Genomic DNA, 224,642 nt, shown 5'->3' with positions numbered 1-224,642 from the left:
GAACGTGCCGCTTGCAGCGCTCGTGACCTTCGTGACGAATCCGTTCACTTTTCCGTTCTGGCTTTACGTCGCCAATCTGGTGGGCCGCTTCACGCTGAAGATCGATGCTGCGACCGGAGGGCTCGCAAACGCGCAACTGTCCGGGGAGCGCGGTCAGTGGTTCGCGCAGTTGTTCGAAACTGCAGGAGTGACCGCGTTCGGTTTTCTCGTCCTGGCCATTGTCTCGGCAGCGGTCGGCTACGTGCTTTCGAGCTTCATCTGGCGCGGCCTGGTCGCCCGGCGCCGCGCGCGCCGGTTGAAGCGGATGGAAGCATCGCTTGACCAAAGGCTGCGGAAAGACGTGCCATGATTGGAGATCTCGATCGCCGCTCCACCCTGCCGCCGGTTCCTCTGCTCCTCGGGCTGCTGCTGGCGCTTGCCCTCAGCGTGGGAATGGTCTGGATTCTTGGTGAGGCGTCGATCGTGGCAGCGGCTTACGGAGGCAGCCTGCTGGTTCTTCTGATTGCCGGTTTTCTCGTGGCGCGCATCAGGCCCGAACCCGAAGCGGCGCAGGTCGTGACCCCCGACTGGTCGGTCACGTTGAGCGCGATAGAAGATCCGTTCGTGGCGGTGGCGATTACCGACCGCGCCAACCGGATGGTTTGCGCGAACGAAACCTACGTTAGCTGGTTCACGGCCAGTCACGCCCCTCCCAGCATGCCGGTGGACCACCAGTCTCGCGAAGGTCTGGTAGAGGCGGCTCGCAAGGCATGGCGGGAAGGTAGCTGCGAGATCGGCCTCATTGTCTCGCCGGACGGACGACGCCGCTGGAGCGCGCTGCTTGAGCGCTCAGGCCGGGGCGACGACTACATCGTATGGCGTTTCCGCGAACTTATCGATGCGAAGCTCGATGACGGTGTCAGCGAAATGCTGACTGGCGCGCTCGGAACCGTGCTTTCCCGTGCCGGGATCGAGGCGACGCTGGTCAGTCCTGACGGCAAGGTGCAGGCGACGACACCGGGGCTGGCAGAACGTGCGACCGGCGATCCGGACATGAACATCACCGGCCATGATTTCGTGCAGCTACTGCGCAGCGACGAGCGCGACCGCATCTTCTACGCAAAGGAAGGGCAGCAAGGGACGCCGCAGACGCTGGTCAATGTGCCGCTCGATCCTCCGGGGGCCGAGCGGCTGAGCGGAGCGGACGAAGCGTCGTCGCTTATCCTTCTCGTCGATAGCGGTGTCAGCCTCGGTGGTCCGCTCGATGGCGGGGGCAGGGCGGCCGTTCCGCAGCTCGAGGCGCTGCTGTCGGCATTGCCGCTGGGATTGGCGCTTACCGATCGCGACGGCCGGTTTCTGTTTGCGAACAAGGCATTTCTGCGGGCCGTCGGCCGCAAGACGAAAGGTCTGCCGCAGTATCCCTCTGATCTTGTCATTAATGAAGACAAGGGCGCACTTGCAGATTCAGTCCGGCGTTTCGGCAAGGGACCGGTCGCGAACGGCGATATGTCGGTGCGCTTGTCGAGCGAACCCGAAGAATCGGTTCTGATCGGTCTGGCCGGTGTGCGGGGTATCGGCGATGTCGCGGTGCTCCTTTCGCTATCCGATTCCACGGAAGAAAAACGACTGCGCGATCAAGTTGCTCAGGCGACGAAAATGCAGGCTGTCGGCCAGCTCGCGGGCGGCGTCGCGCATGACTTCAACAATGTGCTCACCGCAATCATCGGTTACTGCGATCTGATGCTGCTGCGCCATACGCCTGGCGACAGCGATTATGACGACATTCAGCAAATCCGCGCAAATTCGAACCGCGCTGCGAGCCTGACGAGGCAGCTACTGGCCTTTTCGCGCCAGCAGACCCTGCGTCCCGTGGTGTTGCAGCTGCCCGACGTGGTAAGCGAAGTCAGCCAGCTTCTCAAGCGGCTGATGGGCGAGCGGATCGAGTTCACGGTCCGCCACGACCGCGAGCTTGGTCCGGTGCGCGCCGATCCGCAGCAACTCGAACAGGTGATCGTAAATCTCGCCGTGAATGCGCGCGACGCGATGCTGTCGAGCGATGCGGCGAAAGGCAAGCTTACGCTCGCTACCCGCCGCGTATCGAAGCGCGACGTCGAGCGTATGGGCATCGATGTCATGCCGCCGGACGACTATACCGCGCTCATAATCCAGGACACGGGCGGCGGCATTCCTCCGCAGGTGCTTACTAAGATTTTTGAGCCTTTCTTCACGACGAAGGAGCAGGGCAAGGGTACCGGCCTCGGACTGTCGACGGTTTACGGCATCGTCAAACAGTCGAACGGTTTCATCTTCGCGGACAATATTCCGGGCGCGGACGGTAACCCAAAAGGCGCGCGCTTTACCGTCTACCTGCCCGTGTATCACGGCACGCAGATGCCGGCGCAGACCGGACCGAGCCTCTCCGAGGAACCCGATCGCGGCGCGAGCGAGTGGGGCGGCGGGGGTAAGCTTCTCCTGGTCGAGGACGAAGACATGGTCCGCGCGGTGGCGGAACGCGCGCTCGTGCGCGCCGGCTATTCGGTTACAACTGCCTCCGACGGCGAGGAAGGTCTCGCCTGTGTCGCGAACGGCGGCGAATTCGACATGGTGGTCTCGGATGTCGTCATGCCGATCATGGACGGACCGGCGATGGCGCGGGGGATCCGCCGAGTGAAGCCGGAAATCCCGATCCTGTTCATGTCCGGCTATGCTGAAGAACAGCTTCGCCGGGACATCGATATCGAGAATATGCATTTCATGCCCAAGCCGTTTTCGGTCCAGCAAATCAATGCAAAGGTCGCCGACATACTTTCCGCTAAGAAGTAGTTAACCATCGGAACGCGCTCTGGCGGGTCGATAGGCGGAAGTGACAGAAGAGGCGGGCGAAAATAATTCTGTTCCCCCCTTGTTCTCGCGGAACAAACTGCATACAAACTGCATCAGTTGAAGAATAAACCTGCTCTCTATGCAACTGATGGAGGCCGTGTCATGGCTGCTACGAAACTCAAACTGGTTGATGATAAGGAAAGTAACGTGGACCGTCAGAAGGCATTGGACGCAGCGCTCGCGCAGATCGATCGCGCTTTCGGCAAAGGTTCGGCAATGAAGCTCGGATCGCGCGAGGCCATGAATGTCGAGGCTATATCGACCGGTTCGCTTGGCCTTGATATCGCGCTTGGTATCGGCGGGCTGCCCAAGGGGCGTGTGATCGAGGTTTATGGCCCGGAAAGCTCTGGCAAGACGACGCTCGCGCTGCATGTCATAGCCGAGGCGCAGAAGAATGGAGGCACCGCGGCCTTCGTCGACGCGGAACACGCGCTCGATCCCGTTTATGCCCGCAAGCTGGGTGTGGATATCGACGAATTGGTCGTGTCGCAGCCCGACACGGGAGAGCAGGCACTCGAGATTACCGACACGCTGGTACGCTCCAACGCGGTCGATGTTTTGGTGGTCGATTCGGTTGCGGCGCTTGTTCCTCGGGCTGAAATCGAAGGCGAGATGGGCGACAGCCACGTCGGCCTTCAGGCGCGGCTGATGAGCCAGTCGCTGCGCAAGCTTACCGGCTCGATCAACCGTTCGAAGTGCATGGTGATCTTCATCAACCAGCTGCGCATGAAAATCGGCGTGATGTACGGTAATCCCGAAACGACCACCGGGGGTAACGCGCTTAAGTTTTATGCGTCGGTCCGGCTCGACATCCGACGCACGGGCCAGATCAAGGACCGTGACGAGGTAGTCGGCAACTCGACTCGCGTAAAAGTCGTGAAGAACAAGGTCGCTCCGCCGTTCAAGCAGGTAGAATTCGACATCATGTACGGCGAAGGCATTTCCAAGATCGGCGAGATTCTCGATCTCGGCGTCAAGGCCGGCATCGTCGAGAAATCGGGTTCGTGGTTCAGCTACGACAGCATCCGTATCGGGCAGGGCCGCGAGAATGCGAAGAACTACCTCAAGGAAAACCCCGAAGTCAGCGACAAGTTGGAAGCTGCGATCCGCGGCCGGACCGACGAGGTCGCCGAGGAGATGATGACCGGTCCTGACGCGGAGGACTGAGCGCTTTTCTCTAGCGGGCGCGGCTTTCACGCTCGGCAACATGGATGGACGGCGTGTTCTGTTCCGGATCGCGCCGGCCTTTCCGTGACGTCGTTAACGATGACGCCCGCTTGTCGCTGGACAATGGTGGTTCCCGCTTGCACCAGCTGGTTCACTCCCGTCGCTTTGGAGCGCCGATAATTGCAGGAACCGTATGACCATCACCGTGCATCACCTCAACAACAGCCGTTCCCAGCGCATTCTTTGGCTGCTCGAAGAACTGGGGGCGGAGTACGAGATCGTGCCCTATCAACGCGATGCGTCTACCAATCTGGCTCCGCCCGAGCTCAAGCAAGCGCATCCGCTCGGAAAGTCGCCCGTTATCGAGGATGAGGGCCGCACGGTCACGGAAAGCGGCGCGATCGTGCAGTACCTGTGCGAACGCCATGGCGGCGACTCATGGCTGCCTGCGAAAGAAAGCGATACGCACATTTCCTGTCTCGAGTGGATGCAATTCGCGGAAAGCTCGTTCTTCGTCCCGGTGATGATGAAAATCATGGCGGGCAGGCTCGGCGAGGATGCTGCGTCCATGATGCCCCGGATCGATGAACAACTGGCTGCGCACGTCGCCTACGCGGAGGAGCGTATTGGCGAAAACTTGCGCTTTGCGGGTGACGATTGGTCCGCCGCCGATGTAATGATGAGTTTTCCCGCTCAAATTGCGCTCATGCAAAACTTTGGCGAGAAGGCTCCGAAACTGGCACGCTTTGTGGGTGAAGTTCATGATCGCCCAGCATGGAAACGCGCGCGCGAACGCGGCGGCCCGTACTTCGGTTGGTAGCGGGCTCGCCCTCCCGGTGTAATACCCGCGGGTAGCAGCACGGGGTCTCTTGCCCGAAGGCACGCGACTGCTTAATTCGCAGGTCATGACATCGACCAATGACATCCGCCGCTCCTTCCTCGATTTTTTCGCAGGCAGGGAACACGCGGAAGTGCCATCCGCACCGCTCGTCCCGTTCAGCGATCCGACGCTCATGTTCGTCAACGCGGGGATGGTCCCATTCAAGAACGCTTTTACCGGGCTTGAAACCCCGCCGGCTCCACGTGCGACGAGCAGCCAGAAATGCGTGCGTGCCGGGGGCAAGCACAACGACCTCGACAATGTGGGGTACACCGCTCGGCACCACACCTTCTTCGAAATGCTCGGCAACTTCTCGTTCGGCGATTACTTCAAGGAACAGGCTATCGCCAACGCTTGGAATTTGCTTACGCGCGAATGGGGTTTGCCGAAAGACCGGCTAACCGCAACGGTTTTTCACGACGACGATGAGGCGTTTGATCTTTGGCGCAAGATTTCCGGTCTGCCGGAGGAGCGTATCATCCGCATCGCGACCGCGGACAATTTCTGGTCGATGGGCGATACCGGACCGTGCGGCCCGTGCAGTGAGATATTCTACGATCACGGCGAGCATATTCCCGGCGGCCCGCCCGGAAGCCCGGACGAGGACGGTGACCGGTTCGTCGAGATCTGGAATCTTGTCTTCATGCAGTTCGACCAGCGCGCCGATGGAGAGCGAACGTCGCTACCCAAGCCCTCGATCGATACCGGCATGGGCCTCGAGCGGATCGCCGCTGTCATGCAGGGCGTTCATAACAACTACGAGATCGATACGTTCAAGGCGTTGATCTCCGCTTCCGAGCATTTGATCGGCGAAGCGCGAAACGACGAACAACTCGCGAGCCAGCGTGTGATTGCCGACCATCTGCGGTCCACGAGCTTCCTGCTCGCCGACGGGGTACTGCCTTCGAACGAAGGGCGCGGTTACGTCCTGCGGCGTATAATGCGCCGCGCAATGCGCCACGCGCACCTGCTCGGTGCCGAGCAACCGCTGATGCATCGGCTCGTACCCGCACTCGTTTCCGAGATGGGACAGGCCTTCCCCGAACTACAGCGCGGACAGGCGCTGATTAAAGAGGTGCTCGAGCGGGAAGAGGCGCAGTTCCGCAAGACCTTGGACAAAGGACTGCGGCTGCTGGACGAAGAAACGGCCGATATGCAGTCCGGCGAGCAACTGCCGGGCGAGACCGCGTTCAAGCTCTACGACACATTCGGCTTCCCCTATGATCTGACCGAAGACGCCTTGCGTTCACGCGGCCTCACCGTCGACCGCGAAGGGTTCGATACGGCTATGGCGGAACAGAAGGCAGCGGCGCGTGCTGCATGGAAGGGCTCGGGCGAGGCGGCTTCGGACGAGGTATGGTTCGATCTCGCTGACCGCGAGGGCGCTACGGAATTCACCGGCTATTCCGCGCTAGGCGGGGAAGGGCGCGTGGTCGCACTGGTGAAGGACGGCGCGGAAGTAGAATCTGCGAAGACCGGGGACGACGTGCTTCTGGTTGCGAACCAGACGCCATTCTACGGTGAAAGCGGCGGCCAGTCTGGCGATAGCGGCCGCATCTGGACGCCCCAGGGGCTGGAAGCTGCCGTTGGAGATACCGCCAAACCACTCGGCCGCATTCACGCGCACCAGGTGTCGGTAAAAAAAGGCGAAATTTCCGTCGGCGACGTCGTTCATCTCGAAGTGGACGGAGATCGGCGGGAGCGTATCAAGGCGAACCACTCTGCAACGCACTTGCTTCACGCGGCACTGCGCAAGCGGCTTGGCGAGCATGTCACCCAGAAGGGATCGCTGGTAGCTGAAGACCGGCTGCGGTTCGACTTCTCGCATCCGAAGGCTCTGACACCAGACGATATTGCGGCGATCGAAGCGGAAGTGAATGCGGAAATCCGTAGCAATCATAATGTCACGACAGGCTTGATGAGTCCTGACGATGCGGTTGCGGAGGGCGCCTTGGCCTTGTTTGGCGAAAAATATGGCGACGAAGTGCGCGTGCTTTCGATGGGGCGCCCCGGCGACGACGGTCGGCATTATTCGGTCGAATTGTGCGGCGGTACCCATGTCGAGGCAACCGGCGACATCGCACTGCTTCGGATCATCTCGGAAAGCGCGGTGTCCTCAGGCGTGCGCCGTATTGAGGCTCTGACTGGCGAGGCTGCGCGCCAATGGCTGGTTGCGCGGGACGAAGCGCTGAAGGCGATTGCAGCAGTAGCGAAAACGTCACCTGATGAAGCGCCGGCGCGGGTGATGACGCTCATCGAAGAGCGCAAGCGCCTCGAAAAAGAACTAGCTGAGGCAAAACGCGAACTTGCCTTGGCGGGTGGCCGCTCTGACGGGCCAGCAGCGACGGTGCAGGAAGAGGTTGGCGGCGTAGCCTTCTCCGCTCAGGCGATCGAAGGACTAAATCCGAAAGAACTGCGCGGATTGCTCGATCAGGCGAAAACCCGTCTCGGAAGCGGAGTGGCAGCGATCGTTGCAGTTAACGACGGACGGGCGGCAATGGCGGTGGCGGTGACGGACGACCTAACCGAAACCTATGACGCCGTGGCTTTACTTCGCGAGGGGGTCGCGGTGCTTGGCGGTAAAGGCGGTGGCGGCCGAGCAGATATGGCGCAAGGCGGCGGCCCCGACGGATCGAAAGCGCAAGATGCACTCGAAGCCGTCAGGGCCGCGCTGGCTGCTTGAAGATGCGCTTCAGGCGCCGGGCGTCTTCTTGGTCTGGCCGCTCGAGCCGCGCTCAATATCATTGCCTTGCGTATCGCCGGGTTGGGTGCGCCCGCGACCGCCCATCCCGTCCTTCACCGGCTCCTGCACGTTCTGCGGTTTGAACTTCTCGTCGTTCGACGCTGGCTTCGTGGGGTCTTTTTTGTCTGTCATATCATGCTCCTTGCCACCTCAACGAATGGCGAGCGCATGAGGTCCGACTAACCCGGATTATCGACCGTCGAAGTGCGCAGTTTGGGAGTGTAGGCCATCTGGCCATCTTCCTCGATCTGCGCACGGTACTCGTCGCGCTTCTCATGGATAGACGCGATAACCGGTCCCATTGGAACGCCGAGGTCGACCAGCACCGCCTCCGATAGCTGAAGCGAGCTTTCCAGCGTTTCGGGCACGGCATGGCTGGCGCCGCTGCGATAAAGTTCGGCGGCATGACGGGTATCACGGGCACGCGCGATGATAGGCAGGTCCGGGTACTCCTTGCGAAGTTTCTGCGTGAGGCGCTGCGCCAGCACCGGCTCGTCCATCGTAAGGATCAAGGCGAGCGCGTTTTCCACACCGAGCCGTTCGAGAGCATCACCGCGTCCAGCGTCGCCGAACACCGCACGGTAACCGCGCCGCTTCGCCACTTCGACCGTGTCCGTATCGGAATCGATGGCGATATAAGATTTTCCGTGCACCTTGAGCATATCGGCGATCAGCCTGCCGACGCGGCCGACCCCGATGATGACGACCCGCCGTTTGCCCGGTTCCTCAGGGGGAAGTTCGGGCGCAGGCTCGACCCGGCGCGCCACCACTCGACCTAGCCGTGCGAGTAGCGGCGTTATGGTAAGGCCGATCGCGGTAACTATCTGCCAAAATTGCGCGGTCCCGGGTTGGATCAGAAGAGCCGCGCTCGCTGCGGAAAGGACGATAAGCGTCGTCTCCGACGGGCTGGCCATCAGGATGCCGGTTTCCGTCGCGGTGCTGCGCCGCGCACCCATCACACGGAGCAACAACCCGGTCACCAGTGCCTTCAGTGTGAGGACCATCAGCACAGCCAGCATGATGAGGCCGAAGTTATCCCAGATTGTCATGAGGTCGATGCTCATGCCGACCGTGATGAGGAAAACGCCGAGCGCTAGCCCTTTGAACGGCTCCATGATCGATTCGATCTCGGTGTGATATTCGGTTTCCGCGATCAGAAGACCGGCGATCAGCGCTCCGACGATGGGCGAAAGACCTGTGAGACCGGTCGCGAGACTGGCACCTATGACCACCAGCAGACTGGCAGCGAGGAACAGTTCGGGGCTTTTCGTGCGGGCCGCCTGCGCGAACAGGCGGGGCAGGGCGATCCGGCCCAGCACCAGTAATGCGAGTATTACGAGCCCGCCCTGCCACAGCGTTTCAACCATACCCTCCCACCCTGCACCTTGGGCATAGGGTGCGAGCGCGCCGAGCATGAAGATGATCGGCACGATGGCGATATCCTCGAACAGCAGCATGGACAGTGCCGCCCGTCCGACGGGGCTGGCCGTTCCGGAAATGGGGAGCACGATAGCGGTAGAAGACAGAGCGAGCGCGAGCCCGAGGCCGACCGCACCGCTCCAGTACTGCCCCATCATCGCGAGAAAAACTGCGATCAAACTACCGCTGATGAGAAGTTCGAGCGCGCCGAGGCCGAACACGAGGCGGCGCATCTGCCATAACCGGTTGAACGAGAGTTCCAGACCGATGCCGAACAGCAGCAGAATGATGCCGAACTCGGCAAAAGGCTCCAACGCCTCGGGGTCGGTGATAGTTATGTGACTGAGCCACGGTTCGTCATAGACCAGCTTGCCGAGCCCGTAGGGTCCGACGAGGACGCCGATCAGAATGAAGCCGATGACCGGCGTGATCCTGAAGCGGGTGAACACCGGAATGACGATGCCCGCCGCGCCGAGAATGACCAGCGCGTCGGACAAGGTATTGGAGATCGAGATTTCACCGGCCATGCGGCGGGTCTAGCCAGCTTGGCGGCGCTGTCAAAGCCGGAAAGGCATGAACGCCGCGGCGCGTCGTCTCGCGTTCCCGTTATCCTCCGCCGGGTGAGTGAGGCCCGATGGGTTCGCGCCGCAGACGCTGCTTGCCGGTATGCTTGTCGGCATCGTCCCATTCGATCCGGTAGAGGTCGAACCGCCGGTCGGCGAGGTTGCGGACAGTGCCTTCCGCGCGCGCCCAGCTTAGGTCGGCGAGATTGATGTCACTTATCGTAAGCGTTTCGACGTTCTCGCTCGCTTCCGCGGCGATGCCGTCACGCGCGAAGGGAAAGTCGCAGGGCGTCAGAATGCAGCTTTGCGCATACTGGATGTCCATGTTCGCGACGTTGGGCAGATTGCCGACGTTGCCGGAGAGGACGACGAAGCACTGGTTCTCGATTGCGCGCGCCTGTCCGCAGTAGCGCACGCGCAGATAGCCTTGCCGGCTGTCGGTGCAGAACGGCACGAAGATGATCCGCGCGCCTTCGTCCGCGAGGCGGCGGGCGAGTTCGGGAAATTCGCTGTCGTAACAGATCAGCACGCCGATCGGACCGCAGTCGGTCGGAATTACGTCGATCCGGTCGCCGCCTTTGATGTTCCACCAGTACCGCTCGTTCGGGGTCGGGTGGATCTTCTCCTGCTCGTGGATCGAACCGTCGCGCAGGCAGACGTAAGCGACGTTGTGAATATCGCCGTCTTCCATGCGAGTCGGATGCGATCCACCAATGATGTTGATGTTGTAGCGCATCGCCATCTCGGAGAGCGCGCTGCGGATACGTGGCGTGTAGTTCGACAGCTTCTCGATCGCTTCGACCGGAGACAGTTCCTTCTTCTCGAAGGAGAGCAGCATGAGCGTGAACAGCTCCGGAAAGGTAATGAAGTCGGCTTCGTAATCGGCTGCAACGTCGACGAAATACTCGATGGCGCGCATGAACTCGTCGAAGTCCGCAACTGCGCGCGCCTGAAGCTGGCACGTGGCGACGCGAACCGCTTCGACCCCGCGCGGCAGACGGTGCTTCACCGGCTCGTCGTGGTCGACGTAAGGATTACGCCAAGCCATCAGAACCGCGTTCCCGCCCGAACGCTTGTCTTCGGGGAGGTAGTTTTCGATGACGCGTTCCGCCTCGAACCCGTTGGCGAGTTGGAAGCGCAGCACCTGGTCGTGGATTTTCCCGGCAACGACCTGTTCGAGGTAATCGTCCGGACTGTCGACCGCGATGCTCTTGCTGCGCTTGGCCCGCGTATAGCCGGGCATCCGGCCGCCGAAAACGATACCGGTCAAATCGTGCTCTTCGGCAAGGGCGCGGCGTTCTTCGTACAGGCGACGCCCGATCCGCACACCGCGGACTTTCGGGTCCACGCACATCTCGTAACCGTAGAGCCAGTCGCCGGTCGGATCGTGACGGCTGCCGAAGCCGTTGCCGCTTATCTCGTCCCAGTCGTGCGGGGCGAAGGCGATCGCACCTGCGATGCGCATCGTCGCACAGTATCCGACGATCGTATCGTCGAGCAGCGCGACAAAGCAGCCTTCGGGGAAATTATTGATCTGCCCGCGGATCTCGCCCTGCGTATAGGCCGGCAGATCATCGTAGGCGCGTTTGACGAGCGCGGAGATACCGCGCACGTCCTTTGCCCGCGCCTGCCGGATTTCGAGGCGCTTCTGCCCCATCCGTTCCGCGGCCTTGCGCTGCGAAGGGCGCTTCGCCGGCGAAGCCTTGCGGGGCTTCGCCGGTTTAGCTGCGTTCTTGTCTGCCATGAGGCTAGATCCGAAAGTGTTGGCCGGAGCGGCGGCGTCAGGCCGAAGCCGACATTTTCTTTTCGAGGTTGTTGACGATCGCCTCAAAGAACTGCTCGGTGGTGAGCCAGTTCTGGCCCGGACCGATCAGCAGTGCGAGGTCCTTCGTCATCTGGCCGTTTTCAACCGTCTCGATGCAGACTCGCTCAAGCGTTTCGGCGAACTCGACCACTTCGGGCGTGCCGTCGAACTTGCCGCGATACATGAGGCCGCGGGTCCAGGCGAAGATGCTGGCGATGGGGTTCGTGCTCGTCGCCTTGCCTTCCTGGTGCTGGCGGTAGTGGCGCGTGACGGTTCCGTGAGCAGCTTCTGCCTCGACCGTCTTGCCGTCCGGCGTCATCAGTACAGAAGTCATCAGGCCGAGCGAGCCGAAGCCCTGCGCGACCGTGTCCGACTGCACGTCGCCGTCGTAGTTCTTACAGGCCCAGACGAACTTGCCGTTCCACTTGAGAGCCGATGCGACCATATCGTCGATCAGGCGGTGCTCATAGGAGATGCCGGCCTTGTCGAACTTGTCCTTGAATTCGTTCTGGAACACTTCTTCGAACAGATCCTTGAAGCGCCCGTCGTATTTCTTGAGGATGGTGTTCTTGGTGCTGAGATAGACCGGCCAGCCGCGATCCAGCCCGTAGTTCATCGACGCACGCGCGAAGTCGCGGATGGAATCGTCGAGATTGTACATCGCCATGGCGACGCCGCTCGACTGGAACTCGTAGACGTCAAGATCGATGTTCTCGCCGTTCTCGCCTTCGAAGACGAGGCGAAGCTTGCCCGCACCCGGAATGAGCGTGTCCTTCGCGCGGTACTGGTCGCCGAACGCATGACGGCCGACCACGATCGGATCGGTCCAGCCTGGTACCAGGCGCGGGACGTTGTCGATCACGATAGGTTCGCGGAAGACGACGCCGCCGAGAATGTTGCGTATCGTGCCGTTGGGGCTGACCCACATCTTCTTGAGGCTGAACTCCTCGACGCGTGCTTCGTCCGGAGTGATGGTCGCGCATTTGACGCCGACGCCGTGTTCCTTGATCGCGTTGGCGGCATCCACGGTGATCTGGTCGTCCGTCGCGTCACGGCTTTCGATCGACAGGTCGTAATATTTCAGGTCGACGTCGAGATAAGGCAGGATCAGCCGTTCGCGAATCCACTGCCAGATGATCTTCGTCATTTCGTCGCCATCGAGTTCGACGATCGGATTTTTTACCTGAATCTTTCCCATGTCATTCCTGTAGCTGCCGCGCGGCAGACGCGCGTGTGATTGGATCGACCGCGCTGTAGCAGGTGAGACCTGTTTGTTAAGCCCTCGATCGGGCAAAATCGGCTCTACATGTGAAGAGGTTGGAGCCGAATGGTGGGCGTAGGAAGAGTTGAACTTCCGACCCCTGCGATGTCAACACAGTGCTCTACCACTGAGCTATACGCCCACACTCGGCTTCGTCGTTCGTCCGCGGACGTATCCGAAGGCGAAGAAACGCGCATCTAGCGGCGAGGTTCGATGCGCGCAAGACCATTCGGTCTGCGTCTGCGAACTTACGCGATTTTATCCGTCGACAGCGTTTTCATGGCTCAAGCCTTCGGGGTCAGAGACTCGCCTTGACCTCGCCCTGAAGCACGCGCTCGACCTCAAGCACCAGATCGCGCAGGTGGAATGGCTTCGACAGGACTTTCGCGTCCGGCTGTTCACGGCTGGCTTTGAGCGTAACCGCCGCGAAACCGGTGATGAACATGACCTTCGTATGCGGGCTTACCTCGTTGCATCGCTGGGCAAGTTCGATCCCGTCCATTTCCGGCATTACGATGTCGGACAGCAGCAAATCGAAGTTGCCGGTCTCTAGCAAAGGGACCGCCGCGGTGCCGCGATCGACCGATTCGATGTAGTAGCCGGCTTTCTCAAGTGCGCGCTGTAGGTAGGTGCGCATCGCAGTATCGTCTTCTGCGAGCAGGATGCGGTGCGTGTCGGGGGCATTGTCCATAACCATCGCCCCTAGCGCAAATGGATTAAAAAATCTTTCGCTTTGTGCATGACAGAGAGGGAGAATTGGTAATTGTTAGGAGTATTAACCATTGACGCAGCGATGCCCGCAAGACCATGACGTTGCCTGAGAAATGCGGCTAAAACCGGTGACTGTAAGTCTTCGGCGGCAGGGCTAACGACACCGCAGGAGGAGTAAACAGGAATGGTTGAAGAGGCGGCATCTTTCGTGCTCGAGCGCGAGGATGCTCCGTCCGTTCCGATCCTGATCGCTGCCCCGCATGGGGGACGAGATTATCCGCAGCATGTGCTCGACCGAATGCGCGATCCGGACTTCTCCTGCATTCGCCTGGAAGACCGGTATATCGACGAGGTGGCTACCGAAGTGGCTCGCCGCACCGGCGCGGCGCTGCTCGTTGCCAATACGCCGCGCGCGGTCATCGACCTCAACCGCGCTCCGGACGATATCGACTGGTCGATGATCGAGGGTGAGGTTCGCAGCAAGCCGCTGCAAAGCGGAAGTCGCCGCCGGTCGCAGACGGGGCTCGGGCTCTTTCCGCGCCGCCTTCCGCGTCACGGTGACATCTGGCGGGAACGCTTGCCGGGCGCCGAAATGGAGCGGCGCATCGCTGCCATCCACCAGCCCTACCACGACCGGCTCGCCCGCACGCTCGAATCCATTCGCGCGACGTGGGGAGCGGCGCTGCTTCTCGACTTGCATTCGATGCCGCCGCTCAAACCGCGGCATGCGTCGCACGCTCCCGCGGAATTCGTTCTTGGCGACCGGTTCGGCGCTTCGTGCGAGCATGCGCTTGCGGCGCATATCCTTCAGTTCTTCGACCAGCATCAGCGTCCGGTGGCGCATAACCGGCCCTATTCGGGCGGCTATGTTCTCGATCATCATGCGAGGCCGGGTGCCGGGCTGCACGGCGTGCAACTGGAAATCAGCCGGGCGGCCTATCTCGATGCCCGGCTCGACAAGCCCGGCGCGCGCAAAGGCGCGATCGTGCGGTTGCTTAGCGACCTGGTGCGCTCACTTGCCGGCGAGGTCGCAGTGATGGGCGACCGGTCGCAGTTACGGCACGCGGCGGAATAGCAAAAAAAGAAAACGCCCGGCCTGACTGGCAGACCGGGCGCGATTCTGTCTATCAGATGCTGGTTCAGCTCGGTTCGGGCATCTCGCGCACGGGTACCTTGCCCTGCTGCGACTGCCGCGCGAAGATATTGCGCATCATATCGAGCGAGAACAGATGCGCGAAGATCAGGGGCAGCAGGCCGTTCTGGTTCCACGTCCGCAGCTGGTCGCCACGCATGTCCCGCAGCTTCTCCTGATTCACCATCTTGAACCCGCGGTAGATGAAGGGCTTGTCCGGATTTTCGTTCTGGGAGATCGACATTTCGCCGTCCATCAGAAGGTCATGCTTCTTGATCTCGTCCATGAACGCGCGCGTACGCTGTCCGGCCTGTTCGAACTGTTCGCAGAAGCCGAGAATGCTTTTCGTGGCAGCCGATGCCTCGTTGTCGCTGAACAGCGCGTCGCCTTCGGAAAATTCGCCTACAGCATCGGAGGTCGGATCGAAACAGAGCGACAACTCGTCCGCATCGGCCTTCAGCTTCGCGAGCATGAAGGGATAGCGGCGGATGTAGGCGGGAATGTAGACCGGATCGTTGATCTTGCCGTTGTCGTCGACGAAGACGTTCACGCCTTCGTTCAGACCCATGAGAGCTAGCGGAAGGGGATTGTCGCCCGAGGAGAACACGATCGGAAAGTCGCGTTGCGCCTGCGGAAATTCGTCGACCGTTAGCGGGATCGCGTGATGGCCGACCAGCCACTTCGCCGAATCGGTGGGCTTCGCGTGAAACTTGCTGTGGTCGCGCGAATTGAGCGGCATCAGGTCGTTGTAGAACAGGGGCAGGCTGGGCTGCGGCGCACTCGCCATTATAAATCTCCGGTCAGGGTAACTGAAATGTCTGGCGCGGAACCGGCAGGACGCCGCGACCGCTTCGAGCCCCGCGCTTTACGTATTTGCTTCCCCGCGCGCAAGCGGGACCAATTTGCCCGGATTGAGGAGGCCGGCGGGATCAACCGCCTCCTTGATCGTCCGCATCAATTCGAGGGCTGCCGGGTCGTGCGTCTCCTCCAGCGTGGCCAGCTTGTCCTGCCCGATCCCGTGCTCTGCCGAGATCGAACCGCCCCGGTCGCTGACGATGCGGTAGACGCGGGCGCTGACTTCCTTCGCCTTGCCGAAGTCCCAATCGTCCGCGGCGTTGGCCGGTGCAAGGACGTGCAGGTGGATATTTCCGTCGCCGAGGTGTCCGAAGGCACGCACCTCGTGATCGGGGAATTCCTGCGCCAGCGCGTCCTCGATTACGGAGAGCGTTTCGGGCATGTCGGCAGGGGGAACGGAAATATCGTGCTGCACCGCGCGGGCATGCGCACGTTCAGCGGGCGCGATCATCTCGCGTAGTTGCCAGAAGGCTTCTGCCTGGGTCTCGTTTGCCGCGATCGCGGCGTCGTCGAACAACCCCTCTTCCATTGCCGCGGCAAGACATCGCTCGACCCGGTCGCCAAGAGTCGCCGCCTGTTCCTGATCGGCAGCGAATTCGAGCAAAGCGTGCCACACGTGATGGCTTTCGAGCGGCGGCTTCGCCCCCGGAAGGTAATCGATGACCGTGCGGTAGCAGCTTTCCGGCAGGACTTCGAACCCTTCGAGTGCGCCGCCTAACTCCCGCTCGCAGTGGAGCAGCAGACGGCGGGCGGCGTGTAGATCTCCGAGTCCGGTCCACACGACCCGCCGCTCGGCGATGGCGGGCGACAATTTGACGACGGCGGCGGTCACGATGCCCAGAGTGCCTTCGGAGCCGATGAAGATCTGCTTTAGGTCGAAACCGCGATTGTCCTTCTTGAGCGGGCTTGTCAGATCGAGGATAGCGCCGTCCGGCATTACGACTTCGAGCCCCAGCACCAGCGAACGCATGACACCGTGGCGCAGCACTTGAGTCCCGCCGGCATTGGTCGATACCAGACCACCAATAGTGGCCGACCCTTTGCCGCCGAGCGACAGCGGAAACCGAAGGTTCTTCGCCTCGGCAGCGTCGTGCAGATGCTCTAGGATCGCGCCCGCTCCGCACTTTGCTTCGCGCGCTTCGGGATCGACCGAAATAACGTCCATACGGCGCGTTGACAGGAGAAGGGCTCTGCCGCTCTTGTCGGGCGTGGCGCCGCCCACCATGCCGCTGTTACCGCCTTGCGGAACTATCGGAACGCCGTGCTTGACGCACAGCTTTACGAGCGCGCTGAGCTCCTGCGCATCAGCAGGCGAGGCCATGCCGAGCGCCTTGCCCGTGTACCGTCCGCGCCAGTCGGTTAGCCACGGCTCGATCGTGTCGCTATCGCGCGTAAAACCCTTGTCGCCGAGAAGGGCAGCCGCCTCGTTCGCGAAAGCCTCGGTCATGTTTTCGTCGCGGGCAAGAATGCCGGTCTCGTCAGTCATGCTGTCTAACCTGCCACATAACGCCGCGTGAATTAAGCACCCATTCAAGCAGCCGGCATATACCGCTTGACCCGAGAGGCTCGATAATTTCCATTGCCGCTTCGAAGGGGGCTTTCATTCTGCGTCATGACCAGCGTTGTCGCCTTGCTTTCACCGCTTACGCTCTTGCTCGGTCTGGAAACGGGTATCGGCCCGTTTCTGGCGCCGGACGGTGAAGCCGTCGCTTTGAGCGACGAAGACCAACGCGAACTGTCGCGGGCGGGCAAGCAGCCTGGCAAGGTAAGCTTCGCTGAGCCGCCAGAGCGTGTCTTCTTCGTGCCGCTTCCGGATGATGAACGGGCCCACCAGGTACGGATCGAGCGCCGCGTCATCATCCGCATTTCGCCGCGCAGGGTCGGTCCGCAAAGCCTCGTTAGCGATCAGCGCGAAACCAGAACGCCTCTACGTTTCGTGCGGCGGGATATGGAGCGTTGCATTCCGGCCAGCGAGATCATCGGCGCCCGTCCCAGCGGCGAGCGCAGCCTGCGCCTCTATCTGCGCGATCGGCGGCTAGTTTCGCTGACGCTCGACAAGAGCTGCCGAGCCCAGGCATTTTATTCCGGGTTCTACATCGAGAAGGACAGCGACGGGCAGCTATGCGCTCGCCGCGACGAGCTTCATTCGCGAACTGGGTCCAAATGCGAGGTGGAAGATATGCATCAATTGGTCGCTCTGGAACGCTGACGCGCACGCATCTTAAGCCTAAAACTTGACTTTCCCGCCGTATTGCAGGACTGCGCGGCTGTGCCCCTGCGCGCATTCGCGCTATGAGGGCGTATTTCTCCAAGCATTTTGAAAACTGGAACCGCATGAACTTCGCCGATCTCGGCCTTTCCCCCGAACTGCTCACTGCCATCGAAGAGGCAGGGTATACAGAGCCGACCCCGATCCAGGCGCAGGCCATTCCGGCCGTCCTGATGATGAAGGATGTGCTCGGCATCGCGCAGACCGGGACGGGCAAGACGGCGAGCTTCGTGCTGCCGATGATCGATATCCTCGCGTCGGGAAGGCGCCGCGCGCTGATGCCGCGCTCGCTCATTCTCGAGCCCACGCGCGAACTTGCAGCGCAAGTCGCCGAGAATTTCGAGAAATACGGGGCCAATCATGATCTGAAGATGGCACTGCTCATCGGTGGGGTTCAGATGGGCGACCAGATCGCGGCGCTCAACGACGGGGTCGACGTGCTGATCGCGACGCCGGGCCGCCTGATGGATCTCTTCGAACGCGGGAAGATCCTGCTGACCGGCTGCGAGCTCCTGGTGATCGACGAGGCGGACCGAATGCTCGACATGGGGTTCATCCCCGATATCGAGTTCATCTGTTCCAAGCTGCCGCCGCAGCTGCAGACGATGCTGTTCTCCGCCACCATGCCGCCGCCCATCGAGAAGCTGTCGCGGACCTTCATGAACGATCCGAAGCGGATCGAGGTCAGCCGCGCCGCGTCTACGAACGAGAACATTACGGCGTTCAAGATCGAAGTTCCGGAAAAGAAAAAGCGCGAGACGCTGCGCTGGCTGCTTGAAAACGATCATGTCGAGACGGCCATCGTTTTCTCGAACCGCAAGACGACGGTGCGCGAGCTCAACGAAAGCCTGAAGCGCCACGGTTTTTCAAGCGGCGAGATCCACGGCGATATCGACCAGGCGAGCCGGGTTAAGGAACTGAACCGTTTCAAGAGCGGCGAAATCAATATCCTCGTCGCATCCGACGTCGCTGCGCGCGGGCTCGACATCAAGGGTGTGAGCCATGTTTTCAATTACGACACGCCGTGGCATCCGGATGATTACGTTCACCGCATCGGGCGGACAGGCCGGGCCGGGGCGAAGGGCCGGGCGTTCACCTTCGTCACGAAGGCCGACGCCGAAGCGATCGACAATATCGAAAAGCTGACGAAAACCAAGATCTCCGATTTCGGCAAAAGCGATGTGCGCGTCGAACTGACGGAAACGCCCGGAGAACCGAAGTCTCCGCCGCGAAAGCAAAGGGACGACAATCGCGACGAGGAAAGCGCCGCACCGAAACGGAGTGCGGAACGCAAGCCGGCGGGCAAACCCCGCAAGTCTGCGAAGAAAAGCGATGACCGCGATACGCCGGACGCGCCGGGCGACTGGAACGGCCCGGTGCCAAGCTTCCTCGGCGTCTCCACGACCGACTAAGCCGTAGCGCTCATTGTGACGCCGTGGACGAAGCTCGTTGCCGGTAATCCAGCGCGCAGGACGCGGCTGCACGATGAGGGCGGGGCGCGCATTCCAGTCGGACTGCTGGCTCGCAATTTACCTTTTTGTCTGGCGTCGCTAGCCGCTCGGAAGTTCACCGGCGAAAGTGCGCAGGTTCCATGGATTTCCTATAGCGGTCGGGAACGCATCGCCCGATTTCTTGCCGCCGGCGGGAAGCGGATGCTCGAATTCGGCTCCGGCAATTCGACGTTCTGGTACGCACGCCGCGCTGGATCACTGGTATCGGTCGAGCACGATGAAGCGTGGTACCGCACAGTAGCTCCGCGGTTGGCAAAGCTGCCGAACGCCGAATATCGTGTGGCGGAAAAGCGCAGCGCCTATCTCGATGTTAGCGAGGATGGCCCGTTCGACCTCATCATGATCGATGGGGCGTGGCGGGACGACTGCGCCCGTTTCGCGGTCGCCCATCTTGTGAAGGGCGGGGCGATCTATCTCGACAACAGTGACAAGAGCGCGGGCGAGCACACCGGCAACGTTCCGGCTGCGCGGCGCCTGCTCATCGATTTTGCTGAGAGAAGCGGCTTGCCGTGGGAAGAAATCACCGACCTCGCGCCTGGATGCTTGTTCGCACAGCGAGCGCTGCTTGTTGGATCTATCGCCGAGGCTTGAAGCAGTTCAGTCCGCGAGGCGGACGAAACTGTCGATGACGCGTTTCAGCCCGACATCCTCGAACTCGATTTCGAGCTTGTTGCCTTCCTGATCCATCACCACGCCGCTACCGAACTTGTCGTGTACCACCTGCGCGCCGATCGCGATGTCTCCGCGTGGCTTCGCGGCGAAGCTCGCGGCACTTCGGCGGCTTTCCTGAATGCGCGGCTGCTTGGTCTCGTACCCGCTTTCGAGCGCACGCTGCCAGCCCGGGCCGCGCGCCGAGGAGCGGTCGGGCCGCGATGTGCTGACATGCGCGAAGGGATCGTCATTCTCTGACCAGTTCGCACGCCAGAGCGAGGCGCCCCCCGTCATCGTGGTTTCGCTTTCGACATGTTCGTCCGGCAACTCCTCGACGAAGCGCGAGGGTATTGAGCTAGTCCACTGGCCGTAGATGCGGCGGTTGGCAGCATGCAGGATCGTGCAGCGCCGCTTTGCGCGCGTGATCGCGACGTATGCGAGCCTGCGCTCTTCCTCGAGACTGGCGAGACCGCCTTCGTCGAGCGAACGCTGGCTCGGGAACACGCCTTCTTCCCAGCCGGGAAGAAAGACGTGATCGAACTCCAGTCCTTTCGCCCCGTGCATGGTCATGATCGTGACCTTCTCGTCGTCGTTCGCCGCGTCGCTGTCCATAACGAGGCTGACGTGTTCGAGGAAGTCGCCGAGCGTCTCGTACTCTTCCATCGCGCGGGCGAGTTCGGATAGGTTTTCGAGGCGTCCCGCGCTCTCGGCGGAGCGATCCTTTTGCAGCATGTCCTCGTAGCCGCTTTCGGTAACGACTTGCCGCAGGAGGTCTGCCGGTGTCAGCTTCTCCGCGTCCTCGCGCCATTTTGCGAAGTCGCGCAAGAGCGCAACGAGTGTGTTCTCCGCGCGCTTCGGCAACTCGTCGGTGTTCGCAAGGTCGAGCGACGCCGCGGTCAGCGGCAGATTCGCCCGCCGCGCATGCCGGCGCATCGCTTCCAGCGTCTTCGCCCCCAGTCCGCGTTTGGGCTGGTTGTAGATGCGCTCGAAAGCAAGGTCGTCCGCAGGCTGCGCGATCACCCTCAGATAAGCCAGAGCATCGCGGATTTCCGCGCGTTCGTAGAAACGGAAGCCGCCGATAATGCGGTAATCGATGCCAATCTGGATAAACCGGTCTTCAATTTCGCGGGTCTGGTACTGCGCGCGGACCAACACCGCGACCTCTTCCATGGAGGCGCCTTCGCGTTCGAGCCGCTCTATTTCCTCGCCGATCCGCCGCGCCTCTTCCGGTCCGTCCCACACGCCGATGACGCGCACCTTCTCGCCCTTCGGCAATTCGGTCCACAGCTTCTTGCCGAGGCGCTGACTGTTGGTGTCGATCAATCCGGATGCGGCCGCTAGAATTTGCGGTGTCGAGCGGTAGTTCTGCTCGAGCTTGATGACTTTTGCGCCTGGAAAATCCTTTTCGAAGCGTAGGATGTTCGCGACTTCGGCACCGCGCCAGCTGTAGATGGACTGGTCGTCGTCGCCCACCACGCAGATGTTCTTTCGGTGCTGGGCGAGCAGGCGAAGCCACAGATACTGGACCTGGTTGGTATCCTGATACTCGTCGACCAGAATATATTTGAAGCGCTGATGATACTGCTCCAGCACCTGCGGTTCGGTGCGGAAGATGTTCAGCATGTGCAGCATGAGATCGCCGAAGTCGCAGGCGTTCAGCGCGATCAGGCGCTCCTGATAAAGCTTGTAGAACTTCGCGCCGAGGCCGTTGGCGTAGGCCTCGTTCTCCGCCGCATCGAGATCGCCAGGATTCAGACCACGGTTCTTCCACCGGTCGATCAGACCGGCCAGTTGCCGCGCGGGCCAGCGCTTCTCGTCGAGATCGTTCGCGGTGATGAGCTGCTTCAGAAGGCGCAACTGGTCGTCCGTATCGATGATGGTGAAGTTGCTTTTGAGGCCCGCCAGTTCGGCATGGCGGCGCAGCATCTTCGCGCAGACGGAATGGAACGTGCCGAGCCACGGCATCCCTTCGACCGCGGGGCCGACATGACGTCCGACCCTTTCCCGCATTTCCCGCGCTGCCTTGTTGGTGAAGGTCACGCACAGGATCTCGCTCGGCCAAGCGCGGCGCATCGCGATCAGGTGAGCGAGGCGCGCGGTCAGTGCAGCGGTCTTTCCCGTTCCCGCTCCGGCGAGCATCAGAACAGGTCCTTCGCTGGTCAGCACAGCCTCGCGCTGCGGCGCGTTCAGCATCTGCGCGTAGGGCGGCACTTGCCCGTCGGGGGCGCGGGCTTCGGATTGGACGATATCGTTCATGGGGCAAGTGAACAGGTAGAGAACGCAAAACCGCAGTGCAAGGGCAGTTCGATGCGCTCTCGGAACCTACCTGCGCGACGAGGGTAGATTAACCATATGCTCGAAGGAGATTTATTATGAGAACACTACTTTTCGCCGGTTCCGCCGCCCTCGCAGTCATGTGTGCACCGAGTGCCGCGCTTGCCGATCATCATACGGAAACGCAGGACAATACCTCGATGCAGTCGGGGCAGATGAACAACATGGACAATATGTCCATGGAAATGAATGCGCAGCAACAGGCGATGTACGATAGTTGGCCCGCAGACCGTCAGACGACCTACGACGCATGGCCGGGCGAAATTCAGACGTACTATTTCACGCTCGACGATACACAGCGTGAAGCCTTCTGGATGCTCACGAATGACCAGCGTCAACGCGTCTATGCGCTTACGCCGACCCAGCGTACCGCCGCCTGGAACAGCATCATGACGCAGATGAACGCGATGAACAACGATACGGCCATGCCGGGTAATTCGGCTTCGTCGAACATGTCGAGCACGGCCCGCACGACTACCGCGAACAATTCGTCGGCCATGGGTTCGGGGAACATCCGCTTCGTGAGCAACCAGCGCGTGCAGAATACGCCGAACGATCAGGGTCCTCCTACTGGCGACGTACCGATCTGCTCTGAAGGTGAAGAAGATAACTGCATCAACGCTTGGGAAGCGGGCAGGCGTGGTCCGAATGTGACGCAGCCGCTCGGTTATTGGCCCGGAGAGACCGACAGCGATATGTAACCCTTTATTGAACTAGAGCGTAACGGCTCCGTCGCTTGGACGGGGCCGTTTTTTTGTGCATCGTCAGTTCGGTAGCCGGAGCAGGGTGAGCTTGGCTTTGCCGACATTGCGCTCGGCGACCGTTTCCAGCCCCGAAACCTCGACCTTTTCGTCGCGCGCGCATTCGAGGGCGATCCATGTTGAAGTGCCGATCCATCCGAGGCGCAGCAACCTGTCGAGCGCGACGCTACCAGCCCCCGTGCCATAAGGAGGGTCGAGCAGGATCAGGTCATGCGCCATCTTGCCCGGTGCGAGGTGCAGGACCGAGGCTTGCTCGACGCGGCATCGCGACCGAGCATCGAGGGACGCAATATTGTTGCGGATCGCCGCGACAGCGTCCGGGTCGCGTTCGACGAAAAGGCACTGCCTCGCACCGCGCGACAATGCTTCGAAACCGAGCGCGCCGGAACCGGCGAACAGATCCGCGACCGAAAGACCCTCGAAGTCGCCAAGCCTGCTCGCCAGCATGTTGAACAGCGTCTCTCGGGTTCGGTCTGCGGTCGGCCGTGTGTTATCGCCTTTCGGAACGGCGAGTTTTCTTCCCCGCCATTCGCCTGCGATGATCCGCAAACCGCTATGTTGAGCACGCGTCATGAGTGCCGCACTTCGCCCGAAAGCTGCTTGCGCAATCGCTCGACTTCGACCTGCTTCACTTCCGCCGCAGCACCGCGCGGTATATCACCGAGTTCGAACGCGCCATAGCGTACGCGCAGAAGCCGCGAAACTTCCAGTCCGAGATGTTCGAGCACGCGGCGCACCTCTCGATTCTTGCCCTCTGTAAGGGTCATCTCGATCCACTGATTGCGGCCTGTCCGCCTTTCCAGATTGGCGTCGATTTTTCCGTAGCGGACGCCGTCGATCGTAATACCCTCGATCAGCTGCTCCAGATCTGCCTGGCTGACTTCGCCGAAGGCGCGGGCGCGGTAGGTCCGCTCGATTTTGCTCGACGGCAGTTCGAGGGCGCGCTTCAGCTCGCCATCGTTCGTCAGGAGCAGTAGCCCCTCGGTATTGAAGTCGAGGCGCCCGACCGGCATCATCCGCGGCGTACCCTTCGGAAGCGCATTGCGCAGCGCGTCGTAGATGGTCGGCCGGCCGGAAAAGTCCCGTTCGGCCGTCAGCATTCCCGATGGCTTGTTGAAGATGAACAGGCGCGCGGCTTCGGCCTTGCCGACCGGATTGCCGTCGACGGTCACTCCGTTCAGATTCGGAATGATCGTAGCTGGCGTTGCGAGCACCTCGCCATCGATCGCAACGCGTCCCGCCTCGATCATCCGTTCGACTTCGCGCCGACTGGCGACGCCCGCACGGGCGAGAAGCTTGGCAATGCGGTGGCTTTTTGGGCGGGGATCTGAGCTCATGACGCCGCGTCTAGCCTTCGGATGGGCGAACGCCAAGCGGCCGGTTCATTGAGCGACGAGGAAGGTGTTGATCGTCAGCCGGCCACGCTCATGTGCGGAACTCGGGTCCGGCTCCTCAGGAATGATACCTGAATGCAGAGTGCGCCCGCGGTAGATTATCGCCCGGTCGACCTTCGCCTCGACCTCGCCAATCATTTCGAAGCGATCGCTGTCGCCGTAATGATAGGCTTGCGCGAGCGGACCGAACTCAGCTTCGTCCTGCGCGAGAGCGTGGTTGTACGGTGCGAGCCGTTCGGGCCGCATGGTCTCGAAACCGGTCCGGCGGTGGCGGTAAAATGCCGTTCCGCCGTCTTCTTCGCTGCCCAGATAGTGCAGCAAGGCAAGCACGCCGCCGCCTGGATCGTCGTAATGCGGCATGCGCTGCGCCGGTTGCAGTTCATCCGGGGCACGCGAGACGATCGAATAGGAACAGCTTTCCACCGCGAGGCTTCCGCGCATGGCGAAGGCTCGCCGGATGATTTCGGCAAGCAGGGGCAGGACGGGTTTAATGTAGCTCGCTGGCACCGGGCTGCGAATACCGGGATATCCCTTAACCGCCGCATATCCGGCCGCGCGGCCTGCAGCCCTCAGCTCGGCGGCCCGCCCGGTGAAGTCGTCTATCACGACAAGTGGCTGGCCCTCGCTGCCGAGCCGGCGCAGCGAAACACGCGGCCGGGTGATGGCATTCGTTTCAGCCATCGTGTTCGGAAATGATCGCCGTTAGCGTTTCGTGGAACCGCGCAATACCGCTTTCCAAGGTGCCGAGCGTCAGCTCGGACAAGGCTCCGCTCTCGAGCCCCTCCTGCCCCAACTCGGCAGCGCGAAAATCTTCGGAAGCGAAAACGCCGCCGTCGAGCAATTGCCAGCTGCGCTCCCAATGATCGCGCGCCTTGTCGTCCTTCGGCGCTTCGGGAATCAGCATGAAGTCCTCGATCAGCGTACGCCGGTGCGACCGCGGCCACAGCGTCATGACGTTGACGTAATCGGGGCTGGGGATGACGAGCGTCGCGGGAACGAGCTGATAGGCAAAGGTTATGCGGCGGCGCAGCGCACCCATGTTGTCGATCTCGCTCGCCACGCCTTCTCCAAGTCGGCCGACCGCAGAGCGCTGATGCGGACCGATCATGTCGCCTGCCGTCACGCCGTCCTTGAAGAACTTGCCGATCGTGTTCGCGTGGAGTCGGGTCACATGGTAGCTCTCGAGGAACGCGTCCATGACCAGCTTCCAGTTCGCCGAAACCTCGTGCGTTTTGCGGCGATAGAGGTAATGGCGGTCGAGACCGAAGGCGGCGAAATCCTCTGACAGTATCGCCGCGTCGGAAAAGTCCGCTTCGGGAGCCGGAGCGAACCATATCATTCCGCCCGCTTCAAAACTTTCAAGTTCCGCGAGCGGGTAGTGCGATTTGTCCATCTCCGGAAAGGTCTCGGGCCGGGGCAGGGCGAGCAGTCTGCCGTCGAGCGCGTAGGTCCATGCGTGATACGGACAGACCAGCCGTTTCGAACAGACCTTCTCATACCCTTCGACCAGCCGCGTCCCGCGGTGGCGGCAGACATTATGGAATACATGCGCTTTGCCCTCGGCATCGCGCGTGAGTAGGAGCGGTTTGCCGGAAAGGTCGTGCGGGATCGCCATGCCGCTTTCCGGTAATAGCGCGGACGGCGCGACGATTTGCGGCATCCGTGCGAACAGGGCTGCCTGCTCGCGGCGGAAATGCTCCGGATCGGTATAGAGCGAAGCGGGAAGCGACGAGCGTTGCGTCACCTCAGAAGCTTCGCCTCGCGCCACCGCTTCGGCCAGCGCAAGCTGCCCTTCGCTAGGGGTTCGTCCACAGCTCGCGGTGTCCGTCTCGTTCATCCTGCTTTCCCATTCTATTCTATACGGCTAGCTTAACCCGAAACGGGATCGATCTAAAGGACGAGCATTATATGGCAGATACTCCGGCGACCGGGGCTGAGCGGGAACGCAGCCTGGGGCAGTCGATCAAGCCTTATCTGGAAAAGGAATCGCTTGCGTCCTTCTTCCTCGGCGTTTCGTCCGGCTTTCCCTTCGCCCTCCTCGCGGCAACGCTCACTACGCGGCTATCGCAGGACGGGATCGACAAGTCGACGATTACCGCCTTCACGCTCGCTTTCCTCGTCTACAATCTGAAATTCCTGTGGGCGTGGGTGGTCGACGGAGTCAAAATTCCCGTTCTCACCCGGCTTCTTGGCCAGCGGGTGTCTTGGATGCTCGTCATCGGCGTCTTGGTCATGGCCGCGGTCGTAAACCTCGCTCTTGCCGATCCGACTGCGGATATCGTCTGGACCGCGACCTCGGCAGTGATCCTCGGCGTGGCCGGCGCTACGTTCGACATCATCATTGATGCCTACCGGATCGAGACGCTTAAGCCGTATCAGCTCGGCACCGGTTCGGGGATGAGCCAGTACGGCTGGCGCATCGGCGCAGCGGCAGCCGGTGCGCTGGCTCTCGTGGTGGCTGCTCGTTACGGATGGGAAGCGGGCTACATGGCGTGCGCCGTGTTCGCGCTTCCGGCCATGCTGACTGCGCTTATCATGGGCGAGCCGGCCCGGCGGCAGGTTGTTGCGGAGAAGCGCAGCATGGGCGAGATGTGGCAGTCGATCACCGGACCCTTTGCAGAGTTCTTCCGCCGCCACGGCGCGTGGCTGGTCCTGCTCTTCATCCTGGTTCACAAGATCGGGGACACGCTCGCCAACCTGACCTTCCGCCTGCTGTTCGACGATCTCGGCTACACCAACGACGAGATCGCTATCTACGACATCGGCGTCGGTTTCTGGGCGCTGATCATCGGTGTCTTCATCGGCGGCATCATCTATGCGAAGCTCGGTCTGAAGCGTTCCGTCCTGATCGCGCTGATCCTGATGGCGATCTCCAACCTCAGCTTCGCGGCCCTGGCCGCCGTAGGCAAGAGCAATATCGGCATGGCCGCGGCCATCGGGTTCGAGAATTTTGCGAGCGGCTATGGAGGCGTCGTCGTCGTCGCTTATTTCTCGGCCCTGTGCGATCTGCGCTTCACGGCTGCGCAATATGCCCTCATCAGCGCGGGCGCGAGCATCGTCGGCCGCGTACTGACGGGTACGACGGCGGGCTCGCTCATCGAGAGCTTCGGTTATGTCAGCTTCTACCTGCTGACGACCGTCCTCGCGCTGCCCGGTATCGTGCTGTTCTGGTGGATGATGCGCACCGGCCTTGTCGATGCGGCGATGGGAACTGCAGGCGAAGTCGGCGAGGGCGATGCGCGGACCGATCCGCCGGTCTAGTCGGGCAATTCCTCGTTAAGCCGAAGGACGTCGCCGGCGAGGTAAAGGGAACCGGCGATGAGGACGGGTAGTCCGTCATCGGGCAACGAACCGAGCGCTGCAGCCACATCGATCGCTGCGCGCGCGTCGGCGCCGAACGCGTCCGCTGTGTGGCAATCGTAGCCGGGTACCGGGACGACGGTGATGCTCAACAGCGAACTTTTCATCGGTTCGATCAGGGCCGCCGGATCCTTGGCTTCGATCATCCCGGTTACGAGGTGAACACTCTGTCCCTCGAAGTAGCGGGCGAGTGCTTCGCCGGCGCTCCGGTTATGCCCGCCGTCGAGCCAGATTGCGCGGTCCCCGGTTAGCGGGCCGGGCGCGAGGCGCTGCAGCCGCGCGGGCCACCTGGCGCTTCGGATACCGGCTCCGTAAGCGCTCTCGGAAACGCTGACGTAATCCTGATGGCGCAGCATCGCTAAGGCGAGCGCGGCGTTCTCCGCCTGATGCGCGCCGGGCAGGGCGGGCAGGGGCAGGACGAGTTCGCCATGCCGGTCGGCGTAGTGGAGCGCGGTATCACTCGTGCTTGCCGACCAGTGACTGCCGCGCATTGCAAGGGGGGAGCCGTGCCTAGCTGCAGCCCGCTCGACTTCGAGTTCTGCGCCTTCCGGATAAGACAGCGTCACGAGCGACACGCCCCGCTTGGCGATACCGGCCTTCTCGAACGCGATCCGCGCCAGCTGCTCGTCCGGCACGCCTTCTTCCGGAGCAAGCAGGAAGCGCTCGTGATCCATGCCGAGCGCCGCGATCCCGGAGGCTGCCGGATGCTCTAGCACGTTGGTCGCATCGAACCGCCCGCCCAGACCGACCTCGATCACGCAGGCATCGGCGGGCTCGCGCGAAAACGCGAGGAAGCTAGCGGCGATCGTCACCTCGAAGAAGCTGGGCGCAAGTCCGTCTGCATGGTCGAGAACTTCCGCAAGCAGTTCGGCGAGCCGTTCGTCGGCGATCAGGCGACCGGCAATGCGGATGCGCTCGTTGTAGCGAACGAGATGCGGGCTGGTCGCGCAGTGAACCCGCTTTCCGTCCGCTTCCAGCATGGCGCGCAGGAATGCGCAGACCGAACCTTTGCCGTTCGTTCCGGCGACATGGAACACCGGCGGCAGCGACCGGTGGGGACCGCCGAGCCGCTTCAGTAACTCGCGAATAGTGTCGAGCCCGATCCGCCCCTGCGGCAACGATAGAGCCGCGAGCCGGTCTAACTGTTTTTGTACGTCCGGATTGTCGGACCGGCCGAAGTCGCGCATTGCGCGTCAGGCGGCTGCCTGCGGCTGCAGATATTCGAGCAGGTCGGACAGCGTTCCGCGCATGTCCTTCCGCTCGACGACCAGATCGACCATGCCGTGGCGGTAGAGATACTCGGCGCGCTGGAACCCGTCGGGTAGCTGCTCGCGGATCGTGTCCTGGATCACCCGCTGCCCGGCGAAGCCGATAAGCGCCCCCGGTTCGGCCATGTGTATATCGCCAAGCATCGCGTAGCTCGCCGTAACCCCGCCGGTCGTGGGGTCGGACAGAACGACAATGTAGGGTAGCCCGGCTTCCTTCAGCCGGCGCGTCATGACGGTCGCCTTGGGCATCTGCATGAGACTCAGGATACCCTCCTGCATCCGCGCGCCGCCTGCGGCCGTGACGACGATATACGCCGCGCGGCGGTCCAGCGCCTTCTGCGCGCCGTTGCAGAATGCCGCGCCGACAGCCATGCCCATCGATCCGCCCATGAAGCCGAAGTCCTGAACGCCGACCACCGCGGGCTTCCCCTCGATCGTGCCGCTGCCGACGGTGAAAGCATCGCGGTGCGGGTTCTTCGCGCGCGCCTGTTTCAACCGGTCGACGTAGCGCTTCGTGTCCTTGAACTTCAGCGGGTCCTCGGTGACCTGCGGTTGCGGCAGCACATCATATCCCTCGTCGAGCAGGATTTCTAGCCTGCGGTCCGCGCCGATCCGCCCGTGATGGCCGCAGTTCGGGCAGACCGAGAGGTTTTCCTCGTATTCCTTGACGAAGACCATGTCTTGGCAGTTCGGACATTTGATCCAGAGATTGTCGGGCGTGTCGCGCTTGCCGATGAAGGGCAGCGTGTTGCGGACGCGGGTGAACCAGTTCATGCGTTTTCTTCTTTCCGCGGCGCCCTTGCCGCCGAATGCACCGCCTTGGCAAGGCTTGCTGTGAGCGCTTTCAGATGTTCGGGCGCTTCCCGGCCGTGCTCGGCGACCAGTTCGACCAGTGCAGAGCCTACAACGACGCCGTCCGCGACCGCTGCGATCGCGCCAGCCTGTTCGGGCGTGCGCACGCCGAAGCCGACTGCGACCGGCAGATCGGTTGCTTTTTTTAGCCGTGCGACCGCATCCTCAATGCTCGCCTGCGCGGCCTGCTGCTTACCGGTGATCCCGGCAACCGAGACGTAGTAGAGGAAGCCCTCGCTGCCTTCGACGACCTGCGGCAAGCGGTTCGTATCGGTGGTCGGCGTGGCGAGGCGGATGGGGGCCACCCCGAAGGAGCGCAGCTCCGGTCCTAATGCCTCATCCTCCTCAGGGGGGATATCCACGCAGATTACACCATCAATTCCGGCCGCCGCGCATTGGCTTCCGAACCATTCCGGGCCGCGCCGGATCATAGGGTTGGCATATCCCATCAGCACCAACGGCACTTCCCTGTGACGCTCACGGAACTCGAATGCGATGGCGAAAACATCTTTGGTAGTAGTACCCGCGCCAAGCGAGCGGATGTTCGCGTTCTGGATCGCGGGCCCGTCCGCCATGGGATCGGTGAAGGGCATTCCAAGCTCGATCACATCGGCGCCGCCTGCGACCAGCGCATCGAGATTGGCCGCGGTGTCGCCATCGCCCGCAGTTAGGAAGCAGACGAGGGCCGGGTGGGGCTTTGCGAAGGCGTCGGAGAGGCGGGAGGATACGCTCATTGCGAGAAGCTAAGTCCTACAGGATGGAACACATGGAACACGGTATGGAGCGAAAACGAGGCGGGCTCAAATCGCCGGTAATACAGGGCTGTGGGAGATAGTCAGTCTCATGTTGGTCACCTGGCAGACATTCGTCGCTGTAGGACAGCTATCACCGCTGCATTTTTGCCAATGCATAGCCAACCAGACCGACACCTAGTATCTGGCAAACCAGCGCGGCGATACCGACCATCTCGATCGTCTGCGAAACTAGCCAATTTTGATGAAAATAGTTCATTGGCGCACCGCTACCGTAAGTGTTCGCGCCTTGTCGGTAGGCCTCGTTCATCCATTCGAGGACGGCGTTGGAGTAGAAGTACTCTCGTAGCAGCACGCCGAGGACAAGGAACGTTAGTCCGGTCCACCCGAACAGTCTCACATCTGCACTCCGAGCCGCTCCGCGACAGTGAAAATGTCCTTGTCGCCGCGTCCGCATAGGTTGGCGAGGATGACGCTGTCCTTCGGCATTTCCTTCGCGCGCTTCGCCACCGCCGCGATCGCATGGCTTGGCTCCAGCGCGGGAATGATGCCTTCGGTCCGGCAGAGGAGCTGAAACGCCTCCAACGCTTCTTCATCGGTGATCGCGGTGTATTCGACGCGGCCCGTGTCCTTCAGCCAGGCGTGTTCGGGGCCGATGCCGGGATAATCGAGGCCAGCGCTGATCGAGTGGCCCTCGGTGATCTGGCCGTCCTCGTCCTGCAAGAGATAGGTCTTGTTGCCGTGGAGCACCCCGGGAAAGCCGCCGAGTAGGCTTGCCGCGTGCTCGTCACCGTCGAGGCCGTGACCTGCCGCCTCGACGCCGAGCATCTTAACGTCGGGATCGTCGAGGAACGGGTGGAAAAGGCCGAGCGCATTCGAGCCACCGCCGATCGCCGCCACCAGCAGGTCGGGCAGGCGCCCGATGCGGTCCTGCATCTGCGCGCGAGCTTCATTGCCAATCACGCTCTGGAAATTGCGGACGAGCTCGGGATAGGGATGCGGACCGGCAGCCGTGCCGATGATGTAGAAGGTGTCGTGGACGTTCGCGACCCAGTCGCGCAGCCCCTCGTTCATCGCGTCTTTCAGCGTCCCGCGACCGCTCGTGACCGGCACGACTTCCGCGCCCAATAGCTTCATTCGGAACACGTTGGGCGACTGGCGGCGCACGTCTTCGGCGCCCATGTAGACCACGCAGGGCAGGCCGAAGCGCGCGCAGACAGTCGCAGTGGCGACGCCGTGCTGGCCCGCACCGGTTTCCGCGATGATGCGCGTCTTGCCCATGCGGATGGCGAGCAGGATCTGCCCGATGCAATTGTTGATCTTGTGCGCGCCGGTATGGTTGAGCTCGTCGCGCTTGAACCAGACCTGCGCGCCGCCGAGCGCCTCGGTCAGCCGCTCTGCGAAATAGAGCGGGGATGGGCGGCCGACGTAATGTTCGAGCAAATCGTCGAACTCGCGCTGGAACTCCGGATCGGCCTGCGCTTTCCGATATTCGCGTTCTAGGTCAAGTACCAGCGGCATTAGCGTTTCGGCGACGTAGCGCCCGCCGTAATCGCCGAAATGCCCGCGTTCGTCGGGCTGATTGCGAAAGCTGTTCGCTTTCGCGGGTGGCATCTGGCGGAAGGAATTGGGTTGTTCGGTCATGCCAGCGCCGCCTGACAGAAGGCGCGGATCAAGTCCATATCCTTGACGCCCGGCGCGCTCTCTACGCCCGACGAGGTATCGACGAGCGGCGCGCCGGTCTCTCGGATGGCCTTGGCGACATTGTCCGGCGTCAGCCCGCCCGCGAGCGCCCAGGGGATGCTGTGTTCGTGCTCGGCGAGCAGGTTCCAGTCGAACGCCTCGCCGTTGCCGCCGGGAAGGGCCTTGGCGGGTGCATCGAACAGCAGCCGGTCGACCTTACCGTCCCATTTGCGCGCGCGTTCGAGGGTCGCCTTCTCGCGCAGTCCGACGGCTTTCCAGACTTCGAGCTTCGCCTGATGCCGGACGAGGCTAACCCATTCGGGCGTTTCCTTGCCGTGGAACTGGACGATGTCCGGCTTGATCCGGTCGATCGCGGCACCGATCATGGCCGGCTCCGCATTCGCCGTCAGCAACACGACCTTTACCGAAGCGGGAACGCGCGCGCGCAGTTTTGCAGCTTCGTCCAGTTCGAGGTGCCGCGGGCTCGGCGGAAAATGGACAAGTCCGATGTGCGTCGCGCCGGCATCGACAGCGGCATCGACCGTTTCGGCTGTTGAGAGGCCGCAGATTTTTACGAGTGTCGTCATGACCGGCGCCGATAGGTCAAGCTGAGACCGGGCGAAAGAGCCAAGCCGATATGCGCCGCCCTGAATTTGACGGAGTGCCTTGAGCCTGCTAGTTATAAGTTATGGAAAATACTGATAAAACCACCAAAACGACTGATCCGTTTGCCAGTTTTCTCGAAAAGCGAACTTCGGGTGAGGTTGCGCTTCTGGCCTTTTTCGCAGGCATTATGCTGTTCGTATCCGGCATCGCTATCGGAACGGCGATCGCCGATCTCGGCTTTTGATACACCGGGCTAGAGCGTAGCTTCGATGTCCCGCGCCGCTTGTGCCGGATTGTCCGCGCGGCTGATCGGGCGGCCGATGACGAGCACGCTCGCGCCGTCGTCACGCGCCTTGCGGGGCGTAACCACGCGCTTCTGATCGCCCGCCGCACCTTCGGCTGGACGCAGACCGGGCACGACGAAGAAGCCCTTGCGCCACTGCTTGTGGACCGCCGCGACTTCGTGCCCCGAGCACACGATCCCGTCGAGGCCTGCCTGTTCGGCCAGTTCGGCCAGCCGCAGCACATGGTCGTGCGGCGAGCCTTTCACGCCGGTCCGTTCCAAATCGCGCTCGTCGAGGCTGGTGAGCATGGTGACGCCCACAACCTTGGTGTTCTCTCCCGCCGCTGCCTTCGCGTCTTCCATCATTGCGCGCCCGCCGCTTGCGTGGACGGTGACGATGGCAGGTTCGAGCGAGTTGATCGCCTGCATCGCGCCTGCAACCGTATTCGGAATATCGTGTAGCTTGAGGTCGAGGAAGATCGGCAAGCCGCAATGCGCGATCTCGCGCACGCCGTGCGCTCCGTGCGCGTAGAAGAACTCCATCCCTAGCTTGACCCCGCCGATGTGCGCCTTGACCTGCTGGAGCAGCGCCTTGCTCGCATCGAGTTGCGGCATATCGAGGGCGAGATAGACGGGATTGCTCATAGGGAATTATCGAACGGGCGGGGCCGGTCGTGATCGGCGCGAACTTCGGTCGCCGTGTCCGATTCGGCCGCGGTATGCGTGCGGCTATGCGGAGCCGCTTCGTCATGGGCGGCAGGAGCGAGGGCTGACGTACGCGCCGCTTCTTCAAGCGCGCGAATGCGGCGCGAGAGCCGCCATTTGACGCCCCGGTGATAGAGCCACATCGGAACCAGTCCGGCGAGGAAAGAAAGGATCACGATTGCGGGGAGGCGCGTGTCGACCACGATGCCTTCCCAGATCCGCACGGTCACGCCGGGCTCCCAGTTGGCCCAGCTGAAGAGCAGCAGCGCCGCGAGCAGCAGCAGCCAGAGGATCGTGCGGACTATCTGCATTGGCATTTTCTCCCTCTTTCCGCCGCTTTCGGGCCTCTAAGTCTTAATAGCTATCGCGAAGCAGGCTCCGCGTCCAGCGACACCGATTGGCTAGCGCGCTCAGCCGAACACACGCTCGAAGATCGTATCGACATGCTTGAAGTGATACTCGAGGTCGAACTTCTCTTCCAACTGCTGTTCGGAAAGCGCCGCAGTCACATCCGGATCCTGCTTCAGCAGATCGAGCAGCGTAAGCCTGCCGTCCGATTCCCACACCTTCATCGCATTGCGCTGGACGATGGCGTAGGCATCCTCGCGGCTGACGCCGGCCTGCGTCAACGCCAGCAGCACCCGCTGCGAATGGATGAGGCCGCCCATGCGGTCCATATTGGCCTGCATCCGCTCGGGATAGACGAGCAGTTTCTCCACCACGCCGGTGAGCCGAGCGAGCGCGAAATCTAGCGTTATCGTGGCGTCCGGCCCGATGAACCGCTCGACCGATGAGTGGGAGATGTCGCGCTCGTGCCACAGCGCCACGTTCTCTAGTGCGGGCAGAGCGTAAGCGCGGATCATGCGTGCCTGGCCCGTCAGGTTTTCGGTCAGGACCGGGTTGCGCTTATGCGGCATGGCGCTCGACCCCTTCTGGCCGGGCGAGAAATATTCCTCGGCTTCGAGAACTTCGGTGCGCTGCAAGTGGCGGATTTCGACCGCCAGCCGCTCGATCGAACCCGCGATGACGGCGAGGGTGGCGAAGAACATCGCGTGCCGGTCGCGCGGGATGACCTGCGTCGAAACCGGTTCAACGGTCAGACCCATCTTTTCGGCGACGTATTCCTCGACGCTCGGATCGATATTGGCGAAAGTTCCGACCGCGCCTGAGATAGCGCAGGTGGCGATTTCGGCGCGGGCTGCTTCGAGCCGGGCCTTGCAGCGATCGAACTCGGCGTAGGCCTGCGCGAGCTTAAGCCCGAAGGTCACAGGCTCGGCGTGGATGCCGTGGCTGCGCCCGATAGTGGGCGTAAATTTGTGCTCCTTCGCGCGCGCTTCGAGCGCGGTCAGCAGATTGTCGAGATCGTTCAGGAGAATATCGCTCGCGCGGGACAACTGGACGGCCAGCGTAGTGTCCAGCACGTCGCTCGACGTCATGCCCTGATGCATGAAGCGGGCCTGCTCGCCGACATTCTCCGCTACCCAGGTCAGGAACGCGATCACATCGTGCTTGGTCACCGCTTCGATTCTATCGATCGCCTCGACATCGATCTTCGGGTCGGTGGCCCACCAGTCCCACAGCGCCTTGCCTGCGCTCTCCGGGACGACGCCCAGTTCGCCCAGCTTGGTCGTCGCATGTGCCTCGATCTCGAACCAGATGCGGTAGCGCGCCTCCGGCTCCCAGATGGCGGACATTGCGGGGCGGGCGTAGCGGGGGACCATGAAGGAAGCTCCGGGATAAAGAATCGGCGAGGGCGGCAGTTGTTGCGGCGGGGGCTACTGTCCCGCTCTGGACCGCGCAAGAGCGCTGGCATGGCAAATTCAGTGGCTTGCCGGGGGGAGATCCTATGATAGGTTGCGGGCATACAACGGGGATAATTGTCATGATTTTAAGGGGTAAGCGCGCCGCGCTGATGGTTTGCAGCGGGATCGCCGCGATGAGCGCGGCAAGCGCGGTAGCGGGCGATGAAGTTATTTTTGCACCGGCACCGGACTGGGTCGAGCCTGTCGAGCTGACCCCGGACCTGCTCGAAAAGGGGCCGCCTCTGGTGCTGCTCGACAAGCAGGTGCGCTTCGACGAAGGGCTGGTCCATACCTTCAACGACGTCGCGATCGCGCTCGATACGCCCGATATGCTGACCAATGTCGGTACGCTGCAGGCGGGCTGGCTGCCCGACAAGGGCGACCTGACGGTGCACCGGGTTGAGCTTATCCGCGACGGCAAGGTCATCGACGTGCTCGAAGGGGGCGCGCGGTTCGATGTTCTTCGCCGCGAAGCCGCACTGGAGCGGCGCGAACTCAATGGCTTTCTGACCGCAACCATGACCCTGCCCGGCGCGCAGCTGGGCGATGTCGTTCGCATGGCGACGAGTGTCACGATCAGTGACCAGGCTCTCGGCGAGGAGGTGCAGTTTGCCGATCTCCTGCCCTCGGGCAAGGATATGGTGCGCCAGGCGCGCATGAAGGCGATGTGGCCGCAGGACTTGCCGCTGACGCTGGCGACGTTCCGGACCGACATCAGCGCAGAGGCGCAGACGGTTGATGGAATGAAGGTCTGGGAAGCAAAGCTTCCGATCGAAGAGCCCGACGACATGCCGGGCGATGCGCCACTGCGTTACCTGATGCCGCCGCAGGTGCAGATGACCACCTTCGCCGACTGGAAAGAGGTGTCGTCGGTGATGGCGCAGCACTACCGGACCGAAGGTACGATCGCAGCGAATGACGGTCTCAAGAGTGTCGTCGAGCGCATCGCGCGTGAGAACAAGGGCGAGAAGGCACGCGCTGCGGCGGCGCTTCGGATTGTGCAGGACGATATCAGCTATCTCGCGAACGGCATGAACGGCGGCAATTACCTGCCGCAGTCGCCCGCCGAAACCTGGGAACAGCGGTTCGGCGATTGCAAGGCGAAGTCGGTCCTGCTGACGGCGATGCTGCGCGAACTCGGCATCGAGAGCGACGTGGTGCTCGTGGCCAGCCAGGGCGGCGACGTGCTGCCGGAAGTTGCCCCGCGGCCCGGCGGCTTCGACCATATGATCGTGCGGGCGGTCATGGACGGCACGAACTACTGGCTCGACGGCACGAACAGCGGAACGCGCCTCGGCAATCTCTCGGACGTGCCGCAGTTCTTCTACGCTCTGCCGCTGACCGAGGGCGGCAGCGAGCTTGTTGCGCTCGACACGAGACCGCTCGAAAAGCCCAATCGCACGGCCGAGGTGACGATCGACAGCACTGCGGGACTGCAAGTGCCGGCGCTTTACGAAATCGATTTGAGCTTCAACGGGCCGACCGCTTCGCAGTGGCGCGGGATCATCCAGCAGGCGACGCCCGATCAGCTCGAATCGATGATCCAGAACACCGTGAACGGCATTCTCGGCGAGACTTATGTGGTCGATCAAAGCGCCAGCTACGACGAAGAAGCGGGAACCGTCGTCCTCAAGGCAAACGGCATCATGACGACGCCGTGGTCTAAGGACCGGGGGCGGTTCGAACTGACACCGCCGGCACAGGTCGCGAACGACCTCGCGTTCGATGCCGACCGTGCGCGCGCGAAATGGCGCGACGTTCCCCTGCGTCTGAACGGGCCGCTTTACTGGACGAGCGATGTCGAGATCCTGCTTCCGAAGGGCGGCTCGGGCTACGAGCTCCTCGGCGAGGAGGAAATGGATGCTGAAATCGGCGAGGTAGCAGTTTCTTCCGACGCTACGCTCAAAGGGAACAGCTTCTTGCTGCAGCAGTCCATGCGCACGCTTGGATCGGAGCTTCCGGCAGCCGACATACCCGAAGCGAAACGCAGCCTGACCGCGCACTTACGCAAGCTGCCCGAACTGCGCGCTCCCGAAGATGTCCGCGAAGCGTGGCAGTACAAAGGCAAGGACCGCGCGTTGCTCGCAAAACACGATGCCGCCTACGCTCAGATGATTGCCGACGCCGAGAATGACGAAGCCCTGCCGTGGAGCAACCGCGCCAACTACCGCGCCGGGATCGGCGACTTCGAAGGTGCCGCGGCAGACTACAGCAAGGCGATCGAGATCGAACCGAACGCTTGGCTTTACAGCCAGCGCGCCGCAGCGCGTCTTCAGGCGGGGGATATAGCGGCCTCGCTCGAAGACCAACGGGCAGTCGAGAATATCGAGAACAACGGGAATACCTATTTCCAGCAGGTCGAACTGCTCGGTCAGCTTGGGAAAACCGACGAAGCCGAGATTGCGGTAGAAAACTACCGCGACCTGGCTGAGAAGCCCTATCTCGCGCAGCAGCTCGAAGCGGAATATCTGGGCTGGTCGAAGCAGGCGGACGCGGGGCTCGACCTCATGCAGAGCCTCGTGACGTCGCGGCCGGGTGATCCGGCGCTGCTGAACGGGGTGTGCTGGTTCGCGGGCAAATGGAACCGGATGGACGAAACGGTGCTGGAAACCTGTACCGAAGCAATCCTGAAGTCGGATTACGCCCCCGGCGTTCTCGATAGCCGCGGGCTCGCCTATTACCGGCTCGGCCAGTACGACAAGGCGCTGAGCGATTTCGATGCCGCCCTGGCGAACGATCAGGACCTGCCGGAATCGCGTTACATGCGCGGCATTACCTTGCTTGCGAAGGGTGACGATGCGGGGCGCGGGGACATCGAACGTGCGCTCGCGCAGCGCCCGGCCTTGCGAGCGCAATACGCCGCCTGGGGGATAACGGCACCGAAGTGAGATGAGGGGGCAGGAACCGGCGGCAGGCTTGTTGACTTGGCAGTGCCCCCCTTCTAAGGGGGCCGCGCCCCTTGCGGGCTGAACTTTGCCCATGCCGCCGATTTTTCCGCATTAGGCTTTTGCTGGCAGCAGCGTAGCCCGGAGGAGGAGCTTGGTATGAGCGAAGAGAAGCCTGCACAGGACCCTGTTGCCGAAGACGCGCGAATTGACGCGCTCGAACAGCGGCTTAAAGTCGCGCGCGAGCGAGAAGACGAGCGTAACAGGCCGCGGATTGCGGGTGCCGACGCGAATTACCGCAGCGGCAACCGTGCTCTGGCGGACTTGCTCGGCGGGATCCTTGGCGGTGTCGTGATCGGTTGGGTAGTCGACTACTTCGCCGGAACGATGCCATGGGGTCTGCTGGTGGGACTGTTCCTCGGAATAGTCGTCGCCTTCAGGAATATCATCAGGGCGGCAAACAAGCCGCCGGAATGAACCGCGCGCTCGCTCGGTTCAGCAATCGAACACAGGGCGAGGCGGGCACGAAGCCTGCAGCGCGCGAAAGCAGGGAAAGCCAGTCGTGGCAGCCGAACCGGCCAAAGTCGATCCGATGTACCAGTTCACGATCCAGCCGTTGTTCGGCTCGGAGGGCTGGGAGCTTGCGGGCTACAACATCGCGTTCACGAACTCGGCGCTGTGGATGGCAATCACGACGGTCGTGCTGTGGCTGTTCGTCCTTGGCGGGATGAAGCGCGAAGTCGTGCCCGGCCGCTGGCAGATGGCGGTCGAAAGCTTCACCGGCTTCATCGACGACATGCTGGAAGCCAATATCGGCAAGGCCGGGCGCAAATACGTGCCTTACATCTTCTCGCTGTTCATGTTCATCCTGTTTGCGAACGTGCTGGGCTTGGTTCCCTTTGGTGTCGTCGGCGTGCACCCGTTCACCTTCACCAGTCACTTTACGATTACCGGAGTGCTGGCGCTGCTTTCCTTCGGTATCGTGCTAGTCGTAGGCTTCCTCAAGCACGGACTGCACTTCCTGTCGCTTTTCGTACCGCAAGGCACACCCTGGTACATGGTGCCTCTGATTGCGCCGATCGAGTTCATCAGCTTCATGGTCCGCCCGTTCAGTCTGGCCCTGCGTCTGTTCGTCGCGATGATGGCAGGACACTTGCTGCTCGAAGTTCTCTCGACGTTCGTCATCAGCGGCGGGAATGCCGGCGCGGGCTATGGTCTGCTCGTAGGCGTTCCCACCTTCGTGCTGATGATCGGGATCTGCGCGCTGGAGATACTGGTGGCAGGAATCCAAGCTTACGTATTCGCACTTCTCAGCGCACTTTATATCAATGACGCCGAGAACCTTCACTAGGTCTTCATTCAACTCTCAAGAATTACTCAAACGAAAGGATTTTCTCATGGATATGGAAGCAGCCCGACTGCTTGGTGCCGGTCTCGCCGCAATTGGCGCAGGTCTTGCTTCGCTGGGCGTAGGCAACGTATTCGCAAAGTTCCTCGAAGGCGCGCTGCGCAATCCGGGTGCCGCCGACAGTCAGCAGGGACGTCTGTTCATCGGCTTCGCCGCCGCCGAACTTTTGGGTCTGCTCGCCTTCGTGATCGCGATCATCCTGATCTTCGTCGCCTGATCTTGGGTTCGCCTGTAGCGGTCAGCGGCTGCCTTACTTCGCACGTAAGATTCCTTCGCGCGAAGTCATTCAGCAAAGCTCCCTCACTACAGGCGTTTCCCTTTGTGTATGTCAATTAACGAGCGATCCGGTCCATGCCTCAGATAGCGCAACTCGCGGAAACCTTCTCGAGCCAGGTATTCTGGCTGTTGGTGTTCTTCGGCCTCGTCTTTTTTGTGGTCGGCCGCGGCATGGTTCCCAAAGTGACCGGAGCGGTAGAACTGCGCGACAGGCAGATCTCGGACGATCTTGCCGCCGCACAGACCGCGCGCGACAGGGCCGACGAGGAAGAGGAAGCCTGGCGCAAGCGTGAAAACGACAACCGCGCTGCAGCCCAGGCCTTGGTTGCCGATGCGAAGGCCAAAGCTGCTGCGGAGAACGAGCGCAAGCTCGCTGCCGAGCAGGAACGCCTCGATGCGAGGCTGGCGTCAGCGGAAGCGGATATTGCCGAAGCGCATAAATCGGCGCTTGCTGAAATCGAAGACGTGGCTGCGGAAGCGACGCAGGATATCGTGCAGCGTCTCGCGGGCGTTTCGGTCACGGCGGAAGCTGCACGGACCAAGGTAAAAGAGGCGTTGCATCATGGCTAATCCGCCGGAAGTTTTCACGACCGAAGCCGAAGAAGCGATGACCGAAGTCGGTCACGGTGCGGGCAAGCACGTCGAGCCTGAATTGTGGGGTCTTGCACCCTTCCAGATCGTATCGATCGCCATGCTTGTTCTGGTGCTTATCGCGGTCTGGAAGAAGGTGCCTTCTTTAATCACCGGCGGCCTCGACAAGCGGATTGCGGACATCCGCACGCAGCTCGACGAAGCCAAGAGCCTGCGCGCCGAAGCCGAGGCGCTGCGGGACGAATACTCGGCGAAGATCGCCAATGCCGAGAAAGATGCCGAAGCGATGCTCGTCAATGCGCGCTCCGAAGCCGACGCCATCACGGCGAAGGCGGAAAGCGACAGCGCGGCGATGATCGAACGGCGCAAGCGCATGGCGGAGGATACGATCTCTGCTGCGGAACGCGACGCGGTTGCCGATGTGCGTGCGAAGGCCGCTGCGGCCGCGGCCGCGGCGTCGCGTCAGCTGATTGCCGAGCGGCACGACGCCGAAGCCGATCGCCGGCTCGCTGATCAGGTGATCGCCGGGCTGTAAGCTGACCGACGCCGTTCGGGCACTGTCGAACTGATCGGGAACCGGATAGGCGCTCAAAGCGTGGACTCCTTGAATGAACAAGGAGTTTGCCTGTGCCCGTATCCGCCATTGCCATTAACTGCTCATTGAAGAAGTCGAGCGGCGAAGCCAGTTCGACCGACGCCATGATCGCCGTGCTGGAAGAGAAATTCGCCAAGCACGATGTGAAGATCTCCGGGACGCTTCGGATCGCCGACTACAATGTCCCGCCGGGCGTAACGTCGGACGAGGGCGAAGGCGACGACTGGCCCAAGCTTCGCGAAAAGATTCTCGCTCACGATATCCTCATTTTCGGAGGTCCTATCTGGATGGGCCAGATCGGATCGATCGCCAAACGGGTACTGGAGCGGATGGACGCGTTTCTTTCGGAGACCGACGACGCTGGGCGCATGCCGAGCTACGGCAAGGTGGCGGTGGCGGCGATCGTCGGGAACGAGGACGGCGCGCACTGGAGCAGTGCGCAGCTCTTCCAGTCACTCAACGATACGGGTTGGACGATCCCGGCGGTCGCAGCCTGCTATTGGGTGGGCGAGGCAATGCATGCGACCGATTTCAAGGATCTGGACGAGCGGCCGGACAAGGTCGATCAGACGGCCGGAATGGTCGCCGACAATGCGGCGCACCTCGCCAAACTGCTCAAGGACAGTAGCTATCCCGGACATAAGTAGGCTTTAGAATGCGTCTTTCGCCGCCCTGAGCGCGGCAAAGGTTTCGTGGGGTGCATTGCCGCCCCACTTCTCTTGGATCACGGGCTCGTCGGCACGCAGGAACGGATTGCATTCGAGTTCCCGCTTCAACTTGGTCGGGACCGTCGCTTCATCGCGTGCACGCTTAGCATCCACGTCGCTCGCATAAGCGCGGAGGGCCTCGTTATCCGGGTCTGCATGTAGCGCGAATGCCGCGTTGGCTTTTGTGTACTCGTGTGCGCAATACAGCACAGTCTCGGGCGGCAGGGCCTTGATGCGCTCGAGGCTTGCCCAGAACTGCTCAGCGGTGCCTTCGAACATGCGCCCGCAGCCCAAGGCGAACACGCTGTCGCCGACGAAGGCTATTTCGTCCTGCGGCAGATGATAGGCGATGTGGCCGGTGGTGTGGCCGCCGACGTCGATGACCTTCGCGTCATGCGCGCCAATGGAGACGCGGTCGCCGTCCGCAACGGTCCGGTCGATGCCGGCTATCCGGTCCGCCTCTGTCTGCGGAGCGACGATCGTGCAGCCAGTCGCATCCTTGATTGCCTCGTTCCCGCCCGCATGATCGGGATGCCAGTGCGTGTTCCATATCTGCGTGATCCGCCAACCCTTCGCTTCGGCCTCTCGCAGGATGACGTCAGCTTCCGGCGTGTCGATGCAGATCGTCTCGTCGCTATCGGGATCGTGGGCCAGAAAGCCGTAATTGTCCGAGAGGCAGGGGAACTGATGTATCTGAAGCATGTGAGCTAGCTTAGGTCATCGCGCCTCAACAGAAAAGGCCCGCCTGCCGGATCGACAAGCGGGCCTCTTTCTTAGCCGCTAAATGCGGTGCGTTACTTAGTCTTCGCTCTTCTTCAGCGCTTCGCCGAGGATGTCGCCCAGCGACGCACCCGAATCGGACGAACCGTACTGTTCGACGGCCTGCTTCTCTTCGGAGATCTGCAACGCCTTGATCGAGAAGTTCGGCTTCTTCGAACGATCGAACCCGGTAACCAGCGCGTCGACCTTCTGGCCGGTCTGGAAGCGGTCGGGACGCTGCTCGTCGCGGTCGCGGCCGAGGTCGCTGCGCTTGATGAAGCCGGTCGCACCGTCTTCGCCGACCTGAACTTCGAGGCCGCCATCGCGTACTTCGAGGACAGTGACAGTGACCGTCTGGCCGCGGCGCATGCTGCTGGCGTCTGCACCTTCAGCGGAAGGTGCACCCTTTTCGAGCTGCTTCATGCCGAGGCTGATGCGTTCCTTCTCCACGTCGACGTCGAGCACGACGGCTTCGACCTGCTCGCCCTTGCGGTGCAGTGCGAGCGCGTCTTCGCCGGAGATGCCCCAAGCGATGTCAGACATGTGGACCATGCCGTCGACGTCGCCTTCGAGCCCGATGAACAGACCGAATTCGGTCGCATTCTTGACTTCGCCCGAGACCTTCGATCCGACCGGGAACTTGTCCGCGAAATCATCCCACGGATTGCCTTGTGCCTGCTTGAGGCCGAGGCTGATGCGGCGCTTGTCCGAATCGACTTCGAGGATGACGACTTCGACTTCCTGGCTGGTCGAGACAATCTTGCCCGGATGGACGTTCTTCTTCGTCCAGCTCATTTCGGATACGTGGACCAGGCCTTCGATACCCGGTTCGAGCTCCACGAACGCACCGTATTCGGTGATGTTCGTGACCGTACCGGTGAACTTCGCGCCGACCGGATATTTCGCGGATACGCCGTCCCACGGATCGCTTTCGAGCTGCTTCATGCCGAGGCTGATGCGCTGCGTATCGCTGTTGATGCGGATGATCTGCACGGTCAGCGTCTGGCCAATCTCGATCATTTCGCTCGGGTGATTGACGCGCTTGTAGCTCATGTCGGTGACATGGAGCAGGCCGTCGATACCGCCGAGATCGACGAATGCGCCGTAATCGGTGATGTTCTTGACGACGCCGTCGATGACCTGGTTTTCAGCCAGCTGGTCGATGAGTTCGCTGCGCTGTTCGGCGCGCGTTTCCTCGAGCACGGCACGGCGCGAGACGACGATATTGCCGCGGCGGCGATCCATCTTGAGGATCTGGAAGGGCTGCGGCATGTCCATTAGCGGCGTGACATCGCGCACGGGGCGAATATCGACCTGGCTGCCGGGCAGGAAGGCTACCGCGCCGTCGAGATCGACGGTAAAGCCGCCTTTGACACGGCCGAAAATACGGCCTTCGACGCGCTTGCCTTCGCCGAATTCGCTTTCGAGCTTGTCCCACGCGGCCTCGCGGCGGGCACGGTCACGCGACAGCATCGCTTCGCCGTCGGCATTTTCGACCCGGTCCACGAAGACTTCGACTTCGTCGCCGACCGAAAGGCCGTGGTCGTCTTCGCCGCGGGCGAATTCCTTCAGGGGGATGCGGCCTTCGCTCTTGAGGCCGACATCGACGAGCGCCGCACCGCCTTCGATCGCGGTCACGGTGCCCTTTACGACGCGGCCTTCGAAACCGCCGTCGTCGGCATTGCCGAGTTGTTCGTTGAGAAGCGCTTCGAAATCGTCGCGCGTGGGATTGGCTGCAGTTGCCATAGGTTTAAAAAGTCCTGTTCGTTGATTTTCCGGCCACCGGTTTTACCGGGGTCTTTTCTCCATCGCGGGCGGAATTGCTGCGATGGGCCAAGCGGGCCGTATTCCCCGCAGCGCCGTATGCATCTGCGAAGGTTCCTTCAATCAAGGAGATTGCGAGAACGGCGGGCTGATACGCTCGCACCCGCCTGAAAGCAAGGGTTTTGCGCTCTACAGCGCTCGCTGCGAGGCCCACATGCGAAAGGCCGAACCCATGAGGGTCCGGCCTATCAATTCGTAGCAGTTAAACTGACGCGATTACATGGTTTCGGCTTCGGTCATTCCGGCTTCCATGTTCTCGTCTTGCATGGAGTTCTCGTCCTTCCAGATGCGCATTGCATCCACGCTAACGTCGGCCATTAGACCTTCGGCGTTGAAGACATAGAGCATGGCGTTCTCGCCGGTCGCTTCGGCTGCGGCATTGGCGTCGGCGTTAGCGATAACGAGCGCGCTTTCGGCACCGATGCTCCATTCGCCGTCGTCCTGTACTTCCTGAACTGCTGCAGCGTCAGGGAGCTTGAAGACGTAGGATGCTGCAGAAACGCCAGCTTGAAGGCCGATGCTCGCTTCGCCCATGTTGAAATAGTCGACGACCTGGCCGTTCTGGATAAGCGCGCCTTCGCCGCCTTCACCGCCGATACCCAGTGCAACCGACGTCACGTCAGGGAATACGAGATAGCCTGCGGGCGAACCTTCGGCACAGGTCGGCTCGACCTGCTGGCACTGCTGCAGCGCCGCCAGCGCCTTGGTATCGAGAGTTGCGTCATCGCTCATCGCGCCGGTTTCTGCGGGCGTCGTTTCGGCGTTTTCGGTTTCGGCAGGTTCCTGCGAACAAGCAGCAAGTGCGCCGGCAAGGACTATGATCGGAATGTACTTCATATGGAATAACTCCCCTGATTGTTGCGATGCGATTGCACCATCAACAAGCCCAACTTTTGCCACAATTACTTGTTCCGAGAAAGATCAGTCTCTCAATTCTTTCCGCGCGTTTTCAACGGCTGCAATAGCTGCAGCAATCGCCTCGTCCTTACCGAGTTCCGACGTGTCGAGAACGTAGGCGTCGGTTGCCGCGACCAGGGGTGCTTCGCTGCGGTTGCGATCGCGCTCATCGCGCCGTTCGAGGTCGGCGTGAACTGCGGTAAGGGGTACATCGACGCCGCGGTCCTGCATCTCGCGGTGGCGTCTTGCCGCCCGCGCATCCACGCTGGCAGTAACGAACAGTTTCACCTGCGCGTCCGGTGCGATGACCGTCCCGATGTCGCGGCCGTCGAGTACGGCGCCACCCTCCTGCACAGCGAAGGCCCGCTGCCGGTCGAACAGGGCAGAGCGCACTTCGCGGTGAACCGAAACCCTGCTGGCGAGACCGCCGGTGGCCTCGTCGCGAAGCGAACTGTCGCGCAGCATCCTGTCTTCGAATCCGCACGCAGCGAGCGCGTCGAACGCATTGTCGGGATCGCCTCCGTTGAGGAACACCTGCCGCCCGACCGCTCGGTACAGAAGACCGGTATCGAGGTGAGGCAGCCCAAAATGTTCGGCAAGCGCCTTGGCGATCGTGCCTTTGCCGCTGGCCGTTGGTCCGTCGACCGCGATGATCATGCTTCGCGCTCCTGTAGTTTGCGTCCGCTCCGGAAAGCCTTTGCGAGCCCGAAGATGGCGATCGCTGCCCAGAACCCTTCGAGCACCAGGCTCGGCCAATTGGTATGGACGATAAGCGATACGGTAAGGAGGGCTGCCCCCATCAGGTTCGTACCGTGCAGAATGAAGGGGTTCGGCTTCTCGCTTAAGGTAAGGTAGGCGTATGCGGCGATGATGCAGGCCGTCCCGACAAAGCCGACCATGCTGGCCCAATCGAGTTCGTTCACGATGCCGCCTCCTTTAATAGGTCGAGGAAGCCCGGAAAACTCGTCGCGATCGGCTCGGCGCTGTCCACCTCGACCCCGTTCTCGCTGACGCATCCCGCTACGGCCATGCTCATCGCTATCCGGTGGTCCAGCTGCGTCGCCACCGGTCCGCCGCCGGGCAGGGTAGCGCCGCCGGTGCCGTGAATGGTGAGCCCGTCCTCGGCTTCCTCGACGTTTGCGCCTATCAGGCGCAGCGCATCGGCCATCGCGGTGAGGCGGTCGCTTTCCTTCACGCGCAGTTCCTCGAGCCCGCTGGTACGAGTCGTCCCGTTTGCCAGCGCCGCCGCCACGAAGAGAACGGGAAACTCGTCGATCATGCTTGGTGCAACCGCCGGATCGACGTCGATACCGGTAAGCGAAGCGTGCCGCACACGGACATCGGCGACCGGTTCACCGCCGACCTCGCGCGTTTCGAGCCGCTCGATATTAGCGCCCATCTGTTCGAGTACTCGGTAGATACCGTCGCGGGTTGGGTTGAGGCCGACATTCTCGATAACGAGGTCGCTTCCCGGCACGATACTGGCCGCAACCGCGAAGAATGCGGCAGAAGACGGATCTCCCGGAACGGTAAGCGTCTGCGGTTTGAGGTCCGCTTCGCCGCGCAGCCGGATATGGCGTTCGCCGCCGACTTCCTCGACTTCGATGTCTGCGCCGAAACCTTTCAGCATCCGCTCCGAATGGTCGCGCGTCGGGACAGGTTCAATCACCGTCGTAATGCCCGGCGTGTTGAGCCCCGCGAGAAGGATGGCGCTCTTGACCTGTGCGCTCGCCACCGGGAGCCGGTAAGTGATGGGGACCGGCGTCTCCGCGCCCTCCATCATCAGCGGCAGCGTGCCGCCGGGCGAGGGGGTAAAGGTGGCTCCGATCTCGGACAACGGATCGATCACGCGTCCCATGGGACGTCTGGATAAGCTCGCATCGCCGGTGAAGACGGCGGTGATCGCATGGCTGGCGAGGAGGCCCATGAGCAGCCGCGTGGACGTGCCGCTGTTGCCCATGTCGAGCGCACCGGCGGGTTGCAGCAGCCCCCCAACGCCGACGCCTCGGACCAGCCACGTCCCGTCATCGCTGCGGTCCACCGCCGCGCCCATTGCGCGCATGGCGGCGGCGGTTGCGAGCACGTCTTCGCCTTCCAGCAGCCCGCTGATACGGGTTTCGCCTACAGCGAGCGCGCCGAGCATGATCGCGCGGTGGCTGATCGACTTGTCGCCGGGTACGCGAATGCGCCCCGTAAGCGGGCCGGAAGGCAGGAAGCGGTGAGCGGTCACGAAGTCTCGCAGGCTGTGAAAAGGAGGGAGGGCGGGAAAGCCCAAGCGCTTTGACAGCGCGAATACAGTCTGGCAAGGCGCGCCCGCAGTTGATTCCCGGCCTTCGGGATCCCATTATATCGCTAGAAGTTTCTTCGCCCCCTGCTGCAAGGCCGGGGCGCGGCAAATCAAGGATTACTCATGGTCAAACCGGAATGGGGCACGAAGCGTGAATGCCCGAAATGCGGCACGCGCTTCTACGATCTGAACAAGGACGATCCCGTCACCTGCATCGAATGCGGCGAGGAATGGAGCCCGGAGCCGGTGCTGAAGTCCAAGCAGCCTATACCGTTCGAGGACGAAGACAAAAAGAAGAAGGACGCGGAGGCCGATAGCGATCTTGCCGACGACGATCTAGAAGATATCGACGAGGACGACGATTCTCCGGATAACGAAGTCGATCTTGGCGGCGACGACGACCTTGGCGTGAGCAAGGGCAAGGGCGACGACGAGAAGGACGACGAGTAGGGGATCGGGGTGCGCCGCTCGATGCCGTGAGGGCAGAGCGGTGCACCCATAAAACTCTTGCAAATGCGCTGCCCTCTTCATAAAGGCGCGCATTCCGGTGATCGGACGGATTGCCGGGAAAATGGTTACGGGGCCTTAGCTCAGCTGGGAGAGCGCAACACTGGCAGTGTTGAGGTCAGCGGTTCGATCCCGCTAGGCTCCACCATTTACCGCTTCGCAGCGGCAAGATAGGTTACAGACGCGCTAGATATAGCGTAAAGACAGAAGCCGAAGCATTCGCTTCGCACGCTGGCTGACGAGGTTTCGTCCGCCGGCGTTTTTGGCATTTGGCTGCGTCAGGGCGCGGCCCGGTAGGAGACGCAGGCCATGTTCGACAATTTGTCCGACCGTCTTGGCGGCGTTTTCGACCGGCTGCGCGGCCGCGGTGCACTCAGTGAAGCCGATGTCCGCGAGGCGATGCGCGAAGTCCGCGTGGCCCTTCTCGAAGCGGACGTGGCCCTGCCTGTGGTCCGGCGCTTTATCGATGCAGTCACGGAAAAGGCGATCGGCCAGGATGTCCTGCGTTCGGTCACGCCGGGGCAGCAGGTCGTCAAGATCGTTGACGACGAGCTCGTGGAGATGCTTGGCGGTGAAGGGCACGAAGGGCTGAAGCTCGACGTCAAACCGCCGGCGGTGGTGATGATGGTCGGCCTGCAGGGCTCGGGTAAGACGACCACCACTGCCAAGATCGCGAAGTACCTGAAGGAAAAGCACGGCAAGAAGGCCATGATGGCCTCGCTCGACGTGCAGCGTCCGGCCGCGCAGGAACAGCTCAAGGTGCTCGGCGAACAAGCCGATGTCGCCACCTTGCCGATCGTCGTGGGGCAGCAACCGGTCGATATTGCGCGGCGCGCGCTGGAAGCGAGCCGTCTACAGAGCTTCGACGTGCTGATGCTCGATACCGCGGGCCGTCTCCATGTCGACGAAGCGTTGATGGCGGAGATGAACGCGGTGGCGCAGGTCGCTTCGCCCGCCGAAGTCCTGCTCGTGGTCGATTCGCTCACCGGCCAGGACGCGGTTAACGTTGCGCAGAGCTTCTCCGGGGAGGTGCCGCTCACGGGTGTTGTCCTCACCCGGATGGACGGCGATGCGCGCGGCGGCGCGGCGCTATCGATGCGCCACGTTACCGGGAAACCGATCAAGTTCGCAGGCACGGGCGAGAAACTCGATGCGCTCGAAGCCTTCGATCCCAAGCGCGTTGCCGGCCGCATCCTCGGCATGGGCGACGTGGTCAGCCTGGTCGAGAAGGCCGCGGCGACGATCAAGGAAGAAGACGCCGAAGCGCTCGCCAAACGCATGGCGAAGGGTCAGTTCGACCTCAACGACCTGCGGATGCAGCTCCAGCAGATGAACCAGATGGGCGGACTGGGCATGCTCGCCGGAATGCTGCCGGGCATGAAGAAGGCCAAGGCTGCGCTCCAGCAGAGCGGTATGGACGACCGGGTGCTGCTGCACATGGATGCGATCATCGGCTCGATGACCGCCAAGGAGCGGTCCAATCCGGCACTGCTCAATGCCAAGCGCAAGCGGCGCGTTGCGGCCGGGTCGGGGACGGAGGTTCAGGACGTGAACCGCCTCCTGAAGATGCACCAGGAAATGGGCCGCGCGATGAAGCAGATCAAGAAGATGGGCGGCCTGAAGGGGCTAGGGGCCTTGTTCGGCAAGGGCGGCATGGACGCCGCGATGCCGGGGCTCGGCGGGATGGGCGGCCAAGGCGGATTGCCGCCGGGCCTGCCTGGGCTCGGCGGTCCGAAGAAGAAATAAGATCAGTAAATCAGCTTAGTTATTTGTTTTGGAAAGGTAATCTATCATGGCAATTGCACTTCGTCTCTCGCGCGGCGGCGCGAAGAAGCGTCCTTACTACCGCATCGTGGCTGCCGACAGCCGCAAGCCGCGCGACGGCAAATATCTCGAGCAGATCGGCACCTATAACCCGCTGCTCGCCAAGGACGACGAAAACCGCGTGAAGCTCAACGAAGACCGCGCACGCTACTGGATCGGCGTCGGCGCGCAGCCTTCGGACCGCGTCGCCCGTTTCCTCGATGCAGCCGGCATCCGTGAGCGCGAAGCGCGCAACAACCCGAACAAGGCGAAGCCGGGCGAAAAGGCAACCGAGCGCGCTGAAGAGAAAGCCGCGAAGGCTGCCGAAGCCGAGGAAGCTGCAAAGGCTGCCGAGGAAGAAGCGAAGAACGCTCCGGCTGACGATGCTGCCGAGACCACTTCGGAATCGACCGAGGAAAGCAGCGACGCTCCTGCCGAAGGCAGCGAGGAAGTTGTGGACGAGGCACTCGAAGAGAAAATCGGCGAAGACAAGACCGAAGGCTAAGGGCCAATGGCATCGGACAAGCCCGTCACTCTGGCCGCCGTCACCGGCGCGCACGGGGTGGCGGGTGAAGTTCGTCTGAAGCTGCTGGGCGAGAGCGTCGACGCGCTATCGCAGCATCGCAGCTTCAATGACGGCGTGCTGACGCTGGTCAAAGTCCGCTCCGACAAGAAGGGCGGGGCGATTGCGCGCTTTGCCGAGATCGCGGACCGCGGCGCGGCGGAAAAGCTGCGCGGCGAAGTGCTGACCGTCCCTCGCGGCGAGCTACCTGCGCTCAAAGAAGGCGAATTCTACCACGCCGACCTGATCGGTCTTCCGGTCGTCACCGATCAAGGAGAAGCAGTCGGCACGGTCATCGCGGTCGAGAACTTCGGCGCAACCGACATCATCGAGATCGAGCGCCAACCCCCACCGGAAAAGGGCACGAAAACCTTCATGGTCCCGCTAACCGAAGAGGCGGTGCCGGGATGGGACGATGAGCGACTGATAATCGCTACCGATTTCATCAGTTAGACAATGAAAGAAGGTTGCTATCGGCTAGGGGACTATAACGCTTGCAGTATGCCACCGCCCGCGCCGGTGGAACATACCGGCATTAAATTCGATGCGCTCTTGTTCCTGTTCACATCCGGTCTTTTTGCTGTGCCGTTGATGCTGCTGACATTGGGAATGGCGGTGGTCGCGTCGCGCAAAGTGCAAACACTTACGTTTGCGAAGCTGTTAGAAGCATGGCTGGTGCCGCCAAGCCTCCTAACAGGGGTCATCCTGATTTCCGAAATTGCTGATCGCGGATTTGAGAGTGTATTGGCTTATCTCGCTAGTGCCAAAGGCATGGTCGAAATACTTCCGCTCATTCCTGCCTTTTACCTAGCGTCATTTTTGGCCACGTTTTCGTATTATCGCTTCCGAGGCCGTCACTCTGTAAAAGATCGACCGCAAGAATGACTATTCCCACCGCGTGCGCGGATTGATCAACGCTTCAGCGACCGCCGTTCGGCTAGTTCATTGCGGATGGTCGTGGCGGCGACGCCTGCCTGGCCCATCGCGTGGCTGATCTGATCAAGGCCGAGCACGACGTCACCTGCCGCGAACAGGCCGGGGACGCTGGTGCGCATGTGATCGTCGACTTCGAGGCAGCCTTCTTCGGTCGCCTTCGCTCCGGCGCCGACGGCCAGATCGCTGCGAATGATCGAACCGAGCGCCGGGTAGATGCTGTCGAAGCGTAGCGTTCCATCCGCGACGGTAACCGCGATGCTCTCCCCTTCGAGAGCGTAGTCGCCGCATGGGCCATCAACCCGTTTCACGCCGTGCCCATCCAGTTTGTCGAGGCACTCCTGGTCGAGATCGTGCTCCGCGTCGGGCGAGATCAGCATGATATCGTTCGTGAAACCGCGCAGGAAGATGGCTTCCTTCATACCGTGGTCACTCGTGCCGATAACGCCGACGCGCTTATCGGTCACTTCGTACCCGTCGCAGATTGGGCAATAGCGCAGCAGCCCTCGTTTCAGCGCTTCGTCATGCAGTGCATCATCCATGCCCGGCGGATGGCGGTTGAAAACGCCGGTTGCGAGCAGCACGGTTCGCGCTTCGAAACACGCGTTCCCGGTAACGACAGTAAAGCTACCGTCCTGCGGTTCGATCCGCTCGGCTCGAACTTCTTCGCGTAGTGCCCCATATTTCTCGGCTTGCTCTCGCATCCGAGCGAGCAAGTCCGTGCCCTTGATACCTTCCGGAAAGCCGGCGTGGTTGTGTGTCGTCGGGATGAGCGCAGCGCGGCTCGTACCGCAGTCGAGAATACGCACGGAAAGGTGGAAGCGGGCGAGATAGATCGCCGCTGTCAGCCCGGCCGGTCCGCCGCCGATGATGATGCAGTCGTCGATGGTCTTGCGCCTTTCGTCCTACCCGACCATTGGCAGGTCATGAGTTTCGCCGCTACCGTCCTTACGCTTTATCCGGAAATGTTTCCCGGTCCGCTCGGCTATTCGCTGGCCGGAAAAGCACTGGAACGGGGTGACTGGTCGCTCGAAGCCGTACAGATCCGCGACTTTGCTACGGATAAACATCGCAATGTCGACGATACGCCGGCCGGCGGCGGGGCAGGAATGGTTTTGAAAGCGGACGTGCTCGGTGCTGCCATTGCGAGCGTGGCCGACCAGCGGCCGATACTTGCCATGACGCCGCGCGGCACACCGATAGCGCAGGCTCGCGTCCGGGACGTTGCTGCCGGGCCCGGTGCAGTCATTCTGTGCGGGCGGTTCGAAGGCTATGACGAGCGCATCTTCGAGGCTTTCCCGCAGGTCGAACAGGTCAGTCTCAGCGATGTCGTCCTGTCCGGCGGAGAGCCCGCCGCGATCGCCATACTCGACGCTTGCATTCGCCTGCTTCCCGGCGTAATGGGCGCGGCTTCAAGCGGTATCGAGGAATCCTTCGAACAAGGCCTTCTCGAATATCCGCAATACACCCGACCTCAGACATGGGAAGGGCGCACGATCCCCGAAGTGCTGCGATCGGGGGATCATGCGAAGATCGCTGCTTGGCGCAAGGCAAGGAGCGAGGACGACACTCGGTTACGCAGGCCGGACCTTTGGGAGCGTTACAGTGACGCTCGGGACCGACCTGCCTCTGGCGCGCGGCAAACAAACGAAGGACCAGGGTCATGAACCTGATTCAACAGCTCGAAGCAGAAGCCATCGAAGCGCTCGGCACGGGCAAGGACATTCCGGAATTCCGCGCTGGCGACACCATCCGTGTCGGCGTGCGCGTGGTCGAAGGCGACCGCACCCGCACACAAAACTTCGAAGGCGTGTGCATCGCGCGTTCGAACCGCGGCATCAACAGCAATTTCACCGTTCGCAAGATGAGCTTCGGCGAAGGCGTGGAGCGTGTATTCCCGCTCTACTCGCCCAATGTCGAAAGCATCGACGTGGTTCGCCGCGGCATCGTGCGCCGGGCGAAGCTCTACTATCTGCGTGGCCGCACCGGTAAGCGTGCGCGTATCGCCGAACGCCGGGACAACGCTCCCAAAAAGTAAGCTGCGTTATAGACGCATTGACGAAAGGGCGCTCCGGTCTATGTCGGGGCGCCCTTTTCTTTTGGAGAACGATCTTCTTGCCATGCGCCATATGCTCGCTTTCGCCGCTTCGCTGGCCTTCACCGTCCCTGTCATCGCACAGGAACCCGCGATGACGGATGCTCCCGAACTAACCTTCGAGCGTGTGTTCGGCTCGCCTTCGCTGGACGGTGCAACGCCGCGGCAGGCGAAGCTTTCGCCCGATGGACGCTATCTCACCGTATTGCGGAACCGCGCCAATGACCGCGAGCGCTACGACCTGTGGGGATATGACCGCGACAGCGGCGAATGGTCGATGCTGGTCGATTCGGAACGGCTCGGCTCGGGCCGCGAGCTGAGCGAAGACGAGAAGATGCAGCGCGAACGCGCTCGTGTCGGCAACCTAAAGGGCGTCATCACCTATCAATGGGCGAGCGACGGCTCTGGCGTTCTCGTACCGCTCGACGGCGACCTCTACTTCGCACCGATCGGCGGAGAGGTGCAGCGGCTGACGGATACCGAGGAAAGCGAACTCAATCCGAAACTGTCGCCGGAAGGATCGTATGTCTCCTTCGTCCGCGACCGGCAGTTGTGGACCGGGGCGGTTGGTGGAGAGGCCAAGCCGATCACTCCCAAGGAAGGCGACACCATCCGCTGGGGCGAGGCGGAATTCGTCGCACAGGAGGAGATGAGCCGGCTCGACGGATACTGGTGGTCGCCGGCCGAAGACCGGATTGTGGTGCAGCGGACCGACGAAAGCCCGGTCGGCATCGTCACGCGCGCCGCGATCGGGGCGGCAGGGACCAAGGTGTTCGACCAGCGCTATCCGGTGGCGGGGTCGGACAATGCGCTCGTCGAACTATATGTAATGGATCCGAACGGCGGCAACCGGGTGAAGGTCGATCTCGGTGAGGAAACCGACATCTACGTTGCGCGCGTTAACTGGGCTCCTGACGGCAGTGCGATCTACGTCCAGCGGCAGAACCGCGAGCAGACGGTGCTCGACGTGCTCCGCGTCGATACTGCGACTGGCGAAAGCGAAATCTGGTTCACGGAAAACGCCGCGCGCGAGGACTACTGGATCAACCTTTCGGACAACTACCGCTTCCTGAAGGACGGGTCGCTACTGTGGTGGTCGGAGCGGGACGGCTACGGGCACTTCTACCGCTTCGACGGCGAAAACTGGACCCAGCTTACGAGCGGCAACGAACCCGTTACGTCGCTAGTCGGCGTGAACGAGGAGACGGGGGAGTTCTTCTACCAGAAGACGACCGACGTTCTGACCCAGCAGATCTACAAGGCGCGGCTCAACGGGACGGGCGAACCCGGCCTCATCACCGACCTCGATTTCACCAATTCGGCCGGCATGGATGGGGAGGGCCGTACGCTCTACGTGACGCGCTCGAATCCGGTGCAGCCGCCGCAAAGCTATCTCGCCGATACGAGTGGCAAGCGGCTGACCTGGATCGAACAGAACGAACTCGATGCCGATCACCCCTACGCGCCCTATCTTGCCGGCCACCGGCCGCCGCAATTCGGTACGATCAAGGCTGCCGACGGCGTTACCGACCTGCATTGGAAGATGATCACGCCCGAGATGGAAACCGGCAAACGCTATCCGGTATTCTTCCAGCATTACGGCGGTCCCGGCCCTCAAACCGTCACTAAAGGATGGTCCGGCGCCTTGCAACAGGCGGTCGTCGACAAGGGCTACATCTGGTTCGAACTCGACAATCGCGGCAGCGCCAATCGCGGCGTGGATTTCGAGCAGCCGATTTACCGCGCGATGGGCGGTGTCGAGGTGGCCGATCAGAAAGCGGGTGCCGAGTATATCAAGACCTTGGACTTCGTCGATCCCGACAAGATCGCGCTCTATGGCTGGTCCTACGGCGGGTACATGACCCTGAAGCAGCTTCAGGCTGACCCCGGCCTCTACGCTGCGGGCGTATCGGGCGCGCCGGTAACCAAGTGGGAGTTGTACGACACGCATTATACCGAACGCTTCATGGGCGATCCGAACGAGGTGCCCGAAGCCTATGCGAAGGCGAGCGCGATCCCCGATGCGGCCAAGATCTCCGATCCGCTGCTCCTGATTCACGGCATGGCGGATGACAACGTCGTGTTCGAGAATTCGTCTGAGCTGATCGCTGCCTTGCAGGAAGCGAACCGTCCGTTCGAAATGATGCTTTACCCCGGCTACACGCACCGCGTGTCGGGCGAGAACATTTCCCCGCATCTGTGGAACACGATCTTCTCTTTCCTTCAGCGTCACGGCGTCACTCCGCCGGAGCGCTAAGGTAGGCGATGCCGCGCGCGGCGAGCCTGCTTTAAGCTGGCGGACGGTTGCACAGCGGCCAAGGGTCGCTATGTCCCGTGCTCGTTTCTTCGGGAGAATGTGATTTGGGTTACCGTGTAGCAATCGTCGGCGCGACCGGAAACGTCGGGCGCGAAATGATGCAGATCCTGGCCGAGCGCGAGTTTCCCTGCGACGAGATCGCGGCGGTCGCTTCGTCGCGCAGCCACGGTAGCGAAGTCGAATTCGGCGACACGGGCAAGATGCTCAAGTGCAAGAATATCGAGCATTTCGATTGGGCGGGTTGGGACATCGCGCTATTCGCGGCAGGCTCCGGTCCGGCGAAGGAATACGCGCCGAAGGCAGCAAAAGCGGGCTGCGTCGTGATCGACAATTCCTCGCTCTACCGGATGGACCCGGACGTTCCGCTGATCGTACCCGAAGTGAACCCGGACGCGATCGACGACTACAAGAAGCGGAACATCATCGCCAATCCCAACTGTTCGACCGCGCAGCTGGTCGTCGCGCTCAAGCCGCTTCACGATGCGGCGACCATCAAGCGCGTCGTCGTCTCGACGTACCAGTCGGTTTCAGGCGCCGGCAAGGCCGGCATGGACGAGCTCTTCCAGCAGAGCCGCGCCATCTTCGTCGGCGATCCGGTCGAACCGGAGAAGTTCACCAAGCAGATCGCCTTCAACGTCATTCCGCATATCGATGTCTTCATGGACGACGGCTCGACCAAGGAAGAGTGGAAGATGGTGGTCGAAACAAAGAAAATTCTCGATCCCAAGATCAAGCTCAACGCGACCTGCGTGCGCGTGCCGGTGTTTGTCGGACACAGCGAGGCCGTGAACATCGAGTTCGAGAACGAGCTTTCGGCCGAAGCCGCGCAGGACATCCTTCGCGAGGCTCCCGGCATCATGCTGATCGACAAGCGTGAGGACGGGGGATACGTCACACCGGTCGAAAGCGCGGGCGACAGCGCGACCTACATCAGCCGCGTTCGCGACGACCCCACGGTCGATAACGGCATCACGCTTTGGTGCGTGTCGGACAATTTGCGAAAAGGGGCAGCGCTGAACGCGGTACAGATCGCGGAATTGCTCGGTCGGCGGCACCTGAAGAAGGGCTGAGCGGCAGGATGGCCGAAGTCGAAACGTCCCGTATCGCCTCGTTCGACGGGACCGAACTGGCGGTCCATCGCATGGGCGAGGGTAGACCCGTCGTTCTGCTTCACGGTCTGTTCTCCAGCGCGCAGATGAACTGGATTAAGTTCGGCCATGCAGCGAAGCTTGCCGGTGCCGGGTTCGAAGTCATCATGCCCGATCTGCGAGCGCACGGTGAAAGCGATGCTCCGCACGAACCCGATGCCTACCCGGACGATGTCCTCGCCAAAGACGTCGCCGCGCTTGCGGAAAAATTCGATCTTACCGATTTCGATCTCGTCGGGTTCTCGCTCGGCGCACGCACGGCGGCGCGGGCTGTCATCAACGGGCTGAAGCCGCGCAGACTGGCGGTCATCGGGATGGGCCTCGACGGTCTTTCCGGCTGGGATCAGCGCGCCGCATTCTTCATCGACGCCATCGACCGGTTCGAAGAGATCAAGCGCGGTGATCCTGCGTTCATGGCAGCGAGCTTCATAAAGACGATGAAAGTGGACCGGATCGCGGCGCGGCTGCTCCTGCAATCCGTGTCCGACGCGGACCCAAGCGATCTTGCCGCTGCACTGACGATGCCCACGCTCGTTCTGTGCGGGACCGAGGACCGCGACAATGGCTCTCCCGAAGCGCTGGCCGATCTGCTGCCCGATGGCCGTCTTGCGGAAATTCCCGGCACCCATATGGGCAGCGTGACCGAGGGCGCGCTTGGCGACGAGCTCGTCCGTTTTCTGGCCGCTTGATTAAGCCGGCTCTCAGGTTCAAACCGGTATCAGCAGAAATCATTTCGGTTTCACAGAGGATTTGCCCATGAAATTCGCATCTACCGCGCTATCTGCGCTTGCCATCGCGCTCGCTACTCCAGCGTACGCGGACGATCACACTCCAAGCGCGGAGATGGCGGAGAGCAGCTTCCCGATGACGCCTGAAGGAGCGAAAAACTGGGTGTCGATGGTCGAGAAGGACTTGTTCGACTACTCGGTCAAGGCGTCCAAGATCTATTGGGTGAACGCCACCTACATCACACCGGACACCGATGCACTGGCTGCCGAAGTCGGCGCCGAGGGCACGGAAAAGTCGGTCAAATATGCGCTGGAAGCAGCGAAATACGCGCAGGTCCAGGGCCTCGATGCGGACGTAGCGCGCAAGCTCGATATCCTGCGCAATGGCATCGTGCTTCCTGCGCCGACGGCAGATGGTGCCGCTACCGAACTGAACGAGATCGCGACCAGTCTCAACAGCCAGTACGGCAAGGGGAAGGGTACCCTTAACGGCGAACCGATCAACGGTAGCGATATCGAGGCGGAAATGGGCAATCTTGATCACACGCCTGCCGAATACGCGGAAATGTGGGAGAGCTGGCACACGAACGTCGGCGCTCCGATGAAGGACGACTACGCCCGCATGGTGTCCATCGCCAACGAGGGTGCGGCAGAACTCGGCTTCTCCGACGTCGGCTCGATGTGGCGTTCCGGCTACGACATGAGCCCCGAGGAGTTTGCCGCGACGACCGAGCGCCTCTGGTCCGAAGTGAAGCCGCTCTACGACAGCCTGCACACCTATGTGCGCGCGAAACTGAACGAGAAATACGGCGATCAGGTGCAGCCTGCGACCGGGCCGATCCGTGCCGATTTGCTCGGTAACATGTGGGCGCAGGAATGGGGCAACATCTACCCGCTTGTCGCGCCGGAGGGCTCCGGCGACATCGGCTATGATCTGACGGATCTGATCGAGAAAAAGGGCTACAGCGAAACCGATATGGTCCGCGTCGGGGAGCAGTTCTTCTCCTCGCTCGGGTTTGAACCGCTGCCCGAGACCTTCTACGAACGCAGCCAGTTCACCAAACCTGCCGACCGCGAAGTCGTGTGCCATGCGAGCGCATGGGATGTCGATAACGAGGACGATATCCGCATCAAGATGTGCATCAAGAAGAATGCGGACGACTTCATCACCATCCATCATGAACTCGGCCACAACTATTACCAACGCGCCTATAACGAGCAGCCGTATCTGTACCTCAACGGTGCGAACGACGGGTTCCACGAAGCGATCGGGGACATGGTCGCATTGTCGATCACGCCCGAATACCTCGTTCAGATCGACATGCTCGACCGCGCCGATGTGCCGGGTCCGGACAAGGACATCGGCCTTCTGCTGCGGCAAGCGATGGACAAGGTTGCTTTCCTCCCCTTCGGCCTCCTGGTCGACAAATGGCGCTGGGGCGTGTTCGACGGCTCCATCACACCTGCCGAGTACAACACGGCGTGGCATGAATTGAAGCGCGAATACCAGGGCATCACACCGCCGGTCGAGCGCCCTGCCGACGCCTTCGATCCCGGTGCGAAGTATCACATCCCGGGGAACACGCCTTACTCGCGCTATTTCCTTGCGCGCATCCTGCAATTCCAGTTCTACAAGGCCGCCTGCGATCAGGCGGGCTGGGACGGACCGCTCCACCGCTGTTCGTTCTACGGTAACGAGGAAGTGGGCAAGAACCTCAATGCGATGCTCGAGATGGGCGCGTCGAAGCCCTGGCCCGATGCGCTCGAAGCCTTTACCGGTACCCGTGAGATGAGCGGGGAGGCGATGATCGAATATTTCGCGCCGCTGAAGGCTTGGCTCGACAAGCAGAACGAAGGCAAGCCGACAGGCTGGTAAACGAAGCAAACACGAAGGGCCGGGCGCATTGCTCGGCCTTTTCATTTCTGGGGCAGGACATATGAAGCAAACCGTTTCCCTCATCACCGCGCTCGGGTTTCTCGCAGCCGCGCCTCTTGCGGCACAGCAATCAGAATTGCCCGCACCGACCGCCCGGCAACCGAGCATCATGGTGCAGGCAAGCGGCGAAGCGTCGGCAGAGCCCGATACCATGACGATCAGCACAGGGGTCGAATCAACCGGCACTACGGCCGCCGCAGCGCTCGATGCGAACAACCACGCGATGCAAAACCTCGTCGATGCGATCCGGGCTGCCGGCATCACGCCCGAGAATATCAAGACGAGCCGGCTATCGGTAACTCCCGAGTACCGCGACCGGCAACGGCGCGAGGGCGATGTTGAAATTATCGGTTACCGGGCGAGCAACCGGCTCACCGTCATGCTGACCGATCTCGAGCGGGCCGAGCGGGTCGTCAGCGCCTTCTTCGAAGCGGGGGCGAATACGATAGACGGACCAAGCTTCACGATCGAAGACGACGCGGCTCGGCGCCGCCTTGCTGCCGCGGCCGAGCGGGAGGCAATCGCAAACGCACGGGCGAAAGCGGAGAATATGGCAAGCGCGCTGGGAATGCGGGTCGGGATGCCGCTTCGGGTTGCCGACCGTAGCCTCGACGCGGGTCCGTATCGCAGCGCCGAGGTCATTACCGTAACGGGAAGCCGCATTGCGAACACGCCGCTCGAACCCGGTGAGATCACGGTAAGCGCGAACGTCTACATCGAGTTCGCAATGGAGCCGCGCTGACGCTCGTAGGAAAACGCTTAACCCTTTTTGTCATCCATTTAGTCTAAGCCCAAGGACGAATCGAACGGGGATTTGGAAATGTACAGAAACTGGCTACTTGTGGCTCCGGCCATCGGTCTGTCGCCTACCGCCGCGAGCGCGCAAACGCCTCCGGCGAACGTGAGCGCGGCGGCGCCCGACGGGATCGTTGCCGCCATGACTTACGCCGGATATTTGGCCGAACTGTCGAAGGACGGGGTGGGCGATCCGATGATTGAGACCGAACTCGCTGGCTGGCCGGGTTACATCTATTTCTACGGGTGCCAGGATGAAACCAACGACAATTGCCAATCGGTTCGCCTGTCCGTCGGCTTCGACCGCAAGACGCCGATGGACCCGAAAGCGCTTAATACGCTTGCAAGCGACAAGCTCTTTGCCTCGTTCTCGCTCGACGAGGAAGGCGATCCTTATGTGGCCTGGGATATCGTGACGGGTGACGGCATTCCCGCCGCCGTGTTCTTCAAGTCGCTCGACAATTTCAGCTGGATGATCGACGACGTCTCTCAGACGGTTTTCGAGAACGACGAGTAGGTTTTTCTAGCTCGCGGCGAAACGGCCCGCGTGGGACGCAACTTCGTCGCCGTAGCGCTCCGACACCGGTACGAACTTGCCGGCGTTTTCGTCATATGCGGAGACGCCGCCCGTTTCAATGTCATAGACCCAGCCGTGAATCGACAGGTCGCCCTGCGCCAGCCGCACCGCCACCGTGGGGTGCGTGCGCAGGTGTTGCATCTGCAGCAACACGTTCTGTTCGAGCAGCATTGCCATGCGCTCGTCCTCATCGAGCTCATTGCCGAGCGCATCGACAATATCTTTCGCAGCCTTCGCGAAGCCGAGCCATTTGCCGACATGCGGCAGGCTCTCGACGCTTTCCAGATTCATCGCGCCGGCCATCGCGCCGCATTTCGTATGTCCGCAGATGACGACATGCGGCACCTTCAGCACCGCCATCGCGAATTCGATCGAGGCGGTCATGCCGCCGGTCTGACTCGTGTGGGGCGGTACAATGTTGCCCGCGTTGCGGCAGATGAACAGCTCGCCCGGCTCGGTCTGCGTGATCATCGCCGTTTCGACACGGCTGTCGGAGCAGGCGATGAACAGCGCCTCGGGTTCCTGCCCTTTGGCGAGCCGTTCGAACAGGTCGCGCTTTTCCGGGTATACATGTTCCTGGAAATGGACGACGCCGGCTGCGAACTTGGGCATGGGAAAGTACTCCGTCTAAGAACTCGTGATGGGCCTGTTAGCGGCGGCCATGGGTGAAAGCCATGCCGCGAATTAACGGAAGGGCGGTTCGTTGAACGCGCGCAGCTTGCGGCTGTGGAGCCGCGGGCCTTCCTCGCGCAGGAAGCGGCAGGCGGTCGTACCGATCTCGAGGTGCGCGGCGATCGCCTGTTCGTAAAACTTGTTCGCCTGACCGGGCATCTTGATCTCGCCGTGTAGCGGCTTGTCGCTAACGCATAAGAGCGTGCCGTAGGGGACGCGGAAGCGGTATCCCTGCGCCGCAATGGTCGCGCTTTCCATGTCGATGCCCACAGCGCGGCTGAGCGAGAAGCGCCGCGCCGAACTGGTGAAGCGCAACTCCCAGTTGCGGTCGTCGGTCGTGACAACCGTGCCCGTGCGCATCCGCCGCTTGAGGTCTGCACCGTGCTCGCCCGAAACGTCTTCGGCAGCGGCGGCGAGCGCCTGCTGGACTTCGGCAATCGCGGGTATCGGTATCTCGGGCGGAAGGACCGCGTCGAGCACGTGGTCATCGCGCAGGTAAGCATGGGCGAGAACGTAGTCGCCGATCTTTTGTGTCGGACGAAGGCCGCCGCAGTGGCCGATCATCAGCCACGCCTCGGGGCGCAGCACGGCTAGGTGATCGCAGATCGTCTTCGCATTTGACGGGCCGACGCCGATATTGACCAGCGTGATCCCGTCGCGTCCTTCTCTGCGAAGGTGATAGGCCGGCATCTGGTGCCGTCGCCACGCAGTATCGGACAGGTGCACACGGGCGTTGTCCGTTGCCTCTTCCAGGTACATTCCGCCAGCTCCCGCGAGCGCTGTGTACCCGTCGCTACCGAGCTTCGTCCCGGCCCAGTCGACGAACTCGTCCACATAGCGGTGATAGTTGGTGAACAGAACGAAGCGCTGGAAGTGCTCGGTTTCGGTGCCAGTGTAATGCGCGAGACGGGCAAGCGAGAAATCGGTCCGAAGTCCGTCGAACAGCGAAAGCGGGATTGTCTCTCCCGGATTAGCGACCTCGACCGAATCGGCAAGTTCGTCGCCGATGTCGGCCAGTTCGGTAGAGGGGAAGTAGCGCGCGATTTCCTGCGGGCTGATCCCGGCGAGTTCAGCGCCCGCGGCCCCATCGAGAACGTAAGGGAAGGGGATTTCCTGCCGCGAGAGGCGGGCTTCCAGTTCGATCTCGTAATCGCTGCCGATCAGTTCGAGCTGTTCGCGCAGGTAATCGGCGAACATGGCCGGACGCGTGACGGTGGTGGCGTAGGTGCCGGGCACGCTGAGGCGGCCGAAGGCGCGGCTGCGGTCTTCGGGCTGGCTGCCCCCCATGAAGCGCATGACGAGTTCGGGGTAGGCGTAGCTGCCGTCCGTACGCCGCGCCGGTTCGGGGATGGTGTGGTCGCGGCCGAAAGCGATGACGTCGCTGCGCAGCCGCTGGATGGAGGTATCGTAGAGCCGTTCCAGCTCAGCCAAAATCGTATCGACGGTTTTCATCGCTCAGCCATTAGCCCCGCTGCCGCAACATTTCCAAGACCCGCCTGCGCATTTTGCTGTTCATGGCTGGGCGGACATGAAAAGGGCGCGAAAGCCGCCAAGACCTTCGCGCCCGATTTTTGCAAGCAGAGTGAAACGTAAAAGCCTCAGTTTGCGGCTTCGTCGTCGGCCTCGCTGTCGTTCGCTTCGAGCATGTCTGCGGGAATTTCGCCCGGCTGCAGCGTCGGATCGACGGTTTCGGTGAAGCCTTCGGTTTCCGATGCCTTCTGCTCTTCCTCGAACATTGCGGCCATGACGTCGACGCCCTGGCTCTGCAGTTCGGCTTCGTCGTCGCTGCGTGCGACGTTGGCCTTGATCGTCACCGAGACTTCGGGATGAAGGTCGACGCGCACGTCGTGCATGCCGATCGTCTTGATTGGGTTGCCCATGATGACCTGCTTCTTGTCGATCTCGTGGCCCTTGCTTTCCAGACCGGCCACGATATCGCGCACGTTGACCGAACCATAAAGCTGGCCGGTGTTCGACGAAGCGCGGATCAGCACGATTTCGGTACCGTCGACCTTTTCACCAGACTTTTCGGCTTCGGTACGGCGCTCGGCGTTTTCTTTCTCGAGCCGCTCGCGATTGGCTTCGAACACCTTCTTGTTCGACTCGTTGGCGCGCAGTGCCTTCTTCTGCGGCAGCAAATAGTTACGCGCATAGCCGTCCTTGACGGTTACGACGTCGCCGATCGTGCCGAGCTTCTCGATCCGTTGGAGAAGAATGATATCCATGATTCAGTCTCCCTTACTGGACGAGATACGGAAGCAGGCCGATGTGGCGCGCACGCTTGATCGCCTTGGCGAGTTCGCGCTGCTTCTTGGCCGAAACGGCAGTGATACGGGACGGCACGATCTTGCCGCGCTCGGACATGAAGCCCTGCAGCAGGCGCACGTCCTTATAATCGATAGTCGGCGCATTCTTGCCCGAGAAGGGGCAGGTCTTGCGGCGGCGGAAAAACGGACGTGCCATCAGTCGCGGTCCTCTCTGTCGGACCGGCGCTTGCGGTCGCGGTCGTTCTTGCGCATCATCACGCTGGGTCCGTCCTCGTGCTCTTCCACGCGGATGGTCATGTAGCGGATGACGTCTTCGTTGATACGGGTCTGGCGTTCGAGTTCCTCGACAACGGAGCCCGGTCCGTCGATGTTGAGCATCACGAAATGCGCCTTGCGGTTGCGGTCGATCTTGTAGGCCAGATTCTTGAGGCCCCAAGTCTCGGTCTTCACGACCTTGCCGTCGCCGGCTTCCACGATTTCGGTGGCTGTCGCTGCCAATTGGTCGACCTGAGCCTGGCTCAGATCCTGGCGCGCGAGAAAGACATGCTCGTATAGAGCCATTGCCCTCGTTCCTTCACACTGTAATGCCGATCGCTGGCTGATCCGCGGGATTGCGGGGCCCCTCCGGCTTTCTTGGGTTTTCCTTCGCCGCGTCAATTCCGCAGCAGAGGAAGGCGCGCACATAGCCTGCGCAGCGATAAATGCAAGAGTTGCTTGTCAGCGGGTCTCCTCTAGGACAGCGCCTGCGTCTGGTATTTGAGGAAGTGCGTTTATGCCCGGTGGATTGGTTGCCCTGCTGGACGATGTATCGATCATCGCGCGAAGCGCATCGGCCTCGGTCGACGATATTGCGGCTGCTGCAGGACGGGCGGGATCGAAGACTGCCGGGGTCGTCATTGACGACACTGCCGTAACGCCGTCCTACGTAACAGGGCTAAGTCCAGCGCGCGAACTGCCGATCATCTGGAAGATTACGCTGGGCAGCCTCAAGAACAAGATGCTGATCCTGCTTCCCGGCGCATTGATCCTGAGCGAATTTCTGCCCGCGGCGATCGTTTTCATCCTCATGCTCGGAGGTGCCTACCTGTCCTACGAAGGGGCGGAAAAGGTCATGGAAAAGCTTGGCGGGGCGAAGCACGGCAAGACCGTCGACGACGAAATCGAAGACCCGGCCGCGTTCGAGAAGCAGCGCATCTCTGGCGCCGTGCGTACTGACCTGATCCTGTCTGCCGAGATCATGGCGATCACCTTGAACGAGGTGGCGGCGGAAACGCTAATTACGCGCGCGGGCGTGCTTGCAATCGTCGGTTTGGCGGTAACGGTCGGCGTCTACGGGGTTGTCGGCATGATCGTTAAGATGGACGATGTGGGCCTTCATCTCGCCCAGAAGAGTAACGCATTCGTCAGAAAGTTCGGCCGGGGCCTGGTCGCCTTCATGCCTTGGCTTCTGACGGCACTGAGCCTTGTCGGTACGGTCGCCATGTTATGGGTCGGCGGCGGCATCCTGCTACACGGAACGCACGAGCTTGGCTGGCACGCGCTATACGATGCGACGCATGGTCTCGAGGAAGCGGTCGCCTCGACGTCTGGTTCGCTGGGCGGAATATTGGGCTGGCTCACCTATGCCGCTGCCTCTGCCTTGATCGCCTTGGTTGTCGGAGCGATCCTGGTGTTCCTACTGCACAACGTATTCAAGATCGGCCACGAGGAAGACCACGCGGCGCATGAGGCCGCTCACTAGGGTGTAGTCGCCGGAGGTTCGGTGCGGTCGAGTTCGAGTCCGCAATTGCTGCATTTCGCGTTGGGCCATGGCAGGGGAATGCCGCCGCGCATGAACAGGTTGCTGCCGCAGCGCGGGCAATTGTACTTCCACATCCCGGTCGCCATCGCGAAAAGGACCACGGTGCAGATCGCGAAAGGTATCGAGCTGTGTCCGAAAAAGCGCTCGAAAACCACGACGAAAACGAAGCTGGCTGCCGTACCGAACAGCATGCGGTAGAGATGCTGACGCGCGGCGCGGAATACGTTCACGCGAGGCGCCTCAACAGATCGGAAGCAAAGCTGGAAAGCGTATCGTCGCGTGCGCCCATAACGACGATACGGTCGCCCGGTTTGGCGATGTCGGTGATGTAGTCGCCGCAGGCGCCGCGTTCGGGGATATGGTGCGCGTTCCCGCCCGCTTCGTCGATCAGGCGGACGATCCTCTCACTGCCTTCGCTCTTGTCCGTCGTACCCCCGAAATAGACGGGATCGCACATGACGACCTGGTCCTCCGGTCCGAGTTCGGATGCAAAGGTTTCGGCCAGTTCCGCACCCATCTGCTTGAGAGGACCGTAGCCGTGAGGCTGGAAGAAGGCGATGACGCGCCCCACATGCGCCTTCATCGTCCGCAGCGTCGCAGCGCATTTTTCCGGGTTGTGCCCGAAATCGTCGATCACGGTGATACCGCTCTCGCTCGCACCGATGATGTCGAACCGCCGCGCGAGGCCTTCGAAGCTAGCGAGCGCCGCGACCGCATTTGCAGTGGGCACGCCCGAGGCGACCGCCCCGGCAATCGCTGCGAGCGCGTTGGAGAGGTTGTGCCGGCCGGGCAGGGCGAGCCGAAGCGCGTGTTCGCTTCCGTCGTGCCGGTCGACGACCAACGCCGCCTGCTGCGTCGGGCCTTCCGCAATACTGCTTTCGACGATCCCGATCTGCGCCTTTTCCTGCGCAATACCGAAGGTGATTACCTCATTCGCGCGCAGAAGCAGGGCAATGGCCTCCGCGTCGTCGGCGTTTATAACCGCGATCCGGCTGCGTTCGAAATAATCGCCGAACAGCGCGCGCAGCTCGTCCATGCTCTTGTGATCGAGGCTGACGTTGAGGAGGATACCGACCGCCGGGCGGTATAGCGCGATCGAGCCGTCGCTCTCGTCCACTTCGCTGACGTAAAGACTGTTTCCGCCGACGACCGAGCTGGCGAACGGTCGCTCGTGGGATACGAAGTTCTTCATCACCGCGCCGTTCATGATGGTGGGTTCACGCCCTACCGCGTGCAGGATCCACCCGAGCATTCCGGTGACGGTCGACTTGCCGCTCGTACCGGCGACGGCCAATCCTGCGCCGCTGGTGTTGAACAGGATGGAGTTAAGCTCTGCCCGAGTCATTCGCAGGCAGCCCAGCTCCTTCGCCTTCGCGACCTCTGGCACGCTGTCTTCGATCGCCGCGGAAGCGACCAGGATTTGGTCCTCGCTCGTGAGGCCGCTGCCGTTCTGAGGGAACAGCGTAAAGCCCTGCGCTTCCAGTGCGGCGAATTTTTCGGGCGTGCGGCCCTGATCGAAGCTTCGGTCGGAGCCGGCGACTTCGCAGCCGCGGCCTTGCAGGATCTGTGCGAGCGGAAGCATTCCCGAGCCTCCGATCCCGCAGAAGAAGAAGGGCCGCGCAAAGAGAGTTTCGGGCGCGGGAACGGACACTTGTGGATCGGTCATCGCTCTCACAGCTATTGCGTTGTGCTGGCGAGGGCAAGCTGGCTAGAAGCGCGACCATGACTTCGATAGCCATTTGCGCGCCGGGAAAGCGGATCGAACAGGAGTTTGCCGACAGCGTCCTTGCGTACGCTGCGGCGCATTTCCCTAATGTGACGCTCGATTTCCATGACCAGTGCTTTGCGGAGGAAGGCCATTTCGCCGGTAGCGATGGCAAACGACTCGATGCGCTGCTCGAATGCGCCAACGATTCCAGCATGGATGCTGTCTGGTTTGCGCATGGCGGATATGGCTCGAACCGCATCGCCGCAGATGCCGTCGCGAAAATGGATGTCGCGGCAAAGGACAAGCCGTTCCTCGGCTATTCCGATACCGGTTATCTGCTTGCCGCGCTCTACAAGGCCGGTATCGGCAAGCCCGCGCACGGTCCGATGGTTGCCGATATTCGTCACGAGGGCGGCGAGGAGGCCATCGCCCGCGCGCTGGGCTATCTTTCCGGCAATACGAACGGTCTGGAATCCACGCTGGACGATACGCCGACGGTCGCCTTCAACCTGATGACTCTGGCGATGACGTGCGGGACCGAGCTCATGCCGGAGCTGTCGGGTCACGTGGTGATGGTCGAGGAGGTTTCGGAGCACTTCTACGCCGTGGACAGGCTGTTCTTTCATGTGACGCAGCACCTGTCCGGCATTGCGGGACTGCGGCTCGGGCGGCTCGGCGACGTGCCCAAGAACGACCGCGATTTCGGCATGACGGACCAGCAGATCGCGCGTTACTGGTGCGAGCGCACCGGCATCCCTTACCTTGGTCGCGCGGATATCGGCCACGATCCTGCCAACAGGATTGTCCCTTTCGGGGTTGCCGCGCCCCATGCTCCGCAATAGTCCGCGCCCCGTAAGGAGACGAACAGGCAATGCGAGCATTCATTTTTCCGGGACAGGGCAGTCAGAAGGTCGGCATGGGCTCCGAACTGGCCGAAGCGAGCGGCGCGGCGCGCGAAACCTTCGAGGAAATTGACGAGGCGCTGGGGCAGAAACTTTCGGCCGTCATGCGAGACGGTCCCGACGATCAGCTTATTCTGACGGAAAATGCGCAGCCTGCGATCATGGCGAACGCGATTGCGACGCTGCGCGTGCTCGAACGGGAGTTCGGCGTCGAGATAACGAAAGCTGCCGGCTGTGTCGCCGGTCACTCGCTGGGCGAATATACGGCGCTTTGCGCGGCGGGGGCGTTCTCGCTCGCCGACACGGCGCGGCTGCTCAAGCTCCGCGGTCAGGCTATGCAGGAGGCTGTGCCGGTCGGTGTGGGCGCGATGGCAGCGCTGCTCGGCGCGGATCTGGAGAAGGCGAAGGCGCTTGTGGCGGCGGCTGCGGACGGGGACGTCTGCGAGATCGCGAACGATAACGATCCATCGCAGGTCGTCATCTCCGGCCATGCCGGCGCGATCGACCGGGCTATCGAACTTGCAATGGAGCACGGAATCAAGCGCGGCATCAAGCTGCCCGTATCGGCACCGTTCCATTGCTCGTTGATGCAGCCCGCAGCGGAGCGCATGGCGGAAGCGTTATCGGATACTACGCCCGCTGCCCTCGCCGTGCCGCTCTACGCGAATGTCACGGCGGCAAAAGTGACGGACGCGGACGAGGAACGCGCGCTACTGGTCGACCAGGTTACCGGACGGGTGCGCTGGCGCGAAAGCGTACTCGCGATGACCGACGCCGGTGCCGACCACTTCGTAGAACTCGGCGGCAAGGTGCTGAGCCCCATGGTCGCACGGACCACACCCGACGCGCGCACGACCAGCGCGATAACGATGAGCGACCTCGAAGCGCTCGCAAAGGAGATTGGCTGATGTTCTCCCTCGAAGGAAAGACGGCGCTTGTCACCGGCGCTAGCGGCGGCATCGGCAGCGCCATTGCGGTGGCGCTTGCGAAACAGGGTGCGCGCATCGCGCTTTCCGGTTCGAACGGAGAGAAGCTGCGGGTCTTCCGCCAGCAGCTGATCGAAGAGGCTGGCGGCGATCATGTCGAGATTACCTGCAACCTGTCCGATACCAAGCAAGTCGAGGAACTGATCCCCGCGGCGCTCGATACGCTCGGCAAGCTCGATATCCTCGTGAACAATGCCGGCATCACGCGCGACAACCTCGCAATGCGGATGAAGGACGAGGAATACGACGATGTAATGAAAGTGAACCTCGAAGCTGCCTTCCGCCTGATGCGCGCGGCGGCGCGGCCGATGATGAAGGCACGGCATGGGCGCATCGTCAATATCACGAGCGTGGTCGGAAGCACTGGCAATCCCGGGCAGATGAACTACGCCGCGGCGAAAGCGGGCCTCGTAGGCATGAGCAAAAGCCTGGCGCAGGAACTCGCTAGCCGCGGTATCACCGTCAACTGCGTCGCGCCGGGCTTCATCGCTACCGCCATGACCGAAGCCTTGCCCGAGGCGCAGAAGGACGCGCTCAACGCGCGCATCCCGATGGGCCGGATGGGCGAGGGCGACGACATCGGGGCGGCGGTCGCCTATCTCGCCAGTGACGAGGCCGGTTACATGACCGGTCAAACGCTGCACGTGAACGGCGGGATGGCGATGCTCGGCTGACCGGGTTTGCGCTTCACGGTGCAAGTCCAAGTGCCAGATCGGTAAATTATCCCCAGCCAATCCCCGTTGCTCGCGGCGCGTGCTTGCCCGGTGCGGCTTGGCCGTTAAGGGTAACGAGGCTTATTTCCAGCGCCTTGGCCCGAGCGATTCACACGTTCGCGCGAAGCGGTCCGGCAGCGGCGCGACAGAGGGACGAGAGAGTTAGACGATGAAGGCTACGATCGAACGCGCTACTTTGCTGCGGTGTCTGTCTCACGTGCAGTCGGTGGTCGAGCGGCGCAATACCATTCCGATCTTGTCCAACGTATTGATCGATGCCGCCGAAACCGGTTCGCTGAAAGTGATGGCAACCGACCTCGATCTTCAGGTTGTCGAGAACATGAGCGCGGCCAGCGTCGATACACCAGGCGCGATCACGGTGTCCGCGCACCTCCTGTTCGACATCGCCCGCAAGCTGCCTGATGGTAGCCAGGTCTCGCTCGACGCAGCCGACGGACGCATGACAGTGAAGGCCGGACGAAGCCGCTTCTCATTGCCAACGCTGCCGCGCGACGATTTTCCGATGATCGTCGAGGGTGATTTGCCGACGAAGTTCGAACTGCCGGCCAAGACGCTCGCCGAATTGATCGACCGAACGCGTTTTGCGATCTCGACCGAGGAAACGCGCTACTATCTGAACGGCATCTTCCTTCACGTCTCGGACGAGGACCGTCCGCTTCTGAAGGCGGCAGCGACCGATGGCCATCGCCTTGCCCGCTTTACGCTCGACCGGCCCGATGGTGCGGACGGAATGCCCGACGTAATCGTTCCGCGCAAAGCGGTGGCGGAACTGCGCAAGCTGCTCGAAGAATCGCTCGACGGCCATGTCCAGATCGACCTGTCGGCCAGCAAGATCCGCTTCACCTTGGGCGGCGAAGGCGGCGTGGTGCTGACCTCGAAACTGATCGACGGCACTTTCCCAGATTACAGCCGCGTCATTCCGACCGGAAACGACAAGCTGCTGCGGCTCGATCCGCGCAGCTTCTACGAGGCGGTGGACCGCGTTGCGACCATCGCCACCGAGAAGACTCGTGCAGTCAAGATGGGCCTCGACAAGGACAAGGTCACGCTGTCCGTGACTTCGCCCGACAACGGGACGGCGGCAGAGGAACTGGCCGCGGAATATGGCGCCGACAATCTGGAGATCGGCTTCAACGCCAATTACTTGAAGGACATCCTCAGCCAGATCGACAGCGACAATGTCGAACTGCATCTGGCCGATGCGGGCGCACCGACGTTGATCCGGAAGGACGACAAGGCCTCGGCCCTCTACGTCCTCATGCCGATGCGTGTCTGAAATACCGAGTCAGGTGCAGCGTAACGCCTGCATCATCGCTGCTACGTCGACGAACTTTTCGCGCGGCGAACCGTCGCGTGCAGCGGCGGCTTCGGCCTCTTCGATGCGTTTCCAATCCTGGAAGGTGACCACGTCCAGGCCGCGCGAAGCGGCGATCTCGTCGAAGCCGGCACGGCCCGGCTTGCGGCCCGAGAGGAGGCCTCCGTTCTCGAAGTCGGCGGCAATCCTCTCGATCAATGCATAACCGTCGGGGCGGTTGGTTCCGATGGTGCCTGTGGGCCCGCGCCGCGCCCATCCAACGCAGTAGAGACCGGGCAGGATGACCCCGCCGTCATTGGCAAAGCGCCCCGCGCGCTCGTCGAACGGCACTCCGGGAATCGGAGAGCTCCGATAACCGATGCAGGTGACGACGATGTCGGCAGGCACGCGGTAGGTTTCCCCGGTCAGGACCGCACGCCCCTTGTCGACTTCGGTCCGTTCGACCTCGACGCCGGAGACCGTGCCGTCACCCAGAAACCGCAACGGACTGGCGAACATGTCGAACTCGATAGCGACCGGCTTTTCCGCCCTGATCGCTTCCGGAATGGCCGCAAATGCGCGCAGGTGATTGACCGATTTGCGCAGGCCGGGTTCAAGAATTGCGTCTTCCTCGGGTTCGGGAAGGTCACGCGGATCGACATGCGGACTGGCCCGCTCCAGTTCGCCCAATTCGCCCAGTTCCTTCGGCGTCATCATGATCTGGTGCGGCCCACGCCGACCGATGATCGTGATCGTCTCGATGTTGGAAGAGCGCAGCGCATTAAGCGCATGAAGCACGATGTCGCTGCCCGCGAATTCATCTTCGCTCTTGGACAATATGCGCGCCACATCGAGCGCGACATTGCCCATGCCGATGACGGCGGCGTGGCGCCCGGAGAGGTCCAGGTTCAACCCGGCAAATTGCGGATGGCCGTTGTACCACCCCACGAAGGCCGCGCTGCCAAAGATGTTAGCCTGTTCCTCCCCTGGCAAGCCGAGCGTCCGGTCATTCGGTGCGCCCGTCGCCAGTACGACGGCATGGTAGAGGTCCTGCAATTCCGCAATCGAGACATCCCGGCCGATAGTGACATTGCCGACGAAACGGACATTGTCCGAAAACGCCGTTTTCTCGTAGCGCCTCGATACGCCCTTGATAGATTGATGATCGGGAGCGACGCCGGTGCGGATCAGACCGTAGGGAACCGGTAGCGCATCGAAGACATCGACGCGCACGTGTTCGCCCCATTCCTTCGCCGCCGCCTCTGCTGTGTAATAGCCTGCCGGTCCCGAACCGATGATGGCAATATGATGCATGTGCTCCGTCTCCCGGTAGCTTTCGTCAGCAAGACCGAAGACTGCCCGCGGCACCGCCAACTGGCAATAGCCGAAGCCAGTTAGCCGTTTGAGCGCGGAGCAGATTAGCGAAAAACTAACCATTGCGATCTAGCGTCACGCAGGTCCGAAGAGCCCAAGTTGAGAGGCGATTACTGCATGGGCGACATGCCCTTTTCCGGATTGTTCAAATCGCGGCGCGGCGTAGCTGCCGGTCCGGTCGGCGCGCGTCCGTCGATCGCGATTTCCGCGCAGGACAAGCTCGGGATCGTGGAAGATCTGGAAGCATCGGGCCTTGCCTCGTTCTGGGCGACCGATGCGCAGGGGAACCTGACTTATCTCAGCCCGGCAATACTTGAAGGGCTGGGCCGCGAGGCAGCGGCAGTCGAAGGCCGTCCGCTTCCCAGCGTTTTCGCTCCGATAAGCAGCGACAACGATGCTCGCTCGCTCGGGTTGAAGCTCGGCACGCGCAAGGCCTTCGCCAATTTCACCGTGTCCGCCGCCGACAAGCGCAGCGCTCTGGTGCTCCGCCTCTCCGGTCGGCCGTCGTTCGATAAAGGCGGTGAGTTCCTCGGATTTCGGGGCAGCGGTATCGACATCACCGAGGAATTCCGCAGCGAGGAGGAAGCCACGCGCCTGTCGCGCTACGACGCGCTTACAGGCCTCGCGAACCGGCACCGGATGGCGCAGTGCATCGATTCGACACTCAATTCCTTCCGGCAGGCGAAGCGTTCCTGCGCCATTTTGATGATGGACCTCGACCGGTTCAAGGCGGTCAACGACACTCTAGGTCATGCGGCGGGCGATCAGCTTCTGGTGCAGGTGGCTGAGCGGCTCGAAAGCGTGCTCGGCGAAGCGGGCGAGATCGGCCGGTTGGGTGGCGACGAATTTCAGGTCATGATCCCCGACGTCGACGACCGGGGCAAGCTCGGCGAAATGGCGAAGAAGATCATCACCATTCTCTCGCAGCCTTACTCGGTCGAAGAAGGTCGCTGCGCCATCGGCGCTTCGGTCGGCATCGCGATTGCGCCTTACGACGGGGTGGAACGCGACGAACTGACGCGAGCTGCCGACCTCGCGCTTTACGCGGCGAAGAACGGCGGACGCGGGCAGTTCCGGTTCTATTCCGCCGATCTCGAGCATGATGCGAACCTCCGCAAGCGGATGGAAGACGATCTGTCCGATGCGATCGAGGCGGGCTTTTTCACGCTTGAATACCAACCGATCGTCGCGCTTGACGGCAACCGGGTGGTCGGCCTCGAAGCGCTCTACGTGTGGGACGATCCCGAACGCGGGCGCGTGCCTGCGGAAACGTTCCTGCCGGTCGCGGAAGGTAGCCGCCTGATCGTTCCGATCGGCGAATGGGGACTGAAGAAAGCCTGCGAGGATGCAGTGCAGTGGCCCGACAGCCTGCGCCTCGTCCTCAACGTCTCTCCGGTGCAGTTCGGCGACAAGCGTTTTGTCGAGATGGTAGGCGAGACGCTGACGGAGACGGGTCTCGATCCCGCGCGCCTGGAGATCGAACTGAGCGAAGCGGTCTTCCTGAGCGACCAGACCGCGACCGAGAAGACCATATCCGCGTTGTTCAAGCTGGGTGTGCGGTTGTCGCTCGACCAGTTCGGCACCGGCTATACTTCGCTCAGCTACCTGCGCCGTGCGCCTTTCAACATGATCAAGATCGGGGACAGCTTCTTCGAGAGCACGATGATCGACGAGCTTGGTGATCTCGACATGATCAAGGCGATCGTCGAACTGACTAAGGTCCTCGGCATGGAAACGGTCGCGGCGGGTATCGAATCGCTCGAATTGCTGAACGCCCTGCGCAAGCGCGGCATCGGTCACGTACAGGGTTTCGTGTTTGCCGACACGGTTACTGCGGAGCAGGTGCTCGAAGAGATCGCGGGCGGGCAATGGACGCTCGATCCGGTCGCGGAAGGGTCTCAGCGCTCCGGCCGACGGACAGTGTTCCGCCGGATCGGCCTTATTCACGAGGATCACTATTACGAGGTCACGCTGCGCAATCTCTCGCGCACTGGCGCAATGATCGAGGGGCTTGAGGACGTACCTGTAGGAACGATGTTCGTCCTCGATTTCGGCGGCGGGCAACTGGCCGTCGCCACGGTGCGCCGTACCGACGACGATGCGCAGGGCGTCGAGTTCGAAGCCGCTTTGGTCGATGACGGGGCAGGGGGGCTCTGCACCCGGCACCGCGTCTCGCCTTACGAACTGGCGTCCGCTGGCGCGCCGCTTTCTGCCCTTCCCGCAGGCAAGTATTCCGGTCTCGGACAACCCGCGCCGGAATCGAGCTTCCCGCAGTTCAAACTGTCGCACCGCGCACCGAAGCAGGGCGAGGGGCCGCAGCCGGCCTAAGGCGTGCGCCGGGTCCGAAAGCTGGCTGACATCGCGCAAACGCGCCGCTAAAGGCCCTGTCCATGACCGACCTTTCGCTAATCCGCAATTTCTCCATCATCGCGCATATCGACCACGGGAAATCTACCCTGGCCGACCGTTTGATCCAGTTCACGGGCGGGTTGACCGACCGCGAGATGCAGGAACAGGTGCTCGACAACATGGATATCGAGCGCGAGCGCGGCATCACCATCAAGGCGCAGACCGTGCGGCTCGACTACACGGCTAAGGACGGCAAGACCTATCAGCTGAACCTGATGGATACGCCAGGCCATGTTGACTTCGCGTATGAGGTCTCGCGCAGCCTTGCGGCCTGCGAAGGGGCGCTGCTCGTCGTCGATGCGGCGCAGGGCGTCGAAGCGCAGACGCTCGCCAACGTCTATCAGTCGATCGAGCACGACCACGAGATCGTGCCCGTCATCAACAAGATCGACCTTCCCGCTGCCGAGCCCGAACAGGTGCGGGCGGAGATCGAGGATATTATCGGCCTCGACGCGTCGGAGGCCGTACTGACCTCTGCCAAGTCCGGGATCGGCATAGAGGAAGTGCTCGAAGCGGTTGTCGCCAAGATACCGCCGCCGCAAGGCGAACGAGACTCGCCGCTGAAGGCCAGCCTCGTCGACAGTTGGTACGACCCCTATCTCGGCGTCGTCATTCTTGTGCGCGTCCTTTCGGGCGTGCTCAAGAAGGGCCAGCAGATTAAGTTCATGCAGGGCGGGACGGAGCACCTTGTCGACCGCGTCGGCTGCATGCGCCCTAAGATCGAGCAGCTACCTGAACTCGGCCCCGGAGAGATCGGCTTCATCACGGCGCAGATCAAGGAAGTCGAGCAAGCCCGCGTCGGTGATACCATTACCACGGTGAAGGGCGGGGCGGAGAAGGCACTGCCCGGTTACCGCGAACCGCAGGCCGTGGTTTTCTGCGGGTTGTTCCCTGTCGATGCAGCCGATTTCGAGAAGCTGCGCGAAAGCATTGGGAAGCTTCGTCTCAATGACGCGTCGTTCACTTACGAGATGGAATCGTCCGCTGCACTAGGCTTCGGATTTCGCGCAGGCTTCCTCGGATTGCTTCACCTCGAGATCATTCAGGAGCGGTTGACCCGCGAATACGATCTCGACCTCATCACCACCGCGCCGTCGGTCGTCTACCGTATCCACCTCACTAAATCGAAGAACGACGACGCGCGCACGATCGAACTTCATAACCCCGCAGACTATCCGGATCCCACCCGTATCGACACGATCGAGGAGCCGTGGATCAAGGCGACCATTTACACGCCCGACGAATATCTCGGCGCGATCCTCAAGCTGTGCCAGGACCGGCGCGGCGTGCAGACCAACCTCACCTACGTCGGCGGCCGCGCACAGGTCACCTACGAGCTGCCTCTGAACGAAGTTGTTTTCGACTTCTACGACCGGCTCAAGAGCATCAGCCGCGGCTACGCCAGTTTCGATTACGAGCAGATCGGCCTGCGCGACGGTGACCTCGTGAAGATGAACATCCTCGTCAACAACGAGCCGGTCGATGCCCTGTCCATGATCGTGCACCGCGGCGTCGCCGAAGCGCGCGGCCGGCATATGTGCGAACGGCTGAAGGATCTGATCCCGCGGCACCTGTTCAAGATCCCGATCCAGGCAGCCATCGGCGGCAAGGTGGTCGCGCGCGAAACGATCAGCGCGATGCGCAAGGACGTTACCGCGAAATGCTACGGCGGAGACATTACTCGAAAGAAGAAGCTTCTGGAAAAGCAGAAGAAGGGCAAGGCGAAGATGCGGGAATACGGGAACGTGTCGATCCCGCAGGAAGCTTTCATTGCCGCGCTCAGGATGGGCGAGGAATAATGTGCGCTGGTCGTTTTGTTTGCCGGTAGAGTCGCAGTCGAATTAAGAACTTCAAAGGTTGACAGGCATGGCCGATAAACCGGTTTTAGATACCAGAAAACTTCGGTGCATCGTTTTATGCGAAGCTAATGAGTTTTCCGAATGGGAGGCGCAGGCGTTAGAACATGCTCTGACGTCCGGTCATTTGGAATTGGCAGGACTGGTCGAGAGACAAGACCGCTCTGAAGCAGCAAAACCCAACAAATGGGCAAAGCGCTGGAATGAACGCACCTATGCTAGCTGGCGCGCCTTCGATCGCTTCTTTGTGCGCCCTTTCAGCAAGGCTATCCCCCCACGAGAGCTTACATTTGACACTTCAAGCGTTCCCACCTTTCAGGATACGCCGAAGAAGGTCGGAAAATTTGGTGAAGCGCTAAGTGAAAGCGCCATACAGTTTGTACGATCGCTCGAGCCTGATTTGGTCATCCGGTTCGGTTACGGAATTTTGAAGGGCGAAATTCTCGATATTCCATCGTACGGAGTATGGTCATTCCATCATGGTGATCCGTCAGCTTACCGGGGTCAGCCTCCCGGCTTCTGGGAAATTTTCCATGGCAGAAATCACACCGGTGCCATTCTCCAAGTATTGAGCAGCGAGCTGGATGCCGGACGGATACTCCATAAAGGGCGCTTCCAGATCGCATCTCAATCGTACGCACAAACGCGAGATTATTTGTATTTTGGGACTGTTCCGTGGCTTGCTCGTGCCTGCGCAGATATCCGGTACAACGGCTGGGAGGCAGTAGCGAGAAGATACGAGTTGAGCGAAGCGAACGGAAAAATCTACAAACAGCCGAACAATATGCAAGTGATAGGTTTTGCCGCGAAAATTGCCCTCAATCGCTTGAAGAACATATCCAAGTACAAACTGCATCGTCAGCAATGGAATGTCGGGGTCGCTGCCGCGCCTATTCAAACGGTTGCCGGGCTTGACGGCGATCGCGCGCAAGCTCGGGCAATTCGCTCAGCCGTTTGGATGTCGCCCAAAGGTGCGGAATTTTTTGCTGATCCGTTCGGCTATATGACTAAAGGCGGCAGAGTTAGGATCCTCTTCGAAAGATACCTGTGGCGCGAAAAGAAGGGCGTAATCGCCAGTTCAACTTTTACGGACGGTAAGTTTTCGACTGTCGAGAATGAACTGGTGACGCAGAACCATCTATCCTATCCGTTCATTATGGAAAGTGAGGGGACCACACTCGTACTTCCCGAGCAAAGCGATCAGCAGTTAGCTACGATCTACGAACTCGACCTCCAGGATCGATTGAAGGAGATCGGCCCACTTCCCGGTCAAGGCAGGCTTATCGATACGACGATCGTAAAGCTGGACGGTGTCGATTGGGCGTTCGCAATAAAAGAGGAAGGTGTAAAGAATACGCATCTTTACGCTTATTACTTCGACGAGCTAATGGGTGACTGGACACCCCATCCGTTAAATCCGATAAAATCGGACATTACCTCTGCTCGCCCTGGCGGTACGATGTTCTTCCATGGAGGAAGCATATATCGTCCGGCGCAGGATTGCGCGGCTCATTACGGCAGCGCCGTCTCGCTCTGCGAAGTTACGGAGCTAACGAAAACCAATTTCGAAGAGCGCATTGTCTCACGCGTGACACCGATTGATGGAGGCCTTTACCCGGACGGGCTTCACACATTGTCGGCGGTTGGAGATTATACGCTCATCGACGGCGCGAAGAACAGGCTGGTCGGCGTTCCCTAAAACGGGGAAGTATGGAGGAACTTTCTGCCAAACGGCATGGCGACCGGTCTTTGTCTACCCTCGGACAATTCGAACAGAACCGGCGCTATTTATGCTTAACCTTGACGCCTAGAACTCCCAGGTATTTGCCGGCGGCTTCTGACAGTTGCGCTGCACAATAGAACCACTGAGGGCGCTCTCCCTTCAATGTCCGGATAAAGGGCCGCGAGAGCGCGCGGACGGCGGTGCCGGTACTATGAACGACCATGCGAATATTGCTCGAACCTTCGTTCAGCATCGTTCGCACGGATGAATTGCCCATCCAGAAGTGCCGACGAAGTTGATATGGAAACGTCAGACGATTTTCGTCCTCATTCTCGAAGACTTTCGCATTGGCAGCGAAGACGATCCGATAACCTTCTTTCGCCACTTGCCGATAGAACACCATGTCCTCGCCGCCGATGCGTCCGAATTCAGGATCGAAGCGGAGATCCTGTCGATCCGAGAAGATACTCGCCGGGATCATGCTGTTATTCGTGAATGCCGAATCTAGTATTGTGCCTGTCGGTGCTTCGAGATTGGCGAGGTTAAGAAACGGCTGTGTCTTCAGCCAGTTAGGCGCGTCGTCCGGTGCTCGGCGGAACAGCGGGCCCGTAACGATGTCGGCATCGTATTCTCGCTGCACCCGCAGCAATTCGGACAGCCACTCGTCGCTTGGCTCGCAGTCGTCATCCGTCATGGCGATCCAGTCCGCCCCGCCGTCTGCCGCCGTCTGGAGCACCAGATTGCGTGCGATCGAGATATTCCGCTTGCCCGAATGGCGGTACTCGATCCCGCGCTCGAACCGGTTGGCGAACGACATCACGAGGTCGCGGGCCTGCTGGTCCGCGCTATCGTCGACCACCACCACGCCGAGCGCGTAGAGTTCGCGGTCGTTGTCGGCGAGCTCCCCCAGCCTGTTCAGCAACAAGGCGAGGGGCTCGTTGCGCTTGTAGGTGCAGATTGCTGCGGTGAGGTTGGGGCGCATGGGAAAGCTGTCGTCTGAATGATTGGGGAGGCGCGGCTTCGCATATAGAGGCGGGAAGGTTAAAGCATCCCCAAAACTTCTACCTCATGACTGCATGATAGGGCGGAGGGCGGAAAACGCCGGCCTTTCACTTGGCGTTCAGCGAGCGCGGAGCTATAGGCGGCGCCATGATCAATTCCATTCGTTTGCCGCTTCTCGCCGCTTCCGCCGTGTCGGTCCTTGCCCTCAGCGGCTGCGCTTCGTCGAATGCCGGCCCTAACGATACGGCCTACGTCGCGCGTGATGTCGAAACGCTTTATACCGAGGCAAAGGCGCGGCTCGATCGCGGCCAGCCGAAATTGGCGGCGGCCCTGTTCGACGAGGTCGAACGTCAGCACCCTTATTCGCCGTGGTCGCGGCGTGCGCAGTTGATGAGCGCGTTCAGCTATTACGTGGCGTCCGATTACAACCAGGCGATCCAGAGCGCGCAGCGCTTCCTTTCGATCCACCCCGGAAACAAGGATGCGCCCTACGCTTATTACCTGATCGCGCTCAGCTATTATGAGCAGATCAGTGACGTACAGCGCGACCAGAAGGTGACGGAGCAGGCGCAGGTCGCGCTGCGCGAGGTGGTTCGCCGGTTCCCCACGACCAGCTATGCTGCCGACGCGAGCCTGAAGCTCGATCTGGTGCAGGACCATTTGGCGGGCAAGGAAATGGAGATCGGACGCTTCTACCAGGAGTCCGGTAAGTGGCTGGCAGCGGAAATCCGTTTCCAGAACGTGATCGACAATTTCCAGACCACGAGTCACGCTGCAGAGGCGCTTTACCGGCTTACGGAAAGCAGCCTAGCACTCGGGGTACCGGTCGAAGCGAAGAAATACGCTGCCGTGCTTGGTGCGAACTATCCCGACAGCGAATGGTACGAGAAGGCGTATGAGCTTATTCAGGACCACGCCGCCAACGTCACCGTAAGCTGAAGACCTGCACTGAAGCGCGGTTAGCCATAGTTTACGCTTTTGCATCACTTGCGGGTTATCACCGCGGTCGATGCGTGAATTTCTCAAGACCGTCCTTCGCCTCCTAGTCGGCGTCGTTATTGTTGCCGTCCAAGCGCCGGCCTTGGCTCACCCTGCCGATGAGATGGTCGGCGGTCCGCTAGCGGAAGCGAAAGTAAGCATCAGCGGCGTTCTCGATGGCCGGCGCGACAGGATCGCATTCGGCGAAGGCGTCGAATTGGCGGTCAACGACACCAAGGCCGCGCTTTCGCCTGACGGACACTTCGCCGCGGTGGTGCGGCCCAGCCAGTACTACGCCCTTACGGTTCGCGGCCCGACAATATTCGAGACACGGCAGACCTTCGGGCATGCAGAACTGTATCGTTCCGACTGCGAATGCCTTGCCGTACCGGCCATTGAGATCGTCGCGCGCAAGAAAGGCCGTATCGAACTGTTCTTCGGCGGCGACAGCATGGCCGGCAGGCGGTATTTCGAGCCGCGCTCGGACGGGATGTCGGTCCTGACCCATGCCAACCTCGATAGCGACCTCGACAAATTGCTGGTTCATATGAAGCCCTATTGGAACGGCAGCGACCTGACTTCGATCAATCTGGAATCGGTGGTGGCGGATACCGAGCCGGGACCGCCGGCACCGAAGAAATATTTGTTCTTCACGCCGACCGCTGCGCCCAAGGCGCTCGCGCGCTCCGGCATCGACCACGTATCGCTGGGGAACAACCATACCGCCGACTACCGCGCGGCAGGGCTCGCAACGACGATTTCAGCGCTGGACGAAGCCGGCGTCGCATTCTCGGGAGCAGGTATGGACGTGCATCAGGCGGAGGCCGCGAGCATTTTCCGCATCGGCAAGCAAAGCCTAGCAATCTACGGTTTCGTCGGATGGCGCGGAAACTGGACGCCGAACCAGACCGCTACCGAAACGAAGGCGGGCGCCGCGTGGGGTACGCAGCAAGCAGTCGAACGCATTACGCGGCACGAGCGCCGGGCCGGGCATATTCCCATCATGCAGTTTCACGGCAATCTCGAGTATGGCGATCGTCCTTCGGCGCTTTCGCTCCCGCGTTTTCGTGGTGCGATCGAGAAGGGTGCGCCAGTCGTCATCGGGCATCATCCGCATGTGACGCATGGTCTTGAGATTTACCGCGGCGGGCTCATCGCGCATTCGCTGGGCAATTTCCTGTTCGATCAGGATCACCCGCACACGCAGGTCAGCTATGGGCTGAAAGTGTGGCTCGAAAACGGAAAGTTCCTGCGCGCCGAAGCGATCCCGATCCAGCTTCTGGATTACCGGCCGGTCCCGGCCACGGACGGCATGCGCCAAGCGAGCCTCCGCAGGCTCTACTGGCTTTCGGCGGAGATGGGTACGCAGCTACTGCAATCAGGCGGACACGCGGTCGTTTGGAACAGGGGTACGCGGACCACGCGAGCGGGCTGCACTAAGTACGCTTCGACATCGATAGCGGACTTCGGACCGGTCTGCCGAGAAGCGGGGGCGGAGTTCGGGCGCAACATGGTTCCGCGTGGGGATTTCGAGAACGCACTGGTCGGCGAAGCCCGCGATCGTTTCTGGCGAAGCGAAAACGCCGGGTTCGAATTTGCTTCCGCCGGGCCGGGGACAACCCATTTGCAGATACTTCCTGAGGACGCCTCTGATCCGGTCTATCTCTATTCGCAGTCCTACATTCGCGATGTCTACGCGACGCGTTTCACACTCGAAGCACGGGTGCGTACGTCCCGCGCTTTGAAAATTAACTTGCTGATCAAGGATCGACCGATGGCAAAGGATAGCCCGAGTCGGTCACGGAGTGGGGACCAGATCGCCGAAACTTCGGTTCCGGCTAGCGAAGACTGGCAAACTATCCGGTTCGATTTCGAGCGGCCGCCCGATGCGTCGGGCGAAGAGCAGATCAACGCCCCGGGTGCAGCGCGTGCTTTCCGTCCGATACTGGAATTCGCCATCGAGGCCGGAGCGCCGATGCAAGCCGGCTTTTCGCTGGACGATATCGCTTTGATCGAATGGCCGGACCAGAATGCGCAGGCCGATCCTGCGAAAGCGTGGCTTTGGACGCATCGCGGTATGACGCAACAAGCGGCCCTTGATGTCTCCGCGGAGGCTTTCCCCACATCAGAACAATGAAATCGGTGACGCAACCGCTTGCTTGCGCTAACCCCGCTGGCGAAGATGCTGACCCGCCTATCCATTCGCAATATCGTGCTGATCGAGGCGCTCGACCTCGATTTCCAGGGCGGGTTGGGTGTGCTTACGGGCGAGACAGGCGCCGGCAAGTCGATCCTGCTCGACGCGCTGGGGCTCGTTCTCGGCGACCGCGCCGACAACGGTCTGGTTCGCGCAGGCGCGGACAAGGCAAGCGTCACCGCGAGCTTCGAGTTTGCGAAGCTGCCCGATGCGCTCGCGGCCACGCTGGACGACGCTGATATCGAGCGCGAGGACGGCGAGCCGATCCTCATTCGCCGCCAGCTCAAGGCCGATGGCGGCTCCAAGGCCTTCCTCAACGATCAACCGGTCGGCGTCGCGTTGCTACGCGAGATGGCCCCGGTTCTCGTCGAACTTCACGGCCAGCACGACGACCGCGGCCTCGTCAATCCGAAGGGACACCGCGCTCTGCTTGACCGCTACGCCGGGGTCGATGCCGCTTCCGTGACCCAGGCCTGGAAAGACTGGCGGCAATGCGAAACGCGCCTTGCCGAAGCACGCGACCAGGTCGAACAGGCGCGGGCCGATCAGGACCTCCTGCTCGCGCATGTCGCCGAACTGACACAGCTCGAACCTCAAGCAGGTGAAGAGGCGCGCCTCGCCGAAACGCGCGCGTCGATGCAGAAGGGTGAGAAGCTGTCGGGCGATCTGGAGGAATTGCGCCACATCTGGGACGGATCCGATTCGCCCTTGGCCGCGCTGCGGGTGGCGGCGCGGCGGCTCGACCGGATCGCGCCGGAGCATCCGCTGCTGGCCGAGGCGCTGGAAGCGCTCGACCGGGCGGTGATCGAAGCGGGGGAAGCGGAAGACCGTCTCTCCGCCGCTGCCGAGGCGCTGGTGCACGATCCCGCTGCACTCGAGGCAGCGGAGACTCGGCTGTTCGACCTCCGCGCCTTGGCGCGCAAGCACCGCTGCGACGTGGACGAACTCCCCGAAAAGATGCGCGAAATGCGCAGCGCGCTCGATGCGATCGAGGGCGGGGAAGCGCAGCTCGATGCTCTGGAGGCCGCGGCGAAGGAAGCGGGACAGGTCTATGCCGCGCGGGCCGAGGCGCTACATGCCAACCGTGTCGCCGCAGCAATGCGTCTGGACGAGGCTGTCGCCGCCGAACTCGCACCGCTCAAGCTCGATGCCGCGCGGTTCAAGACCGCGGTAGCCGAGCAACCTGAAGATCGCTGGGGGCCACACGGCATCGACACGGTCGAGTTCCTCATCGCGACCAACCCGGGCGCGGATTTCGCGCCGCTCGGCAAGATCGCGAGCGGCGGCGAGCTCAGCCGCTTCATCCTCGCGCTGAAGGTCGCCTTGGCCGAGCAAGGCGGGGCGGCAACGGTTATTTTCGACGAGATCGATCGCGGGGTGGGCGGCGCGGTGGCTTCCGCCATCGGCGAACGGCTCGCGCGGCTGGCGGACGGCGGACAGTTGCTCGCGGTAACGCACTCACCTCAAGTTGCCGCGCGCGGTGATACGCATTACCTAATCGCGAAATCGTCCGAAGGGACGGTCACGCGCACCTCGGTCGCGAAGCTCGGTGAAGAGTCCCGCAAGGAAGAGATCGCGCGAATGCTCTCGGGCGCGGAAGTCACCGACGAAGCCCGCGCGCAGGCGAACCGGTTGCTGGAGGGGGTCTAATGGCGTCCGGTATTGCCGAAGCGGAAGCCGCAAACGAGCTCATGCGGCTCGCCCGCCAGATCGCGAAGCACAACCGGCTCTACCACGGGGAGGATGCGCCCGAGATCAGCGATCAGGAATATGACGCGCTCGTTCGCCGAAATGCGGAACTCGAAGCCGAATTTCCGCATCTGATCCGCGCCGACAGTCCTTCGAACGCGGTCGGGCACGAAGTCGCCGCGTCGCCGCTCTCCAAGGTCAGCCACGAGGTTCGCATGATGAGCCTCGACAATGCCTTCGACGACGAGGAAGTTGCCGAGTTCGCCGCCAGGGTTCGCCGTTTTCTGAACCTCGATGACGATGTTGCGGTCGCGTTTACGGCCGAGGACAAGATCGACGGTCTCTCCTGCTCGCTTCGCTACGAAAAAGGTGTACTCGTGCGCGCTGCCACGCGCGGAGACGGACAGGTTGGAGAGGACGTGACCGCAAACGTCGCCCATATCGCCGACATCCCGCAGAAGCTCGATACGCGGGCACCGCCCGAGGTCTTCGAGGTGCGCGGCGAAGTCTATATGGAGAAGCAGGCGTTCGCAGCGTTGAACGAAGCGCAGCAGAGCGCTGGCGGCAAGCTGTTCGCCAATCCGCGCAATGCCGCGGCCGGATCACTTCGGCAGAAGGACGCATCGGTTACCGCAAAGCGGCCGCTTCGCTTCTGGGCGCATGGCTGGGGAGCGGCTTCGGACGTACCCGGCGAAACGCAGGAAGATGTGGTCCGCCAGATCGCGCAATGGGGCTTTCCCGTTTCGCCGGACTTCCGGCGCGCGGAAACGCTCGAGCAGATGTACGAAGCCTACGCTGACATTGCGCAGAAGCGGCCCGATCTTCCGTATGAAATCGACGGCGTCGTATACAAGGTCGACCAGCTCGACTGGCAGCAGCGGCTCGGCTTCGTCGCAAAGGCCCCGCGCTGGGCACTGGCTCGCAAGTTCCCCGCGGAACGGGCCGAGACGATGCTGGAGCGCATCGACATTCAGGTGGGACGCACCGGCAAGCTGACGCCAGTTGGGCGTCTTGCGCCCGTGCTTGTCGGCGGGGTTACGGTGACCAACGTTACGCTGCACAACCGCGACGAGATCGAACGGCTCGGCGTGCGGCTTGGTGACCGCGTGCTAATCCAGCGGGCGGGCGATGTCATTCCGCAGGTGGTCGAGAACCTGACCCCGGACGCCAAGCGCGCAGCGTATCGCTTCCCCGACCATTGCCCCGAATGCGGGAGCGAGGCGGTCGCGGAAGAGGGCGAAGTCGATGTCCGCTGCACTGGAGGGCTGATCTGCCCGGCCCAGCGAAGCGAGCGCCTCAAGCATTTCGTATCGCGCGGCGCGCTCGACATCGACGGGCTCGGCGAAAAGACGATCGACGAATTTCTAGGTGCCGGATTGCTGGAAAGCCCTGCCGACATCTTCCGCTTACACCAGCAACGTGAAGCGATCCTGGCGCGCGAAGGATGGCAGGACAAGTCTGTGGATAACTTGTTGGCATCTGTGGAAAAGCGCCGCAAGCCCGATGCCGCACGCCTGCTGTTCGGCCTCGGCATTCGGCACGTCGGCGCGGTCACGGCCCGCGATCTTATGAAGCACCTTCACGAGCTTCCAGCGCTCAGGGAAGTGGCCGAACGCGCGCAGTCGGGCGACGAGGCGGCGGCAGCCGAGCTTACTTCGATCGACGGGATTGGCGGCGCGGTGGTGGAGGCGCTGGGCGACTTCTTCCATGAAGATCACAACAAGCAGGTATGGGACGATCTCCTCAGCGAAGTGTCGCCGTCGCGCTACGAAGTCGAAACGCGCGACAGCCCGGTTGCGGGTAAGACCGTCGTGTTCACTGGCAAGCTCGAAACTATGAGCCGCGACGAAGCCAAGGCGCAGGCCGAACGGCTCGGCGCGAAGGCGAGCGGTTCGGTCAGCGCTAAGACCGATTTGGTCGTGGCCGGACCGGGTGCTGGCAGCAAGTTGAAGAAAGCGAGCGATCTCGGCATCGAAGTGATCGACGAAGCCGAATGGGCCGATATCGTCGCTGCGGCGGGTTAGCTTTAGTCGTTCGGCATCAGGTGAATTTCACGCACGCATGACGTGTCTGGCTGGCTCAGTGCGAACACGACTGCATCGGCGACATCCTTCGGCTGCAGCTTGGTCGGCTTGTCCTCGTCGAAGAACTCGGTGTTGACCATCCCCGGACTGATGACCGTGCAGCGCCCCTGCCATTCGCGCATTTCCTCCGCCAGATTGCCGGCGAAACCGTGAATGAACCACTTCGTTGCGCTGTAGATCGAGCCTTTCATGTGATCGCGCCCCGCCTTCGATCCGGTTATGATGAAGTGCCCCTTCGTCTTCCTCAGTTCGGGAAGGGCAGCGTGCGCCGTGTAGAGCACGGCCATGATGTTGAGGTCGATCATGTCCTTCCATTCGACCGGCTTGCCCTTCTCGACGCCGGGATGCTCGACACCTGTACCGGCATTGGAGAACACGGCTTCGAGGCCGCCGAACTTCCCGATTGTCTGGGAGACTGCGTCTTCGACCTGAGACCGGTCGGTGACGTCGCATTCGATCGCGAGCGCCTTGTCGCCGATCTCGGAAGCGATTGCATCGAGCTTGTCGCCCGAACGCGCAAGCATGGCGACGTTCCACCCGGCTTTGGCGGCGGCGCGTGCGGTGGCTTCGCCGATACCCGAAGAGGCACCGGTGATGAGGAGTGTTTGCGGCATGATTGATCCTGTCATTTCGATGGGGTTTGCGAAACTAATGGACCGCGCGCACCTCCGGTTCCGGGACCCACTTCATCACGCTGCCCGAAAACGGCGTCCACCAGCCCGTCTTCACGCCTGCTTCGGCGAGCCGGTTGCCGACCCAGCTGTTGCAGGTCGTGATCGGGTTGTATCGCCCGAGCGCGTCGTAATGGACGTCGCCTAGCTGATAACTCGTGTAGCGCTTTCGCAGCGAAGGTAGGGCGGCGCGCGGCATCGATGCTTCGATCCCGCGAACGAGCCGCTCGTACTCCCACGGGCGAAGGCGCAGCGGACGGTGATAGGGCCCGGGGGCGGGGCGGACGTAGTGCGAAACGCGCAGCAACGTATCCCCCCCGATCGTGATGACGCGAAGGGCGGTCAGCGGATCGAGCTCTCCCCACGTCGGGACGTTGAGGAAGACTTCCCGCTCGCCCCAACCGACTGCGATGTGCGTCGGCAACTCGCCTGAACGGGTTGGCTCCCCGGCGCTGGGAAAGACGGTGCGCCAGTCGATAACGTCGCTGACGATCGGCATGACGATGCCCGTGTGGACGCCGTTCGTTTCGATGAGGACCGTGACGCCTTCGTCCGGCTCGCTCCAGTTTGCATTGCGCGGGATGGAACTGCCGATCCAGGCGGCAAGGAAATAGGCGGCGACAACTGCCAGCAGTCCGAGCCCAATGCGGGCGGCCCAGTTCTTCGGCCAGTATCGGCGCAAAGCCTGCTTTTCTACCTGCGCTTCCTCAGCCATAGGATCGACCAATCCCCGTTCACGAGGCGCTTGGCAAGGCGGAAACCGGCACGACGATATGCCTGCCGCACGGCGCGCTCCTGCGTTTCGAGCAGTCCCGCGAGTACGACATTGCCGCCGGGCGGTACATGATCGGCGAAGTCTCGCGCCAGTTCGACAAGCGGACCTGCCAGAATGTTCGCGATAAGCAGATCGTAAGGTCCGCGCATTTCGAGCAGGGGGTGGTCCATGCCGTCGGCGACCAGCATGGTCAGCTTGCCGCGACCGCTGCCGAGCGGCACGTCATTGAGCAGGGCGTTGTGTTCGATGACGTCGAGGCAGACGGCATCGATGTCGCTCGCCGTGATCGTAGCCGACGGCCAGAGCGTCCGCGCACCGAAAGCGAGGAGGCCGGTCCCCGTTCCGATGTCGGCGATTGCGCGAACCCGTACGCCGCTTGCGCGCATGGCGGTCAGCATCTCGAGGCACCCGGCGGTGGTCTCGTGTTGTCCGGTTCCAAATGCCTGGCTTGCCGGAATGACGAGATCGATGAGCGACGCATCGCCCCGTGCCGGATGATCGGGCGTATGCACGTAGAACCGCCCCGCCGTGATCGGCTGCGCGCCGTTCTGGCTCATCGTCAGCCAGTCCTCATCTGCGAGTTCTTCGGTTACGAATGCCGGTGCACCGCCTTCGAACAGGCTGCGGATCGCATCTTCGTCATCATCCGTAGGGCTGCGCGGTAGGAAGGCTTCGAGCACCCACTCCTGCGGGCGGTTTTCGGCAATTTCGCGCCCCACCAGAACGATCTCTCCGTCCCAGTCCTCGCGCTCGTCCTGTTCGAGCAAGGCCGCCTGCACGGCCCGCTTCGGCGCAAGGCCGCTGATCTTCCAGCTACTCGGCATTAGAAACGCACACCGCTGAGCTTGGTGATGAGTAGAAAACAGCCGCGCCTCGTTTAGCGAACATAGCTTGCGCCATTGGCGTCGATGGTCGCGCCGGTCATGCTGGGCGGTGCATCGAGCGCGCAGAAGGTAGCGATTGCCGCCATCTCTTCGGGCTCGGCCACGCGGCCGAGCGGGATGTCGGCGAGGAGGCCCGCGCCCCCCCGGCTTTCAAGATAGTCGCCGGCCATTGCTGTATCGGTGAAGCCCGGGGTTACCGCGAAGCTTAGAATGCCCACGTTCGCATAACCCCGCGCGATCGTCTTGTGCATCGCCAGCATCCCGCTTTTGGCCGCGGCATAGTGCCAATGCGCCGGCGAATCGCCGCGATGTCCGGCACGGCTCGCGACATGGACGATCCGGCCGGGAACCGAGCGTTCCTGCCAGTGCCTTACTGCAAGGCGCGACAGCAGCGCGGCGGAGGTAAGGTTGATGCGCATGGTCGCTTCCCACGCATCGAGCCATTCGATGTCGCTTGTGTCGACGGGGTTGGGCGAAAAAAGTCCGGCGTTGTTGATGAGCACATCGATCGCGCCGCCGCTGCGATCCAGCGCCTCTTCCCACAACAACTTCGGAGCAGAAGGCTCGGTGAAGTCTGCGGCGATGGTTTGGTCGTCCCGGGCATTGGTCGCGTGTCCGATTACGGTCGCGCCGCGCGCTTCCAATACCTTGCGGGTGGCAGCGCCGATCCCGCGACTCGATCCGGTAAGCAAGATAGTCGTCATGCGCGCCCGTATCAGGAAAAACCCTCGCCTTGTCGAGCAAGGCCGCCTTGCACGGTGCGTCCCATGCGCTAAGGGGAGGGGCACGATCTTAGAAAAGCGAACGGATTAACGAGTTTCATGGCCGACAGACCGCTTTCCCCCCATTTGACAATCTGGAAATGGGGTCCGCACATGCTGACCTCGATCCTCCACCGGGTCACCGGTGACGGCATGGCGCTGGTCGGGCTCGCGGTCCTTCTGTGGTGGCTTGGCGCGCTTGCCAGCGGACCCGAAGCATACGCGACCTTCGTTTCGGTCATGACGTCGTGGTTCGGCTATATCGTGCTGGTCGGTTTAACCTGGGCATTCTTCACTCATATGATGAGCGGGCTGCGGCATTTCGTGCTCGACATCGGCGCGGGCTACGAACTCGACACGAACAAGACCTGGGCGACCCTTTCGCCCGTTATCGCCATCCTGCTCACCGCAGGTTTCTGGGCGCTGATACTGCTAAGCTGAACGGAACAGGTTTGAATTATGGGTAACGGAACCTCCATCGGGAAAGTTCGCGGGCTCGGCTCCGCGCATCAGGGACCGCATCACTGGCTGCTGCAACGTTTCACCGCGATCGGCAACCTGGTGTTGATGCTGTTCCTGCTGGCGAGCTTCATTTTCCTTCCCGACCTGTCCTACACAACGCTGCGCGAGTGGTTCGCCCGCCCGCTTCCCGCGACCGCGGTGGCCCTGCTGGTCGTGAGCGTATTCTGGCACGCCCGGCTCGGCCTTCAGGTCATGCTCGAGGATTACGTCGATAACTCGGGCAACAGGTTCGCACTTATCGCCTTACTCAACCTCGCCGCAGTAGCCGGCATCGGGATCGGACTTTTCTCAATCGCCAGCATGGCATTCGGAGGTGCAGCCTGATGGCCGCCAATTCAGGGAACCCGGCACCGCAGACCGGCGATCAGACACCCACCGACAAGAAGGCGCCTGCGGCGGGCGGTACGAGCAGCAACGCCTACCCAATCGTCGACCACACCTATGACGTGGTAGTGGTCGGCGCCGGCGGAAGCGGACTGCGCGCTACGATGGGATCAGCCGAAGCCGGCTTCCGTACCGCGAACATCTCGAAGGTATTTCCGACCCGCTCGCACACGGTCGCGGCGCAGGGCGGGATCGCCGCCTCGCTCGGTAACAATACGCCCGATCACTGGTCGTGGCACATGTACGATACCGTCAAGGGATCCGACTGGCTCGGAGACCAGGACGCGATCGAATATCTTGCGCGCGAGGCACCTGCCGCAGTCTACGAACTCGAACACGCAGGTGTTCCGTTCAGCCGCAACAAGGACGGCACGATCTATCAACGTCCGTTTGGCGGGCACATGCAGAACATGGGCGAGGGTCCGCCGGTGCAGCGCACCTGCGCCGCCGCCGACCGGACCGGCCATGCAATGCTCCATGCGCTCTACCAGCAGAGCCTGAAGTACGACGCGGACTTCTTCATCGAATATTTCGCGATCGACCTCATCATGGAAGGCGGCGCTTGCCGCGGCGTCATCGCGATGTGCCTCGACGATGGCAGCATCCACCGGTTCCGCTCGCAGAGCGTCGTGCTGGCGACCGGCGGTTACGGCCGCTGCTACTACACTGCGACGAGCGCCCATACCTGCACCGGCGATGGCGGCGGGATGGTGCTACGCGCGGGTCTGCCGCTGCAAGACATGGAATTCGTGCAGTTTCACCCGACCGGCATCTACGGTGCGGGCGTGCTCATTACCGAGGGCGCGCGGGGCGAGGGCGGCTACCTCACCAATTCCGAGGGAGAGCGCTTCATGGAACGCTACGCCCCGTCGGCGAAGGATCTGGCGAGCCGCGATGTCGTGTCGCGCTCCATGGCGCTCGAAATGCGCGAGGGGCGGGGCGTCGGTCCGGAAGGCGATCATATCCACCTGCACCTCGATCATATCGATCCGAACGTGCTGGCGGAGCGTCTGCCCGGCATTACAGAGAGCGGAAAGATTTTTGCCGGCGTAGACCTGACTCGGCAGCCGCTGCCGGTCACACCGACAGTCCACTATAACATGGGCGGCATTCCGACCAATTATCACGGCGAGGTCGTCACCATCGGACCTGACGGTAATCCCGACCATGTCGTCCCCGGTCTCTACGCGGCTGGCGAAGCGGGCTGCGTGTCGGTGCACGGCGCAAACCGTCTGGGATCGAACTCTCTGATCGACCTCGTCGTGTTCGGCCGGGCGATCGGTCACCGTCTCAAGGACACGATTACGCCCGGCGCGAGCCAGAACGAACTTCCCAAGAACAGCGCGGAGATGGCTCTCACTCGTCTCGATCACTTCCGCCACGCAAAGGGCAGCGCGCCGACTGCCGCCATTCGGGCGGAAATGCAGAAGACGATGCAGACCCACGCCGCGGTTTTCCGCGACAGCAAGCTAATGTCGGAAGGTGTGGAGAAGCTCGCTGCCACCTATAGCAAGATGCAGGACGTCAGCGTCACCGATCGCTCTCTCATCTGGAACAGCGACCTGATCGAGACGATGGAACTCGACAACCTCATCGCGCAGGCTTCGGTCACGATGGCCTCAGCAGAAAACCGCAAGGAAAGCCGCGGCGCACATGCGCACGAGGACTTCCCGGACCGCGACGATGCAAACTGGATGAAGCACACCGCGGCATGGTTCGAGGGCTGGGGCGGCAAGGACGGCGCGGTCAAGATCGACTACCGCCCGGTCCACGAATACACGCTGACCGACGACATCGACTACATCGAGCCGAAAAAGCGGGTGTATTAACAGTAGCGGGGCGCGGCTTCGGCTGCGCCCTTTCTAATCCGCGCGCCGGGCGTCCACAATCCTGACGGGCTGGGCGAGCATCTGGCCCTTCATCCAGCCTTCGCCTTTGTCCGGATCGGTCGGGGCTGCGTGGATCGCTTCGACCACGTCCATGCCCTCGGTCACGTAACCAAAGACGGCATAGCCGTCGCGGAACTGCGGATCTTCCGCGTCCGGCTGCGCATCCATGCCGGTCTGGTCCTGCAGCATGATCGAGAAGTCGCCGGTTGCCGTACCCGGCTCGTTGCGGGCCATCGATAGCGCGCCGCGCGTATGGCTGAGGCCGGTTTCGCTCGTCGGTTCGTGCGCGATAGGATCGAGGATACGCTTCGGATCGAACTGCGCCCCGCCCTGAATGAGACCGTTGGGCTGATCGCCCCAGTCGAGCCGCATCGCGCGATAGAAAACCGTGCCGTCGAGCCGGTCCTCGTCGACGTAGCGCAGAAAGTTCGCGGCGGTAATCGGCGCGCGCTCGGTTTCCAAAGCAACGGTAATATCGCCCATGGTGGTCTTGAGAATCACGCTCGTCGTCTCGTAATCCGGGGCGGCAGGCGCGGCTTCCTGTGCGGAGGTGATGGCGGCCAGCGGAAGAAAGGCGAGGCTTACGATTCGTTTCATCATAGGCGGAAGTATAGACGCGGGCCGCAATTCGCCAACCGCGCGTCAGATGACCCCGGCGATGAGGCCGCGGTCGAGCGCTTCGTCTGCTGGAATGTACCAGTTGTCCGGCGCCTTGCTCCTGATCTCGTCGAACGAAACGTCAGAACCATCGCAGAGGGCGCTGAACCCTTCTTCCTCGATATTGATCGAGTGTTCGATCTCATGCAGCGCCGCCTTCAGCTGGTCGGTACAGCTCCTGAGCGGTCCGGACAGGTTGATCGTCTTCGACAGGTGGCGTTCGTGCACCATCAGCCGCGTACCTTTCGTCAGGTAACGTGCGGACACCGGAAATCCTGCCATGAAGGTCGCCCCGGCCGAGTAGACAGCGGCCTTGCCAAGGAACAGGAGTTCGCGCTTCGCTTCGCGCAGCAGGCGGATATCGTCGGCCATGCAGCGGGCGATCTCGGGATTGCCGCCAAGCGTGGTGATGTTGATCACCAGCGGCCCGTCGTCGGGAGCGGCGCCGAGTTGCCGTCTGAACTCGTTGTACATCGCTTCGTCGACGCCGCCGACCAGGCGTAATTGCGGAGAGGTCAGGACGGTCGTCTGATCGATGTCGGGCATGGGTATCCTTTGTCTGAAGAGGCAAACAGGGAAGGCGCGAGGCACTCCATTAGTTCCGCACCCCTGTCGTTCGTCGATAAATCTTGCCGGTTTGCAGGGAAACGACGTTTACAAACGTAACCGGTAGCGTTTACAACTGTAATCAGAAGCGCCGCTCGATGCGGTGAGGAGTTTTCGATGACCAGACGTGCCGCCCCCGAACCCGAGCGCATCAGCGATGCGGAACATGCCGTGATGGAAGCGCTCTGGGAACAGGCGCCCATGTCGGCCGCCGACGTCTGCGAAGCCGTTTGCGAAAAGCGCGACTGGTCGATCGCGACCGTGAAGACCCTGCTTTCGCGCCTGGTCCAGAAGAACGCCATTGCGGCGGAAGCGGACGGGCGCCGCTTTCTCTATTCGCCTGCCATTGCGCGCTCGGATTACGTCGGCGGAGAATCGCGCCGTCTCGTCGACCGGCTGTTCGGCGGTCGCGCTGCGCCCCTGTTCGCGCAGCTGGCGGAAAGCGAGGCGCTGACCGAAGCCGATCTTGCCGAGATGGAAGCCCTTTTGAAGGAGCTGAGAAAATGAGCACCTTTCTTGTCGATACGATCCTGTGGACCGGCGTTCTCATCATGGCCGTGCTGCTCTTGCGCCGGCCCGTACGCCGATATTTCGGCGCGAAATTCGCTTACGCTTTGTGGCTGCTGCCGATGCTTCGGTTGATCATGCCGCCCATTTCCTTGCCGCACTGGATGAAGCATGCCGACGCTGCGGTCGTAAGTGAGGGCATCGCAGCGCCCGCGCTCGCCGCTGGTCCGGCCGCGCCGACCCTGCTCGAGGCAACCAACCAGACGCCGCAGACCTTCGCATCACCGGTCGATTTTACCTGGCCGCTACTGGCGGTCTGGTTCATCGGGGCGAGCATCTTCATGTACCGCCGTTTTGCCCAGTACCGGCAGATGCGGGCGCAGATGTTGGACGAAGCGCGATTCGTCGGTGAAGTCGGCGACATCAGGCTGCTCGAGACTTCCAATACCGAGGGACCGGTTGCTTTCGGAGTGCGCGACAAGGTCGTGGCCCTGCCTTGCGGGTTCATGGCGCAGGCGGACCGCAATGCGCGCAATCTCGCCATCGCGCACGAACTCGCGCATCACCGCGGCCGCGATCTGCTCGTAAATTTCGCCGTGCAGCCGCTTTTCGCGATGCACTGGTTCAATCCGCTCGGTTGGGCAGGTTGGCGTGCCATGCGCCGGGACCAGGAGGCTGCCTGCGACGCGCGCGTGGTGAGCGGACTGCCGCGGCAGGAGCGCGCCGATTATGCCGGGGTCATCGCCCGTTTCGCCAGCGGCGGCCATGCAACCCTTGCAGCGCCGATGGCCTGCTCCGTGCTTGGCGAGAAATCCATCATCGAACGATTGAGGAGCCTATCCATGTCCGATCCCACCCCGCGCCGCCAGATGGCAGGACGCATACTCCTGGCCGGCGCTGCGCTGGTCCTGCCGCTGACCGCTTCCGTCACCTACGCGAGCGCCCAGTCCGGCGATACGCCCCCTGCGCCGCCGGAAGCGCCGCCCCCGCCCGATGCGCCATATGCCCCCGACGCACCGCTTCCGCCCGAACCGCCTCTTCCGCCGGAACCTCCGCTGTACGATTCGGGCTTTTACGAGGGCGAGGCAGCCTATCTACGCAGCGAAGCGGAGGCAGAGCGCGCCATGCGTCATGCCGAACGGCAGATGGAGGCTGCGGAGCGCGAGGCGGAGCGCGCCGAACGCGAATGGCATCGGCACGAAGCGCTGCAGGAAGCGCTGGAAGTTCGGCTCGGCCGGCAGCACAAGCAGGAAGAGCTGGCCGAACAGCGGCTCGAACGCATGTTCGAACGGCGGCAGGAGCGCGTCCATGCGTCAAATGGACACCGCGTGGTGCGCGGCAGCCGCGAGGACCGCGAATTGCGGCAGGCGCTCGCGGAGCTCGATGTGGATCTTGCGGAAATGGAACGCGACGTCGAGCGAGCCGTGGCCGAAGCGCGGCACAGCGCGAATGTAGCCGTAATCAACTCGTGCCCGAAAGGTACTAGTTACACCGAGACCGTCACCGAAAACGGCAAGACGACGGTTCGCGTATGTGCCTCGCGCATCGCTGCGCAGGCGTTGGCCCAGGCGCGTAGCGGCCTGGTAGAAGCCCGCGCCGCGATCGCTGCCGATCGCGATATGGAGCGGGACGCCCGGGCGAAAGCGCTGCGCGCTCTCGACCGCGAACTTGCCCGTATGAAAGCGAGCTGAAAGCCGCTCCGCTTCAGCGCAGCCGGGTGATCTCGTCGCAGCTCGCGTCGTCACCCTGAAGACCGAGGCGTAGCGCCTGCATCCGCTGTTCGCTCGTTCCGTGGGTGAAGTTCTCCGGGTTCACCCGCTGGCCCTGCTGCTCCATGAGCGTATCGTCGCCGATGGCACTGGCGGCCTGCATTCCTTCCTCAATATCGCCCGGCTCGATGAGGTTGCGGTTCTTCCCTGCCCACACGCCGGCGTAGCAATCAGCCTGCAGCTCCATCAGGACCTGTAGCTGATTGGCGGCACGCGGGTTCTGCGACTGTGCGCTACGGATCTGGTCGGAAATGCCGGTAATGGTCTGGATGTGATGGCCGTATTCGTGCGCGATGACGTAGTAGCGGGCGAAGTCGCCGCCTGCGCCCATCTGCCGCTCCATGGTGTCGTAGAAGCTGGTGTCGAGGTATATGCCCTGATCGGCCGGGCAGTAGAACGGCCCCATCGCGCTGCTCGCGCTGCCGCAGCCGGAGTTGATGCCGCGGCTGTACAGGGTAAGCGTCGGATCGCTGAATTCGATACCGGCCTGCTGGAAGACCGGTTCCCAGGTCTGGTTGAGCGATTGCAGCGCATTGCACGCCTCGGTCGCATATTCGCTTTCGGTGCAGACCTCCTGCTCGCTCGCATCACTTATGGTCGCGCTGCCGCCGGACTTTTGCTGAACGCCTTCGACGACGCCGATGGTCTGCATCGGATTGATGCCGAAGACGAGCGCGCCGATCGCCGCGATGACGAGCGTACCGCAGCCGATCTTCCCGCCGCCCCCGCCTGGAAAGCCTCCTCCGCCTCCGCCGCGCACGCTGATATTGCCGGTGTCGAACGGATTGAGCCGCATTTCGCATTTCCCCCAAAGATGATCGGTGCCGCCGTCAGGCAGGCGTGAGTTCGTTGTAGCGAACCACTGCCGATTGCCAATGTTCCGCTTGCCGGGAACGAGGGGTACGCAGCAAGCCGTGCACTAGCGGTTCGGCCAAAGCGTCGTTACATGGGCCGCCACACGCTCACCCCTCATCAAGAAAAGCGATTCTCTTAAGTGGCATCCTTCGACATCCCCATCGGCCTCACCTTCGACGACGTGCTGCTACGCCCGGCAGAAAGCGACATCCTGCCTTCGATGGCGGATACCCGCACGCAGCTTACCCGCGGCATCGCGCTTAACATTCCCGTTCTGTCGGCAGCGATGGATACCGTCACCGAAGCCGACATGGCGATCGTGATGGCGCAGCTCGGCGGGATCGGCGTGCTCCACCGCAACATGGAAACCGACGAGCAATGTGCGGCTGTGAGGGCCGTCAAGCGCTTCGAAAGCGGGATGGTCGTCAATCCGATCACGATCCAGCCCGAAGCGACGCTGGGCGATGCGCAGGCGATCATGACGCAGCACCGGATCAGCGGCATTCCGGTGACGGACCGCGACGGGAAGCTCGTCGGCATTCTCACCAACCGCGACGTGCGCTTCGCCGAGCAGCCATCGCAGCCGGTGCGCGAGCTAATGACGACCGAGAACCTCGCCACCGTGCCGCTCGGGACCGGACAGGAAGAGGCGCGCCGCCTGCTGCACCAGCGCCGGATCGAGAAGCTGATTGTGGTGGACGACGATTATCGCTGCATCGGCCTCATCACCGTCAAGGACATCGAGAAGGCGGTCAACTATCCTAACGCGACGAAGGATACGGGCGGCAGGCTGCGAGTGGCCGCGGCGACGACGGTCGGCGACAAGGGCTTCGAGCGAAGCCAGGCGCTGATCGACGCGGAAGTCGACGTGGTCATCATCGACACTGCGCATGGGCATAACCGCGACGTCGCGAAATCGGTTGAGAAGGTTAAGAAGATTTCGAACCACGTGCAGGTCATCGCGGGTAATGTCGCGACCGCCGAAGCGACCCGCGCGCTGATCGATGCCGGGGCGGATGCGGTGAAGGTCGGTATCGGACCGGGCTCGATCTGCACCACGCGCGTCGTTGCGGGCGTCGGCGTGCCCCAGCTGACCGCGATCATGGAATGCGCCGAGGAAGCTGCGAAGTCCGAAGTCCCGGTCATCGCGGACGGCGGCCTCCGTACCAGCGGCGACGCGGCCAAGGCACTGGCGGCGGGCGCGTCCACGCTGATGATCGGTTCAATGCTGGCAGGCACTGCGGAAGCCCCGGGCGAAACCTTCCTCTACCAAGGCCGCAGCTACAAGAGCTACCGCGGCATGGGCAGCGTCGGCGCGATGGCGCGCGGCAGTGCCGACCGCTATTTCCAGCAGGACGTGTCCGCAATGAAGCTCGTTCCCGAAGGGATCGAAGGGCAGGTTCCCTACAAGGGGCCGGCGGCCGATGTCGTTCACCAGCTGGTCGGCGGGGTAAAGGCGGCGATGGGCTATACCGGCTCTGCTACGATACCCGACTTGCAGAAGCGTGCCCGGTTCGTCCGGATCACCAATGCGGGGCTTTCCGAAAGCCATGTTCACGATGTCGCGATCACCCGCGAAGCACCGAACTACCCGACCCGGTGACGCCTGCTGCTCGAGTTCAGGCCGCCATCGAACTGCTCGATGAGATTATCGAGGCGGCGCGGGGGCAGGGCGCGCCCGCCGACCGGCTGATCGTCAACTATTTCAAGCAGCGCCGCTACGCCGGATCGAAAGACCGGCGGGCGGTGCGCCAGCTCGTTTACGATGCGATCCGCGCGTGCGGACCCATTCCGCCAAGCGGGCGGGCGGCAATGCTGCGGCTCGCCGAAAGCGACGCTGCGATTGGCGAGGCCTTCAGCGGAACGCCTCACGGTCCGGTTCCGATCGAACCCGGTGAAACGGCGGCGAAAGCAGGCATCGCGCCGCAATGGATAGCAGAGGCGCTTGCCAAGTCCGGTATAACGGGGACCGAGGCCGAAGCGCTTCTAGGCCGTGCGCCACTCGATATCCGGGTGAACGCACTTCAGACTTCGCGTGAAGAGATCGTCCTTCCGGTCCCCGGCGAGCCGCTCGCCGCGCCGAACGCTTTGCGGTTCGAGGGCGGAACGGGCGTGCTGCAATGGGACGCTTATGCACGCGGCCTGTTCGAGGTGCAGGATCACGGCAGCCAGCTCGCCTGTATCGCCGCCGCGGTGCAGCCGGGCGAGACGGTCATCGACCTTTGCGCGGGAGCGGGCGGGAAGACGCTCGCGCTTGCCGCCGCGATAAAGAACAGCGGCACGATCGTCGCAGCCGACACGGTTAAGCGCCGGTTGGCGCAGCTTGCGCCGCGTGCCGAGCGGGCCGGCGCGTCGAACATCACCGAAGTGCTGCTCGATCCGGGCAAGGAAAGCGAGATGCTCTCCGAATGGGCAGGCAAAGCGGACCTCGTGCTGGTCGATGCGCCGTGCTCCGGGACCGGCACCTGGCGGCGCAATCCCGAAAGCCGCTGGCGGCTTACGCCGAACCGCCTGGACAAGCTCGTCGCGGAACAGGCCCGGCTGCTCGATATCGCTGCGGGATTGGTGAAGCCGGGAGGGCGGCTCGTCTATGTCGTCTGCTCGCTGCTCGACCACGAAGGCACCGATCAGGTCGAGGCGTTCGTGGAGCGCAACCTCGCTTTCGAGGCGCGACCGATCGACTTGCCGCGGGGGCGGGCGCACGGTCACGGCCACCGGCTGACGCCTCACAATGACGCAACCGACGGATTCTTCATCGCACAGCTAGGTACGGTGTGATAACGAGATAATTCATGGCCCATACAGCCGCCTTCCGGCCTTCGGGCAACGGGACCTATCCCGCCAAGGAGTTCATCATGCGTTACGCGCCCGCCGCCGCTGCCCTCTCGCTCGCCCTTGCCGTGACTTCAAGTGTCGCGACCAGTGCCCAGCCGGAGGCAAGCCCGCGCGCCGCGATGTTGATCAGCGAAGGCCGGGCCGCGCAGGATGCGGGCCGCAGTCAGGACGCGATCGACGCCTTCGAAGCGGCGCTGACCGTCGATCCTGCCTATACCCCGGTTTTGATCGACCTTGCCGAAGTCGCCCGCGACCAGGATTTGCAGGGCAAGGCGATCCGCTATTACCGCGAGGCGCTTGAGCGCGATCCGAGCAACTTCGCCGCGATCTCGGGCGAGGGCGAGGCCCTGGCGGAGAAGGGTGCCTTTGATCAGGCGCGCGCCAATCTCGCCAAATTGCAAAGCATGTGCGGGGACAGCTGTCCGGAAACGCAGGCGCTCGCCGCAACGATCGCGTCGCCGCCCGCGCGCCCGGTCCTGACCGCCGAAGCGCGCGCGGACGCTGACGAGCAGCCGCAAGTTAACTAGGCGCTTCTCCTGATTCAGATCAGCGCACGAAATTCCTCGAGTACCGCGCGGTAGATGCGCTTCTTGAACGGCACGATCATGTTCGGCAGCTGTTCGGGATCAATCCATTTCCAGTCGCAGAACTCGGGCGGATCATGCGCTTCGATGTCGACATCCGCGTCGGTCCCGGTGAAGCGGGCAAGGTACCATACCTGTTCCTGCCCGCGGTACTGACCCTTCCACAGCTTGCCGATCAGTTCCTCCGGCAAATCGTAGCGCAGTTGTTCTTCCATCTTGGCGATGATGGAGATGTGCCGGGGTACGACTCCGGTTTCCTCGCCGAGTTCGCGTAGGGCAGCGGCTTCGATATCTTCGCCCTCGTCGATCCCGCCCTGCGGCATCTGCCACCAGTCGCCTTCCTTGTTGTCGATGCGGCGACCGACGAAGGCTTCGCCCCTCGCGTTGACCAGCATCACGCCGACGCAGGGGCGGTACGGGAGTTCCATCTTCTCATCTTCGGTCATATGTTCTTGCCTTCGATGCGTGCGAGCATCGCCTGCATCGCCGCCAGCATCGCGTCGAGGTCGCCCTGCGCGCTCGGCAGCGCCTTGCGCAGCGTCATGAAGCCGTGGATCGTCCCCGGAAATTCGAGGTAGCTGACGTCGATACCCTGCTGGATCAGGTGCGCGGCGTAATTACGGCCTGAATCGCGCAAGGGATCAAGCCCGGCGGTACACAGGACGGTCGGCGGGAAGGATGCGTGTTCGCCCGCCATCGGCACGTTGCGAGGGTCCGCCGGATCGGCCGCATACTGCTCCGTGAAGAAAGCCATGGTCTTGTGCGTGAGGAGATAGCCTTCGCCGAAATCGCGGAAGCTCTGATGCTGCGACACGTCGTCCGCCACCGGATAGATCGGGGCCTGCATGATGACCGGAACCGCGGCGGGCTCAGCGGTAAGCTGGTTGGTCACGACGATCGTGAGGTTTCCGCCCGCGCTGTCGCCCATCGGGATGAGGCCGGTAACTTCGCGCCCCAGTGCCTCGGGCGAACCTGCGATCCAGCGCATGGCCGCTTCGCAGTCGTCGGGAGCAGCCGGGAAGGGAGCTTCGGGCGCGAGCCGGTAATCGACCGACACCACCGGCAGGTCGAGCCGTTCGCAGATATGCGTACAGAGGCTGTGGTAGATCTCGAGGTCGCCGATGACGAAGCCACCGCCGTGCATGAAGACCACGACCGGACCGGCTTCGCGCGTATCCTTCGTATCGTAGAGCCGCAGCGGAATATCGCCTGCCGGGCCGGGGCAGGTGAGATCGCGGATCACCGCCAGATCGACCGGGTCCGCCTCTGCAAGCTTGCCCATCGCGGCCATGCCCTGCCGGCCTTCGGCGATCGGCAGATCCTCGACCCCCGGACGGCCCATCTGCTCGAGCATGCCGAGGAAGGCGCGCACGTCCTGTCTTACGAAGTGGTCGCTGTCAGCCAAATCTCGCTCCTTGGTGCTTCGTTCTCAAACGACGCAGCGGTGTAACGACCTTGCCGCGCAAATCCACTTCATCTTTGCAAAGGACGGAGAAAATCTTCATTGCCGGAGTGGAGGCCGCTCCATAGATGCCGAGCGAGATTTCTAATGCGCCGCGATGGCGCGAAAACGAGGATTATGCATGGCGAGCGCCGCCGAAACAAATACGCGGGACGAGGCTTCGAACAACAGCGAGGCTGCGCCCGATGCGATCGTCGTTCGCTTCGCAGGCGACAGTGGCGACGGGATGCAGCTTACGGGCGGGCAGTTCACGTTGTCGACCGCGCTTGCCGGCAACGACCTCGCGACCTTCCCCGATTTTCCCGCCGAGATCCGCGCGCCGCAGGGCACGCTGTTCGGGGTGTCGGCCTTCCAGATTAATTTCGGCAGCCGGGAGATAAACACCGCCGGCGATGCACCGGACGTGCTCGTCGCGATGAACCCGGCGGCGCTCAAGGTAAACCTACCGGCGCTGAAGTCGGGCGGGCTGGTTATCGTCGACACCGGCGAGTTTTCGAAGCGCAATCTCGACAAGGCAAAGTACGATGCGAACCCGCTCGAAGACGACACGCTCGCCAAATACGACGTGCTCGCCTTCGACATTTCGGAACTGACCATTCAGGCGGTCGAGCCGTTCGGGCTCGGCAAGAAGGATGCGCTGCGGTCCAAGAACATGTGGACGCTCGGCCTTGCGCTCTGGATGTTCGACCGTCCGCGCGAGCCGATCCACAATTGGCTGAAACAGAAGTTCGCCAAGAAGCCCGACATTGCCGATGCCAATATCGCCGCGCTCGACGCCGGCCATGCCTATGGCGAGACGGCTGAACTGGCAGGACCGCGCAGCGGCGCGATGCGGCAGACGAACATGCCGCCGGTCGATAGCGAGCCGGGGCTTTACCGAACAATCACGGGCGCGGAGAGCATCTCGCTTGGCCTTGTCGCCGGCGCGCAGCTTGCCGAACTACCGATGTTCTTCGGCGGCTATCCAATCACGCCCGCAAGCGCGATCCTGCATCACCTCGCGCGGCTGAAGGAATACGGCGTCACGACCTTCCAGGCGGAAGACGAGATTGCAGCGATCTGCGCCGCAATCGGGGCGAGCTATGCCGGCAGCCTCGGCGTCACCTCGTCAAGCGGTCCGGGCATCGCGCTCAAGACGGAGGCGATGGGCCTCGCGATCATGACCGAACTGCCGCTCGTCATCGTCAACAGCCAGCGCGGTGGCCCCTCGACCGGCCTTCCGACGAAGACCGAGCAGAGCGACCTCTATCAGGCCGTCTACGGACGCAACGGCGATGCGCCGATGCCGGTCATCGCTGCGCGCAGCCCTGGCGATGCGTTCGAATGCGCGATCGAGGCTTGCCGCATTGCGGTCAAGTACATGACCCCCGTGATGCTCTTGACCGATGGCTATATCGCGAATGCCGCCGAGCCGTGGAAAGTGCCCGATCCGTCGAGCTACGAGCCGTTTCCCGCGACATTCCTGACCGAGAAGAACGGCGAGACGCTGCTTCCTTATGCGCGCGACGAGAAAGGCGCGCGGCCGTGGATCAAGCCCGGCACCCCCGGCCTCATGCATAGGATCGGCGGGATCGAGAAGGCGCAAGGAACGGGCCATATCGATTACGCTCCGGACAACCACCAGGCGATGACCGATGCGCGCAAGCACAAGGTCCTCGGCGTGACCGTACCCGAGCAGGAGGTCTCGCTCGGCCAGAAGGGCGGAAAGCTTGCGGTCGTCGGGTGGGGCTCGACCTTCGGACCGATCCATCAGGCGGTAAGGCGGATGCGCGCGAAGGGCTGCGACGTGAGCCACATCCACGTGCGGCATATCTGGCCGCTGCCTGCGAACCTCGGCGATCTGCTGAACAGCTACGAACGCGTGCTTGTTCCGGAAATGAATACCGGCCAGTTCAAGACCGTGCTGCGCGACCAGTATCTGGTTGACGCCGAGCCGCTGACCAAAACCAGCGGACAGCCGTTCCAGATCGCGGAACTCGAAGACGCCATCGGCAAGTATTTTGACGGCATCGAGGGTAACGAAGGCGGGCAGGTTCCCGTTAACGACCAGCAGTTGCCGAACCTTTCGGCGGGTTACGACAGTGGTTCGTCGAAGGATATGGACTGACTGAACTTATCGGGCGCATGAAGGGTCAGGAAAGGAATTGTTCTATGAAACGCGTGCCGTCCAAATTCCACCGTCCGAAAAAGCCCTACGCGGTCATTATCTTCTTCCTGATCGTAATTGCCGCTTTGATAATCATATTTTAGCCTCGCGAGAAAACGCATGAACGCACCCGCCAAAATCGAAACCACGCTCAAGGACTGGGAAACGGACCAGGAGGTACGCTGGTGCCCTGGCTGCGGCGACTACGCGATCTTGAAGGCGGTCCAGCGCACCCTTCCGCAGCTAGGCGTCGACCCGGCGAACACGGTGTTCATTTCGGGCATCGGCTGTTCGAGCCGTTTTCCCTACTACATGGAAAGCTACGGCTTCCACACGATCCACGGACGCGCACCGGCGCTGGCGACGGGCGTGAAGCTTGCCAATCCGGAGCTCAACATCTGGTTAGTGACGGGTGACGGCGACGGACTCAGCATCGGCGGCAACCACATGATGCATGTCCTGCGCCGCAACGTCGATATGCAGATCATGCTGTTCAACAACGAGATCTACGGGCTGACCAAGGGCCAGTATTCGCCCACGAGCCGTGTCGGCACGCCGAGCCCTTCGACCCCGCGCGGCAGTGTCGATGCGCCGGCCAACCCATGCGCCTTCGCGCTGGGATCGGGAGCGCGCTTCGTCGCCCGCGGCTTCGACGTGTCGAAGAACCTTCCCGACGTGCTGAAAGCGGCTCACGCCCACCGCGGCGCGGCGTTCATCGAGATCTTCCAGAACTGCATCGTCTACAACAAGGACGTTTTCGACGACTTCGCTGCGCCCAAGGGTGCGGAAGACCGTCAGCTCTGGCTCGAAGACGGTAAGCCGATGCTGTTCGGCAGCGAAAAGTCGGGCGGCGTGAAGGGACTGGCGCTCGACACCGAGACGCTTGCGTTCCGGGTGGTCGACGTGCCGGACGGCGACTGGGAGAGCGCAGGCGTACGGGTACACAATGCGAAGAACCGCGTAACCGCACATCTTCTCGCCGAACTGCCTTTCGGACCCTATCCGATGGCGCTCGGCGTGCTGTACGACGACCCCGCGCCGACCTTCTCCGACAGCGTCATCGCGGAGCACGAGGCGGCGTCGAAGGGCAAGGAAGCGAACCTCGCCAAGCTGCTCGGCACCGGACAGACCTGGACGGTGGACGGCACGGCGCAGGATCCGGTCTGAACCGCTTTCCTACCGCTCGCCGGCGTGGCACCTATCGGACCATGAACGGCAGCGCATATCTCTCAGGTAACTGCAGGAGATCGCAGGCGAATAGCGCGTGCATTTCTTTGCCTTGTACCGTGTTCCATGTGTTCCATCCTGTAGGGCTTTCGGGAGCGCGCATATGGACAATCTGACGCATAGCCTCGTCGGCGCCCTGATCGGACAGACGGGGCTGAAGCGGAAAACCGGCCTCGCCATGCCAGCGCTCATCATCGGTGCGAACCTGCCCGATGTAGACGCGGCGTGCTTCCTGTGGCTCGACGGGGTCGAGCATCTCGGCTTCCGGCGCGGCATCACGCACGGGCCGATCGCTTGGGTGCTGCTGCCGCTAATACTGGCTGCGCTGCTCTACGGCTTCGACCGCTGGCAGGCGAAGCGCGGGAAGCGGCCGGAAGGGCGGCTGCCGGTGAACTTCAAATGGCTCTACCTGTTGAGCTTCATCAGCTGCCTGACGCACCCGGCGCTTGACTGGCTCAACGTCTACGGCATCCGCCTGCTGGAGCCGTTCTCGAGCCGCTGGTTCTACGGCGACACGCTGTTCATCATCGACGTGTGGCTCTGGGCGCTTCTGGGCTTCGCAACGTGGTTCTCGCTGCGGCGCGAGAAACGGGGCGGGGAGTGGAAGCGACCTGCGCGTATCGCACTGAGCGTGGCGCTGGCGTATATCGGGGTGAATGGTTGGATATCGAGTTCGGCGTCCCGCGAAGTCGGGGCGGTGGTCAGTGAACGAGCAGCAAGTGAGCATGGAACGTACGTAATAGCGAGCCCGGTTCCTTTGGCGTTCTGGGAGCGGGAAACGATCTGGAGCGAACTTGCATTCGGGACGCATAATGCGTCGGGACCAATTTATTACGTGGGTCATTGGTCTCTCTTTGCAGGGTTTGGCGGAGAGGAAAGGCTATCTCGACAGCCCTGTGGATCAGCACCCCTACACCACGCGAGAGGATCGGAAGGGGAGGCCTTCCTCTTCTGGGCCCGCGCGCCCTTCGCCGAGCGTGCACCCGATGGCTCGGTCCTCCTCCGCGATGCGCGCTTCTACGATCCTCGCGCTCGCGACCGCTTCACCGTCGCTTTGGCAGACGTAGCTTGCGAGGAACTTCCGGGCCGAGCGGGCGCTAATTAACAATGAGCAATCCGCAAATCGTGTGGCTGCGGCGCGACCTGCGCATGAAGGACCAGCCCGCTCTCCATGCCGCTGCCGAAGCCGGACCGGTCGTCCCGGTCTACGTCCTCGATGACGATCGTCCCAAACAGAGCGGTAGCGACCGGTGTTTCGGCGGGGCACATCGCTGGTGGCTGCACCATTCGCTCGAAAGCCTCGGAAAGAGCTTCGGCGCGCGCAACGGCTCGATCGTCCTGCGCCGCGGCGACAGCGTATCGGTACTCGCTTCGATCGCCGACGAAATCGGAGCCGAGGCCGTCCATGCCAACCGCCATTACGAACCGTGGTGGCGCGAGGCGGAAGAGGAACTGAAAGACGCACTGCCCGACGGCTGCGAACTCGTCCTGCACGACGGCAACTACCTCATGCCGCCGGGCACGGCGACCACGGGCAGCGGCGATCCGTACAAGATCTACACGCCTTTCTCGAAGGCGATGCTCGACCTCTTCCCGCCGCGCGACGAACTGCCCGAACCGGACACTATCTCGCAGCCGTCGGACATGCCGGACAGCGACGATCTGTCCGATTGGGACCTGCTACCGACCAAACCCGACTGGGCTGCTGGCTTCCGCGAGTTCTGGAAAGTTGGAGAGGATGCCGCACACGACCGGCTCGAATGGTGGGCGGACGAAGTCGCTGCCTATGACGAAAGCCGCAACCTGCCTTCGAAAGACGAGACCTCGCAGATGTCGCCGCACCTGCATTGGGGCGAAATCTCTCCGGTCACGATCTGGCACCGGTTGAAGGACAAGCGCAGCGGCGGGTGGAAGACTTATGAGAAGGAACTGATTTGGCGCGATTATGCGCAGAACATCATCATGCAGTTCCCGAAATACCCCGACCAAAGCTACCGCGACTACGACGAACAGGTCCTGTGGCGTCATCCGAACCGCGGGCATCTCATTCAGGAAGAACTCGAAGCTTGGCAACAGGGGCGTACGGGCTATCCGATCGTCGATGCCGGGATGCGCCAGCTCTGGAAAACAGGCTGGATGCACAACCGCGTGCGGATGATCGCGGCGAGCTTCCTCATCAAGCATCTGCTGATCGACTGGCGCCACGGGGAACGCTGGTACTGGGACTGCCTCGTCGATGGCGATTACGCCTCGAACGGCACCAACTGGCAGTGGGTCGCCGGTACGGGCGTCGATTCGAACATGTTTCCGCGCATCATGGCGCCGCTCAGCCAAAGCGAGAAGTTCGATGCGGCGGACTACATTCGGCAATATGTTCCGGAGCTCTCCGACCTTTCGGACGAAGACATTCACGATCCGCCCGAAGGCAAGCGGCCGGACGATTATCCGGAAAAAATTATCGGTCACAAGGAAGCGCGCGAGCGGGCCCTGCAGGCATATCGGGACAGCAAGGGAGAGTGACTTGCCTAGACCCGTGCGCAAACGCATAGGGGCGGGCGATGGATATGCAGACGAGCCGGCGGGGCGAAAAGCTGATCGAAGGGGGGCGGCGTTTTGCGCGCAAACCAGGTCTGTTCGCGCGGCTTATCGCTCCCGGTTTCGAACGGATCATCGACCGGATTGACCGCGCTCTGATCAGCGGCGCAATCAATGCAACGCTGCCCGACGGAAGTTACCGCAAAGTAGGCGGCCGCGCGCCCGGCTTCGAATGTATAGTCAAGCTTCGCAGCTGGAACGCGCTCGTAAGGTTGGCGAGCAACGGTTCGGTCGGATGGTACCAGGCATGGGAAGCGGGCGAGTGGTGGAGCCCCGATCCGGTGCCGCTGTTCGCGCTCTTCATGCAACACGCAGGCCGGCTCGGCGATACGGCGCGGGCGAAGGGTCCCTTCCGGCACGCGCTGAAGCTCGCCCATTTCGTTAACCGGAACACGCATTCCGGCGCTCAGAAGAACATCGCCGCGCATTACGATCTCGGCAACGATTTCTACGCTGCCTGGCTCGACGAAACGATGAGCTACTCGAGCGCGCTGAAGGTCGAGGAAAATGATCTCGCCGAATGTCAGCGGCGTAAGTGGCAAGCCATGGCCGACCGGATCGGCAACCCCGGAACGGTTCTTGAGATTGGTTGCGGGTGGGGCGGTCTGGCGGCGCATTTGGCCGAACGGGGCGCTGAGGTTACCGCAATCAGCCTCTCCGCCGAGCAACTGGATTGGGCGAGGACGCATCACAGCGCCGGAGTCCAGTTTCGCAGGCAGGATTACCGCGAAGTTCGCGGCACCTTCGATGCCATCGTCAGCGTGGAAATGGTCGAGGCGCTCGGCCGCGAATACTGGCCCGCGTTCATGGATTCGGTCGCCAGCAATCTGAAGCCCGGCGGCCGCGCCGCGCTACAGTTCATTTCGATGCGTGACGATCTGTTCGAGGACTACGCCGCCAGCGCCGACTTTATCCAGGCGTATATCTTCCCCGGCGGCCTGCTCATCAAGACGAGCGAATTTCGCAGGCTCGCTGAAGATCGCGGGTTGCAGTGGACAGATCAGGCTGACTTCGGAGCGGACTATGCCGAAACGCTTAAAGCGTGGCGAGAGAACTTCGATGCTGCAAAGGACGAGGGCCGCCTTCCGGCAGGGTTCGATGACCGGTTCTGCGACCTTTGGCGCTATTATCTTATGTATTGTGAGGGCGGGTTTCGCGGCGGCGGGATCGACGTGCACCAGGTGACGCTGGTAAAACCCGCCTGACTAGAGGGCGTTAGTAGGAGGAGCGATACACGCCGTTGCCGGAATAACGCTCGAGAATATTGTCATGCACGATCGGGCTCAGCAATTCGGAGAAGGCACAGCCAGCGACGCAGTTTTCCCACCACACGACCTGAGCCTGAAGCGACTCGAGGCCGGGCAGGGTAAGCCAGCAAACCTGCCCCTCGTGCATGCGGTTGATGGCAGCGGCGGAAAAGCCAGAGATGGACAGATCGTGCACCACCGTTTGGAACGCACGGCCGCCAGAGGCGCGCAGCATTCCGGGAATGGTAAGTTTCGTCCGCGGCGAGCAGCGATCTTCCTGCGCGGCGATATCGTAGCGTTCGGTCGTCCTGTGTTCCATGAGCGGAAGTTCCCTGGCTGATCCCGAACCGCGGTCCACCCCTCGGTGCCGATTGCGCGTACCCGGTTCCCGGTCCTTATCTGCCGGGGCCGGTTGCAAATTTTTTACCTCTCGTAGTTAAGGCAAATTAACCTTTGCAACCGCCTCAAACAGCGACTTTCACGACGCCCAGACCTGCTGGGAGGTTGGAAGCGAACCACATCCTTACGCGTCTTCCACCCGTTCGCGGTAACGGTTCGGAAAGTCCTCGATCAGAAGCTGAGCAATCCGCTCACCGACCACATCGGGGCTTTTGACGGTCGCGGGATCCTCGCCGGGATACGCTTTGGCACGCATGTCGGTGCGTGTGGCGCCGGGATCGAGGATCGCCACGCGAACGTCGCTGATCTTCTCGATCTCCTGCGCATGGCAGTCGAGCAGCATTTCGAATGCGGCCTTGCTTGCTCCATAAGCGCCCCAGTAAGCGCGTGCTTCGCTGCCCACGCTGCTGGTCAGACCGACGATGCGCGCCGCGTCGGCTCGCTTCAGCAGGGGATCGAATCCGGCGAGCAGCGCTTGCGTCGCCAGCACATTGGTAGTGAGCGCCGTACCGAACTGCTTTGGGTCGATCTGACTAACCGATGTCAAAGTCGGCAAATATGCAGCTGAAATTACCAGATAATCGAGTGTACTCCACCGTCCGCTTATCGCCGACGTAAGGCGCGAAACGCCGTCCGCTTCGGTCAGGTCGAGAGGAGCGATACTTGCCGTGCCGCCCTCGTCATGAATCCGGTCCTCGACCTTTTCGAGCGCCCTTACGTCTCGCCCGGTCAGAATGACATGCGCACCGGCTTTGGCCAGCGCGAGCGCGGTCGCAGCGCCGATCCCCTTGCTCGATCCGGTGACGAGCGCGGTGCGGTCCTCGAGCTTCCGGTCAGGCACTGGCAGCGACCTTGCCAACGGGAAAGGAGAGCTGAGCCTCACGGTCGACTCGCGTTTCGAGGTCGGTCAGCGTTGTCGGGTAATCGCCCGTGAAGCAGGCATCGCAGAACTGTGGACAGCCAGAATCGCGCTTTTTCTGCGCGACTGCTTTGTAGAGCCCGTCGATGGAAATGAAGGCGAGGCTGTCGGCCTTGATGAACTCGCGCATCGGTTCGAGCTGCATTCTCGCCGCAAGCAGTTTGGAGCGCTCCGGCGTATCAACACCGTAGAAGCAGCTGTGCGCGGTCGGAGGACTGGCGACGCGGAAATGGACTTCGGTCGCGCCGGCGTCGCGCATCATCTCGACGATCTTGAGGCTGGTCGTGCCGCGCACGATGGAGTCGTCGATGAGAACGATGCGCTTGCCTTCCACAAGTCCGCGGTTCGCATTGTGCTTCCGCTTCACGCCGGCATGACGGGCGCCGTCGGATGGCTGGATGAACGTACGGCCAACGTAATGCGAGCGGATAATACCGAGTTCGAAGGGAATGGCGGACGCCTGCGCATATCCGATTGCAGCAGGTACGCCGCTGTCGGGGACGGGCACGACGAGATCCGCCTCGACCGGCGTTTCGCGCGCCAGTTCCGCGCCGATCGCCTTGCGCGCCTCGTAGACCGAACGACCGTCGAAGATCGAATCGGGCCGGCTGAAATACACATGCTCGAAGATGCAGGGGCGCGAACCCTGATTGCCAAACGGGCGGAGCGATTTGACGTTGCCGTCGAAGTCCACCTTGACGACTTCGCCCGGATCGATCTGCCGCACGAATTCTGCGCCTATGATGTCGAAGGCCACCGTTTCGCTCGCGAACACCGTGGCGTCGCCGATGCGGCCCATGACGAGCGGCCGGATGCCCAGCGGATCGCGGCAAGCAACCATGCCTTCCGGGGTCATGACGATGAGAGAATAGGCGCCTTCCACCATCCTGAGCGCGTCGATCAGACGGTCGATCATGGTCGGATAGCGGCTCGTCGCAACGAGGTGGATGATTACTTCGGTGTCGGAGGTGGACTGGAAGATCGCACCGCGGCTGACGAGCTCGTCGCGCAAGGTTTTAGCGTTCGACATATTGCCGTTATGCGCAAGGGCGAAGCCGCCGCTTGCAAGCTCAGCGTAAAGCGGCTGCACATTGCGCAGGCCGCTGCCGCCCGTGGTCGAATAGCGCACGTGCCCGGCGGCCATGAACCCCGGTAGTTCCGCTATGGCCTCCTGGCTCGAAAAGTTCTCGGCGACATGTCCCAGTCCGCGGCGGGAGTAGAATTCCGTCCCGTCGAAGCTGGTGATGCCGGCAGCCTCCTGCCCGCGGTGCTGCAAAGCGTGTAGGCCGAGAGCCGTCGCAGCCGCCGCGTCGGTCGCGTTGATTGCGCCGAACACGCCGCACTCTTCGCGTAACGTGTCGCCGTCATCGTCAATCCAGGGATTGGTGAAGTTCATGCTGTGCCGATCCTGTCGCCCCCGCTCCCGCGCACACACGCCAATGGCGATGTTACGGTCCGATTACAAGGTGCGAGCGCACCCGAGGCTTTCGTTCGTCGCTTTTGCCGGGCACAGCGGACGGCTTTGCAATTGCAGGTTCATGGAGGCAGCGGTAGAGGCGGACCTCCAATTACCCAAGCCGGTCGGGACCGCCCTTGTTTCTTTCTCCTTTTGAATGGACCATCGCCAAGCGATACCTGCTGCCAGGCAGGGGCGAAGCGTTCATTGCGCTCGTGGCGAGCATATCCATCGGCGTCGTGATGCTATCCGTAGCGATGCTCGTCATCGTGATGAGCGTGATGAACGGGTTTCGGGCCGAACTTCTCGACAAGATCGTAGGCCTCAACGGGCATGCCATCGTGCAGGCTTTCGGCGGACGGCTCGACGACTGGGAGAACGTGCTGGAGGACGTGCGCTCTACGCCCGGTGTCGTGCGCGCCTCCCCGCTGATCGAGCAGCCTTTGATGGTATCGTACAACGGCCGGGTCGAAGGCATTCTGGTGCGCGGTAACGTACAGGAAGACATCGACCGGCTTGAAGACAATATCGTTGCGGGCGATATAGGGGAGCTCGAACCGGGGTCCGGTAAGGTCGCCATCGGCACTCGCCTCGCCCAGAATATCGGCGTTCGTGTCGGAGATACGATTACGATCATCAATCCGCAGGGAAGGGCTTCGCCTTTCGGGACCGTACCGCGGCAGGTCGGTTACGAGGTGGCTGCCCTTTTCGAGGTCGGCATCTACAATTACGACGAAAGCTTCGTCGTCATGCCGATGCAGGATGCGCAGACCCTGCTTCTGATGGACAACCAGATCGGGATGATCGAGGTGAAGGTCGATGACGCAGACAATGTCGGCGAGATCCTGCAGCCGGTTGTAAACAATCTGGCGGGCCGAGCGCAGGTCGCGGACTGGAAGACGATCAATGCGTCGCTTTTCGAAGCGCTTCAAGTCGAGCGCGTGGCGATGGCCTTCGCCTTGTCTTTCATGGTGTTGGTGGCCGCATTTAATATTCTGTCGAGCCTTGTCATGCTCGTCCGCGCCAAGACGCGGGACATAGCAATCATGCGCACGATGGGCGCGACCCGCCGCTCGTTGCTAAAGATATTCGTAACGACCGGTTTTACCGTTGGGGCCCTCGGCACGATCGCCGGTCTGATACTCGGCTTCATCGTGCTCACCTTCCGGCAACAGATCGTCAAGTTCATCGAACTCGTTACAGGCCAGAACCTTTGGGACCCGCAAATCCGCTTTCTGACGACGCTGCCTTCACGTACCGATCCTTTCGAGGTCGCGATGATCGTAGGGCTTGCGTTGATCCTGAGCTTTCTCGCCACTCTTTACCCATCTTTCAAGGCTGCGAGCACCGATCCGGTGCAGGTACTGCGTTATGAATAGAGGCTACGGCGGCGGCCCGGTCGTTCGGCTCAACAATCTGACGCGCAGCTTCGAACAAGGCGGCGTGCGGATTGACGTCCTGCGCGGAATCGACCTCACGATTGCGCCCGGAGAAATTGTCGCACTGCTTGGCCCTTCCGGATCGGGCAAATCGACGATGCTGCAAGCGGTGGGCCTGCTCGAGGGCGGGTTCGGAGGCGACATCGCCATTGCCGGCGAACAGGCGAGCAAGATGGCGGCCGACGAGCGGACGCGTTTGCGACGCGAACATCTCGGCTTCGTGTACCAATTCCATCACCTGCTTCCCGACTTCAATGCGAAGGAGAACGTGATCCTACCGCAGCTCGTGAAGGGCACCCCGCGCGAGGCGGCGACTGAGCGCGCGGAGCACCTGCTCGGACAGCTTGGACTTGCACAGCGGCTCGATCACCGCCCCAGCCAGCTATCGGGCGGTGAGCAGCAGCGCGTGGCGGTCGCTCGTGCGCTCGCGAACCGGCCCAGCCTGGTCCTGGCGGATGAGCCTACCGGCAATCTCGACGAAGCTACCTCGGACAAGGTGCTGGCACAGTTTCTGGAACTTGTGCGGGGTGAGGGCAGTGCAGCACTCGTCGCGACGCATAACGAGCGGCTTGCGAGCCGCATGGACCGTGTCGTGCGGCTGCATGAGGGGCATTTGAATTAACTTCTCGGATCGGACCCGGTCAGGCCTTCGCTCGTTAGAGCACAAAGGAGAATTCATATGACCGACCATCCCAGCACCTTTGGTGATCGCGAAACCCATTCCGAGGGAATCGAGTGGCATGATCGCGCGGCGCTTCATGCGAAGGACGATGGCGACGGCATCTTCGATGGGGCGAAGGCGCTACGCCGCGGGACGTTTGCGGAGATGGTTCGCCATGTGGCCGCGCTTTCGCCGGAGGACCGAAAGAAATACGTGATCGAGAAGGCCGGTGACCGGCATTACTCGGCAGAGGAAGCAGCGGCACTCGCGGAAGACCCGTCCTTCCCCAAGGGCGACGGTCGTCAGTGACTACGCTCGGCGACTTTACGGTTCGCACGAACTCCGGCGAAGAACTCGATCTGTCGACCAGACAGAGCGATGTGCTGCTGATCGTAAACGTCGCCAGCAAATGCGGCTTCACCCCGCAATACGGAGGTCTAGAAAAGCTCCACGCCGAGTACCGTGAACGCGGTTTTGCCGTGCTAGGTTTCCCGTGCAACCAGTTCGGCGGACAGGAACCCGGCGATGCCGAAAAAATCGCGAACTTCTGCCGGCTGAATTACGATGTGACCTTCCCGCTTATGGCGAAGATCGATGTAAACGGCAGCGAAGCCGATCCCTTGTTCAATTGGCTAAAAAGCGAAGCGCCAGGCGTGCTCGGCAGCAAGCGTATCAAGTGGAACTTTACGAAATTTCTGGTCGGCCGCGACGGGAAAGTGGTGCGGCGCTACGCCCCGAACGACAAGCCAGAAGATATCGCGGCCGATATCGAGAAGCTGTTGTAGATCAGACCGGCAATTTGCGGCGAAAGCTGTGGATTGCATCTTGGATGAGCGGACGCAGAAGGGCATATTGCTATCATGGCATTTGCTCCTTTTGTTCCGCTGCGAGTCATGTCGTCCTTTTCCATGCTGGAAGCGGCGATCGACCCGAAGCAGATCGCGAAACTGGCGAAAGAGCGCGGCTTTCCGGCAATTGCGATTTGCGATCGGAACGGTCTTTACGGCGCTGTTCCCTTCGCATCGGCTTGCATTGCAGAAGGGGTCCAGCCGATCGTTGGAACGCTGCTCGGCATCGCACGCGAAAGCGAACCGTCGCGCGTGGACTATCTGCCGCTCTTTGCGCAGGACGAAAAAGGTTATGAGAACCTCTGCCATCTGGTCAGCCGCGCGCATCTCGACCGGCCGCTGGAATTCGAACCGCATATATCGCTCGATGATCTAGAGGGGCGAACCGATGGTCTGATCGCTTTAACCGGCGCGGGTGATGGTGCGTTGACCCGGTTGCTGGCCGAAGAACAGGCGGAGCACGCAGGAAGCCATCTCGATCGATTGGTCGCATTCTTTCCGGATCGTCTGTACATGGAACTCGCGCGCGATGGGGACGAGACTGCATGTCTGGCTGAGCCCGCTCTGCTCGATCTGGCTTACGCGCGCGAACTTCCGCTCGTCGCGACGAACCCCGCCAATTATGCTGAGCCGCATATGCACAAGGCGCATGATGCGATGCTTTGTATCGCTGGCTCCACGCATATCGAGGCCGAAGAGCGGCGCCGTTCCAATCCGCAGAGTTTCGTCAAGTCAGCGCCGATGATGGCTGAACTCTTCGCCGACCTGCCCGAAGCGGTGCAGAACACCCTGACGATTGCGCGGCGCTGTGCTTATGCGCCCCCGCAGCGCGATCCGATCCTGCCGAGCCTTGCGGGCGATCTGGAGGGCGAGGCGAGGGCGTTGCGCGACGATTCGCGCAAGGGTCTCGCAGCGCGGATGACTGCGTATTATCCAAACGTTAGCGAAGCCGATCTGCTTGAAGCGTTGTGCGCTTCTGGCGACGAACGTGCTACCGTTATAGCGCGACTGGCTACCGCCGGTGTCGGTAACGAGTTCACCGAATATGCCGAGCGTCTCGATTTCGAGATCGACATCATCAAGGGGATGGGATTTCCCGGCTACTTTCTGATCGTTGCCGACTTCATCAAGTGGGCGAAGGAACAGAACATTCCCGTCGGGCCGGGGCGTGGTTCTGGTGCAGGCAGTCTCGTCGCGTGGTCACTGACAATCACAGATCTCGATCCGATCCGGCTCGGCTTGCTGTTCGAACGCTTCCTTAATCCCGAACGCGTATCGATGCCCGACTTCGATATCGATTTCTGCGAAACGCGTCGCGGGGAAGTGATCCGCTACGTCCAGGCAAAGTACGGCCAAGACCACGTCGCGCAGATCATCACCTTCGGTAAGCTCAAGGCGCGCGCCGTCCTGCGCGATTGCGGCCGGATCTTGCAGATGAGCTACGGTCACGTCGATCGGCTGTGCAAGATGGTGCCCAACCATCCGACCGACCCGTGGACTCTGCCCCGTGCGCTCAACGGCGCGAGCGATTTTCGTCGCGAGTACGAAAACGACAATGAAGTGAAGCGCTTAGTCGATCTCGCTATGCAGCTAGAGGGGTTCCCGCGAAATTCCTCGACCCATGCAGCGGGTGTCGTAATCGGCGACCGGCCGCTCGCGCAGCTCGTGCCGCTTTATCGTGATCCACGCTCGGACATGCCGGTCACGCAGTACGACATGAAGCATGTTGAAAGCTCGGGCCTCGTCAAATTCGATTTTCTCGGGCTGAAGACCCTTTCGGTTCTGCAGAAGGCGGTCGATCTATTGAACAAGCGGGAGATCGATATTGATCTGTCTGCATTGGCGCTTGATGATCCAGCGGTTTTCGCGCTGCTGAAGCAGGGCAATACGGTTGGGGTTTTCCAGCTTGAATCCGAAGGCATGCGGCGCACTCTCACGGCAGTGAAGCCGACCAAGTTCGAGGACATCATCGCGCTCGTATCACTCTATCGGCCTGGACCGATGGACAACATACCGCTGTTCGGCAAGCGTAAGGCCGGTGAAGTGCCGATCGAGTATCCGCACCCCAAGCTCGAAGGCATTCTGGCCGAGACTTACGGCATCTTCGTGTACCAAGAGCAGGTGATGCAGGCCGCGCAGATCCTAGCGGGCTACTCGCTCGGCGATGCCGACTTGCTGCGGCGCGCGATGGGTAAGAAGGTCCAAGCGGAGATGGACGCGCAGCGGCAACGCTTCGTAGACGGTTGCCGCGAAGTTTCGGGGATCGAGAAGCGGGAAGCGAACGCGTTGTTCGACTTGATCGACAAGTTCGCGGGCTATGGCTTCAACAAGTCGCACGCTGCGGCCTACGCGCTGCTGGCATACCAGACGGCGTGGCTCAAGGCGCACTATCCGCACGAGTTCTACGCGGCATCGATGTGCTTCGACATGCACCAGTCGGAGAAGCTGGCGGTGTTCGTTGACGACGCGCGGCGATATCCCGAAACGACCGGTGGGCCCATTACGATTGCGGCCCCTGATATCAACCGCTCGGTCGCTGAGTTTACGGTCGAACAGACCGACGACGGTTATGCGGTTCGCTATGCACTCGCTGGTATTCGCAATGTAGGCTCGAAGGCAATGGACGCTATCGTTGCCGAGCGTGAGATGAACGGGCAATTTTCCAGTCTGTCGGACTTGTTCGGGCGGCTGCCGGCGGGTTCGATGAACCGGCGACAACTTGAAGGGCTGATTTGTGCAGGCGCGCTGGACGCGCTCGAACCCAATCGCGCACAGCTTCTGGCCAATGCGGATCATCTAATGGCCGTCGCCGATGCAGCAGCGCGCGAACGGGTCAGCGGGCAGGGCGGACTCTTCGCGGGCGATGCTGGCGAGGTCGAAACCCTGCGATTGAGAGAGGCCCCGGCGTGGCCGCGCGCGGAAATGATGTCGAAAGAGCGGGAGAATTTCGGTTTCTTCTTCTCCGCGCACCCTGTCGAAGCATACCGCATGGTTGCCTCCGCTCAAGGCGCGCGCAGCTACGCTTCGCTGATGGATACAGGCGCGACTGCGGCCGGGCGGACACCGGCGGTGATGGCTGCGATGGTCGAGAACGTAAATCGCGGTAAGACCCGCAAAGGCAAGGACTTTATCCGCGCCGATTTCTCCGACTCAACCGGGCAGTTCAGCGCTGCTTGCTTCGAGGAAGCAATGGTCGAGAAATTTGCCGAGTGGGCGGCTTCCGGCACCTGTATCCTGCTTCAGGTCGAGCTGGACACGCCGAGCCCCGATGAACCGCCCCGTATTACCGTGCGCGGTGGGCGACCGCTCGACGAGGTAAGTGGGTCGGCGCGCATGATGCTGACGCTCGACGTGACGTCAGAAAGTGCGCTCGAAGCACTTACCTTCGAACTCGGTCGTAACGCGGACGGTGCGGACACCGTGCATGGAGCAACGGGTGAAATCATCGCGCGGCTCCTTACTGCAGCCGGCGCGGCACCGAGCGTAAGATTGGGACGCGATTTCCGGCTGAGCGGTGAGCTTGCGGAAAGACTCGCTTCCGTGCCGGGACTGGACAAGGTGTCCCTTACGAGCAAGCGTGGTCCGGGGCGTCTCAAACTGGTTGCCTAAGCCAACTGCCGTCTTGCCGTTTCGGCTCTGCCGCTTATGCTCCAAACTCAAAACAGAACAAGGAGAGAGCGATGCTTGGGGCGATGCAGGACTGGGAACTGAAGGTTACGCATCTCATCGATCATGCGGCGCGGGAACATGGTTCGCGCGAGCACCTTACGCACTGGGCCGACGGCAGCGAGACCCGCACCGACTGGGCCGGGATCAGACGCGACGCACTCAAAATGGTGCAAGCGTTGCAGGCCTTGGGCATAGAAAAGGGCGACCGGATCGCGACCCTTGCCATGAACCATTCGCGTCACCTCGTGACTTGGTACGGAGCGGTAGGCGCCGGCGGCATTCTACACACGATCAATCCGCGTTTGTTCGAGGATCAGCTCGAATATATCGCCAACCACGCCGAAGACCGGGTCCTTCTCTACGACGCTGCGTTCCAGCCAATCGTCGACAAGATGCGCAAGAAATGGACGACGATCGAGCACTATATCTGCTTCGATTCAGAGGCGCATACTACTGCGTTCGAAGACTGGATCGCGCCATACGACGGCGAGACCGAATGGGCGGATGTGGGCGAACGCGATCCGTGCATGCTGTGCTACACCAGCGGCACGACCGGTAATCCGAAGGGGGTGCTTTACGAACACCGCTCAACCTTGCTCCATGCGCTCGTTTCGTTGCAACCGGCCATTTTCGACGCCGATCCGCGCTCTGTCATGCTGCCGGTGGTCCCCATGTTCCACGCCGCGAGCTGGGGGCTTCCGTGGGGCGGCGCGGCGGCGGGAATCAAGTTCGTCTACAGCGCGGTGAACGATCCTGCGGTCCTATGCGATCTTATGCGGCGGGAGAACGTCACGCATTCGGCCGGCGTCCCGACTGTATGGCTCGCGATGTTCCAGCACATGGATGCGACCGGCGAGACGTTGCCCGATCTGAAGCAGGCAATCATTGGCGGCTCGGCCGCGCCGCGCTTCATGATCGAACGGCTCATGAAGATGGGCGTCAACGTTGCGCATGCGTGGGGAATGACCGAGACGAGCCCGATCGGGACGACGGGTGCCAAGCCGGCAAACTGGGATACGCTGAGTTTCGAAGAGCAGATCAGCGTCAAGCAGATGCAGGGCCGCCCGCCGTTCGGCGTCGAACTGCGTACGGTCGATTTGGACGATATGAGCACCCCGCTGCCGCGCGACGGAAAGACGGCAGGTGCGTTGCAGGTACGCGGGCCCTGGGTCATCAAACGCTATTTCAAAGCCGAAGAAGACGCTCTGACGTCGGATGGCTGGTTCGACACGGGCGATGTCGGCATTCTTCATCCGGACGGCACGCTGCAACTGACCGACCGTACCAAGGACGTCATCAAGTCCGGCGGCGAATGGATAAGTTCCGTCGAGCTCGAAAATGCCGCAGTCGGTCATCCGGCCGTGGCCGAGGCGGCGGCGATCGGCATGCCACATCCGAAGTGGGACGAGCGGCCGGTGCTGTTCGTAGTCCGCAAACAGGGGCAAGATTTGTCTGGCAAGGAACTGACGGACTACCTCGAAGGGCAGGTAGCCAAATGGTGGCTGCCCGATGCAGTCGAGTTCGTGGACGATATTCCGCACACCGCGACGGGTAAAATTAGCAAGAAAGACTTGCGCGCGCGCTATCCCGATTACAGGTTGAGTGCATGAGAAAAGCTATTCTGATCGCAGCGTTGTCCGGCACTCTTGCCGGATGCGCTTCCAGCGGCGCCAGTTCGAATATTGACGGCGGAGCCATAAACGGACCGGCACGGCTGTGCTTCAACGAAAGTGCTTTCATGCTGCCTTCGAACGGCCTGATCGTCGATGCGCGCAGCGGTCGCTACGATGCGACGATCAACGGTTCGATCGGCTTGATCAGCTTTCGCATGACAGAAAGCCGCGACTTCGTGCCGCCGGAAAACTACGGGCCGGTCGTCTACGAACGTGACGACATGGTTGTGCGGCGAGTGGGGGAGGGCCGCACTTCCCTGGCAGTGCTGGCTAAGACCCGCGATAACGGAATCGCACGCGAAGAATTGCTTCTAAGACTGGATCACAATTTCGGGTTCGATTCGATCTCCATGGAAGACTTCTTTTCAGGACTGGACGTGCGCGGTGCGCGTACGAACCCGCAAACATGCACACGCCGCTTCACTTACGGCTAAGCCAAGAAAGGCGGCTACTTTGACATCCTACATCGATCCCAGCCCGGCAAATTTCGAAGCTTTCAAAAGCCTACCGCGCGACAAGCCGATCGAAATGCTGAACTTGCTGCTCTACCGCGAGAAGGCAAACTACCCGCGTGATCACGAATACGCGGCCAAAGGGTGGAGCGGGAAGGAAGCGTACCAAGAATACGCACGCGCGAGCGGTCCGATATTCGAGCGGGTAGGCGGTGAGATCGTTTGGCGCGGCGCGTTCGAAAGTATGGTTACAGGCCCGGTCGATGCACGATGGGACGACGGTTTCGTAGCCCGGTATCCGTCTGCGGGTGCCTTTTTCGAAATGATCAAAGACCCGGAATATCAGCAGGCGGTCATGAACCGAACCGCCGCCTTATCCGATAGCCGGCTCATCCGGTTCGAGCCAGGCGCCCCTGGCGGCGGCTTCGCCTGACTTCAGGCGGGGGGATTGGCACGCAGTTCGGCAATTTGCGCTTCGAGACGCGTGATCAGCTTGTCCAACTCTACCGTATTATGGGTTGCGTTCAACAAACCCATTTCCTGAGCGATAAGTAGCTCTTCCCTGTCGTTGATCGCCGTGTCGCGCGCGTCGATCAGCTTGTCGAGGGCAATTCTGTACCGTGCCACCGGTGAGAATTGGCTCAAATCCCGTCCCTTACGCTCGGCGGCCAACCTTGCTTCCCTTTCCAAGGTGAAGTCGATCGCTTCGCCGATGGTTTCCGGCGTGCGGCCCGACTTGTCGACCAGCACGTCACCGCAGAAAGCTGCGGAAGTTGCGAGGTGATGGATCGCGTAAGTTTTGAGCGCTCCGGCCTCTTCGGCTGTCAGGTCGATAGCCAACCGGTTTACGACTGCCATGTCGGATAGGTCGTACGCATCGAGCGCCGCCATCCTGACCTCGTCCCCGTGGCACGCGGACAACAGAAGCGCAGCGAAAAAGCCTAGGAAATGGGCGCGTCTCATGGATCGGAGCGATACGTCTGTCGTAGTTAAAAGGACGTAAACGCCGCGGTTTCGTCCGCGTTACAACAACCGCAGTTGGCCGCCCGTTTCGGGCTTCCGGAAAGACGACGTATCGAGTTCGAACCTAAGCTTGCCGATACCTGCCCGTTTACACGCCAAACGAAAGCGCGCACGAAACAGGTCAGCCCATACGCCGCTCGGTTTCATGCGCGAGAAGAAGTCGGGATCGTTGTCTCTACCGCCCCGAATCGAGCGGACGATGCTCATAACCTTGCCGGCTCTTTCGGGGTAATGCACATCGAGCCATTCCCGGAAGAGTGGCGCTACCTCGTGCGGTAAACGCAGCGGAATCCAACCGGCGGATTTTATCCCGAGTTCGGCAGCCTGCGCGACTATGTCCTCCATGAACTCGTCCGTGATTGCCGGAATGATTGGCGCAATCGAGCAGTGCGCAGGAATGCCGTTATCCGCCAATACCCCGAGCGCTGCGAGCCGTTTGGATGGAGCGGCAGCGCGGGGTTCGAGCTTCGCCGAAAGGTTTCGGTCGAGGCTGGTGACCGATATGGCCACTGCAACAAGGTCCCGCGTTGCCATCTCACGCAGCAGATCGAGGTCGTCCAAGACCCGGTCGGACTTCGTCGTTATGGTCACCGGGTGGCGCGCGTCGAGGCAGATTTCGAGGACCTGCCGCGTGATCCGGTACTCCCGCTCGATGGGTTGATAGGGATCGGTGTTGGTGCCCATCGCAATCGGACGGGGCTGGTAATTCGGCTTGGCGAGAGTCGCCCGCAGTAACTCGGCTGCCTTCGGCTTGGCGAAAAGCCTCGTTTCGAAGTCGAGCCCTGGAGACAGATCGTGATAGGCATGGGTCGGCCGCGCGAAGCAGTAAACGCAGCCGTGTTCGCAGCCGCGATATGCGTTGATCGAACGGTCGAAGCCGATGTCGGGTGATTGGTTGAACGAAAGGATCGTTCGCGGATGTTCTTCGGTTACAGTGGTCCGCAGTTTGACGGGAGGACCATCCAGCGTCTCCATATGATCACGCCAGTCGCCGTCTGTTTCCCTGCTGTGAAGGCCGAAGCGCTCAGACGATGCCGATGACTGTGCGCCGCGCCCCTTGATTCGTTCTGGCGGCGGTTGCTCCATAGATAGAACATATACGGAACACTGGTGCTTTGAAAAGCGTCCTATTCGCTAAGGCGCGGCATCAACTCGACGAAATTGCACGGCCGGTGACGACTGTCGAGCTGGCTGGCGAGAATCTTGTCCCATCCGTCCTTCACCGCACCGTTCGAGCCTGGAAGCGCAAAGATGTAGGTAGTCTCGGCCACAACGGCGCAGGCCCGGCTCTGAACGGTACTGGTTCCGATCATCTCGTAACTGATCCAGCGAAAAAGCTCGCCGAAGCCCGGAATATCCTTCGTTTTCACCCTTTCTAGCGCTTCGGGATTAACATCACGGCCCGTCAGTCCCGTTCCGCCTGTCGAGACGACCGCGTCGATCGCCGGGTCCGCAATCCAGCTTCGCAACAACTGGGTAAGCTTGTCTGCATCGTCGCGCACGATCTGTCGGGCTACAAGGCAATGCCCCGCATCAGCAATCCGCGCCGCAAGAATGTCGCCTGAAGTATCGTCCGCCTCGGTCCGAGTGTCCGAAACCGTCACCAACGCTAGGTTGAGCGGCTTGAACGTACGGCTCTCGTCAATTGGCACTGGGAAATTCCGGCCACTCGTTCTGTGCGAGCGCGATTCGGCTCGGTGCTTCTCCATCTCGCTGACGCAAGTAGATCCAGTAGTTGCGCATCACGATCGCGACGTAGCCGCGGGTTTCCCAGTACGGAATCGACTCCATGTAGAGCAGCGGATCGTCCTGGTCGCGAACCTCGCCATTCCAGCGAGCAACCGGGGTGAGCCCGGCATTATACGCTGCCATGACCTTCGGCAAATGACCGCGGGTCGTCCCGTTCAAGGCGAGCGCCTGAAGCGCGCGCTGTCCGAATGCCAGGTTGGTAGCGGGATCTTTAAGGTCTGCCGTATCGGCGTTCAAATTGATCGATCCCGCGTATTCGCGTGCGGCAATCGGCCTAATCTGCATCAATCCGATCGCGTTGGCGGAACTGACCACGCTCTCGCGGAAATCGCTTTCCTGCAACGCGTGCGCGAAAGCCAAGGCGGGATCGACCTGCCATCCTCCATAGGGACGGTAGGCTGCCTGGGGATAGCGTAGTGCAGGTTGGGGTGAGGCGCCGCGCGGCACGTTGTAACCCAGCCACTTTTGCGTGTCAGTGAGGCCGAGACTGCGCGACAGGCGGGCAAGGGCCGGGAACTGGTCCGCACCGCCGATCAAAGCTTCATGGCGAAGGGCCTCTCCAGCAAGGTCCATGCGCCCAAGCTCAGCCAAGGCAACAGCGTTCCGGACATTCGGCTGAGACTGCAAATCTCTCCAGTCGGAACGCGAGAACTTCTCGACAGTAAATCGGTCCGGCAGCGGAATGCCGAGCTGCTCGCGCGCTAGCATTCCATAAAGCGTTTCGTCTGCCGCCGCCGCCTGCCGCAGCATTGCCTCGGCGCGCTCCGGATTGCGGCAGCGGGTGTGCGAACGGCTTGCCCAGTAATGCGCCGCAACGCGCGATTCGATATTATCCGCGCGAGCCGCGCTGCGTTCGAATGCGTCGGCTGCGGTGCGACAGTCGCCAAGTCGCCACGCAGCGAGCCCTTCGACCCAAGCGCCCTCAGCCACCCACGGTCCGCTGCCGCTGGCGACTGACTGCGCCATTGCCAGCGACGCCGTGTCGCGGTTCTCGATGTAATAGCTCCAGGCGACCTTTTGCCGCCATTCGGTGCGGGCCTCGCGCGAGAGCGATGCTTCGATCCCGTCGAGCAGCATGCGCGCGCCGTCCGGGTCATCGTTGCTGATCGCCGCATCGATGGCGGACGCAATGTCGTCCGGCATCGTGCCGTCGCCCGTGCTGCGCGGCCGCGTGCGCTTCGAGATCGCCGACTGCCGGGTTACCGAATTGCGTGGAGGAAGTTGCGGCGCAAACGTCAGTCCGCGCTTCTCGCCAAGACGGATCATCTGCTCGGCTTGCGGAAGCTCGCGATAACGGGCGAGCCAGGCTTCGATAGCAGGCAGTTCGATACGCGGACTGTTCGGATGTAGATAGTACTCTGCAGCTAGCATGCCGTGAAGCAGGCCGGTCGGGCGTTCGCCGAGAGCGCGCGTCACCGCATCCCAATCCCGCCGATCCAGGGCAGTGAAGGCGGAAGCGTAGAAGGCGCGCTCATCCTGCGACAAAACCGTTCCGGGAAGTTCGGCGACGCCGGGCGGTATGTACTCGATGCGCTGAGCATGCGTGGGCAGGGCGGGAACTAGAGCGGCTAATACCAGCGCGCTTGCAGCTGCCGCCTTGAATTTTCGTTTGATCATCTCAGTTTATTCATCCGTCCAATCGAGCCAGCTTTCCCAGAACCTCCGCCTACGTTGCGCAGAACGCGCCAGCGCGCCAAGCGGCTGTGCGGCAAGCAGGGGTATTTTTGCGCTGCCCGCCTCCAGTTCGAACGGAGCGCGCACATCGCTTACCTCTTTGTCGACAATGACCGGCAAGAGGAACCGCCCTAAAAGCAGCACGCGTTCGGGTTTCGCCAGGACGATATGATGCCTGGCTAGCGATCCGAGACCCCTAGCGCTCTCAGCGTCCCAGTCCGGCAGCGGCGTATAGCGCGGCAGTACGCTGGCGAGATAGACGCTTTCCTTCGCCAACCCCATCGCTGCCAGCATTGAGGTTAGAAATGCACCGGCTGGCCCTTCGAGCAGCCTAGCTCGGTCGGTCTCGTTCGGGTGCGGTATCACAATCATCAGCGGCGCACCTTGCGGGCCTTCCGGCGCGACGGCCGGCCGCGTATCGCCATCTGGTAATACTTCATCCGACAACCACCACTGATTGAATGCAGAAAATTCTGCCGGCCAGTTTTCCGGGTTGCGGATCGAGCTTTCGGCGAGCGAACCGTGCGTAATACGGTCTGCAGGCGAGAACACCTTCTGGGGAGCACGAGCGGGCTTCTTGGGCGACAATTCGGCCGCTTGAGTGAGCGTGACATCTATGTTTTCCGTAGCGTCTGCCGGGTCACCAAGCCAGGCCTGCGCGTCATCGGAAAAATTGCTGTCCACCCCTGCCTCGAGCCACCATTCGAGCGCGGCTTCTGCCAGCTCCGGCAAGGGCACTTCGCGGCGCGAGGGGGAAGGTTCTCTGATCATCGCGGGAGGGCCACACCCTTGACCTTAAAGCGTGCAGCAATCAAGGAATTGTAGTCAAATCCTGCACCAAGCAAGCGAGTAGTCATGAGCGAACGTGAATCGATGCCCTGCGACGTTGTCATCATCGGCGGCGGGGTCGCCGGGATGGCAGCGGCCATCCGGCTCAAGCAACTGAACGAAGAGCTCGAGGTCGTCGTACTCGAGAAGGGCAGCGAGGTCGGCGCGCACGTCCTTTCGGGCGCGGTTGTCGATCCTCGGGCGATCGACGAACTGCTCCCCGAATGGCGGGAAATGGACTGCCCGCTCGCTCAGGTTCCGGTCACCGACAACCAGCATTGGGTGATGTCGAAATCGAAGAAGTACGAGATGCCGCACTTCGCGATGCCGCCATTCATGTCGAACAAGGGTAATTACACCGTATCGCTCGCAAACCTTACCCGGTGGCTCGGCGAACAGGCGGAAGCCCTGGGCGTCATGGTCTTCCCGGGCTTCCCCGCTTCGGAAGTGCTGTTCGATGACGATGGCGCGGTCGCTGGTGTCATTACGCAGGACATGGGGATCGCGGCTGACGGCAGCGAAAAGCCGGACTTCCAGCCCGGCATGGAAATCCATGCGAAATACACGCTGTTCGCCGAGGGCGTACGCGGCAACCTGACAAAGAAAATGAAGGAGCGCTTCGATCTCGAAGCGAATTGCCAGCCGCAGGTTTATGGCCTCGGAGTGAAAGAACTCTGGGACATTGACCCGGGAAAGCACGTTCCCGGTCGCGTGATCCATACTCAGGGATGGCCCCTATCGGAGAGCGAAAGCTGGGGCGGCGGATTCATCTACCACCAGGCGGACAATCAGGTCGCAATCGGCTTCGTAACCGCTCTCGACTACAAGAACCCGTATGTTTCACCTTTTCAGGAATTCCAGCGCTGGAAACATCACCCGGACATCGTTTCTCTACTCGAAGGCGGCAAGCGCGTCGCTTACGGTGGCCGCGCAATTAATGAGGGCGGTTGGCAATCTGTCCCGAAGCTCGCGTTTCCGGGCGGCGCGCTGATCGGCTGCGCGGCAGGCTTCGTCAACGTGCCCCGCATCAAGGGCAGCCACACTGCGATGAAGAGCGGCATGCTTGCCGCCGAAACCATCGCGGCCGCCATTGCGGATGGTAAGGAAAAGACCGAGCTTTCCGATTACGATGCAAACCTGCGTTCGAGCTGGGTCGCACGCGAACTTGAAGCGGTGAAGAATGCTCAGCCTGCCGTTTCGAAATTCGGCGGAGAGATCGGAACTGTCTTTGCGGGCATCGACATGTGGATGCGTTACCTCAAGATCGGGCTTCCGATCACGATGAAGCACGAGGCGGATTACAAGCATCTGCAGCGTGCCGACCTGTTCCGGCCGATCGAATATCCCAAGCCCGACGGGGTAATCAGCTTCGACCGGCTCACCTCGGTCGCGTTCTCCTACACGAACCACGCAGAGGATCAGCCGAACCACCTCAAGGTCTGCGACATGGAGTTGCAGAAGGAAAGCGAACTCGAAGTCTATGGTGGTCCGTCGACGCGCTATTGCCCCGCAGGCGTCTACGAATGGGTAGACGTTGAGGAGGGCGATCCGAAATTCGTGATCAATTCGCAGAACTGCGTCCATTGCAAGACCTGCGATATCAAGGACCCGAATCAGAACATTGAGTGGACGACGCCCGAAGGCGGCGGCGGTCCGAACTATCCGAATATGTGACGCAGCAAACTGCGTGCCGGTTACGGATATAGCTTACGCCAAGATCAACCTTGCGCTGCACGTACGGGGACGGCGCGAGGATGGCTATCACGACCTCGAAAGCCTGTTCGCCTTCGTCGACAACGGTGATCTTCTGACCGCTAGGCCCGCCGAAGTCGATGCGCTGGATCAGCAGGGCGAGTTTGCTGGGGCGATGGGGCTTCCGTTCGGCAATCTAGCGATGAAGGCGCTGACCGTGTTGCCGCGAGCCACCGGGATCGAAGTCACGTTGGAGAAGAACCTGCCCGTGGCCGCGGGGCTCGGCGGGGGAAGCGCAGATGCAGGAGCCGTATTCCGCATCGTTCGGGGCATGTACGGACTGCCAGACGATTGGCATGACCGTGCCGCCAAACTGGGTGCGGATGTTCCGGCCTGCGTCGAAAGTAAGACCTGCATCGGCCGCGGAACGGGTACCGAACTCGAAGCCGCGGACGATAGTCTTGCGGGAACGCCGGTCCTGCTGGTCAATCCGCGTGAACCGCTTGCTACGGCAAACGTCTTTGCTGGCTGGGACGGCAAGGACCGCGGTCCGCTAAATGGCGAGACGATACGCGAAATGTCAACGAACGGGCGAAACGATCTTGAGAGACCTGCAATATCGCTCGTCCCCGTTATTGCAGACGTCCTTGCCGCGCTCAGGGATACGAACGCATGGCTCGTCCGTATGTCCGGCTCGGGCGCAACTTGTTTCGCTTTGTTCGATAGCGAGGATGAACGGAATGGCGTCCAGCGTTCGATAAACAAGCGCCATCGCGACTGGTGGACCATGACGGGAAGACTGCGATGATAGATGGGATGCCATATCGCCAGGTTGGCGAGCCGCGAAAGGGCGGAATCATCGCGTGCGCCGATCATGCTTCCAACTTCGTACCGGACGACATTGAACTCGGCGTTCCGGACGAAGCTATGGAGCAGCACATCGCCATCGATCTGGGTGTCGAAGGTGTGGTCGAGCGTCTTGCCCGGTTCCATGACATTCCCGCTCATATTGCTGCGATAAGTAGACTTGTGGTCGATCTTCACCGCGATGAGGACGATCCCGCCGTCATGCCTATGTCGAGCGATGGCATTACGATCCCCGGCAATATCGGCGGCAATTTGGAGAGCCGCCTCGAACGGTTTCACTACCCTTACCATCAAGCGTTAGACAGTTGGATAGAGGCGGCGCAACCGTCCCTGATACTCGCCGTGCACAGCTTCACGCCTGCACTTCACAGCACCGGTGAACAGCGTCCATGGGAGGTGGGCCTGCTTTACAACAACGACGACCGGGCCGCGCAGCACGCGATCCGCTTGTTTCGCGAAAAGGGCCTTACCGTTGGCGACAACGAACCCTATTCGGGCAAGCAGCTTAATGCGACGATGGACCGTCACGCTGAAAGCCGAGGCATTCCGTATCTCACGATCGAAATCCGGCAGGACGAGATCGCTACCCGAGCGCAGCAGTCGCGCTGGGCGGACCTGATCGCGGACGTCGCTAGTTTGACGCAGCTATCGCTCAAATCTCCCTAGCTTGGCATAAAGCTAGCCTGCGCTTGATTATCGCCGCCAGCGGGGCGAGAACGCGCGGATGAGCGACACTTTCGACAAAGCCAAGCTGCCGAGCAGGCACGTTTCCGTCGGCCCCGAACGCGCGCCGCACCGGTCGTACTACTATGCGATGGGTATGACCGAGGAAGAGATCGCGCGCCCTTTCGTCGGCGTGGTCTCCGCCGGCAACGACAGCGCACCCTGCAACACTGCGCTCGATGCGCAGGCGAATGTGTGCCGCGCGGGAGTAGAGACGGGCGGGGGCACCCCCCGGCGGTTCAATACGATCACGGTGACCGACGGCATCGCGATGGGTCATCAGGGAATGAAAAGCTCGCTCGTAAGCCGCGAGGTCATTGCCGATTCCATCGAGCTATCGGTACGCGGGCATTGCTACGACGCGCTGGTCGGCTTCGCGGGGTGCGACAAGAGCTTGCCGGGCATGATGATGGCTATGCTGCGGCTCAACGTTCCGTCGATCTTCGTCTACGGCGGGTCCATCCTTCCGGGCCGTTATCACGACGAGGACGTGACGGTCGTTGATGTGTTCGAAGCGGTTGGCCAGTATGCCGCGGGTGGCTGCCCCCTCAAGGAACTGACGGCGCTCGAAAAGGTCGCCTGCCCCGGCCACGGAGCGTGCGGCGGGCAATTCACTGCAAACACTATGGCCTGCGTCGGAGAAGCGATCGGATTGTCGTTGCCGAACAGCAACATGGCGCCGGCTCCGTACAAATCGCGTGAGGAAATCGGGCTCGCGGCCGGCGAGCAAGTCATGACACTCCTTGCACGAAATATTCGCCCGCGCGACATCTGCACTAGGGCTGCTTTTGAGAATGCTGCGCGCGTCGTCGCAGCGACCGGCGGTTCGACCAATGCCGCACTCCACTTGCCGGCCATGGCGAATGAATGCGGGATCGAGTTCGACCTGTTCGATGTTGCCGAAATCTTCAAATCCACGCCTTATATCGCCGATCTGAAACCGGGTGGCCAGTATGTTGCAAAGGACATGCATGAGGCGGGCGGGGTCTACATGGCCATGAAAACCTTGCTAGACGGCGGGTTCCTCGATCCCGAACCCTTGACTGTTACCGGCAAGAGCCTGGGCGAGAACTTGGACGAGATCACCTGGAACCCGGACCAGAAAGTGTTCTACGATGTCAATCAGCCAATAACGCCGACCGGTGGTGTCGTCGGTCTCAAAGGCAGTCTTGCCCCTGAAGGCGCCATCGTGAAAGTCGCCGGGATGGCGCGGCTTCAGTTCAGCGGAGCGGCCCGAGTGTTCGACTGCGAAGAAGACGCTTTCGCGGCAGTCGAGCGCCGCGACATTGCCGAAGGTTCGGTCATCGTCATTCGCTACGAGGGGCCGAAGGGCGGACCGGGGATGCGCGAGATGCTGTCCACGACTGCGGCGCTTTACGGGCAGGGCATGGGTGAGTCAGTCGCGTTAATCACCGATGGGCGTTTCTCCGGCGCGACGCGCGGGTTTTGCATCGGCCATGTCGGTCCCGAAGCGGCGGATTGCGGTCCGATCGCGCTTGTAGAGGATGGCGATATCATAAGCATCGACGCCGAAGCGGGCACGATCGACCTCGACGTGTCCGAAACGATCCTTTTCAAGCGCCGTAGTGCGTGGCAGCCACGGACGAACGATTACCAGTCGGGCGCTCTGTGGCGCTATGCGCAGAACGTAGGTCCTGCGGTGAAAGGCGCCTTGACGCATCCGGGTGCGTCGAAGGAAACGCATGTCTTCGCCGACATCTGAACGGTCCGCAACTTGACGCTCGAACCCGTTCTTACTGCAGAAGAAATGCGGGCCGCTGAACAGCGGGCAATCACGGCCGGAACGTCTGAATGGGAGTTACTGCAGAGCGCTGGCAAAGGATGCGCAGCCGAGATCACCGCGTTCGCAAACGGCAAGCGCGTGACCGTTCTCTGCGGGCCCGGAAATAACGGCGGCGATGGTTACGTGATTGCCGAGGCGTTGCGGAAGAAGGGTGTCTCCGTCCGTGTCGTAGCCCTGACCGAGGCGGAAACGCCGACGGCGGCGAAAGCCCGCGACTGCTATAACAGTGATGTCGAGAGTGCCCACAGTGATGTCGAGGGCGATATTCTGGTCGATTGCCTGTTCGGCACCGGTCTGTCTCGGCCGTTAGATCCCGACGCACATCATTTGCTGATGCGAAACGCCGCCTTGCACCAGACCGTGGTCGCGGTCGATCTGCCGAGCGGTGTCGTCAGCAATACTGGCGAAATTCTGAACGGTGAACTTCCCAAATACGATTACACCTTCGCTCTAGGCAGTTGGAAAAATGCGCATTTCCTGATGCCTTCCAGTGCACTCCTGGGCAAGCGCATCCGCGTCGGGCTCGGCCTGGAGTTCGGCGACGTTTCGGGACATCTGTTCGGCAAACCCGCACCAACGCCTCCGGACTTCAATGCGCACAAATACTCGCGGGGAATGGTCGCGATCGTCGGGGGTGAGATGCACGGCGCCGCAATCCTCGCCAGTGAGGCCGCGATGCGTGCCGGCGCCGGCTATGTTAAGCTTGCAGGGGATACCGAGCATCCTGCGGTACCGGCTGACTTGGTCGTGGACCCCGGACCCTTGGAAGAAGTTCTCGGCGACAAGCGATTAGACGCGGTTTTGATCGGTCCGGGATTGGGACGGAACGACACAGCTAAAGCGAAACTCGAAGCGGTTTTTGTCAGCGGCAAGCCTGCCGTATTCGACGCCGACGCGCTTCACCTGATTACTCCAGCGATGTTCGAGACCTCGGAACGCCGATGCCATGTTCTTACGCCGCACGAAGGGGAGCTTGCAGTGCTATGCGAAGCTTTCGGTATCGACAGAAACACGAAGCTCGAGAAGGCGCGGAAACTCGCGGAAACGACAGGCTGCGTCGTCGCAGCGAAGGGCGCGGATACGATCGTTGCCGCGCCAAGCGCACCGATACGCTTTTTCAAACCGGCGTCGTCGTGGCTTTCCGCTGCCGGAACCGGGGATGTTCTCGCCGGGGTCGTTGTGAGCCGAATGGCAGCCGGCGAGCCGCCTCTCGAAGCTGCCTCGCAAGCGGTTTGGCTGCATGGTGAAGCTGCCCGGCAGCTCGGTCCGGCTTTCACGGCAGGCGAACTTGCCCGGCAGATGCGCCATGCTTTGGCGACTTGCCTATGACCGATAACGTAATTGTCCGCGTAGCCGCGAAGGGTGACGGGGTCACTTCAGACGGGCGGCACATTGCCGGAACCGCTCCCGGTGACCGGATACTCCCCGACGGAAGGATCGAGCCGGGCGAGCACCGGCAGAGGCCGCCGTGCCGCCATTTCGCGAAGTGCGGCGGTTGCCAGTTGCAGCATCTCGACGACGAGGCGGTTCGCCAGTTCGTGACCGACCGCGTGGTTCACGCAGCGGCAGGGCAGGGCCTCGAGCCCATTACCTTGCTGCCGACGCATCTATCGCCGCCGAGCAGCCGGCTCCGCGCGACGCTGCATGCCCAGGCTATCGGGAAGCGCGTCGTGCTCGGTTACCGGGAGGAACGCTCTCACCGGATCGTCGACATACGCGAATGTCCGGTGCTGCGGCCCGAACTGTTCCGCCTGTTCGGTCCGCTTCGCGATTTGCTTTCGCGTTACTCGCCACGGGGCAGCATCGATGTCGGGATGACCCTGACCGATCAAGGACCCGACATTCAGCTAAGCGGGATCGAGCCGGACGGGCTCGACGCAATCGAAGCGCTGACCCGTTTCGCCATGGACAACAATCTGGCGCGGCTAACGCTCGACCAGGGGTTCGGGGCGGAAACCTTCTACGAGCCGCAGCCAGTGACCGTGACGTGGAACAACATTCCCGTCAGCTTTCCGGCAGGCGCTTTCCTGCAAGCCACGCAAGACGGAGCCGAGAGACTGATCGCCGATACGAGGGTCGGCGTTGCGAACGCGGAAAGCGTTGCGGATTTCTTTTCCGGTCTCGGCATGCTGGCGTTCGGTGTTGCGGAAGGCCGCAGCGTTGCTGCGTTCGAAGCGGCCCGCGATGCCCACCTCGCCTGCCGTCAGGCTGCCGCGACGGGCGCTTTACATGTGGAAGCGCATCACCGCGATCTCTTCCGCAACCCCTTGCAACCGGATGAGCTTTCGAGGTTCGACGCGGTGATACTCGACCCTCCGCGCGCCGGCGCCCGCGAGCAGATCGCTTCAGTCGCGAAGAGCGAGGTTCCGCGCGTCGTCTACGTCAGCTGCAATCCCTCCAGTTGGGCTAGGGATGCGCAGACGCTTTGCGAAGCGGGGTTCCGATTGGAGACCTTGCGCCCCGTCGGACAGTTCCGCTGGGCCACGCATGTCGAACTGACCAGCGTTTTCACGCGCGGCTAGTGCCGGTTTAGCGTTCCACGACCTTGGCTTCGGCGAAAGCGAGCAAGCCGCCGTAGGTTTCGAGCATTTCGCCATCGACATCGTCGTCTTCGATGATGATTTCCAAACGATCCTCGATCTCGGTCAGCAAACCGGCCACCGCCATCGAATCGAGCTCGGGCACGTGGCCGAACAAGCCGCTATCTGCCGAGAATTCTGCGACACGGTCTTCGTCGAGGCCGAGCACGTCGCGCAAGATGCTACGAAGCGTCCGGTCGATCTCGGCGCGGGGCGGACCGGCTGCATCGAGGGCCTCGGTATCGCCCACCGAGGCACCACCCTCTTTGCCCCTGCATCCTTCGGCCGTTCGAATATCCATGCTTCCTCGCCGCGCCCCTTGTTGGCTTTGGTTGTGCGGGCCGCCATAGACTTCGGGAAAACGCCGCGCAAGCCGGGCGCTTCCGAGCTCTTTCGCAGCACGCTGAGCCATTGCTAAGACGGTGAGCTTTAGGCAGGGAACGGGTTCGATGACCGATCTACCGCATCAGACACTCGATCCTGTGCCGCGCCCGCTCGATCATATTTGCGAGTTTGGCCGCGCGGACGATCCGGCGCTTGCGGTAAAGACCGGGACGCTGACCTACGGCGAACTGCGGACGCGCATCGCGACAATGGCCGGATGGCTTGCCGAGCGATACACGCCGGGTACGCGCGTTGCGAGCTGGGCAGCGAAGGGCGAGCTGACATGTGTTTTGCCGCTCGCTGCGGCGCGCGCCGGTCTGGTCCATGTGCCCATCAACCCGTTGCTCAAACGCGCACAGGTCGCCCACATCCTAAGCGATAGCGGAGCGGCGCTGCTGGTCGCGACGAATTCCCGGCGTTCGTCGCTCAATGCTATAGATGTTCCAGCAGGCTGCACGGTGATGGATGAGGGCGAGGCCATCGCCTGCGCAGCCGAAGCAGGCGCAAGGCTTCCGATCTCGAAGCACGATCCGGACGATCTGGCTGCAATCCTCTACACCAGCGGCTCTACCGGCAGGCCCAAGGGTGTCATGCTTAGCCACGCGAATATGTGGCTCGGCGCGGTCAGCGTTGCGCATTACCTCTCCATGGACCGCGACGATAGGACCCTTGCCGTACTGCCGCTGTCGTTCGATTACGGGCAGAGTCAGCTTTTCTGTACCTGGATTGCCGGAGGCTGCGTTTACCCGCTCGATTATCTCTTTCCTCAGGACGTCACCAAGGCCTGTGCGCGCCACCAGATAACGACGCTCGCCGGCGTTCCGCCGCTTTGGCGGCAACTGGTTGCTGTCGATTGGACCGAAAAGGCTTCGCAGTCCCTGCGGCGCATAACGAATAGCGGCGGCGCTCTGACGCGGGAGCTTGTCAGCGAGCTTCGACAAAAGTTACCGAAGACACGCATCTATCCAATGTACGGCTTGACCGAGGCGTTCCGTTCCACCTTCCTCGACCCGGCAAAGGTCGCTGAAAAGCCGACGTCGATGGGTCAGGCGATCCCTTTTGCCGAAATACTCGTAGTGGCCAATGATGGCAAAGCGGCGGGCACGGGACAAGAGGGCGAACTCGTTCACTGCGGTCCGCTCGTTGCGAAGGGTTACTGGCAAGATGCGGAGCGCACCGCTGCTCGCTTCAAATCAGCGCCGGAGTGGTCCGAGTACGGCGGCACGGCTGTGTACTCAGGCGATACGGTGCTGCGTGATGCGGACGGCGACCTTCATTTCATGGGCCGCGACGATGCCATGATCAAGAGCGCGGGCAACCGGATCAGTCCGCAGGAGATCGAGGAGGCTGCGCTCGCAACCGGCGTCGTTTCGGATGCGGCCGCTTTCGGAATGGTCGACCCCGACCTCGGTCAGGCTGTTCATCTGGCGGTGGTTGGAAATCAGTCAGACGAAGAGCGGCTACGCCGCGAACTTTCGCGCGAGCTTCCGAATTTCATGATGCCTGCGCAGTATCACTGGTACGCGCGTTTTCCGGTCAACGCGAACGGCAAGCTGGACCGCACAGCGCTCGAGCAGGAGAAACTGGCTGCGAGGACACCCGAATGAAGCCGCTCGGCCCAATTCCTGAGCATTTTTCTGCGCGCGAGGAGCAGTTGCTGCTCGGCGGCGAGACCGCTGCGCACTGGATTTCCGAAGCGGGCGATACGCCACTGTTCGTCTACAGCAGTACAATTATCGGACGGAAGGTCACTGATTTCCGCAGCGCCATGCCAGGGCGGCTAAAGCTGAATTACGCTATTAAGGCCAACCCGTTTGCACCGGTGCTCTCGCTGATGAAAGGATTGGTGGACGGGTTCGACATCGCATCGGGAGGCGAGCTCGAACTGGTGCGAGCGGCAGGGATCGAATGCGACCGCGTCAGCTTCGCCGGTCCCGGCAAGCGAGATGACGAGCTCCGTAAAGCGCTACAGGCAGGTGTGGTCCTGAACTGCGAATCGGAAAGCGAAGCGCGTCGCACCATCGCTTTGGCGGAACAGTTGGGCGAAACGCCGCGTATCGCAATCCGCGTCAATCCCGATTTCGAACTGCGCGGATCGGGCATGAAGATGGGGGGCGGGGCCAAGCAATTCGGCGTTGACGTCGAGAGGGTCGTGCCGATGGCGAAGCTATTGTTCGAGGCCGGCTGCGATTTCCGTGGGTTCCATATCTTCACCGGAAGCCAGTCGTTGGACGGCGAAGCGATCATCGAGACGCAGGCGAATGTGCTCGTTCTGGCCGAAGGATTAGCGCGCGACATCGGACGGCCCATCGCTTCGCTCAACATCGGCGGAGGCTTCGGCATCCCGTATTTCCACGGCGACACCGCGCTAGACCTAAGACCGATCGGGGAAGCTTTGGAAGCGTGCTTCGATGAACTGTCAGAGAACCTGCGCGATACGGAAATCCATAGCGAGTTGGGGCGTTACCTCGTCGGCGAAGCGGGCGTCTACCTGACGCGGATCATCGACCGGAAGGAGAGCCACGGCGAAATCTTCTTGATTACCGACGGCGGGCTCCATCACCAGCTCGCCGCGTCCGGCAATTTCGGTACGGTCGTCCGCCGAAACTATCCGGTGGCGATCGCAAACCGGTTTTCCACAGAGCCTACTGAAGTCGTCTCGGTCGTCGGCTGCCTGTGCACACCCCTCGACCGTCTGGCGGACAAGGCGCTTCTACCGCGAGCAGAGGTCGGCGACATCGCCGCGGTATTCTGTGCGGGCGCTTACGGGGCAACCGCGTCCCCAGCGCAGTTTCTCGGTCACGGACCCGCTACCGAAATGCTGGTTTGATCTGACGACCAGCGTTCTATGCACTGTTCGCGTACGGGACAGGCATTCTCGCTCCCGGTGTAATCGCGCACTATTTGCTTAAGAGCGTTTGCCGGTGGTCTAGTACAGGAACGAAGACGATGGGGTTCGCTAATAGGGACAGGTTTGCGCACGGGTTGAGCGCATTCGAAGGTTCTTCAGGAAGCGACGAAACCGATCTGCGGGAGCGCATCGCGCAGCTCGAAGCGCGGATCGACGAACAGGAAGACGCCATGCGCCGGATGCTGTTGATCGTGACCGACTACCTGGAAGCAGACGGCAAGCGCCGCCTCTGAGGGCGACGCTTCCCGAATTTCAACATGTAACCTTAGCGGGCGTCGACCAGGACCACTTCGGCGTCCTCGAGCGCCTCCACTTCCAGCTGTTCTTCACCCTTGACGGCTATGCCGTCGCGGGCCTGCGCCGTAACGCCATTGACTTTAATCGAGCCCTTCGCCGCAACGAGATACTGGTGGCGCTGCGGGTCGGCCTGCCAGGTTGCGGTCTGTCCAACCTTGAGCGTCGTCGCCGCAACCTTCGCATCGCTGCGGATGAGCAGCGAACCGTCCGCTTCCGGGCTGTCGCTGGCTAGTATCTCAAACTTGCCGCCGCGCGCCTCCTTCGGAAACTCACGCTGTCCCCATTGCGGCTCTCCGCCAGCCTGGTCAGGTAAAATCCATATCTGGAAAAGGGTGCAGTCTTCGCCTTCGGCATTGACCTCCGAGTGCCGAACGCCCGACCCGGCGCTCATTACCTGCACATCGCCCGCAGCAGTTCGCCCGCGGTTGCCCATCGAATCCTCATGCGTGATCGCACCCGACCGAACGAAGGTGACGATTTCCATGTTCTGGTGCGGATGCGGCGGAAAGCCGGCGCGCGCGCCGATCGTATCGTCGTTCCAGACGCGTATGGAACCCCAGCCCATGCGGGACGGATCATGATAGCCGGCGAAACTGAAATGGTGGTGCGCGTCGAGCCATCCGTGGTTCGCATGGCCCAGAGTATTGAAGGGTCTTACTTCGATCATCGATTTTCTCGCATCGGCAGGGCTGCTTGATCTGCCGGAAGACCTTTCAAATGAGAGGCCAGGCCGGGGATTTCAAGCCAGCCCGTTACTCGTGGCCTCCATGGCCGAGCGCAAGGTATTCCGCGCTGCGCATCTCCTGCAGGCGGCTGACGGTTCGCTCGAACTCGAAACGTCCGTCGCCGGCCTGGTAAAGCTCGCTTGGGCCAACGGCAGCGGTTGCGAACAGCTTGACCCGCGCCTCGTAAAGAGCGTCGATCAGCGAGACGAAACGCGCCGCTTCGTTGCGCATGTCCGGTCCCATCTGCGGGATGCCGACGATTATGACCGTGTGGTACGCCCGCGCGATGGCGAGGTAATCCGCTGCGCCTCGAGGTTCTCCGCACAGCCGCTTGAAGCTGAAGACCGCGACGCCGCGAAAGCTCTTGGGCACGTGAATCGTCCGCTTGCCGCCGACCTCCAACTCGCGCGAGGGTACGTTGTCCGCGTCTTCCGGGCTGTGGTCGGTGAGGCGGAAGAAGGCTTCGCGCACTCGCTCCGTGGCGGGCGGGCCGAGCGGCGTGTGCCAACTGTCGATGCCCGAAAGCCGCTCCATCCGGTAATCGGTCGGCCCGTTGAGCGGCATGACGTCAAGCCGCTGCCGGATCAGGTCGATGAACGGCAGAAAGTGCTCGCGGTTGAGACCGTCCTTGTAAAGATCGTCCGGCGGCCGGTTCGAGGTGGTGACGATCGTGACCTCCTCGTCCACAATCAGCGCGCGGAACAGGCGGCTCATGATCATCGCGTCGGCCGAGTTGTTGACGACCATCTCGTCGAAGGCGAGCACATCGAGGTCGCCGCCGAGCGCGCTTGCGACAGCCGGGATAGGATCGCCGCTTTCGCTCTTGCGCGCTTCGCGAAGGGCGGCGTGGACCTCCTGCATGAAAGCGTGAAAGTGGACGCGGCGCTTGGCTTTGACCGGCAGGGTTTCGTGGAACAGGTCCATCAGCATCGACTTGCCGCGTCCCACGCCACCCCACATGTACACGCCCTCAACCGGGTCGTCGTCCGAGGCGAAGATGCGCGACAGGAAGCCTTGCTTCCGGTCATCGAGTAGTTCTTCCTGAAGCCGTTGCAGACGCTCTGCCGCGTTACGCTGGTCCGGATCCTTCTGCAATTCGCCCGATGCGAGCAAAGCATCGTACCGCCCCAGAATACCCATTACCGGTCCGGGCTGGAGGACTTGCGCAAGATCCCGCTGAAAGCCGCGACGACATGCTCTTCCTGCACGACCTCGCCGCGCACGAACACAAGGCGGCCAGTCTCGCGCACGACTTCGGTCACGGCGTCGAGCGGCTTGTCCGGATCGCCTGCGCCGACGAACTGCGTCGACAGCTCTAACGTGACCGCGCCGCTTCCGTCGCTATCGCCCGCTACGTGCATTCCGGCGAACAGTGCAATGTCGATCAGCCCGAGCGTGGCGCCGCCGTGGACCATCTTCTGCACATTGGCGTGTTTGCGCTGCGGGAACATCCGTAAGCGGCACCTCGCGCCTTCCTTTCGCACGCGCAGTTCGCCGAGGACCGCCCGGTTGTAGAGCGTTTCGTCGCCGACGTCCCAGCTGTACCAGCCGGGTTCGCCGTCGATCGCCTCGTAGCGTATGAAGCTCGGAACGTTACTCATGAAATGCAGCGACGCCGCAGCTTACAGATTGCGCTCGACCTGCATTTTCTTGATTTCGGCGATCGCCTTGGCGGGCGAGAGCCCCTTGGGGCAGACGTTCGCGCAGTTCATGATCGTATGGCAGCGGTAGAGGCGGAAGGGGTCTTCAAGATCGTCGAGCCGCTCGCCGGTCATCTCGTCGCGGCTGTCCGCGAGCCAGCGGTAGGCCTGCAGAAGGATCGCCGGTCCGAGGAACTTGTCCGAGTTCCACCAATAGGACGGGCACGCCGTCGAACAGCATGCGCACAGGATGCATTCGTAGAGCCCGTCGAGTTGTTCGCGCTGTTCGGGTGATTGCAGCCGCTCCTTGCCCGAAGGGGTGGGACTGACCGTCTGCAGCCACGGCCGGATCGAGGCGTATTGCGCGTAGAAATGCGTGAAGTCGGGCACCAGGTCCTTCACCACGTCCATATGCGGCAGCGGGGTGATGCGAATCTCGCCCTTCAGGTCTTCGATCGCGGTAGTGCAGGCGAGACCGTTCTTGCCGTTGAGGTTCATCGAGCAAGACCCGCAGATGCCTTCGCGGCAGGACCGGCGAAAGGTCAGCGTCGGATCGATCTCGTTCTTGATCTTGAACAGCGCGTCGAGAACCATCGGGCCGCAGTCGTCGAGGTTGACCTCGAACGTATCGTAGCGCGGGTTCGCGCCGCTATCGGGATCGTAGCGGTAGATCTTGAACTTCTTGATCCGCCCCGCACCCGGTTTGTCGCCAGCCAGCGTGTGGGACTGGCCCTTGCCGGTGATGCGCGAGTTCTTGGGGAGCGTGAGAGTAGCCATTATCTTCCGGGTCCTTTTCGAATTACGGCCTATCTAGCGACTCTGGCCGCCGACACAAGAAGCGCGCGGCAATCCGCCGTTTTTTCAGCTCTTTTCCTACAGGATGGAACACATGGAACACACTCCAGATACTTAAAAACTCGCCCTAGACAGGCAGGAGCGAAAGTGAGGAAAGGAACGGTGCGGGCATGCGCAGCGTCTACTCGGTATGATGCAAGTAGGACAGGAAAGCGCGGACTGGCCGCGGCGGGCGGCGATCTTCGGCGCGAGCGGCGGTATCGGCCGCGCGCTGGCAAAGGAACTCGCGGGGCGGGGTGTGTCCGTTCTTGCAGCCTCGCGTGCCGGTGCTGACCTCAGCATTGCTGGCGCAGAACCCTTCGCGTTCGATCTGACTGATGAAGGTAGCATCGCGCGCGTCGCTCAGGTGATGTCAGGCGATCCGCCTGACCTCGTGATCGTCGCGACGGGAGCGCTGACCCTGTCTGGCGGGGAAGGGCCTGAGCGAAGCTACAAGCACATCGATGCGAAGGTGATGCAGCGCATCTTCGCTGTCAACACGATCGGACCGGCACTCGTCGCCAAGCATATGCTGGCGCTCTTTAAGCGAGACCGCCGCAGCGTCTTCGCCGTGCTCTCTGCCCGTGTCGGGTCTATTGAGGACAACCGGATCGGCGGATGGCATTCCTACCGTGCGAGCAAGGCCGCGCTCAACATGCTGGTCCGCAATTTCGCCATCGAACTCGGGCGCACGCACAAACACGCGATTGCGGTCGCGCTTCATCCAGGAACGGTCGATACGAGCCTGTCCGAACCGTTCCAGGCGAACGTGCCGGACGAGCAGCTGTTTGCTCCCGCTCGCGCCGCGCGGCAGCTGTTTGACGTGATCGACGGGCTGGGCACCGAGGACAGCGGCAAGCACTTCGACTGGCAGGGCAAGCCCGTTCCGGCGTAGGTTTGAACCGAAAACGAAAACGTCCCGCGACCCGGCAGGGTCACGGGACGTATCGCGTCAGCTAGGGGCAATTATTCTCCGAACGTGCGCTGCCACCAACCCTTGCGCGGCTTGGCGGTCTCGACCGTACCAGCACTTTCATCAGAGCCGGCCTTGGCCTTTCTGCCGCCTCTGGCGGGTGCTGCCTTCTCGTCGTTGGACGCATCATTGGCGGCTTGCGCGTCGGCAGTCTGCTTCGCATCGTCCGGTCCGCTGACACCTGCGCTGTCGTCCTTCAGCTGCTCGCTAGACGGTTTCGCGTTCGCCTTGGGCTTGGGTTCGGCCTTCTTACGCGCGCGGCGAGGCTTCTTCTCGCTCTCGGCAGGCTTCTCCTCGCTGTCCGCAGAGCAGTCCCGGGCGGAAGCGTCCGCTTCGGCAGCCTTGTCCGCCTCGATCTGCGCCTTCGTGCGGCGCGGCTTGCGAGGCTTCTTGGCAGGCGCTTTGCCTTCTTCGGACTTGTCGGCCATTTCTTCGGCAGTTTCCGCAGCCCCATCGGGGCCGGACACGACAGCGATATCGTCCTGCATCTGATCGGCCACTTCCTTCATTTCGGTAGCGTCGATCTCGTTCTGATCCGATTTCTGCTGCTCACCGTTCTGGCCGTTCTTCTTGCGTCCGCGGCCGCCGCGGCGCCGGCGACGCTTCGGCTTGTTCTCGCCGTTTTCGTCATCGGAGTTGCTGTCGGAGCGGCTGTTCTGCGTATCGTTCTCGCCGCCCTCATCAGAGCGGTTCTTGTTACGCCCGCGACCGCCGCGCCGCCGCCGGCGACGTCTGCCGTTCTGGTCGTTGTCGTCCTCGTCAGAATCGTCACGCTCATCGGTATCGTCGAAGTCGTCTTCGATCTCGTCATCTTCGGGGTCGTCGTCGACGATGGCTTCGAACTTGGGCGCGTCGGTCGGTTTGGGTCCGGAACTAGCGACGCTCATCTTGGCGCCTTCGTCCTCGCCTTCGGGAACGACCTCGACATTGACGCCGTAGCGGCGCTCGATCTCCTGCAGGTCGGCACGCTTTGCGTTAAGCAGGTAAATCGCCGCCTCGGTGCTTGCGGATAAAGTGATGTTCGTGCCCTTGCCCTTGGCCGCTTCCTCTTCAATCAGACGAAGCGCGGACAGACCGGCGCTGGATGCCGTGCGTACGAGACCCGTGCCGTCGCAGTGCGGGCAGTCGCGGGTCGAGGCTTCCAGAACGCCGGTGCGTAGCCGCTGGCGGCTCATTTCCATCAGGCCGAAGCCGGAAATACGTCCGACCTGAATGCGCGCACGGTCGTTCTTGAGCGAATCCTTCATGCACCGCTCGACCTTGCGGATATTGCCGTGCCGCTCCATGTCGATGAAGTCGATCACGACGAGGCCCGCCATGTCGCGCAGACGAAGCTGGCGGGCGATTTCCTGCGCCGCTTCGAGGTTCGTGCTGAGCGCGGTCTGCTCGATCCCGTGTTCCTTGGTGGAACGTCCCGAGTTGATGTCGATCGACACCAGCGCCTCGGTCGGGTTGATGACGAGATAGCCGCCCGACTTCAGCTGCACGACCGGATCGTACATAGCCTTGAGCTGGTCTTCCGCACCGTAACGCTGGAACAGCGGAACGGGATCGGAATACGCCTTAACCCGCCGCGCGTGGCTGGGCATGAGAAGCTTCATGAAGGCCTTGGCGGACTTGTAGCCCTCCTCGCCCTCGACGATCACTTCCTCGATATCGCGGTTGTAGATGTCACGGATCGCGCGTTTTATGAGGTCGCTATCCGAATGGATGAGCGCAGGCGCGGTCGAACCGAGCGTCCGTTCGCGGATCTCGTCCCACAGGCGGGCGAGGTAGTCGAAGTCACGCTTGATTTCGGGCTTGGTGCGCGAAAGTCCGGCGGTGCGGACGATCAGGCCCATGGAGCGCGGCAGCGACAGGTCGCTGACGATCTGCTTCAAGCGCTTGCGGTCGCTGGAGGAGTTGATCTTCCGGCTGATGCCGCCGCCGTGGTTCGAATTGGGCATCAGGACGGTGTAGCGCCCGGCAAGGCTCAGATACGTGGTGAGGGCAGCGCCCTTGTTGCCGCGCTCTTCCTTGACGACCTGGACGAGCAGCACCTGGCGGCGCTGGATGACATCCTGGATCTTGTAGCGGCGGCGCAGGGCCTGCCGTCGTTCGCGCACGGCATCGACGGCCTTGGCGCGGGCCTGTGCCTTGCCGTTCTTCTGCGGTTTTCCGCCACGGCCGCGGCGCGGCCGGCGACCGCGGCGCGATGAGGACGAGCCGTCTTCGTCGTCTTGATCGTCGTCATCATCATCGTCGTCATCGTCGCTGTCGAGATGACCTTCTTCGATCGTGGAAACCTTGTCCTTTTCCGAGGTGTCGATTTCCTCGACGCCGTCTTCGGCGAACTCTTCTGCAAGAGCTTCGGCGGATTCGTCTTCCGCGTCGTATTCCTCGCCCGGGGAGTGACCTTCGTCCTCTTCCTCCGCGCGGAGGCGTGCTTCCTCTTCGGCAGCGGCCGCTTCTTCTTCGAGCAGCGCAAGCCGGTCGTCGTGCGGAATCTGGTAATAGTCGGGATGGATTTCGCTGAAGGCGAGGAACCCGTGCCGGTTGCCGCCGAAATCGACGAATGCGGCCTGCAGCGATGGTTCTACCCGTGTTACCTTGGCGAGGTAGATATTGCCTTTGATCTGCTTGTGTTCGGCAGATTCGAAATCGAATTCCTCAATCCGGTTTCCCTTGAGAACGGCCACCCGCGTTTCTTCCGGGTGGCGCGCGTCGATGAGCATACGCGTTGCCATTGAATAGTCTCCACGCGCACTGCACCGGGCCGCAATCGGGCTGGGCGATGCGCGTTATCTTCGTGTGAAAGGCCCGGCCTGTCGGCAAGCGAAGGCGGCGGGCGGCATAAAACCGGCGGAGCCCGAGATCGGACTGCGCACGGGGTGATGTGTCTGCATTCACGAGATTGCGCGACTTTGGCGCAGCCCACTCCGCGTCACGCGCCCCTGCTGCACCGGGCAGCTCGGGCGTGAGGGGGAGGGGCGATCTCATGAAACTGCGTCAACCTGTTGTCTGGCGGGTGAAACGGATGTTTCCCGCATCGGTGCCGCCAAGACGCAGCACCGGGTAAATGAGCGCTAGCATTGTGACCCACATACAGCAACTATATTGCGAAAAGCTGCCAAATCCGTAAGCAGGCGCGTGTGATGCCCCTGCGTTCGTCGCTCATCCCCGTCAGCCTTGCATTCCTTTGCGTTATCGCAGTCTGCGCGGCGCTGTTCAGCGCGAACGTCGTCAGCGTTCCCGGCGGAGCATTGCGGCCAGACTATGTGCTGACGCTCTCCCTGCCGCAATCCGGCGATCTCGAAATCTCGGCCGTCGATGGCGGCCCCGACGACGGGCGCCCGCTGGTCGTGATCGATCCGGGGCACGGCGGGCACGATCCGGGCGCCGTCGGCGGGGACGTCCTCGAAAAGGAAGTTGTGCTTTCGCTCGCTCAGGCGCTGCGCGACAGGCTGCAGCAAAGCGGCGCAGTGAGGGTTGCTTTGACCCGCGACGACGACCGCTTTTTAGTAGTGGAGGAGCGCGCGGAAATCGCGCGCCGGCTCGGCGGCGACCTGTTCGTCTCGATCCACGCCGATTCAGCTGTCGGAGCAGGAGAAGCAAGCGGGGCCAGCATCTACACCCTGTCCAGCGACGCCACGAACCGCGCCGCCGCCCGCTTTGCCGCGCGGGAGAACCGTGCCGACGAGATCAACGGTGTCGTCATCGACGGCGACAACCAAACCGTGGAGACGATCTTGGTAGAATTGTCGCAGCGCCGTGCGGCGGAGGAAGCAAGCAATTTCGCCGGGCTGATCGAACGCGGTGGGCGCGGCACGCTCGTCTTTCGCGAACCGGCGCGGCTTTCTGCCAATCTTGCGGTGCTGAAGGCGCCGGACATGCCATCCGTCCTGTTCGAGGCCGGTTTCGTCAGCAATCCCGACGAAGCGAAACGGCTTACCTCGGCGGAAGGACGCGATGCCTTCTCGCTGGTCATGGCCCGCGCGATCGAGGAATATTTCCGGGCCGATCCCGCCAGAAACAGCGGCGCGGAGAGCGGCACTTCCGGCGGTCCGAGCATCGGCAGCGTGCTCGGCGGTGAGTGACACGGCTAGGTTCCTGAATGTTTTCGTTCTGGTTCGGGTCATCTTTCCCGTGCTAGGGCGCGGACCGCAAGACGGACCGGGTGGACGATGAACGACGAAAGTACTCTAGTATCCTTCAGTGACAGGCTGCGCCGCAACACGGGCAGCTTCTTTGCGTGGTTTGGCGCCAAATGGCGCGAGAGCCGCCTGCTGCGCTGGGCGACGTATCTGTTCGGCGCGTTCCTGGCTTTCCTCATCGTCGTCTGGGCGTTGGTGGCGAAAGACCTGCCCGACGCCGCGACACTGGTCGACTACCAGCCGTCCCTGCCGTCCGTCGTGCGCGGCATCGACGGCGAGATCGTCCACACGTTCGAGCGCGAGCGCCGCGTCCAGCTTCAGTATTCCGACTTTCCGCCCGAACTGATCGAGGCCTATCTCGCAGCCGAGGACAAGACCTTCTTCAGCCACGGCGGCGTCGACATCACCGGCCTTGCAAATGCCGTTATTGATTATGCGAGCAAGTACGGTTCGGACGAGCGCGCGGTCGGCGGCTCGACCATCACGCAGCAGGTGGCGAAGAACATCCTGCTGTCGAACGAATATTCGATCACCCGCAAGCTCAAGGAAATGGTCCTCGCGCGCCGCATCGAAGAGGTGCTGACGAAGGAACAGATCCTCGAGCTTTACCTGAACGAGATCCCGCTCGGGCGCCGCAGCTACGGCGTGCAGGCGGCTGCGCGCGCCTATTTCGACAAGGACGTGGCCGACCTCGAACTCCATGAGGAAGCCTTCCTCGCGATCCTGCCGAAAGCGCCGGAGCGCTACGGGCGCGCAAAGAACGCCGAGCTTGCGCTTCAGCGCCGCAATTTTGTGCTTGCGCAAATGGCCGAGAACGACTTCGTTACACCGCAGGAAGCTGCAGCGGCGCAGGCACAGCCGCTCGGCCTCGTGAAGCAGCGCGGCGGGCTACGGTCTGCCGATGCGGGATACTTCTTCGAAAGCGTTCGGCGCGAGCTGATCGACCGCTTCGGCGAGAATGCCGAAGATGGCGACAACAGCGTATATTCCGGCGGTCTGTGGGTCCGCACCTCGCTCGACACCGAATTGCAGAACGCCGCCCGCGATTCGCTGCGCGCCGGCCTGCTGCGTTATCATGGCAATCGCGGTTGGACCGGACCGGTTGCGACGCTCAATGTCGACGAGGGCAATCTGACGGGGCAGCTCAACAGTTCGAACCTCGGCATCAATTACGAGGACTGGCGCGTCGGCGTCGTCACCGAGCGCAGCGGATCGAGCGCTACGATCGGGTTCGCCAATGACGAGACTGCGCCCCTGTCGGGCCTTCCCGATGCGCTGAAGGTAGGCCACGTCATCGTCGCATCGCCCTCGGGCAATGGCTACCGCGTGCGGACCGTGCCCGAAGTATCGGGCGGTTTCCTTGCCGAACAGCCACAGACGGGGCGCGTGCTCGCCATGCAGGGAGGCTTCGACAGCCGCCTCGGCGACTTCAACCGGGCGACGCAGGCCGACCGGCAGCCGGGCTCGACCATCAAGCCGTTCGTTTACGCGACTGGTCTCGACAACGGCTTCACGCCTGCAAGCGAAGTTCCCGACCAGACCTTCTGCTTCTACCAGGGCGCGAACCTCGGCGAGAAGTGCTTCCGCAATTTCAGCGGTGGCGGCGGCGGGGTGCACACGATGCGTTGGGGCCTCGAGCAGTCGCGCAACCTGATGACGGTCCACATCGCGATGGACGCAGGCATGGACAACGTCGTCAAGACGATCGACCGTGTCGGGATCGGCGACTACGAGCCCTATCCCGCTTTCGCGCTCGGCGCGGGCGAGACGACGGTCGAGCGGATGGTCAACGCCTATGCGACGCTGGCGAACCATGGGCGCATGAACGCGCCGACGACGATCGATTTCGTGCAGGACCGCAATGGCAAGGTCATCTGGCGGGCGGACCAGCGCGACTGCGACAATTGCAACATGCCGCGCTGGGACGGTAACCCGATGCCGCGCTTCGCCGCGCGGGGGACTCAGGTGATCGATCCGCGCACCGCGTTCCAGACCGTCCACATGCTCGAGGGCGTCGTGAAGCGCGGAACCGCGACCGTCCTCCGCGATCTCGAACTGCCGCTTTTCGGCAAGACCGGAACGACCAACGGACCGACCAACGTCTGGTTCGTCGGCGGCTCTCCGGACATCGTCGCGGGCGTCTATCTCGGGTTCGACCAGCCCCGCAACATGGGCGGCTACGCGCAGGGCGGCACGCTTGCTGCACCGATCTTCAAGCAGTTCGTGACCGAATCGCGCGACCGCTGGAGCGGCGAGCCTTTCGTGGCGCCGGAAGGCGTGCGAATGGTGCGGATCAACCGGCTATCGGGGAAGCGGGTGTTCGACGGATGGCCGACCGACGAGCCCAAGGCGCCGATAATCTGGGAAGCCTTCAAGCCGGACACGGAGCCGCCCCTCGCGACCCGTCAGGACGAAATCGCTGCCAAGCGCGAGGAAATCCTCTCGCTGATCAGGCGCGGACGGGAGGGGCGTAGCGCCGCGGCGGTGCGGCAACGGCAGGAAGCCGAAACCGAGGATTTCGTCGAAGAACAGGGTGGTCTTTACTGATACCGGCTGCTGGCCGAGCAGGCTCGGTCTTACCAGACGCTTCACTTTACAACCCGCGCCGCTTCGGTAAGCGGAGTTCGGATATGACGCTCGTCCCGTAATGCGGGGCGGGGCGGGACAAGAGGAACGAGTACATGCGCGCCGAAGGGCAGGCACATATCGACCGGATCGAGGCGGCGCTGTCGCTCGTGCGCCAGTCGCTCGACTGGGAGCAGGCGCTGCGCCAGCTCGACGAACTCAGCGCGCGGGTCGAGGACCCGACACTGTGGGACGATCCGAAGGAAGCGCAGGCGATCATGCGCGAGCAGAAGCGCCTCGACGCGGCGATCGGGACCGTGCGCGAGATTTCCTCGGAGATGGCCGATGCGGTCGAGTTCATCGAAATGGGCGAGGCCGAGGGCGACGACGAGATAGTGAACGACGGTCTGGCAAGCCTCGCGCGGCTTGCCGAGCGCGCCGATGCGGACAAGGTTCAGGCGCTGCTGGCTGGCGAAGCCGATGCGAACGACACCTATGTCGAGATCCACGCGGGCGCAGGCGGCACAGAAAGCCAGGATTGGGCCGAAATGCTTTTCCGCATGTACGGCCGCTGGGCCGAGCGGCGCGGCTTCAAGGTCGAAACGGTCGAATACCAGGCAGGCGAGCAGGCCGGCATCAAGAGTGCGACGCTGCTGCTGAAAGGCGAGAACGCTTACGGCTATGCCAAGACCGAGAGCGGCGTTCACCGGCTTGTGCGGATCAGCCCCTACGATTCGAGCGCTCGCCGCCACACCAGCTTCTCCAGCGTCTGGGTCTACCCCGTGATCGACGATGACATCGATATCGAGATCAACGAAAGCGACCTCAAGATCGACACCTACCGCGCGAGCGGCGCGGGCGGGCAGCACGTCAACACGACCGATTCCGCGGTTCGTATCACCCACCAGCCGACCGGCATCGTCGTCGCTAGCCAGAACGACCGCAGCCAGCACAAGAACCGGGCGACCGCGATGGGAATGCTGAAGGCGCGCCTGTTCGAACGCGAAATGGCCGAGCGCGAAGCGGCTGCCTCGGGCGAATATGCGGAAAAGACCGAAATCGGTTGGGGGCACCAGATCCGCTCCTACGTTCTGCAGCCCTACCAGATGGTCAAGGACCTGCGCACCGGCACGACTTCGAGCGCACCCGACGACGTACTCGACGGCGCGCTCGATCCGTTCATTTCCGCGGCGCTTGCCCAGCGCGTGACCGGCGAGAAGGTCGAAGTGGACGATGTCGAGTAGCTTGCTGCGCCTCCTCCCCTGCGTACTGGCCGCCGCGGCATTGGCTGCGGGCTGCGAGCAGGTGCAGTCGGACGGCGACCGCCCGGAAACCGCGCTGGCCTTCCCGGAGCCCGACCGGCCCGTGTCCGATCTCGGCGCCAACCGCTTCTCCAACGAGACCGCGCGCGACAGCGTGGGTGAGGCCCAGAAGGTCATGGACCTGTCCGAGATCGAGGAGGGCATGACGGTCGCCGATATCGGTGCGGGCGAGGGTTACTATACGGTGCGCCTCGCCGAACGCGTCGGTGCGAGTGGCCGCGTGCTTGCGCAGGATATCGACCGCGACGCGCTCACCCGCCTGGGCGAGCGAGTCAACCGTGAGCGGCTCGACAATGTCTCCATCAAGCCGGGCGCGGCGGACGATCCGCGGCTGCCTGAAAACAGCTTCGACCGGATCTTCCTTGTCCACATGTATCACGAGGTGAGCGAGCCATATGCGTTCCTCTGGCGGTTATGGCCGGCTCTGCGCGAAGACGGCGAGGTTATCGTAGTCGACGTGGACCGCCCGACCGACCAGCACGGGATCGATCCGCTGCTGCTGTCGTGCGAGTTCAAGCGGGTAGGGTTCGAGCTCGTTCAGTATAGCGACGAGCCGGAACTGGCCGGCTACTATGCAAAATTCAAGGCAGCCGCTACAAGGCCGGAGCCTGAAGACATCAGACCGTGCCGGGGAACTTCCGGTCATGGTCCAAACGCGGCAAATTGACCCGCGGACTGGTAGAGAAATTATGACATTCAAAGGTTTGAGCCCGATACGTTACGGGGACCGCGAAGTATTGCCGCTGATCGAAGGCGGGAAGGGCGTGTCTGCGACCAACCACCTCTCCTCCGGCGCCTGGGCCGCGGCGGGCGGCATCGGCACGGTTAGCGCCGTCAACGCCGACAGCTACGACGAGGACGGCAATCCCATTCCGCAGGTCTATCCGCAGGCGACCCGCGTGGAGCGCTTCGAGCAGCTCGTGCGCTACGCGATTGACGGCGCGACGACGCAGGTGAAGATGGCGCACGAGATCGCGAACGGCGAAGGCGCGCTCAACATCAACGTGCTCTGGGAAATGGGCGGCGCGCAGCAGGTCCTCGAAGGAGTGCTCGAAAACTGCCCGGGCCTCGTCACCGGCGTAACCTGCGGCGCGGGCATGCCCTACAAGCTCGCCGAGATCGCGGCGAAGTACAATGTCCACTACCTGCCGATCGTCAGCTCAGCCCGCGCGTTCCGTGCATTGTGGAAGCGCAGCTACTCCAAGGTCCCCGAACTCATGGCCGCGGTCGTCTACGAGGACCCGTGGCTGGCAGGGGGGCACAACGGCCTTTCCAACGCCGAGGACCCGCGCAGCCCCGAAGATCCTTATCCCCGCGTCGCGGCACTGCGCGATACGATGCGCAAGGAGGGCGTCAGCGAAGAGACTGCAATCGTCATGGCAGGCGGCGTCTGGCACCTGCGCGAATGGAACGACTGGATCGACAATCCGGAACTCGGCAAGATCGCCTTTCAGTTCGGTACGCGTCCGCTGTTGACGCAGGAAAGCCCGATCCCGCAAATCTGGAAGGACATGCTGCGGACAGTCGAGCCGGGCGACGTGCTGCTGCACAAGTTCTCGCCCACCGGCTTTTATTCCAGCGCAGTGAAGACGCCGTTCCTTTACGACCTCATGCACCGCAGCGAGCGCCAGATACAGATTTTCAAGCGCGACGAGGAAGAGGGCACGATCCCGCTTATGGATCACGGCAAGGGGAAGTATTTCTTCGTTCATCCCGGCGACCAACGCAAGGCGCAGGCCTGGATGCACGAGGGCTTCACCGAAGCGCTCAAGACCCCGGACGATACGGTGGTTTTTACTACTCCGGCGAGCGCAGAGGAGATCAGGGCCGACCAGCAAGCGTGCATGGGCTGTCTGTCGCATTGCCAGTTCTCGAGCTGGAAGGATCACGACAACCACACGACCGGCCGTCTCGCCGATCCGCGCAGCTTCTGCATCCAGAAGACCCTGCAGGACATCGCGCACGGCGGCGACCCGGACGAGAACCTCGCCTTTGCCGGGCATGCGGCCTACCGGTTCAAGCAGGACCCGTTCTACTCGAACAACTTCACGCCGACGGTCAAACAGCTCGTCGAGCGTATCCTGACCGGCGACTGACGCATTGAGCGAGAGCATCAGCGACGACAGCCGCGCGCCGCCACTCTTTCGCTGCATTACCGAACCGCTGGCGCTGCCGAAAATTGCGACCGCACCTTACCGTCGGCCTGTCCTCACCGAAGAACGGGGCGGGGGACGACCAGTGCTTGTTCTTCCCGGCATGGCATCGGGCGATAAATCGACCGCTCTCCTGCGCAATTCCCTAGCTGCCGCCGGCTACAAGCCGTGGGCCGGAGGCCTCGGACGAAACCTAACGATTTCGCCTGTTAAGTTCCGAAATCTCGAGCTGCGCCTGCTAGAGATGGTTGGAGTTGAAAGGCAACATGCTATAATTCTAGGCTGGAGTCTTGGCGGTTTCTACGCGCGCGTCCTGGCACAGCGCCATCCTGCAAAAGTCGCCATGGTTGCCACACTCGGGACGCCCTTCTCGGGACACCGGAAGGCAAACCATGCTTGGCGAATTTACGAAATGCTCGCCAACCACAAGGTCGATGCGCCGCCGCTGCCAGACGACCCTGCGATAAAGCCCGCGATGCATACCATAGCCTTCTGGTCTCCCGTTGATGGTATCGTCTCTCCTTCCAGCGCTCGTGGTACCGACGAGGAGCGCGACGAAGCCATCGCATTGCCATTCCGACATTTCGAACTTGGTTGCTCGCGACGGGCGGTAAAGCAGGTAGTCGAAGCTTTGAACGAACGGGTCGCTTTAATCGAAGACGCCTAACGCCACAGCTGCATCGAGCGTATTGCGTCGGGCATTTCCTCGTCGGTGTCGGGGCGCGAGAGGGTCCGCTCGACGATGCGCCAGCTGCGCTTGACCCGGCTGCGCTGCCACAGGTCGGTGATCCACGTTTCGCCCGACCACTCGTGCATGCCGATCTTCGCGTCGAGCGTCATGCGCGTCGCGAACACCGCCGTTGAACCGTGCCGGCGGACATAGACCTCGTCGAACCGGTAACCGTTGCAGCGAAACCGCGTGGTCGCCGCTTCGAGCCAGCTTGCTCGGTCGAGAATAGCCGAACTGCTCGATGCCAGAAGAAAGATGAAATCGCGCGCCGCCAACGCTTTCATCTGGTTGCGGTCGCGCTGCATCCACGCACGCATCCAGCGGTGTTCGAGCGTTTCGATCTTCGCGGCGAGTTCGTTCATGACCGCAAGCGATACAGACGGCCGCGCAAACCGCAAGCCGCCTTGAGTGGTGCTTAGTCGAACCCGATCAGCACCTGGTCGGGCGGGCGGTGGCCGTCCATCCAGAAGCGGATGTTGGCGATAATCTTCTCGCCGGAGGCTTCGCGCCCCTCGACCGTGGCGCTGCCGATGTGGGGGAGGGTCATTACGTTGGGATGGGCGAGCAGCCGCGGATCGACCTTAGGTTCGTCCGGGTAGACATCGAGTCCCGCACCGGCGAGTTGGCCGCTTCCGAGCGCTTCGATCAGCGCGTCCTGCTCAATCAGTTCGCCGCGCGCGGTGTTGATCAGCGATGCGCCGCGCGGCATCAGTCCGATGCGCCGGGCATCCATCAGGTGATGCGTTTCTGGTGTGGCTGGACAGTGGAGCGAGAGGATGTCCGCTTCCGACACAAGCGTATCGATGTCCGCGACATATTCCGCGCCCAGCATCCGTTCGGCCGCTTCGGGCAGTCGCTTGCGGTTATGATAGGTGACGCTCAGGCCGAAGGCGCGCGCGCGGTGCGCGACGGCCTGTCCGATCCGGCCCATGCCGATGATGCCGAGCTGCTTGCCTCCGAGTTTCCGCCCTAACTGCGCGGACGGTGCCCATCCGGTCCACTCGCCGCTTCTGACCAGCGACACGCCTTCGCGCATCCGGCGCGGAACGCCGATTATGAGCGCCAGAGTCAGATCGGCCGTATCATCGGTGAAGACGCCCGGTGTGTTCGTGACCATGATGCCGAGCTTCTTCGCCGCTTCGAGGTCGATATGTTCGGTTCCCGCTCCGAAATTCGCGATCAGCTTGAGGCGCTCGCCCGCTCCTTCGATGAGGGACCGGTCGATGCGGTCGGTGACTGTGGGGACGAGAACGTCTGCTTCCTGCATCAGCCCGGCGAGATCTTCCCGCGACAGCGGCGTGTCGCCTTCGTTGAGGCGCACGTCGAAAAGTTCGCCCATCCGCTGCTCCACCGATGGCATCAGGTGCCGGGTGACGGCGACGATTGGCTTGCGGTCAAGGCGGCGGGCGGGTTCGTTTGGAGACGGCATGACGTAGCGGCGCTAGGCTGCCATGCCTGCCGCGGTCAAGCATCCGCTTTTGGCGCAGTCCAAATGATCCGGATCGGGGCAGGACAGGGGCTTGCCGTAGCGCCAGTTTCTCTCTTTAAGAACGACCCGATGAAACGACACCGAATCCTGCAGAAACTGTTGCCGATCAAGCCGCTTGTTCCGCTCGCCGCAGCACTTGCGTTTGTTTTTGGCGCGCCTGCTTCGGCGCAGGAAAAGGAAGCGCCGTACTGGGCCAGCATTCGCGAGAGCGCGACGGAGATGAACCTGCGCGTCGGGCCGAGCCCCGAATACAAGATCGCCTGGGTGTACCGCCGGCCAGGCCTTCCGGTGAAGGTGCTTCGTTTGAAGGACGGCTGGCGGCTGATCGAAGACCCCGACGGCGCGCAGGGATGGGTGGTTGCCCGGCTCTTGTCGCCGGACCGCTCTGCCTATGTCGTGGGCGATGGACTGGCCGAGATGCGCAGCGAACCTTCGCGCGATGCAGAACTTAAGTGGCGGGTCGAACCCGGCGTTTCGGGGAAGCTCGGCTCCTGCGACGAGGGCTGGTGCCGGTTCGAGGCGCAGGGCAACCGCGGCTATATCGAAGCGGACCGCTTATGGGGGACCGGCGAGCCCTGATACGAACAGGCTCGATACGACAAATCCACATAAGAAGAGGGCGGCCCACCGGACCGCCCCTCCTGCCTGAATATCGTTCGGATCAGCTGATCCGGCGAACGGTGTCGCCGGTTTCCTGCCCGTCGGGTCCGATCGAACGGAAAGTGCCGTCGGCGCTGACTTCGCTGCCGGTATAGCACTCTTCAGGATCTGCGCCTTCGGGATCGAAACACATGGCTTCGCCTTGCGTGCGCCACGTGCCGCTTTCGGTCTGCTGCCCGTCCACCATCTCGGTGTAGGTTCCGTCCGGATTGACCTGCTGCGTGGTGACGACGCCGTCGGCGGACGTCATCTCGTAGGTTCCGGCAGCGGCGGCATCCTCGGGCGCTACGGTCGCTTCGGGAAGGTCGACGCTCACGTCGTCTTCCGCGGTCTCGGTGTCGTTCGCATTGTTGCACGCAGCCAGCGAAGCGATGGCGGCGAGCGCAAGAAACTTCTTCATCTCAAATCCCCTTGTTTTGCGTACCTAAGTTTAGACCAGCTCCACCGCGATTGCTGTCGCCTCGCCGCCGCCGATGCACAGGCTCGCGACGCCCTTGGTCTTGCCCTGCTGCTTCAGCGCATTGAGCAAGGTCACGAGGATGCGCGTCCCGCTCGCACCGATCGGATGGCCTAGCGCGGTGCCCCCGCCGTTGATGTTGATCTTGTCGTGATCAATGCCGATGTCGCGCATCGCGAACATGGCGACGCAGGCGAAGGCTTCGTTCACTTCCCACAGATCGACCTCGTCCTTCGACCAGCCTGCGGCGTCGAGAACCTTCTCGATCGCGCCGATCGGCGCAGTCGTGAACTTTGCAGGTTCGTGTGCATGTGCCGCAGTCGCGATGATACGCGCGACAGGCTGCTGGCCGCGCTCTTTCGCGACGCTTTCGCGAGCGAGAACGACCGCAGCCGCACCGTCGGAGATCGAGCTGGAGGTCGCCGCCGTGATCGTGCCGTCCTTGGCGAAGGCCGGGCGCAGCTGCGGGATCTTGTCGGGGTTACCCTTGCCGGGCGCCTCGTCCTTGTCGACCGTGACGTCACCCTTGCGGGTCGACATCGTAACCGGAACCACCTCGCCATCAAAAGCGCCGCTATCGATCGCGGCATTGGCGCGGCGCAGCGATTCGATGGAGTAATCGTCCATTTCCTTGCGCGTCATCTGGTAGTCGTTGGCGGTCTCCTGCGCGAAAGTGCCCATCGCGCGGCCTTCCTCGTAGGCATCTTCGAGACCGTCGAGGAACATGTGGTCGTAGGCCGTGTCGTGCCCGATGCGCGCACCCGAACGGTGCTTCTTGAGCAGGTAGGGCGCGTTGGTCATGCTCTCCATGCCGCCGGCGATGACGCAGTCCACCGTCCCGGCTGCAAGAGCTTCGCTGCCCATGATGACTGTTTGCATGCCCGAACCGCAGACCTTGTTGACCGTCGTCGCCTCGACCGATTTCGGCAGGCCTGCCTTGATCGTCGCCTGCCGGGCGGGCGCCTGGCCGAGCCCTGCCGGTAGAACGCAGCCCATGTAGCAGCGATCGACCTGTTCGCCCGTCACGCCGGCCCGCTCCACAGCGGCCTTCACCGCCGCCGCGCCGAGGTCCGTGGCCGAAGCGTCGGACAGGGCGCCCTGCATCGCTCCCATCGGCGTGCGTGCGTAGGAGAGAATAACGACCGGGTCGGATGCGCTGAGCTGTGCCATGCTTGAGAAAGCCTTTCGCTTGTGAAAGAGGTTAAGAAAGCTGAGCGCCGATGTAGGACGCAGCGGACCTTTTATCAAATGGAGAGAGATTTATGGCGGACGATCAGAAGCAGGCGATGACAGCCATGCTGGAACGGCAGCGGACCGCCTTTACCGTGGCGCGCCCGGAAGCACTTGAAGTCCGGCGCGACCGGATCAAGCGCGCGATGAAGCTCCTGACCGAGAACGACGAAGCGCTGTGCGCCGCGATGAACGAGGATTTCGGCAACCGCAGTCCGCTGCAGTCGATGCTGACCGATATCGCCGGTACCGTCGGCTTCGGGAAATACTGCCTGAAGAACCTTGATGCCTGGGCGAAGCCCGACAAGCGCAAGGTGCAGTTCCCGCTCGGCCTGCTCGGAGCGAAAGCCGAAATCCGCTACGAGCCGAAAGGCGTGGTCGGCATCCTCAGCCCGTGGAACTTCCCGGTCAACCTTTCCTTCGGTCCGCTGATGCAGGTGCTGGCGGCAGGTAACCGCGCCATGCTCAAGCCGAGCGAGTTCACCGAGAAGACGAGTGAACTGATGAAGGAACTGGTCGAGAAGTATTTCGCACCCGAAGAGGTCGCGGTGTTCACAGGCTCGCCCGAAGTGGCGCAGGCATTCTCCTCGCTTCCGTTCGACCACCTGCTGTTCACCGGCTCGACCGAGACGGGACGCAAGGTGATGGAGGCAGCGGCGAAAAACCTCGTACCCGTGACACTGGAGCTTGGCGGGAAGTCGCCGGCAATCCTGGGCCGCGGGGCAGACCTCGAGCGGGCAGGCGAACGCATTGCCGCTGGCAAGATGATGAACGCCGGTCAGATCTGCCTCGCACCCGATTACATGATGGTGCACGAGGAGCAGGAAGATGCCGCGATCGCCGCGGTCGAACTCGGCGTGCACAACATGTATCCGACGCTCCTCGCCAACGACGACTATGCGAGTGTCGTGACCGACCAACATTTCGAGCGGCTGCAGGACCTCGTCGAAGATGCGCGCGGGAAGGGCGCGGAAGTGGTCGAGGTCAATCCGGCGGAGGAAGATTTCTCGGGTAGCAACGCGCGCAAGATGCCGCTCACGATATTGCGTAATGTCACCAAGGACATGAAAGCGATGCGCGAGGAAATCTTCGGCCCCGTCCTGCCGGTCAAGACCTACAAGGACATCAGCGAAGCGATCGACTACATAAACGCGAACGACCGGCCGCTCGGCCTCTATTACTTCGGCAGCGAAACGAAGGAAGAGGAGCAGGTTCTAAGCCGCACCATCTCGGGTGGTGTCACGCTAAACGACGTTGTCTTCCACGTTTCCATGCACGACCTGCCGTTCGGCGGTGTCGGTCCGAGCGGCATGGGCTCCTACCACGGCGTCGAGGGTTTTCGGGAGTTCAGCCACGCGCGCAGCATCTACACGCAGCCCAAGATCGACGTGGCGAGGCTCGGCGGGTTCAAGCCTCCCTATGGCGAGAAGACCCGCAAGGCCGCGAAGTCGCAGATGTAGCGGAAGAACGCCGCTCCGCATCCCGTCGCGAGTCGCCAGCGCAAACGGGAACAAACAGGCAAAATCACGGCCCGCTGCCCTTGCGCTGCAAGTGCGAGCGGCCTAGAGGCGTGCGTAAACATCCCCAACTGGAAAAAATGTGGTCGATCTTTCCCAATATCTGCCGATCCTGCTGTTCCTGTTCATCGCACTCGGGCTGTCGGCACTCTTCGTGTTCCTGCCGATGGGCGTGTCGCGGCTGACGGGCGCGCATAATCCGGACGCCGAAAAGCTGAGCGAGTACGAGTGCGGTTTTCCCGCCTTCGAAGACCCGCGCAGCCAGTTCGACGTGCGCTTCTATCTTATCGCGATCCTGTTCATCGTGTTCGACCTTGAAGCCGCGTTCCTGTTTCCCTGGGCGGTCAGCCTCGACCTGACGGGATGGCCGGGTTGGATCACGATGATGATCTTCCTCGGTGAACTGGCCGTCGGCCTTGCCTACGCCTGGAAAGTGGGAGCGCTCGAATGGGATTAGAAAATTCTCCGACCAATCCGCATCTGAACCCCGCGTTGCATGATGCACCGACCGCGAAGGGCGGCGACGTGCGCCAGCCCGACGCCGACTATTTCAATGCGCTGCAGACCGAAGTGAACGACAAGGGCTTCCTCGTCACCTCGACCGAGGACCTGTTCCAGTGGGCGCGCACCGGCAGCCTGTGGTGGATGACCTTCGGCCTCGCGTGCTGCGCGGTCGAGATGATTCATGTCAATATGCCGCGCTACGACATGGAGCGTTTCGGCGTCGCACCGCGCGCTTCCCCGCGCCAGTCGGACGTGATGATCGTCGCCGGTACGCTGTGCAACAAGATGGCTCCTGCGCTGCGCAAGGTCTATGACCAGATGTCCGATCCGAAATATGTGATCAGCATGGGCAGCTGCGCGAACGGCGGCGGCTACTATCACTACAGCTATTCGGTCGTGCGGGGCTGCGACCGGATCGTTCCGGTCGATATTTATGTGCCGGGCTGCCCGCCGACGGCTGAAGCGCTGCTCTACGGCGTGATGCAGCTTCAGCGGAAGATCCGCCGTGTCGGAACCATCGAGAGGTAGGGGCGAGCGCATGGCTGTCATTCATTCCGCGCCGCGTATCGCTTCGCACGACGGTGTCGCCGCCACGCTCGAACAGGCGCTGGGTGCGCATCATCTGCGTTCGCACGAGGAGCACGGCGAACTCATCTTCACCGTCGCGCGCGAGGGTATCGAGGATGTGCTGCGTACGCTGCGCGACGAGCACCAGTACCAGCAGTTGATGGAGATCGCGGGCGTCGATTTTCCCTCGCGGGCGGAGCGCTTCGAGGTCGTCTACATGCTGCTGTCGGTGACCAAGAACCACCGCATCATCGTGAAGACCAGCACGGACGAGAATACTCCGGTCCCTTCCGTCACCTCGCTGTGGTACAATGCGGGTTGGCTGGAGCGCGAAGTGTTCGACCTCTACGGCGTCGTGTTCGACGGCAATACCGATCTGCGCCGTATCCTCACCGATTACGGGTTCGAAGGGCATCCCTTCCGCAAGGACTTCCCGCTGACCGGCTATATCGAACTGCGTTATTCCGAAGATGAGAAGCGCGTCGTCTACGAACCGGTCGAGCTCGCGCAGGATTTGCGGCAGTTCGATTTCATGAGCCCGTGGGAAGGCGCGGACTACGTGCTTCCGGGTGACGAGAAGGCCGATACGCCGCCCGTCGACGAGCCCAAGGTAACGGACAGTCCCGCCGATACCGGTGCGGGTGCGGATACGGACGAGAAGGCTGACGACAAGGTTAGCGCCGGCTCTCCCGCAGAGGAAGACGGCGGCGATTACCGCACGCCGCCTCCCGATCCGACCGAGGACCGGCCGGACCGCGCGAAGCGCAAGGGCAAGACGACTGATACGAAAGCCGCGACCGAGCCGCAGGCAACGGGCGGGAAAGGCGAGTCATGAGCGGTTTGCACCTGGAAGAATCGCCGACCACCGGCGACGATACGATCAGCAACTACACTATCAACTTCGGCCCGCAGCATCCGGCGGCGCACGGTGTGCTGCGCATGGTGATGGAACTCGACGGTGAGATCATCGAGCGGGTCGATCCGCATGTCGGGCTGCTTCACCGCGGCACCGAGAAGTTGATCGAAACCAAGACATACCTGCAGGCACTGCCGTATTTCGACCGCCTCGATTACTGCTCTCCGCTGTGCCAGGAACATTCCTACGTCCTCGCGATCGAGAAACTGCTCAACGTCGAGGTGCCGATCCGCGCGCAATACCTGCGGGTCATGTTCGCCGAACTGACGCGCATTTCGAACCATATGCTCAACATCGGCGCGCACGTCATGGACGTCGGTGCTATGACGCCGAACCTGTGGGTGTTCGAACTGCGCGAAGACTGCATGAACTTCTTCGAGCGGGCTTCGGGCGCGCGTATGCACAGTGCGTATTTCCGCCCCGGCGGCGTTCATCAGGACGTGCCGCTGAAATTGCTCACTGATATCGGCGATTGGGTGGACAGCCGTCTGCCGGAATTGTTCGGCGATGCGATGAGCCTCGTGCTCGACAACCGCATCTTCAAGCAGCGCAACGTCGACATCGCGATCGTAAGCAAGGACGATGCGCTGGCCTGGGGCTTCTCCGGTCCGCTGATCCGCGCTGCAGGCATTCCGTGGGATTTGCGCAAATCGCAGCCCTACGACGTCTATGACCGTATGGAATTCGACATTCCGGTAGGCACGAACTCGGACTGCTACGACCGCTTCATGGTGCGCGTGAAGGAAGTCTACGAAAGCGCGAAGATCATCAAGCAGTGCCTCGCCGAAATGCCCGAAGGGCCGATCGCGAGCGACGACCGCAAGGTAGCGCCGCCCAAGCGCGCCGAAATGAAGCAGTCGATGGAAGCCTTGATCCACCACTTCAAGCTTTACACCGAAGGCTTTCACGTGCCCGCAGGCGAAGTCTATGTCGCCACCGAAAGCCCCAAGGGCGAATTCGGCGTCTATCTCGTCAGCGACGGGTCGAACAAACCATACCGCTGCAAGATCCGTCCGACGGCCTTCAGCCACCTCCAGGCGATGGATTTCATGTGTAAGGGCCACATGCTGCCCGACGCAACCGCCATCCTCGGCGCAATCGACGTGGTGTTCGGGGAGTGCGACCGGTGATAGAAATGAACAAACTGATTGTGATAGCGGCACTTCTGGGTTGTTCCGCGGCCGTCGTGCTTACTACGATTTCGCCTAGTTCGTTCGATGCAGCGCTCATAATTGGCGCGGTCGTAAGTGCCATTGTGGGCATAGGTTCGGGGCAGATCGTCCGGAAACTGAAAAATGGCTGACCGTTCACCCGCACCCGATACGCCCGAACTGCGCGCACGCTGGGGCAGTTTCGCTTTCACCGAGGCCTACAAAGTTAAGGCCGACAGGCACATCGCGAAATATCCTGAAGGCCGTCAGAAATCGGCGGTGATGCCGCTGCTAGACCTTGCCCAGCGCCAGGTCGGCGAGGAAACGGGTACGCAGGGCTGGCTGCCGCTGCCGGTGATCGAATATGTCGCCGCCTATCTCGACATGCCGGTGATCCGTGTGCTCGAAGTCGCGACCTTCTACTTCATGTACAACATGCGGCCCGTGGGTAAGCATCACGTGCAGGTCTGCGGCACGACGCCGTGCATGCTGCGCGGATCGGACGCGCTGTTCGAAACCTGCAAGGCGCGCGGCATGAAGAAGGGCCACGTCTCCGAGGACGGTCTATGGACCCTTACCGAAGTCGAATGCATGGGCAATTGCGCCACCGCGCCGATGGCCCAGATCAACGACGACAATTACGAGGACCTTACGCCCGAAAGGCTCGACGCGGTTCTCGATGCTCTGGCCGCTGGCGAGCAGCCGAAAGCCGGGACGCAGGAGCCGGGCCGCCATACCAGCGAGCCTTACGGCGGCGTGACCACGCTCAAGGAAATGGTCGACGAGAACCACGACTATCGGAGCGAATGGTAATGGACGGCAGTATCGTCACCATCATCGTCGCGCTGATCGCGATCGTCATCGCTTGGAAAGTGCTGAAAGGCATGATCAAGACCGTCGCACTCGTCGGCATTCTGATCGTCGCGGCTATCGCCGTATTCGGAGGACTTGGCTGATGGCACTTGCCGACAAGGATCGCATCTTCACCAATGTCTACGGCTTTCAGGACCGGGGGCTGAAGGCAGCGCAGCAGCGCGGCGACTGGGACGATACCAAGGCGCTCATCGGGCGCGGACATGACGCAATCATCGACGAGATGAAGGCCTCGGGCCTGCGCGGCCGGGGCGGGGCGGGCTTTCCCACCGGCCTCAAATGGTCCTTCATGCCGAAGGAATCGAAAGACGGACGGCCGAGCTTCCTCGTCATCAACGCTGACGAATCCGAACCGGGCTCTTGCAAGGACCGCGAGATCCTCCGCCACGATCCGCACAAGTTGATCGAAGGCGCGCTGGTCGCCGGCTATGCCATGCGTGCGCGGGCAGCGTATATCTACATCCGCGGCGAATATATCCGCGAGGCTGAGACACTGCAGGCGGCAATCGACGAAGCTTACGATGCCGGTCTGATCGGCAAGAACGCCTCCCAATCGGGTTACGATTTCGACGTTTTCATGCACCGCGGCGCCGGCGCCTATATCTGCGGCGAAGAAACCGCGATGATCGAAAGCCTCGAAGGCAAGAAGGGGCAGCCGCGCCTCAAGCCTCCGTTCCCGGCGGGTGCAGGCCTCTACGGCTGTCCGACGACAGTGAACAATGTCGAGAGTATTGCGGTCGTCCCGACCATCCTGCGGCGCGGCGCGGCGTGGTTCTCCAGTTTCGGACGCGAAGGCAATGCCGGAACTAAGCTGTTCCAGATTTCCGGCCATGTCGAGCAGCCCTGTGTGGTCGAGGAAGAGATGAGCATTCCCTTCCGTGAACTGATCGAGCGGCACTGCGGCGGCATCATCGGCGGATGGGACAATCTGCTCGCAGTCATCCCCGGCGGCTCGTCGGTTCCCCTCGTTCCGGCGAGGGAAATCATGGACGCGCCGATGGATTTCGACGGGCTGAAGGAACTCGGCTCGGGCCTCGGCACGGCAGCGGTCATCGTCATGGACAAGTCGACCGACATCGTCCGCGCAATCAGCCGCATCAGCTACTTCTACAAGCACGAGAGCTGCGGTCAGTGCACCCCCTGCCGCGAAGGCACGGGCTGGATGTGGCGCATGATGGAGCGGCTGCGGACCGGCGATGCGGCGATCGAAGAAATCGACATGCTGCAGCAGGTTACGAAGCAGGTCGAGGGCCATACGATCTGCGCGCTCGGCGATGCGGCGGCCTGGCCAATTCAGGGCCTGATCCGCCACTTCCGCCCGGAACTCGAAAAGCGGATCGAAGAACACAACGCCAAATTCGCAGAGGCGGCCGAATAATGCCTAAAGTCACCGTAGACGGCTTGGAGATCGAAGTACCCGACGGCGCGACCGTGCTGCAGGCGTGCGAGCTTGCGGGTAAGGAAATCCCGCGCTTCTGCTATCACGAGCGCCTCTCGATCGCGGGCAATTGCCGGATGTGCCTTGTCGAGGTGAAGCCCGGACCGCCCAAGCCGCAGGCAAGCTGCGCGCTGCCGGCGACCGACGGGCAGGAAATCCGCACCGATACCGAAATGGTGAAGACTGCGCGCGAAGGCGTGATGGAATTCCTGCTCATCAACCACCCGCTCGATTGTCCGATCTGCGATCAGGGCGGCGAATGCGACCTGCAGGACCAGTCGATGTATTACGGGCGCGGGGCGACGCGCTACCGGATGAACAAGCGCGCCGTGACAGAGAAATACATGGGGCCGCTGATTAAGACGATCATGACCCGCTGCATTCATTGCACGCGCTGCGTCCGTTTTTCCGAGGAGATCGCCGGCGTGGACGAGATCGGCGCAGTGGGCCGCGGCGAGGACATGCAGATCACGACGTATCTCGAGCAGGCGGCAGAGCACGAACTCAGCGCCAACGTCATCGATTTGTGCCCGGTCGGCGCGCTCACATCGCGTCCCTATGCCTTCGAGGCGCGGCCGTGGGAGCTGAAGAAAACGCTCAGCATCGATGTTTCGGATGCGGTCGGCGCGAACATCACGCTTTATTCGAAGGGCCGCGAAGTCATGCGCGCCCTGCCGCGGATCAACGATGCGGTGAACGAGGAATGGTTGAGCGACAAGGGCCGCTATCAGGTCGACGGGCTGATGCGCCGACGGCTCGACAAGGTCTACATGCGCAGGGACGGCAAGCTGCAGGCTGCAGGTTGGGACGAGGCGTTCACGGCTATTGCCGAGGCCGTGGCGGGCGACAAAGGCAGCATCGCGGCGATCGCAGGCGATCTCGTCGACTGCGAAACGATGTTCGCGGCCAAGGCCTTGCTGAGGGCGTGCGGATCGAACCTGCTCGAAGGGCGGCAGACCGGCATGGCCTACGACGTCTCGAATCTCGCCGCAGTGAACTTCAATTCGAGCTTTGCAGGTATCGAAGAAGCCGATGCGATCCTGATCGTCGGCAGTCATGTGCGCTGGGAAGCGCCGCTAGTGAACGTGCGACTGCGCAAGGCGGCAAAGCGCGGCGCGAAGATTTTCATCGTCGGACCGGCATGGGATACGACCTATCCGGCGGAGTTTATTGGCACCGATCTCGCCATACTCAACGAACTGCCTAGCCATATCGCCGAAACGTTCGAGAAAGCCGAACGTCCGGCGGTGATCGTCGGAGGGGCGGGGCTCAAGAACGCACATGGTAAAGCGCTGGCGCTTGCCGCCGGTTGGGGCGCTGCTTTCAACGTGCTGCACATGTCGGCGAGCCGCATGGGCGGGCTGATGCTTGGCTACGCGCAGAAGGGCGGCATCGCGGACATCGCGGAGGCCAAACCGAAGGTGCTGCTCTCGCTCGGCGCGGACGAAACGGATTACGCTTCGTTTGCTGACAGCCTGAAGGTGTATGTGGGCCATCACGGCGACGCCGGCGCGCACGCAGCGGATATCATCCTTCCCGCTGCATCCTACGCCGAGAAAGACGGAACTTACGTCAATACCGAAGGCCGCGTACAGTTCGCGGAGAAAGCAGTGTTCGCCCCAGGCGATGCCCGCGAGGACTGGACAATCCTGCGTGCGCTGGCCGATGCATTGGGCGTCGAGGTCGGCTTCGACAGCTTCGGCGAATTGCAGAGCGCAATGATCGCCGAAGTGCCGGCGCTGGGCGAAGAAGGCCTAGCCGACTATGGCGCACTGCCGGAAGCGGACAAGAATACGCGGGCCGAGGGCGAAATTTCGGCCTATCCGGTGCGCGACTTCTACCTTACCAATCCAATCGCACGCGCCAGTGAAGTGATGCAGCGCTGCTCTTCCGAACTGCTGCATGCAGGCGAACTGCAGGAGGCTGCGGAGTGATTGTGGTTTTCGCCATCGTGGTTGCGCTGCTTCTAGTCGCAGCCGTACTCGTCCTTTCAATGAGACTGACCGAACGCAAATCCAATGAGGATCTGAAGAAGCGGACTCCCGATGCTTCCGCAATCAATGCCGACAACGGCTATGCGACTCCGGGGGGTAGTGACTAATGACCGATTTCTTCCAGAACACTCTCGGCATGAGCTACGAGTTCGCGTGGTTCACAGCGACGATTGCCGGTATACTGCTCATTGCACTGCCGCTGATGCTGGCGGTGGCGATGATCATCTACGTCGACCGCAAGGTTTGGGCTGCAATCGCGCTGCGCCGCGGTCCGAACGTCGTCGGACCGTTCGGCCTGCTGCAATCCTTTGCGGACGGGCTCAAGGTATTCCTTCAGGAAACCATCATACCGAGCGCGGCGAACAAGGGCCTGTTCCTGATCGCCCCGATCGTGACCTTTACGGTCGCGCTGCTTGCCTGGGCGGTGATACCTTTCGGACCGGAGGCGGTGCTGGCCGACATCAATATCGGCCTGCTCTATGTGCTCGCGATCAGCTCGCTCGGCGTATACGGCGTAGTCGTGTCGGGCTGGGCATCGAACTCGAAATACCCGTTCTTCTCCGCCATGCGCGCCGCAGCGCAGATGATCTCATACGAGGTTTCGATCGGGTTCATCCTGATCTGCGTGATCCTCTATGCCGGGTCGAGCAATCTCAACACGATCATCGTCGCGCAGATCGGCCACGGTTTCGGGCTCGTAAACGCCTTCGCGTTCAACCTGCTGCTGTTCCCGATGTGGGTGATGTTCCTCATCTCCTCGCTCGCCGAAACGGCCCGCGCGCCGTTCGACCTGACCGAGGCCGAAAGCGAGCTCGTGGCCGGATACCAGACCGAGTATTCCTCGATGAGCTTCGCGCTGTTCTGGCTCGGCGAGTATGCCAACGTGTTGCTGATGGCGGCGCTCAACGCGATCCTCTTCTTCGGAGGATGGTTGCCACCGCTCAATATCGACCTCATTCCGTGGTTCGACATTCCGGGCTTCATCTGGTTGTTCGCCAAGATCTTCTTCTTCTTCTTCGTCTTCAGCTGGGTGAAGGCGACCGTGCCCCGCTTCCGTTACGACCAACTCATGCGCCTCGGGTGGAAAGTCTTCCTTCCGTTGAGCCTCGCATTCGTGGTCCTGACCAGCGGTTGGCTCATGCTTACGAGGTATGGATAAAATGTCCGTCGCATCCACCATCAAGGCGTTCACCCTGTGGGAGTTCGTGAAGGCGCACGCGCTCACGCTGAAGTACTTCTTCAAGCCGAAGGTGACGATCAACTACCCGTACGAGAAGAACCCGATCAGCCCGCGCTTCCGCGGCGAACACGCGCTGCGCCGCTATCCCAACGGCGAGGAGCGCTGTATCGCGTGCAAACTGTGCGAGGCGGTATGCCCGGCGCAGGCGATCACCATCGAGAGCGAACCGCGCGCGGACGGCAGCCGCCGCACCACGCGCTACGACATCGATATGACCAAGTGCATCTATTGCGGTTTCTGCCAGGAATCCTGTCCGGTCGATGCGATCGTCGAAGGTCCGAATTTCGAATATTCGACCGAAACGCGCGAGGAACTGCTCTACGACAAGGCGAAATTGCTGGCGAACGGGGACAAGTGGGAGCGCGCGCTCGCAGCAAACCTTGAAGCCGATGCGCCCTACCGCTAACGCGCGGCGCAGACCAACCGGGGCATCATGATCCAGACTCTCGCCTTCTACCTGTTCGCAGTGCTCGTCACCGCCAGTGCGACGATGGTTATCCTGTCGCGCAATCCGGTGCATTCGGTGCTATGGCTGATTCTGTCGTTCTTCAATGCGGCGGGCCTCATGGTGCTGGTGGGCGCCGAGTTCATCGCGCTGTTGCTGGTTATCGTCTACGTAGGTGCGGTCGCAGTACTGTTCCTGTTCGTCGTCATGATGCTCGACATCGATTTCAGCGAACTGCGCGCAGGTTTCATGAAGAACTTTCCCATCGGCGTGGCGATCGCGGTGGTGCTGCTTACCGAATTGGTGCTTGGCATCGGGGCATATCGGGCCGGAGCGCTGCAATTGGGCGCCCCTACAGGCGACGCTGTGCCGATCCCCGGGCGCGGCAATATCGATAGTCTCGGCGCGGTACTTTATACCGACTATCTGTTCCTGTTCGAGGCGGCGGGCATCATCCTGCTCGTCGCGATGGTCGGCGCGATCGTGCTGACTCACCGGGAGCAGAAGGCGACCCGCGGCCATCAGAACATCGGCAAACAGGTCCGGCGCAATCCGGACGAGGCGACGGTTATGAAGCAGCCTGAAGTCGGCGCCGGGGTCGAGCTATGAACGGAGTGACACTGTGATCGGTATCGAACACTATCTCGTGGTCGGCGCGATCCTGTTCGTGCTCGGTGTGCTTGGCATCTTCCTCAACCGGAAGAACATCATCGTCATTTTGATGGCGATCGAGCTTATTCTGCTGGCGGTCAACATCAATCTGGTCGCTTTCAGTGCGTTTCTGGGCGACATGATCGGACAGATTTTCGCGATGTTCGTGCTGACCGTGGCGGCAGGGGAAGCGGCCATCGGGCTCGCCATCCTCGTCATCTATTTCCGCGGCCGCGGGACGATTGCCGTCGACGACGTTGACCGGCTGAAGGGGTAGGACGCCATGATCACGCTCATCGTCTTCCTGCCGCTTTTGGCAGCGATCATCGCAGGCTTCGGCAACCGCGCGCTCGGTAATACCTTGGCGAAGTCGGTGACCACTGGCGCTTTGTCCATCGCCTGCGCACTGAGCTGGCCGATCTTCCTCGGCTTCCTGTCGGGCACTATGGAAGCCAGCGTCGTTCAGGTTCTGCCGTGGGTGCAGTCGGGCACGCTGACTTTCGACTGGTCGCTGCGGGTCGACACGCTGACCGCCGTAATGCTGGTCGTGGTGACGACGGTATCGGCGCTCGTCCACCTCTACAGTTGGGGCTACATGGACGAGGACCCGGATCAGCCGCGCTTCTTCGCCTATCTGTCGCTTTTTACCTTCGCGATGCTGATGCTCGTGACCGCCAACAATCTCGTCCAGATGTTCTTCGGATGGGAAGGCGTTGGCCTCGCAAGTTATCTGCTGATCGGCTTCTGGTTTCGTAAGCCCTCCGCCAACGCCGCGGCGATCAAGGCATTCGTGGTCAACCGCGTCGGCGACCTCGGCTTCATGCTCGGCATTTTCGGAACCTATCTCGTGTTCCAGACGACCTCGATCCCGGAAATTCTCGAAGCGGCACCGGCCATGAGCGGCGCGACGATCGGCTTCCTCGGGTACCGGGTAGCGACGATGGACGTGCTTTGCATCCTGTTGTTCATCGGCGCGATGGGCAAGTCCGCGCAGCTTGGCCTGCACACCTGGCTCCCCGACGCGATGGAAGGTCCGACCCCGGTGTCTGCCCTGATCCATGCCGCGACCATGGTGACCGCCGGGGTCTTCATGGTCTGCCGTCTGTCGCCGATGTTCGAGACTGCACCGGTAGCGCTCGACTTCGTGACCTTCATCGGCGCTGCAACCTGCATCTTTGCCGCGACGGTCGGCACGACCCAGTGGGACATCAAGCGCGTCATCGCTTATTCGACCTGCTCGCAGCTCGGTTACATGTTCTTCGCCGCTGGCGTCGGTGCTTACGGCGCGGCAATGTTCCACCTGTTCACCCACGCCTTCTTCAAAGCGCTGCTGTTCCTCGGCGCGGGCAGCGTGATCCATGCGATGCACCATGAGCAAGACATGCGCTATTACGGGGCCCTCCGTAAGGAAATCCCGTTCACCTTCTGGGCAATGCTGGCGGGTACCCTCGCGATTACCGGAGTGGGCGTGTACCACCTCGGCGTAGGCTTTGCTGGCTTCTGGTCGAAGGACGCAATCCTCGAGGTCGCCTATGCGCGGGGTACCGATCTCGGCAATTTCGCCTTCTGGATGGGCACCTTCGCGGCGCTTCTCACCAGCTTCTACAGCTGGAGGCTGATGTTCCTTACCTTCTGGGGTAAGCCGCGCTGGGCCGACAGCGAGCACATTCAGCACGCCGTGCATCACGGCCATGACGAACCTGAAGAGCACAATCCGGCCATCCAGGAAGATGCAGGTCATGACGTCACGCACACCGTTCCCTCGCCGAACTACAGCGCGGGAACCGGCGGATATCACCCGCACGAAAGCCCGATAAGCATGCTGATCCCGCTTGGCGTTCTGTCGCTCGGCGCGGTCCTCGCCGGCCAGCTTTTCGCGCCAGCCTTCCTGGATAGCGCAGCGTTCTGGAACGGTTCGATCTTCTATAACGAGCCCCTGATTCACGCGATGCACGCCGTGCCGACGCTCGTGAAATACGCCGCATTCATCGTGATGGTGCTGGGGCTGGCTGCGGCCTACCTTGCCTATATCAAGGATACGTCGCTGCCTGCGCGCGGGGCGGAGCAGCTTGGCCCGGTTTACCGCTTCTTCTACAACAAGTGGTACTTCGATGAACTGTACCGCATGCTGTTCATCATTCCGGCGTTTGCGTTCGGCAAGGCGTTCTGGCGCTTCGTCGACAAGGGCATGATCGATCGCTTCGGTCCTGACGGCGCAGCCTGGATCGTGACGAAGGGCAGCGCGGCGGCAAAGCGCGTACAGACCGGATACGTCTACAGCTACGCGCTCGTCATGCTGCTTGGCCTTGTCGCGGCAATTACCTGGGTGCTGTTCTGATGGGCTTCCCGATCCTCTCAATCATGCTGCTGGTGCCGCTCGCTGCGGGCCTTGCCTGCCTGTTCCTCAGCGCCGGGGCCGCGCGCATGACCGCGCTGGTGGCGACGCTGGTGAACCTAGCGCTCGGTATCCTGCTGTGGCTCAACTACGATATCGGCGGCGCGCAGTGGCAGTTCACCGAAGAGGCCTCGCTCTTCGCGGTGTTCCGCTATGCGCTTGGCATCGACGGCATTGCCCTCATGCTAATCGTGCTCAGCGTATTCCTGATGCCGATCTGCATCCTAGCTAGCTGGGACGCGATCCGTACCCGCGTCGGCGAGTATATGGCGGCGTTCCTGTTCATGGAATTGCTGATGATCGGTGTCTTCGCGGCACAGGACATCTTCCTGTTCTACATCTTCTTCGAGGCCGGCCTTATCCCGATGTACCTCATCATCGGCGTGTGGGGCGGGGACAACCGGATATACGCGAGCTACAAGTTCTTCCTTTATACGCTGCTCGGCTCGGTCCTGATGCTGATCGCGATGCTGTGGATGGTAAACGAGGCAGGAACGACCTCCATCCCGGTCCTGATGCAGTATGATTTCGCTCCCTCGGCGCAGACATGGCTGTGGCTTGCGTTCTTCGCGAGCTTTGCGGTCAAGATGCCGATGTGGCCGGTCCATACTTGGCTGCCCGATGCTCACGTCCAGGCGCCGACCGCGGGTTCGGTAATTCTGGCGGGTGTGCTGCTGAAGATGGGAGGCTACGGCTTCATTCGCTTCAGCTTGCCCATGTTCCCAGAAGCGAGCGCGCAGTTCGTCTGGTTAATCTTCGGCCTGTCGATGGTCGCAGTCGTAATCACCAGCCTGATCGCTCTGGTGCAGCACGATATGAAGAAGCTCATCGCCTACTCATCGGTGGCGCATATGGCGATCGTCACTGCGGGCCTGTTCGCGTTCAACATACAGGGCCTGGAAGGCGCGATGATTATGATGCTCAGCCACGGGCTCGTTTCGGGTGCGCTGTTCCTGTGCGTCGGCGTCATCTACGACCGGCTGCACACGCGCGAGATCGAGCGCTACGGCGGCCTCAGCATAAACATGCCGCGCTACGCGCTGTTCTTCCTGTTCTTTACCATGGCCAGCATCGGCCTTCCGGGCACAAGCGGCTTCGTCGCCGAGTTTCTGAGTCTTGCCGGCGTATACCAGGTCTCGAGCGGGGCTACGCTGATCCTGACAACTGGCATTATCCTAGGCGCCGGCTACATGCTGTACCTGTACCGCCGGGTCGCATTCGGCGAGCAGGTCAATGCCGATGCTGCCGCCATGCCCGATCTCAACGTGCGCGAGTGGGTCATGCTTGCTCCCATTGCAGCTGCCGTATTGTGGATGGGCATTTATCCCGAAAGTTTCCTCGCGCCGATGCGGCAGGACATTGCCGCGCTCGATGCTCGCCTTGCCCGCGCCGCTCCTGAAGGCGACGCGGATGTGCAGATCGGCGAGCCCAATGCGCGTGCAGCGAATTATGTCGCAGAAGAACACGCGGCTGCGGCCGAGGGGGCGCATTGATGGACTACACCGCTTCCCTTTACGCAACCGGTGCTGAAATCGGCCTTTCGATCGCGGGTCTTATCCTGCTGCTGGTATCGGCCTGGACCGGCACGCGCTACGCTCGGCTCGTCACAATCCTCGCGGCGGCGGCGCTGTTCGGCGCGATGATCTTTTCCGGCCACCTGATGGCCGAAAGCACAGCTGAGTTGACGGGCGACGCCTTCGGCGGCCTGTTCCGGGCAGATGCCTTCGCCGGATTTGCGAAGATCCTTATTTACGCGGCGACCATCGCCTGTCTGGTGGTCACGCCGAAGTTTTTCGATGCGAGGCGCCAATACCGCTCCGAATATCCCGTCCTAATGCTTTTCGGCGCGGTAGGCATGGGCATGATGGTATCCGCGGTCGATCTGCTGACGCTCTATATCGGGCTCGAATTGTCGAGCCTTGCGTCCTACGTCCTTGCGAGCTTCGCGCGCGACGACATGCGCTCGTCCGAGGCGGGCCTCAAATATTTCATCCTTGGCGCTCTTGCCAGCGGGATCCTGCTCTACGGCATGAGTTTGGTCTACGGGTTCGCGGGCAGCACCAACTACCTCGCGATCCGGATCGCCTTTGCCGACGGCTTCGGAACGGGCGCGATGTTCGGGGTCGTGTTCGTTCTTGCCGGGCTTGCGTTCAAGGTTTCCGCCGTGCCGTTCCACATGTGGACGCCGGACGTGTACGAAGGCGCACCGACCCCGGTCACGGCGTTCTTCGCCAGCGCGCCAAAGGTTGCGGCGGTCGTCGTACTTGCGCGGATGGCGCTCGACCCCTTCGCCGGCCAGATCGCCAGCTGGCAGCAGATCGTCATCTTCGCCGCGCTCGCGTCGATCGTGGTCGGCGCGCTGGGGGCCATCGGGCAGAACAGCCTGAAGCGCGTCCTCGCCTACTCGTCGATCAACAACGTCGGCTTCATCTTGATCGGGCTTGCCGCCGCCAGTGCTGCAGGAGCGAGCGCGATGCTCGTTTATCTCGCGATCTACGTTCCGATGACGATCGGCAGCTTCGCGGCACTGCTGATGCTGCGCGACGAGGACGGTAATGCGCTCGAAACCTTCGACGACATAGCTGGTCTTGTTACCCGCCGCCCGGCGATCGCGTGGTCGCTGCTGCTGCTCATGTTCAGCCTTGCCGGCATTCCGCCGCTGTTCGGGTTCTGGGGCAAGTTCGTGGTGTTCCAGGCCGCGGTCGAGGCGGACATGATCGCACTCGCCGCTATCGGCATCGCCGCCAGCGTCATCGGTGCATTCTACTATCTGAAATTCGTCAAGGTCATGTTTTTCGACGACCGGACGGAGCGCGGTATTGCCACGAGTCCGGCAGGCCATTGGGCTGTGCTGATACTGGCGGCGGTGATCGTTTCACCGCTTGGCTATCTGCTGACGCAGCCCCTCGGAGCTTGGGCCGACCGGGCAGCCACCTCGCTCTTTATTCCCGTCTGAGCGCTTGCTTCACGGCGAACCCGTCATCGAGACCCTCGCCAAAACGGGGTCGACCAATTCCGACCTGCTGACGAGGATCTCGCGCGGCGAAGAGGTTGGCGAGGGCTTCTGGCTGCGCGCAGAGCGGCAGTCCTCGGGACGGGGCAGGCTGGGGCGGCAATGGGAAGGCGAAAAGGGTAACCTTTATTGCAGCACCGTAGTCCGCGTTCTCCCAAGCGATCCGCCCCCGCAAACGCTGACCTACGCAGTCAGTCTCTCGGTTTTCGAAACGCTCCAAGATCTTATCGCCGACAAGTCTGGACTGTCCCTTAAATGGCCAAACGATGTCCTGTTTGAGGGGGCCAAGGTCGCAGGTATCCTGCTCGAGCGGCAAGGCGACACTATCGTCGCGGGGATCGGGGTGAACATCGTGCACGCTCCTCAGATCGCGGGACGGAAAACCGTGTCGCTACGCGAGATCGGCACACTCGAAGAACCCAACGCATCGGTGTTCATCGAAAAATTAGCGCAGAACTTTGCGCCGCGTGTTTCCGAGTGGCGCAGCGATCCGCGAGCCGTCATGCGTGAATGGCAGACGCGCAGTCATGAACCGGGCGCGCCGCTGCTCGTCAGCAATCCGGACGGTTCGCGGCAGGCCGGAAACTTCGCCGGGCTCGAAAATGACGGGGCGCTGCGATTGCGCATGCCGGACGGAAGCTTTACCCGCGTCTATGCCGGCGACGTTACTCCGGTTTAAAGGAAACGCGCATGCTTCTGGTCGCCGATGTCGGAAATACGAATGTCGTCTTCGCTCTGTTCGATGACGAAAGTGGAGCCGACCGGCGGCCGGTGCGCGCGCGCTGGCGGATCGCAACCGACCCGCGCCGAACGGGCGACGAGTATGCAGTCTGGCTCCTGCAACTGCTTTCTGTGGAAGGCGTCACGAAAGACAGCATCACACGGATCGTGATCGGGTCCGTTGTTCCGCGCGCCGAGCATAACCTGACCGTTCTGGCTGAAAAGTACTTCGGCATTACTCCGCTGTTTGCGGGGCAGGGCGAAGCAGGCTGGGGCTTCTCCATCGACGTCGAGCAACCGAGCTCGCTCGGCGCCGACCGCGCGCTCAACTGCATCGCAGCCCACGCGCTTTACGAGGGCGATCTCATAGTGGTCGATTTCGGCACCGCCACCAAGTTCGAAGCGATCGATTTTACCGGTGCGTACAAGGGCGGGATCATCGCGCCGGGCATCAACCTTTCGCTCGATGCACTGGTCGGACGGACCGCGAAGCTTCCCCGCATTGCCATCCGGGCGCCCGACACGGATAGCGTCATCGGACGGAATACCGAAGACCAGATGCTGATCGGCGTGTACTGGGGTTATGTAGCGATGATGGAAGGGCTAATCGCCAAGATGCGCGCGGAAATCGGCAGGCCCACGCGCGTAATCGCGACTGGCGGCTTGGCCGTGCTTTTCGACCGTCACACCGACATTTTCGACGAGGTAGAAGCCGACCTTACCATTCGCGGCCTCGCCATTCTCGCAGACAGGATCGCTCGATGAACCGGAACTTCAAACCCGAACAGGAACTGTTGTTCTGCGCGCTCGGCGGGTCGGGCGAGATCGGAATGAACGTCAACCTTTACGGCTGCCAAGGCAAGTGGTTGATGGTCGACCTCGGCATGACCTTCTCGGGGAACGAGTATCCGGGTGTCGACCTGGTCTTCGCCGACCTCGCCTTCATCGAGGAGCGACAGCGCGACCTGCTCGGCATCGTCCTCACCCACGCGCATGAGGACCATATCGGCGCGGTTCCCTATTTCGCGCAGGAACTTGGAGTGCCGATGTACGCCACTCCGTTCACTGCCGATCTGGTTCGCCGCAAGCTGGCCGAAGCTGGTTTGCAGGATCAAGTCGAACTCCACGTCATACCGCACGACCACGGCCAGTTCTCCATCGGGCCGTTCGAAGTCGAGTACCTTCCGCTTGCGCACTCCATCGCGGAAGGCCACGCTCTGCTGATCGGCACACCATACGGCCGCATTTTTCACACTGGTGACTGGAAGCTGGACGAAGAACCGATCATCGGCGAACCGACGACCGAGGAAGAGCTTCGCGAAATCGGCGATGAAGGCGTGCTGGCGCTCGTCTGTGATTCCACCAACGTGTTCAATCCGCAGCCCTCCGGTTCGGAAGGCGCCGTTTACACCGGGCTTCTCGACGAAGTTGGCAAGCACACAGACAAACGCGTCGTCGTCACCACTTTCGCTTCCAACGTCGCCCGGTTGCATACGCTGGGATCGGTAGCGCGGGAGACAGGGCGGCAGGTATGCATTGCGGGCAGATCGCTAGAGCGCATTCTCGAGGTGTCGCAGGACAACGGCTATCTGGAAGACTTCCCTCAGCCGATCGACTTCGACACCGCGATGCGGCTGCCGCGCGGCGATGTTCTCATCATCGCCACGGGCGGGCAGGGCGAACCACGCGCTGCGCTGTCGCGCATGGCGGAGGACAACCATCCCTTCGAACTCGCGCCCGGCGACGTGGTGCTGTTCTCGAGCCGGCAAATACCTGGCAACGAGATCGCGATCGGCAAGATGCAGAACGCTCTGGCCGAGCGCGGCATTGTCATGGTCACGGACCGGCAGAACCTCATCCACGTTTCGGGTCATCCGGGGAGGCCGGAACTTCAGGCGCTTTACGAATGGCTCCAGCCCGAAGTTCTGGTCCCGGTACATGGCGAAATGCGGCATATGCAGGAGCAGGCGCGCCTCGGTATCGAGGAAGGCATTCGCCACGCGGTCGTTCAGAAGAATGGCGACATCGTGCGCCTGGCGCCCGGAAAGCCGGAAAAGCTCGCCGAGATCGGAACAGGGCGGTTGCTCCTCGATGGCGACCTCATCATTCCGGCTGACGGCGAAGCGATCACGATGCGGCGGAGGCTCGCCCATAGCGGCCTCGTCATCGTCGCGCTGGATGGAGCGAACAATCCGATGATCGATGCGGTCGGCCTGCCGCTTGACGAGGATCACACCGAGTTCGTCCAAGAGGCGGAGGCTGACGTAAGGACGGCCATTGCCCGCCTCAAAGGTGCCGACAGCCGTGATCCGGCCGCCATTCATGAAGCGGCACGGCTTGCGGCTCGCCGGGCGGCAGTTCGCTGGTCGGGCAAGAAGCCGCAGGTCAAAGTCATGATGGCGCGGCCGCGCGCCTGACCTGCCCAGCCTATGCAATGGACCTCCATTCTCGCGATCTACCTGCTAATGTGGATCGCCTGCGCCTTTCTTATGCTGCCTTTCGGCATTCGGACGCATGAAGAGGTAGGCGAGGAGAAGATACCGGGGCAGGCGGACAGCGCCCCGGCAAACTTCCGGCCCGGCAGGGTCGTCGTTCGCGCCACGGTTCTGGCGGCAGCCGTGACTGCGCTATACGTGGTGAATTATGATCAAGGATGGATCGAGGCCGAAGACATCAACATCTTCGGCGATCCGCCTTCGCTTCGCGAAGACTAGAAACCGCGCGTCTAGCTCCGCAAACGCTCGATAGCCTGAGCCAGCGCAACATACAGCTTGCCCATATCGGAGCTGAGAACCGTCACGCTCAAGGCGTTGCCGTCGCGCGTAGACAGCAGCGTGCGCAGCATACCTTCGAAGTCGTGAATGTAGCGGCTGACATTTTCGCGGAATTCGCCGTCGTTCGCGTACATCTCCGCAATCTCGCGCGCTTCGCTCTGGTCCAGGAGACGCACAGCCTTGCGCGTGAAGATACCCCGGTCACCGCGGAGATAGGCAGCCCACGCCGTTTCGCTGACATCCTCAGACAGAGCCTTGGAAATGTCGACTGCGGATGAGTGCAAATTTTCGGTGATGACCGCCACACGGCGTGAGAAGTCGTGGTCAATCCGGTCTTCGGACTGCTCTTGCAGCTTTTCGATCCGTGCTTCGAGATTGCCGGTAAGCTCGTTAATCCTGGCAAGCTGATCGCGTAGTAGCGAAGCGGCTTTTTGCCCACGATCCGCAGCCTTTTGCGCCGAGTTTTCGAGTTCGCCGATCGAGGCGAGCGTCTGGCTGCGTACCACCTCGTCGATCTTGTCGGCGCTTCGTTTGCCGACTTCCTCGGCAAAGGCGTCGAGCCGCGTATCGTCGCCTGTTTCGAGACCCTCGACCGCCGCCGAAAGCGCGCCGCGAAGCTGTTCGGACGCCCGCTCCAGGCTGGCGCGGGTTTCGGCTTCCGTTGCGCGTGCCTTGTCAGCCAGCGCGTCGAGTTCGGCTTTCAGCGCCGCGATCCGTTCGTCGCCGGAGATGCCGAACCCGGCTAGTTTCTCTTCAAGCGCATCGATCGCCCGCGCAGCGTTCGTGCCATATTCGTTCGCGCCATCAAGATGCTCCGACAGAGCAGCCGAGGATGTCTCGGCATTGGCGAGAAGATCGCGCAGTGCTTCCGCCCGGGCAGTATAAGCATCGAGCTGCGCTTCGGTTTCCCGCAGTGACGCCGGCAGGACTTCACGGCCGTGCTTCGCGCTGGCCTGGATAAGTTCCAACAGGCGGACGCTTGAGTTCGTGACGGATTCAATCGCGCCTTCGGTATCCGTGACCAGTGCGCGGCTCTTCTCGAAGTTCTCGCCGAGTGCCGAAAGGTCTTCAGCCAAGTTGGCCTGCGCGTCCTTGCCGAGCGCGGCGAGACCTTCGATCCGCTCTCCGATCTGGTCCACCCGCTGAGCAAGGTTGTCGAGATCGGCCGCCAAGGCGCTGGTCGATTGTTCGTGTTGTTCGCGGCGTCCGGTAAGGGCGTCGTCAAACTCGATCAGATGCGCTGACAGAGCCTCCCCGGCATCCTTGCCGAAGTCGATGAGGCTTTGCTTACGGCCGGCAAGCGTTTCGTCGAACGCCTCCGCACGCGCACCTGCATCCTCGTCGATCCGGCGAAGCAGACCGTCGATCGCAGCAGCCCGGCGCTGTGCATTCTCGTTCGCCTTCGCATCCAGCGCATCGAAGCGTTCGCCTGTCTTGCCAACCTGGTCGCTGATTTCCTCGAGCCGGGCGGACCAGTTTTCAAGGGCGCTCTTCTCGTTGGCAACGATGAGGTCCGAGGTCTCACGCGCACTGTCGCGGACCCGTTCGATCCGTTGTACCAGTGCGGACAGGCCTTTACCTTCAGCGGCAGCCGCTTCTGCACGCAGCGCTTCGAGTTCCTCGTTCATCTTTTCGGCCCGCTGCCGAATTCCGGTAAGCGCTTCGATCTCGCTGCTGTCGAGGTCCGCGCGGAAGCCATCGATCGTACCGCGCAGCGCATCGAAGCGGTTCTCCGCCAGTGCGCCGAGCTGATCCGATTGCTCGCGAATGCCGGACAGGGCTTCGCGCACCTTGGTTTCAAGCGCGGTTACCTGCCGTTCGCTAGCGAGCCCGAACTTGTTCAGCCGTTCGAAGCCGCTGATGAGCAGTTCGACCTGCGTCTGGGCACCGCGGCCGGCGCCGCCGATCTGGTTGGACACGTCGCGTGCCGAATTAGCGATGACGGGCAAGTCGCTGCGCAGCTTGTCCATGTTTCGCACCGCCGCGTCGCTGACCTCAGATACCGTTTCAAGCTGCTTTACGTTGTCGCCGATCAGGTCTTCGAGCCGCTTGGCATGCCCTGAAATCTTTTCCGACGCGCCGCGTCCGAGAAATTCGAGCTCTCGCGACTGCGTTGCAAGAAATTCGCGTGCAAGGCTCAGCTCGCGGTTGATTGTCAGAAGCCGTTCTTCGAGTGCTGCGCTTTCCGAAGCGAGCAGGTTGGCCGCATCGCCGAACCGCCCCGCTTCGCGCGTGCTGGACCGCATTGCAATGAGATACACCACCGCGATCAATAGTACCGGTGCGGCCCACAGGCTCACCAGCGTCGACAGCGAGGATGCGCCGGCAAACAGGATGGCGTTCTGGTTTGCAAACGCGAAGAAGGCCGTCCACGCGAGCGCCAGAGTGACAGCCGCGACAACCGGCAGATGCTTCCAGGATCGGCCCTCCGCTTCTGCCGGAGCATCATAGACCTGCTCGGTTTCGATGAAGTCACCGCTGGCCGGTTCCTCGATTGCCTGATCGCGTTCGAGTTCGAGCGGCGCTTCGCTATCCGGCGCAGCGGTTTCGCTCGATTTTTCGGTCGAGGACTCGTCTCGCAAGACGGCCCGGATATGCTTTCCTCTTTGCATTTCACTACGCTATCACTTTGGCCGGGGGGTTAAAGGGTCTTTAACCGTAGTGGCGCTAGTTTTCCGCTGTCATGGTTTACGAAACGAGCGCCCTCAAAGCGACATTATCGGCAGCGGCCGGCGACAACGCCGCTTTGCAGCAGGAGCTGAAGGCAGCATTTTTCGACAGCGTCGCGCGCCAGCTCGATCTGCTGCGGCGATCCCGCTGCGACGCGAACTGGATGATGGCGGCGCTGCGCCTGCGGGCAATCGCGGCAAGCTTTCACGCTGAGGAACTTGTTGTGCTGGCTGAAGAGGCAACTGAATCGGCACCTGGAGAGCCAGTGGTCATGCGCAAGATCGAGACCTTCCTGAACGAGATCACTGCGTCACACTAAGCTGCCTCGGCAGCCCGTTCTTTTGACAACGTGAACCCGCCGTTGCAGATATTGCGGTCATGCGGATCGCAGTACTCAGCGCCATGTCGAAGCCGCCGCATGACGAGGCGCGACCGGCCTTCCGCAAGGTCGGCAGCGCCGACGTCATAACCTTGCAAGCGTTGATGTGCTGCCAGCTCGGCTGCGCCAAGATTGTGAGCCTTACGGCAGAGGTAGGCACGGAACTGGACGGCTTGCGGCAGTTCTGCCGCGATGCCAGTGTGCCGCTAGTCGTCACAGCATCTGCGAGCGACCTGCGGCGCGAGGTGACCGCTGACGATGAAATCCTCATTGTCGAAGAAGGTCTGCTGCCGTCACCTAATGCGTCGCAGACCGTGTACGCGGAACGCCCGGTCATCTACGCGCGCGATGCGGAAGACGAACAGTGGCAGGCGATGGAGCGGATCGACGCCGAACGCAGATGGGCCGGCACAATGCTTCTACCCGGAAGATGCGCTGAAGAACTGGCGCGATTACCTGAAGATGTCGACATCGTGTCCGCGCTTCTTCGGATCGGACTGCAGCGCCATGTGCGCATCAAGCCGGTTCTGGAAGAGGACGCGCCGCATCTTTTCCTGACGCGCACTCTCGGGGAAATGCAAATCCGCGAACATGGCGAGCGGTGGCTGACAGCTCTCGCGCATCCGTCTGGTTTTGCCCGCCCGCTTCATGGACTGTCGGAGCGGCTTGCTCTGCATTTCGGCACGGCACACGGCACGAGAGCGTCGCTACGCTCGTCTCTAGGCGTAGCGCTAGGCAGTCTTGGAGCAGCGCTTATTGCGCTTCATTTGGGCTACAGTTCGGTCGCCCTGCTGAGTGCCGCGCTCGGTTCAGCCGCAGTTGCGGCGCACGGCGTGCTCGGCCGGCTAGCCAACGCCTTCGCATTGAAAAGCAATGGTCCGGCGAAAACGCAATTAGCGCTTCGTTGGAGCCGCGATGCAGTCATCGCTCTGATCATTGCCTTCGGGTCAGACGAACTGACGCTGACTACCAGTGGTTTCCTCGCCGCGGCGCTAATCCTTTCGCTAGCCGTTCGGCCCGGTCGGCGCGCTGCAAAGCGCACTGCGTTCCTGCGCGACCGCCCCCTGATCTGCCTTGCCCTCGCGCTGTGCGCCTTCGCCGGCGAACTTGGCACGGCTGCGATGATCCTGGTCGTCGTCATTCTTCTCGATTGTGTTCTCCAGCAAAGGATGGCCGCAGATAACGGCGCATTAACCACACGCGGCTAAAGCTGCCGTGATGGCCCAGCGCACGAGCACTACCGAAGTCCGCGAACAGCACGGCGACTTGCTGCGCTTTGCTCTGCGCGAGGCGGACGCGGCGCTCGCCAACGCGGGTCCGGTATTGGCGCAGCTGCTGAGCGCACGCGACGACGGATTGTTCAGCGATGAGATGCTGGCGCGGGTCCGGGGGCTGGTGACCAGCCTCGCCGGAAGCCTCATCGCGCTGACGTCAGACACGGGCACGAATACGCCGCGCAGGGATGTCGCCGATCCGCGCGTCCTCGGGCTAGCCGACTACCTACTACAAAGTCCTGCCCTTCTTTCGCATTGTCACGCGCTGGCTCTCGAAAGCCAGATCGCGCAGCGGATGGAGCGGCAGGCCGCTCTCGATCCAGTGCTTTCCCCGTTCATGCAGAACGCCATCGCCGGCAGTGAGCAGGCGTCCTTGGCGATGCAGGCACTCGCAGCGCAGGCCCGCTTCGTACAAGCCCAGAAGCGAATGGAACTGCGAGCCGAAGAGTTGCCGGGCGAGCTCCTGTTCGATGTCGTTCGCGGATGGCAGCACTGGTCCGCGATCAACGATGTCTCGGGTTTCGCCCCCGGCCATCAAAACCTTCGCCGACGGTACAATGAAGGGCAGACCCGCGCCGTCCTCCTTTCTCGTCTCATCGAAGCAGCCGGAGAAAACGCTGAGCATGTTCTTACCGTCGAACATGTGGGCATCGCTCTGTTTGTTTCCGGCTTGGCCCGGTACGCCGGTATTTACCGTGACCTGGCGACATTCGCGCTTACGGCAGGCCAGACCGCTCGTTTCGCCGTCGCGCTGTGCGCCGCAGGACTTTCAGCCGAAACGATCGAGCGGCAGTGCCTGCGCCTGCACCCCGATCTTCTCCCTCCGGTCATTCCGGAGACGCTTCAGCCGGAAGCGGCGCGCGCCATGCTGCAGCAATCGTCAGGCGGGCTGTCTTAATGCTGGAAACACTTCAGGCACCCCTCGCGCAGGCGCGCTGCGATAGGGACGGCGTGCTGTTCGAAGCAAGCGAACCGCTTGCCGGGCTGCAGCGACGCTGCGGCGGCGAGATGCCGGGACCGCTTGCTATTCCCGAACTTCTGGAACTCGTGCGCAAGGTCACGCGCTTCGGGTTTCGCCTTTCGCGGCAGGTCCATGCGATCGACGGCGACAATGCAGTAAAGGCATGGGTCGATGTCGAGCCGCAGTTCGACGAAGCAGACGGCGCTCTCTCGCACTGCCTCATCCGCGTACTCAGCTGGCAAAGCACACCTGCGCCGCGCGAGGACGAAGTTGCGACTGCGCGCAAACGCAGCGAAATCGACCGCCTCTTAGCTGAGTTCACGGCCCGGCTCGACGAAGATCAGCGGCTGCTTTCGGTCGAAGCAGACGCGCCGGATCTTGAGCAGGCGGTTCACGAAATGACTGCCGGGATAGGACTAAGCTGGCTGGAATTCGCCGAGATCGACGGAAAGGTCACGGGGAATGCGCCGCACTGGCGCTTGCTTGACGGCTCGACCTGCCGCTTGCCGGGTTCGGAACGCAATTGGCGCGTGCGGCTTGAACCGCTGGGTGCAGGCACAACGCGGCCGAGCGGCTATATTCTGTACTTGAGCGCGGAAACCGTACTGCAGGAAGCGGTTACGATCGAAAACGCATCTCGCGCAAACGAACCGCCCGCCTCGATCGGCCGTGACCTCGCACCGGTGCTTCGACAGCCGATCACGCGCATCATCGCCAATGCCGAGACGATCCGTACGCGGCTCGCCGGGCCGATCGCGGATGAATATAGCGACTACGCCAGAGACATCGCCTCTGCCGGACAGCACCTTCTCGCCTTGATCGACGATCTCGGCGATCTCGAAGTTGTCGAAGCGGAGGATTTCACGACTACACCCGAAGCCGTCGATCTTGCCGAGATCGCGCGGCGAGCCGCCGGTATTTTGAGCGTGCGCGCCCGCGAGCGAGGTATCAATATCGTTGTTCCCCAAAAAGGCGAGACCGAGCCTGCGACGGGCGAGTTCAGGCGTGTTCTGCAGATACTTTTGAACCTGCTCGGCAACGCAGTGCGCTATTCGCCGGAAGGATCGGAAGTCTGGCTTTGCCTTGACCGGGAAGAAGGTTACGCCCGCGTCACGGTTGCCGATCAGGGGGCAGGGCTGAACGATGAAGAACAAGACAAAGTTTTCGAGAAATTCGAACGCCTGGGCCGAAGCGGCGACGGGGGCAGCGGCCTCGGCCTTTACATCTCGCGCAAGATTGCGCGGGTGATGGGCGGGGACCTGACCGTGGAAAGCGCTCCGGGGCAGGGGGCCCGCTTCACCCTGTCCGTGCCGGTAACCTAGCCGCTCCCATGAAAAAAGCGGACAGGTAAGACCTGCCCGCTTCCTTCATATCAGTACTTTTACCTTAGCGCTTGTCGACGGGCACATAGTCGCGCTGCGTCGGCCCGGTATAAAGCTGCCGCGGCCGTCCGATGACCTGACCTGGATCGGAGATCATCTCGTTCCACTGCGCGACCCAGCCAACCGTACGGGCCAACGCAAACAAGGCCGTGAACATGGTTGTCGGAAAACCGATGGCCGAAAGGATAATGCCCGAATAGAAATCGACGTTGGGGAACAGCTTCTTCTCTTTGAAGTAATCGTCGTTCAGTGCGATTTCCTCGAGTTGTAGCGCGGTTTCGAACACCGGGTCTTTCACGTTCAGCGCTTCGAACACTTCGCGCACCGTCTTCTGCATGACAGTGGCGCGCGGATCGTAGTTCTTGTAGACGCGGTGACCGAAGCCCATCAGACGAAACGGGTCGTTCTTATCCTTCGCCCGCTCGATATAATGCGGGATCTTGTCGGGCGTGCCGATCTCGCGCAGCATGTTAAGCGCCGCTTCGTTTGCGCCGCCATGCGCCGGGCCCCACAGGCAGGCAATGCCGGCGGAGATGCAAGCAAACGGGTTTGCGCCCGAAGAGCCGGCGAGGCGCACGGTCGATGTCGACGCGTTTTGCTCATGGTCGGCGTGCAGGATGAAGATCTTGTCCATCGCGCTTTCGACTTCTGGGATGACCTCGTATTCCTCAGCCGGAACGCCGAAGGTCATGCGCAGGAAGTTGCCGGTATAGCTGAGCGAGTTGTCCGGATAGAGGAACGGCTGTCCGACTGAGTACTTGTAGGCCATGGCCGCGATGGTCGGCATTTTCGCGATCATCCGGTGGCTGGAGATTTTCCGATGTTCCGGATCGGAGATGTCAGTGCTGTCGTGGTAGAACGCGCTGAGCGCACCGACCACGCCGCACATGATAGCCATGGGATGCGCGTCGCGGCGGAACCCCTGGTAGAACTGCCGCATCTGATCGTGCAGCATCGTATGGCGCGTGATCGTGTTGTCGAAGTCGTCGAGTTCGTCCGCACTCGGAAGTTCGCCGTTCAGCAGCAGGTATGCGACTTCCATGAAGCTCGAATGCTCGGCAAGCTGACCGATGGGATAGCCGCGGTGCAGCAGAACGCCTTCGTCGCCGTCGATGAAGGTGAGGGCGCTTTCGCAGCTCGCGGTCGACTTGTAACCCGGGTCGAACGTGAACTTCCCGGTCTTGCTGTATAGCTTGCGAATGTCGACGACGTCGGGCCCGCAGCTGCCCTTGAGCACGGGAAACTCGTGCCTGTCGCTGCCCAGTTCCAGTTTCGCTTCCGTATCGGCCAAGGCGGTATCTCCTGTCGTATTCAATTCGTATGAGCGGTCGGGGCGGCCTGCGCCTCAATCCGCGCCAGCGCTTCGTCCTTGCCTAGAAGGGTCAGCACTTCGAAAATCCCGGGCGAGGTGGTCGTCCCGGTCAAAGCTGCGCGCATCGGCTGCGCGAGCTTTCCGAGCCCGAGTTCCATGGACTCGGCCAGCCCCTTCGTAGTGACTTCGAGTGTACTGGTTGTCCAGTCATTTTCCTTCGCAAGTGCGTCAGCGATATACCGCAACCGCAAACGCCCCTCGTTGTCGAGCAGCTTCTCCGCTTTCTCGGTCATAACCAGCGGGCGCTTCGCAAAAAGAAAACCAGCACTTTCAGCCAGTTCGTCGAGGTTCTTTGCGCGGGTTTTCAGCTCCGGCATCGCTTTGGTTAGCAAAGCCTCGGATTGGTCGCCGCTAGCACCTTCGATCCGTCTGATGACCAGACTGGCTAGTCGCGCATCGTCCGCTTCGCGCAGATAATGCCCGTTGAGGTTTTCGAGTTTCTTCAGATCGAAACGCGAAGGGCTCTTGCCGACGCCCGAAAGGTCGAACAGTTCGATCGCTTCCTTGCGGCTGATCTCCTCCCGATCACCATGACCCCAGCCAAGGCGAAGAAGATAGTTGAACAGCGCTTCGGGCAGAATGCCGAATTCGTCGCGGTAGGTTTCCGCGCCGAGCGCGCCGTGGCGCTTGGAAAGCTTCGCACCGTCGCTTCCATGAATGAGAGGGACGTGCGCATAGACCGGGTCCGGCCATCCGCCTTCGATCGCATCCATGGCGCGGATGATTGGAAGCTGCCGGAAGGCGTTGTTTAGATGGTCGTCCCCGCGGATGATATGAGTGACGCCCATATCATGATCGTCGACCACAACGGCCAGCATATAGGTCGGCGAACCATCCGCGCGCAGCAGGACATAGTCGTCGATTTCCTCGTTCCGCACCGTAACCCGGCTCTGCACGGCGTCATCGATGACCGTCTCGCCATCTTCCGGGGTCTTGAGTCTGATCACGAAAGGTGCGCCTGCCGGAGCATCTTCGGGATCGCGATTGCGCCATCTGCCGTCATAGCGCATCGGCTGCTTGTTCGCTCGCTGCTCCGCCCGCATCGTCTCGAGTTCTTCGGGAGACGCGTAACATTTGTACGCGTGGCCGGCCTCGAGCAGCTTTGCCGCCACTTCCGCATGACGATCAGCCCGTGCCGACTGGAATACAGGCTCTTCGTCGTAGTCGAGTCCAAGCCACTGCAAACCATCGAAAATCGCTTCGATCGCATCGTCGGTCGAGCGCTTCTTGTCCGTATCTTCGATCCGCAACAGGGCCTTGCCGCCGTGGTGCCGCGCGAACAACCAATTGAACAGGGCCGTGCGCGCTCCGCCGATGTGGAGATAGCCGGTGGGCGAGGGGGCGAAACGCGTCACGACGTTTGTCCCGGTGGAAGCCATCTTAACCTCTTTCCTTCATGATCGCACGCGCAATGGGCGTTCACGCAACCTTCGATTTTCCTGCGCCGGAAACCGAATTCGGCAGCGAGGATGTACGGCTGCGCACTTGGCGCGGACGCGGCGCTTTGTCCAGCGTGGTGGGGGCTGGCGAGGCATTTCTGGGGGCGGCGGGACTGGACAAGGGGCCGTGGCTTGCCGCTGCCTTCGCATCGGGTATAGGGCTCTGGTTCCTGCTCGCGGACCCCTGGCAGTGGGTCGCGGTGCTCGGTACCCTCGCTTTCATGGGCGTCGGCGCACTCGCCCTTTGGCGCGGCGTAGTCGAACGCGCGTCGCTGCTCGTCGCGGTCCTCAGCATGAATGCGATGGCGGGTGCCGGTATGCTCACGATCTGGACACGGTCCGAAACCGTTGGAACCGAGCCGGTCGAGTACCCGCGGGTAGAATGGCTCGATGCGCGCATTCTCGAACGTGAAGAGCGACCCGCAGAAGAGCGCATCCGGCTCGTACTGGCAGCGCGCGACGCCGCTACGGCAAGCGCTATCAAAGTGAGGGTCAACGTGCCGATCGCAGACGATCGCGAGAGACTCAACGAGGGGGCCCGGATACGGTTGCGCACCCGCCTCATGCCGCCGGCGGCCCCGATGCTACCCGGTGCCTACGACTTTGCACGTGTCGCCTGGTTCGACGGTCTCGCTGCGACCGGCACGCTGATCGGCGATATCGAAATCGTTGCACCGGCCCATGCCAGCGACACCATACCGGCGCTGCAACGCTACCTTTCAGACCATGTCCGCAGCAAGCTCGACGGTAGCGCAGGCAGCATTGCCGCCGCTTTTGCGAGCGGGGACCGCGGGGCGATCTCGCAGGCGGACGAAGAGGCGATGCGCGATGCCGGGCTGACCCACCTTCTGTCGATCAGCGGCCTGCACGTAAGCGCGATCATTGCTGCTGCCTACTTCCTCGTGATGAAGCTGCTCGCGCTCTCGCCGTGGCTGGCGCTGCGTATAAGGCTGCCGCTTGCTGCAGCGGGAGCAGCAGCGCTTGCCGGTATCGGGTACACCCTTCTGACCGGTGCCGAGGTCCCGACCGTCCGAAGCTGCATCGGAGCATTGCTGGTCCTGATCGCGCTCGCGCTGGGACGCGAGCCGCTTTCCCTTCGCATGGTCGCCGTCGCCGCGCTCTGCGTGATGGTCGCATGGCCTGAGACGCTCGTGACGCCAAGCTTCCAAATGAGCTTCTCGGCCGTCATCGCGATCGTGGCGTTGCACGGCTGCGCCCCGGTCCGCGCGTTTCTCGCACCGCGCGAAGAGAGCGGCCCGCGGTGGCTCGCCCGCCGCGTCGCGATGCTGTTCGCAACGGGACTGGTGATCGAGATTGCCTTGATGCCCATCGTCCTGTTCCACTTCCACCGAGCCGGGTTTTACGGCGCGTTTGCCAACGTCTTCGCCATTCCGCTGACGACCTTCGTCTCGATGCCGCTGATCGCCATCGCACTGCTGCTTGACTGTGTCGGCCTCGGTGGACCGGTTTGGTGGTTAGCGGGAAAGTCGCTCGACCTCCTTATCGGGATAGCGCGCTTCGTTTCGGCCCAGCCTGGCGCGGTGAAGCTTGTCCCGCAGATGACCATGGCAACAGTGATGCTGTTCGTCAGCGGCGCGCTTTGGGTTGCTTTGTGGCGCGGGAAAGCGCGGCTGTACGGCTTCGTTCCTGCGGCCCTCGGAGCGCTACTGTTTGCCGGCACCAGCACGCCCGACGTCCTAATCGACCGCGACGGAAGGCATGTCGGCATCGCCGGCGAGGATCAGCGGCTGCTCTTACTTCGCGACAGCCGCAGTTCTTACGCCCGCGACAATCTGCTCGAGCTTGCCGGAATGGAAGGAGAGCCGATCGCACTGGCCGACTGGCCAGACGCACGCTGCAACGACGACTTCTGCACGATTGCGCTGCGGCGGGGAGGACGCGACTGGCACCTGTTACTGGCCCGCAGCGACAATCTGGTCAGCGAACGCGCCTTGGCTGCGGCATGCGCGCAGTCGACATCGTGATCGCGCCGCGCTATCTTCCGCGTAGTTGTTCTCCGCTCTGGCTCAAAGCCGATCGGGGCTTTCTCGAACGATCCGGCGGTCTCGCGATCGACCTCTCAGAACCGTCGATCAAATCCGTCGCGGATAGCCAAGGTTCGCACGGATGGTGGCGCCCACCGAGTAAAGAGCACCGCCGCTGATCGCGCTTAGTGATAGCGGCGCAGCAAACCGGCCAGCTTGCCCTGAACCTGAACCTGATCCTGACTATAGATCTGCGGTTCGTAACTCGCATTGGCCGGGTCGAGCCTGATCCGTCCGGAATCGCGCCGTAAATATTTGAGAGTCGCTTCCTCGTTGTTGACGAGCGCGACTACGATTTCCCCGTCGCGGGCCGTGTCCGTCCGCTTGATCAGCGCATAATCGCCGTCGAAAATACCGGCCTCGATCATGGAATCGCCCGATACCTCGAGCGCATAATGTTCGCCCGGTCCGAGAAGCGCTGCGGGGACGGGGAGGCTGGTGTGATCCTCGATCGCCTCGATCGGAGCGCCTGCAGCAATGCGGCCATGCAGGGGTACATCAATCACGTCGTTAGCAGGTTCGGCAACTTGCGCCGCCGGCTTCACCAACGGTACGATCGTATCATTCGCAGGAGCGGCAGGCTTGCCCGAGGCCACCGCGCTGTCAGGTTGCTTGAGCACTTCCAGAGCGCGCGCGCGATTAGGCAAACGGCGGATGAAACCGCGCTCTTCCAGCGCCGAAATCAAGCGGTGGACGCCGGACTTGCTCTTGAGATCGAGCGCTTCCTTCATTTCTTCGAACGACGGAGAGATACCCGTGCTTTCGAGACGGGACTGTATGAAGCGAAGCAGTTCGTGCTGTTTTGCCGTCAGCATTGTATCGTGGCTCCCAATCGCCTGAATAGTTTCCGCGGTTGCAACAGTTAATCTTAACCATTGCGTGAACGAATGAAGAACAATTAGGAAACCATTTTGAGCAAGTCAAGCAGTTCCGCCAGTTCCGAGGAGAAGGCATTGCGCCAGCTTCCCGGCTTTGGCCGGCTCGGCGTGCGCAGGCCTTTCGATCAGGCAATCCGCGTGGGCGAGGGCCGCAAGAAGGCTGCTGTCCTGACCGCCAATGGGCATCACCCCATAATTGGTCAGGCGAGCGCGCAGGAACTCCCGCCGCGTACCGCCCTGCGTGATCGCCGCAGCGAGGGGAAGCGTCACGAAGCGGGGCAGGGGGCGGACGCACCCTGTCATGCTCCGCAGCATCGGTTCGAGAAACAGGCACGCGGTTACGAAAGCTGAGGCCGGATTTCCGGGCAGGCCAAGGATAGTGCAATTGTTGAGCCGCGCCGCGAACAGCGGCTTCCCCGGTTTGATCGCGACCTTCCAGAATTGAATGTCGGCACCAAGGGGGCGCAACGCGGGCTGGATCAGGTCGTGGTCGCCGACCGATGCGCCGCCGATGGTGACGAGAACGTCGTGGTCTTCGGCTGCCGAGGACAGCGCGCCGCCGATAGCTGTCTCGTTATCCGGAACGACGGGAAGCAGCGATACATCCGCACCGGCGCTGCGAGCGAGTTCGGCCAGCATCGGGCCGTTCGAGGCAGGCAGGCGATCGTCGGGACAGTTTTCGAAATCGGCGCTCAGTTCGCTACCCGACTGCAGGATTGCTACACGCGGACGTAGGGCGACAGCGAGCCGCGAATGCCCCGCGGAAGCCGCCAAGCCGATTGTCCGAGCAGTTACACGTTCACCCGCCTCGACGAGAACGTCTCCCTCAGCGAAATCTTGGCCCCGGCGGCGTATGTGCTGACCTTCCGCCTCACCGCCGCTTTCTTCCGTGAGTGCGATCGTTTTCCCGTCTCTCGCAATGTTCTCCTGCAGGATCACTGCGGTCGCCCCGTCTGGCAGAGCCGCGCCGGTCGAAATACGCGTCGCCTCGCTTCCGCTCAACCGGCCGGTGAAGCTGCGGCCAGCGCGCGACTCTCCCACGACCTGCCAACTGGAGCACGAAGGGTCGGCCACCGCATAGCCGTCCATGGCCGACACATCGGTCGCGGGCTGCGTTCTTCTCGCCGTAAGCGGTTCAAGCAGAAACCGTCCTGCCGCGTCATCCAAGGGTACGTTCTCGGCAGGCAGGCGCTTCGCCATAGCCAAGAGTGCCTCGACGGCATCTTCGTACGACAGGAGCCCGCCCGTCATAGTTCGGCTTTCCAATCGCCCGACTTGCCGCCACGCTTCTCGATCAAGCGAATATCCTCGACAATCATTCCCTTATCGACGGCTTTGAGCATATCGTATAAAGTCAGCAATGCTACCGTGACGCCAGTAAGCGCTTCCATCTCGACGCCCGTCTTCCCGGTGAGCGCAGCCGTGGCCGTTACAGCGATCCCTTCATCCTCGAATGCGAAGCCGACCTCGACCTTCGTCAGCGCGAGGGGATGACATAGCGGGATCAATTCGCTTGTCCGCTTGGCTGCCATGATCCCGGCAATCCGAGCCGCCGCCAGCACGTCGCCTTTCGCCGCCGTGCCGTCCCGCGCGGCCGCCAGCGCTTCGGCAGACATGCGGATACGCCCCTTCGCCGTAGCCGAACGCTTCGCTTCGGACTTCCTTCCGACATCGACCATGCGCGCGTTGCCGGCGTCGTCCAAGTGTGTGAGGTCGCTCATCGCAGAACCCTACAGGATGGAACACATGGAACATGGTATGAGGCTAAACTTTCGCGCTGTTTCATAGCGAAGCGAGAGCGCGAAAACGCGGGCGATATCGAGGAAGTGATAGCGTAGTTCATGGCGTCAACCTGCCACAGCTTCACCCCGTAGGACAGTGTCCTACGCTCCGGTAAGCAAAGCGCGCGTGGCCGCCGTGACGTCATCCGCGCGCATCAGGCTTTCGCCGACGAGAAAACAGCGCACGCCGCTCGTCGCCAATCGCGCGCAATCGGAGTGGCTGGCAATGCCGCTTTCGCCCACCAGCAGCGAGCCATCAGGGGCGAGGGGCACGAGCCGTTCGGTCGTTGCCAGATCGGTTTCGAACGTCCGCAGGTCCCGGTTGTTGACGCCAATCAACCGCGAGACGAGCATCGCGGCGCGCTCCAGCTCGGCCTCATCGTGGACTTCAACCAGCACGTCCATGCCCTGCGACAGGGCCGCTAGTTCGATCTCGCTCGCCTGGGCGTCCGACAGGGCGGCCATGATGATGAGGATCGCATCGGCGCCATTGGCGCGGCTTTCGGCAACCTGCCACGGATCGACCATGAAATCCTTGCGCAGAACCGGAAGGTCGCAGGAATTACGGGCTGCGATGAGATAATCCTCGTGTCCTTGAAAATAGGGCGCGTCGGTCAGGACCGAGAGGCAGGCTGCGCCGCCCTCTTCATATTCCCGGGCGTGGAGCTCCGGCGAAAAGTTCTCTCGGATCAGACCCTTGGACGGTGATGCTTTCTTGATTTCCGCGATTAGCGCGAAGCCGGACTGCGCTTTTTTCGAAAGCGCGTCGCGAAAGCCACGCGGCCGGGATTGCTCGCTGGCGAGCGCTTCCAGCGACGAAAGCGAGTTCTTCGCCTTGCGCTTGGCAACCTCTTCGCGCTTCGCAGCACAGATTTCGTCCAGCTTGTTCATTGCGCCAGTTCGATCCAGCGTTCGAGCAGCGCCCTCGCCGCCCCGCTATCGAGCCCTTCTTCCGCCATCGCGCGCCTTTCCGTCCAGTCGCCGCCCTTGCCGGCTACCTTGAGCGATGCGCCGGCATTGAAAACAACGGCGTCGCGATAAGGTCCGGGCATTCCGCCGAGCAGCGCCTGAAGCGCCTTCGCGTTATGTGCCGCATCGCCGCCGCGGATAGCCTCGACCGGCGCTTGGGGGAGGCCGAGTTCGTCGGCGGAAAGCCGCCGCATGGTGAAGCCGCCACCCTCGACCTCGGCAACCTCGTTTCCGCCTGCGAGACTGAGCTCGTCGAGGCCTTCGTCGCCCGAGACGATCCAAGCGTACTCCGTCCCGAGCCGCGCCTTCGCATCGGCGTAGATCGGGACGTAGGCCGGGCGCGCGATCCCGATCAGTTGCCGCGTCACCCGCGCCGGATTGGACAGCGGGCCCATGAGGTTGAAGATGGTACGCCGGCCAATGCGTTTGCGGATGGGCTGGATACGGCCCATCGCCGGATGGTGGTTTGCCGCGAACAGAAAGCAGATGCCGATCTCGGCCAGCGTCTTTTCAGCCGTGCGCCCCGCCGCCGCCATGTCGAGCCCGAGCGCTTCGAGCGTGTCTGCGGCTCCGCTCTTCGAGGATGCCGCGCGGTTACCATGCTTCGCCACCGGTACGCCGCAGGCCGCGACGACGAGGCTGACGGCGGTCGAGACGTTCAGCGTATGGTGACCGTCGCCGCCCGTGCCGCAGACATCGATCGCGCCGTCGGGCGCGTCGATCGGAATGAGCCGCTCGCGAAGCGCACGCGCCGCGCCGGTAATTTCCGCTGCGCCTTCCCCGCGGTCGGATAAGGCGATCAGGAAGTCCGCGATCTCTTCCTCGCTCGTTTCGCCGTCGAGGATGGCCGCGAAGGCCTGTTCCGCTTCCTCTTCGGTAAGCTTGGTCGCGGGATCGGGTAGAACGCTCATCGCCCGCGCGGTTCCTGACCGCAGATGCGGAGGAAATTGGCGAGGAGGTCGTGCCCGTGGCTCGTGGCGATGCTCTCCGGATGGAACTGCACGCCGTGGATGGGCAGGCTGTCGTGGCGAAAACCCATCACGCAGGTTCCGTCGCGGCCCGGAGTGGCGCTGGTCGCATTGACATGGAGCGCGTCCGGCACATGCTTCACGATCAGCGAGTGGTAGCGGGTCGCTTCGTAGGGGGAAGGAAGCCCTGCAAACACGCCGCTGCCATCATGTTCGATCGGCGAGACCTTGCCGTGCATAAGTCCGCCTCGCACGACCTTTCCGCCGAAATGCTGCCCGATCGCCTGGTGCCCGAGGCAGACGCCGAGCAGAGGCATTTCCGCGTCCGCGCAGGCGGCGACAAGGTCGAGGCTGATCCCTGCATCGTCGGGTGTGCAAGGACCGGGCGAGATAAGGATGCCGTCCGGTTTCAGCGCCACAGCCTCGTTCGCCGAAAGCGCGTCGTTGCGTTCCACGCGCACGTTCGCGCCCAGTTCCATGAGGTAATGGACCAGGTTGAAGGTGAAGCTGTCGTAATTGTCGACGACGAGGATCATGACGCGGGTTTCTTCTCCACCACGATCATCGGGCCGATCGGTGCGCCGCTGTCGAGCCTTCCGCCCGCCGGGTTCCACAGCGCCGAGACATTGCCGTCGAGGTAAAGCGCGTTGGGTACGTTCAACTCGTCGCGGTAAAGCCGCGCAAGCTTGCCGAAGCTTACCGGGCCGTTGCTGATGACGAAATGCGCGCGGCCCTTCTCGTCCACGCCGACCGCGTTCCTGATGAGCTGCGATTCGCCGTTGTTGGAAATGTCGGGATGCAATTTGCCGCCGATGACCAGCATCGGGCCGGACTGCGTTCCGAATTCGGGCCGCTCGGTGACGTTGGCGAGGAAATCCTCGGTCGACCGGACCTCCCACGTATCACCGCTGCCGAAGAAGACCCCGTTCGGCTGCATGTGAAAATTGCCCGGCCCCCCGTTCCGGTTGAGCTCCACCTTGCGGTCCGAGCCTTCCACGAAATAGCCGACCGGCTGCCCCGCATCGTTGTACATTCCGCCGTTCATGGCAAAGGCAATCGGTGCGGCTTCGGCGGAGCGGGCGGAGGCGTATGCGGCGAGCGAGCGGAACGGCGTGCCTTCGCCGTCCGCCAGCGCCGTCACGATATGGTGGCGGGAGGGAACGGCGACGCAGTGGACGAAGGGTTCGTCTTCGAAAATAACGGGTCGGCAGGAAGATTCCATTTGCGCCCGGCTGTCCGAAGACGCAGGCGAGGGCGAAGCGCCCGCCGCGCCGCCCGCGGTATCGCGGATCTCGGTCCTTACTACCGGCTCGCCTTCAGGCTGCTCGTCGCACGCGCTTGTCAGCACGGCGAGCGGCACCAGCACGGCTGCGGAAAAAACCCGTTTCATTGTCCGAACTCCGGTTCGAGAGCGATGCGCTGCGCCTCTCGGGCAGCGGCGAACAGCGCACTCGCTTTCGCTTCGCATTCGCGCTGCTCATAATCGGGCTCGCTATCGGCGACAATCCCGGCGCCGGCATGAACGTGCATTTCACCGTCTTTTACGACCGCCGTGCGGAGAACGATGCAGCTGTCGACCGATCCGTCGGGTGCGAAATAGCCGACGCCGCCCGCGTAGGGACCGCGTCGCTCGGTCTCCAGTTCGGCGACGATCTGGCATGCGCGGATCTTCGGCGCGCCGCTGACCGTGCCCGCTGGAAAGCCGGCGAACAGCGCGTCGAGCGCATCCTTGTCCTCGCTCAAGGTCCCGACGACGTTGCTGACGATGTGCATCACGTGACTGTAGCGTTCGACCATGTAGCTGTCGGTAACGGCCACGCTGCCGCGCGTGGCGACGCGTCCCACGTCGTTGCGCCCGAGATCGAGCAGCATGAGATGTTCGGCGCGTTCCTTTGGATCGGCCAGAAGGTCGCGCTCGGCAGCGCGGTCCGCCGCTTCGTTAGGCCCGCGTGGGCGCGTTCCCGCGATCGGCCGGACGGTAACCTCGCCGTTCCTTACGCGGACGAGAATTTCCGGGCTCGATCCGACGATCGCGAAGCCGGGAAAGTCGAGAAAGAACAGGAATGGCGAGGGGTTAATCCGCCTCAGAGCCCGGTAGAGCGCGATGGGGGGAAGCGCGAAGGGGGCGGTGAAGCGCTGCGCCAGGACCACCTGGAAGATGTCGCCCGCCGCAATGTATTCCTTCGCGCGCAGCACCATGTCGCGGTAGCGGTCCGGCGGCATGACCGCGGTCTGATTGGGCGCCGGCCCGGGATCGCTGCGCTCGGGTACGGCATCGGCGCGCCGCAATCGGCGCAGTTGCTCGTCGATCGCCTCGCCGGCGCGCTCTATCAGGCGGGCCGCCTGCTCTGCCGAGTGGTTCGCTTCGGGCCAGATCGGCGCGATGCAGAAGACGGCATCGGTCAGTCGGTCGAACACCATAAGCACGGTCGGACGCACGAACAGCATATCGGGCAGATCGAGCGGGTTTGCGCTCGAGAAGTCGATGCTTTCGACCAGCCCAATCGTCTCATAGCCGAAATAGCCGACCAGACAGGCGAGGGCCGGGGGCAGTGCGTCAGGCGTGTCGACCAGGCATTCCTGCCGCAGAGCCCTCAGCGCTGCGAGCGCATTGCCCTTGGCGGGGGCGAATGCCTCGCGGTCCCGCTGCCATGAACGGTTGATGTCGGCCTTGTCGGACCTGCTGCGGAAGACGAGATCGGGATCAAGCCCAAGCAGGCTGTAACGTCCGCGCACCTCGCCGCCCTCGACCGATTCGAGCAGGAAGTCGCCGCGCTCTGCCTCGATTAGCGCGACCGCCGCACCGACCGGGGTCAGGCGGTCGGCAACGAGGTGCCGCCACACGAGCGCCGGTTTGCTTGCCTTCAGCAAGCTCGCCGCAACGTCAGCGCCCTTGAGCGTTTCCGCCAACGCCATTCCTAACGGTCAATTATCGCCGAGAAGCTGGCGCCGGACGGCCGCTATCGCGTTGTCGTTACGCTCGACGCCCTGTTCGCGGCGCATCGCATCCTGCAGCTGCTGCTGATATTCCTGGACGACCGTCGCACCCAGCTGCTGCTGAGCCTGAGCGATAAGCGGACTGCCGTCTTCGAGCTCGCCCGCCTCGATCGATTCGAGATCGACGACGTAGAAGCCCTGCCGGCCAGCAGCCTCGAGCCGCTTCGCGGTTCCCTGCGCCATGCTGAACATGAGCGCCAGCGGCGGAGGCACGCGCTGCTCGCGAAGCTGGGCCAGTTGTTCGCGGGTCAGGTCGATATTCTGTACCGGGGGAAGGTTCGGTTCTTCGGCGGCCAGCGCCTCTGCCATACTGCTTCCCTGCTGGAGCCGCGCGATGACCCGTCCGGCTGCCTCGCGGGCTGCGGCAAGACCGCGGGCGATCCGCCAGTCGGCCGTCACCTGCTCAGAAATCTCGGAAAGGGGAGCGGCCGCGCTATCCGTGATGCGCGACACCTCGAACACGAGATATTCCTCGCCCGGCCGGATTTCCGCGATCTGTGGCTCGCTTTCCTCCATCTGGAAGGCGGTCGCGAGCGCAGGGGTCAGAGTTTCGTCGATCTGCGCGCCGTCGTCGGCGCCGTAAATGGAACCATCGGCAGTGACTGGCTGCGTCGTGTTCACGGTCGCGCCGATGTCGCGCGCGACCTGTGCAAGCGACCGTCCCTCGTCGAGCTGCTCTTCCACCTGTGTGCCCAGATTGGCAAGACCGGTCCGCAGCTTGCGCTGGCGCACAGCGTCAGCAACCTCGCCGCGCACGTCAGCGAGCGGACGACCGGCCCGGCGGGTCACTTCTTCGATCCGTGCGACATGCCAGCCAAGCCCGCTACGCGCAGGAGCGGTAACCGCCCCTTCGTTCGCCGCGAAGTAGGCGTTGGCGACAGCGCTCGAACTTTCCTGAGCGACCGCGCTCTTCGTATTGGGACCGAGCGGAACTGCCCTGAAGCCAGCAGCTTGCGCCGCTGCCTCGATCGATTGCCCGCCGCGCACGGCCTGAGCGATCGCCTGAGCCTGCGCCTGCGTCGAGGCGATCACCTGGGTATAACGGCGCTCTTCGCTTGCGGCGTATTCGCCCGAATTTTCTTCGTAATACCGGGCAATTTCGGCTTCGGTCGGTTCGATCCGTCCTTCGAGCGCGTCCGCTCCGAAGGTAGCGTAGCGAATGATGCGCCGCTCGGGACGTACGTATCTGCCGCGGTTTTCCTGATAATAGGTCGACAGCTGCTTCTGGGTCGGAGCGTCTTCAGGCGCGTAGATCGTGCTTGGCAGCAGAGCGATACTACCCTGTCGGCGCTCGCGGAAAAGCTGGGCATATTCGCGCGCGATCCCGCGCGGCATTACCGCACCGAAGCTTGTCGGCTGAAGCACTTGCTGCGCGAGCAGTCCTGCGCCGAGATCCTCGCGCACGTCCGCATCGGACACGCCGATGGACTGAAGTGCCTGCCGGTAGACGTCGTCGCTGAAATTGCCGTCCGCACCTCGGAAGGCGGGGATCGTGCGGATCTCGCTATTCACGAGGTTGTTGCCGGCGCGAAGGCCGATGTCTTCTGCAAAGCCTGCAATCGCCGCCCGGTCGATCAGCCGGTCGAGAACCTGGGTCAAACCGCCACCTTGCACGAATTCCGGGATCGTGATTGTCGGGTTTTCCTGCCGCACCTGGTCGACCGCGTTGGTCGTGGCGCGCGAGAGTTCTGACGTCGAGATACGTTCGTCGCCGACCACGGCAACCCGGTCGCCGCCGGCGATGCCGCCGAAGGTTGCCGTATTCGCCACGTCCATGCTGGCGAAGGCGAACGCGATGAGAGCGAGGAATGCGAAAGTTATCGCCAGCCCGATCTTGGACTGAAAAAACTTCTGGAAAAATGAAATCATGTCTTCGTCGTCGTTCCTCTACGCGCGGAAGCCGGAGCGTTCTCCTGTACAACCGCGTTCTGCCGGCCGTGTTCGGCGGCGCGGACAGCGCTTTATAGAGACTGCACCAAAGCGGCAACCGTCTCACGTTGGGTTTTGACCTTGGGATAAAGTCCGGCTACCGGACCCATCCGAACGGGCAGCCTGACGGCACCCGAAGAAACAACCGAAAGCAGGAATTACACGATGGCCGAACGGCCCTATATCGTCGGCAACTGGAAAATGAACGGCACGCGCGCGATGCTTTCCGAGGCACGCGCCATCGACCGTGCTTCGCAGCGGCACATGAAGGTAGAAGTCGCGCTGGCTCCGCCGTTCACGCTGATCCATGCAGTCCATCGCGAGGTCGAGCAGATCGGCGTCGGCGCGCAGGATTGCCACGCTCTTACCGAAGGCGCGCATACGGGCGACATTTCCGCCGCGATGGCGCTGGATGCGGGCGCGAAGTTCGTCATCCTCGGACATAGCGAGCGGCGGACGAACCACGGCGAAAGCGATGCGCTGATCCGCGACAAGGTCGCTGCTGCACGCGAGGCCGGTCTTCAGGTCATCCTCTGCTGCGGCGAAAGCGAAGCGCAGCGTGATGCCGGCGAAGCCGAAGCGCATGTTCTGGGTCAGCTGAAGGCAGCCTTGCCCGAAAGCGACAATGCGAGCGAATGGCTCACCGTCGCCTACGAGCCGATCTGGGCGATTGGCACGGGCCGGGTACCGACCACGGACGACATTGCCGCGATGCACGGCGCGATTCGCGGTTTGCTGACCGACATGTACGGAGACGCTGCTGCCGAAACGCGCATTCTCTACGGCGGTTCGGTGAAGGCGGAAAATGCCGCGGCCATCCTCGCGCTTGCAGACGTGGACGGCGCTCTTGTGGGCGGCGCGAGCCTGACGGCAGAAGCCTTTCTCGGTATCGTATACGCGGCTGCCGAAGGCGAGGACGAACGCGCATAACCTTGTGCGCTGGCTTGCAAGCGACTAGATCGCGCCCGAACAGCATTTATTCCAGGTAACAGCATGTCCCTTTTCCTCTTCCTCACCGTCGTTCAGGCCATCGTGGCCGCCGCGCTTGTCGGCGTCATCCTGATGCAGCGCAGCGAAGGCGGGGGCCTGGGTATCGGAGGAGGCGGAAGCCCTTCGGGCATGCTGAGTGCACGTGGTGCGGCGGACTTCCTGACAAGGACGACCAAGACGCTCGCGATCGTGTTCGTCCTGTTGTCGATTGCGCTCGCCGCGGTTGCCGTCGAAACGACGAGCGCCGATGCAGTCGATTCGACGCTCGACCGGACTGTAACGCCTGCTGGGCAGGCCGATCCGCTTGCGCCCGGCAATGCAGCATCGAGTTCGCTCGGCGGCGCTCCTGCCACCGAAGCACCGACCGAGCCTGCAGCGCCGGTCGATCCGCTCGCCGAATAAGGCGAACTTTCCAACTTCATCCGGCAGCGCGCTGGCTTGTGGATTTCTGCGGGCCGCGCTGTCTAAACGCTTGCGTATGCGGGCGGCGGCGACGTAAGGCTCTTCTCCCATGGCGCGGTACATCTTCATCACCGGCGGCGTGGTTTCCTCGCTCGGCAAAGGTCTCATGGCGGCATCGCTCGCAGCGCTTTTGCAGGCGCGCGGGTTCAAGGTGCGCATCCGTAAGTTCGACCCCTATCTGAACGTCGATCCGGGCACGATGAGCCCGTATCAGCACGGCGAGGTGTTCGTGACCGACGACGGCGCGGAAACCGATCTTGACCTTGGCCATTACGAGCGCTTCACCGGCGTTTCGGCGCGGCAGTCGGACAACATCACCTCGGGCAGGGTGTACCGCGACATCATCGCGAAAGAGCGGCGCGGCGACTATCTCGGCGCGACGGTACAGGTCATCCCGCACGTGACCGACGCGATCAAGAACTTCGCGCTCGACGACCAGGGCGATCACGACTTCATCCTGTGCGAAATCGGCGGAACCGTCGGCGACATCGAGAGCCTGCCGTTCATCGAGGCGATGCGGCAGCTCAAGAACGAACTCGGACCGCAGCGCACCGCCTTCATCCACGTGACCCTGGTTCCATATATATCAGCCGCGGGCGAGCTCAAGACCAAGCCGACGCAGCATTCGGTGCGCGAACTTACCAGCCTCGGCATTCAGCCCGACATGCTGCTGTGCCGCTGCGAACATCCGCTGCCTGACGCCGAGCGGCAGAAGATCGCCAATTTCTGCAACGTGCGCAAGGAAGCGGTCATTCCGGCGCTCGATGCGTCGAGCATCTACGCCGTACCGCTTCAATATCACGCGCGCGGCCTCGATGCGCAGTTGCTTCAGCATTTCGGTCTCGAAAGCCCCGACCCTGACCTGTCGGGGTGGAACGACATTCTCGACCGGTTCGAGCATCCCGAGAGCGAAGTGACGATCGGCGTGGTCGGTAAGTATGTCGGCCTGCCCGATGCCTACAAGTCACTCAATGAAGCATTGATCCACGGGGGGATGGCCAACCGGGTAAGGGTCAATATCCGCTGGATCGATGCGGAAGTGTTCGAACAGGACGATGCCGACATCGTCGCTGCTCTCGAACCGCTTCACGGCATCCTCGTACCCGGCGGCTTCGGCGAGCGCGGATCGGCGGGCAAGATCGCGAGCGTGCGCTTCGCACGCGAACGCGGCGTCCCGTTCTTCGGTATCTGCCTCGGCATGCAGATGGCCTGCATCGAAGCGGCCAAGCTGGCTGGTATCGAGGCTGCGTCCTCGACCGAGTTCGGCGATACCACAGAGCCCGTGGTCGGGATCATTACCGAGTGGATGAGCGAAGAGGGTCTTCAGAAGCGCGAGGCTGGCGGCGATATGGGCGGCACGATGCGGCTCGGAGCCTATGTGGCCGATCTCGTCAGCGGCAGCCGCATCTCGCAGATCTACGGCGGCGCGGCGCAGATCTCGGAACGCCACCGCCACCGCTACGAAGTGAACGGTTCCTACCGCGCTGCCCTCGAGAAAACGGGTCTGGCGTTTTCGGGCATGTCGCCTGACGGGCTGCTTCCGGAAATCGTCGAGCGGCCCGATCATCCGTGGTTCGTCGGCGTGCAGTTCCACCCTGAACTGAAGTCGCGTCCGTTCGAACCGCATCCGCTATTCGCGAGTTTCATCGCCGCCGCTCTAGAGCAGGAGCGACTGGTTTAATCTTCGGCAAGCTGGTTCATATTGAAACAGATTTGTCGCGAGCCCCTTCCGTTCTGCGCAATTATCGTGCAGAGAACCGCGATTCGCGTAGGCAATGGGGGGCAAACCGGCGTCACCGACCAAGATTTCGAGCTTGCCTCGGTACGCAGTCGTCTCAAGCGACCCGGACGGTTGATACAGGGGTAGGGCGGCTTAAACGCCGCGGGGGATGAGCCATCGCTGGCCCATCCCCCTATTAGTTACGGCATTAGGGAAAATTGATCAGGCAGCGTTCGCCTGATCGCCTTCGTCCTTGTCGCCATCGACGACTTCGAGCGTGTTCTGGCGCTGACCGCCGACCGCGATCTTCTTCGGCTTCATCGCGTCGGGTACCTCCCGGACGAGGTCGACCACCAGAAGACCGTCGGCGAGGTCGGCTCGTTCTACACGGACAAAGTCGGCTAGTTCGAAGCGGCGTTCGAAACCGCGGTTGGCGATGCCGGCATGCAGCATCTCGCGGCCTTCGTCGCGCTCTTCACGCTTCTTGCCTTGCACGACGAGCAGGTTCTGCTGCGCCGTGATGTCGATGTCCTGCGGGCGGAAGCCGGCCACGGCAAGCGTGATCCGGTAGTTGTCGTCGCCCTGACGCTCGATATTGAAGGGTGGGTAATTGTCGCCGCTGGTCTGCCGGGCCTGGCCTTCGAGCAGATCGAACAGCCGGTCGAAACCGACGGTGGAACGGCGATAGGGTCCAAAATCAAAACGGTTCATTGAAACAAATCCTCCTTTGAGCAATTTTCTCTTACGAAGCCCGCATTTGCGGCACCTCGACCGAATGTCCGCTCTCCGGTAATCGGCAGAATGGACACGAACCAAGATAATCGCGCGGGAAACGGCTTTCAAGTTTCCGGACCTCGCGAAGTTTGCAATTTTCAGGAGCAAGCATGAGCCAGCCGACTATCGATATCTATACCAAGTTCGGCTGCGGCTACTGCATGCGAGCGAAGAGGCTCTTGAGCGACAAGGGGGCGGAGTTCAACGAACACGACGTGACGCTCGGCGGGGAAAAGAAGCAGGAAATGCTGGAACGCGCACCTGAGGCGCGCACGGTTCCGCAAATTTTCATCGGCGATACCTACGTCGGCGGCTCGGACGATCTGGCCGCGCTGGAACGCGAGGGCAAGCTCGACGCGCTTCTGCAAGGCTGAACCGTGCCGCGCATCGCCGTCCTGCAAATGACTTCGGGCATCGACCCGGACGCCAACTTTCAGACCATCTCGAATGCCGCGAGAGAAGCTTGCGAGGGCGGGGCGGAGATGCTGTTCGCGCCCGAAATGGCGCTCCTCCTCGATCGGAACCGCGAGCGGGCAGGGCGGCACATCGACAGCGACGCAGCGCAAGAATGGCCGGAACGGCTCGCGAACGTAGCCGGAGAAAACGGCATCTACCTCGTCGTCGGCGCGCCCGTTGCCGGTTCAGGCGAGAAGCGCGTCAACCGGCTATGGTTCTGTCCCCCGAGCGGAGAACAGCCGTTCGCTTACGACAAGATGCACATGTTCGATGTCGATCTCGCGTCGGGCGAAAGCTGGAAGGAATCGAACGCCTACGAGGCCGGTTCCGCCGTTGGTGTTTGCGACGATACGCCTGTCGGCAAGCTGGGACTTGCAATCTGCTATGACATGCGCTTTCCTGCCCTGTTCGAGGCGCTCGGCCGCAGGCACTGCGACTGCATCGCCATTCCTGCGGCCTTCACTCGCCCGACCGGCGCTGCGCATTGGCACGTTCTCCTTCGCGCGCGGGCTATCGAGGCGAGTGCCTTCGTCGTCGCAGCGGCGCAAGTCGGAACGCATGAGGATGGGCGGCAGACCTATGGCCACAGCCTCGTCGTCGATCCGTGGGGCGAGGTCCTCCTCGACATGGGTGGCAACGAGCCAGGCTTAGGCTTCGTGAATATCGACTTGAACAGGATCGAAGCGGTGCGGCGGCAGGTCCCAAGCCTTGCCAACCGGCGCGACATACCCTCATAGCAAACTGCATATGATCGTTTTCGACTTGAAATGCGGAGCCGGTCACCGGTTCGAAGCCTGGTTTCGCTCGTCCACCGACTATGGCGACCAGCTTGCGCGAGGGCTCGTCGAATGCCCGAATTGCGGCAGCAAGCAAATCGGGAAAGCGCCGGTCGCGCCCGCCGTTTCGCCAAAGGGCAACCGGAGCGAGCGTAAACTGCCAGCCCGGCCTGAAACTGAAGAAAAACTGCCCGCCACAAGCGCGCCGATGCCCGACATTCCCGCCGAACTGAAACCGCAATTCGAAAAGGCGGTAAAGGCGCTCGCCAAGGCGCAGCAGGCGGCGCTCAAATCGAGCGAATGGGTGGGCGACAAATTCGCGGAAACCTCCCGCCGGATGCATTACGGCGAGGCGGAGGAAAAGCCGGTCCACGGAAAGGCGACCGCAAAAGAGGCCCGCGACCTCCTTGAGGAAGGGATCACGGTTACCCCGATCATCGTGCCGTTCGTGCCGCCGGACGAGGTCAACTGATTGCCAGCGCGCTCATGCGCGACTATTGGCATTCGCGGCGCGCCCGTAGCTCAGTCGGATAGAGCACCAGATTCCTAATCTGGGGGCCACAGGTTCGAATCCTGTCGGGCGCACCACGCTTCCGGCGCGCGTTCTTTCCTAGTTTGCTTCTTCGCCCGGACGCTTGCCGATCGGTACGCGCTCCTTGAAGGTGTGAGTGACGTAGGGGAAGGGGATCTCAATGCCAGCATCGTCGAGCGCACGCTTTACCGTTCGCACGACCTTGTCCTTCGTTTCCCAACCTGCTCGCGGCGTCGAACCGGCCCACCAGCGCACGAGGAAATCGACCGAGCTCGAATTAAATTCCTGTGCGAAGATGTCGACGCCCTTGGTCAGATCGAGACCGTCGATCGATCGGACCGCGCGCTCGATTACGTCTGCCGCATGGTCGAGGTCGGTATCGTAGGACACGCCGACGACGACTTCGTGCCGCCGTTCGTCCTCATCGGTGAGGATGAGGACCGGGTTCTTGAACAGCATCGAGTTGGGGACGAGCGTGACCTCGCCCGCCAGCGAACGAATGTGCGTTTCGCGCAGCGTGATATGCTCGACCTTGCCCTTGATGCCTTCGCATTCGATGACGTCGCCGATCCGCATCTTCTCGCGCACCATGATGAGGACGCCGGCGAGGAAGTTCTCGAAGATGTCCTGGAACGCGAAGCCGATCGCAACGGCCCCGATTCCGAGGCCTGCAATCAGGCTGGCGGCCGTCAGCCCCGGCATGACCACGATAGCCGCGATCATCAGCCCGATCAGCCAGATGCCGAGCTTGACGAGCGTCGTGATCAGGTTTTCCAGGCTCGGCCGGATATCCGTCCTGCCGATCATACCGTCGGCGATGCGCGCGGCAAAGCGCGCCACGATCCAGGTAATGAAGACGATGACGAGGGCGATCGCGAGGCTCGGCAGAGCCGCAACGAAGCCCGTCGCCATTTCCTGGAGCTGCGTCCGGATCGTCTGGATGTAATTCATGCGCGTGCTGGCCTTTTACCGCGGTAAACGGGTGCGGTTGCTAACGGGTTTCCGCGGCAAGAGCCAGTGGCTAGAAAAACTCTTCCTCAAGCGGGATCGACAGGCGCAGTCTCGCGCTCCGCGACACTGAGGGTGCCGCGCTTTATCTGGTCGCGTTCCATGCTCTCGAACAGCGCCTTGAAGTTTCCTTCGCCGAAGCCTTCGTCGCCCTTGCGCTGGATAAACTCGAAGAACACCGGTCCGACCTGCGCTTCTGCGAAGATCTGCAGCAACAAGCGCGGCTGTCCGCCTTCGGTGGTTCCGTCGAGCAGGATGCCGCGCGACTTCAGTTGCTCCACTTGCTCGCCGTGGCCCGGAAGCCGCTCGGACAGCATCTCGTAATAGGTTTGAGGCGGTGCAGTCATGAACGGCACGCCGAACTTCTTGAGCCTGTCCCAGCAGGCGAAGAGATCGTCGCAGATGAGCGCGATGTGCTGGATGCCTTCGCCGTTGAACTCCTTTAGGAATTCCTCGATCTGGCCTTTGCCGCCTTCACCTTCCTCGTTGAGCGGAATGCGGATCTTTCCGTCGGGCGCGGTCAGAGCTTTGGAGGTGAGGCCGGTATATTCGCCCTTGATGTCGAAAAAGCGGATCTCGCGGAAATTGAACAGGCTTTCGTAATAGTCCGCCCAGTACTTCATCCGTCCGTTGTAGACGTTGTGCGTGAGGTGATCGATCTTCTCGAACCCTGCGCCGAGGGGATGGCGCTCGACACCGGGAAGATATTCGAAATCGATGTCGTAGATCGTCAGTGCGTCGTCATCCCCGTTTTCGCCTTGGTAGCGGTCGACAAGATACAGGATCGCGCCGCCGATACCGCGTATCGCGGGAATACGCAGTTCCATCGGGCCGGGCTCGTTCTGAACCGGCTCCGCGCCTTTCTCGATCAGGTGATCATAGGCTTTCTGTGCGTCCTTCACCCGGAATGCCATGCCGCAGGCCGAAGGGCCGTGCTCGCGCGCGAAATACCAAGCGGCGCTGCGTGGTTCGTAATTGGCGATGAGATTGATGCCGCCCTGCCGCCACAGGTGGACGTCCTTCGAGCGGTGCGTTGCGACATGCGTGAAGCCCATCGCCTCGAACACCGGTTCGAGCACGCCTTTCTCCGGCGCGCAGAATTCCACGAACTCGAAGCCATCGAGGCCGGCGGGGTTTTCGAACAAATCGGGCATGGCAGTCTCTCCTGATAATGTAGTTACAGTTGTAACCAAATTCCGTTCAAATTGCAAGTTGCGCTCGCAGTGCGGCGCAAAATTGCTGCATCTCATCAGCTTAGGCACAGATAACGCTTGATGGAGATGGTTAAGTGTGGTTCTAACACATTCATGGACGGAGTGGACATCAGGAGGATCATCAGCACGGAGCGGCGCTTTCGCACCGCTGCGCTCGCCGGTGTGTGCCTACTCGCCGGGCTCTCCGTCATCGGGCCGTCCGGTCTTCTCGCATGGGGCGAGAACCTGCGCCTGCGCGACGATCGCGCCGCGCGGCTTGCGATCCTGCAGGAAAAGCGCGAGCATCTGAAGCACCGCGTCGAACTGCTTTCGCCCGACAATGCCGACCCCGATCTGGTGAGCGAACTCATTCGCCAGAACCTCGACGTCGTGCATCCGGACGAGAAAGTCATCATCCTCGACAAGCCCGCGCAGCAGGGCGAATAAGCTGTACTTTAATTTCGTATGCAGAGGCGTTGCGCGCCTCGCCGGCTTCGTCCTATAGGCAGCTTTCCGCAGCGTCAGCAAAGCGATGCGTGAATACGTTACCGAACGGAAGGATGCACAAGTTGGCGAAAGCTTCGACACCCAAATCAGGCGATGCGGACCATGCGGGCGCGGATGACGGCTTCTCGCTGAAGGCCTTGCAGGAAAAGTTCGAAGCACAGCGGCGCTACGACGCCAGCGACGATGAAATGATGCGCTTCTACGAACAGATGTTGCTTATCCGCCGGTTCGAGGAAAAGGCCGGCCAGCTTTACGGCCTCGGCCTGATCGGCGGCTTCTGCCACCTCTACATCGGCCAGGAGGCCGTTGCGATCGGCCTGCAGAGCGCGCTCGACAACGACCGGGACAGCGTCATTACCGGCTACCGCGATCACGGGCACATGCTCGCCTACGGGATCGATCCCAAGGTGATCATGGCCGAGTTGACCGGCCGCGCCGCCGGTATTTCCAAGGGGAAGGGCGGCTCGATGCACATGTTCAGCACCGAGCATAAGTTTTACGGCGGTCACGGGATCGTCGGTGCGCAGGTGCCGCTCGGCGGCGGACTGGCGCTTGCCCACCAGTACAATGACGATGGCGGCCTGTGCCTCGCCTATTTCGGCGACGGCGCGGCGAACCAGGGACAGGTCTACGAGACCTTCAACATGGCTGCGCTCTGGAACCTGCCGATCGTGTTCGTGGTCGAGAACAACCAGTACGCGATGGGCACGGCGGTCAAGCGCTCCAGTGCGGAAACCGAATTCTACCGCCGCGGCGCAGCTTTCCGGATACCGGGAATGGACGTGAACGGCATGGACGTCCTCGAAGTGCGCGGCGCAGCCGAAGTCGCGTTCGATCACGTTCGCAGCGGCAACGGCCCGGTCCTGATGGAATGCAACACGTACCGCTACCGCGGCCATTCCATGTCCGATCCTGCAAAGTACCGCACGCGCGAGGAGGTGCAGGACTTCCGCGACACCAAGGATCCGATCGAAGGCCTTAAAAAGACCTTGATGGACAAGGGTAAGAGCGAGGACGAACTCAAGGACATCGACAAGCGCATCCGCAAGATCGTCGGCGAAGCGGCGGACTTCGCCGAAAACTCGCCCGAACCCGATGCGCAAGAGCTTTATACCGACGTTCTCGTAGGCCAGTACTGATGGCCATTACCGACGAAGCCGTCTGGCTTGCGGAAGAACGGCTGTGGCTCGAAGGCGGTAGCGCCTATTCCGAGCTCGTCGCCGGCGAAGCACTGCTGGTCATGCCGGGCGGCGGCATCCTAACAGGGAGCGAAGCGAGCGAGGCGATGGCTGACCGCGAAGGCTGGCAATCGGTCGCGATGTCGCAGCAGGCGCTGTCCCGCAGCGACAAGAATGCGATCGTCATCGCCTACCGCGCCGAAGCGGAGCACGCGGACGACACGCGGTACGCCGCTCATTGCACGAGCACCTATCACGCTGTCGGCGGCGACTGGCAGCTTATCCAGCATCAACAAACGGTAATCGACTGATGGCTATCGAACTTAAAATGCCCGCGCTTTCTCCCACGATGGAGGAAGGAACGCTTGCCAAGTGGCTGGTGAAGGAAGGCGACACGATTTCCCCCGGCGATATTCTCGCCGAAATCGAGACCGACAAGGCGACGATGGAATTCGAAGCCATCGACGAAGGTACGGTCGGTAAGCTGCTTGTCGAAGAAGGGACCGAGAATGTCGCCGTCGGCACCGTCATCGCAATGCTGGCAGGCGAAGGTGAGGACGCTTCCGACATCGAAGCGCCGGAGCCAAGTAAAAACGCCGATACCGCTGAGGACGTTGAAGGCGAGGGCAAGGACGTCGGCCGTGATCCGAGCGAAGCCGAGATCACCAAGCCGTCCGCTACGCGCGAGCCGGTCAGCGATCCTGCAATTCCCGAAGGTACGGAAATGGTCAGCACTTCGGTGCGCGAAGCCCTGCGCGACGCGATGGCCGAGGAAATGCGCAAGGACGAGCGCGTGTTCGTGATGGGCGAGGAAGTCGCCGAGTACCAAGGTGCGTACAAGGTCACGCAGGGGCTGCTCGACGAATTCGGGCCGAAGCGGGTCATCGACACGCCGATTACCGAATACGGGTTCGCTGGGATCGGAACCGGCGCTGCCATGGGCGGCCTGCGTCCGATCGTCGAGTTCATGACCTTCAACTTCGCCATGCAGGCGATCGATCACATCATCAATTCGGCAGCGAAGACGAACTACATGTCCGGCGGCCAGATGCGCTGCCCGATCGTGTTCCGCGGCCCCAATGCCGCGGCGAGCCGCGTCGCGGCGCAGCACAGCCAGAACTACGGGCCGTGGTATGCGAGCGTACCGGGCCTGATCGTCATTTGCCCGTACGATTCCGCTGACGCCAAAGGGCTTTTGAAGGCCGCGATCCAGTGCGACGACCCGGTGGTGTTCCTCGAGAACGAACTCGTCTACGGACGCAGCTTCGACGTTCCCAAGCTCGACGACTACACGCTTCCGATCGGCAAGGCCCGGATCATGCGCGAGGGCAGCGACGTGACGATCGTCAGCTACTCGATTGGCGTAGGACTGGCTCTGGACGCTGCGGAGAAGCTGGCGGAAGACGGCATCGAGGCCGAAGTCATCGACCTGCGCACGCTGCGCCCGCTGGACAAGCAGACGGTCCTCGAAAGCCTTGCGAAGACGAACCGTCTGGTCATCGCTGAAGAGGGCTGGCCGACCTGCTCCATCGCTTCGGAAATCCAGGCGATCTGCATGGAGGACGGGTTCGACCATCTCGACGCGCCGGTACTGCGCGTAACGAACGAGGACGTGCCGCTACCCTATGCTGCAAACCTCGAGAAGATGGCGCTCATAGATACGCCGCGGATCATCGCGGCGGTCAAGAAGGTCTGCTACGTAGACTAGCGTTCGGCAGACCGCGTTCTGACGGACGGCGCTGTCCGGCGCCGCCTTCAAGGGTCAGGCGCCGGTAGTCACTTCCGCTTCGGTTGCTGGTGCGGACGGCGGCACGACGAAGATGGGCCGCGAATACTGCAATGCGAAGCTATCCATGTCCACGAAGGGCAGGAAATCGTTCATCGCATAGGACAGATCGATGCGGATCTCTTTCGCACCGGTCACGCGGCTGGTCGCTTCCGGCGTACTTTCGACCTGAAAGCGATTGTTCTTCAGCAAGTAGGGCGGGCTGACGGCGATACCGCGCGCGATCGCGCGTACCTCGTTGTCGTTGAGGTCGTTTCCGCGCTGGTATGCGACTGCGACCTGCCGCGCCGTGTCGGCCGCAACGGAACGGACGGCGTTATGGTTCTGCATGTAGACACCGACAAGGAGCACACCGATGAAGAGCATCAGGAATGCCGGGGCAAGCAGCGCGAACTCGATAGCGGTCGCGCCGCTACTGTCGCGCAGCAAGCGCTTCGACTTCTGCGGTAGCCTCATGACAGCATCACCGACCGATCGACATTAAATTCGAGCGGTTCGCCGACCCCGAAATTGGTCCATACCGGCGTATATGTGTCCTGCAGCCGGATGCGGATGTAGGAACTGACGATGGGTTCGGCCTCCGCCTCGCCGGTTTCGCCGTCTGCCGTAGCGGCGCTCATTGCCGGATCGATCTCTGCATCTTCATCGGCTGTGTTGCACAGAAGAGGGTCGGCCACGGTTCCTGCATCGGCATCACAGCGATAGAAGCGCTCGATCGTAACCTGGTCGTCGGTCAGTCCGACGGAATCACGAATGATCGCTTCCAGTTCGGAAACCTCGATCTCGGCCCCCTGGTTCACGGCGAGCGCGATCGTCTCGCCTTCTAGTGCTGCCGATTGCAGTTCCTGCTGGCGGGAGACGATCGAGCCAATCTCGAACGTGCCGAGTGCCAAGGTGATGAGAACCGGTGCGGCAAAAGCCGTTTCGATCGCGAAAGACCCGGTCTTATCCCGGAGTAGCGCGGGGACGATAGAGAGACCGATCATGCTACGAGCCTCACTTTCGGAACCCCGCTGCCGACCACAGTGGTTTGGTCCGTGGGACAAAGCGTTTCGATCGTAGCGTTACCATTGATGCGCAGGCGCTTCGCCGTGATCTGCAAGCACTGCGATGTTACGTTCGCCGTGCCGTTGATCGTCAGCTCGCCCGACGGCAGGTAGATCAGCCCCTCGACGAGCGAATGCGAATTGCCGTTGAAAATATGTCCAGGCTGTGCAGGCTCGTTATCGCGCTCTTCGAAAACGAGGATACCCTCCAGTTTCTTCGCCTGTTCCGGACCAACGAGACCGACCAGATCAGCTTCGGTCGGCGGCGTCAGGTTGAGCTTGTTTCCGTTGCCCGATCCGCCAAGTTTGAGCTGCGCACCGTTACGCAGAACGAACATGACCCCTTGACCGTTAACGTCGTAGTTCCCCGTCAGATCGAGCGTGCCGCCGTCGACGACATAGATGCCTTTCTTGAGGACCGTCGTGCAGTGGATGCTGATCGTGCTGTAAGTACCCGGCTCAAGCGTCATCTGCTTGTATCGGCCGCTGCCGGTGCAGTTCGCCGTGCGCGGCCGATCGTCGGTTGGCGGATCGAGCTCTGCGTAGATGTCTTCGAGCACGCCTTCGCCGATGTTCTCGGCGACATGTTCTTCGGCTTCTTCGTCGTCGTAATTGTTAGCTTCGATTCCGCCGCACGCTGCGATGATGCTGGTTTCGACGTTTGCCGAACCGTCGATCTCGATTGCCGGTACGTCCGGGTCGCAGGACAGGGCTGCAAGGCCGCATTGTGCGCGGACCGTCGCGTTGCCGCCGATGGTCGTACCCGTACCGGTGGTCGCCGTCGAAACGAGGCAGGCGGTGTATTCGAAGCCGGACGCGAAACTTGCCTGCGCCGACACGCTGACCGAGGTAGCCCGGCCCATGATGAAGCTGGAGAAGGGAAGGCTCTGGCTGGCCGAAGCCGTGACCAACACGCTATTGTTCGTGCCGCCTGCATAGTTAGCTTTCACGACGCGCGCACTGGACGCAAAATCGGTCGTTACCTTCAGGTTCGCCGCATACTCCTGCTGCGCGCGGGTCAGATAAGTCGTCGAGTTCCTGTCATGCGCCAGCGCCCAGGCACCGGCATAGGCCGCTTGGTCGACCGAATGCTGAAGCTCGCGCTTCCACATGTACCACTGCGCCGTATCGATCGCGAAGCCTGCTCCGCCGACGAGGCTCGGGACACCGAGAGCGACGATCAGCATGGCATTGCCGCTCTTGTCGACCTTCAGCGCCTTCAAGCAATTTGCGAGTCGCCGCATCGTAAAGCCTCTTCATAGAATTCTGGACGTTTGCCTTGATAGGCTCGGGGGCTTACGGATTGCTCAATTCACATGGTTAATTCTGCCTTTCCAAAACTGGTGACCGATCGCGCCCGTCCGGCTGCGTTGACCGATCCGCGCCTGGTCGTTTGAGGGGGCACGACGATCAACGAGCAATCCGGCCCCCTGCTCGACAGTTCGGAACTGCCTCTTCCGGAGCGGCTGGCCCTGACATATGCGGCTCCCGGAGTGCGGACGATGCTGCACGCGGGTTTCGCCTTCGACCGGAAGCTGGAGCGGGTGGTGAGGCAGGCGAACGAGCCGATACTCGCGCAAATGAAGCTTGCATGGTGGCGCGACCGGCTGCGGGAGGAGGCGGCCGCACGGCCGAAGGGCGATCCGTTACTCGATGCGCTGGGTCGCGAATGGAACGGCCGCGAGGTTGCCCTCATATCCCTTGTCGATGGCTGGGAGGCGACGCTCGGTGCCGCGTCACGCAAGGGCCTGGGCGAATTTGCCAAAGGGCGCGCGTTACTGATGCAGGCTTGGGCGGACGCCGCCGGCGCATCCGACGATGCAGAGACGGTGAAGATAGAGGCGCGGCGCTGGTCCTATGGCGATGCTGCGGCCGCGGCTGGCGAGACCGAAGCGCGCGAACTCGCAATGGAACTCGAAAGTGAATTGCCACGGCGGGCGCGTTTAACCCGCGCTTTACGTCCGCTCGCTATTCTCGCCGGGTTGGCGGAGCGCAGCATCGCGGCTGGCGGCGTCCGGGCCGTCGAGGACCGCGGCGCAATGCTCGCTGCCATGCGGATCGCCCTGCTGGGGCGCTGACGCGGCACGGCGAGCAGCTCGCGCGGAGCCGGTCAGGCGTAGGGAACGGGAATGAACAGGATCGCTTTGGGTGCTTTCGGGGCACTGTTCGTCGCTGGGCTGGGGAGCTTCTGGCTGCAGGGCAGGGCGGAGGTAGAGCGCGGCGCTCCCCCGCCGTCCGACCGCCCCGAACTGTCGGTGCAGGGCGACTACGCTGATCCAGAGCTTCCCGAAGCCGACATGGCCCGATTCGCTAACATGACGGGGCCGGCACTGCCCGAAGCGGACGAGCTTACCAAGGAACAGCGCCGTTTCTTCCGCTACGACCGCAACCGCGACTGGAAGATCTCGCGCAACGAGATGCTGGCGACCCGCGTTGCCAGTTTCCGCAAGCTCGATGTCGACGGCAATAATCTGCTGACCTTCGAGGAATGGGCGGTCACCACGGTCGACAAGTTCGACGGCGCAGATGGCAATCGCGACCGCTACCTTACGCCGAGCGAGTTCCTTTCGACCCGATCGAAGTAAGCCTCAAGCAGCGAGTGCGCGCGCTTCCGCAATCCACTGCGCGAGATCGCTTTTCGCACGAGCTGTATAAGCCTCCTTGCGCTGCTTCTTCCCGACTTCGTGGAGCGGCGGGAAAAGTCCGAAATTGATGTTCATCGGCTGATAGCTGTCCGCTTCCGCGTCTCCGGTGATATGCGCCAGAAGCGCGCCGAACGCGGTGGTCCGCGGCGGCTGCGTCTCCGTCATTCCCGACATTTCCTGCGCGGCCATGATTCCCGCGATAAGGCCCATCGCAGCACTCTCGACATAACCTTCGCAGCCCGTGATCTGCCCGGCGAAGCGAATATGCTCCGCCCCCTTCAGCCGCAGTCTCCGGTCGAGCACGACGGGCGAGTTCAGGAATGTATTGCGGTGCAACCCGCCGAGCCGCGCGAACTCGGCGTTCTCGAGGCCGGGTATCGTTCGAAACAATTCGACCTGCGCCCCGTGCTTCAGCTTCGTCTGGAAGCCGACCATGTTCCACAGCGTACCCAGCGCATTGTCCTGCCGCAGCTGCACGACCGCATGAGCCCAGCGGCCTGCCGGATACTGCTCCGTAGCCCAGTGAGGGTTGTCGAGCCCCACCGGCTTCATCGGCCCATAGCGCAGCGTATCGACCCCGCGCGCAGCCATAACCTCGATCGGCATGCACCCTTCGAAATAGGGCGTGTCCATCTCCCAGTCCTTGAACTCGGTCTTATCGCCGTCGAGCAGGCCCTGATGGAAGGTGAGGTACTGCTCCTTGGTCATGGGACAGTTGATGTAGTCCTTGCCATCGCCGTCCGGACCCGAGCCCTTGTCCCAGCGCGATGCCATCCACGCGACGTCCATGTCGATGCTGTCGCGGTGGACGATGGGCGCGATGGCGTCGAAGAATGCGAGCCGGTCAGAACCGGTCGCGGATACGATACTATCGGCCAGCGCCGCTGCGGTCAGCGGGCCGGTTGCGACGATAGTCGGCCCGGAGGCTGGCAGCGTATCGATCCGCTCGCGCACGACGGTGACCTTGGGATGCTCGGCGAGGGCGCGTTCGACATTCGCGGAAAAGACCTCGCGGTCCACCGCCATTGCGGAGCCCGCCGGCACGCGCGCTGTCTCCCCTGCAGCCATGATGAGCGAATCCAGCTGCCGCATTTCGTGATGCAGCAACCCGACGGCGTTGCGCTCGTCGTCGTCGGAGCGGAAGGAGTTTGAGCAGACCAGTTCCGCCAGCCCGTCGCTTTGGTGCGCCGGAGTGGTGTCGCCGCTGCCGCGCATCTCCGACAGCCTGACCGCGAAACCGCGCTGCGCAAGTTGCCAAGCGGCTTCCGAACCGGCAAGGCCGCCGCCGATGATTTGAATGTCGTGGGTCATTGCAGGCCGAGGTAGGCCCCGCAGGCTGGCGGCGCAAGTTCAAGGGGAGGGGCCAGTGCCACGCAGATCGCTTGTCGAACACCGTCCGTGGCTTCTCGCCGGGGTGCTCGCTGCGGCCCTGTATTATTTCCTGTCGGACGACGAAATCGGCGGAACGTACTTGATCGCGTTGAAGGGCGCAGCGGTCGGCGCGCTCGCGCTCTACGCGTTCCGCCGTCTGCGCACACCGCACGGAATATTGCTGACCGTAGTTCTGGCATTTTACGCGCTCGGTGACATGCTGATCGAACTTTATCTGGCGTGGGGCGGAGCGGCATTTTTCGGCGGACATCTGGCAGCAATCCTGCTGTTCCGGCAGTACCAGCGCCGCTCGCTAACCGCCTCGCAGAAAGGCGCCGGATTTGCGCTTCTCTTCGGCGTACCGGTCCTGGCCTGGCTGCTGACAGGCGACTGGCTCGCTGCGCTGTACGGCGTAGCGTTAGGCGCGATGGGCGCAGCCGCGTGGACCAGTGCCTTTCCGCGCTACCGCGTCGGAACCGGGGCGGTCCTTTTCGTTATTTCCGACCTCCTCCTGTTCTGGCGTGAGGGGCCGATCTCGGACGTCGGCATAGCGGACTGGCTGATTTGGCCGGTCTACTATGCAGGCGTATTCATGATCGCGACCGGAAAGGTCCAGACACTGCGCAAGGGCAGGCTGCGAAACCCCGCACGCCGAGGCCTCTAAGCCTCGGTCGGCGGAGGATCGTCACGCGCTTCCGGCGTATCGGGCGAAGTTTCGTCGTTACCGCCGCGTCGTTCGAGCATTTCCTGCGCGATCGCTTCTTCGGCCTCGTTCTCCGGCTCTTCCGTCTCGTCGATCAAGGCGGCGCCGACTATCGATTCGCCCTTGGCGACATGAAAGATCCGCACGCCCGACGATCCGCGCCCGGAAATAGAGTATCCGGAATGATTGCCGAACCCGCCCTCGACGAGGTGCCTGAGGTTGATCGGCAGCCGGATGAGCTTGGCCTGATCGGTCACGAGCATGAGCTGCGAGCCATGCTTCACCGGGAAGCTGGCAACGACCGAACCGTTGCGGTCCGGGTTGCTGGAAGGCTCGCCGATATTCGTGAGGCCCATGCCGCCGCGGCCGATCGTGCGGTATTCGAATGCAGATGAGATCTTGCCGTACCCACGCGATGTGAGGGTGAGAATGAACTCCTCGTTTTCGGCCATCTCCGCGACCTTGTCAGCAGAGAGTGTCGGTTCGGCGTCGTTGTTCTTCCACGCGGCTGCGCGCAGGTAGGCATCGCGCGTTTCCGTATCGGTTTCGCCGGCGTCGAGCACCGCCATGGAAACGACCTTCTGCCCCTCCTTGAGCTTCATTCCGCGCACGCCGATCCCGGTGCGGCTCTTTGTTTCTCGCGCATCGGTGGCGGAGAAACGGATAGCCTTGCCGGAATCCGAAGCGAGGAAGATTTCTTGATCCTCGCTCAGCAATTCGACGCCGATCAGCCGGTCGCCGCTGCCTTCGACGAAGCCCATCGCATATTTCCCGTTCGACGGGACGTTCGTGAAGGCATCCATCGAATTGCGGCGGACCATGCCTTGTTCGGTAGCGAAAACGATGTTGAGCGCTGCCCAGTCTTCCTCGTCCTCCGGCAGGGGAAGCACGTTCGTTACGCGCTCGTCCTCGCCGAGCGGGAGGAGATTGACCATCGGTCGTCCCTTCGTTTGCGGACTGCCCTCGGGAAGCTTCCATACCTTCATACGGTAGACGCGGCCGGTATTCGTGAAGAAAAGAACCGGGTTATGGGTCGATGTTACAAACATTTCGACCACGGCGTCCTCTTCCTTGGTCGCCATGCCGCTGCGGCCCTTGCCGCCGCGCGCCTGCGCCCGGAAGGAACCCAGCGGGGTGCGCTTGATGTACCCGCCATGCGTAACGGTGACGACCATATCCTCGCGCTCGATCAGGTCTTCGTCTTCGAGGCCGTCCCATGCAGGCGCGATTTCGGACAGGCGCGGGGTCGCGTAATTGTCGCGGATTTCCTGAAACTCGGTGCGCATTTCGCTGTACAGCCGCGCGCGGTCGCCGAGAATGTCGAGATAGTCCTCAATCGCGGTAGCCAGTTCCTTCAGTTCGTCGCCGATCTCGTCCCGGCCGAGAGCCGTAAGGCGGTGCAGACGCAGTTCGAGGATCGCTTTCACCTGCCGTTCGGACAGGCGGTAGGTTCCGCCCTCCTGCTCGGCATCGGGTTCGATCGCTTCGACGAGCGCGATGTACTGCGCGATGTCGCCAATCGGCCATTCGCGGGCCAGCAGCTTGGCGCGCGCTTCGGCCGGATTGGGCGAGGAGCGGATCATCGCGACCACTTCGTCGAGGTTCGATACGGCGACTACGAGACCGAGCAAGATGTGCGCGCGCTCGCGGGCCTTGTTCAGTTCGAACTTGGTGCGCCGCGTGATGACCTGCTCGCGGAACTGGATGAACGCCTGGATGATATCGCGCAGCGAGAGCGTTTCCGGCCGCCCGCCGCGGATGGCAAGCATATTCGCGGGGAAGCTCGACTGCGCAGGCGTATAGCGCCAGATCTGGTTCAGCACGACTTCGGGAGAGGCATCGCGCTTGAGATCGACGACGACGCGCACGCCCTCGCGGCTCGATTCGTCCCGGATGTCCGAAATGCCCTCGATCCGCTTGTCCTTGGCCGCTTCGGCAATTTTTTCGACCAGGCCGGACTTGCCTACCTGAAAGGGGATCGAGGTCAGCACGATGCTCTCACGCCCTTCGCTCTTTGCGCCGCGCGTGCTTTCGACCTCGTGCCGGCAGCGCATGAGGATCGAGCCGCGCCCGGTAGTGTAGGCGGCCTTCGCCCCCGACTGGCCCAGTATCAGCGGTGCAGTGGGAAAGTCGGGCCCCGGTACGATCTTGAACAGTTCTTCGGACGTAATGGCCGGATCGTCGATGAAGGCAAGACAGGCGTCGATGACTTCGCCGAGGTTGTGCGGCGGAATATTCGTGGCCATGCCCACTGCGATACCGCCCGCGCCGTTGACCAACAGGTTGGGAAAGCGCGCCGGAAGGACCGTCGGCTCGCTCCGGCTGCCGTCGTAATTGTCCGCGAAATCAACCGTATCCTTGTCGAGATCGGCTAGCAGCGCCTCGGCCACCTTCGCCAGCCGCGCCTCGGTATAACGCATTGAGGCGGGCGGATCGGGGTCCATCGAGCCGAAATTGCCCTGACCGTCGATCAGCGGAACGCGCAGCGACCAGTCCTGCGTCATGCGGGCCAGTGCGTCGTAAATCGCGCTGTCCCCATGCGGGTGATAGTTACCCATGACGTCGCCGACGATCTTCGCCGACTTGCGGTAAGGGCGCCCCGCAACGAAGCCGCCTTCGTTACTGGCGAACAGAATGCGCCGATGGACCGGTTTCAGACCGTCGCGAACGTCGGGCAGGGCACGACTGACGATCACGCTCATCGCGTAATCGAGATAGCTCGTCTTCATCTCGTCCACGATGTCGATACGCGCCTGCGGTGCAGGCGCCATCGGGGGGTCGAGTACTTCGGTTTCGTCGCTCAAGAAGCTTCATCCATTGCACGCGGAAAATACCCGCGCCGGTTACCCTGCCTATGTAGTGCACGGCGGCGCAAACCGCCACCGGAAGCGGGAACCAAAGCGCCGATCCGTGCGCTTTTTCCACACATGATCCGCCTTCCGGGGTGCACCTGCTGCCTTAAATGTTCAAATACCGTTCACACCCGATAGGACATACAGGAAAACAAGAGTTTAGGGATGAGAAGCGACCTGCCTACCCGGCTACCTCAGTCCCGGTAAATAATATTCGCAACTGGAGTTTGATTATGCTTTCGACGTTTCTTTCCCCGCGCCGGCGTCCCCGCAGCCGGATTTCGGGCCTGGCGCTCGCCATAGCCTTGACGACCGGTGCAGCGGTTACGACCGCGGCGCTCGAAACGCCTGCATTCGCGCAGAAAAAGAAGAAGAAGGACGAGACGGCACAGGCCGAGCAGAAGAACTACTCGGATGCCTTCATTGCTGCTTATCAACCGAACGAAGCGCTGCTCAATGCCCCTACACCCGATGTTGCGGCACTCCAGGCCGCGGTCGCTCCGGTGACCGCTGCAGCGACTACACCTGACGACAAGTTCGTAGCCGGCAATTTCGTCTACAACACGGGTGTTAAGGCGCAGGACCAATCCCTTCAGCTGCGCGGCCTCGAAATGATGCTCGCCAGCGGCAAGACTCCCTCCGCGAATGCTGGACAGTTCAATTATGTCGCCGGCTCGCTTGCTTACGAGGCAGAAGACTATACCAAGGCGCGGCAGTACATCGAAGCGGCACTTGCCGCCGGATATTCGGCTAGCGACCCGACCGGTGTTCTGGTCGAAACCTACATCAAGGGCGGACAACCGGCAGAAGGTCTGGCCTTTTTGAAGCGCAAGGTCGACGAACAGCTCGCCGCGGGACAGAAGCCAGATCAAGCGTTTCTTCGTCGTGGTCTGGCGGTAGCCTATGAGAACAATCTAGCCGACCAAGCCCGCGACTTTGCTTTGATGTATGCTGCGCAGTACCCGACCAACGACAGCTGGGGCGATGCGATCGTAGTGACGCGCTCACTCACGCCAATGAATGAAACGGAAATGCTCGATCTGCTACGCCTCCAGCGGCAGACCGGGACGTTCCGTCAGAAGAACGAGTTGCTCGAATATGTCGATGCTCTCGATGCACGCACCATGCCGGGCGAAGTGGTGGCAGTGATCGACGAGGGTTACTCTTCTGGCCTCATTCCGCGCAGCGATCCGTATGCGAAGGAAGCCTACAGCGCTGCGCAGTCGCGCATCAGCAGCGACAGGGCGGAGCTTCCTGGTCTTGAGCGCGATGCCAGCCAGGCTTCGGCCAAGCCCGCACTCGTTGTTTCCGCCGGCGATACCTTCCTGAACTACGACCAGCCGGAGAAGGCCGAGAAGTTCTACCGGATGGCGCTCGACAAGGCGGGCACGGACAAGAACATGTTGATGACCCGCATCGGTATCGCGCAGGTTTACGCAGGCAATTATGCCGAAGCGCAGCAGACGCTCGAGCAAGTGACCGGCAATCGCCAGTACATCGCGGAACTGTGGAGCGCCTACGCCGCGCAGCAGGCGAACGGAACGACGTCACCCGCTACACAGGCGGCAGTCACGGGCGGCTAAGCAAGGTCGAATATGATCGAAAGGGGCGTGGATACCGAGCGGTATTCGCGCCCCTTTCTTTTTCCGACCCGCGCCTTAGCGGAGGCGCTTGACGAACACCTGATTGCCCTCGCGCCGTTCGATCTTGAAGTTGTCGAGCGAACGGAACATTTCAGACAGGCTCTTGTAGCCGTAGTTGCGTACGTCGAAGCTCGAGCGGTTGCCCGCGATCTGCCCGACCTGCTGCAGCTTCGCGAACCCTTCCTCGTCGCGCTTGGCTTCCTTGTAGGCCGCACCGATAAGCTCCATCAGATCGTCATCGATCGCGCCGCCTTCGGTATTGCTGCGCCGCCCGCTCGGCACGTCGTCAGCCGCGTTGGTCGCGATGAGTTTCCCGATCTCGAGGAAGCGGGTGCAGGCCGATTTGAACGCTTGCGGGGTCTTGGCTTCACCGAACCCGTAGACGAGCAGTCCGTCTTGACGCAGCCTTGTGACGAGCGGCGTAAAATCGCTATCCGAGGTCATGAGGCCGAAGCCGTCGACCTTACCCTGGTACAGGAGGTCGATCGCATCGATCGTCATCGCCATATCGGTCGCGTTCTTGCCCTTCGATACGTCGAACTGCTGGTGCGGGCGGATGCCGTATTTGTTGGTAATCTTGTCCCAGCGGGCGAGATTGTCCTTCGCGAAGTTGCCGTAGGCGCGCCGGATATTGACCTGTCCGACCTCCGCCATGACGGTCAGCACCGGGTCGATGCCCTGCGGGGTGGTGTTGTCGGCATCGATGAGGAGCGCGATGTTGCGTGTCTGGCTGTCGGTCATGCCTTCTCATGGCCGCGCGCGGGTATGGGCGCAAGCGCACCATACCGCCGCCGAATAGCTATCCACGGCTTGCTTGGCGCGCCGCCCATCCTTAAGTGGAGGGCAATGAACGATCTCTCCTCCATTCCGCAGCCTGCCGAACGTCCCCAGCGCCAGCGCAAACCCGATTGGATCCGGGTCAAGGCGCCCGTAAGTCAGGGATATCACGAGACCCGCAAGCTGATGCGCGACCTCGGCCTCAACACGGTATGTGAAGAGGCGGCTTGCCCGAACATCGGCGAGTGCTGGACGAAGAAGCACGCCACGGTGATGATCCTCGGCGACGTATGCACCCGGGCCTGCGCGTTCTGCAACGTGAAGACCGGAATGCCGCGGATGGTCGATCCGCTCGAGCCGGAACACACCGCGGTTGCGGCAGCAAAGATGGGCCTCGAACATATCGTCATCACCAGCGTCGACCGCGACGATCTGCCGGACGGCGGGGCGGGGCAGTTCGTAAAGGTGATCGAAGCGCTTCGCCGCGAGACCCCGCAAACGACGATCGAAATCCTGACCCCCGATTTCCGCGGCAAGATGCGCGCCGCGGTCGAGGCGATCTGCGAAGCCGGGCCGGACGTTTACAACCATAACCTCGAAACCGTGCCGCGCCTTTACCCGACAATTCGTCCGGGCGCACGCTACTACGCTTCACTTCGCCTTCTGGAAGAGGTGAAGAGCCACGATCAGATGATCTTCACCAAGTCCGGCATCATGCTGGGCCTCGGCGAGCAGCGCCTCGAAGTGCATCAGGTCATGGACGACATGCGAAGTGCGGACATCGATTTCATGACGATGGGCCAGTATCTCCAGCCGACTCCGAAGCACGCCGCGGTCGAGGAGTTCGTCACTCCCAAGCAGTTCGATGCCTACGGCTCGATCGCGCGGGCCAAGGGCTTCCTGCAGGTCGCTTCATCGCCCCTTACCCGTTCCAGCTATCACGCGGGCGACGACTTCGCGCAGATGCGCGCGAACCGCGAAGCGAAACTGGCGAAAGCCGCTGCCAAGGCCAGCTGATGCCGGGAATTACGCAGAAACGCGTGCTGCCCTATAGCTGCGAGCAGATGTTCGACCTCGTCGCCGACGTAGCGCGCTATCCCGAGTTCCTGCCGTGGGTCATCGCGACCCGCGTGAAAAGCGAGAGCGAGACGAAGCTGCGAGCCGACATGCTTGTCGGGTTCAAAGCGATCCGGGAGAAGTTCACCTCCGAAGTGACGAAAGACCGCCCTTCGGCAATCGACGTGCGCTACGTCGATGGCCCCTTGCGCGATCTCGATAACGCTTGGCGTTTCACTCCGAGGGACGACGGCGGATGCGAAGTCGATTTCTGCGTCGATTTCACGTTTAAGAACCGCGTTTTCGAAGCACTAGCCGGGCAGTATTTCGACCGTGCTTTTCGCAAGATGGTCGCCGCGTTCGAAGCGCGGGCGGACGAACTTTACGGCAACAACAATTCGAGCGCGCAAACCGCCGCGCGGTGACGGATTTCGGCGCGCGACAAATCCGCGCCGAACGATCTGAGTTCGCCTTCCGGCTCTCCGTCGCTACCCCTGACGGAGCGAGCGAAGACAACCGTTCCCACCGGTTTCAGCGCGGAACCGCCGCCCGGTCCGGCAACGCCGCTAATTGCGACCGCCACGTCCGCGCGGCTGTTGGCGAGCGCCCCTTGCGCCATGGCCCAGACGCATGCGATCGATACGGCCCCGAACGTCTCGATAAGGTCGCTCGCCACATTGAGGCTCTCCATTTTCGCTTCGTTCGAATAGGTCACGAAGCCGCGGTCGAGCACGTCGGAGGAGCCGGCAATCTCGGTAAGGGCCGCCGCGACGAGTCCTCCGGTGCAGCTTTCCGCAAGCGCGATCCTGCGTCCGGCAGCGCGGTTCTCTTCGATCACGCGCGCGGCGAGTTCGGTGATATCGGACGGTAGAAGCGTATCGGTCATGGCTGTCATCCTACACGGCCCGGTAGACGGATGCCACCGCCTGCGCCGCGATGCCTTCGCCGCGTCCGGTGAGGCCGAGCCGTTCGGTCGTGGTTGCCTTGATGCTTACCCGGTCGATCCCAACCCCGAGCATTTCGGCTACCGCCTTGCGCATCGCCAGCACGTGCGGACCGATCTTCGGCGCCTCGCAGATCAGAGTGCAGTCCACATTGGCGATCTCAAAACCGGCTTGGCGGACCAGCGAGGCAGCGTGCCGAACAAAAGCAGAGGACGCGGCGCCTTTCCATCGATCGTCGCTCGGCGGAAAGTGCTTGCCGATATCGCCGGCCGCGATTGCGCCGAGAAGCGCATCGGTAATGGCATGGAGCCCCACGTCGGCATCACTGTGGCCGCTTAGACCCCTGTTGTGGTCGATTTTGATCCCGTTGAGCCACAATTCCTCGCCGTTGGCCAGGCGATGGACGTCGAAGCCCATGCCGATCCGCGTTTCGCCAGCGATTTTGGCGGGTTTCGACGCAAAATCCCCTTCCGTCGTCAGTTTCTTCAAGCGCTCGTCACCCTCAACCAAAGCTACCTTTCCGCCGGCGGCCATGAGCACCTGCGCATCGTCCCCCGCTGTCGGCTCGCCTCGCCAGCTACGGTGCGCGGCGTCGATCGCGGCGAAACGAAAAGCCTGCGGTGTCTGAACCCGGCGCAGCGTATCCCGGTCCGCTGCCGCCTGCATCATGCCGCACTCCTCTACCGCCAGACTGTCGAACACCGGAAGCACCGGGATCGCGCCTTCTGCGCCTTTCAGTGCGTTTAAGAGTCGGTCGACAACCTCTGGGGGAAGATCGGCACGTGCCGCGTCGTGGATCAGAACGAGTTCCGGGCCAGCAGAAACCAACGCTGCGAGTGCGGCCATGACCGATTGCTGCCGTGTCTCGCCTCCCATGACGAAGCTGACGCCGTCTAGTCCCGCGCAAGCTTCGCGCGCCTCGGCTTCGAAACCAGCGGGAATTGCGACCACGACCAGAGATGCGCCGGACAGCGCCAAAGCCTCTACCGAATGCCGCAATACCGGCTTACCACGCCAGATCGCGAACTGCTTCGGTACGGACTGTTTCGCGCGCGTGCCGCGACCCGCAGCGACGACGACTGCGGCAAATGACGAATGTTGAGACCCCTCGCTCATGCGAAGTCCGCCGCTAGACGCTTGCGAGGCTCACCGCAATCCACTAAGCGCTGCCCAGAAATTAGGCACATGTTCTCCCAATGACCGACACTCTTACTCCCCCCACGCTCAAGCCGGTACGCATCGGCGCATTCCAGATCGACGATCCGGTCATCTTGGCGCCCATGACGGGCGTCACAGACATGCCGTTCCGTACGCTGGTCAAACGGTACGGCTCGGGTCTTAACGTGACCGAGATGATCGCCAGCCCGGCGATGATCCGCGAGACGCGGCAAAGCCTGCAGAAGGCGGCGTGGGACGCGAGCGAAGAACCGGTATCGTTGCAGCTCGCCGGCTGCGCACCATCTGAAATGGCAGAGGCCGCGAAACTCAATGCCGACCGCGGTGCGGCCATCATCGACATCAACATGGGCTGCCCGGTGAAGAAGGTCGTGAACGGCGATGCGGGAAGCGCGCTGATGCGTGACCTGCCGCTCGCCGCGCGCCTGATCGAGGCGACCGTCAATGCCGTCGACGTGCCGGTGACCGTGAAGATGCGAATGGGCTGGGATCACCAGTCGCTCAATGCACCGGAACTCGCGCATATCGCGGAGGACTTGGGCGCGAAGCTCATTACAGTGCACGGGCGTACGCGGTGCCAGATGTACAAGGGCAGCGCCGACTGGTCGTTCGTGCGCCGGGTCAAGGAAGCGGTCTCCATACCGGTGATCGTCAACGGCGACATCTGCTCCATCGAGGATTGCCATGCGGCGCTCGAACAATCGGGCGCGGACGGCGTCATGATCGGGCGGGGCGCCTACGGAAAGCCGTGGCTGCTCGGTCAGGTCATTCACTGGCTGCGGACGGGCGAGCGGATCCCGACCCCGAGCTTCGACGAGCAATACGCCGTTCTGCGAGAGCATTACGCGTCCATGCTCGCTCACTACGGCACCGCGGTCGGCGTCAAGATCGCCCGTAAGCATATCGGCTGGTACACCAAGGGGATGCACGGTAGCGCGGATTTCCGGAACAAGGCGAACCTCATCGAAGATGCGGATCAGGTGCTCGGCGAGATCGAGCGTTTTTACGAGCCGTTCCTGCGGCGGCGCGCAGCGTGAGCGACCTGCCGGACGCGCGAACGCAGCTTTCCGGCCTTATTTTCGCCGTTCTCCTGCTCGACGAAGATCTCTGCGTCATCGAGGCGAACCCCTCTGCCGAAGACCTTTTCGGTAAGAGCGAAAAGCGCTTGCAGCGCCACAACATCGTCGACCTGCTCGACATCGGCGATCTCAGAATGTCGCGCGAACTACGGCGGGGCGATATGCGGCTCGTCGCGCGCGCAGTATCGGCCCGGATCGAGGGGCGCGAAGTGCTGCTCAACATAACCGTATCGCCGGTAGCGACCGAGCCGAACTGGCTCGTGATGACGCTATCCGAAATCGCGTCCAATCAGATGGGCGATTACGGAGAGAGCGCGGCCAAGCCTGCCGCGCCCAATATTCTTGCGCACGAGATCAAGAACCCACTCTCGGCCATTCGCGGAGCAGGGCAACTCCTGTCGCGCAAGCTGGCAGAAAACGAGCGCAGCCTGGCGAACCTCATCGTCAGCGAAGCCGAC

213 protein-coding genes and 3 tRNA genes (2 of these 216 only partly in view) are annotated in these 224,642 nt (G+C 62.1%); 128 read left to right on the top strand and 88 right to left on the bottom strand.

From position 1 onward, the window contains the following. The 5 genes from HUV48_RS03300 to alaS form a co-directional block, all read left to right on the top strand. Positions 1-349, top strand: the 3' portion of a protein-coding gene (locus HUV48_RS03300) for a DUF2062 domain-containing protein (protein WP_225871491.1). Its footprint begins 242 nt before the window's first position; the window shows 349 of its 591 coding nt (coding positions 243-591); its start codon lies off the left edge, out of view; it ends in the stop codon at positions 347-349. Beyond that, positions 346-2,802, top strand: coding sequence for a hybrid sensor histidine kinase/response regulator (locus HUV48_RS03295; RefSeq protein ID WP_176266326.1), 2,457 nt, complete (start codon positions 346-348; stop codon positions 2,800-2,802). The genes HUV48_RS03300 and HUV48_RS03295 overlap by 4 nt, the downstream gene beginning before the upstream one ends. 162 nt (positions 2,803-2,964) lie before the next feature. Further along, a complete protein-coding gene (recA, locus tag HUV48_RS03290; RefSeq protein WP_176266325.1) occupies positions 2,965-4,029 on the top strand; it encodes a recombinase RecA in 1,065 nt (354 codons plus the stop codon). Positions 4,030-4,222: 193 nt separating this feature from the next. Beyond that, on the top strand, positions 4,223-4,849 hold the full coding sequence (locus HUV48_RS03285) for a glutathione S-transferase family protein (RefSeq protein WP_176266324.1): 627 nt from the start codon (positions 4,223-4,225) through the stop codon (positions 4,847-4,849). Between the two features lie 85 nt (positions 4,850-4,934). Beyond that, a complete protein-coding gene (gene alaS / locus HUV48_RS03280) occupies positions 4,935-7,592 on the top strand; it encodes an alanine--tRNA ligase (protein ID WP_176266323.1) in 2,658 nt (885 codons plus the stop codon). A gap of 9 nt (positions 7,593-7,601) precedes the next feature. Here alaS and HUV48_RS03275 read toward each other — a convergent pair whose 3' ends face one another. The 6 genes from HUV48_RS03275 to cpdR form a co-directional block, all read right to left on the bottom strand. After that, on the bottom strand, positions 7,602-7,784 hold the full coding sequence (locus HUV48_RS03275) for a hypothetical protein (RefSeq protein ID WP_176266322.1): 183 nt from the start codon (positions 7,782-7,784) through the stop codon (positions 7,602-7,604). A gap of 47 nt (positions 7,785-7,831) precedes the next feature. Further along, positions 7,832-9,598 (bottom strand): cation:proton antiporter domain-containing protein, encoded by a 1,767-nt coding sequence (locus HUV48_RS03270; RefSeq protein WP_176266321.1) that lies wholly within the window; start codon positions 9,596-9,598, stop codon positions 7,832-7,834. 79 nt (positions 9,599-9,677) lie between these two features. After that, positions 9,678-11,291, bottom strand: a complete 1,614-nt coding sequence (locus HUV48_RS03265; RefSeq protein ID WP_176266685.1) for a bifunctional GNAT family N-acetyltransferase/carbon-nitrogen hydrolase family protein — start codon at positions 11,289-11,291, stop codon at positions 9,678-9,680. Between the two features lie 124 nt (positions 11,292-11,415). Continuing rightward, entirely contained in the window at positions 11,416-12,636 is a 1,221-nt protein-coding gene (locus HUV48_RS03260) for an NADP-dependent isocitrate dehydrogenase (RefSeq protein WP_176266320.1), read from the bottom strand. 130 nt (positions 12,637-12,766) lie between these two features. After that, positions 12,767-12,841 (bottom strand) — tRNA-Val (locus tag HUV48_RS03255). Between the two features lie 156 nt (positions 12,842-12,997). Continuing rightward, complete coding sequence (cpdR, locus tag HUV48_RS03250; protein WP_225871490.1) at positions 12,998-13,390, bottom strand: cell cycle two-component system response regulator CpdR; 393 nt, start codon at positions 13,388-13,390, stop codon at positions 12,998-13,000. 204 nt (positions 13,391-13,594) lie between these two features. On the opposite strand from cpdR, the gene HUV48_RS03245 reads away from it, so the two are divergent. Then, positions 13,595-14,485, top strand: coding sequence for an N-formylglutamate amidohydrolase (locus HUV48_RS03245; protein ID WP_176266318.1), 891 nt, complete (start codon positions 13,595-13,597; stop codon positions 14,483-14,485). Positions 14,486-14,549: 64 nt separating this feature from the next. On the opposite strand, the gene HUV48_RS03240 is transcribed toward HUV48_RS03245, so the two are convergent. Further along, positions 14,550-15,329: a SapC family protein gene (locus HUV48_RS03240; protein WP_176266317.1), complete on the bottom strand. Its 780-nt coding sequence runs from the start codon at positions 15,327-15,329 to the stop codon at positions 14,550-14,552. A 78-nt stretch (positions 15,330-15,407) separates the two neighbouring features. Then, a complete protein-coding gene (locus HUV48_RS03235; protein WP_225871489.1) occupies positions 15,408-16,883 on the bottom strand; it encodes an FAD-binding oxidoreductase in 1,476 nt (491 codons plus the stop codon). A gap of 126 nt (positions 16,884-17,009) precedes the next feature. On the opposite strand from HUV48_RS03235, the gene HUV48_RS03230 reads away from it, so the two are divergent. From HUV48_RS03230 to HUV48_RS03220, 3 genes are all read left to right on the top strand, one after another. Further along, a complete protein-coding gene (locus HUV48_RS03230; protein ID WP_176266316.1) occupies positions 17,010-17,606 on the top strand; it encodes a hypothetical protein in 597 nt (198 codons plus the stop codon). A gap of 125 nt (positions 17,607-17,731) precedes the next feature. After that, positions 17,732-19,078: a DEAD/DEAH box helicase gene (locus HUV48_RS03225; protein ID WP_176266315.1), complete on the top strand. Its 1,347-nt coding sequence runs from the start codon at positions 17,732-17,734 to the stop codon at positions 19,076-19,078. A 15-nt stretch (positions 19,079-19,093) separates the two neighbouring features. Beyond that, positions 19,094-19,768 (top strand): O-methyltransferase, encoded by a 675-nt coding sequence (locus tag HUV48_RS03220; RefSeq protein WP_176266314.1) that lies wholly within the window; start codon positions 19,094-19,096, stop codon positions 19,766-19,768. A gap of 6 nt (positions 19,769-19,774) precedes the next feature. On the opposite strand, the gene HUV48_RS03215 is transcribed toward HUV48_RS03220, so the two are convergent. Next, positions 19,775-22,084 (bottom strand): ATP-dependent helicase, encoded by a 2,310-nt coding sequence (locus HUV48_RS03215; protein WP_176266313.1) that lies wholly within the window; start codon positions 22,082-22,084, stop codon positions 19,775-19,777. A 116-nt stretch (positions 22,085-22,200) separates the two neighbouring features. Between HUV48_RS03215 and HUV48_RS03210 the strand changes: the two genes are divergently transcribed. Beyond that, complete coding sequence (locus HUV48_RS03210) at positions 22,201-22,863, top strand: hypothetical protein (RefSeq protein WP_176266312.1); 663 nt, start codon at positions 22,201-22,203, stop codon at positions 22,861-22,863. 63 nt (positions 22,864-22,926) lie between these two features. On the opposite strand, the gene rsmD is transcribed toward HUV48_RS03210, so the two are convergent. The 4 genes from rsmD to HUV48_RS03190 are packed head-to-tail and all read right to left on the bottom strand — an operon-like array spanning position 22,927 to position 26,154. Beyond that, positions 22,927-23,496, bottom strand: a complete 570-nt coding sequence (gene rsmD, locus HUV48_RS03205) for a 16S rRNA (guanine(966)-N(2))-methyltransferase RsmD (RefSeq protein WP_225871488.1) — start codon at positions 23,494-23,496, stop codon at positions 22,927-22,929. Beyond that, positions 23,493-24,260, bottom strand: coding sequence for a pseudouridine synthase (locus HUV48_RS03200; RefSeq protein ID WP_176266311.1), 768 nt, complete (start codon positions 24,258-24,260; stop codon positions 23,493-23,495). The genes rsmD and HUV48_RS03200 overlap by 4 nt, the downstream gene beginning before the upstream one ends. Positions 24,261-24,305: 45 nt before the next feature. Further along, entirely contained in the window at positions 24,306-24,998 is a 693-nt protein-coding gene (locus HUV48_RS03195) for a DUF6445 family protein (RefSeq protein WP_176266310.1), read from the bottom strand. Next, positions 24,991-26,154 carry an aromatic ring-hydroxylating oxygenase subunit alpha gene (locus tag HUV48_RS03190; RefSeq protein WP_176266309.1) on the bottom strand — a complete coding sequence of 388 codons (1,164 nt, stop codon included), beginning with the start codon at positions 26,152-26,154 and terminating at the stop codon, positions 24,991-24,993. The genes HUV48_RS03195 and HUV48_RS03190 overlap by 8 nt, the downstream gene beginning before the upstream one ends. Before the next feature lie 71 nt (positions 26,155-26,225). Here HUV48_RS03190 and HUV48_RS03185 point away from each other — a divergent pair, with 71 nt between their 5' ends. Beyond that, positions 26,226-27,578 carry an AmpG family muropeptide MFS transporter gene (locus HUV48_RS03185; RefSeq protein ID WP_176266308.1) on the top strand — a complete coding sequence of 451 codons (1,353 nt, stop codon included), beginning with the start codon at positions 26,226-26,228 and terminating at the stop codon, positions 27,576-27,578. On the opposite strand, the gene HUV48_RS03180 is transcribed toward HUV48_RS03185, so the two are convergent. The 6 genes from HUV48_RS03180 to HUV48_RS03155 all read right to left on the bottom strand — a co-directional run bounded on the left by HUV48_RS03180 (position 27,575) and on the right by HUV48_RS03155 (position 32,819). Next, positions 27,575-28,864 (bottom strand): bifunctional folylpolyglutamate synthase/dihydrofolate synthase, encoded by a 1,290-nt coding sequence (locus HUV48_RS03180; protein WP_176266307.1) that lies wholly within the window; start codon positions 28,862-28,864, stop codon positions 27,575-27,577. The genes HUV48_RS03185 and HUV48_RS03180 overlap by 4 nt on opposite strands. Before the next feature lie 6 nt (positions 28,865-28,870). Beyond that, the gene (gene accD, locus HUV48_RS03175; RefSeq protein WP_176266306.1) at positions 28,871-29,719 is read right to left on the bottom strand and encodes an acetyl-CoA carboxylase, carboxyltransferase subunit beta; all 849 of its coding nucleotides are present in this window, start codon (positions 29,717-29,719) and stop codon (positions 28,871-28,873) included. Then, the gene (gene trpA / locus HUV48_RS03170; RefSeq protein ID WP_176266305.1) at positions 29,716-30,531 is read right to left on the bottom strand and encodes a tryptophan synthase subunit alpha; all 816 of its coding nucleotides are present in this window, start codon (positions 30,529-30,531) and stop codon (positions 29,716-29,718) included. Before trpA ends, accD begins: the two co-directional genes overlap by 4 nt. A gap of 151 nt (positions 30,532-30,682) precedes the next feature. After that, positions 30,683-30,949, bottom strand: coding sequence for a hypothetical protein (locus HUV48_RS03165; protein WP_176266304.1), 267 nt, complete (start codon positions 30,947-30,949; stop codon positions 30,683-30,685). Beyond that, positions 30,946-32,193 carry a tryptophan synthase subunit beta gene (gene trpB / locus HUV48_RS03160; RefSeq protein WP_225871487.1) on the bottom strand — a complete coding sequence of 416 codons (1,248 nt, stop codon included), beginning with the start codon at positions 32,191-32,193 and terminating at the stop codon, positions 30,946-30,948. Before trpB ends, HUV48_RS03165 begins: the two co-directional genes overlap by 4 nt. Beyond that, positions 32,190-32,819 (bottom strand): phosphoribosylanthranilate isomerase, encoded by a 630-nt coding sequence (locus tag HUV48_RS03155; protein WP_176266303.1) that lies wholly within the window; start codon positions 32,817-32,819, stop codon positions 32,190-32,192. Before HUV48_RS03155 ends, trpB begins: the two co-directional genes overlap by 4 nt. Before the next feature lie 101 nt (positions 32,820-32,920). On the opposite strand from HUV48_RS03155, the gene HUV48_RS03150 reads away from it, so the two are divergent. Next, entirely contained in the window at positions 32,921-33,082 is a 162-nt protein-coding gene (locus tag HUV48_RS03150; protein ID WP_176266302.1) for a hypothetical protein, read from the top strand. 9 nt (positions 33,083-33,091) lie between these two features. On the opposite strand, the gene pyrF is transcribed toward HUV48_RS03150, so the two are convergent. The 3 genes from pyrF to purB all read right to left on the bottom strand — a co-directional run bounded on the left by pyrF (position 33,092) and on the right by purB (position 35,547). Next, complete coding sequence (pyrF, locus tag HUV48_RS03145) at positions 33,092-33,766, bottom strand: orotidine-5'-phosphate decarboxylase (RefSeq protein WP_176266301.1); 675 nt, start codon at positions 33,764-33,766, stop codon at positions 33,092-33,094. Continuing rightward, on the bottom strand, positions 33,763-34,143 hold the full coding sequence (locus HUV48_RS03140) for a LapA family protein (protein WP_176266300.1): 381 nt from the start codon (positions 34,141-34,143) through the stop codon (positions 33,763-33,765). Before HUV48_RS03140 ends, pyrF begins: the two co-directional genes overlap by 4 nt. Before the next feature lie 93 nt (positions 34,144-34,236). Continuing rightward, on the bottom strand, positions 34,237-35,547 hold the full coding sequence (gene purB / locus HUV48_RS03135) for an adenylosuccinate lyase (RefSeq protein ID WP_176266299.1): 1,311 nt from the start codon (positions 35,545-35,547) through the stop codon (positions 34,237-34,239). A gap of 161 nt (positions 35,548-35,708) precedes the next feature. Between purB and HUV48_RS03130 the strand changes: the two genes are divergently transcribed. The 7 genes from HUV48_RS03130 (at position 35,709) to HUV48_RS03100 (ending at position 42,030) form a co-directional block, all read left to right on the top strand. Beyond that, positions 35,709-38,516, top strand: coding sequence for a tetratricopeptide repeat protein (locus HUV48_RS03130; RefSeq protein ID WP_176266298.1), 2,808 nt, complete (start codon positions 35,709-35,711; stop codon positions 38,514-38,516). A 156-nt stretch (positions 38,517-38,672) separates the two neighbouring features. Further along, positions 38,673-38,990, top strand: coding sequence for an AtpZ/AtpI family protein (locus HUV48_RS03125; protein ID WP_176266297.1), 318 nt, complete (start codon positions 38,673-38,675; stop codon positions 38,988-38,990). Positions 38,991-39,075: 85 nt separating this feature from the next. After that, positions 39,076-39,864 (top strand): F0F1 ATP synthase subunit A, encoded by a 789-nt coding sequence (locus HUV48_RS03120; protein WP_176266296.1) that lies wholly within the window; start codon positions 39,076-39,078, stop codon positions 39,862-39,864. Between the two features lie 46 nt (positions 39,865-39,910). Next, positions 39,911-40,138, top strand: coding sequence for a F0F1 ATP synthase subunit C (locus HUV48_RS03115; protein WP_176266295.1), 228 nt, complete (start codon positions 39,911-39,913; stop codon positions 40,136-40,138). A 134-nt stretch (positions 40,139-40,272) separates the two neighbouring features. After that, positions 40,273-40,767 carry a F0F1 ATP synthase subunit B family protein gene (locus HUV48_RS03110; protein ID WP_176266294.1) on the top strand — a complete coding sequence of 165 codons (495 nt, stop codon included), beginning with the start codon at positions 40,273-40,275 and terminating at the stop codon, positions 40,765-40,767. Continuing rightward, complete coding sequence (locus HUV48_RS03105; protein ID WP_176266293.1) at positions 40,760-41,323, top strand: F0F1 ATP synthase subunit B family protein; 564 nt, start codon at positions 40,760-40,762, stop codon at positions 41,321-41,323. The genes HUV48_RS03110 and HUV48_RS03105 overlap by 8 nt, the downstream gene beginning before the upstream one ends. Positions 41,324-41,415: 92 nt before the next feature. After that, positions 41,416-42,030 carry a flavodoxin family protein gene (locus HUV48_RS03100; RefSeq protein WP_176266292.1) on the top strand — a complete coding sequence of 205 codons (615 nt, stop codon included), beginning with the start codon at positions 41,416-41,418 and terminating at the stop codon, positions 42,028-42,030. Positions 42,031-42,033: 3 nt separating this feature from the next. Here HUV48_RS03100 and gloB read toward each other — a convergent pair whose 3' ends face one another. The 6 genes from gloB to aroA all read right to left on the bottom strand — a co-directional run bounded on the left by gloB (position 42,034) and on the right by aroA (position 47,800). Then, positions 42,034-42,792, bottom strand: coding sequence for a hydroxyacylglutathione hydrolase (gene gloB / locus HUV48_RS03095; protein ID WP_176266291.1), 759 nt, complete (start codon positions 42,790-42,792; stop codon positions 42,034-42,036). A gap of 96 nt (positions 42,793-42,888) precedes the next feature. After that, on the bottom strand, positions 42,889-44,595 hold the full coding sequence (rpsA, locus tag HUV48_RS03090) for a 30S ribosomal protein S1 (protein ID WP_176266290.1): 1,707 nt from the start codon (positions 44,593-44,595) through the stop codon (positions 42,889-42,891). A gap of 294 nt (positions 44,596-44,889) precedes the next feature. Next, positions 44,890-45,510 (bottom strand): YSC84-related protein, encoded by a 621-nt coding sequence (locus tag HUV48_RS03085; RefSeq protein ID WP_176266289.1) that lies wholly within the window; start codon positions 45,508-45,510, stop codon positions 44,890-44,892. An 84-nt stretch (positions 45,511-45,594) separates the two neighbouring features. Further along, positions 45,595-46,227, bottom strand: coding sequence for a (d)CMP kinase (locus HUV48_RS03080; RefSeq protein ID WP_176266288.1), 633 nt, complete (start codon positions 46,225-46,227; stop codon positions 45,595-45,597). Continuing rightward, complete coding sequence (locus HUV48_RS03075; RefSeq protein ID WP_176266681.1) at positions 46,224-46,469, bottom strand: CBU_0592 family membrane protein; 246 nt, start codon at positions 46,467-46,469, stop codon at positions 46,224-46,226. The genes HUV48_RS03080 and HUV48_RS03075 overlap by 4 nt, the downstream gene beginning before the upstream one ends. Positions 46,470-46,489: 20 nt before the next feature. After that, the gene (aroA, locus tag HUV48_RS03070) at positions 46,490-47,800 is read right to left on the bottom strand and encodes a 3-phosphoshikimate 1-carboxyvinyltransferase (RefSeq protein WP_176266287.1); all 1,311 of its coding nucleotides are present in this window, start codon (positions 47,798-47,800) and stop codon (positions 46,490-46,492) included. Positions 47,801-47,980: 180 nt separating this feature from the next. Here aroA and HUV48_RS03065 point away from each other — a divergent pair, with 180 nt between their 5' ends. From HUV48_RS03065 to HUV48_RS03040, 6 genes are all read left to right on the top strand, one after another. Beyond that, positions 47,981-48,307, top strand: coding sequence for a TIGR02300 family protein (locus HUV48_RS03065; protein WP_176266286.1), 327 nt, complete (start codon positions 47,981-47,983; stop codon positions 48,305-48,307). A gap of 129 nt (positions 48,308-48,436) precedes the next feature. Then, a tRNA-Ala gene (locus HUV48_RS03060) sits at positions 48,437-48,512 on the top strand. Between the two features lie 161 nt (positions 48,513-48,673). Further along, complete coding sequence (gene ffh, locus HUV48_RS03055) at positions 48,674-50,110, top strand: signal recognition particle protein (RefSeq protein WP_176266285.1); 1,437 nt, start codon at positions 48,674-48,676, stop codon at positions 50,108-50,110. A gap of 46 nt (positions 50,111-50,156) precedes the next feature. Further along, on the top strand, positions 50,157-50,672 hold the full coding sequence (rpsP, locus tag HUV48_RS03050) for a 30S ribosomal protein S16 (protein WP_176266284.1): 516 nt from the start codon (positions 50,157-50,159) through the stop codon (positions 50,670-50,672). A 6-nt stretch (positions 50,673-50,678) separates the two neighbouring features. Further along, complete coding sequence (rimM, locus tag HUV48_RS03045) at positions 50,679-51,182, top strand: ribosome maturation factor RimM (protein WP_176266283.1); 504 nt, start codon at positions 50,679-50,681, stop codon at positions 51,180-51,182. A gap of 66 nt (positions 51,183-51,248) precedes the next feature. After that, positions 51,249-51,614 carry a hypothetical protein gene (locus HUV48_RS03040; RefSeq protein ID WP_176266282.1) on the top strand — a complete coding sequence of 122 codons (366 nt, stop codon included), beginning with the start codon at positions 51,249-51,251 and terminating at the stop codon, positions 51,612-51,614. 26 nt (positions 51,615-51,640) lie between these two features. Here the strand turns inward: HUV48_RS03040 and HUV48_RS03035 are convergent, their stop codons facing one another. Then, the gene (locus tag HUV48_RS03035; RefSeq protein WP_176266680.1) at positions 51,641-52,549 is read right to left on the bottom strand and encodes an NAD(P)/FAD-dependent oxidoreductase; all 909 of its coding nucleotides are present in this window, start codon (positions 52,547-52,549) and stop codon (positions 51,641-51,643) included. A 39-nt stretch (positions 52,550-52,588) separates the two neighbouring features. On the opposite strand from HUV48_RS03035, the gene trmD reads away from it, so the two are divergent. The 8 genes from trmD to HUV48_RS02995 all read left to right on the top strand — a co-directional run bounded on the left by trmD (position 52,589) and on the right by HUV48_RS02995 (position 61,198). Next, positions 52,589-53,329, top strand: a complete 741-nt coding sequence (trmD, locus tag HUV48_RS03030; RefSeq protein WP_176266281.1) for a tRNA (guanosine(37)-N1)-methyltransferase TrmD — start codon at positions 52,589-52,591, stop codon at positions 53,327-53,329. Continuing rightward, a complete protein-coding gene (gene rplS, locus HUV48_RS03025; RefSeq protein WP_176266280.1) occupies positions 53,326-53,700 on the top strand; it encodes a 50S ribosomal protein L19 in 375 nt (124 codons plus the stop codon). The genes trmD and rplS overlap by 4 nt, the downstream gene beginning before the upstream one ends. Positions 53,701-53,782: 82 nt before the next feature. Then, complete coding sequence (locus tag HUV48_RS03020; protein ID WP_176266679.1) at positions 53,783-56,014, top strand: S9 family peptidase; 2,232 nt, start codon at positions 53,783-53,785, stop codon at positions 56,012-56,014. Positions 56,015-56,118: 104 nt separating this feature from the next. Next, positions 56,119-57,144: an aspartate-semialdehyde dehydrogenase gene (locus HUV48_RS03015; protein ID WP_176266279.1), complete on the top strand. Its 1,026-nt coding sequence runs from the start codon at positions 56,119-56,121 to the stop codon at positions 57,142-57,144. 8 nt (positions 57,145-57,152) lie between these two features. Continuing rightward, complete coding sequence (locus HUV48_RS03010; RefSeq protein ID WP_176266278.1) at positions 57,153-57,911, top strand: alpha/beta fold hydrolase; 759 nt, start codon at positions 57,153-57,155, stop codon at positions 57,909-57,911. A gap of 67 nt (positions 57,912-57,978) precedes the next feature. Beyond that, positions 57,979-59,826 (top strand): M2 family metallopeptidase, encoded by a 1,848-nt coding sequence (locus HUV48_RS03005; protein ID WP_176266277.1) that lies wholly within the window; start codon positions 57,979-57,981, stop codon positions 59,824-59,826. 61 nt (positions 59,827-59,887) lie between these two features. After that, positions 59,888-60,628: an SIMPL domain-containing protein gene (locus HUV48_RS03000; RefSeq protein ID WP_176266276.1), complete on the top strand. Its 741-nt coding sequence runs from the start codon at positions 59,888-59,890 to the stop codon at positions 60,626-60,628. A 78-nt stretch (positions 60,629-60,706) separates the two neighbouring features. Then, positions 60,707-61,198, top strand: coding sequence for a YbjN domain-containing protein (locus HUV48_RS02995; protein ID WP_176266275.1), 492 nt, complete (start codon positions 60,707-60,709; stop codon positions 61,196-61,198). 6 nt (positions 61,199-61,204) lie between these two features. Here the strand turns inward: HUV48_RS02995 and HUV48_RS02990 are convergent, their stop codons facing one another. From HUV48_RS02990 to rpsF, 5 genes are all read right to left on the bottom strand, one after another. Next, a complete protein-coding gene (locus tag HUV48_RS02990) occupies positions 61,205-61,870 on the bottom strand; it encodes a carbonic anhydrase (protein ID WP_176266274.1) in 666 nt (221 codons plus the stop codon). A gap of 72 nt (positions 61,871-61,942) precedes the next feature. Further along, on the bottom strand, positions 61,943-63,382 hold the full coding sequence (locus tag HUV48_RS02985; RefSeq protein ID WP_176266273.1) for an AMP nucleosidase: 1,440 nt from the start codon (positions 63,380-63,382) through the stop codon (positions 61,943-61,945). Between the two features lie 146 nt (positions 63,383-63,528). After that, on the bottom strand, positions 63,529-64,155 hold the full coding sequence (gene rplI, locus HUV48_RS02980) for a 50S ribosomal protein L9 (RefSeq protein WP_176266272.1): 627 nt from the start codon (positions 64,153-64,155) through the stop codon (positions 63,529-63,531). A gap of 13 nt (positions 64,156-64,168) precedes the next feature. Further along, positions 64,169-64,393, bottom strand: a complete 225-nt coding sequence (rpsR, locus tag HUV48_RS02975; protein ID WP_176266271.1) for a 30S ribosomal protein S18 — start codon at positions 64,391-64,393, stop codon at positions 64,169-64,171. Further along, positions 64,393-64,758, bottom strand: a complete 366-nt coding sequence (gene rpsF, locus HUV48_RS02970) for a 30S ribosomal protein S6 (RefSeq protein ID WP_176266270.1) — start codon at positions 64,756-64,758, stop codon at positions 64,393-64,395. Before rpsF ends, rpsR begins: the two co-directional genes overlap by 1 nt. A 211-nt stretch (positions 64,759-64,969) precedes the next feature. Here rpsF and HUV48_RS02965 point away from each other — a divergent pair, with 211 nt between their 5' ends. Beyond that, on the top strand, positions 64,970-65,938 hold the full coding sequence (locus tag HUV48_RS02965; protein WP_176266269.1) for a DUF808 domain-containing protein: 969 nt from the start codon (positions 64,970-64,972) through the stop codon (positions 65,936-65,938). Here HUV48_RS02965 and HUV48_RS02960 read toward each other — a convergent pair. Next, on the bottom strand, positions 65,935-66,228 hold the full coding sequence (locus HUV48_RS02960) for a hypothetical protein (RefSeq protein WP_176266268.1): 294 nt from the start codon (positions 66,226-66,228) through the stop codon (positions 65,935-65,937). The two genes, HUV48_RS02965 and HUV48_RS02960, sit on opposite strands and share 4 nt — an antisense overlap. Then, positions 66,225-67,664 carry a glutamate ligase domain-containing protein gene (locus tag HUV48_RS02955; protein WP_176266267.1) on the bottom strand — a complete coding sequence of 480 codons (1,440 nt, stop codon included), beginning with the start codon at positions 67,662-67,664 and terminating at the stop codon, positions 66,225-66,227. Before HUV48_RS02955 ends, HUV48_RS02960 begins: the two co-directional genes overlap by 4 nt. Before the next feature lie 56 nt (positions 67,665-67,720). Here HUV48_RS02955 and HUV48_RS02950 point away from each other — a divergent pair, with 56 nt between their 5' ends. The 4 genes from HUV48_RS02950 (at position 67,721) to dnaN (ending at position 71,604) form a co-directional block, all read left to right on the top strand. After that, the gene (locus tag HUV48_RS02950; RefSeq protein WP_176266266.1) at positions 67,721-68,548 is read left to right on the top strand and encodes an LD-carboxypeptidase; all 828 of its coding nucleotides are present in this window, start codon (positions 67,721-67,723) and stop codon (positions 68,546-68,548) included. Positions 68,549-68,577: 29 nt separating this feature from the next. Then, positions 68,578-69,516 (top strand): ACP S-malonyltransferase, encoded by a 939-nt coding sequence (fabD, locus tag HUV48_RS02945; RefSeq protein ID WP_176266265.1) that lies wholly within the window; start codon positions 68,578-68,580, stop codon positions 69,514-69,516. Next, positions 69,516-70,268: a 3-oxoacyl-[acyl-carrier-protein] reductase gene (fabG, locus tag HUV48_RS02940; RefSeq protein WP_176266264.1), complete on the top strand. Its 753-nt coding sequence runs from the start codon at positions 69,516-69,518 to the stop codon at positions 70,266-70,268. Before fabD ends, fabG begins: the two co-directional genes overlap by 1 nt. 208 nt (positions 70,269-70,476) lie before the next feature. Then, positions 70,477-71,604 (top strand): DNA polymerase III subunit beta, encoded by a 1,128-nt coding sequence (gene dnaN, locus HUV48_RS02935; protein WP_176266263.1) that lies wholly within the window; start codon positions 70,477-70,479, stop codon positions 71,602-71,604. A gap of 9 nt (positions 71,605-71,613) precedes the next feature. On the opposite strand, the gene HUV48_RS02930 is transcribed toward dnaN, so the two are convergent. Then, on the bottom strand, positions 71,614-72,936 hold the full coding sequence (locus tag HUV48_RS02930) for an FAD-dependent oxidoreductase (protein ID WP_176266678.1): 1,323 nt from the start codon (positions 72,934-72,936) through the stop codon (positions 71,614-71,616). Positions 72,937-73,113: 177 nt separating this feature from the next. Between HUV48_RS02930 and HUV48_RS02925 the strand changes: the two genes are divergently transcribed. The 3 genes from HUV48_RS02925 to HUV48_RS02915 all read left to right on the top strand — a co-directional run bounded on the left by HUV48_RS02925 (position 73,114) and on the right by HUV48_RS02915 (position 78,960). Next, entirely contained in the window at positions 73,114-75,324 is a 2,211-nt protein-coding gene (locus tag HUV48_RS02925) for an EAL domain-containing protein (RefSeq protein WP_176266262.1), read from the top strand. A 62-nt stretch (positions 75,325-75,386) separates the two neighbouring features. Beyond that, positions 75,387-77,204, top strand: coding sequence for a translation elongation factor 4 (gene lepA / locus HUV48_RS02920; protein ID WP_176266261.1), 1,818 nt, complete (start codon positions 75,387-75,389; stop codon positions 77,202-77,204). Positions 77,205-77,271: 67 nt separating this feature from the next. Then, positions 77,272-78,960, top strand: a complete 1,689-nt coding sequence (locus tag HUV48_RS02915) for a glucosamine inositolphosphorylceramide transferase family protein (protein ID WP_176266260.1) — start codon at positions 77,272-77,274, stop codon at positions 78,958-78,960. Positions 78,961-79,045: 85 nt separating this feature from the next. On the opposite strand, the gene HUV48_RS02910 is transcribed toward HUV48_RS02915, so the two are convergent. Next, on the bottom strand, positions 79,046-79,966 hold the full coding sequence (locus HUV48_RS02910) for a glycosyltransferase family 2 protein (protein WP_176266259.1): 921 nt from the start codon (positions 79,964-79,966) through the stop codon (positions 79,046-79,048). A 167-nt stretch (positions 79,967-80,133) separates the two neighbouring features. Between HUV48_RS02910 and HUV48_RS02905 the strand changes: the two genes are divergently transcribed. The 4 genes from HUV48_RS02905 (at position 80,134) to ligA (ending at position 86,874) form a co-directional block, all read left to right on the top strand. Further along, positions 80,134-80,925: an outer membrane protein assembly factor BamD gene (locus tag HUV48_RS02905; RefSeq protein ID WP_176266258.1), complete on the top strand. Its 792-nt coding sequence runs from the start codon at positions 80,134-80,136 to the stop codon at positions 80,923-80,925. Between the two features lie 70 nt (positions 80,926-80,995). Next, positions 80,996-83,101 (top strand): CapA family protein, encoded by a 2,106-nt coding sequence (locus tag HUV48_RS02900; RefSeq protein ID WP_176266257.1) that lies wholly within the window; start codon positions 80,996-80,998, stop codon positions 83,099-83,101. A 45-nt stretch (positions 83,102-83,146) separates the two neighbouring features. Beyond that, complete coding sequence (recN, locus tag HUV48_RS02895; RefSeq protein WP_176266256.1) at positions 83,147-84,811, top strand: DNA repair protein RecN; 1,665 nt, start codon at positions 83,147-83,149, stop codon at positions 84,809-84,811. Further along, positions 84,811-86,874, top strand: a complete 2,064-nt coding sequence (gene ligA, locus HUV48_RS02890) for an NAD-dependent DNA ligase LigA (protein WP_176266255.1) — start codon at positions 84,811-84,813, stop codon at positions 86,872-86,874. The genes recN and ligA overlap by 1 nt, the downstream gene beginning before the upstream one ends. A 2-nt stretch (positions 86,875-86,876) precedes the next feature. Here ligA and HUV48_RS02885 read toward each other — a convergent pair whose 3' ends face one another. The 4 genes from HUV48_RS02885 to HUV48_RS02870 are packed head-to-tail and all read right to left on the bottom strand — an operon-like array spanning position 86,877 to position 89,968. Then, positions 86,877-87,548: an SDR family oxidoreductase gene (locus tag HUV48_RS02885; protein WP_176266254.1), complete on the bottom strand. Its 672-nt coding sequence runs from the start codon at positions 87,546-87,548 to the stop codon at positions 86,877-86,879. Positions 87,549-87,582: 34 nt separating this feature from the next. After that, positions 87,583-88,320, bottom strand: coding sequence for a DUF2459 domain-containing protein (locus tag HUV48_RS02880; protein WP_176266253.1), 738 nt, complete (start codon positions 88,318-88,320; stop codon positions 87,583-87,585). Continuing rightward, entirely contained in the window at positions 88,299-89,204 is a 906-nt protein-coding gene (locus HUV48_RS02875) for a 50S ribosomal protein L11 methyltransferase (protein WP_176266252.1), read from the bottom strand. Before HUV48_RS02875 ends, HUV48_RS02880 begins: the two co-directional genes overlap by 22 nt. A 53-nt stretch (positions 89,205-89,257) precedes the next feature. Beyond that, positions 89,258-89,968: an SDR family NAD(P)-dependent oxidoreductase gene (locus HUV48_RS02870; RefSeq protein ID WP_176266251.1), complete on the bottom strand. Its 711-nt coding sequence runs from the start codon at positions 89,966-89,968 to the stop codon at positions 89,258-89,260. 117 nt (positions 89,969-90,085) lie between these two features. On the opposite strand from HUV48_RS02870, the gene sdhC reads away from it, so the two are divergent. From sdhC to sdhA, 3 genes are read left to right on the top strand one after another with little or no spacing between them, the layout of a single operon-like run. After that, the gene (sdhC, locus tag HUV48_RS02865) at positions 90,086-90,466 is read left to right on the top strand and encodes a succinate dehydrogenase, cytochrome b556 subunit (RefSeq protein WP_176266250.1); all 381 of its coding nucleotides are present in this window, start codon (positions 90,086-90,088) and stop codon (positions 90,464-90,466) included. A gap of 18 nt (positions 90,467-90,484) precedes the next feature. Further along, a complete protein-coding gene (gene sdhD / locus HUV48_RS02860; RefSeq protein WP_176266249.1) occupies positions 90,485-90,871 on the top strand; it encodes a succinate dehydrogenase, hydrophobic membrane anchor protein in 387 nt (128 codons plus the stop codon). Beyond that, positions 90,871-92,760 (top strand): succinate dehydrogenase flavoprotein subunit, encoded by a 1,890-nt coding sequence (sdhA, locus tag HUV48_RS02855; RefSeq protein WP_176266248.1) that lies wholly within the window; start codon positions 90,871-90,873, stop codon positions 92,758-92,760. Before sdhD ends, sdhA begins: the two co-directional genes overlap by 1 nt. Positions 92,761-92,793: 33 nt before the next feature. On the opposite strand, the gene HUV48_RS02850 is transcribed toward sdhA, so the two are convergent. Together HUV48_RS02850 and HUV48_RS02845 are read right to left on the bottom strand one after the other, a co-directional pair. Continuing rightward, entirely contained in the window at positions 92,794-93,420 is a 627-nt protein-coding gene (locus HUV48_RS02850; protein WP_404799912.1) for a peptidylprolyl isomerase, read from the bottom strand. Positions 93,421-93,462: 42 nt separating this feature from the next. Next, entirely contained in the window at positions 93,463-94,023 is a 561-nt protein-coding gene (locus HUV48_RS02845; RefSeq protein ID WP_176266247.1) for an ATP-dependent Clp protease proteolytic subunit, read from the bottom strand. Positions 94,024-94,200: 177 nt separating this feature from the next. Between HUV48_RS02845 and HUV48_RS02840 the strand changes: the two genes are divergently transcribed. Then, on the top strand, positions 94,201-94,590 hold the full coding sequence (locus tag HUV48_RS02840; protein ID WP_176266246.1) for a BlaI/MecI/CopY family transcriptional regulator: 390 nt from the start codon (positions 94,201-94,203) through the stop codon (positions 94,588-94,590). Beyond that, positions 94,587-96,281 (top strand): M56 family metallopeptidase, encoded by a 1,695-nt coding sequence (locus HUV48_RS02835; protein WP_176266245.1) that lies wholly within the window; start codon positions 94,587-94,589, stop codon positions 96,279-96,281. Before HUV48_RS02840 ends, HUV48_RS02835 begins: the two co-directional genes overlap by 4 nt. Before the next feature lie 13 nt (positions 96,282-96,294). Here HUV48_RS02835 and ypfJ read toward each other — a convergent pair whose 3' ends face one another. After that, positions 96,295-97,155 (bottom strand): KPN_02809 family neutral zinc metallopeptidase, encoded by an 861-nt coding sequence (gene ypfJ, locus HUV48_RS02830; RefSeq protein ID WP_176266244.1) that lies wholly within the window; start codon positions 97,153-97,155, stop codon positions 96,295-96,297. Between the two features lie 198 nt (positions 97,156-97,353). Here ypfJ and guaB point away from each other — a divergent pair, with 198 nt between their 5' ends. The 3 genes from guaB to HUV48_RS02815 are packed head-to-tail and all read left to right on the top strand — an operon-like array spanning position 97,354 to position 100,576. Next, positions 97,354-98,817: an IMP dehydrogenase gene (gene guaB / locus HUV48_RS02825; RefSeq protein ID WP_176266243.1), complete on the top strand. Its 1,464-nt coding sequence runs from the start codon at positions 97,354-97,356 to the stop codon at positions 98,815-98,817. Next, positions 98,814-99,992: an RsmB/NOP family class I SAM-dependent RNA methyltransferase gene (locus tag HUV48_RS02820; RefSeq protein WP_176266242.1), complete on the top strand. Its 1,179-nt coding sequence runs from the start codon at positions 98,814-98,816 to the stop codon at positions 99,990-99,992. Before guaB ends, HUV48_RS02820 begins: the two co-directional genes overlap by 4 nt. Before the next feature lie 14 nt (positions 99,993-100,006). Next, the gene (locus HUV48_RS02815) at positions 100,007-100,576 is read left to right on the top strand and encodes a tetratricopeptide repeat protein (protein WP_225871486.1); all 570 of its coding nucleotides are present in this window, start codon (positions 100,007-100,009) and stop codon (positions 100,574-100,576) included. Positions 100,577-100,590: 14 nt separating this feature from the next. Here the strand turns inward: HUV48_RS02815 and HUV48_RS02810 are convergent, their stop codons facing one another. Then, positions 100,591-101,079: an RNA pyrophosphohydrolase gene (locus HUV48_RS02810; RefSeq protein WP_176266241.1), complete on the bottom strand. Its 489-nt coding sequence runs from the start codon at positions 101,077-101,079 to the stop codon at positions 100,591-100,593. After that, positions 101,076-102,038: an alpha/beta hydrolase gene (locus HUV48_RS02805; RefSeq protein WP_225871485.1), complete on the bottom strand. Its 963-nt coding sequence runs from the start codon at positions 102,036-102,038 to the stop codon at positions 101,076-101,078. The genes HUV48_RS02810 and HUV48_RS02805 overlap by 4 nt, the downstream gene beginning before the upstream one ends. 178 nt (positions 102,039-102,216) lie before the next feature. On the opposite strand from HUV48_RS02805, the gene HUV48_RS02800 reads away from it, so the two are divergent. The 5 genes from HUV48_RS02800 to HUV48_RS02780 all read left to right on the top strand — a co-directional run bounded on the left by HUV48_RS02800 (position 102,217) and on the right by HUV48_RS02780 (position 109,268). Continuing rightward, positions 102,217-104,202, top strand: a complete 1,986-nt coding sequence (locus tag HUV48_RS02800; RefSeq protein WP_176266240.1) for a 2-oxoacid:acceptor oxidoreductase subunit alpha — start codon at positions 102,217-102,219, stop codon at positions 104,200-104,202. 159 nt (positions 104,203-104,361) lie between these two features. Then, entirely contained in the window at positions 104,362-105,408 is a 1,047-nt protein-coding gene (locus HUV48_RS02795; protein ID WP_176266239.1) for a 2-oxoacid:ferredoxin oxidoreductase subunit beta, read from the top strand. 163 nt (positions 105,409-105,571) lie between these two features. Beyond that, positions 105,572-106,573, top strand: a complete 1,002-nt coding sequence (locus tag HUV48_RS02790) for a metal-dependent hydrolase (protein ID WP_176266238.1) — start codon at positions 105,572-105,574, stop codon at positions 106,571-106,573. A gap of 2 nt (positions 106,574-106,575) precedes the next feature. After that, on the top strand, positions 106,576-107,988 hold the full coding sequence (locus HUV48_RS02785; RefSeq protein ID WP_176266237.1) for a cryptochrome/photolyase family protein: 1,413 nt from the start codon (positions 106,576-106,578) through the stop codon (positions 107,986-107,988). 38 nt (positions 107,989-108,026) lie between these two features. Then, positions 108,027-109,268 carry an SAM-dependent methyltransferase gene (locus HUV48_RS02780; RefSeq protein ID WP_176266236.1) on the top strand — a complete coding sequence of 414 codons (1,242 nt, stop codon included), beginning with the start codon at positions 108,027-108,029 and terminating at the stop codon, positions 109,266-109,268. Between the two features lie 10 nt (positions 109,269-109,278). On the opposite strand, the gene HUV48_RS02775 is transcribed toward HUV48_RS02780, so the two are convergent. The 3 genes from HUV48_RS02775 to purF all read right to left on the bottom strand — a co-directional run bounded on the left by HUV48_RS02775 (position 109,279) and on the right by purF (position 112,024). Beyond that, entirely contained in the window at positions 109,279-109,629 is a 351-nt protein-coding gene (locus HUV48_RS02775; RefSeq protein ID WP_176266235.1) for a PilZ domain-containing protein, read from the bottom strand. 204 nt (positions 109,630-109,833) lie between these two features. Further along, positions 109,834-110,550 carry an SDR family NAD(P)-dependent oxidoreductase gene (locus HUV48_RS02770; RefSeq protein WP_176266234.1) on the bottom strand — a complete coding sequence of 239 codons (717 nt, stop codon included), beginning with the start codon at positions 110,548-110,550 and terminating at the stop codon, positions 109,834-109,836. Further along, positions 110,543-112,024, bottom strand: coding sequence for an amidophosphoribosyltransferase (gene purF / locus HUV48_RS02765; protein ID WP_176266233.1), 1,482 nt, complete (start codon positions 112,022-112,024; stop codon positions 110,543-110,545). Before purF ends, HUV48_RS02770 begins: the two co-directional genes overlap by 8 nt. Positions 112,025-112,221: 197 nt before the next feature. On the opposite strand from purF, the gene HUV48_RS02760 reads away from it, so the two are divergent. From HUV48_RS02760 to HUV48_RS02725, 8 genes are all read left to right on the top strand, one after another. Further along, the gene (locus HUV48_RS02760; protein WP_176266232.1) at positions 112,222-113,463 is read left to right on the top strand and encodes a lipoprotein-releasing ABC transporter permease subunit; all 1,242 of its coding nucleotides are present in this window, start codon (positions 112,222-112,224) and stop codon (positions 113,461-113,463) included. After that, positions 113,456-114,145 (top strand): ABC transporter ATP-binding protein, encoded by a 690-nt coding sequence (locus tag HUV48_RS02755; RefSeq protein WP_176266231.1) that lies wholly within the window; start codon positions 113,456-113,458, stop codon positions 114,143-114,145. The genes HUV48_RS02760 and HUV48_RS02755 overlap by 8 nt, the downstream gene beginning before the upstream one ends. A gap of 57 nt (positions 114,146-114,202) precedes the next feature. Further along, positions 114,203-114,493: a hypothetical protein gene (locus HUV48_RS02750; RefSeq protein ID WP_176266230.1), complete on the top strand. Its 291-nt coding sequence runs from the start codon at positions 114,203-114,205 to the stop codon at positions 114,491-114,493. Beyond that, a complete protein-coding gene (locus tag HUV48_RS02745) occupies positions 114,490-114,969 on the top strand; it encodes a glutathione peroxidase (RefSeq protein WP_176266229.1) in 480 nt (159 codons plus the stop codon). The genes HUV48_RS02750 and HUV48_RS02745 overlap by 4 nt, the downstream gene beginning before the upstream one ends. Before the next feature lie 75 nt (positions 114,970-115,044). After that, positions 115,045-118,641 (top strand): DNA polymerase III subunit alpha, encoded by a 3,597-nt coding sequence (dnaE, locus tag HUV48_RS02740; protein WP_176266228.1) that lies wholly within the window; start codon positions 115,045-115,047, stop codon positions 118,639-118,641. 71 nt (positions 118,642-118,712) lie between these two features. Then, positions 118,713-120,311 carry a long-chain fatty acid--CoA ligase gene (locus tag HUV48_RS02735; RefSeq protein WP_176266227.1) on the top strand — a complete coding sequence of 533 codons (1,599 nt, stop codon included), beginning with the start codon at positions 118,713-118,715 and terminating at the stop codon, positions 120,309-120,311. Beyond that, positions 120,308-120,808: a hypothetical protein gene (locus tag HUV48_RS02730; RefSeq protein ID WP_176266226.1), complete on the top strand. Its 501-nt coding sequence runs from the start codon at positions 120,308-120,310 to the stop codon at positions 120,806-120,808. The genes HUV48_RS02735 and HUV48_RS02730 overlap by 4 nt, the downstream gene beginning before the upstream one ends. Before the next feature lie 19 nt (positions 120,809-120,827). Next, positions 120,828-121,259, top strand: coding sequence for a DUF1330 domain-containing protein (locus tag HUV48_RS02725; protein WP_225871484.1), 432 nt, complete (start codon positions 120,828-120,830; stop codon positions 121,257-121,259). A 2-nt stretch (positions 121,260-121,261) separates the two neighbouring features. Here the strand turns inward: HUV48_RS02725 and HUV48_RS02720 are convergent, their stop codons facing one another. The 5 genes from HUV48_RS02720 to HUV48_RS02700 all read right to left on the bottom strand — a co-directional run bounded on the left by HUV48_RS02720 (position 121,262) and on the right by HUV48_RS02700 (position 126,043). Then, positions 121,262-121,717 (bottom strand): hypothetical protein, encoded by a 456-nt coding sequence (locus tag HUV48_RS02720; RefSeq protein ID WP_176266225.1) that lies wholly within the window; start codon positions 121,715-121,717, stop codon positions 121,262-121,264. A 132-nt stretch (positions 121,718-121,849) separates the two neighbouring features. Beyond that, the gene (locus tag HUV48_RS02715) at positions 121,850-122,935 is read right to left on the bottom strand and encodes a PA0069 family radical SAM protein (protein ID WP_176266224.1); all 1,086 of its coding nucleotides are present in this window, start codon (positions 122,933-122,935) and stop codon (positions 121,850-121,852) included. Positions 122,936-122,976: 41 nt separating this feature from the next. Next, on the bottom strand, positions 122,977-123,501 hold the full coding sequence (gene moaB / locus HUV48_RS02710) for a molybdenum cofactor biosynthesis protein B (protein WP_176266223.1): 525 nt from the start codon (positions 123,499-123,501) through the stop codon (positions 122,977-122,979). Further along, a complete protein-coding gene (locus HUV48_RS02705) occupies positions 123,491-125,215 on the bottom strand; it encodes a lytic transglycosylase domain-containing protein (protein WP_176266222.1) in 1,725 nt (574 codons plus the stop codon). Before HUV48_RS02705 ends, moaB begins: the two co-directional genes overlap by 11 nt. A 6-nt stretch (positions 125,216-125,221) precedes the next feature. Then, on the bottom strand, positions 125,222-126,043 hold the full coding sequence (locus tag HUV48_RS02700) for a uracil-DNA glycosylase family protein (protein WP_176266221.1): 822 nt from the start codon (positions 126,041-126,043) through the stop codon (positions 125,222-125,224). An 84-nt stretch (positions 126,044-126,127) separates the two neighbouring features. On the opposite strand from HUV48_RS02700, the gene HUV48_RS02695 reads away from it, so the two are divergent. From HUV48_RS02695 to HUV48_RS02670, 6 genes are read left to right on the top strand one after another with little or no spacing between them, the layout of a single operon-like run. Further along, the gene (locus tag HUV48_RS02695; RefSeq protein WP_176266220.1) at positions 126,128-127,774 is read left to right on the top strand and encodes an electron transfer flavoprotein-ubiquinone oxidoreductase; all 1,647 of its coding nucleotides are present in this window, start codon (positions 126,128-126,130) and stop codon (positions 127,772-127,774) included. Positions 127,775-127,787: 13 nt separating this feature from the next. After that, a complete protein-coding gene (locus HUV48_RS02690; RefSeq protein ID WP_176266219.1) occupies positions 127,788-128,600 on the top strand; it encodes a 4-(cytidine 5'-diphospho)-2-C-methyl-D-erythritol kinase in 813 nt (270 codons plus the stop codon). An 8-nt stretch (positions 128,601-128,608) separates the two neighbouring features. Further along, entirely contained in the window at positions 128,609-129,325 is a 717-nt protein-coding gene (locus HUV48_RS02685; RefSeq protein WP_225871483.1) for an N-formylglutamate amidohydrolase, read from the top strand. A 58-nt stretch (positions 129,326-129,383) separates the two neighbouring features. Next, on the top strand, positions 129,384-131,105 hold the full coding sequence (gene ilvD, locus HUV48_RS02680; RefSeq protein ID WP_176266217.1) for a dihydroxy-acid dehydratase: 1,722 nt from the start codon (positions 129,384-129,386) through the stop codon (positions 131,103-131,105). Positions 131,106-131,117: 12 nt separating this feature from the next. Further along, positions 131,118-132,515, top strand: a complete 1,398-nt coding sequence (locus HUV48_RS02675; RefSeq protein WP_176266216.1) for an NAD(P)H-hydrate dehydratase — start codon at positions 131,118-131,120, stop codon at positions 132,513-132,515. Next, positions 132,512-133,708, top strand: coding sequence for a class I SAM-dependent RNA methyltransferase (locus tag HUV48_RS02670; RefSeq protein ID WP_176266215.1), 1,197 nt, complete (start codon positions 132,512-132,514; stop codon positions 133,706-133,708). Before HUV48_RS02675 ends, HUV48_RS02670 begins: the two co-directional genes overlap by 4 nt. 7 nt (positions 133,709-133,715) lie before the next feature. Here the strand turns inward: HUV48_RS02670 and HUV48_RS14480 are convergent, their stop codons facing one another. Beyond that, on the bottom strand, positions 133,716-134,066 hold the full coding sequence (locus HUV48_RS14480) for an acyl carrier protein (RefSeq protein WP_176266214.1): 351 nt from the start codon (positions 134,064-134,066) through the stop codon (positions 133,716-133,718). A 148-nt stretch (positions 134,067-134,214) separates the two neighbouring features. On the opposite strand from HUV48_RS14480, the gene HUV48_RS02660 reads away from it, so the two are divergent. The 3 genes from HUV48_RS02660 (at position 134,215) to HUV48_RS02650 (ending at position 137,293) form a co-directional block, all read left to right on the top strand. Further along, positions 134,215-135,756 (top strand): acyl-CoA ligase (AMP-forming), exosortase A system-associated, encoded by a 1,542-nt coding sequence (locus HUV48_RS02660; RefSeq protein WP_176266213.1) that lies wholly within the window; start codon positions 134,215-134,217, stop codon positions 135,754-135,756. Continuing rightward, complete coding sequence (locus HUV48_RS02655) at positions 135,753-136,979, top strand: pyridoxal-dependent decarboxylase, exosortase A system-associated (protein WP_176266212.1); 1,227 nt, start codon at positions 135,753-135,755, stop codon at positions 136,977-136,979. The genes HUV48_RS02660 and HUV48_RS02655 overlap by 4 nt, the downstream gene beginning before the upstream one ends. 155 nt (positions 136,980-137,134) lie before the next feature. Further along, positions 137,135-137,293 (top strand): hypothetical protein, encoded by a 159-nt coding sequence (locus tag HUV48_RS02650; protein WP_176266211.1) that lies wholly within the window; start codon positions 137,135-137,137, stop codon positions 137,291-137,293. A gap of 32 nt (positions 137,294-137,325) precedes the next feature. Here HUV48_RS02650 and HUV48_RS02645 read toward each other — a convergent pair whose 3' ends face one another. From HUV48_RS02645 to HUV48_RS02630, 4 genes are all read right to left on the bottom strand, one after another. Next, positions 137,326-138,024, bottom strand: a complete 699-nt coding sequence (locus tag HUV48_RS02645; protein ID WP_176266210.1) for a pirin family protein — start codon at positions 138,022-138,024, stop codon at positions 137,326-137,328. An 85-nt stretch (positions 138,025-138,109) separates the two neighbouring features. After that, positions 138,110-139,222, bottom strand: a complete 1,113-nt coding sequence (zapE, locus tag HUV48_RS02640; protein WP_176266209.1) for a cell division protein ZapE — start codon at positions 139,220-139,222, stop codon at positions 138,110-138,112. After that, positions 139,222-139,683 carry a PaaI family thioesterase gene (locus HUV48_RS02635; RefSeq protein WP_176266208.1) on the bottom strand — a complete coding sequence of 154 codons (462 nt, stop codon included), beginning with the start codon at positions 139,681-139,683 and terminating at the stop codon, positions 139,222-139,224. The genes zapE and HUV48_RS02635 overlap by 1 nt, the downstream gene beginning before the upstream one ends. A gap of 21 nt (positions 139,684-139,704) precedes the next feature. Then, positions 139,705-140,499 (bottom strand): succinate dehydrogenase iron-sulfur subunit, encoded by a 795-nt coding sequence (locus HUV48_RS02630; RefSeq protein WP_176266207.1) that lies wholly within the window; start codon positions 140,497-140,499, stop codon positions 139,705-139,707. 208 nt (positions 140,500-140,707) lie between these two features. On the opposite strand from HUV48_RS02630, the gene HUV48_RS02625 reads away from it, so the two are divergent. Beyond that, positions 140,708-141,451, top strand: a complete 744-nt coding sequence (locus HUV48_RS02625; protein WP_176266206.1) for an SDR family NAD(P)-dependent oxidoreductase — start codon at positions 140,708-140,710, stop codon at positions 141,449-141,451. Between the two features lie 71 nt (positions 141,452-141,522). Here the strand turns inward: HUV48_RS02625 and HUV48_RS02620 are convergent, their stop codons facing one another. Next, positions 141,523-144,255 (bottom strand): Rne/Rng family ribonuclease, encoded by a 2,733-nt coding sequence (locus HUV48_RS02620; RefSeq protein WP_176266205.1) that lies wholly within the window; start codon positions 144,253-144,255, stop codon positions 141,523-141,525. 408 nt (positions 144,256-144,663) lie between these two features. Here HUV48_RS02620 and HUV48_RS02615 point away from each other — a divergent pair, with 408 nt between their 5' ends. From HUV48_RS02615 to HUV48_RS02590, 6 genes are all read left to right on the top strand, one after another. Further along, complete coding sequence (locus HUV48_RS02615) at positions 144,664-145,605, top strand: N-acetylmuramoyl-L-alanine amidase family protein (RefSeq protein ID WP_176266204.1); 942 nt, start codon at positions 144,664-144,666, stop codon at positions 145,603-145,605. 87 nt (positions 145,606-145,692) lie between these two features. Then, on the top strand, positions 145,693-148,209 hold the full coding sequence (locus HUV48_RS02610; protein ID WP_176266203.1) for a penicillin-binding protein 1A: 2,517 nt from the start codon (positions 145,693-145,695) through the stop codon (positions 148,207-148,209). A 134-nt stretch (positions 148,210-148,343) separates the two neighbouring features. Next, positions 148,344-149,471 (top strand): peptide chain release factor 2, encoded by a 1,128-nt coding sequence (prfB, locus tag HUV48_RS02605; protein WP_176266202.1) that lies wholly within the window; start codon positions 148,344-148,346, stop codon positions 149,469-149,471. Continuing rightward, positions 149,461-150,216 (top strand): class I SAM-dependent methyltransferase, encoded by a 756-nt coding sequence (locus tag HUV48_RS02600; protein ID WP_176266201.1) that lies wholly within the window; start codon positions 149,461-149,463, stop codon positions 150,214-150,216. The genes prfB and HUV48_RS02600 overlap by 11 nt, the downstream gene beginning before the upstream one ends. Positions 150,217-150,238: 22 nt before the next feature. Next, positions 150,239-151,645, top strand: a complete 1,407-nt coding sequence (locus tag HUV48_RS02595; RefSeq protein ID WP_176266200.1) for an NAD(P)H-dependent flavin oxidoreductase — start codon at positions 150,239-150,241, stop codon at positions 151,643-151,645. A gap of 4 nt (positions 151,646-151,649) precedes the next feature. After that, positions 151,650-152,369 carry an alpha/beta fold hydrolase gene (locus HUV48_RS02590; RefSeq protein WP_217906650.1) on the top strand — a complete coding sequence of 240 codons (720 nt, stop codon included), beginning with the start codon at positions 151,650-151,652 and terminating at the stop codon, positions 152,367-152,369. Here the strand turns inward: HUV48_RS02590 and HUV48_RS02585 are convergent. Together HUV48_RS02585 and HUV48_RS02580 are read right to left on the bottom strand one after the other, a co-directional pair. Further along, positions 152,366-152,794, bottom strand: coding sequence for a nuclear transport factor 2 family protein (locus HUV48_RS02585; protein ID WP_176266199.1), 429 nt, complete (start codon positions 152,792-152,794; stop codon positions 152,366-152,368). The two genes, HUV48_RS02590 and HUV48_RS02585, sit on opposite strands and share 4 nt — an antisense overlap. A gap of 53 nt (positions 152,795-152,847) precedes the next feature. Then, entirely contained in the window at positions 152,848-153,861 is a 1,014-nt protein-coding gene (locus HUV48_RS02580; protein WP_176266198.1) for a 2-hydroxyacid dehydrogenase, read from the bottom strand. A 129-nt stretch (positions 153,862-153,990) separates the two neighbouring features. Between HUV48_RS02580 and HUV48_RS02575 the strand changes: the two genes are divergently transcribed. Then, positions 153,991-154,500 (top strand): SH3 domain-containing protein, encoded by a 510-nt coding sequence (locus HUV48_RS02575; RefSeq protein WP_176266197.1) that lies wholly within the window; start codon positions 153,991-153,993, stop codon positions 154,498-154,500. 82 nt (positions 154,501-154,582) lie between these two features. On the opposite strand, the gene HUV48_RS02570 is transcribed toward HUV48_RS02575, so the two are convergent. Both HUV48_RS02570 and HUV48_RS02565 read right to left on the bottom strand, forming a co-directional pair. Then, positions 154,583-154,981 (bottom strand): hypothetical protein, encoded by a 399-nt coding sequence (locus HUV48_RS02570; RefSeq protein ID WP_176266196.1) that lies wholly within the window; start codon positions 154,979-154,981, stop codon positions 154,583-154,585. A 30-nt stretch (positions 154,982-155,011) separates the two neighbouring features. Further along, positions 155,012-156,208, bottom strand: coding sequence for a thiolase family protein (locus tag HUV48_RS02565; protein WP_176266195.1), 1,197 nt, complete (start codon positions 156,206-156,208; stop codon positions 155,012-155,014). 92 nt (positions 156,209-156,300) lie between these two features. On the opposite strand from HUV48_RS02565, the gene HUV48_RS02560 reads away from it, so the two are divergent. The 21 genes from HUV48_RS02560 to HUV48_RS02460 all read left to right on the top strand — a co-directional run bounded on the left by HUV48_RS02560 (position 156,301) and on the right by HUV48_RS02460 (position 176,406). After that, positions 156,301-157,728, top strand: a complete 1,428-nt coding sequence (locus HUV48_RS02560) for a coniferyl aldehyde dehydrogenase (protein WP_176266194.1) — start codon at positions 156,301-156,303, stop codon at positions 157,726-157,728. Positions 157,729-157,867: 139 nt separating this feature from the next. Continuing rightward, positions 157,868-158,242 (top strand): NADH-quinone oxidoreductase subunit A, encoded by a 375-nt coding sequence (gene ndhC / locus HUV48_RS02555; protein ID WP_176266193.1) that lies wholly within the window; start codon positions 157,868-157,870, stop codon positions 158,240-158,242. Next, on the top strand, positions 158,233-158,817 hold the full coding sequence (locus tag HUV48_RS02550) for a NuoB/complex I 20 kDa subunit family protein (RefSeq protein ID WP_176266192.1): 585 nt from the start codon (positions 158,233-158,235) through the stop codon (positions 158,815-158,817). Before ndhC ends, HUV48_RS02550 begins: the two co-directional genes overlap by 10 nt. Positions 158,818-158,827: 10 nt before the next feature. Beyond that, entirely contained in the window at positions 158,828-159,691 is an 864-nt protein-coding gene (locus tag HUV48_RS02545; RefSeq protein WP_176266191.1) for an NADH-quinone oxidoreductase subunit C, read from the top strand. After that, positions 159,688-160,902: an NADH-quinone oxidoreductase subunit D gene (locus tag HUV48_RS02540; protein WP_176266190.1), complete on the top strand. Its 1,215-nt coding sequence runs from the start codon at positions 159,688-159,690 to the stop codon at positions 160,900-160,902. The genes HUV48_RS02545 and HUV48_RS02540 overlap by 4 nt, the downstream gene beginning before the upstream one ends. A gap of 165 nt (positions 160,903-161,067) precedes the next feature. Continuing rightward, entirely contained in the window at positions 161,068-161,736 is a 669-nt protein-coding gene (nuoE, locus tag HUV48_RS02535; RefSeq protein ID WP_176266189.1) for an NADH-quinone oxidoreductase subunit NuoE, read from the top strand. Next, a complete protein-coding gene (locus HUV48_RS02530) occupies positions 161,736-161,879 on the top strand; it encodes a hypothetical protein (RefSeq protein ID WP_176266188.1) in 144 nt (47 codons plus the stop codon). Before nuoE ends, HUV48_RS02530 begins: the two co-directional genes overlap by 1 nt. Beyond that, positions 161,879-163,174: an NADH-quinone oxidoreductase subunit NuoF gene (nuoF, locus tag HUV48_RS02525; RefSeq protein WP_176266187.1), complete on the top strand. Its 1,296-nt coding sequence runs from the start codon at positions 161,879-161,881 to the stop codon at positions 163,172-163,174. Before HUV48_RS02530 ends, nuoF begins: the two co-directional genes overlap by 1 nt. Continuing rightward, on the top strand, positions 163,174-165,168 hold the full coding sequence (gene nuoG, locus HUV48_RS02520; RefSeq protein WP_176266186.1) for an NADH-quinone oxidoreductase subunit NuoG: 1,995 nt from the start codon (positions 163,174-163,176) through the stop codon (positions 165,166-165,168). The genes nuoF and nuoG overlap by 1 nt, the downstream gene beginning before the upstream one ends. Then, positions 165,165-165,335: a hypothetical protein gene (locus HUV48_RS02515; protein WP_176266185.1), complete on the top strand. Its 171-nt coding sequence runs from the start codon at positions 165,165-165,167 to the stop codon at positions 165,333-165,335. The genes nuoG and HUV48_RS02515 overlap by 4 nt, the downstream gene beginning before the upstream one ends. Next, complete coding sequence (gene nuoH, locus HUV48_RS02510; RefSeq protein WP_176266184.1) at positions 165,335-166,387, top strand: NADH-quinone oxidoreductase subunit NuoH; 1,053 nt, start codon at positions 165,335-165,337, stop codon at positions 166,385-166,387. The genes HUV48_RS02515 and nuoH overlap by 1 nt, the downstream gene beginning before the upstream one ends. 1 nt (position 166,388) lies before the next feature. Further along, positions 166,389-166,874: an NADH-quinone oxidoreductase subunit NuoI gene (nuoI, locus tag HUV48_RS02505; protein ID WP_176266183.1), complete on the top strand. Its 486-nt coding sequence runs from the start codon at positions 166,389-166,391 to the stop codon at positions 166,872-166,874. A 27-nt stretch (positions 166,875-166,901) separates the two neighbouring features. Continuing rightward, positions 166,902-167,522 (top strand): NADH-quinone oxidoreductase subunit J, encoded by a 621-nt coding sequence (locus tag HUV48_RS02500; protein WP_176266182.1) that lies wholly within the window; start codon positions 166,902-166,904, stop codon positions 167,520-167,522. A 13-nt stretch (positions 167,523-167,535) separates the two neighbouring features. After that, complete coding sequence (gene nuoK / locus HUV48_RS02495) at positions 167,536-167,841, top strand: NADH-quinone oxidoreductase subunit NuoK (RefSeq protein WP_176266181.1); 306 nt, start codon at positions 167,536-167,538, stop codon at positions 167,839-167,841. Between the two features lie 6 nt (positions 167,842-167,847). Then, positions 167,848-169,902 (top strand): NADH-quinone oxidoreductase subunit L, encoded by a 2,055-nt coding sequence (gene nuoL / locus HUV48_RS02490; RefSeq protein WP_176266180.1) that lies wholly within the window; start codon positions 167,848-167,850, stop codon positions 169,900-169,902. Next, positions 169,902-171,452, top strand: coding sequence for an NADH-quinone oxidoreductase subunit M (locus tag HUV48_RS02485; protein ID WP_176266179.1), 1,551 nt, complete (start codon positions 169,902-169,904; stop codon positions 171,450-171,452). The genes nuoL and HUV48_RS02485 overlap by 1 nt, the downstream gene beginning before the upstream one ends. Continuing rightward, positions 171,452-172,915, top strand: coding sequence for an NADH-quinone oxidoreductase subunit NuoN (gene nuoN, locus HUV48_RS02480; protein WP_176266178.1), 1,464 nt, complete (start codon positions 171,452-171,454; stop codon positions 172,913-172,915). The genes HUV48_RS02485 and nuoN overlap by 1 nt, the downstream gene beginning before the upstream one ends. Positions 172,916-172,919: 4 nt before the next feature. Then, on the top strand, positions 172,920-173,651 hold the full coding sequence (locus HUV48_RS02475) for a biotin--[acetyl-CoA-carboxylase] ligase (protein WP_176266177.1): 732 nt from the start codon (positions 172,920-172,922) through the stop codon (positions 173,649-173,651). 11 nt (positions 173,652-173,662) lie between these two features. Then, positions 173,663-174,457: a type III pantothenate kinase gene (locus HUV48_RS02470; protein WP_176266176.1), complete on the top strand. Its 795-nt coding sequence runs from the start codon at positions 173,663-173,665 to the stop codon at positions 174,455-174,457. Then, positions 174,454-176,109, top strand: a complete 1,656-nt coding sequence (locus HUV48_RS02465) for a ribonuclease J (protein WP_176266175.1) — start codon at positions 174,454-174,456, stop codon at positions 176,107-176,109. The genes HUV48_RS02470 and HUV48_RS02465 overlap by 4 nt, the downstream gene beginning before the upstream one ends. A gap of 12 nt (positions 176,110-176,121) precedes the next feature. Continuing rightward, a complete protein-coding gene (locus tag HUV48_RS02460) occupies positions 176,122-176,406 on the top strand; it encodes a DUF1467 family protein (RefSeq protein ID WP_176266174.1) in 285 nt (94 codons plus the stop codon). An 11-nt stretch (positions 176,407-176,417) separates the two neighbouring features. Here HUV48_RS02460 and HUV48_RS02455 read toward each other — a convergent pair whose 3' ends face one another. After that, a complete protein-coding gene (locus HUV48_RS02455) occupies positions 176,418-179,048 on the bottom strand; it encodes a coiled-coil domain-containing protein (RefSeq protein ID WP_176266173.1) in 2,631 nt (876 codons plus the stop codon). Positions 179,049-179,149: 101 nt separating this feature from the next. Here HUV48_RS02455 and HUV48_RS02450 point away from each other — a divergent pair, with 101 nt between their 5' ends. Genes HUV48_RS02450 through HUV48_RS02435 form a run of 4 tightly spaced genes read left to right on the top strand, consistent with a single transcriptional unit; the run spans position 179,150 to position 183,072 of the window. Further along, the gene (locus tag HUV48_RS02450; protein ID WP_176266172.1) at positions 179,150-179,455 is read left to right on the top strand and encodes an Hpt domain-containing protein; all 306 of its coding nucleotides are present in this window, start codon (positions 179,150-179,152) and stop codon (positions 179,453-179,455) included. A 59-nt stretch (positions 179,456-179,514) separates the two neighbouring features. Next, the gene (locus HUV48_RS02445) at positions 179,515-180,723 is read left to right on the top strand and encodes a hypothetical protein (protein WP_176266171.1); all 1,209 of its coding nucleotides are present in this window, start codon (positions 179,515-179,517) and stop codon (positions 180,721-180,723) included. 10 nt (positions 180,724-180,733) lie between these two features. Beyond that, a complete protein-coding gene (locus HUV48_RS02440; RefSeq protein WP_176266170.1) occupies positions 180,734-181,687 on the top strand; it encodes a hypothetical protein in 954 nt (317 codons plus the stop codon). After that, the gene (locus tag HUV48_RS02435) at positions 181,687-183,072 is read left to right on the top strand and encodes a sensor histidine kinase (protein ID WP_176266169.1); all 1,386 of its coding nucleotides are present in this window, start codon (positions 181,687-181,689) and stop codon (positions 183,070-183,072) included. Before HUV48_RS02440 ends, HUV48_RS02435 begins: the two co-directional genes overlap by 1 nt. A 64-nt stretch (positions 183,073-183,136) precedes the next feature. Here HUV48_RS02435 and HUV48_RS02430 read toward each other — a convergent pair whose 3' ends face one another. Both HUV48_RS02430 and gltX read right to left on the bottom strand, forming a co-directional pair. Beyond that, a complete protein-coding gene (locus tag HUV48_RS02430) occupies positions 183,137-184,423 on the bottom strand; it encodes a citrate synthase (protein WP_176266168.1) in 1,287 nt (428 codons plus the stop codon). Positions 184,424-184,443: 20 nt separating this feature from the next. Further along, positions 184,444-185,883, bottom strand: coding sequence for a glutamate--tRNA ligase (gltX, locus tag HUV48_RS02425; RefSeq protein WP_176266167.1), 1,440 nt, complete (start codon positions 185,881-185,883; stop codon positions 184,444-184,446). A gap of 17 nt (positions 185,884-185,900) precedes the next feature. Here gltX and HUV48_RS02420 point away from each other — a divergent pair, with 17 nt between their 5' ends. Further along, positions 185,901-187,928 carry a ComEC/Rec2 family competence protein gene (locus tag HUV48_RS02420; protein ID WP_225871482.1) on the top strand — a complete coding sequence of 676 codons (2,028 nt, stop codon included), beginning with the start codon at positions 185,901-185,903 and terminating at the stop codon, positions 187,926-187,928. Between the two features lie 185 nt (positions 187,929-188,113). On the opposite strand, the gene lexA is transcribed toward HUV48_RS02420, so the two are convergent. The 9 genes from lexA to HUV48_RS02375 form a co-directional block, all read right to left on the bottom strand. After that, positions 188,114-188,803 carry a transcriptional repressor LexA gene (gene lexA, locus HUV48_RS02415; RefSeq protein ID WP_176266166.1) on the bottom strand — a complete coding sequence of 230 codons (690 nt, stop codon included), beginning with the start codon at positions 188,801-188,803 and terminating at the stop codon, positions 188,114-188,116. 105 nt (positions 188,804-188,908) lie between these two features. Continuing rightward, positions 188,909-190,117 (bottom strand): molybdopterin molybdotransferase MoeA, encoded by a 1,209-nt coding sequence (locus HUV48_RS02410; RefSeq protein WP_176266165.1) that lies wholly within the window; start codon positions 190,115-190,117, stop codon positions 188,909-188,911. After that, positions 190,114-190,587 carry a cyclic pyranopterin monophosphate synthase MoaC gene (gene moaC, locus HUV48_RS02405; protein WP_176266164.1) on the bottom strand — a complete coding sequence of 158 codons (474 nt, stop codon included), beginning with the start codon at positions 190,585-190,587 and terminating at the stop codon, positions 190,114-190,116. The genes HUV48_RS02410 and moaC overlap by 4 nt, the downstream gene beginning before the upstream one ends. A gap of 162 nt (positions 190,588-190,749) precedes the next feature. Next, complete coding sequence (gene trpC / locus HUV48_RS02400; protein ID WP_176266163.1) at positions 190,750-191,538, bottom strand: indole-3-glycerol phosphate synthase TrpC; 789 nt, start codon at positions 191,536-191,538, stop codon at positions 190,750-190,752. Next, entirely contained in the window at positions 191,535-192,527 is a 993-nt protein-coding gene (gene trpD / locus HUV48_RS02395; RefSeq protein WP_176266162.1) for an anthranilate phosphoribosyltransferase, read from the bottom strand. The genes trpC and trpD overlap by 4 nt, the downstream gene beginning before the upstream one ends. Beyond that, positions 192,524-193,120 carry an anthranilate synthase component II gene (locus HUV48_RS02390; RefSeq protein ID WP_176266161.1) on the bottom strand — a complete coding sequence of 199 codons (597 nt, stop codon included), beginning with the start codon at positions 193,118-193,120 and terminating at the stop codon, positions 192,524-192,526. The genes trpD and HUV48_RS02390 overlap by 4 nt, the downstream gene beginning before the upstream one ends. Further along, positions 193,117-193,974, bottom strand: a complete 858-nt coding sequence (locus tag HUV48_RS02385) for a phosphodiester glycosidase family protein (protein WP_176266160.1) — start codon at positions 193,972-193,974, stop codon at positions 193,117-193,119. The genes HUV48_RS02390 and HUV48_RS02385 overlap by 4 nt, the downstream gene beginning before the upstream one ends. Further along, complete coding sequence (locus tag HUV48_RS02380) at positions 193,971-195,500, bottom strand: anthranilate synthase component I family protein (RefSeq protein ID WP_176266159.1); 1,530 nt, start codon at positions 195,498-195,500, stop codon at positions 193,971-193,973. Before HUV48_RS02380 ends, HUV48_RS02385 begins: the two co-directional genes overlap by 4 nt. Positions 195,501-195,509: 9 nt before the next feature. Then, a complete protein-coding gene (locus HUV48_RS02375) occupies positions 195,510-197,450 on the bottom strand; it encodes a peptidylprolyl isomerase (RefSeq protein ID WP_176266158.1) in 1,941 nt (646 codons plus the stop codon). A gap of 225 nt (positions 197,451-197,675) precedes the next feature. Between HUV48_RS02375 and tpiA the strand changes: the two genes are divergently transcribed. The 3 genes from tpiA to pyrG all read left to right on the top strand — a co-directional run bounded on the left by tpiA (position 197,676) and on the right by pyrG (position 200,643). Beyond that, positions 197,676-198,440, top strand: coding sequence for a triose-phosphate isomerase (gene tpiA / locus HUV48_RS02370; RefSeq protein ID WP_176266157.1), 765 nt, complete (start codon positions 197,676-197,678; stop codon positions 198,438-198,440). A 63-nt stretch (positions 198,441-198,503) separates the two neighbouring features. Then, on the top strand, positions 198,504-198,902 hold the full coding sequence (secG, locus tag HUV48_RS02365) for a preprotein translocase subunit SecG (protein WP_176266156.1): 399 nt from the start codon (positions 198,504-198,506) through the stop codon (positions 198,900-198,902). A gap of 109 nt (positions 198,903-199,011) precedes the next feature. Then, positions 199,012-200,643: a CTP synthase gene (gene pyrG / locus HUV48_RS02360; RefSeq protein WP_176266155.1), complete on the top strand. Its 1,632-nt coding sequence runs from the start codon at positions 199,012-199,014 to the stop codon at positions 200,641-200,643. A gap of 261 nt (positions 200,644-200,904) precedes the next feature. Here pyrG and HUV48_RS02355 read toward each other — a convergent pair whose 3' ends face one another. Continuing rightward, complete coding sequence (locus HUV48_RS02355; RefSeq protein ID WP_176266154.1) at positions 200,905-201,393, bottom strand: Hsp20 family protein; 489 nt, start codon at positions 201,391-201,393, stop codon at positions 200,905-200,907. A gap of 173 nt (positions 201,394-201,566) precedes the next feature. On the opposite strand from HUV48_RS02355, the gene grxC reads away from it, so the two are divergent. From grxC to HUV48_RS02335, 4 genes are all read left to right on the top strand, one after another. Then, a complete protein-coding gene (grxC, locus tag HUV48_RS02350; protein WP_176266153.1) occupies positions 201,567-201,830 on the top strand; it encodes a glutaredoxin 3 in 264 nt (87 codons plus the stop codon). A gap of 3 nt (positions 201,831-201,833) precedes the next feature. After that, positions 201,834-202,649 carry a carbon-nitrogen hydrolase family protein gene (locus HUV48_RS02345; RefSeq protein ID WP_176266152.1) on the top strand — a complete coding sequence of 272 codons (816 nt, stop codon included), beginning with the start codon at positions 201,834-201,836 and terminating at the stop codon, positions 202,647-202,649. Positions 202,650-202,659: 10 nt separating this feature from the next. Beyond that, on the top strand, positions 202,660-203,160 hold the full coding sequence (locus HUV48_RS02340) for a DUF1178 family protein (RefSeq protein ID WP_176266151.1): 501 nt from the start codon (positions 202,660-202,662) through the stop codon (positions 203,158-203,160). Between the two features lie 39 nt (positions 203,161-203,199). Continuing rightward, positions 203,200-203,276 (top strand) — tRNA-Arg (locus HUV48_RS02335). Between the two features lie 22 nt (positions 203,277-203,298). On the opposite strand, the gene HUV48_RS02330 is transcribed toward HUV48_RS02335, so the two are convergent. Further along, complete coding sequence (locus HUV48_RS02330; RefSeq protein ID WP_176266150.1) at positions 203,299-204,171, bottom strand: mechanosensitive ion channel family protein; 873 nt, start codon at positions 204,169-204,171, stop codon at positions 203,299-203,301. Between the two features lie 86 nt (positions 204,172-204,257). Then, positions 204,258-205,382: a 4-hydroxyphenylpyruvate dioxygenase gene (gene hppD / locus HUV48_RS02325; RefSeq protein WP_176266149.1), complete on the bottom strand. Its 1,125-nt coding sequence runs from the start codon at positions 205,380-205,382 to the stop codon at positions 204,258-204,260. Positions 205,383-205,535: 153 nt separating this feature from the next. Here hppD and HUV48_RS02320 point away from each other — a divergent pair, with 153 nt between their 5' ends. The 4 genes from HUV48_RS02320 (at position 205,536) to HUV48_RS02305 (ending at position 208,814) form a co-directional block, all read left to right on the top strand. Then, on the top strand, positions 205,536-205,868 hold the full coding sequence (locus HUV48_RS02320; RefSeq protein WP_176266148.1) for an FtsB family cell division protein: 333 nt from the start codon (positions 205,536-205,538) through the stop codon (positions 205,866-205,868). 122 nt (positions 205,869-205,990) lie between these two features. Beyond that, positions 205,991-207,067 carry a pyruvate dehydrogenase (acetyl-transferring) E1 component subunit alpha gene (pdhA, locus tag HUV48_RS02315; protein WP_404799911.1) on the top strand — a complete coding sequence of 359 codons (1,077 nt, stop codon included), beginning with the start codon at positions 205,991-205,993 and terminating at the stop codon, positions 207,065-207,067. Further along, positions 207,067-207,417 (top strand): DUF4440 domain-containing protein, encoded by a 351-nt coding sequence (locus tag HUV48_RS02310; RefSeq protein ID WP_176266146.1) that lies wholly within the window; start codon positions 207,067-207,069, stop codon positions 207,415-207,417. The genes pdhA and HUV48_RS02310 overlap by 1 nt, the downstream gene beginning before the upstream one ends. Next, entirely contained in the window at positions 207,417-208,814 is a 1,398-nt protein-coding gene (locus tag HUV48_RS02305; protein WP_176266145.1) for a pyruvate dehydrogenase complex E1 component subunit beta, read from the top strand. Before HUV48_RS02310 ends, HUV48_RS02305 begins: the two co-directional genes overlap by 1 nt. Positions 208,815-208,868: 54 nt before the next feature. Here HUV48_RS02305 and HUV48_RS02300 read toward each other — a convergent pair whose 3' ends face one another. From HUV48_RS02300 to HUV48_RS02290, 3 genes are read right to left on the bottom strand one after another with little or no spacing between them, the layout of a single operon-like run. Continuing rightward, entirely contained in the window at positions 208,869-209,348 is a 480-nt protein-coding gene (locus HUV48_RS02300; RefSeq protein WP_176266144.1) for a TadE family protein, read from the bottom strand. Continuing rightward, positions 209,345-209,878, bottom strand: coding sequence for a TadE/TadG family type IV pilus assembly protein (locus HUV48_RS02295; RefSeq protein WP_176266143.1), 534 nt, complete (start codon positions 209,876-209,878; stop codon positions 209,345-209,347). Before HUV48_RS02295 ends, HUV48_RS02300 begins: the two co-directional genes overlap by 4 nt. After that, positions 209,875-211,161 carry a TadE/TadG family type IV pilus assembly protein gene (locus HUV48_RS02290; protein ID WP_217906649.1) on the bottom strand — a complete coding sequence of 429 codons (1,287 nt, stop codon included), beginning with the start codon at positions 211,159-211,161 and terminating at the stop codon, positions 209,875-209,877. Before HUV48_RS02290 ends, HUV48_RS02295 begins: the two co-directional genes overlap by 4 nt. Before the next feature lie 186 nt (positions 211,162-211,347). Here HUV48_RS02290 and HUV48_RS02285 point away from each other — a divergent pair, with 186 nt between their 5' ends. Both HUV48_RS02285 and HUV48_RS02280 read left to right on the top strand, forming a co-directional pair. Next, positions 211,348-212,016: a squalene/phytoene synthase family protein gene (locus tag HUV48_RS02285; RefSeq protein WP_404799914.1), complete on the top strand. Its 669-nt coding sequence runs from the start codon at positions 211,348-211,350 to the stop codon at positions 212,014-212,016. Positions 212,017-212,067: 51 nt separating this feature from the next. Further along, positions 212,068-212,523, top strand: a complete 456-nt coding sequence (locus HUV48_RS02280) for an EF-hand domain-containing protein (RefSeq protein ID WP_176266140.1) — start codon at positions 212,068-212,070, stop codon at positions 212,521-212,523. Between the two features lie 3 nt (positions 212,524-212,526). Here HUV48_RS02280 and trmFO read toward each other — a convergent pair whose 3' ends face one another. Next, positions 212,527-213,894, bottom strand: a complete 1,368-nt coding sequence (gene trmFO / locus HUV48_RS02275) for a methylenetetrahydrofolate--tRNA-(uracil(54)-C(5))-methyltransferase (FADH(2)-oxidizing) TrmFO (RefSeq protein WP_176266139.1) — start codon at positions 213,892-213,894, stop codon at positions 212,527-212,529. Positions 213,895-213,949: 55 nt separating this feature from the next. Here trmFO and HUV48_RS02270 point away from each other — a divergent pair, with 55 nt between their 5' ends. Beyond that, positions 213,950-214,618: a lysoplasmalogenase family protein gene (locus HUV48_RS02270; protein WP_176266138.1), complete on the top strand. Its 669-nt coding sequence runs from the start codon at positions 213,950-213,952 to the stop codon at positions 214,616-214,618. On the opposite strand, the gene gyrA is transcribed toward HUV48_RS02270, so the two are convergent. Continuing rightward, a complete protein-coding gene (gyrA, locus tag HUV48_RS02265) occupies positions 214,615-217,461 on the bottom strand; it encodes a DNA gyrase subunit A (protein ID WP_176266137.1) in 2,847 nt (948 codons plus the stop codon). The two genes, HUV48_RS02270 and gyrA, sit on opposite strands and share 4 nt — an antisense overlap. Positions 217,462-217,742: 281 nt before the next feature. Here gyrA and HUV48_RS02260 point away from each other — a divergent pair, with 281 nt between their 5' ends. Beyond that, positions 217,743-219,092, top strand: coding sequence for a tetratricopeptide repeat protein (locus HUV48_RS02260; protein ID WP_176266136.1), 1,350 nt, complete (start codon positions 217,743-217,745; stop codon positions 219,090-219,092). 75 nt (positions 219,093-219,167) lie between these two features. Here the strand turns inward: HUV48_RS02260 and HUV48_RS02255 are convergent, their stop codons facing one another. Then, entirely contained in the window at positions 219,168-219,893 is a 726-nt protein-coding gene (locus HUV48_RS02255) for an NYN domain-containing protein (protein WP_176266135.1), read from the bottom strand. Between the two features lie 105 nt (positions 219,894-219,998). Here HUV48_RS02255 and lipA point away from each other — a divergent pair, with 105 nt between their 5' ends. Next, positions 219,999-220,946, top strand: coding sequence for a lipoyl synthase (lipA, locus tag HUV48_RS02250; protein WP_176266134.1), 948 nt, complete (start codon positions 219,999-220,001; stop codon positions 220,944-220,946). Beyond that, the gene (locus tag HUV48_RS02245; protein WP_176266133.1) at positions 220,946-221,410 is read left to right on the top strand and encodes a type II toxin-antitoxin system RatA family toxin; all 465 of its coding nucleotides are present in this window, start codon (positions 220,946-220,948) and stop codon (positions 221,408-221,410) included. Before lipA ends, HUV48_RS02245 begins: the two co-directional genes overlap by 1 nt. Here the strand turns inward: HUV48_RS02245 and HUV48_RS02240 are convergent. Together HUV48_RS02240 and HUV48_RS02235 are read right to left on the bottom strand one after the other, a co-directional pair. Further along, on the bottom strand, positions 221,368-221,871 hold the full coding sequence (locus HUV48_RS02240) for a CinA family protein (protein ID WP_176266132.1): 504 nt from the start codon (positions 221,869-221,871) through the stop codon (positions 221,368-221,370). The two genes, HUV48_RS02245 and HUV48_RS02240, sit on opposite strands and share 43 nt — an antisense overlap. A 10-nt stretch (positions 221,872-221,881) precedes the next feature. Next, a complete protein-coding gene (locus tag HUV48_RS02235) occupies positions 221,882-223,045 on the bottom strand; it encodes a bifunctional 2-C-methyl-D-erythritol 4-phosphate cytidylyltransferase/2-C-methyl-D-erythritol 2,4-cyclodiphosphate synthase (protein WP_176266131.1) in 1,164 nt (387 codons plus the stop codon). An 80-nt stretch (positions 223,046-223,125) separates the two neighbouring features. Between HUV48_RS02235 and dusB the strand changes: the two genes are divergently transcribed. Then, complete coding sequence (dusB, locus tag HUV48_RS02230; RefSeq protein ID WP_176266130.1) at positions 223,126-224,142, top strand: tRNA dihydrouridine synthase DusB; 1,017 nt, start codon at positions 223,126-223,128, stop codon at positions 224,140-224,142. Continuing rightward, a protein-coding gene (locus HUV48_RS02225) for a two-component system sensor histidine kinase NtrB (protein WP_176266129.1) crosses the window boundary here: on the top strand, positions 224,139-224,642 show its 5' portion. Its footprint extends 591 nt past the window's final position; 504 of the gene's 1,095 nt are visible here — the first part of the coding sequence; its start codon is at positions 224,139-224,141; its stop codon lies off the right edge, out of view. Before dusB ends, HUV48_RS02225 begins: the two co-directional genes overlap by 4 nt.

Origin of the sequence: Qipengyuania atrilutea, from assembly GCF_013370205.1 — a bacterium.
Classification (GTDB): Bacteria; Pseudomonadota; Alphaproteobacteria; order Sphingomonadales; family Sphingomonadaceae; genus Actirhodobacter; species Actirhodobacter atriluteus.
This window is presented reverse-complemented; position numbering and strand designations above follow the sequence as displayed.

Excerpts from the sequence above, each read along its gene's own strand:
- HUV48_RS03295 (WP_176266326.1), top strand. The coding sequence starts at position 346 with ATGATTGGAGATCTCGATCGCCGCTCCACCCTGCCGCCGGTTCCTCTG.
- recA (WP_176266325.1), top strand. The coding sequence starts at position 2,965 with ATGGCTGCTACGAAACTCAAACTGGTTGATGATAAGGAAAGTAACGTG.
- HUV48_RS03285 (WP_176266324.1), top strand. The coding sequence starts at position 4,223 with ATGACCATCACCGTGCATCACCTCAACAACAGCCGTTCCCAGCGCATT.
- alaS (WP_176266323.1), top strand. The coding sequence starts at position 4,935 with ATGACATCGACCAATGACATCCGCCGCTCCTTCCTCGATTTTTTCGCA.
- HUV48_RS03275 (WP_176266322.1), bottom strand. The coding sequence starts at position 7,784 with ATGACAGACAAAAAAGACCCCACGAAGCCAGCGTCGAACGACGAGAAG.
- HUV48_RS03270 (WP_176266321.1), bottom strand. The coding sequence starts at position 9,598 with ATGGCCGGTGAAATCTCGATCTCCAATACCTTGTCCGACGCGCTGGTC.
- HUV48_RS03265 (WP_176266685.1), bottom strand. The coding sequence starts at position 11,291 with ATGGGGCAGAAGCGCCTCGAAATCCGGCAGGCGCGGGCAAAGGACGTG.
- HUV48_RS03260 (WP_176266320.1), bottom strand. The coding sequence starts at position 12,636 with ATGGGAAAGATTCAGGTAAAAAATCCGATCGTCGAACTCGATGGCGAC.
- cpdR (WP_225871490.1), bottom strand. The coding sequence starts at position 13,390 with ATGGACAATGCCCCCGACACGCACCGCATCCTGCTCGCAGAAGACGAT.
- HUV48_RS03245 (WP_176266318.1), top strand. The coding sequence starts at position 13,595 with ATGGTTGAAGAGGCGGCATCTTTCGTGCTCGAGCGCGAGGATGCTCCG.
- HUV48_RS03240 (WP_176266317.1), bottom strand. The coding sequence starts at position 15,329 with ATGGCGAGTGCGCCGCAGCCCAGCCTGCCCCTGTTCTACAACGACCTG.
- HUV48_RS03235 (WP_225871489.1), bottom strand. The coding sequence starts at position 16,883 with ATGACTGACGAGACCGGCATTCTTGCCCGCGACGAAAACATGACCGAG.
- HUV48_RS03230 (WP_176266316.1), top strand. The coding sequence starts at position 17,010 with ATGACCAGCGTTGTCGCCTTGCTTTCACCGCTTACGCTCTTGCTCGGT.
- HUV48_RS03225 (WP_176266315.1), top strand. The coding sequence starts at position 17,732 with ATGAACTTCGCCGATCTCGGCCTTTCCCCCGAACTGCTCACTGCCATC.
- HUV48_RS03215 (WP_176266313.1), bottom strand. The coding sequence starts at position 22,084 with ATGAACGATATCGTCCAATCCGAAGCCCGCGCCCCCGACGGGCAAGTG.
- HUV48_RS03210 (WP_176266312.1), top strand. The coding sequence starts at position 22,201 with ATGAGAACACTACTTTTCGCCGGTTCCGCCGCCCTCGCAGTCATGTGT.
- rsmD (WP_225871488.1), bottom strand. The coding sequence starts at position 23,496 with ATGACGCGTGCTCAACATAGCGGTTTGCGGATCATCGCAGGCGAATGG.
- HUV48_RS03200 (WP_176266311.1), bottom strand. The coding sequence starts at position 24,260 with ATGAGCTCAGATCCCCGCCCAAAAAGCCACCGCATTGCCAAGCTTCTC.
- HUV48_RS03195 (WP_176266310.1), bottom strand. The coding sequence starts at position 24,998 with ATGGCTGAAACGAATGCCATCACCCGGCCGCGTGTTTCGCTGCGCCGG.
- HUV48_RS03190 (WP_176266309.1), bottom strand. The coding sequence starts at position 26,154 with ATGAACGAGACGGACACCGCGAGCTGTGGACGAACCCCTAGCGAAGGG.
- HUV48_RS03185 (WP_176266308.1), top strand. The coding sequence starts at position 26,226 with ATGGCAGATACTCCGGCGACCGGGGCTGAGCGGGAACGCAGCCTGGGG.
- HUV48_RS03180 (WP_176266307.1), bottom strand. The coding sequence starts at position 28,864 with ATGCGCGACTTCGGCCGGTCCGACAATCCGGACGTACAAAAACAGTTA.
- accD (WP_176266306.1), bottom strand. The coding sequence starts at position 29,719 with ATGAACTGGTTCACCCGCGTCCGCAACACGCTGCCCTTCATCGGCAAG.
- trpA (WP_176266305.1), bottom strand. The coding sequence starts at position 30,531 with ATGAGCGTATCCTCCCGCCTCTCCGACGCCTTCGCAAAGCCCCACCCG.
- trpB (WP_225871487.1), bottom strand. The coding sequence starts at position 32,193 with ATGACCGAACAACCCAATTCCTTCCGCCAGATGCCACCCGCGAAAGCG.
- HUV48_RS03155 (WP_176266303.1), bottom strand. The coding sequence starts at position 32,819 with ATGACGACACTCGTAAAAATCTGCGGCCTCTCAACAGCCGAAACGGTC.
- HUV48_RS03150 (WP_176266302.1), top strand. The coding sequence starts at position 32,921 with ATGGAAAATACTGATAAAACCACCAAAACGACTGATCCGTTTGCCAGT.
- pyrF (WP_176266301.1), bottom strand. The coding sequence starts at position 33,766 with ATGAGCAATCCCGTCTATCTCGCCCTCGATATGCCGCAACTCGATGCG.
- HUV48_RS03140 (WP_176266300.1), bottom strand. The coding sequence starts at position 34,143 with ATGCCAATGCAGATAGTCCGCACGATCCTCTGGCTGCTGCTGCTCGCG.
- purB (WP_176266299.1), bottom strand. The coding sequence starts at position 35,547 with ATGGTCCCCCGCTACGCCCGCCCCGCAATGTCCGCCATCTGGGAGCCG.
- HUV48_RS03130 (WP_176266298.1), top strand. The coding sequence starts at position 35,709 with ATGATTTTAAGGGGTAAGCGCGCCGCGCTGATGGTTTGCAGCGGGATC.
- HUV48_RS03125 (WP_176266297.1), top strand. The coding sequence starts at position 38,673 with ATGAGCGAAGAGAAGCCTGCACAGGACCCTGTTGCCGAAGACGCGCGA.
- HUV48_RS03115 (WP_176266295.1), top strand. The coding sequence starts at position 39,911 with ATGGATATGGAAGCAGCCCGACTGCTTGGTGCCGGTCTCGCCGCAATT.
- HUV48_RS03110 (WP_176266294.1), top strand. The coding sequence starts at position 40,273 with ATGCCTCAGATAGCGCAACTCGCGGAAACCTTCTCGAGCCAGGTATTC.
- HUV48_RS03105 (WP_176266293.1), top strand. The coding sequence starts at position 40,760 with ATGGCTAATCCGCCGGAAGTTTTCACGACCGAAGCCGAAGAAGCGATG.
- gloB (WP_176266291.1), bottom strand. The coding sequence starts at position 42,792 with ATGCTTCAGATACATCAGTTCCCCTGCCTCTCGGACAATTACGGCTTT.
- rpsA (WP_176266290.1), bottom strand. The coding sequence starts at position 44,595 with ATGGCAACTGCAGCCAATCCCACGCGCGACGATTTCGAAGCGCTTCTC.
- HUV48_RS03085 (WP_176266289.1), bottom strand. The coding sequence starts at position 45,510 with ATGAAGTACATTCCGATCATAGTCCTTGCCGGCGCACTTGCTGCTTGT.
- HUV48_RS03080 (WP_176266288.1), bottom strand. The coding sequence starts at position 46,227 with ATGATCATCGCGGTCGACGGACCAACGGCCAGCGGCAAAGGCACGATC.
- HUV48_RS03075 (WP_176266681.1), bottom strand. The coding sequence starts at position 46,469 with ATGGTCGGCTTTGTCGGGACGGCCTGCATCATCGCCGCATACGCCTAC.
- HUV48_RS03065 (WP_176266286.1), top strand. The coding sequence starts at position 47,981 with ATGGTCAAACCGGAATGGGGCACGAAGCGTGAATGCCCGAAATGCGGC.
- ffh (WP_176266285.1), top strand. The coding sequence starts at position 48,674 with ATGTTCGACAATTTGTCCGACCGTCTTGGCGGCGTTTTCGACCGGCTG.
- rpsP (WP_176266284.1), top strand. The coding sequence starts at position 50,157 with ATGGCAATTGCACTTCGTCTCTCGCGCGGCGGCGCGAAGAAGCGTCCT.
- rimM (WP_176266283.1), top strand. The coding sequence starts at position 50,679 with ATGGCATCGGACAAGCCCGTCACTCTGGCCGCCGTCACCGGCGCGCAC.
- trmD (WP_176266281.1), top strand. The coding sequence starts at position 52,589 with ATGAGTTTCGCCGCTACCGTCCTTACGCTTTATCCGGAAATGTTTCCC.
- rplS (WP_176266280.1), top strand. The coding sequence starts at position 53,326 with ATGAACCTGATTCAACAGCTCGAAGCAGAAGCCATCGAAGCGCTCGGC.
- HUV48_RS03020 (WP_176266679.1), top strand. The coding sequence starts at position 53,783 with ATGCGCCATATGCTCGCTTTCGCCGCTTCGCTGGCCTTCACCGTCCCT.
- HUV48_RS03010 (WP_176266278.1), top strand. The coding sequence starts at position 57,153 with ATGGCCGAAGTCGAAACGTCCCGTATCGCCTCGTTCGACGGGACCGAA.
- HUV48_RS03005 (WP_176266277.1), top strand. The coding sequence starts at position 57,979 with ATGAAATTCGCATCTACCGCGCTATCTGCGCTTGCCATCGCGCTCGCT.
- HUV48_RS03000 (WP_176266276.1), top strand. The coding sequence starts at position 59,888 with ATGAAGCAAACCGTTTCCCTCATCACCGCGCTCGGGTTTCTCGCAGCC.
- HUV48_RS02995 (WP_176266275.1), top strand. The coding sequence starts at position 60,707 with ATGTACAGAAACTGGCTACTTGTGGCTCCGGCCATCGGTCTGTCGCCT.
- HUV48_RS02990 (WP_176266274.1), bottom strand. The coding sequence starts at position 61,870 with ATGCCCAAGTTCGCAGCCGGCGTCGTCCATTTCCAGGAACATGTATAC.
- HUV48_RS02985 (WP_176266273.1), bottom strand. The coding sequence starts at position 63,382 with ATGAAAACCGTCGATACGATTTTGGCTGAGCTGGAACGGCTCTACGAT.
- rplI (WP_176266272.1), bottom strand. The coding sequence starts at position 64,155 with ATGGATATCATTCTTCTCCAACGGATCGAGAAGCTCGGCACGATCGGC.
- rpsR (WP_176266271.1), bottom strand. The coding sequence starts at position 64,393 with ATGGCACGTCCGTTTTTCCGCCGCCGCAAGACCTGCCCCTTCTCGGGC.
- rpsF (WP_176266270.1), bottom strand. The coding sequence starts at position 64,758 with ATGGCTCTATACGAGCATGTCTTTCTCGCGCGCCAGGATCTGAGCCAG.
- HUV48_RS02965 (WP_176266269.1), top strand. The coding sequence starts at position 64,970 with ATGCCCGGTGGATTGGTTGCCCTGCTGGACGATGTATCGATCATCGCG.
- HUV48_RS02955 (WP_176266267.1), bottom strand. The coding sequence starts at position 67,664 with ATGACCGATCCACAAGTGTCCGTTCCCGCGCCCGAAACTCTCTTTGCG.
- HUV48_RS02950 (WP_176266266.1), top strand. The coding sequence starts at position 67,721 with ATGACTTCGATAGCCATTTGCGCGCCGGGAAAGCGGATCGAACAGGAG.
- fabD (WP_176266265.1), top strand. The coding sequence starts at position 68,578 with ATGCGAGCATTCATTTTTCCGGGACAGGGCAGTCAGAAGGTCGGCATG.
- fabG (WP_176266264.1), top strand. The coding sequence starts at position 69,516 with ATGTTCTCCCTCGAAGGAAAGACGGCGCTTGTCACCGGCGCTAGCGGC.
- dnaN (WP_176266263.1), top strand. The coding sequence starts at position 70,477 with ATGAAGGCTACGATCGAACGCGCTACTTTGCTGCGGTGTCTGTCTCAC.
- HUV48_RS02930 (WP_176266678.1), bottom strand. The coding sequence starts at position 72,936 with ATGCATCATATTGCCATCATCGGTTCGGGACCGGCAGGCTATTACACA.
- HUV48_RS02925 (WP_176266262.1), top strand. The coding sequence starts at position 73,114 with ATGGGCGACATGCCCTTTTCCGGATTGTTCAAATCGCGGCGCGGCGTA.
- lepA (WP_176266261.1), top strand. The coding sequence starts at position 75,387 with ATGACCGACCTTTCGCTAATCCGCAATTTCTCCATCATCGCGCATATC.
- HUV48_RS02915 (WP_176266260.1), top strand. The coding sequence starts at position 77,272 with ATGGCCGATAAACCGGTTTTAGATACCAGAAAACTTCGGTGCATCGTT.
- HUV48_RS02910 (WP_176266259.1), bottom strand. The coding sequence starts at position 79,966 with ATGCGCCCCAACCTCACCGCAGCAATCTGCACCTACAAGCGCAACGAG.
- HUV48_RS02905 (WP_176266258.1), top strand. The coding sequence starts at position 80,134 with ATGATCAATTCCATTCGTTTGCCGCTTCTCGCCGCTTCCGCCGTGTCG.
- HUV48_RS02900 (WP_176266257.1), top strand. The coding sequence starts at position 80,996 with ATGCGTGAATTTCTCAAGACCGTCCTTCGCCTCCTAGTCGGCGTCGTT.
- recN (WP_176266256.1), top strand. The coding sequence starts at position 83,147 with ATGCTGACCCGCCTATCCATTCGCAATATCGTGCTGATCGAGGCGCTC.
- ligA (WP_176266255.1), top strand. The coding sequence starts at position 84,811 with ATGGCGTCCGGTATTGCCGAAGCGGAAGCCGCAAACGAGCTCATGCGG.
- HUV48_RS02885 (WP_176266254.1), bottom strand. The coding sequence starts at position 87,548 with ATGCCGCAAACACTCCTCATCACCGGTGCCTCTTCGGGTATCGGCGAA.
- HUV48_RS02880 (WP_176266253.1), bottom strand. The coding sequence starts at position 88,320 with ATGGCTGAGGAAGCGCAGGTAGAAAAGCAGGCTTTGCGCCGATACTGG.
- HUV48_RS02875 (WP_176266252.1), bottom strand. The coding sequence starts at position 89,204 with ATGCCGAGTAGCTGGAAGATCAGCGGCCTTGCGCCGAAGCGGGCCGTG.
- HUV48_RS02870 (WP_176266251.1), bottom strand. The coding sequence starts at position 89,968 with ATGACGACTATCTTGCTTACCGGATCGAGTCGCGGGATCGGCGCTGCC.
- sdhC (WP_176266250.1), top strand. The coding sequence starts at position 90,086 with ATGGCCGACAGACCGCTTTCCCCCCATTTGACAATCTGGAAATGGGGT.
- sdhD (WP_176266249.1), top strand. The coding sequence starts at position 90,485 with ATGGGTAACGGAACCTCCATCGGGAAAGTTCGCGGGCTCGGCTCCGCG.
- sdhA (WP_176266248.1), top strand. The coding sequence starts at position 90,871 with ATGGCCGCCAATTCAGGGAACCCGGCACCGCAGACCGGCGATCAGACA.
- HUV48_RS02850 (WP_404799912.1), bottom strand. The coding sequence starts at position 93,420 with ATGATGAAACGAATCGTAAGCCTCGCCTTTCTTCCGCTGGCCGCCATC.
- HUV48_RS02845 (WP_176266247.1), bottom strand. The coding sequence starts at position 94,023 with ATGCCCGACATCGATCAGACGACCGTCCTGACCTCTCCGCAATTACGC.
- HUV48_RS02840 (WP_176266246.1), top strand. The coding sequence starts at position 94,201 with ATGACCAGACGTGCCGCCCCCGAACCCGAGCGCATCAGCGATGCGGAA.
- HUV48_RS02835 (WP_176266245.1), top strand. The coding sequence starts at position 94,587 with ATGAGCACCTTTCTTGTCGATACGATCCTGTGGACCGGCGTTCTCATC.
- ypfJ (WP_176266244.1), bottom strand. The coding sequence starts at position 97,155 with ATGCGGCTCAATCCGTTCGACACCGGCAATATCAGCGTGCGCGGCGGA.
- HUV48_RS02815 (WP_225871486.1), top strand. The coding sequence starts at position 100,007 with ATGGCCCATACAGCCGCCTTCCGGCCTTCGGGCAACGGGACCTATCCC.
- HUV48_RS02810 (WP_176266241.1), bottom strand. The coding sequence starts at position 101,079 with ATGACCGAAGATGAGAAGATGGAACTCCCGTACCGCCCCTGCGTCGGC.
- HUV48_RS02800 (WP_176266240.1), top strand. The coding sequence starts at position 102,217 with ATGGCGAGCGCCGCCGAAACAAATACGCGGGACGAGGCTTCGAACAAC.
- HUV48_RS02795 (WP_176266239.1), top strand. The coding sequence starts at position 104,362 with ATGAACGCACCCGCCAAAATCGAAACCACGCTCAAGGACTGGGAAACG.
- HUV48_RS02790 (WP_176266238.1), top strand. The coding sequence starts at position 105,572 with ATGGACAATCTGACGCATAGCCTCGTCGGCGCCCTGATCGGACAGACG.
- HUV48_RS02785 (WP_176266237.1), top strand. The coding sequence starts at position 106,576 with ATGAGCAATCCGCAAATCGTGTGGCTGCGGCGCGACCTGCGCATGAAG.
- HUV48_RS02780 (WP_176266236.1), top strand. The coding sequence starts at position 108,027 with ATGGATATGCAGACGAGCCGGCGGGGCGAAAAGCTGATCGAAGGGGGG.
- HUV48_RS02775 (WP_176266235.1), bottom strand. The coding sequence starts at position 109,629 with ATGGAACACAGGACGACCGAACGCTACGATATCGCCGCGCAGGAAGAT.
- purF (WP_176266233.1), bottom strand. The coding sequence starts at position 112,024 with ATGAACTTCACCAATCCCTGGATTGACGATGACGGCGACACGTTACGC.
- HUV48_RS02755 (WP_176266231.1), top strand. The coding sequence starts at position 113,456 with ATGAATAGAGGCTACGGCGGCGGCCCGGTCGTTCGGCTCAACAATCTG.
- HUV48_RS02750 (WP_176266230.1), top strand. The coding sequence starts at position 114,203 with ATGACCGACCATCCCAGCACCTTTGGTGATCGCGAAACCCATTCCGAG.
- dnaE (WP_176266228.1), top strand. The coding sequence starts at position 115,045 with ATGGCATTTGCTCCTTTTGTTCCGCTGCGAGTCATGTCGTCCTTTTCC.
- HUV48_RS02735 (WP_176266227.1), top strand. The coding sequence starts at position 118,713 with ATGCTTGGGGCGATGCAGGACTGGGAACTGAAGGTTACGCATCTCATC.
- HUV48_RS02730 (WP_176266226.1), top strand. The coding sequence starts at position 120,308 with ATGAGAAAAGCTATTCTGATCGCAGCGTTGTCCGGCACTCTTGCCGGA.
- HUV48_RS02720 (WP_176266225.1), bottom strand. The coding sequence starts at position 121,717 with ATGGCGGCGCTCGATGCGTACGACCTATCCGACATGGCAGTCGTAAAC.
- HUV48_RS02715 (WP_176266224.1), bottom strand. The coding sequence starts at position 122,935 with ATGGAGCAACCGCCGCCAGAACGAATCAAGGGGCGCGGCGCACAGTCA.
- HUV48_RS02705 (WP_176266222.1), bottom strand. The coding sequence starts at position 125,215 with ATGATCAAACGAAAATTCAAGGCGGCAGCTGCAAGCGCGCTGGTATTA.
- HUV48_RS02700 (WP_176266221.1), bottom strand. The coding sequence starts at position 126,043 with ATGATCAGAGAACCTTCCCCCTCGCGCCGCGAAGTGCCCTTGCCGGAG.
- HUV48_RS02695 (WP_176266220.1), top strand. The coding sequence starts at position 126,128 with ATGAGCGAACGTGAATCGATGCCCTGCGACGTTGTCATCATCGGCGGC.
- HUV48_RS02685 (WP_225871483.1), top strand. The coding sequence starts at position 128,609 with ATGCCATATCGCCAGGTTGGCGAGCCGCGAAAGGGCGGAATCATCGCG.
- ilvD (WP_176266217.1), top strand. The coding sequence starts at position 129,384 with ATGAGCGACACTTTCGACAAAGCCAAGCTGCCGAGCAGGCACGTTTCC.
- HUV48_RS02670 (WP_176266215.1), top strand. The coding sequence starts at position 132,512 with ATGACCGATAACGTAATTGTCCGCGTAGCCGCGAAGGGTGACGGGGTC.
- HUV48_RS14480 (WP_176266214.1), bottom strand. The coding sequence starts at position 134,066 with ATGGATATTCGAACGGCCGAAGGATGCAGGGGCAAAGAGGGTGGTGCC.
- HUV48_RS02660 (WP_176266213.1), top strand. The coding sequence starts at position 134,215 with ATGACCGATCTACCGCATCAGACACTCGATCCTGTGCCGCGCCCGCTC.
- HUV48_RS02655 (WP_176266212.1), top strand. The coding sequence starts at position 135,753 with ATGAAGCCGCTCGGCCCAATTCCTGAGCATTTTTCTGCGCGCGAGGAG.
- HUV48_RS02645 (WP_176266210.1), bottom strand. The coding sequence starts at position 138,024 with ATGATCGAAGTAAGACCCTTCAATACTCTGGGCCATGCGAACCACGGA.
- zapE (WP_176266209.1), bottom strand. The coding sequence starts at position 139,222 with ATGGGTATTCTGGGGCGGTACGATGCTTTGCTCGCATCGGGCGAATTG.
- HUV48_RS02635 (WP_176266208.1), bottom strand. The coding sequence starts at position 139,683 with ATGAGTAACGTTCCGAGCTTCATACGCTACGAGGCGATCGACGGCGAA.
- HUV48_RS02630 (WP_176266207.1), bottom strand. The coding sequence starts at position 140,499 with ATGGCTACTCTCACGCTCCCCAAGAACTCGCGCATCACCGGCAAGGGC.
- HUV48_RS02625 (WP_176266206.1), top strand. The coding sequence starts at position 140,708 with ATGATGCAAGTAGGACAGGAAAGCGCGGACTGGCCGCGGCGGGCGGCG.
- HUV48_RS02620 (WP_176266205.1), bottom strand. The coding sequence starts at position 144,255 with ATGGCAACGCGTATGCTCATCGACGCGCGCCACCCGGAAGAAACGCGG.
- HUV48_RS02615 (WP_176266204.1), top strand. The coding sequence starts at position 144,664 with ATGCCCCTGCGTTCGTCGCTCATCCCCGTCAGCCTTGCATTCCTTTGC.
- HUV48_RS02610 (WP_176266203.1), top strand. The coding sequence starts at position 145,693 with ATGAACGACGAAAGTACTCTAGTATCCTTCAGTGACAGGCTGCGCCGC.
- prfB (WP_176266202.1), top strand. The coding sequence starts at position 148,344 with ATGCGCGCCGAAGGGCAGGCACATATCGACCGGATCGAGGCGGCGCTG.
- HUV48_RS02600 (WP_176266201.1), top strand. The coding sequence starts at position 149,461 with ATGTCGAGTAGCTTGCTGCGCCTCCTCCCCTGCGTACTGGCCGCCGCG.
- HUV48_RS02595 (WP_176266200.1), top strand. The coding sequence starts at position 150,239 with ATGACATTCAAAGGTTTGAGCCCGATACGTTACGGGGACCGCGAAGTA.
- HUV48_RS02585 (WP_176266199.1), bottom strand. The coding sequence starts at position 152,794 with ATGAACGAACTCGCCGCGAAGATCGAAACGCTCGAACACCGCTGGATG.
- HUV48_RS02580 (WP_176266198.1), bottom strand. The coding sequence starts at position 153,861 with ATGCCGTCTCCAAACGAACCCGCCCGCCGCCTTGACCGCAAGCCAATC.
- HUV48_RS02575 (WP_176266197.1), top strand. The coding sequence starts at position 153,991 with ATGAAACGACACCGAATCCTGCAGAAACTGTTGCCGATCAAGCCGCTT.
- HUV48_RS02570 (WP_176266196.1), bottom strand. The coding sequence starts at position 154,981 with ATGAAGAAGTTTCTTGCGCTCGCCGCCATCGCTTCGCTGGCTGCGTGC.
- HUV48_RS02565 (WP_176266195.1), bottom strand. The coding sequence starts at position 156,208 with ATGGCACAGCTCAGCGCATCCGACCCGGTCGTTATTCTCTCCTACGCA.
- HUV48_RS02560 (WP_176266194.1), top strand. The coding sequence starts at position 156,301 with ATGGCGGACGATCAGAAGCAGGCGATGACAGCCATGCTGGAACGGCAG.
- HUV48_RS02550 (WP_176266192.1), top strand. The coding sequence starts at position 158,233 with ATGGGATTAGAAAATTCTCCGACCAATCCGCATCTGAACCCCGCGTTG.
- HUV48_RS02545 (WP_176266191.1), top strand. The coding sequence starts at position 158,828 with ATGGCTGTCATTCATTCCGCGCCGCGTATCGCTTCGCACGACGGTGTC.
- HUV48_RS02540 (WP_176266190.1), top strand. The coding sequence starts at position 159,688 with ATGAGCGGTTTGCACCTGGAAGAATCGCCGACCACCGGCGACGATACG.
- nuoE (WP_176266189.1), top strand. The coding sequence starts at position 161,068 with ATGGCTGACCGTTCACCCGCACCCGATACGCCCGAACTGCGCGCACGC.
- HUV48_RS02530 (WP_176266188.1), top strand. The coding sequence starts at position 161,736 with ATGGACGGCAGTATCGTCACCATCATCGTCGCGCTGATCGCGATCGTC.
- nuoF (WP_176266187.1), top strand. The coding sequence starts at position 161,879 with ATGGCACTTGCCGACAAGGATCGCATCTTCACCAATGTCTACGGCTTT.
- nuoG (WP_176266186.1), top strand. The coding sequence starts at position 163,174 with ATGCCTAAAGTCACCGTAGACGGCTTGGAGATCGAAGTACCCGACGGC.
- nuoH (WP_176266184.1), top strand. The coding sequence starts at position 165,335 with ATGACCGATTTCTTCCAGAACACTCTCGGCATGAGCTACGAGTTCGCG.
- nuoI (WP_176266183.1), top strand. The coding sequence starts at position 166,389 with ATGTCCGTCGCATCCACCATCAAGGCGTTCACCCTGTGGGAGTTCGTG.
- HUV48_RS02500 (WP_176266182.1), top strand. The coding sequence starts at position 166,902 with ATGATCCAGACTCTCGCCTTCTACCTGTTCGCAGTGCTCGTCACCGCC.
- nuoL (WP_176266180.1), top strand. The coding sequence starts at position 167,848 with ATGATCACGCTCATCGTCTTCCTGCCGCTTTTGGCAGCGATCATCGCA.
- HUV48_RS02485 (WP_176266179.1), top strand. The coding sequence starts at position 169,902 with ATGGGCTTCCCGATCCTCTCAATCATGCTGCTGGTGCCGCTCGCTGCG.
- nuoN (WP_176266178.1), top strand. The coding sequence starts at position 171,452 with ATGGACTACACCGCTTCCCTTTACGCAACCGGTGCTGAAATCGGCCTT.
- HUV48_RS02470 (WP_176266176.1), top strand. The coding sequence starts at position 173,663 with ATGCTTCTGGTCGCCGATGTCGGAAATACGAATGTCGTCTTCGCTCTG.
- HUV48_RS02465 (WP_176266175.1), top strand. The coding sequence starts at position 174,454 with ATGAACCGGAACTTCAAACCCGAACAGGAACTGTTGTTCTGCGCGCTC.
- HUV48_RS02460 (WP_176266174.1), top strand. The coding sequence starts at position 176,122 with ATGCAATGGACCTCCATTCTCGCGATCTACCTGCTAATGTGGATCGCC.
- HUV48_RS02450 (WP_176266172.1), top strand. The coding sequence starts at position 179,150 with ATGGTTTACGAAACGAGCGCCCTCAAAGCGACATTATCGGCAGCGGCC.
- HUV48_RS02445 (WP_176266171.1), top strand. The coding sequence starts at position 179,515 with ATGCGGATCGCAGTACTCAGCGCCATGTCGAAGCCGCCGCATGACGAG.
- HUV48_RS02440 (WP_176266170.1), top strand. The coding sequence starts at position 180,734 with ATGGCCCAGCGCACGAGCACTACCGAAGTCCGCGAACAGCACGGCGAC.
- HUV48_RS02435 (WP_176266169.1), top strand. The coding sequence starts at position 181,687 with ATGCTGGAAACACTTCAGGCACCCCTCGCGCAGGCGCGCTGCGATAGG.
- gltX (WP_176266167.1), bottom strand. The coding sequence starts at position 185,883 with ATGGCTTCCACCGGGACAAACGTCGTGACGCGTTTCGCCCCCTCGCCC.
- HUV48_RS02420 (WP_225871482.1), top strand. The coding sequence starts at position 185,901 with ATGATCGCACGCGCAATGGGCGTTCACGCAACCTTCGATTTTCCTGCG.
- lexA (WP_176266166.1), bottom strand. The coding sequence starts at position 188,803 with ATGCTGACGGCAAAACAGCACGAACTGCTTCGCTTCATACAGTCCCGT.
- HUV48_RS02410 (WP_176266165.1), bottom strand. The coding sequence starts at position 190,117 with ATGACGGGCGGGCTCCTGTCGTACGAAGATGCCGTCGAGGCACTCTTG.
- moaC (WP_176266164.1), bottom strand. The coding sequence starts at position 190,587 with ATGAGCGACCTCACACACTTGGACGACGCCGGCAACGCGCGCATGGTC.
- trpC (WP_176266163.1), bottom strand. The coding sequence starts at position 191,538 with ATGAACAAGCTGGACGAAATCTGTGCTGCGAAGCGCGAAGAGGTTGCC.
- trpD (WP_176266162.1), bottom strand. The coding sequence starts at position 192,527 with ATGAGCGTTCTACCCGATCCCGCGACCAAGCTTACCGAAGAGGAAGCG.
- HUV48_RS02390 (WP_176266161.1), bottom strand. The coding sequence starts at position 193,120 with ATGATCCTCGTCGTCGACAATTACGACAGCTTCACCTTCAACCTGGTC.
- HUV48_RS02385 (WP_176266160.1), bottom strand. The coding sequence starts at position 193,974 with ATGAAACGGGTTTTTTCCGCAGCCGTGCTGGTGCCGCTCGCCGTGCTG.
- HUV48_RS02380 (WP_176266159.1), bottom strand. The coding sequence starts at position 195,500 with ATGGCGTTGGCGGAAACGCTCAAGGGCGCTGACGTTGCGGCGAGCTTG.
- HUV48_RS02375 (WP_176266158.1), bottom strand. The coding sequence starts at position 197,450 with ATGATTTCATTTTTCCAGAAGTTTTTTCAGTCCAAGATCGGGCTGGCG.
- tpiA (WP_176266157.1), top strand. The coding sequence starts at position 197,676 with ATGGCCGAACGGCCCTATATCGTCGGCAACTGGAAAATGAACGGCACG.
- secG (WP_176266156.1), top strand. The coding sequence starts at position 198,504 with ATGTCCCTTTTCCTCTTCCTCACCGTCGTTCAGGCCATCGTGGCCGCC.
- pyrG (WP_176266155.1), top strand. The coding sequence starts at position 199,012 with ATGGCGCGGTACATCTTCATCACCGGCGGCGTGGTTTCCTCGCTCGGC.
- HUV48_RS02355 (WP_176266154.1), bottom strand. The coding sequence starts at position 201,393 with ATGAACCGTTTTGATTTTGGACCCTATCGCCGTTCCACCGTCGGTTTC.
- grxC (WP_176266153.1), top strand. The coding sequence starts at position 201,567 with ATGAGCCAGCCGACTATCGATATCTATACCAAGTTCGGCTGCGGCTAC.
- HUV48_RS02340 (WP_176266151.1), top strand. The coding sequence starts at position 202,660 with ATGATCGTTTTCGACTTGAAATGCGGAGCCGGTCACCGGTTCGAAGCC.
- HUV48_RS02330 (WP_176266150.1), bottom strand. The coding sequence starts at position 204,171 with ATGAATTACATCCAGACGATCCGGACGCAGCTCCAGGAAATGGCGACG.
- hppD (WP_176266149.1), bottom strand. The coding sequence starts at position 205,382 with ATGCCCGATTTGTTCGAAAACCCCGCCGGCCTCGATGGCTTCGAGTTC.
- HUV48_RS02320 (WP_176266148.1), top strand. The coding sequence starts at position 205,536 with ATGGACGGAGTGGACATCAGGAGGATCATCAGCACGGAGCGGCGCTTT.
- HUV48_RS02310 (WP_176266146.1), top strand. The coding sequence starts at position 207,067 with ATGGCCATTACCGACGAAGCCGTCTGGCTTGCGGAAGAACGGCTGTGG.
- HUV48_RS02305 (WP_176266145.1), top strand. The coding sequence starts at position 207,417 with ATGGCTATCGAACTTAAAATGCCCGCGCTTTCTCCCACGATGGAGGAA.
- HUV48_RS02300 (WP_176266144.1), bottom strand. The coding sequence starts at position 209,348 with ATGAGGCTACCGCAGAAGTCGAAGCGCTTGCTGCGCGACAGTAGCGGC.
- HUV48_RS02295 (WP_176266143.1), bottom strand. The coding sequence starts at position 209,878 with ATGATCGGTCTCTCTATCGTCCCCGCGCTACTCCGGGATAAGACCGGG.
- HUV48_RS02280 (WP_176266140.1), top strand. The coding sequence starts at position 212,068 with ATGAACAGGATCGCTTTGGGTGCTTTCGGGGCACTGTTCGTCGCTGGG.
- trmFO (WP_176266139.1), bottom strand. The coding sequence starts at position 213,894 with ATGACCCACGACATTCAAATCATCGGCGGCGGCCTTGCCGGTTCGGAA.
- HUV48_RS02260 (WP_176266136.1), top strand. The coding sequence starts at position 217,743 with ATGCTTTCGACGTTTCTTTCCCCGCGCCGGCGTCCCCGCAGCCGGATT.
- HUV48_RS02255 (WP_176266135.1), bottom strand. The coding sequence starts at position 219,893 with ATGACCGACAGCCAGACACGCAACATCGCGCTCCTCATCGATGCCGAC.
- lipA (WP_176266134.1), top strand. The coding sequence starts at position 219,999 with ATGAACGATCTCTCCTCCATTCCGCAGCCTGCCGAACGTCCCCAGCGC.
- HUV48_RS02245 (WP_176266133.1), top strand. The coding sequence starts at position 220,946 with ATGCCGGGAATTACGCAGAAACGCGTGCTGCCCTATAGCTGCGAGCAG.
- HUV48_RS02240 (WP_176266132.1), bottom strand. The coding sequence starts at position 221,871 with ATGACCGATACGCTTCTACCGTCCGATATCACCGAACTCGCCGCGCGC.
- HUV48_RS02235 (WP_176266131.1), bottom strand. The coding sequence starts at position 223,045 with ATGAGCGAGGGGTCTCAACATTCGTCATTTGCCGCAGTCGTCGTCGCT.
- dusB (WP_176266130.1), top strand. The coding sequence starts at position 223,126 with ATGACCGACACTCTTACTCCCCCCACGCTCAAGCCGGTACGCATCGGC.